Here is a 229,798-nt window from a genome sequence, read left to right on the forward strand (position 1 = left end):
CGTTGGTGTGCAGGGTGGAGAGCACGAGGTGGCCGGTGAGGGCTGCCTCGACCGAGATCGCCGCGGTCTCGCGGTCGCGGATCTCGCCGACCAGCACCACGTCGGGGTCCGAGCGCAGGATCGACCGCAGCGCGGTGGCGAAGGTGAGTCCGGCACGGGGATTGACCTGCACCTGGTTGATGCCGGGGATGCGGTACTCCACCGGATCCTCGACGGTGATCACGTTCACGCGCGGGTTGGCGACCGTGCGCAGCGCCGTGTACAGCGTGGTCGACTTGCCCGACCCGGTCGGACCGGTCACCAGGATCATGCCGTGCGGGCGGGTGATCGCCTCGCGGAAGCGCGTGCCGTTCGTGTTCGAGAAGCGCAGGTCCTCCATGGTCATCACCTGGCCGGTGTTGTCGAGGATGCGCATCACGATCTTCTCGCCCCACACCGTCGGCAGCGTCGCCACGCGCAGGTCGACCGAGCGCCCCTCGTGCAGTACCGAGATGCGGCCGTCCTGCGGGACGCGCCGCTCGGCGATGTCGATCGACGACATGATCTTCAGGCGCGAGATCACGCCGTCCTGGATGCTGCGGTCGGCGCTCTGCATCTCGTGCAGCACGCCGTCGATGCGGAACCGCACCGTCAGCCGGTGCTCGCCGGGCTCGATGTGGATGTCGCTCGCCCGGTCGTTGATCGCCTGCGTGATCAGCAGGTTCACGAAGCGCACGACCGGCGCATCGGCGTCCTGATCGTCCAGGTGCTCGGTGAAGACGATGTCGGATGACGAGGACGATTCGCCGATCTGCTCGGACAGGTCGGTCAGCTCGCCGTCGGAGCGCAGGAAGCGCTCGAAGACCTGCGTCAGGGCATCCGCCGCCGCAACCACCGCGGTCACCCGCATATCGGTCAGGCTCGCCACGTCGTCCAGCGCGATGATGTCGGTCGGGTCTAGCATCGCGACCATCAGCTCGTCGCGCATCACCCGCAGCGGAATCAGCCGGTACCGGCGGCAGAGGTTGCCAGGCACCAGGGCGATCACCTCCGGGTCGAGCGGGTAGGTCGACAGGTCGATGTAGCGATGGTTGGTGGCCAGAGCGACCGCTTCGGCGACCTGGGCGTCCGTCACGGCACCGGTGCGCACCAGGTGCGGCCCGAGCTCGTCCCCTTCGCCCACCGCGGCCATCGCCGCAGACACATCCTCGGCCCTTGCGGCACCGGTCAGCACAAGAGTGTGCGCGAGTCCTCGCACGATGATCCCCATTCCCGCAGGCGTCCCCGGCCTGCCGGCGCCCGCATCCCCAGCAGAGCGTGCGCCTGGCATCATCTTACGACTGGGAGGGCTGAAATTGCAGGGTCTCCAGGGATTCTCTTACAGACTGCTCCAACGCCTCTTCGAGGTGACCGGCACGGAACGTGCGGGGGGAGACGCCGTTCACCCGGCGGAACTGTCGCGAGAAGTAGTAGGGGTCGGTGTAGCCGACGGCTTCGGCGATGTCCTGCACGCTCAGTCGGGTCGTCAGCAGCAGCTCGCGGGCCCGGGCACTGCGCAGTCGGGTGAGGTACTCGATGACCCCCATGCCCGTCGCGGACTTGAAAAGCGCGGCGAAATGCGAAGGGCTGAGATTCGCCATCTCGGCGAGCTCGGTGACTCCCGCCCTCGTGCCCAGGTTCTCGCGCAGATACGACATGGCGGCGTGCACGCGCGAGCCGGATCCGCTGCCGCCGCGCAGCCGGTCGGCGCGCAGGTGCGCGAGCAGGTGCCAGGCCGCGCCGGATGCCTCATAGAGCGAGGCGGCCGTGTCGTCGACGTCGAGCTTCTCGACCACCTGCGTGATCAGCGCCGTCGCCGCGTAGACGTCGTGCAGGCGAAGCACCGGGGATGCCGACCGGTCCTCCGGCTCGGGCAGCAGGTCGGCGACATCCTCGCCCGCCACGTGCATCCACCAGATGCTCCACGGATCACTCTGATCGGCGACGTACATGTGCGCCCTGCGCGCGGGGATGATCACGGCATCCCCCGCCGCGACGCGGTGCGTCGTGCCGTCCAGGATGACGCGCCCCGCGCCCGCGGTGCAGATGATGACGATCGTCTGCCTGGCTCCCGACGGCCGCACCCGGCCGTGGTCCGCCGCGTGCGGGAAGAAGCCGGCATCGGTCACGAGCAGCCGCTCCGTGATCGGGGCCGCGAGCGCAGCGGACGCTATCGGCGGGGGCAGCACGCGCAGGCGCTGCCCGGGGAATCCATCGCGGACGAGCATGGGGTGACTCTAACCCAGGATCAGAGGATCATCCAGGTATCTCCCGAGGAACGGACATTCAGTCGCCCGGGGCGACGTGCCTAACATTCCCGTATGGTCAATGCAGACAGTCAGCTCGAGCGGTATTCGCCGGTTCCTTCGGCCGCTCACCTGCCCGATGCCCTCACGATCACTCTCTGGGATTTCTCCTGGTATGTGCGCACGGGGGAGGGCGAGCCGTTCGCCGATCTGGATGCGGCTGCGGCGGAGGCCGTCGACCGCGGGTACAACACCATCCGCATCTGCGCGATGCCGTTCCTGCTGTTCGGTTCCGGTCTCGACACCTCGGACGTGTCGCTGGATCGCCTGGGCGGCGAGTACGCGCAGGGCGTGCGCTGGTACGACGTGAAGTCGCCGACCCGCTTCGACGGGCGCGCGCTGCTCACGGAGCTGTTCGAGGTGTGCCGCCGGCGCGGTCTGTTCGTGATCCTGTCGTCGTGGGAGTATCAGCAGTCCGCGTCGTTCTCGACGGATGACGCCTGGTGGCGCGCACTGGACGGCGTCGATCCCGAGCACCGGGCGGAGCGGCTCGCGGAATCGTTCTCGGCGATGATCGACTTCCTGCGCGAGCGCGGCCTGGACGACCGGGTTGCCTTCGTCGAGCTGCACAACGAGGTCACCACCGGTCACCTCGCCGATGGTCTGGGAGTCGACGACGAGGCCGCGCGCGTCATCGCCATCGAGCCGCGGCTGAGCCGTGGCATCCGTCGCTTCCACGACCTGCAGCCCGAGGTTCCCGTCACCGTCAACTACTCCCGGGTGCCGGTCGGCGCGATGCGTGCGATCCCGGCCGAAGCCGACGTCATCGTCGTGCACCCCTACGTGTACGGGGTGCTCGACGAGGTGACCGCGGCGTTCGATCTGCGCGGCTCGCTCGCCGAGTTCCCGCGCGAGGCGGTCGAAGCGGCCGGACTGCTGCGGCCCGGAGCCCCTGAGGCGACGTCGTGGGTGCTGCCCGCCGCGACCGCATGGAAGATGGACGCCACCATCGTCGGCAAGCCCGAGATCTTCATGCACGACTGGATGGATGCCGAGGCATTCGACCGCTACCTGTACGAGCGGTACGAGAGTCACCGTGTCGAGATGCACCGTGTGCTGTCGATCTGGCTCGAGGTCGCGGCCGATGCCGCGGCGGCCCGCGGGATCCCTCTGGTTCTGGGTGAGGGATGGGTTGGCTACACGCCGCTTCGCAGCTGGTTCGAAGAGGGACCTGTCGGCGCGGCGTACTGCCGATTCGCCGTCGCCGAGTCGGCGCGTGTGGGTGCGTGGGGAACGCTCGTGTGCTCGAACGCCGCACCTCACCATCCGATGTGGGGGGAGATTGCACTCCAGCAGGAGTGCAACGAGCTGTTCATCCAACGCCGGTCACAGCAGTGATCCGGCCGTCGTCGAGGAGGACGATCATGGCAGATAAATGGGAGATGTCACGGCGCGGGTTCCTGGTGAGCTCGCTGGGCGCGGGAGCACTGCTGCTCGCATCGTGCGCCACGGGCGGTACCGGGCCCAGCGGCGGCGGTGGGGGAGGAGGCGGCATCGTGCTGCAGTCCTCGCTCTCGGATCCGGCCCCGAAGAAGGCGCTCGAGAAGCTGGTCGCCGGATACAAGTCGGGAGGGGTCACCCTCAACACGGTCGCCATCGAGCAGTTCCGTGCGCAGCTGTCGACGTACCTGACCTCGGCGAACCCGCCGGACGTGCTCACCTGGTACGCCGGCTCCGTCGCGCGCGACTATGCGAGCAAGGACCTGCTGCTGGACATCTCCGATCTCTGGGAGGGGACGGGCGCGGCATCCGGATACTCCAAGGCGCTGAAGGACCTCTCCACCGCGGATGACGGCAAGCAGATCTTCATGCCCACCAACTACTACTGGTGGAGCGTGTTCTTCCTGAAGTCGCACTTCAAGGAGTGGGGCGTGCAGCCGCCGAACACGTGGGACGAGTTCATCTCGCTCTGCGACAAGCTCAAGAAGGACGGCATCCACCCGCTGGCCAACGGCATCGGATCCACGCCCTGGATGGCGTCGGGGTGGTTCGACATCCTCAACCTGCGCGTCAACGGCGCCGACTTCCACAAGGAGCTCCTCGCGGGAAAGCGCTCCTTCGACAGCGCCGAAGTGCGAAAGACCATGTCGTACTACGCGCAGCTCGTGCCGTACTTCGACCCGAACATGGCCTCGTACGCCTGGCAGGATGCGGTCACCCCGCTCGTGCAGGGCAAGGACGCCATGTACCTGACGGGTGCGTTCATCAGCCAGAACATCACCACCGGCGACCCCGACGACCTCGACTTCTTCACGGTCCCGGTCATCGACCCGTCGATCCCGCGCGCCGAGGAGGCGCCGACCGACGGCTACTTCGCCAGTGCCAAGACGAAGGACCCCAAGGCGACGAAGGAGTTCCTGTCGTTCCTGGCCAGCCCCGAGTCGCAGCAGCAGTTCATCGAGGCATCCCAGTCGTCGAACCTGCCCACCTCGCCCGACGTCGACGCCAGCAAGTTCTCTCCGCTTGTGAGGAAGGGTCTGGAGATGCTGAACAGCACCGAGCAGATCACGCAGTTCTTCAACCGCGACTCCTCCGACGCGCTGCAGACCACGGCGGATGCCGCGCTGACGAAGTTCCTCGCACAGCCCAAGGACGTCGACGCCATCCTCAAGGAGTGGCAGACGGCCGCTCAGCGGGTCTTCGACGCGTGAGCACCATGACTGCCGGCCGGACGGACGACGCCACGTCCCTGATCACCACGGGGCGGAGGCGCCGTGGACCCCGGCGGGTTCCTCCCCTGGTGTGGGCGTTCCTGCTCATCCCTCTGGTCATCGAACTGGCACTCGTCTTCTGGCCGGCGGTCAACAGCTTCTACATCTCGTTGACGAAATGGAACGGCGCGGGCACCCCGGAGTTCATCGGGTTCAAGAACTTCGAGAACCTGCTGAGCGACCCGGTGTTCGGCACCGCCTTCGTGAACAACGTGATCTGGGTGATCGGGTTCGGCGGCGCCTCGGTGGCACTCGGCCTCGCGCTCGCCGTCGCGCTGAACAAGCCCCGTCGTGGGGTGGGCTTCTATCGCAGTGCGATCTACCTGCCCATGGTCTTCTCGCTCGCCGTGACCGGCCTTTTCTGGCGGCTGCTCTACCAGCCCGACGGCGCGGTCAACACGTTCCTCGGCCTGATCGGCCTGGAGAGCTGGGAGAAGCAGTGGCTGGCAGATCCGAACCTCGCCCTCTACGCGGTGCTCATCGCCGCGGTGTGGCGCCAGGTCGGCTACATCATGGTGCTCTACCTCGCCGGGCTGAAGGGCGTCGACCCCGCCCTGGAAGAGGCAGCCGCCGTCGACGGCGCCAGCCCCTGGCAGCGCTTCTGGCGCATCGTGATGCCGCAGCTGAAGGGCGTCAGCTCGATCGTGTTCGCCGTCACGGTGATCGATTCGCTGCGCACCTTCGACATCGTGTGGGCCATGACCCGCGGTGGCCCGTACAACTCCTCGCAGCTGCTGTCGACGTACATGTATCAGACGAGCTTCAGCGTGGTGGATCTGGGGTACGGCTCGGCGATCGCCGTGGTGATCTTCCTGCTGGCGATCCTGTTCATCATCGGATACCTGGTGCGGGCATCGAAGGAGGAGGACTGAGATGAGCGCTACGACCGTCGCCGCTCCGGTGGCATCCGCCCCCTCGGCATCCATCCCGCCGGTGCGCCGCCGCCGCAGGCCATGGATCTTCCACGTCGTCATGACGCCGATCGCGATCCTCTGGATCCTGCCGCTCGCGTTCGTCGTGCTGGTGGCCTTCCGCACCTTCGCCGACCTGACCTCCAACGGTCTGGGCTCCCTGCCGCAGTCCTTCACCCTCGAGGGCTTCGTGACCGTCTTCCGCGACGGACTCGGCGGCGGCCAGGCGCTGATCAACAGCGTCATCGTCACCGGCTTCACCGTGGTGTTCTCGCTGCTGCTGGCATCCTGGGCGGCGTTCGCGCTCAGCAAGCACGACATCCCGGGACGGCGCGCAGTGCTGCTGGTGATGCTGGCCGGCAACCTGCTGCCGCCGCAGATCCTGCTGATCCCCGTCGCGCGCATCTGCGAGAGCCTCGGCATCGCCGACACGCTGCTCGCCCTGATCATCGTGCAGGTCGCCTTCGGACTGGGCTTCTACACGTTCGTGCTGCACGGCTTCATGCGCTCGCTGCCCGGTGAGATCTTCGAGGCGGCCAGGGTGGACGGCGCGGGCCCGCTGCGCACGTACCTGCAGATCCGCGATGCCGCTGTGCCGCCCGTCGCTCGCCGCGCTCGCCGCCTTGGCGACGACGTGGATCTGGAACGACCTGCTGTGGGCGCTGACCGTGCTGCGCAGCGAGTCGAAATTCCCGATCACCGCGGAGCTGCTGAACATCCAGGGCGGCTTCGTCAGTCAGTGGAACGTGGTCGCCGCCGGCGCCGTGATCGCGGCCATCCCCACCGCCATCGTGTTCTTCGTGTTCCAGAAGCAGTTCGTGTCTGGTCTCGCCATCGGATCGGGCAAGTAGATGGACAGGTCGCAGTGGACGCTCCGCACGGCGCGGACGCAGTACGTCATCAGCCACACCGCCGACGGGCGCAGCATCGTCCTGGATCACTGGGGCGCGCCGCTGGAGCGGGTGCCCGCGTACGAGCAGCCGGAGCGGGTGCTGACCCACGTCACCGAGACCGACGCGCTTCCCGTCGAGTACGCGTCGGACGGCCAGCGTCACACGGCCTTCACCGAGCTGCGCGTCGAGCGCGGTGACGCCGGCACAGGAGCGATCTGGACCTTCGACCCCTCCGCGCAGGTGACGACGGATGCCGCCGGCGACGAGCTGGTGCTGACCGCGGTCGATGAGACGGCGAGCGTGCGGCTTGCTTTGAGCTACCGCACCGACCACGCGCACGACGTCATCGCCCGGAAGATGCTGATCATCAACGACGGGCCGGACGCGATCACCCTGCCGCGGGCGTTCTCGGCGGGCTGGAACCTGCCGATCGGTCAGCGCGCGCGGGTCGAGTACCTCGCCGGATCATGGTCGAGGGAGTTCCAGCGCCGCCGCATCGACCTGGACTGGGGCACGTTCTCGATCGGCAGCAGTGACGGCATCACCGGTCTGCGATTCAGCCCCGTGGTGGCCGTCACCGGCCTCGACGACCACGAGCACGCCGTCCGCTCCGCACCTGCCGCCGGCTACGGGATCGCCCTGGCCTGGAGCGGATCGTGGCGGATGCAGATCGAATCCTCCTCGGTCGGCGAGCACCTGCGCGTCTCGACCGGAGTGGACGACCACACCACGACCGTCACCCTGCTGCCGGGGGAGCGGTTCGAGTCGCCGGAGAGTCTCGGCGTCTTCAGCGCAGAGGGCGCGGCCGAACTGCCGCAGCGCTGGCACGAGTACCAGCGCACCCTGCGCCGCGAGGTCGACCGACCCGTCGTCTACAACTCGTGGATGGCGACCGAGTTCGATGTGACCGTGCAGCATCAGTCGCAGCTCGCGCGCCTGGCTGCCGACATCGGAGTGGAGACCTTCGTCGTCGACGACGGCTGGTTCCTCGGTCGCACCGGCGACTCGACCGGACTGGGGGACTGGACACCCGACCCTGCCAAGTTCCCGCACGGGCTCGCCGAACTCGCAGACCTGGTCGGGGAGCTCGGCATGGACTTCGGGCTCTGGGTCGAGCCGGAGGCCGTCAGCCCCACCAGCAGGCTGTTCGCCGAGCATCCCGACTGGATCCACCGCGCCGAGGGGCGTCCGCTGCTCACCGTCCGCAACCAGTACGTGCTGGACTTCGGCCGCCCCGAGGTCGTCGAGTGGGCCGAGGGGATGCTGCGCGACGTGCTGGGTTCCGCCCGCATCCGCTACCTGAAGTGGGACATGAACCGCACCGTCTCGGACGGCGGGCGTGCCGTCGATCCGCACGGCCGCGAGTGGGCGGTGCAGCACGCACGCGGCTACCACCGGGTGATGGATTTGCTGCGGCGGGAGTTCCCCGAGGTCGTGGTCGAGGCGTGCTCGTCCGGCGGCGGACGCATCGACAACGCGGTTCTGGCCGTGTCGGACGTGGTCTGGCCGAGCGACGAGGTCGGAGCGCGCGACCGACTCGTGATCCAGGACGGCTACCTGCGTGCGTACCCGGCGTGGGCGATGAGCTCCTGGGTGAGCGAGGACAGCGGCCATCGGGACCGCCGGCCGGTGACTCTCGGGTATCGCTTCGCCGTATCGATGTGCGGGATCCTCGGGATCGGAGCCGATCTGCTCGCCTGGTCGGCGGAGGAGCGCTCCGAGGCGGCGCGCATGACCGCGTTCTACAAGGACGTGCGCCGGATCGTGCAGGACGGCAGCGTCCGCACCACGGGAGCACCCGACCGCGATCTGTACACGGTGACGTTCCGGGGCCCGGACGATGACCCGCGGGTGCTCGTGTTCGTCTTCGACAGCGACCGGGATCGCGCCAGGGACCGCGAGGTCCCGCGCGTGCACCCCGAAGGGCTCGCGCCGGGCGTGACCTACCGGGTCGAGGCGACCGGAGAGAGCGTGACCGCGGAGTCGGCCGCAGCCTTCGGGGTGCGCGTGCCGTTCACCTGGGCCTCCGACGCAGAAGTACTGGTGCTGACACCAGCAGGTTGAGCGCGGGCGAGGGGATGTCGCCATGCGGCGGTGTCGATCATGCCCGCACAGAGGATTCGAACAAAGGAAGGGTGGCCGCAAGATGCCCCGCAGTGAGATCGTGCCCGACGAGATGGTGCGTGCCGAGACGGTGCGCCCGGTGCGCGACGAGCGCGACGTGCGCCCGCCCGCCGAGCTCCAGGCGCGCTTGGACGCGGGCGAGGCGATCGTGTGGGAGTCCGTGCTGACGCTGCCCACCTACGAGCCCGACGAGCCGGTGCGGTTCCCGATGTACCTCGACAACCGCGTGTACCAGGGCTCGAGCGGGCGGGTCTATCCGATGCCGTTCGTCGAGGGCGTGGCGCGCGAGCCCGTCGATCACGAATGGCGTGCCGTGCACCTCGAGAACGCGTACATCCGGGTGACGGTGCTGCCCGAGCTCGGCGGACGCATCTACACCGGCTACGACAAGACCACCGGCTACGACTTCTTCTACCGCAATCACGTCATCAAGCCGGCCCTCGTCGGCCTCGGCGGGCCGTGGATCAGCGGCGGAGTCGAGTTCAACTGGCCGCAGCATCACCGGCCGGGCACCTACCTCCCCACGGATGCCGACCTCGTGCTCGGCGACGACGGATCGGCGACCGTCTGGTGCCGCGATCACGACCCGTTCGCGCGGATGAACGGGACGCACGGCATCCGCCTGCACGCCGATCGCTCGGTGGTCGAGATCCTCGGCACCTTCCACAACCGCACCGAGCAGCCGCAGACGTTCCTCTGGTGGGCGAACGCGGCGGTGCGCGTGCACGACGACTACCAGTCCTTCTTCCCCCAGGACGTCGGCTTCGTCGCCGACCACGCTCGCCGGGCCATCACGTCCTTCCCGGCGGCCGACCGCCCCTACTACGGCGTCGACTACGCCGCCCGTGGACAGGAGACGCCGGGCGCGGATCGGATCGACCGCTACGCGAACATCCCCGTGCCCACCTCGTACATGGTGGTCGAGACGAAGGGCGAGTTCTTCGGCGGCTACGACCACGCGGCGGGCGCCGGTGTGGTGCACTGGGCCGACCGCCGCGTGTCGCCCGGCAAGAAGCAGTGGACCTGGGGCGATTCGCCCTTCGGGCACGCCTGGGACCGGCACCTGACCGACGGCGACGGACCGTACGTCGAGCTGATGGCAGGCGTCTACACCGACAATCAGCCCGATTTCACGTGGCTGCGCCCCGGTGAGGTCAAGCGGATGCGGCAGGTGTGGTTCCCGATCCCCGCCATCGGCATCGCCCATCAGGCGAACGAGGATGCCGCGGTGCACGTCGTGTTCGACGAGCCCGGCGTCGTCTCGGTGCGCACCGCCGTGACGCGACCGATGCGGGTCACCGTGCGGGTGTCGGTGGACGGTGCCGAGCTCGACGCGCACGAGGTGACGCTCGAGCCGGGTCAGGTCGACACGCATCTGGTCACCCTGCCCGACGGTGCGGATGCCACGGCTGTGCGCGTGCAGCTCGACGAGGGCGCGCACACGGTGCTGGAGTGGCGCCTGTGCGAGCCGAGCGACGAGGAGCCGTGGCTGGCGACCGTGCCGCCGCTGCCCGAGGACACGGAGACCGTCGACGAGCTCTACCTCACCGGTCTGCACCTCGAGCAGTACCGGCATCCCACGCGGCTTCCCGCGCCGTACTGGGAAGAGGCGATCCGACGCGATCCGGGGGACTCCCGCTCCCGCCTGGCGCTGGCCTGGCGAGCCTACCGCAGTGGCCGGCACGCGCTCGCCGAGGAGCACCTGCGCATCTCGATCGCGCGCCAGACCGCCCGCAACGAGCGGCTGCGCGACACCGAGCCGTACTACCTGCTCGGCCTCGTGCTCATCCGACTCGGTCGAGACGAGGAGGCCCTGGAGGTGCTCGGACGCGCCGCGTGGGACGGCGCCTGGCATCGCGCCGCGACGTTCGAGGGCGCCTGCCTGCTCGCACGCCAGGGCAGGACCGCCCTGGCCCGGCGCGACGCCGAGGATGCGGCGCTGAACGGTGTCGAACCCCGCCTGACCGCGCTGCGGGTCGTGCTCGCCCGGCGCGAGGGCGATCGGGATGCCGCCGACCGGATGCTGCGCGAGGAGATCTCCCGGGGCATCCCGGACGACCTGATCCGCCATCTCGCCGACGGCTCGCTGCCCGAGGATGGGCTTCGGCTGCTCGACCTCGCCGTCGACCTGGATCATCTCGGCGAGACCGATGCGGCGCTCTCGGTGCTCCGCTCCGCCGCGATCGCGCCGGCGACGACCACCGGTAATGCCGCGCCGGTGGCCTACTATCTGCGCGCCGCGCTGCTCGACGGCCTTGGCCGTGTCGACGAGGCCGTCCAGGCGCGGCAGGACGCCCGGGCCGCGGATCGCCGGTGGGCCTTCCCGTCCGGACTCGATGCTCAGGATGCTCTCGTCGCCGCGCTCCGCGCCGAACCCGGCGACCCGGTGGCTGCCGGACTGCTCGGCGAGCTGCTGTATCAGGAAGGACGGCGCACCGAGGCGGCGCAACTGTGGGAGCGTGCAGTTCAGAACGGGTCCGACGATCCCGTGGTCCTGCGCAACGCCGGCCTGGCCGCCTACAACGTGACGCACGACGACGCCCTCGCTTGGCGGCGCTACGAGCAGGCGCGTACCGCGGATCCCGACGACGCCCGACTCCTCTCGGAGCAGGACCAGCTCGCCGCCAAGCTCGGCCATCCTGCGCAGGAGCGTCTCGCGCGACTGCAGGGCGCGCTGCCGCTGGTCGACAGCCGCGACGACCTCGCCATCGCGTACGCCGACCTGCTGCGCCTGACCGGCGATCCCGCGGGTGCGCTGGAGTGGATGGACTCCCGTCGGTTCCAGCCGTGGGAGGGCGGCGAGGGCCGTGCGCTCGCGGCCTGGGATGCCGCGCGTGACGCGCTCGGGATGCCGCAGATCGATCCGCCGGACAGTCTGGGCGAGCACCGTCCGGTGCACGTGCCACCCGTGGCCGTGCACGAGGACGGCAGCACCGACTACTTCGCCACGAGCCTGCCGGAATCGCTGCTGTTCCACCGGCGGGAGTGAGCATGTCTCGCATCGAGCTGCGGGCCGAGGGCGTGCAGGCCGTGGTCGTCCCGGAGCTCGGCGGACGGATGCTGTCGCTGCGCTTCGACGGCCGCGAGGTGCTGTGGCACGACCCCGAGCTGCTCGACGACGACCTCCAGCCCCGGCATCCGATCACCCGCCCGGCGCTCGGTGCAGGCTACTCCGACTGGCAGAACTGGGGTGGCGACAAGACCTGGCCGGCCCCGCAGGGCCCGCCCGGGAGCGCCGACGGGTGGCCGGGGCCGCCGGACGGGGTGCTGGATTCGGGGGCGTACCGGGTCGTCGAGGTCGATCGCGATGCCGTGCTGCTGCGCAGCGATATCGAGCCGCGCACAGGGCTGCGCATCGAACGCGAGCTGCGCGTCAAACCCGGCGCGGTCCTCGTCCGCAGCACCGTCATCAACGACTCCGGTCCCGCCGCGCGCTGGGCGGCCTGGGAGGTCGCCCAGTTCCCCTTCGACGCCGACGACCTGGCATCCGATCGCGCCCGGATCGACGTGCGCATGCACGGCGACGCACCACCCACAGTGCTCTTCGACTCGGTCGGCTCGATCGACTGGAGCCGCAAGGACGACACCGCGCGTGCGCGGTTCTCGGAGGCGGTCGGCAAGCTCGGCTTTCCGGGCGCCACCGGCGCTGCCGAGCTCGTGCGCGCCGACGGGTGGGGCGTGCGGATGTCGTTCACCGTGACCCCCGACGCGGAGTACGCCGACGACTCGCCCGTGCAGCTCTGGATGCAGACTCCGGTGGACCGGCCATTGCCTGGGCTGGAGGGGATGACTGCTCATGCGCGCTACGTCGAACTGGAGGCGCTCAGCCCGACGCGGCTGCTGGAACCCGGTGACCGCATCTCGCTCGAGGTGCGGTGGGAGTCGATCGACCGCGCGACGTGACCGCGTCCGGCGCATCCCGCTGACTAGGCTGGCGGCGTGACCTCAGACCCGGCGCCCGAGCCCGACGCATCCGCTGATCTGGCGCTGATCCGGCTCGCGAGGCGGCTGCCGAAGCCTGTCGTCGCCGCGCTTGCGCTCGCGGCCGTCGTGCTGGGCGTCGTGCTCGTCGTGCGCCCCACCACGGCACTCGGGGTGCTGGCACTGCTGATCGGTGCGGGACTCGTTCTCGGCGGGCTTCTCGAGCTGATCTTCCCCGTCGCGCGCACCGGCCGCATCCGGATGCTGATGAGCGCGGCCATGATGCTCACCGGCGTCGTCGTGCTCGTGCTGCCCGGCCTGACCGTCCGCGCATTGGCGATCATCGTCGGGGTGGTGCTGATCGTGCGCGGCGCGATCGGCGTCAGCGCCATCATCGGTCGTGATCGCACCCTCGACCGACGGGTCGCGGAGGCCCTGCTCGGCGCGGCCGGCATCGCCTTCGGCATCCTCGCCATCGTCTGGCCCGACATCACCCTGCTGGTCGTCGCCGTGGTCTTCGGAGCCGCGCTCGCGATCGCGGGCGCCGCAGCACTGGTGCGGATGCTGCGCGGCCGCACGCCGAGACCACCCCGACGCGACACCGCAGCCCGCCGGTGGATGCGCACCATCGGCGCGGTGTGCGCGGTCGCGCTCGCCGCGGGCGCCGTCGTCACCAGCATCGCGCTGCGCGGCGGCACGCCCGCGGTCGACGACTTCTACGTCGCCCCGCGCACCGTGCCCGCAGAACCCGGACACCTGATCCGCGCCGAGGCGTTCACGCGCGGCGTGCCCGACGACGCCCTCGGCTGGCGCATCCTCTACACGACCACGCACGGCGACGGCAGCGCCGCGATCGCCAGCGGGCTCGTCGTGGTGCCGAAGGGCGGAAAGCAGCATCCGGTCATCGCCTGGCATCACGGCACCACCGGTTTCGCCCGCGCGTGCGCGCCGTCACTGGCATCCGACCCGTTCGGCTCCGGGGCCATGTACGTGCTCGAAGACATCCTCGCGCAGGACTGGGCGATGGTCGCCACCGACTACATCGGCCTGGGCACCGAAGGTCCGCACCCGTACCTGATCGGGCAGGACAGCGCCCGCGCCGAACTGGACGCCGTGCGCGCCGCGCGGCAGCTGGACGGCGCGGAGCTCTCCGAGCAGACCGTCGCCTGGGGACACTCCCAGGGCGGCGGCGCCACCCTCTGGTCGGCGGCGATCGCCGAGGACTACGCCCCCGACGTGCCCCTGTCCGGCACGGTGGCGCTCGCACCGGCATCCGACCTGATCGGCCTTGTCGACCGCCTGCCGGAGGTGACCGGCGGCAGCGTGTTCGCCTCGTTCGTGATCTCGGCGTACAGCGCCATGCACCCCGATGTCACCTTCCGCCAGTACATCCGTCCCGGCGCCGAGGTCACCGTGCAGCAGATGGCCGGACGCTGCCTGGCCGCGCCCGAGACCTTCGTCTCAGTGCTGGCGCTGCTCGCCCTCGTCGACGACCCGAACATCCTCGCCGCCGACCCGACCACCGGCGCCCTGGGGGAACGGCTGCGGCAGAACACTCCGCCGGTCGCTTCCGGACCGGTGCTGCTCGGACAGGGCAGGGGCGACGAGCTGATCGACTTCGGCATGCAGTCCGCGTTCGCGAAGACGCTGTGCGACGAGGGGGCTTCGGTCGACTTCCGCGGCTATGACGGTCTCGGGCACCTCCCACTGGTGGAGCCGGACTCGCCCGCCATCGCGGATGCCCTGGAGTGGACCGCCGACCGGTTCGACGGGGCCGCCGTGTCCGGCGGGTGCGGCTGAGGTCGACTCCGCCGCGCGAACGTCGTGTCGGCAGGGGCGCATAGGCTTGCATCCATGACAGACGTTCTGCCCTCCGGTCTCGCCGTCTCCGAATTCACGGCATCCATCCGTCCCCAGGACGACCTCTACCGCCACGTCAACGGCGCCTGGCTCGACGCCGCCGAGATCCCCTCCGACAAGGCGCGCTGGGGCTCCTTCCACCTGCTCGCCGAGCAGGCCGAGAAGGACGTGCGCGCGATCATCGAGGAGTCGCAGGATGCCGAGCCCGGCACCCTCGCCCGCAAGGTCGGCGACCTCTTCACCAGCTTCATGGACACCGATGGCATCACCGCCCGCGGCCTCGCACCACTGCAGGAGCAGCTCGCGAAGGTCGACGCGATCGACAGCATCCCCTCCTTCCTGACCACCATCGGCAACCTGGACCGCGAGGGCATCGCGGCACTGATCGGCGTCTTCGTCGAGCCCGACCCGGGCAACCCCGAGCGCTACGTCCCCTTCGCCGTGCAGGCCGGTCTGTCGCTGCCCGACGAGAGCTACTACCGTCAGGAGAGCTTCGCCGAGACCCGTGCCGCGTACCGCGCGCACCTCGAGCGCATCCTGGGTCTGGCGGAGGTCGCGGATGCCGCAGGCATCGCCGACCGCGCCTTCGGCCTGGAGCACGAGATCGCGAGCCACCACTGGGACAACGTCGCCTCGCGCGATGCGGTCAAGACGTACAACCTGAAGAGCTGGGACGAGTTCCAGCAGCTCGTCGGCGTCGACCTCGCCCCCTGGCGGGATGCCGTGGCCACGGCCAACCTCACCGCCTTCGACGAGCTCGTCGTGTACCAGCCCAGCTTCTTCGAGGGTCTCGGCTCGCTGCTCGTGGAGGACCGCCTGGACGACTGGAAGGCCTGGCTGCGCGCCAAGGTCGTGCACGGCCTCGCCGCCTACCTGCCCGACGCCGTCATCGACGAGAACTTCTCGTTCTACGGCACCGAGCTCACTGGCACCCCCGAGATCCGCGAGCGGTGGAAGCGCGGCGTCTCGCTGGTCGAGGGGTCGCTGGGCGATGCGGTCGGCAAGATCTACGTCGAGCGGCACTTCCCCGCCGAGTCCAAGGTCGCCATGGACGAGCTGGTCGCGAACCTCATCGAGGCGTACCGCCAGAGCATCGAGAAGCTCGAGTGGATGGGCGCCGACACCCGCAAGAAGGCGCTGGACAAGCTCGCCACGTTCCGCCCCAAGATCGGCCATCCCGACGTGTGGCGCGACTACGACGGCGTCGAGATCGCCGCAGACGATCTGATCGGCAACGCCCGTCGCGCGACCGTCTTCGAGCATGACCGGCAGCTGTCCAAGGTCGGCAAGCCCATCGACCGCGACGAGTGGTTCATGCCGCCGCAGATGGTCAACGCGTACTACAACCCGCTGATGAACGAGATCGTGTTCCCCGCGGCGATCCTGCAGCATCCGTTCTTCGACCCCCACCGTGACGCGGCAGCGAACTACGGCGGCATCGGCGCGGTCATCGGCCACGAGATCGGCCACGGCTTCGACGACCAGGGCAGCCGTTACGACCACGAGGGGCGCCTCGCCGACTGGTGGACGGACGAGGACCGCGCCGCGTTCGAGGAGCGCACCAAGGCTCTCATCGCGCAGTACGAAACGCTCGTGCCGCTCGGTCTCAGCGAGGAGAACCACGTCAACGGCGCCCTCACCATCGGGGAGAACATCGGCGACCTCGGTGGACTCGGCATCGCACTGAAGGCGTACGAGCTGTCGCTCGGCGGCGCGGAGGCACCGGTCATCGACGGATACACGGGTGTGCAGCGACTGCTGCTGTCGTGGGCGCAGGTGTGGCAGCAGAAGAGCCGCGAGGCCGAGACGATCCGTCTGCTGACGATCGACCCGCACTCGCCGAACGAGTTCCGCTGCAACCAGATCCTCAGCAACATCGACGCGTTCTACCACGCGTTCGACGTCACCGAGGGCGACGCCCTGCACCTTCCGGAAGGTGCGCGCGTCACGATCTGGTGAACGCTTCGAACCCCGCCGGTCCGTTCCCGGACCGGCGGGGTTACGATAGCCCAAGCGGTCGGGTGGGCAACCCCCCTCAGTGTGCATCCGGACACCGTCACCTCCCCCATCCCGTGAGGAATCACGCGTGAGCTCTCACTCAGGTCAGGCGCCCGAGCCCTCCGACAGCGCGTCAGGCGCGCCCGTCGAAGAGATCGCGACTGCCTCGCGCCGCTCGCATCGCGGCAGCAGGCGCACCCCTCGTCGAGCCGCCGTCGGCCGACGCTCGTTCAGCCCCACGCTGCGGGCCCTGGAAGAACTGGCCCAGGCCGGCGCGCAGGTGTCGGTGCACGTCACCGACCTCGACACCGAGCGCACGGTGCTGGCCGGCGACGACCACGTGCCGCTGCCCATCGCAGGGCTCGGCGTCGTGCCGGTGCTCGTCGAGACCGCAGCCGCGCTGGATGCCGGCACCATGGACCCGCTGCTGATCGTCGACCGCGCCGAGGACGAGCTGGTCGCGGGCTCCGGGCTCTGGCGCAACCTGCGCGCCCCCGCGCTGCCGATGATCGACCTCGCGGTGCTCGCCGCCGCCACCGGCGACCCGAACGCCGCGAACGCGCTGCTCGACGCGGTCGGACACGACCAGGTGCGCTCGCGGATGATCAGTCTCGGGATGCCGCGCAGCGCCGTGCTCGATCACTTCCGTGACAGGCGCGGGCCCGACGACGCCCCGCATGTCGCCGTCGGCACGACGCGGGAGTTCGCCACGCTGTTCGCCGCCCTCGTCAACTCGGCTGTCGTCGATGCCGGTGTCAGCGCCCAGGTGTCGGAGTGGCTGAGCCTGAACCACGACCTGAGCCTGGTCGGCGCCTCCACGGGCCTGGACCCGTTCGCGCACGAGCACGACGCGCACGGCCTGCTGTTCATCAACAAGACCGGCCGCGATCGGGGCGTGCGCGCCGAGGCCGGCGTGCTGGCGGGCCCGCGCGCGGGAGTCGCCTACGCACTGACCGTGTGCTTCGATGACCTGTCGATCAGCCACCGGTTGCGCGCGCACGACGCGTTCCGCACGCTCGGCACCGACCTCATGGAGTACACCCACTGAGGTAGGCGCGCTCAGCCCTGCAAGTGCTCAGCCCTGCAGGTGCTCAGTCCCTGCAGGTGCTCAGTCCCGCAGTGCGGGGCGCTCCTCGGTGTGCGGGTGCTTGGGGATGAGGAACGTCAGCACGAAGGCGATGATGCCGGCGACGATCGCCAGCCAGAAGCAGACCTGGAAGGCTTCGCGCGTGGGCACGGCGACGCCGTCGACCTGCACGCTCATCGCGGCCAGCACACCACCCATCACCGCGGATGCCGTCGAGGTGCCGACCGAGCGGAACAGCGCGTTCAGGCCGTTCGAGGCGCCGGTCTCGTTCGCCGGCACCGCCCGCATGATGATCATCGGCATGGCGGCGAAGGTGAACCCGATGCCGATTCCGATCAGCACGTTGGCGACCAGGAAGTGCCAGATCTCCGTGGACAGGATCAGGATGAACACGTAGGCGAGCACGATCGCGGCGGTGCCGATCGTGAAGAGCGGCCGCGGACCGACGGTGCGCTCGAGGAACCCGGAGAGCGGCGAGACCACCATCATCAGGACGCCCGAGGTCGCGACGATCAGCGCGGCGCCGAGGATGTTCAACCCCAGCCCGGAGCCGGTCTCCACCGGGAGTTCGAGCATCTGCGGGAACGTGACGTTCGAGGAGAAGAGGGCGAAGCCCATCCCGATCGCGGCGATGTTCGTGAACAGCACAGCAGGACGAGCGGCGACGCGCAGGTCCAGCAGCGGGTCCTTGGCCCTCAACTGATACCAGCCCCAGACGGCCAGCACGACGAGGCCGCCGATCAGGCAGAGCAGTGCGAACGGCCCGGTCCAGCCCCACTCCGCACCGCGCGACACGTACAGCAGCAGACCGGTCAGACCGATCGCCAGTCCGATCGCGCCGAGGATGTCGAGGCGTCCGGGTGCGAGCAGCACGTCATCGGGGATGACCAGCATCACCAGCACGAGGCCGATGACCCCGAGCCCTGCGGCGAGCCAGAACAGCGTGTGCCAGTCGGCATTCTGCGCGAGGATGGCCGCCACCGGCATCCCGATCGCACCGCCGACGCCCATGGTCGCGCTCATCAGGGCGACGGCCGTTCCCAGCCGCGCCGGCGGCAGCACGTCGCGCAGGATCGCGATGCCGAGCGGGACCACGCCGGTCACCGCGCCCTGGAACGCGCGGCCGATGATGACGCCGACGATCGAGGTCGACACCGCCGCGATCACCGAACCCAGGATGAGGACGGCGAGCAGCGCGATGACGACGCGGCGCTTGCCGTACATGTCGCCCAGTCGGCCGGAGATCGGAGTGGCCACTGCGGCCACGAGCAGGGTGATCGTGACGACCCAGGTGGTGTCCTCGCGCGAGGCGTTCAGCAGCACCGGCAACTCGGCCTGCAGCGGGACGACCAGCGTGAACATGAACGCCGAGCAGAGCCCGACGAAGGCGAGCACGGCGATGATCGCCGGATGCGAGGGGGTGCGGGACAGGCGTCTTCTGGCTCTGTCGTCGCTGTTGCCCATCGCGCCAGGTTATCGGCTCCCGGCACCCCTCCGGGCCGCGGCACCGCCCCGCCCCACTCCCACTTCCACTTCCGTCGAGAGCACGGGACCTCGCCGAGCGCACGGCTTATTCGCGTGAAGAACCCGTGTGCTCGGCAGTATGCCGTGCACTCGCGCCCGGCTGGCATCGAGGAGGCCCGGTCGGTGGGCTAGCGTCGAGGGATGCTTCCCGACGACTGGACACCGCATCGGCGCGACGACGGCGAGCTGCTCGGCTGGATCCGCCCCGACGGCGAGGACTGGGTGGCGGTCGACGTGCTTGGCCGCGCAGCATCCGACCCCGTCGACTGGCTCGATGCCGAGGCAGCTCTCGAGGCCGTCGGGCTCGCCTGGCTCGCGGATGTCTGGATGCTGGAGGGTGAGGCGCCCGCGCCGCTGCGCGTGCGCTTCGTCGAAGTGACGCCGTCGACGGGTGACGCTCCCGGCCGCGTGGTCGTGAAGGTCGATGACTTCGGCGACATGCAGCGCCCGCCCACCGAGCGCTTCACTCTGCCCTGGCCCGCGCCCGAGCACCTGCGCGCTGCGCGCCCCGGGGATCCGGACGGCCGCACCCTCTGACCTGCTGCGCACGCCCCTCGACGGCATGGGACCTCGCCGAGTGCACGGCCTGTTCACGTGAAGTACCCGTGCGCTCGGCAGCATGCCGTGCACTCGCCGGCGCGCGACGGGGAAGCGGCACCCCGGGCGTGATTCCATAGACGCATGAGCGAGATCGAACAGCATCCGGCCGACACCGACTGGCATCGCTGGGCGCCGATCGGGCAAACCCTCGACACGAGCCGCACGCCGGGCAGCGGACCGGTGCCGAGCATCGCGGCGTTCGAGCTGCTGCCGCTGGAGCCGATGCTCGTCCCCGAGAAGCCGCGCGGCGGCGAGCTCGATGCATCGACCTGCCACCACTGCGGTCCGGCGAACGAGTTCACGATCTGGCAGGACGACGAGTGGCGCGTCAGCGGCGGGATGCAGGGGCCCACCGGCATCCCCTTCGTCGGAGCCATCTCACCCCGCCGGCACGTGAAGCTCGAGGACGCGCCGCTCGAGGTTCTCGCTGGGCTCGGCCCGATCCTGCAGCGGGTCTCCGAGGCCGCCAAGGCGATCCCCGCCGTCGCCCGCTGCCACTTCTCGCGGTGGAACGACGGATCCGCGCACCTGCACCTGTGGGCGTACGCGCGACCGGCGGGCATGATGCAGGGCCGCGGAGCGATCCTTCCCTACTGGGAGCAGTCCATGCCCGCGATGCCCGAGGAGATGATGCAGGAGTACCTGGAGATCGTCGCGAACGCGCTCGCCGCAGGCGGCGGAGAGGCGTTCCCGACCCGCTGACGTGACGCGCCGTTTCGTCCTGAGCGCCGTGAGGGGCAGACTGGGAACGTGCGAAGCATCCGTGATCTGGACACCGTAGAACTCATCATCGACGCGCAGGGACTGCTGGATTCCATCCGCGGGCCGGAGCGTGTTATCGATGCCGGCACGCTGCGCGCGCTGGAGCACTCCGGCAACTACGTCGTCGGCCTGTTCGACGACGAGGACGGCGAGGAGCGCATGGTCGGCGCCTCGATCGCGTTCTTCGGCGAGCCGGGCAAGCGCACCATGCACTCGCACATCACCGCGCTGCTGCCCGAGTACCGCGGTCGCGGCTGGGGTCGCGAGCTCAAGGAGCACCAGCGCCAGTGGGCGTTCTCCCGCGAGGTCGGCCGCATCACGTGGACCTTCGACCCGCTCGTCGCCCGTAACGCGCACTTCTTCCTCACCGTGCTCGGCGCGCGCGTGACCGGATACACGATCAATCACTACGGCATCTTCGGTGGCGGCGACGCGGGGGATGAGAGCGACCGGCTGGATGTGGAGTGGATGCTGGCCGACATCGCGAAGCCGCCGGCATCCGATGCCGTCGTTGCGACCGTCGAGATCCCTTCGGATGTCGAGTCCATGCGCGAGACCGACCCCGATGCCGCGCACGAGTGGCGCCTGCGACTGCGCGCCGAGATGGAGGCGCAGCTCGACAAGGGCCTGCGCCTCGCCGGTTTCGAGACTGGCCGCGGCTACCTCTTCACGAAGTAGCGGGCAGTACGAACGCCCCGGTCTCGCCGGGGTTGACCGCGATCTCCCAGCGGAACCCGTCGGGGTCGGCGAAGTAGCCCGAGTAGCCGCCCCACTCTCGGCGGCTCGCCGCCTGGACGCGCGCACCCAGGCGCTCGGCCTCGGCGAGCACCGAGTCGACCTCCGCCTCGGTGGCGAGATTGTGCGACAGGGTGATGGGGGCGATGCCGGATGCCGGTGCCTCGCCGATCTCGGCGGTGAAGCCCTCGACGCTCCAGAGCGACAGGATCACCTTGTCCGCGACGGGCAGCATCAGCACTTCCTCCGCCTCGAAGATGGGCTGCCAGCCGAGGCCGTCGACGTAGAAGGCGCGGGAGAGCGCGACGTCGGAGACAGCCAGGGTGATGAAGCTCACTCGTTGTTCCATGACGACAGCCTGCCACCGGCCCAGGACATCGGGAAGGAGCCGGATGCCGCGAGAGGAGCCGGATGATCGGCATCCGGCTCCTCTCACCGCTGTGCGCTCAGCCCTTCGAGCCGCGAGCGGGTGCCACCTGCACCGCTCGTTCGATCTCCTGGCTGAACGTGTTGCCCGCCTCGTCGACGGCCGTCACACGCAGGTCGATGAAACCGCCGCCGTTCGGCACCGGAACCTCGCCCGTGTACGCGGCGACGTAGGCGCGGGCATCCGCGAAGCCGTCTGCAGGCGGCTCACCGGGGCCGGACGCATCGCGCGAATCGAGCTTGAGCGTCACCTTCTTCCAGGACCCGCCCTCGGTGCGCACTTCCAGGGTCACGTCCTTCACCGCGGCGCTGCCCACGGCGCCGGCGAGGTGGCCGACGTCGACGCCCAGTTCGATCGGGGCGCCCTTCTTGCGCTTCTCGCCCGCGATGCCGTTGCTCGAGAGCGGTACCTCGTAGCTCGCCTGCAGCATCGGCAGCAGCTGCCTGGCCCAGTCGTCGGACTGGCCCGACGATGTCATCGACCAATCGGTGACCGTCTTGGTGGAGGTCGGCAGCCAGGTGCCGTCCTGCGTGGTGGTCAGCTTGTAGCGCAGCTCACTCTCGCCGTCCGGGAGACCGAACATGTACGCACCCTGGTACGGCGACGATGCGAAGGGCTCGCCGTCGACGAAGAACTCGCCGAGGTAGGTCGTGCCGCGGACATCGGTGAACGTGTCGACGGCACCGGTCCGCTCGGGGTTCGCGCCGTCAGCGGAGGAGGGCACGTTGACCTGCACGGCGTCACCTGAACGGAACGGCGCCCAGAACTCCGGCCCGACGTACGGGCGCACGACCGCACCGAACCAACTCGTGTCGATCTGCTGCCCGGCCTTGTAGCTGCGCATCGTGTCACGCATATCCCACGACGTTCCCACCATCGTCGCCGTCTGGAACCACTCCACGTCGGTGGTGCTGACCCATTCGGTGCGATTCATGCCACGGTCCACGCGCTGCAGAAGCCCGCTGCCGACGGTCGCGCTCGGCACGAAGTCGTACCGGAACTCGCCGATGAGATCGCCGGAACGGCCGATGTACTGCGTGTCCAGGCGGGCGAGATCGGGTTCGTACGACAGATCGGCGGGGATGGTGCCTTCGTCGTAGCGGGTGACGTCCCACGTCTCGTCCGAGACCGGGATGCCATGGGCCGCGATCGTGACGCGCTTGTCCGCCAGCTGCTCGCGCAGCTGCGCTCCCTGCGCTCCGCTGATGCCGGCGACGGGGATAGGCGACAGTACCGCCCCGTCATCCGAGCCCACCCAGACACTGTTCTCGTCGGGCGTGTCATTGACGAGAACGAGCAGCACGGCGCCCTTCTCGGCGGCGGCCGACGCGATCGCGGCGGGGGTCACGGCATCCGAAGCCGTCGCCACGGCGACCTTGCCCTTGAGATCGGCGGCGGCGATCTCCTCGGCCGTCCCGGTGCCGACGTCGACGCCCTGCGCCTTCACGTCCCCGGAGAGAAGCGTGGCACCCGGCTGGGCGATCACGTCCAACTCGAGCTTGCCCGCCGTCATCGACAGCATCGGATGCTGCAGACGCCACCGCGTCGTGAACGAGAACGCGTCGGCGTCACGGGCGTCCTGCGGCTGTGCGTACAGCTCGTCGGTCCACACCGGCGCCGTCGCACTGCCTCCGAAGCCGGCGGTGAGGTAGTCGAGCCTGCGGTAGCTCGACTCGACGTCGTCCTCATCGACGTCGACGGTGATCCGTTCGGTGTTGCGGGCGTCGAAAGCGACCGAGGCCGCGCCGTCGAGCGTGATGTGCGGGTCGCCGACCAGCGCGATCCCCTCGCTGTCCGGTGAGGAGTGCACGGTCATCATCGACATCAGCGAGTACGTGCCCGCGGGCAGGCGCAGGGTCGTCTCCCCGGAGACGGGAATCGAGGTGTACCAGTTCGTCTCGACGTTGTGGATCCAGCCGATCGCATCGGCGGGCTCGCCGTCGAGCCCCGTCGCGGTGACGGTCAGGTCGTACCGCTCGGACTCGGCGATGACGCCCAGCGCGGTGCGCGTGACCTCGGTGCCGTCGACACTGGCGGTCAACGTGCCGGAGAACTGGGCGCCCGCCGGCACCTCGGCAGGCTTCGCGGTGAGGGTCGCCGTACGGGTCTCACCCGCGGGGATCGTCAGCTGCGTCGCATCGAGCGCGATGACGCCGTCCGTCGACGCTTCACCGCCGCCGGGAGTGGTGTCGGACAGCGACACCTCGAGCGCGACGGTCACCTCGGCATCGGAGCGGTTGGTGTACTCGATCTCGCGGACGATGGGTGACGGCTCCGCGCCCCAGGTCAGGGTTCCGAAATCACCCGATCCCGAGGCGAGGACGGGTTCTTCGATCGCTCCCGCCACGTCGAGCGTGCCGGTGCCGACCTGGTAGGCGGTCAGGCCCACATCGGTCGCGGTGCTGATCAGGGCAGCGCGCAGCTGCGCGGAGGTGTAGTCCGGATGCTGTTGCTTGACGATCGCGGCCGCGCCGGCGACGTGCGGGGTCGCCATGGACGTGCCGCTCATGGTGATGTAGTCGCCGGTGCCCGCGCTGTCCGCCGAGCGGGCGGCGGTGATCTCGTTGCCGGGAGCGGCGAGATCGGGCTTCAGCGCACCGGAACGGGTGAGCGGCCCCTGGCTGGAGAACCACGACAGCGCACCGGTCGGGTCGTCGACGGAGCCGACGGTCAGGGCGCTGGCGGCAGAACCGGGCGAGCCGATGGTCTCGGGGTTGGTGGAGTTGCCCGCCGCGACGACGAACAACGAGCCCGTCTCGGCCGAGAGCGCGTTGAGCGCGGTGGCCATGAGGTCCTCGCCATCCGAGGCCTGCTGGGATCCGAGGCTCATCGAGACGATCGGTGCCCGCTCGGCGGCCCATTCCATGCCGGCGATGATCCAGGAGTCCTGGCCGTATCCGTCCTTGTCGAGCACCTTGCCCACGAGCAGGTCGGCGCCGTCAGCGACGCCGCGATGTGCGCCGTCGCTGGCTGCACCGGTGCCGGCGATCGTCGCGGCGACGTGGGTGCCGTGGCCCTGGGTGTCGACGGCGACGTCCTCGCCGGGGACGAAGCTGGTGGAATCGGGAAGCACGTGGCCGGCGAGGTCGGGGTGCGTGTCGTCGTAGCCGGTATCGAGCACGGCGACCGTGACACCGTCACCGGTGTAGCCGGCATCCCAGGCCTCGGGGGCGCCCGTCCACGGGACGCTGGAGTCGAGCGTCGCCCGCACCTTGCCGTCGAGGTGGATGGCCTCGATGCCGGAGGAGAACACGGAGCCGAGCGAGCGAGCGCCTGCTGCGGGGGAGCCGGTGAGTGCGGCCCAGGTATCGGCGGCCCGGGAATGCGAAGCGGTGGCAGCCGAGGAGCCGATGCTGGGCAGGGAGACGCCGGTCTTGATGCCGACGGGCGGCGCGCTGCGGCGTGCAGATGCGTGCTCGACGATGATCGGGGTGGCGTCGACCGACGCGTCGTCGTAGCCGAACTCAATGAGCTGCGTCACGTTGAAGAGATCGCGGTCGAGCGCGCCGTCGGCGATGTAAGTCGATGCCGCATCGGGGACGACCAGGATGTCGCCGTCGATGGTGATCGTCTGATAGCCGGCTCCCTCGACCGCGGTCTCGACATGCACAGTGCTCCTGCCGTCGGCGAGCGTGCTCACGTGCACGCGGTCGCCGGTGATGAGGGTCACGGTGTGGTCGGCGTCACCACGGGCGCCGGCGGTGGCGACACCGCTGCCGTTCGGGTCGGCGACGGCCGGGGCGCCGGTGAGGGCGACGCCGCAGGCGGCGAGAGCGAGTCCGCTGACCCCGGCGATGATCGATCGGCGGCGTCCGTGCGGTGTGCGTCTGGGGGAGGGGCGCATGTGGAGTCCTTCCATGGGGATGAGGTATCCCCAAGCTCCCACGACGAAGCGGGTAACGTGGTGGCGGAGTGACGCCATGGCTGTGATCCGCCACGGGTCGCCCGCGATCCCGCCGCAGGAGGCAGGAAACAGAATGCTCGACGAAATCGATCTGGACGAGGAGCACCTCTCTGTCTACCGCGCTCTGCTCACCCTGTCTTCGGCCGGCGCCGCCGAACTGGCCGAACGCTCGCAGGTGGCCGTCGAGCGGGTGGAGGTGATCCTCGATGCGCTGGAGCGGCGCGGGCTCGCCGCGCGACGCGCATCCGACCCCGACCTGCTCGTCGCCTCGCCACCCGCACTCGCACTGCGCCCGCTGCTCGCCGAGCGCGAGCGACGGCTCGCGCAAGCGCACGGCGCGCTGAGCGAGTTGAGTGACCTGTACCGCGAAGGGGCGGCGTTGCGTCACGCGCCCGACGTCGTCGACGTCGTTCGGGGGGCGGATGCCGTGCGCCAGCGCATCGGTCAGCTGCAGGCCGCCGCGGCCGAACGCGTGGACGTCTTCGTGCTGAGCGATGTGGCGCTGATGGACTCCGCCGCCAACACGGAAGAGGGCAGGGCGCTCGCCCGCGGCGTCGAGTACCGGGTGGTCGTCGAGGCGGACGTGCTGGAGCGTCCAGGATTCCTCGACGCCGCCCGCGAGGCCTACGCGTACGGGGAGGAGGTCCGTGTGCTTCCGACGCTGCCCACCCGACTGTTCCTCGTGGACGGTGAGCTGGCTCTGCTGCCCACGTACTCGCGTAACGAGGGGAACGTCACCGGCGCGCTCCTGGTGCATCCGAGCGGCCTGCTGGATCTGGTGACGGCCATGTTCGAGCAGTACTGGCGAATGGCCACGACACTCGTCGACGAGGCGATGGAGAGCAGGGAAGTGGAGCAAGGCGTGGACCATGCCCTGCTGAAGCTGCTGCTGCTCGGGATGACCGACAGCGCGGCCGCGGCGCAGCTCGGGATCTCCGTGCGCACCGTGCAACGTCGTGTCGCGGAGCTGATGGATCATGCCGGAGTGTCGACACGATTGCAGTTGGGGGCCGGCGCCGTCCGCCTCGGCTGGGTATGACGCGCCCCACGGATAGAATGGGTATGCCCGTGATCACGGGCCATTCCCCGCAGCATGCGACCATTGGAGCCACCGTGGCCGAACAGTCCCGTCTTGACAAGGTCATCGCCCTCGCCCGCCACCGCGGGTTCGTGTTCCAAGCGGGTGAGATCTACGGCGGTTCGCGTTCCGCATGGGACTACGGCCCCCTCGGCACCGAGCTGAAGGAGAACATCCGCCGGCAGTGGTGGCAGACCTTCGTGCGCGGCCGGGGCGACATGGTCGGCCTGGACTCGTCGATCATCCTCCCCAAGCGCGTCTGGGAGGCCTCCGGCCACGTCGCCACCTTCACCGACCCGCTGGTGGAGTGCCTCAGCTGCCACAAGCGCTTCCGCGCCGACAACCTCATCGAGGACTTCGAGGCCCGCAAGGGTCGCAAGGCCGAGACCGGCCTCGCCGAGATCCCCTGCCCGAACTGCGGCAACAAGGGCCAGTACACCGAGCCCAAGGCGTTCTCCGGCCTGGTGAAGACCTACCTCGGCGTCGTCGATGACGAGTCGGGCCTGTACTTCCTGCGCCCCGAGACCGCGCAGGGCATCTTCGTGAACTTCTCGAACGTGCTCACCGCCTCGCGCAAGAAGCCGCCGTTCGGCATCGGCCAGGTCGGCAAGGCGTTCCGCAACGAGATCACGCCCGGAAACTTCATCTTCCGCACGCGCGAGTTCGAGCAGATGGAGATCGAGTTCTTCGTGCCGCCCGCCGAGGCGCAGGAGTGGTTCGACCACTGGGTCGAGGCCTGCTGGGCCTGGTTCGAGGACCTGGGCATCGACACCGACAACATGCGCCGCTTCGACGTGCCCGAGGACGAGCGCGCGCACTACTCGGCCGGCACGATCGACTTCGAGTACCGCTTCGGCTTCCCGGGCAAGGAGTGGGGCGAGCTGATGGGCGTCGCCAACCGCACCGACTACGACCTGTCCAGCCACAGCGAGGCGTCCGGATCGTCGCTGACCTACTTCGATCAGGCATCCGGTGAGCGCTACACGCCGTACGTGATCGAGCCCTCGTTCGGTCTGACCCGCTCGATGATGGCCTTCCTCGTCGACGCGTACGTCGAGGAGGAGGTGCCGAACGCCAAGGGCGGCACCGACACCCGCACCGTGCTCAAGCTCGACCCGCGCCTGGCTCCCATCAAGGTGGCCGTGCTGCCGCTGTCGCGCAACGAGCGCCTCTCGCCGCTGGCGCGAGAGGTCGCCGACTCCCTGCGCGGCCGCTGGGCGATCGACTTCGACGACGCCGGCGCCATCGGCCGCCGCTACCGCCGCCAGGACGAGGTCGGCACCCCGTTCTGCGTCACCGTGGACTTCGACTCGCTCGACGACAACGCCGTGACCGTGCGCGACCGCGACACCATGAGCCAGGAGCGCGTGCCCGTCGCGGAGCTCGAGGCATACCTGGCCGAGCGCCTGCGCGGCGCCTGAGCCGCAGGGGGAGTCCTCGCCCCTGCATAGCTACCCCGCCCCTGCTGATTCACGTGAATCAGCAGGGGCGGAGTCGTTCAGCAGGGGCGGGGGCGTTCTGGGACTGGCGTGACGGTTGCGCAGTGCTCGGCCTGTTCGAATGGCGCGGTCGGTCTCGGTCGTGATGCACGACCTCACCGCGGCGGTGCGGTGGATTCTCGGATGACGAGGTCGGAAGCGAGCTGAACCCGCGAGTTCGCGACGCCCTGATCTCGCGACATGGCGATCGCCATCCGGGTCGCTTCGGTGGCCATGCCCTCCAGAGGCTGACGCATCGTGGTCAGTTGCGGTGTCACCCACTGGCACAGTTCCACGTCATCGAATCCCACGACCGAGAGATCATCCGGAATCGCCAGACCGCGGGCGCGGGCCGCCTGGTACACCCCGTAGGCCTGCTCGTCCGAACTGCTGATGATCGCCGTCGGGCGCTCCGCCAGGTCGAGCAGCTCGCCGCCTCGCAGTGCGCCGCCGGCGACGAGGGAGTCGCCCTCGCGGACCAGACTGGGATCGCTGGAGACGCCGGCTCGGCCGAGCGCGGAGTAGTAGCCGTCCAGGCGGTCCTGGTGGCAGGTCTGATCGATCGGGCCGGTGATGAATCCGATGCGCCGGTGCCCCAGTGAGAGCAGGTGCTCGGTCGCGTCGCGGCCCGCCTCCCAATCGGTTGCAGAGACGTTGGGGAACGAGTCGGTGTCGACGCCGAGGGGGTCGATCATCACGACGGGGACGTCGAGCTTCGCGAACAGCTCCTTCGCCTCCTGAGGCAATGTCGACACGACGAGGACGACTCCGTCGGTGCCGCGCTTGGTCATATGGCTCACCCAGTCGGGCGCGCCCGGAGGGCGCTGACTCGTGGTCGTGACCACCAGGTCGACTCCGGCGCGCGTCGCCTCCAGTTGCGCTCCGCGCAGGAGCTTCATCGCCCACTGCGTCTCCAAGCCGCGGATGACGAAGTCGATCACGCCGGTCTCACGACGGGTGCGGTGGCGGCGTTCATAGCCGCGCTCGTCGAGCAGGCGCTCGATCGCGTCGCGCTTGACCGAGGAGATGCCCTTCCGGCCGTTGAGGACGCGCGACACCGTCGCGACAGATACATCTGCCGCCGCAGCGATGTCGGCGAGCGTGCTCCTGTCGTTCATCCTGTGACGTCCTCCCTCGGCGCTGACGCGCTCCCATGATTCTAGCGATACGTTACGTGAAAATTACGTTGCAAGTTTACGTGCAAGTCTGATAGAACTTAACCGAAAGTTGCGATCTGCATCGCAAGCCTGTCAATGAAGTGGGCGAAAGGAACCCGGATGTCGAAGTGGATGTCAGCGCGACGAGGCGCCATTGCTGTGCTCCTCGCTGCAGGAATGGTGACGCTGGCGGCTTGCTCGAGCGTCGGCGGCGCTGCCGTCGAGGACTCGTCGACCGCCAGCAAAGGCAACATCGTCTGGTGGGGGTGGACCCCTGACAAGCCGGTGGCCGACTCGTTGATCGCGAAGTTCAACGAGGAGTACCCGGATATCAAGGTCGAGTTCGTGTCGAAGCCGATCGACGCGTACGACTCGCTGATCGGTCCGGCGATCACGTCCAAGGACGGCCCGGACGTCTTCAACCTCGCACCCGGCTCCGCCAACGGCGGCGTCGGCATCTTCTCGGCGGGCGCGATCGATCTCACCGATGCCGTGCAGGACTCGCTCGGCGAGGGCTGGAAGGACAAGCTCGCCGCATCGGGCGTCGACGGCCTCACGGTCGACGGCAAGCTCGCCGCACTGTCGGCCGGCGCGGTCTACTCGGGCGGTCTGTGGATCAACAAGGACATCTTCGACAAGTACGGCCTGACCGCACCGACGACCAGGGATGAGTGGCTGTCAGTCTGCAAGACCCTGACCGCTGCGGGAGAGGGATGCTTCATCCAGGGAGCCGGCCAGAACGGCTTCAACCAGGACACCTTCGAGGCGATCATGGAGAACGTCGCCCCGGGCGCGTACGTCGACGCCTCGCTCGGGAAGCGCAAGTACACGGATTCCGAGTTCGCCGAGGGGCTGAAGATCTGGAAGTCCCTGTTCGATGACGGCATCATGCAGGAAGGCGCCGTCGGGCTTCAGCAGTATCCGGATGCCAACAACGCGTTCATGAAGCAGCAGTACGCGATGATCATGATGGGCTCCTGGTACACCCAGTACACCGTGCGCGACATCATGGTCGGCGCGATGGAAGCGGCGGGAGTATCGAACCCTGAGCCGTTCACCATGGTCCCCGTGCCCTTCCCCGACATGGCAGGAACAGGCGACGTGGGCAACATGTTCGGCGATGCCGACTACGGTCTCGCGGTGAACACCCAGTCTGATCAGCAGGCAGCGGCGAAGACGTTCGTCCTCTGGCTGACGACTTCGGAGGCCGGCCAGCAGGCCGTCGCCAACACGCTCAACGACATCCCCGCACTCTCCGGGGTGCAGCCGGAGTGGGACGGCATCGAGCTCGTGAACACCGAGGTCCAGAGGCAGCTCCTGATGGACTACTCCGACCAGGCGGGCGCGTCGACCCAGCCGCGCTACGCGACGATCAACCCCGACGCTGGGTTCGAAGACGTGCTCAAGGGAGTCGCTACCGGGTCCATGTCCGTCGAGGAGGCGCAGAAGACCCTCCAGGACGCGCTCGACGGGAACTGACAGTCAACCTCTCCTCCTCCTTGGGGGCGCGGTCATCGCGCCCCAAGGAGGAACTGAATGGAGCTCACCATGACACTCGCCCCCGACACCGAGGCGATCGTGACGGGCCGATCACGATCGCCGCGCACGCTCCGCAGGACACGGAACCAGGGCAGCGGAGGGATCCTGTGGATCCTGCCCGCACTCGTGCTCGTCCTCGGAATGATCTACTTCTCCATCGGCTACACCGGGTTCGTCTCGCTGCGCTCGTGGAACGGCTTCATCCTCAGCCCTTCGGAGTTCGAGGGAGGGAAGAACTTCGCGAGGATGTTCGGCGACCCGGTGTTCTGGAACGCGCTGGGTCACACACTGATCTTCTTCGTCGTCACCTTCACGGTGCAGACCGTCATCGGCTTCACCTTCGCGGCGATCATGCACTCGCGTCTGAAGCTCAAGGCCGTGTACAAAGTGATCATCTTCGTGCCGACCGTGCTGGCTCCGGCGACGATGGCGCCGGTCTTCCGCTCGATATTCGATGCTCACGGACAGTTCAACGATGTCCTGCACGCGATCGGGCTCGGGTCGCTCGCATCGCCCTGGCTCGCGAACGAAGCGACTGCGATGCCGGTGATCATGCTGATCACGGTGTGGCAGTGGACGGGGCTCACCTTCATCCTCTTCTTCGCGGCCATGAGCCAGATCGACAGCGAGGTGCTCGAGGCCGCCCGTCTGGACGGCGCCGGCAGCATCCGCACTCTCGTGTCGATCGTCTGGCCGATGTGCAGCGGCACGACGATCGCCCTCGCCACCCTCGGCATCATCGGTGCGCTCAAGACGTTCGACGTTCCCTATCTCGTGACCAAGGGCGGGCCCAATCACGCGACCGAGTTCCTCGGCACGTACATCTACCAGGAGATGGTGCAGGAGAAGCACTTCGGGTACGCGGCCGCGCTCTCCGTCGCCCTGCTCGTCCTGGCCATCGGCGGCGGCGTGCTCACCCGCCTGCGTTCTCGACGTGAGCGAGGAGTCTGATGTTCGATATCCGTTCTCGATTCGGCCGATTCGGCATTCAAGCCCTCGCGACCGTCATCGCCGTGCCCTACCTGCTGCCGCTGGTGGCGATGGTGTCGGGTTCGCTGGCAGGCCAGGGCCTCGGCAACTACAAGAAGGTGTTCGACACCGGGGTCGTGCCGTTGTACTTCCTCAACAGCGCCATCGTCTCGGCGGTGTCCATCGCGCTCGTGTACGTGTGCACGATGCTGGCCGCCTTCGGATTCGCGAAGCTCCGCATCGCCGGCAAGGAGGTCTACTTCTGGCTGATCCTCGTCGCGCTCACGATGCCGGAGGCCGTACTGCTGACCCCGCTGTTCGTCACGGCGTCGACCTTCGACATGTACAACCAGCTGATCGCAGTGATCCTGCCGCTCACCGCTCTGCAGGTGCCGTTCACGATTCTGCTCGCCCGGGGCTTCTTCGAGGCGCTGCCGTCTGAGCTGCTCGAGGCCGGTCGCGTCGACGGCGCGAACATCGTGCAGGTGTTCTTGCACATCGTGCTGCCGCTGACGCGGCCGATCGCCGGGGCGATCGTGGTGCTGACCCTGATCAACGCATGGAACGCCTACCTGCTGCCGCTGCTCATGCTGCTGGACCCGCAGAAGCAGGTGGTGACGCTGCTGCCGACGTTCTTCATCAGCCAGTACACGAACGACCAGACAGGGGTTCTCGCCTCCGCCGTCATCACGGCGCTTCCGATCATCGTCGCGTATCTGCTGCTGCAACGCAGCTTCGAACGGGGCCTGGCGGCTGGAGCACTGAAATGAGTCCGCGCCGACTTCTGCAGGGACAGCTGGCCGTCATCACCGCCGGCACGGCGGGCATCGGGCTCGCCATCGCCGAGCGATTCATCGCGGAAGGCGCCACCGTGGTCGTCACGGGCACCAGCGCGGAGCGGGCGGATGCCGCGGCCCGCCACCTCGGCCCGCAGGCCCACGTGGTGATCTCGGATGCCGCCGATCTCGAGGACCGAGCCATCGAGGAGTGGCTCCGCGACGACAGGCGCGCCGTCGACGTGCTCGTCGTCAACGCGGGCCGCGACATCGCGTCGACGCGCATCGTCGACACGACGTCGGGGGACTTCGACACCGTCGCCGATCTCAACTTCCGCGGCGGGTTCTTCACCCTCCGCACCATCATCCCCCTGATGAGCGACGGCGGTCGCATCGTGCTGGTGTCATCGATCGCCGGCCACAACGGAGGCCCTGGCCACGCGGTGTACAACGCGACGAAGGCAGCCGTGCGCTCCCTCGCGCGGACGGTCACCGCCGAACTGCAGGATCGGCGCATCCGTGCGAATGCCGTCAGTCCCGGACCGACGGACACCGACGGGTTCGATCAGTTCACCGGAGGGTCGACGGAGTTCCGGGACCGCATCATCGCGCAGATCCCGGTGGGGCGCGTCGGACGCGCGGATGAGGTGGCAGCGGTCGTGACATTCCTCGCGAGCGAGGAGTCGAGCTTCGTCGCCGGCGCCGAGATCGTGGTCGATGGCGGGATGAGCCAGGTCTGAGACCTCGGCACCGCTGAATTCAAGAAAGGCAACGAAGAACGAATGACAAGCCCAGTGAAATTCGCCGTCGTCGGCAGCGGTTGGCGATCGAAGTTCTACCTCCGACTCGCTGCCATGGCCCCGGAGCGGCTGGAGGCGGTGGCCGTCGTCACCAACTCGGATGCCGCTGCGGAAGCGATGGCCGCGGAGTGGCGGATCCCGGTATTCCGCGCCCTGGACGATGCGGTCGCACTGCGCCCGGACTTCGTCATCGCGGCGGTCTCCTGGCCGGCGATGCCCGGTGTGATCGAGCAGCTCGTCGTTTCGGGAACGCGCGTGCTGGCCGAGACACCGCCGGCGCCGACGGCAGACGGCCTGCGCGAACTGTGGGACAGGATCGGATCCAGCGGTCTCGTCCAGGTCGCCGAGCAGTACATGCTCATGCCCGGCCATGCCGCGCGGAAGTCCGTCATCGACCGCGGGGTCATCGGCGCCCCGACCGCAGTGCAGGTCGCATCGACGCACCTCTATCACGCGACGTCGCTGATGCGCTCGATGCTCGGAGCGGGGATGTCCGAGGCCGTCGTCAATGCCCGCCAGTTCACGGCTCCGCTCGTCGACCCGCTCGTCTTCGACGGGTGGCGTGAGGACGCGCAGCCGGAGCCCCGACGCAACACCATCGCGACGCTCGACTTCGGTGAAGGCCGGATGGGGCTGTACGACTTCGTCGACAATCAGTGGTGGAACCCGCTGCTGTCGCGCCGCATCGTCATCCGCGGCAGTCATGGCGAGATCGTCGACGACGCGGTCACCCGTCTCGTCGACGGTGCTCCGGTGACCTCGCCGCTGTCGTACCGCCGGACCGGGATCGACATGAACCTCGAGGGCAACGACCTCAGGACCATCGCCTTCGACGGAGCGGTCGTGTACCGCAACGAGTGGGTGGGCACGCGCTTCTCCGAGGACGACATCGCCGTGGCGGCGATGCTCGTCGAGGCGGGGGCGTGGGCGCGCGACGAAGGCCCCGAGGCCTACTCGCTCGCTGAAGCATGCCAGGACCACCTACTGGGTCTGGCAATCGAAGAATCCGCACGCACCGGCAGGGACGTGCACGTCATGAAGGAGGCCTGGGCCTGATGCCACTCGTCACAATCGAAGTGTCCGAATCCATCTCGGCGGAGACTCGGCGCAAGTACGCCGATGCGATCCACGAGGGGCTGGTGGAGGGGCTCGGCATGGATGCGGCCGATCGCTTCCAGGTCATCCACCCCCTGCCGGCGGGGCACATCATCGCCGATCCGAACTATCTGGGCGGCGAGCGCCGCGAGGTCGTGTACATCCGCGTGCAGATGGTGAGCATGTACGACAAGGAGACCAAATCGAAGATGTTCGACGCCGTCGCCCGTCGCCTGGAGGCCGAGGGGGTGCGCCCTGATGACGTCTTCGTGGTGATCACGGAGAACCTTCTCGAAGACTGGTACCCGGGCGCGCGGGGTGCGCGATGACCGTGCCCCGCGTCGCCGGCGACCTCGCCCACCGGTTCGAGACCTTCGAGCTGCGTCTCACCACGGTTGACGGGAGTCCTCTTGCCGGTGCCGAGGTCGAGGTCGAGCAGACGAAGCACGCGTTCGGGTTCGGCAACATCGGGTTCGACTTCGTCGGCCTGCTCGGGGGTGTCCCGGCCGAACCGAATGCGGACGCCGCCCGGTTCTTCGGCGGGGCCGAACCGGCGCATGCCGAGGGCATCCTGCCGCGGTGGCTCGATCTGTTCAACATGGTCACGTTGCCGTTCTACTGGCGTGGGTACGAGCCTCAGCCGGACGCGGTCGATCTGACCCGCCTTCGCGCGACGTCCGAGTATTTCGCCGCACATGGGGTCGACGTCAAGGGGCATCCGCTGGTCTGGCACACCCTTGCCCCGACGTGGCTGCTCGAACTCGAGGACGACGCGGTCGAGCACCGCCTCCGCGGGCGCGTCACGCGCGAGGTCTCCGAGTTCGCGGGGCTCATCGACCACTGGGATGCCATCAACGAGACGGTGATCCTTCCGGTCTTCACCGCGGAGGAGAACGCCGTCACCCGGCTCGCCCAGACCCGCAGCAGGGTGGACATGGTGCGGCTCGCCTTCGAGACCGCGCGTGCGGCGAATCCGAACGTCAAACTGGTCCTGAACGACTTCGACCTCTCGGAGGCGTACGAGCACCTCATCGAGGAGTGCCTCGACGCCGGCATCCGCATCGACGCACTCGGGCTGCAGACGCACATGCACAAGGGCTTCCGCGGCGAGGAGGAGATCTTCGAGACGATCGAACGGTTCTCCCGCTTCGGCCTGCCCATCCAACTCACCGAGACCACGCTGCTGTCCGGGGACATCATGCCCCGGCACATCACGGACCTCAACGACTACGTCGTCGATTCGTGGCCGTCCACGCCCGAGGGGGAGGAGCGGCAGGCTGACGAGATCGTGCGGCACTATCGCACGGTCATGTCGCACCCCGCGGTGGAGTCGCTCACCTACTGGGGGATCACCGACGCCGGTTCGTGGCTGGGGGCGCCGGGCGGACTCATCCGCGCGGACGGATCGCTGAAGCCGAGCTACGAGGCGCTGCACGGGCTGATTCGCGGCGAGTGGTGGCACGAGGCGCGATCCCTGCGCACTGACGCCGACGGCGTCGTGCGGGTGCGCGGCTTCGCGGGTGAGTACCGTGTGCGGCAGGGCGAGTCGGATGCCGGGTTCACCGTGCCGCGCGGCGGAGGCCGTGCCGCGGTGACGGTCGGCGGCATGATCGGCGGTGCGGGGGAGTCGCGCGATGGCCGCTGAGAACATCGGGCGGCAGATGCGCAGCGCCGAATGGTACGGCGGCGAAGACCGCAACGGCTATCTACACCGGGCGTGGATGCGTCGCGGCATCCCCGACCATGCGTTCGACGGGCGGCCGAACATCGCCATCGCGAACACCGCATCCGATCTCGCGCCGTGCAATAGCCACCTTGACGAGGTGGCGCAGAGCGTGAAGTACGGCGTCTACGAGGCCGGGGGCATCCCGTACAACCTCCCGATCCCGTCGCTGGGCGAGACCACGGTGCGCACGACCGCCATGCTGTGGCGGAACATGATCGCGATGACAGCGGAAGAACTGCTTCGCGCGAACCCGGTCGACGGCGTCGTGCTCCTCGGCGCGTGCGACAAGACCATCCCCGCGCTTCTCATGGCGGCAGCCTCGGTGGGCATCCCCGCAGTGGTGATCCCCGGCGGACCCATGCTCAACGGATCGTTCCGGGGTGAGGCACTGGGATGCGGCACCGATGTCTGGAAGCTCAGCGAGGAGGTGCGGGCAGGACGACTCGACGACGGCATCTTCCGGGAATCGGAGTCGGCGATGATCCGCAGCCGAGGCACCTGCAACACCATGGGGACGGCGTCGACGATGGCGTGCGTCACCGAGGCGCTCGGGATGACACTGCCCGGCGTCGCCGGGATCCCGGCATCCGACAGCCGCTTGCTGCAGAAGGCGCATGAGACTGGAGCTCTCGCGGTCGAACTCGTGCGCGCCGGCCGCACCCCCGACCAGATCATGACGAAGGAGGCGTTCCACAACGCGATCCTCACGCTGTCGGCGATCGGGGGATCCACCAACGCGGTGGTCCATCTGCTGGCGATCGCCGGGCGGGTCGGGGTGGATCTCACGCTCGACGACTTCGACCGGATCGGCAGGGATGTGCCCTTGCTGGTTAATCTGCAGCCGGCAGGGCGCTACCTCATGGAGGACCTCTTCCGCGCAGGCGGTCTGCACGCCGTGCTCGAGCAGATCCGCGATCGGCTGGAGCCGGAGGCGATCACCGTCACCGGGCGGACGCTCGTGGACACGATCTCGGGAACGGTGTGGGACGCCGACGTCATCCGCACTCCGGACGCGCCCCTGCAGGAGGATGCCGGGCTCGCCGTCGTCCGCGGGAACCTCGCACCCGACGGCGCGATCGTCAAACCGGCAGCGGCCACCCCGGCACTGCTCACCCATCGCGGCCGCGCGGTGGTCTTCGACTCGGTGGAGGACATGCACGCCCGCATCGACTCGCCCGATCTCGACGTCGACGAGTCATCGGTGCTCGTGCTCCGCGGCTGCGGACCCCGCGGCTACCCCGGCATGCCGGAGGTGGCGAACATGCCGCTGCCGAAGAAGCTCCTCGAGCAGGGCGTCCGCGACATGGTGCGCATCTGCGACGGCCGAATGAGCGGAACCGCGTACGGCACGGTGGTGCTGCATGTCGCGCCGGAGGCCGCGGCGGGTGGACCGCTCGCCCTCGTCCGCGACGGCGACCTCATCGAGCTCGACGTACCCGCACGTCGGCTCTCGCTGCTGGTGCCGCAGGAGGAATTGGATGCGCGCGTGCCTCCGGCGGCGTTCACCGATCAGCTTGCCGCTCCGCGTCGTGGGTGGGAGCAGATCTACGTGTCGCACGTCAACCAGGCCGACACCGGCGCGGACCTCGACTTCCTCGTCGGGGCGAGCGGCGCCGCCGTACTGCGCGAATCCCACTGAGGCCCACCGTTCGAGAGGACACCCCATGAGCGCCATCCCGCTTCGTCACGCAGAGACGGCACCGTCCGTGGGCGGCTTCGCCACCTACCCGAGCCTTCACGGCAAGGTCGCTCTGGTCACCGGAGGGGCGTCCGGAATCGGCGGCGAGGTCGTGCGGCAGCTGGCATCGCAGGGCGCCACCGTGGCGTGCCTCGATCTCGCGGAGCCCGAAGATACCGCGGATGCCGCGGACGAGCATCCGTCCGTCCGATTCCTGCGCTGCGACATGCGCGACATCGCCCAGGTGCAGGCGGCTGTGCAGGCCGTCGGCGAGGAGTTCGGACGGATCGACATCCTCGTCAACAACGCCGCCCGCGACGATCGCATCCCCTTCGATCAGCTCGACGTGGAGCGCTGGGACGAGCAGATCAACGTCAACGTCCGGCACCATTTCTTCACCACTCAAGCGGTCGCACCCTGGATGCGCGCAGCGGGCGGCTCCGTCGTGAACATGGGCTCGATCAGCGCCCACATCGATCTCCGCGACCTCGCGGGCTACGTGACTGCGAAGGCGGGGATCGAGGGCCTCACCCGCATACTCGCCAGGGAGCTCGGTCCGGATCGCATCCGGGTGAACTGCGTCATCCCCGGCTGGATCATGACCGAGCGCCAGCTGCGGGACTGGGTCACCCCGGAAGCGGAGACACTCATCGAGTCGAGTCAGGCGCTCGCCGAGAAGCTCGGGCCCGACGACGTCGCCCGGCTGGTGCTCTGGCTCGCCGCGGACGATTCACGGCTGTGCACCGGGCAGCGGTGGATCGTCGACGGCGGCTGGATGTGAGCTCAGCCGGCGAACTCGTGGACAACGGCGCCGGTGGCCCCGGGATCCACGGCGAAGAGCCCACCCGCGTGCTGCTCGGGCGTCTCGAGATGCTGACGTGACGTCGTGATGTACAGCGTGCGACTCTCCGGCCCGCCGAACGCGCACGAGGTCACGTTCACCGCAGGCACCTCTACGACGGCATCCAGCGCTCCGCCGACGTCGTAGCGGCGCACGGCGCCGCCACCCCACATGGCCACCCAGAGGCCGTCCTCGGTGTCGATGCTCACGCCATCGGGCATCCCCTGGTCGCCGTCGAACGCCACGAACGAGCGGCGTTCGCCGAACGCGCCGGAAGTCGGGTCGTACTCGTACGCCCAGATGCGGCCCTCGGCAGTGTCGGCATGGAACGCCGTCGTTCCAGCGGCATCCCACACGAGTCCGTTGGGGATCGTCACGGACTCGAGCGCGACGTGCAGCGAGAGATCAGGATCGAGGCGGTAGAGCCGACCGCCTCCGGCGCGCCCGTCGTAGGCCATGCTTCCGCAGAAGAACCGTCCCGAGGCATCGCAACCGCCCTCGTTCATGCGCACGTCGGTTGCATCGAACACGGCTATCTCTTGGACAGGGGAGAAATCATCATCGACGAGGGCGAAGCCGCGCTCGGTGGCGATGACATGGCCGCCCTGCCTTCGCGAGCGGATCACTGCGGCGACGTCGGACACGTGATGCCGAGAGAGCGACTCGCGTTCCCAGGTCATGATGTCACCGCGGAGCAGGTCGACGAACCGGATGCGCTCGGCACGCGAATCCCAGAACCCACCCTCGCCGTGGAACACGCCGTCCGTGTCGATGCTGACCAGTTCCGCCTTCATGAAGAGCTCCCCTGAGAGTTCCGCCACCCACAAATGTTGCCAGATGGAACTAATCTGTTGTGTCCAACCCTACCCAGCGCGACGGCCGGCTGCGCGCATCGTGCTCCTGATCGCCGAGCCGTCCTTGGACCCCGGAATGCCTCAGCGCACCAGCGGATGCTCCGTCCCGAGCGCCTCGAGCTTCTGCGGGTTCGCGGTGGAGAAGACCCGCGAGATGCGGCCGTCTGCGACGGTGAAGCTTACGACCGCCATCAGTGCGCCTCCGACCTCGATGCGCGCCGCGAGCCGGCCGTTGGCGACGATCGGCTGCACGCGGTAGTCGACGTCGAGCTTCGCGATGCTGCCGCGCAGGAACGCCACCACCCGCTCCGCGCCGACCAGCGGCACCCGCGCCGCGCCGCGCACGAGGCCGCCGCTGTCGGTCACCGAGACGACGTCGGGCGCGAGGACGTCCATGAGCGCCTGCATGTCGCCCGAGTCCAGCGCCGCGACGAAGCGCCGCACGACGCGATCATGCTCCGACGCATCCACCTCCATCCGAGGCCGGCGGGCGGCCACATGGTCACGCGCGCGATGCGCGATCTGCCGCACCGCCGCAGACGTCTTGTCGACGGCATCCGCGATCTCATCGAACGGCACGTCGAACACTTCGCGCAGCACGAAGACGGCGCGCTCCACGGGAGTGAGCGTCTCCAGGACGGTGAGCATCGCGAGCGACACGCTCTCGGCGAGCACCACGTCGTCGGCGACATCCGGAGAGGTCATCAACGGCTCGGGCAGCCACGGACCGACGTAGTCCTCACGCCGGCGCGAGACCGCACGCAGGTGGTTCAGCGACTGCCGCGTGACGATCCGCACCAGGTAGGCGCGCGGCTCCCGCACGGTCGACTGATCGACGCCCGTCCAGCGCAGCCAGGACTCCTGCAGCACGTCCTCGGCATCCGCCGCCGTGCCGAGGATCTCGTACGCGACCGTGAACAGCAGGCCGCGGTGGACGATGAACGGGTCGTCGAATGCCGGATCCGCCGTGCTGCTCATGACTGTGACGCTACGCCGCCGGACGTCCGGGTCGCCAGAGGCGCCAGCCCACAGGCATCCGCCAGTCCGTCGGATCGGATGCCGAGGGCGACGTTCGTGCGGGCGGTGGCGTTCAGGAAGCCGACCTTCGCCGCGAGCTCCAGCAATGCCGGAGCGCCGAGCTCTGCGAGCAGGGCGTCGGAGAGCTCATCGGTGACGGTCGGCGGCGTCTGGCTCATCGCCTCGGCGTACTCCATCACCCGCCGCTCGAGGGGCGTGAACCGGGTGGACTCGCGCCAGATCGGCACCTCGCGGGCCTTCTCCTCGTCGAGCCCGTGGTCGCGGGACATGAAGTAGTGCAGGTCGAGGCAGAAGCTGCAACCCACCGTCGCGGCGCACGCCATGGTGGCGAGAGTGCCGAGACCCTTGTCCAGCTCGCGCCACTTCTCGACCCGTCCGCCGAACTTCATCATGTCCATCATCACCGGCCGGTGCTGCCACATCACGCCGAGAGAATCCGGCACCTTGCCGAGCATCTTCTTCGCGGCTGCCTTCACGACCGCGCCGTACAGTCCGGTCACCGGTGTCGTGGGGATGCGCGTGCGCTCCATGATCAGTTCTCCTTCGACGGCACGTGTCTCGTGCCTTCGACATGAGACACCACCCGCAGTCGGGATGTGACAGCAGCCCGGGAGCAGCTACTTCAGGACCACCAGTGTCCCCGTCTCGGTGAACTCGCGGTCGATGTCGGCGTTGGGCTTGTACGTCGCCAGGCTCACCACGACCGCGGCGATCAATGCCAGCACGAACCCGGGCAGCAGCTCGTACAGCTCGAACCAGCCGCCCTCGAGCGCGCCCCAGGCGAACACGGTCACCGTGCCGACGACCATGCCGGCCAGCGCGCCCCAGTTCGTCAGCTTGCGCCAGTACAGGCTCAGCAGCACGATCGGGCCGAACGCGGCGCCGAATCCCGCCCATGCGAAGCTGACCAGCCCGAGCACCGTGTCGTTGGGGTTGATCGCGAGCAGCATGGCGATGATCGCCACGCCGAGCACGCACAGCCGTCCCAGCAGCACGAGACGCTTCTCCGAGGGAGGCGTCTTCTTGAGCACCTTGTAGAGATCCTCGACCAGCGCCGAAGAGCACACGATCAGCTGGCTGGAGAAGGTGCTCATGATGGCAGCCAGCACCGCGGCGAGAACGAGTCCGGCGAGCAGCGGATGCAGCAGGGTCTGCGCCATCGTCAGCAGAACCAGCTCGGGGTCGGCGAGGCTGATGCCCTCCTTCTGGATGAAGGCGACGCCGATGAGACCGGCGAAGACCGCTCCCGTCAGGGACAGCACCTGCCAGCCGACGCCGATGCGACGGGCGGTCTTGGCCGCCTGCGGCGTGCGCAGAGCCATGAAGCGGACGATGATGTGCGGCTGGCCGAAGTAGCCCAGTCCCCATGCCAGCCCGGAGAGGATGCCGATCAGGGTCACCGAGGTGAGTCCGGTGCCGCCGAAGAAGTCGAACTGGGTGGGATTCACCGTGCTGATCAGGGAGACGGCCTCGCCCCAGCCGCCGACGGCGATGACGGCCGCCACCGGGACGACGAGCACGGCGACGCACAGCATGATCCCCTGCACGACGTCGGTCAGCGATGCTCCGAGGAATCCGCCGAACAGGGTGTAGCTGAGCGTCACGGCTGTCACGAGCAGCATGCCGACGATGTAGTTCCCGCCGTCGAACGAGCTGACGAAGAACTTGCCGCCCGCGACCATCCCGGACGACACGTACAGCGTGAAGAAGACGAGGATGATGATCGCCGAGACGACGCGCAGCAGGCGAGTCTTGTCCTTGGTGCGGTTCTCGAAGAAGCTCGGGATTGTGATCGAGTTCTCCGAGGTCTGCGTGTACGCGCGCAGTCGGGGCGCGACGACGAGCCAGTTCAGATAGGCGCCGATCGTCAACCCGATCGCGATCCAGGCCTCGATGAGTCCGGTCAGGTAGATCGCACCGGGCAGGCCCATGATGAGCCAGCCGGACATGTCCGACGCGCCGGCGCTCAGCGCCGCCACCCACGCGGGCAGATCTCGACCGCCGAGCATGTAGTCCTCGTGGCCGCTGGTCTTCTTGTAAGCGCTGTAGCCGATGTACAGCATCGCGGCGAAATAGATGCCGAGCGCGATGTAGAGCCAGAACTGGTCGGACATCATCGTCCCTTCCTGTCGTTCGGAGACGAGCGCCGACGGTGGTGATGATCGAATCGCCGGGCGCCGGCGTTCTCGCAGTCCTTTCAGCGTTCACTGAATCGACGTGGATGTAAAGCGAGTGATGGCGAACGATACCCTCAGGCAGAACCGATGAGTCGGCGTGCTCAGCCCCGCGCGATGCGCAGCGTGCGGACCTCGAAGGGGTGCAGCGACAGCTCTCCACCGGTGCGTGCCGGCTCCAGTTCATCCTCGATCAGCGAGATCTCGCGGATGCCGGTGTGTGCGAAGCTCACATCGAGCGCACCGCGCGTGCGCCGGCCGAGCGACTCGTACACGCGCACGATCACGTCGCCCGAGCGGTCGTCGGCCAGCTTCACCGACGAGACGACGATGCCCGTGCCGGTGACCGACACCAGCGGCTCGACCTCGTTCGCGCCGCGCACTACGCTCGGCAGGGCGTTCAGGCGGATGCCCTCGGCGGTCGCGATCTCGGCATCCGCTCCGATCACCAGGCCGACCTCGATCTCGTGCCGGCCGTGGTCGGTGTCGGGGTCGGGGAAGCGCGGAGCGCGCAGCAGCGACAGCCGGATGGTGGTCGTGACGTCGTCGCCGTCCGCATCGCGTGTGGTGTCGTAGCCGTAGATCGAGTCGTTCACGAGCGCGACGCCGAAGCCGTCGTCCTCCTGCGCCAGCACGAACCGGTGCATCGAGGTCTCGAACTTCGCCGCCTCCCAACTGGTGTTCACGTGCGTGACACGGCGCTGGAAGCCGAACTGCGTCTCGGCGAGCGTCTCGCGGGCGAACAGGTCGAGCGGGAAGGCGAGCTTGAGCAGCTTCTCGGTCTCGTGCCAGTCGATGTCATTGCGCAGCAGAACCGTCCGCGAACCGGGCGCGAGCACGATCGTCTGCGTCAGGCGCGACTCCGAGAAGGCGCGCTCGACGACCACCGTCGCGACACCGCCCTCGACGGATGCCGTGATCGACGACGCCGCGGTGAGGTCGTCGACCCGGTTGCGGTAGTAGCGGTCGATGTCCCACGCGTCCCACATGTTGGGGAAGTCCTGGTGCAGCTGGAACAGGTTCGCGGGCCTGCCCGCGGGGATCGTCTCGCGACCGGATGCCAGGTCCACCGCCGAGGTGATCAGGCCCTCCGCGGAGATCGTGACGGAGACGAGATCGTTGGAGAGGACGAAGCCATCGGCGGTTTCGGTGAGGGAGGCGGATGCCGGATTAGACACGACCTCGGCCGCGCCGAGGGCCCGCCCGCCGCCGACCGAGGTCGGGGTGAAGACGAGTGCGCGATCGCCCTCGCCGGCCAGCGCCTTCCGCGCGGCGGAGGCCAGGTCATCGGCATCCGACAGCACATCCGAGAGCACCTCGACGGCCTCGCGGTGCACCCACGCGATCGACGTGCCGGGGAGTATGTCGTGGAACTCGTGCAGCAGCACGAGCTGCCACAGCCGGTCGAGCTCCTCGTACGGGTACGGGGTGCCCAACTGCACGGATGCCGTAGCCGCCCACAGTTCGGCCTGGATGAGCGCCTGTTCGGCCCAGCGGTGCAGCGCCTTGGTGGCGTGCTGGCTGGTGAGCGTGCCGCGGTGCAGCTCGAGGTACAGCTCGCCGACCCAGACAGCCGGGTCGGTCAGCTCCGCCTTGGCATCGTCGAAGAAGGCATCCGGATGCTTCCACTCGACCTGCGCGGCACCCTCGAGCGACGCCATGCGCGATGCCTTGCCGGTCATCTCGCGGGTGGTGCCGCCACCGCCGTCGCCCCAGCCGACCGGGGCGATCGACATGGTCGCCTTGCGGTTCTCCTTGAACTGGCGGCTGGCCTTCGCGACCTCCGAGCCGGACAGCTGCGAGTTGTAGGTGTCCATCGGCGGGAAGTGCGTGAACATGCGCGAGCCGTCGATGCCCTCCCACAGGAAGCTGTGGTGCGGGAAGACGTTGCGCTGGTTCCAGGAGATCTTCTGCGTGAAGAACCACTCGAACCCGGCCCGGCGCATCAGCTGCGGCAGGGCGGGGGAGTACCCGAAGCTGTCGGGCAGCCAGACGCCCTTCGAGCGGATGCCGAACTCGCGTTCGAAGAAGCGCTGACCGTGCGAGAACTGGCGCACCAGCGATTCACCGGTGGGCATGACCGTGTCGGACTCGACCCACATGCCGCCCAGGGGCAGGAAGCGGCCGGCGGCCACGGCATCCTTCACCCGTGCGAAGACCTCGGGGCGGTGCTCCTTGATCCACGCGTACTGCTGCGCGCTGGACATGCCGTAGAGGAAGTCGGGCTCCTCGTCGATCAGCGTGGTCATCGACGACGTGGTGCGGGCGACCTTGCGGATCGTCTCGCGCAGCGGCCACAGCCAGGCCGAGTCGATGTGCGCGTGACCGATCGCGGCGACGCGGTGCGCGCTGGCATCCGCGGGGGAAGCCAGCACGTCGGTCAGCTGCGCGCGGGCAGCCGGCGCGGTCTCGACGATGTGTTGCAGGTCGAGGTCGTCGAGCGCGTCGTCGAGGGCCTGCAGGATGCGCATGCGCCGCGGCGAGGTCTCGGGCAGCTCGGCCTGCAGCTCGATCAGCACCTCGAGGTCGAGGGCGAGCTCGAACACCTCTGTCTCGAAGATCGCGAGGTCCATGTGGCGCACCCGGTAGAGCGGCTCGGGCGAGGAGGTGCGGATGTCGCCCTCCTGCGTCGGCAGGAAGGGGTGGTAATCCAGCAGCACCGGGTTGGAGGCGCCCTCGAGATAGAACGCGACGGCCTGACCCGCCTCGGCCTCGATCGCGACCCACTGATTGCGCGGGTTGATGCTCTTCAGCGGCGTCCCGTCCGGACGGTACGCGAGCGCCTCGCACTGGAACCCGGGCATGTTGATGTCGAAGCCGAGGTCGATGATCGCCTCGACGCGCTTGCCCGCCCAATCGGCCGGGACCTCGCCGCGCAGGCGGAACCATGTGGTGCCCCAGGCGGGGCCCCACATGCTGCCCGCGGCGAACGGCTCGTAGTCCAGGGCGAGGCCGTCGGCGGGGGCGATCGGCTCGCCGGGGAGGACATGCGCGGCGATCTCCAGCGGCACCCGGGAGGAGTGGATGGCGGGGCGGATGCGCTCGGTGAGGACGCGGTTCACGCGGCCGACGGTGAGCGAGGTCTCTTCGTGCACGGTGGCGCTCCTTCGCGATGGGAGAATGGGGGCGATCGGGCCGGTGCGGGCCCGATGGGCCGGTCCCAACTAAAACGATCTAGTACGGTGAGTCTATGCCACGGTCCAAGCGTGTCACCATCGCGGACATCGCGCGACTGGCCGGAGTGTCGCCCGGAGCGGTGTCCTTCGCGCTCAACGGGCGTCCCGGCGTCAGCGAGGAGACCAGGCAGCGCATCCTCGCCATCGCGGACCAGCACGAATGGCGCCCCAGCTCCACGGCGCGCGCCCTGGTCGGCTCCCGAGCGGGGGTGGTCGGCTTCGCCGTAAATCGCCCGGCGCGCACACTCGGCACCGAGGCGTTCTTCACCGACCTGATCGCCGGCGTCCAGTCCTCACTCGCGCAGCACCGCATCGGACTGCAGCTGGTCGTCGTGCCCGACATCGGCGAGGAGGTCGACACCTACCGGCGCTGGCGGCGTTCCAACCAGGTCGACGGCGTGCTGATGCTGGACCCGCGCGTCGACGACCCTCGACCAGCGCTGCTGCGCTCGCTCGCACTGCCCGGCATCGTGCTCGGCGGCAGCCCCTCGGGGCCGGACGACTCCGCCACGATCTGGCTGGACGACGCGCAGGCGGCGCACACGGTCTTCGACTACCTCGTGGGCCTCGGACACCGGCACATCGTCTACCTGTCGGGACCCGCCGAGTTCGAGCACGTGCGGCTGCGCTCGGAGGTGCTCGCCGGACTCGCCGAGCGCGGCGTCACCGGCGAGACCATCATCACGGACTACTCGCCGACCGAGGTTGCGACCACGATGCGCACGCTGCTGAGCCGGCAGGATCGACCCACCGCGATCGTGTTCGACAACGACGTCATGGCCATCGCGGGACTGCGCGTCTCGCAGGAGATGGGCGTCGCCGTGCCCACGCAGTTGTCGCTGGCGTCCTTCGACGATTCCGTCGTGACCGGCCTCATGCATCCCTCGATCACGTGCCTCACCCGCGACACGTTCGGCTTCGGCGAGAAGGCGGCCGAGTACCTGCTCGACGTGATCGCGAGCGAGGAGCGGCTGCCCGACCGCACCGGTCCGCGCCCGCACCTCACCGTGCGCGAGAGCACAGCACCGCCGCCGGCCTGAGCCCTGTCTCAGACGACGGTGTTGTTCAGACGACGGTGTTGTTCGAGGAGTACACGCCCACGCCGGAGGAGAGGTCGGGGCGCACCAGCTCGGTGATCCCGCGGCGCGCCAGCAGCGCGGCATCCGCGGCATCCGTCGACGTGACGAAGGCGGCGTCCACGCCGGACTCGCAGGCGTCCACCCAGGCCTGGAAGATCGCGCCACCGGGGCTCATCGCCGCGCGGCTGACCGGGACGTCGCCCTCGTCCACGTCGACCACGATGCCGAGGGCTCGAGCGGGCGTCGCCTGCCGCGCGCGCAGCTCGGGGATGATCTCGGCGAAGCGCCGGCCGATCGGCTTGGCGGCGCCGCCGTTCTCGATCAGGCCGAGCGAGTACTCCAGCTCCGGGTAGTCGGAAAGCTCCCGGCTCACGTCGTGCGAGCACCACCAGGTGACGCCCCAGAGGTTCTCGGTGCGGGCGGCCGAGCGCACGGTGGCCTCGAGGAAGCCGGGCGTCTCGTCGGGGGTGAGGCAGTTCGACGGGGCGCCGACCTCCTGCAGCCAGATCGGCCGCTGCGCATCGACGGCGAACGCGCGGGACAGTTCGATCATGTACTCGCCATGGCGATCGGATGCCGGCGAGCGGCCTCCGTAGCGCTGCGCGGTGCCGTTGAAGATCCAGGAGTGCACGGTCGTCATCGCGCCCAGCCGGGATGCCAGGGCCGGGGTGAAGCCGTGCCCGTCCATGTACCAGGCGGCGTCGTACTCGCTGTGCAGGTGGTCGCGACCGGGGGCGGTGCGCTCGGCGGCATCCAGCAGCGTGGTGATCCAGTTCGCGGCCTCGGCCTCGGTCACCGGCCACTGGTGCGGGTGCGTCTCGGCCGAGAACTGATTCGTCTCGTTGCCGAGCGTGAAGCCGAGGAAGTTGTCGGCATCGCTCATCGCCCCGCCGAGCTTCTCGACCAGCGCGACCTGGCCGCTGAGGGCGTCAGGGTGCGTGAACATGTTCTTGTCGTGCCAGGTGAACAGCCACGAGGGGATGAAGTCGAAGCTCGACAGGTGCCCCTGGATGACGTCGACGCCGGCATCCATCCCGAACTCCGCCGCCACGTCGACGACCGCGCGCACGTCGGCGATCGCGTCCTCGCGGATCAGGGTGCGGTTCGGCTGCAGCACCGGCCACAGCGGGAAGATGCGCACGTGATCCATGCCCAGCTCCGCGAGTCCCGCGAAGTCGCGGCGGACGGCGTCGAGATCCAGCGACAGCCAGGAGTGCATCCAGTTCTGCGAGGGGGTGTAGTTCGCGCCGAAGCGCAGAGGGGCGGATGCGGACATGACTGGCCTTTCTCGACCGGAGTCGCGGGTTACGGGAAACATATCGTGCCGCCGACGGTGCTGATGCGCTCATCGATCTCGGCGAACTCGGGGAGCGTCAGCGTGCTGCCGCCGTTCCATGCCCGCTCCGCCATCGCGCGCAGCGGGAGACGGATGCCGGTGAGCACCTGCTCGTCGGTCTGAGCATCGGGGTCGTCGCACCAGATCGAGAACGAGGCGCCTCGGAGCTGCGGCGGATACGGCGCGGGGATCTCCTGCCGGGTGCCGTCCGGCAGGGCGGGGAAGAGGCCCGGATGCCAATCGGCATCCCAGATGCGCTGCAGGGTCGGATACGTGTAGCCGGCCTTCTCGCCGAGCACGTGATAGAACAGCCCGTCGTTGAAGTTCATGAGGTCGTGACCGGCATCCAGCCCCGCCTGAACGGGTCGCATCGCGTCGTGCCAGTTCGTCCACCAGGTCAACGTGATGTCCGTGTCGAGGGTGGCGGCGGTTCCGCGCAGCATGCCGTCGTTCCAGACCCGCGGAGCGAAACCGACCCCGCGCAGGTGGGCGGCGACGTCATCCACGAAGCCGGTGAGCAGGTCGAAGCCGGATGCCGTCGGCCCGAACCGCTCGCGCGCTGCGGCACGCAGCGTCGGGTACTCGTCGATGCGCGCGAAGTCCACGAACTCGTCGCCGCCGAGATGCCAGTGGGTGCTGTGCGGGAACAGCGGTGCGAGATCGTCGATCAGCGCGAGCGCGAAGCTCACGGCGTCGGGGTCGGTGATGTCGAGCGCGCGTTCGCTCAGGGGGCCGCCTGGCGGCATCCGGAACTCGGGATGCTGATCCAGGACGTGCTGCAGGTGCCCCGGCATGTCCAGCGAGGGGATCAGGTCGATGTGCAGATCCGCGGCGAGATCGGCGATGGCGCGCGCATCGTCGCGGGCGATGTGCTCGGCCGAGACGATCTCCGGGAAGGCGGAGGAGCCGATGCGGAACCCTTCGTTCTCGGACACGTGCCACTGCAGGGTGTTGACGCCGATGTCGGCGAGCGCGTGCAGCAGCTGTCTGATCCACGCGGCGGGGAAGTGCTTGCGCGCCGCGTCCAGATGCAGTCCGCGTTCACGGACAGCAGGGGCGGAGCGCGCGAGTCCGCGCGGTACGAAGCCCTGCGCGCGCAGGTTGTGCAGCAGCTGCCGGGTGGCGCGGAAGACCCCTGCCGCAGCATCCGCCGTGATCTCGATGTCGTCGCCGACCGCGATCCCGAATGCTTCCGGCGACCCGACGGCGTCGCCGCGGCGGATGCGGATCGTCGAGTCGTCGCCGAGCTCGAATCCGGCGTCGGCGAGCTCGCGCTCGATCCGGGACGCTTCGGCCTCGAACGCCGCGTCGTCGGCCCGCACACGCACCGTCGGCGGCCTCCAGCGGCCACCGTGCAACGCGATCCTCGACGGTTGCGGCACGGCGATCCAGCGGACGACGTCCGCGTGGTCCATCGGGGTGGTCATCCCTTGACGCTGCCCTCTTCGACTCCCTTGAAGAACTGCTTCTGCAGCACCGCGAACAGGATGATGATCGGCACCAGGGCGATCATCGTGCCCGCCGCGATCACGCGCGGGTTCGCCGCGAAGTTCGAGCTGAGGTACTCCATGCCGACGGTGAGCGTGTACTTCGCCGGGTCCGAGAGCACCACCAGCGGCCAGAGGAAGTCGTCCCAGGCGCCGATGAACGCGAACAGGGCGACGACCGAGACCATGCCGCGCACGTTCGGCCAGACGATGTGCCGCAGGCGCTGCATCGTGTTGGCGCCGTCGATGGTCGCGGCGTCCAGGGTGTCCGGCGGGATCATGCGGCAGGCGGCCATCATGAGCAGCACGTTGATCGCGCCGATCGCGCCGGGCAGGAACACGCCCCAGAGGGTGTTGGCCAGTCCCAGCGACTTGACGGTGAGGTACTGGCTGGTCAGTGTGACCTCGCCGGGCAGCAGCAGCGTGGAGAAGATGATCGCCAGGACGATCCACTTGCCTCGGAACTTCATGGTGCCCAGGGCGTAGCCGCCGATCGTCGCGAACAGCACGTTGGTGATGACGGTGCCCACCCCGACGAGCAGCGAGTGCCACGCGTAGTCGAGTACCGGGATCGTGCGGAAGACCTCGCTGAAGTTGTCGAGCGTGGGGGCCTGGGGGATGAGTGTGGGAGGGAAGTCGTAGATGTTCTCGGTGGCGCCCTTGAACGAGGTCGACAGCTGCCAGAGGAAGGGGAAGACCATGACCCCGAGGATCACGATCAGGATCGCGTACTTGCCGATGAGGCCTGCGAGCGAGGGCTTCATGATGTCGGCGGAACCGCGGGTGCGGTACGGCCGGTCCCGGGAGGGCACGGTCGTGCGGGAATCGCGGATGTTGGACTCGCGGAGGTTGGACTCGCGGATGCTCATCGTGCTGCTCCCTGCGTCATGCGTGCGAGGCGGGTGATCTTCGCCGCGCGGCGGGTCGCGCGCATCTCGGCGATCGCGTCGCGGTTGTTGAGGATGCCGACGACCGCCAGCGGGACCAGCGTCAGCAGGAACAGCACGAGCGAGATCGCCGAGGCGTAGCCGATCTGACCGTTCAGCCCCTTGCCCATCGACTGGATCATCATCACCAGGCTCATCGCGCGCCCGCCGGGACCGCCCGAGCCGTGCGAGAGGACGTAGAGCTCGGTGAACACGCGCATCGCGCCCACGCAGATCAGCACCGACACGAGCATCATCGGGCCGCGCACGCCGGGCACGGTCACCGACCAGAATCGGCGCCACGCGCCCGCGCCGTCCATCGCAGCCGCCTCGTGCAGCTCGCGGCCGACGTTTCCGAGCGCGGCGAGGTAGACGACCATGTAGTAGCCGAGCCCCTTCCACACCGTCAGCCCGATCGCGCAGAAGATCAGCAGCCAGCGGTCGGAGAGGAACTCGATCGGGCGGTCGGCCAGGCCGAAGAACTTCAGCGCCGCGTTGATCGTGCCGCTGCCCGAGAAGAGGAACTCCCACACGATCGCCACGACGACGGCCGAGGCGATCACGGGGAAGTAGTACGTGGTGCGGAAGAACCCGATGCCGGGGATCTTGCCGTGCACGAGCATCGCGAGCAGCAGGGGCAGGAAGGTGAGCAGCGGCACGCACACCACGACGTAGACGAGCGACGTCGTGAGTGCGTAGCCGAAGCGCTCATCCTGGAAGAGCCGGCCGAAGTTCTCGAGTCCGATGAACTCGACGGGGCGGAGGGGACGGGCATCCGTGAAGGCCAGGACCACCGTGTTCAGGAACGGCCAGAGTGCGAAGACCAGCACCCAGACCACCGCCGGCAGCACCAGCAGGTACGGCGTGAACCATCTCTGTCTCTTCACTTCTGTCCTCCCCTCCGCTGCGTGCCTGCTCAGCCGATGACGTTCTGCTGCGCGTACTCCACGGACTTGTCCAGAGCCTCCTTGCCGCTGATCTCACCGGTCACGGCGAGGGCGATCTGCTGCTTGGCGTAGGTCTCCATGGCCTCGGTGTACTGCGGGGCGCCGGTCATCCTGGCATCCGCCATCTGCTTGCCGGCGAGGTCGTTCGCCACGCCCTGCAGCTCGTTCTCGGGCTTCTCCGAGAACGCGGCCGGGTCGGCGTTGGCCTCGATGGTGCCGGGGAAGAAGCCGGCGGCCAGCTTGACGAAGGCGATCTGGTTCTTCGTGTTCGTGGCGAACTCGGCGAACGCGAGCGCGGTGGCGGCGTTCTTGGAGTTCTTCGCGACGCTGATGCCCTGCACGAACAGCGGCGGGTTGCCGAAGCCGGCGGTCACGGCCACATCGGGCAGCAGGTTGGGCGCGTTGACCGCGACGTCCTTGTCGATGTAGTTCGGGCCGGCTGTGGTCCAGGCGACGCCGCCGGTGTTGAAGTTGTTGATGTTGGAGTTCGACGTGCCGGCGCCCTGCAGCGCCTCGGGAGTGACCGCGCCGGCCTTGTACAGCTCGGCGTAGCGATCGATGACCTTCGCGGCCTCCGGGGTGTTGAAGACGAACTTGCCGTCCTTGTAGATGTCCTTCACCGCGCCGACGATCTGCAGCATCTTGGGGCTCGGGACCGATGAGAACATCGGCACACCGGTATCCGCCAGCTTCTGCGCGGCATCCAGCGTCTCGTCGAAGGTGGCGGGCGGCTCGGTCACGCCGCCCTTGGCGAGCAGCGAGGAGTTCCAGTAGTTCAGCTCGGTGCCCAGGTACCAGGGGAACGCGAAGGAGCCGTCGACGCCGTCGTACTCGTAGGCCTGCACGCCGCCGGGCACGTAGTCGTCGATCGCCTTCGAGGCGCTGCCCAGGTCGAGCAGCTGACCGGCGGAGGCCAGGGAGTAGGCGTACTCCGGGGGCAGGTTGATGACGTCGGGCAGTTCGCCGGACTCGGCCTGCTGCAGGATCTTGTCCTCGTAGCCGTCACCGGGCTGGTCGATCCAGTTGACCTTCGCATCGGGGTGCGCCTTCTCGAAGTCCTTGACGAGGGATTCGAAGTAGGGGGTGAACTTCTCGTTCTTCAGCGACCAGGTCTGGAACGTGATCTCACCGGAGATCTCGCCGCCGGTGTTGGATTCCGGAGCCGTGGCACCGCCCCCGGTGCATCCGGAGAGGATGAGGGTTGCTGCTGCCGCGAGGCCGATGACTGCTGATGTGCGGTGCTTCATGGACGATCTCCTTCGAAAGGTCCTGGCTGCCGCGCCCCGGGATGAGGTCGCTGTGACAACCCATTACTAAAACGGTATAGCAGACGTTAGCACGATCTGGTACCGTCCCACTAAATCGCTCTAGTTCGTTACTCGTCTGTTGCGGACGATGAGCGATCGGTACGCGCAGCATCCACTCGACGGAGAGAGAAGAGCAATGAAGCGAACGACAGCAGCAGGCCTTGGAGCAGTCCTCACGGGCCTGGCGGCGCTGGCCGCCACCCCGGCGGCAGCGCAGGAGGCGCCCTCCAAGCAGGCGGTGCAGATCGGGAACACCACCCACTGTGAAGCGGAGCCGCTCACCATGGCGTATTACCGCACCTGGCGCGACGTCACGGTTCCGGAGAGCGCGAACTCGAACCTGCCCGACAAGAACGTGACCCGCATGAGCGACCTTCCTCCCGAGATCGATGTCGCGATGGTGTTCGATGCGGGGGACACGGCTGACACCGATTACTGGGCGACGCTGCGCGACGAGTACATGCCGGCGCTGCACGCTCAGGGCACACGCGCCGTCTACACGCTCTGGATCGATCGATTCGCCAAGGCCGACATCCCGCTGACCGAGGATGCCTACCGCGAGTACGCGCAGCAGCTGGTCGACACGTACGTCACCCCGTACGGACTCGATGGCATCGACGTCGATGTCGAGTCCTATCCGACCGGCGACGGCCTCACCCGCGCGATCGGCGTCTTCAACGCACTCGGCGAGATCATCGGTCCGAAGTCCGGCACTGACAAGATCTTCATCTACGACACCAACCAGACCGGCAGCACGCCGCTGTTCGAGGCGGTCTCGAGCAACATCTCCTTCGTGCTGCTGCAGGCGTACGGCCGCGGTGGGGCGACGCTGCAGAAGACGTGGGAGACGTTCGCCGACGACATCGCGCCGTGCCAGTTCCTGCCTGGCTTCTCGTTCCCCGAAGAGCAGGACCGCACGCACTGGGGCGATGCCGAGGGGATCTACGACCCGCAGACCGCACCGGAGTACACCGCGTACGAGTACGCGACCTGGCAGCCGGAAGGTGGAACGAAGGGCGGATTCTTCGCCTACGCCGTCGATCGCGACGGCAAGGTCTGGGGAGACGACACCATCACTCCGACCGCGTTCACCTGGATGAAGAACCTGACTGCGGTGCAGGACGACGCGGCCGGAGTCGCACCGAAGGCGCCCCGTGCCGCACTCGCCGCGGACCGCGTGACCATCAGCGGTTTCGGCGCTCCGGGAGCCACCGTGCGGGTGACCGTCTCGGGCCCCGGCCGCACGGCATCCACCGCGTCGACCGTCGCCGCGGTCGACGGCTCCTGGTCGATCACCCTCGACCGCGCGCTGACGGTTCCGCAGACCGCGACGGTCTCGCAGCGGCTCGCCCACACCGGCTGGTCCGAATCGGTGCAGGTGCGATTCCGACCCATGGCCGGCTGAAGCATCGGGCGGAGTCGGCTGAATCCGGCTCCGCCCTCACGCGCCGGTAGACTTCTCCCTGTTTGCGGACAGCTGCCTGACAGGAGATGCGATGACAGTTGAGACGGTGAAGAAGCACCAGGACTACAACCCTGGGCCGCGGGTGGGGATCACCTTCTCGACCTTCGACCTGCTGCACGCCGGGCACATCATGATGCTCGCCGAGGCGAAGCGGCAGTGCGACTACCTGATCTGCGGTCTGCAGATGGACCCGACACTCGACCGTCCCGAGAAGAACGCTCCGACCCAGACGGTCGTCGAGCGCTACATCCAGCTGCGCGGCTGCGAGTACGTCGACGAGATCGTGCCGTACTCCACCGAGCAGGATCTCGAGGACATCCTGCGTGCCTTCAAGCTCGACGTGCGCATCGTCGGCGACGAGTACGAAGAGCGCGACTTCACCGGCCGCGAGTACTGCGAGGCGGCCGGCATCGAGCTGTACTTCAACAGTCGCGACCACCGCTTCTCGAGCTCCGGCCTGCGCAAGATCGTCGCCGCCAAGGAGGCCGAGCGCGTAGCACGCGGCTGAGTCGCCGATCCGCGTGATCGACGGCGATAGGGTTGTCGCGTGATCGACGTGGATGTCACTGCGGCGACCGAACGGGAGCGTCGGCGCACCTGGATGCTCGGCGGCGGGCTGCTCGCGGCATCCGCTCTGCTCGGGCTCGCGCTGCGCGGCCTACTCCTGCCCGGACTGCCTTTCATATCGCTGTCCGACCTCCTGTTCTCCGCGGGTGCGGTGATCTTCGCGGTAGGTCTCGGGCGGGCGGGCAGTGTCACGGCACGTCGCCCGCTGGGCACGGCCGCGATCATCGCGTTGGCCGCGTGGCTGCTGGTGGCCTTGCCGCTGCAGCAGCTGCTGCTGCCCATGGAGGTGTCCTTCGACGATCCGGCCGAGCGCGGCGGCTACTTCCAGCTGGTGAACATGGTCGGCATCACCACCGAGGCCGTCTCGCTGGTGCTCGCGGTCATCGCAGTGGTGCAGATCGGTCGGGCCGGCGTCGTGCCGAAGCCGTGGGTTTGGGCGCCGCTGTGGGCGCTGGGCATGGTCGTCGTCGCGCGCACCGTGCTGTCGGGCATGCTGCCGATTCCGGGGCTCGCTGAGAACCAAGAGGCGCTCATGGCTCTGTTCGGCTTGGCCGGGTTCCTTGTCGCCGCCTCGGTCGGCTTCCTCGGAGTGCTCGCGATGATCCTCGCCGTGCGTCCGGAACCCCGATCGACGGTCGTCTACGACTCGGGTGAGTGATCAGCCAGATTTGTCAGTCGAGGACCGTCAGCTGCATTCCCGCGCCGCCGCCTGCCTCGACCCAGGCGAGCGAGCGGGTGAGGATGCCGCGGAGCAGGTCGAGGTCGACCTGCTCGAGGTCGGGGATGTACAGGCATCCGACGCCGGTGGTGTGCGGACCCAGCGTCGCGAGCTCATCGGCGTAGGCGTCCACGCCGTCGACGAAGTAGATCGTCGTGGCGGCCTTGCGCGGTGCGAAGGACAGCAGCCCCATCTCGCCGGTGCGTCCGGTGGGGTAGCGATACTCGGCGTGCCCGAACCCGATGATGGTGCCCCAGGTCATCGGTTCGCGACCGGAGATCTCCTGCATGAGGGTGGTCAGCGTCTCGGCATCCCGCCGCCGGATCGCGGGCGCGCTGCGGGCGATCAAGCCCGCGACATCCGTGCCGGTCGGCTTCACGACTTCGCCGCTGCCTTCATGGCCTTCTTGTGCTCGCGCACCTTGGACAGTGACTCCGGCGAGACGATGTCGGCAACGCTTCGGTAGGAGCCGTCCTCACCGTAGGGAGCGGATGCCTCGCGCCATCCCGCGCCGGTGAAGCCGTACTGCTTGCCCAGCAGTGCGAGGAAGATCTTGGCCTTCTGCTCGCCGAAGCCGGGCAGCTTCTTCAGGCGCCTCAGCACCTCGGGGCCATCCGGGTCGCCGTCTGTCCAGAGGGCGTCGGCCCCGCCGCCCCACTCGTCGACGAGCGTACGGCAGAGTGTCTGCACGCGGGTCGCCATGGATCCGGGGAAGCGGTGCACGGCGGGCGTCTGCCTGAACGCCTCGAGGAAGGCGTCCGGATCCATGTCGGCGATGGCTGCGGCATCCGTCGCACCGGTGCGCTGCTCGATCTTGAGGGGACCCGCGAACGCGGTCTCCATCGGCACCTGCTGGTCGAGCAGCATCCCGACCAGGAGCGCGAGGGGATTGTTCGTGAGCAGGTCGTCGGCGGCGGTGTCTCCGGTGATGTGAAGTGCCATGCGGACAGTCTCGCAGGCGCCGGGCGGGGGTGCATCTGCTGCGGAGTTCTGCGCTTCGCGCGGAGGCATCCGGAGCATCCGTCCGCGCGAAGTGCATATCTCCGCGCGAAGCGCCGGCCGCTAGTTGATGATCTCGCCGCGCGTCTCGCGGATCTCAGTGAGCCGGTCACGCCAGGTCTGCAGCGCTTCGGGGGTCAGCCGCGTCCAGTCGTCGACCTCGCTGACCACGCGCAGCGGCGAGGTGCTGCGGTACGAGCGGGTGGGGTTGCCGGGGAACTTCTTGTCGGTCACGTTCGGATCGTTCTCGAACTCGCCCGTCGGCTCGACGAGGTAGACGTGCGGCTCGCCGTCGCCGGCAGCCAGCTCGGCAGCCAGCCCGGCGCCGTCCCGCAGTGCCGTGAAGTAGATGTGGTTCATCAGGATCTCGGGCCGGTAGTTCGACGCGAACCCCGCTGTCAGCAGATCGCCGGGCCGCAACTCGGCTTTGGTGCCGTGAAAGAACGGGCCTTCGTCCAGCGCGTCGGTCATGAGTCCAGTGTCGCGCACGCGGGTCGGCCGTGCCATTGCCGCGGGAAAGCGCGCCTGCCGCGGAGAAATTCCCAGATCCGGTCCGCGTCAGGCACCTTTCCCCGCGCGAAGCGCACGCCCGGGACGACGTCGGTCAGGCGACGTCGGATGCCGCGATGTCGGATACCGCAGCTTCGCCGGCGCCGGACTCAGGAATCAGGCCGTACAGCGTCTCGAGCGCGGTGACGAACTCGTCACCACGGCCGTCGGCGGCCAGCTCGTGCGCCCGCGTGGTGGGGGTGTGCAGCAGCACGCCGGCGAGGTGACGCATGGCCTGTTCGACCATGCCGTCCTCGTCGCCGCGGCGGCGGGCGCGGTCGATCTCGGCCTCGAGCAGCTCGAAGATGTGCGTGCGGAGTGCGACGACGGCAGGCGTGACGGCGGCGCGGGAGCCCGCGGCGTGGAAGTCCTCCGCGGCCTCGCGGACCACCGCGCGAGCGGCATCCGTCGCCTGCAGCTCTTCGATGGGGGCGTGCAGGCGGATGGTCTCCAGATCCAGCAGCGCGACGCCCTCCAGCTGTGCGACCGCGGGATCGACGTTGCGGGGCATGCCCAGGTCGATGACCAGCTGCGAGCCTCCGGCGGAGCCGGCCGGGCAACCGGCGGATGCCGTGCGCTCCGGGCGCTGCAGCTGCTCCGGCCCGAGCACGGGTTCGGAGACCGAAGTGCAGGTGATCAGTAAGGAGGAGCGCTGGGCAGTCGCGGCGTATTCGGATGCCGAGACCGCGCGGATGCCGTGTTTCTTGGCGAACAGCTCGGCGCGGCCCGAGGGAGAGAACACCGAGATGTCGACGGCACCGCGCTCACGCAGCGTCGCCAGGGTGACAGCGGCATAAGAGCCGGTGCCCACCAGCAGCACGCGCTCGGCCGCCCAGTCCGCGATGCGGCTGTCGGCGAGTTCCAGCGACAGGCGCACCAGCGAGCGGCCCGCGCGCTGCAGAGCGGTGACGTTCTTGACCTTGCGCTGCGCCTGGCTCGCGCGCTGGAAGAGACGCTCGAGGGCAGGCGAGGTCGTGCCGTCCTTGCGCGCACCGGTCAAAGCCCTGCGCACCTGGCCGGCGATCTCGCCCTCGCCCGAGACGACGGACTCCAGACCGGATGCCACGGCGAACAGGTGCTCGGCGACGCGGCGGTCCTCGACCACGCGGTACGAGCCGTCGAGGTCGGCCGAGGGGATGCCGGTGGCCTGCGCGACGACCTCCAGAACCGCGCCCGTGTCGAGATCGTCGGTCTCGACGTAGGCCTCGAAGCGGTTGCAGGTCGAGAGCACGACGGCTCCCTCCGCACCGGCTTCGACAAGTGTCGGGGCGACGGTTTCGGGGTGGCGGCTGAGGCGTTCGAGCAGGTCGAAAGAAGCGGTCTTATGACTCGCAGTGACGCAGAGCAGCACCTGTACAGAATACGCCGGGTCGCTATGAGCGGCATCAGAGGCAAGCCTTACCCCGTGGCGGCCGTCGCCCGGCATCCGCATAGGCGGTGATGGAAGGATCGGACGCATGAGTGATCTGCTGCGCGCGCTCGCCGGCGAGAAGCCCGAGCGCACCCCCGTCTGGTTCATGCGTCAGGCCGGAAGGTCGTTGCCCGAGTACCGCGAGCTGCGCGTCGGGACCCGGATGCTGGACGCCTGCCTCACCCCCGATCTCGCCGCCGAGATCACACTGCAGCCGGTGCGCCGGCACGGTGTGGACGCCGCGGTGTTCTTCAGCGACATCGTCATCCCGCTGCGCCTCGCCGGCATCGAGGTGGTGATCGAGCCGGGCCGCGGTCCGGTGTTCGCGAACCCCGTGCGCACGGCGGATGACGTGGCCCGCATCACAGCGATCGACCCGGCCGACCTCGACGGCACGGCGATCGCCGAAGCCGTGCGCATCGTCACGGCAGAGCTCGGCGAGACCCCGCTGATCGGCTTCGCCGGCGCACCCTTCACCCTCGCGGCCTACCTGATCGAGGGCGGCCCGTCGAAGGAGCACATGCGCGCCCGCGCCATGATGCACGCCGACCCCGAATCCTGGGACAGGCTCGCGGGCTGGCTGTCGCGCATCTCGCGCCGCTTCCTGGAGATCCAGCGCGACGCCGGAGCATCGGTCGTGCAGCTCTTCGACTCCTGGGCGGGATCCCTCAGCCCCACCGACTACCGCACGCACATCGCGCCGCACTCGCACGCCGCGCTTGACGGCATCGGCGTGCCCAGCATCCACTTCGGCGTCGGCACCGGACCCTTCCTCGACGACATGCGGCTGGGCGGCGTCGCCGGCGCGGTCGGCGTGGACTGGCGGATGCCGCTGGACGAGGCGATCCGCGTGCTCGGCCCCGACACCGTCGTGCAGGGCAATATCGACCCGGCGCTGCTGCAGGCGCCGTGGCCGGTGCTCGAAGCGCACGTGCGCGACGTCATCGAACGCGGACGTGGCGCCAAGGGGCACATCCTGAACCTCGGCCACGGCGTTCCGCCGGAGACCGACCCCGACCAGCTCACCCGCATCGTGCAGCTCGCCCACGGCGAGCTCTGACCGCGGCGACCAGCTCCTCACCGTCCAGGTCGCAATGGATGCCGCCATTTCGGCTTCGAAGCGGCATCCGCTGCGACCTGGACGTGCGGCATCGGGGGGAAGCGGCATCCGTTGCGACCCGGAGGCCGAGCGACCGGCATCCCCGGCGGCGCACAGGCCGCGATGAAAGAATCGACGCATGACCGCAGAGCACTCGGCTGATCCTGCCGCCCGCGCCGCACAGCAGCACGTCGTCGTCATCGGGGGCGGCATCGGCGGGCTCGTCGCCGCCCGCGAATGCGCGAAGGTCGGCATGCGCGTCACCCTGCTGGAGGCGCACGAGACGCTGGGCGGCAGCATCCGCTCCGCCGAACTCGACGGCATCGTCGTCGACGCCGGAGCCGAGAGCTTCGCCACCCGTGGCGGACACGTGCGCAGGCTGGTCGACGAGCTCGGACTGTCCGACGCGGTCGTGAAGCCCGAGGGCGGCGGAGCCTGGCTGAGCGGCATCCCGGATGCTCCCGACGCACCCCTGCCGAAGGGCGGGCTGCTCGGCATCCCCGCCAACCCGTTCCAGGAGGACGTGCGCGCCATCATCGGCTGGCGCGGCGTCTGGCGCGCGTACATCGACCGTCTGCGTCCGCCGCTGACCATCGGCCACGAGCGGAGCCTCGGCAAGCTCGTCGCCTCTCGCATGGGCGCCCGCGTGCGGGACCGGCTCGTCGCGCCCGTCACAGCCGGCGTGTATTCGGCTCTGCCGGAGGTCGTCGACGTCGAGGTCGCCGCCCCCGGGCTGAACGCCGCGCTCGCCCGCGTCGGCTCGCTCAGCGGTGCCGTTCTCGCTCTGCAGGGCGATCGCGCAGGCAAGAAGCCCGGCGCTGCCGTGCTGGGACTCGATGGCGGCATGAGCCGTCTGGTCGACGCGTTGCGCGCCGACCTGGAGAAGTACGGCGCGGAGATCCGCACCGAGGCCCGCGTGGTGCGACTGACGAGCGGGTCGAGTGAGTGGGCGGTCGCTCTCGAGCAGAAGGCGGATGCTGACGAGGCTGCCGACTCCGCGGCATCCGAACCCCTCACCGCGACCGCGGTCGTCATCGCCACCGCCGAGCCCACCGCCCGCGACCTTCTGGCCGGGCACGTCGCAGGTCTCACCGAGCCGGGCGATGCTCCCGAGATCGAGATCGTCACCCTGCTGCTCGATGCCCCCGAGCTCGATGCGGCCCCGCGCGGAAGCGGCGTGCTCACCGTGCCGGGAAGCCACCTCGCCAAGGCGCTCACGCACTCCACCGCCAAGTGGAGCTGGCTGCGCCGCGACGCCGGTGCCCGTCACATCGTGCGGGTGTCCTTCGGCACGCAGGGCGAGCCCACCGCGACCGCCGAACTGGACGACGATGCCGCCGCGCAGCTGGCGCTGTCCGAGGCATCCGCGCTGCTCGGCGTGACGCTGCACCCGCAGCAGCTGCTGGCCGCGCATCGCGCACGATTCGTGCAGTCGCAGCCGACCTCGCTGATCGGTGCGGCCGAGCGTCGCACCGCGGTGCGCACTGCCGCGCACAAGACGCCGCGACTCGCGGTGGTCGGCGCCTGGCTCGCCGGGACCGGGCTCGCCCAGGTGGTGCCGGATGCCGTCGCCGAGGCCGATCGGCTGCGCGGCGAGCTGCTCTGGCAGGACTGACCGAACCTCCATTACGTCGTCGGCGCGCTGCGCGCAAGGGCAGATGCCGAATCGGGAATATGCGACTACCCTGGAGACTCAGCGTTCGGGGGACGACACGGTTCGGCCATCGACGAAGACGCGGCAGCAAACGTCAGGAGGCTCCCATGAAGGGCAAGATCGGACTCGTCGTCGGATTCGGCGCAGGTTACGTGTTCGGCACGCGCGCAGGGCGCGCACGCTACGAGCAGATCAAGAAGCAGTGGCTGAAGGTCTGGCACCTCGACCCGGTTCAGCTCCAGGTCACACGCGTGCAGGAGTACGCCAAGGCCCAGGTCGCCGCCGTCCCCGCTGCGCTGTGGACCGGTGCGGTCAAGGTCGTCAAGGCCGCCTCCGCTGCCGGCACCCCCGAGCAGCGACTGCACTCGGCGGTGGATGCCACCAAGGACGCCGCGGATGATGTCGCCGACACCGTGAAGGATGCCGCGGCCGACGCCGAGCGCACGACGAAGGCGAAGACGGCCGCGAAGCCCGCGGCGACGCCCAAGCCGGCCGCCAAGTCCAAGTCCGCGGCGAAGAAGACGACCCCAGAGGCGGAGTGACGATGGCACGCGGAAATCGCGACCGCGCAGACGACAGCCTGCTGACCCTGCTCGGAGATCTGCCCGAGCTGGTGCGCAACCTCGTCACCGCCGAGATCGCCGCGGCGAAGGTCTGGGTCGCCCGGACCGCGAAGGATGCCGGCTTCGGCAGCCTGTGGTTCGTGATCGTGCTGTTCCTGCTGTTCTGGGCGATCCCGGTGCTGCTCGCCTTCGCGATCATCGGGTTGGCCTCCTGGTGGCCCGCCTGGGTCGCGGCGCTCTCGGTCTTCGGATTCCTGCTGCTGGCCGTGGCGATCTTCGCGTTGCTCGGTGTGCTGCGCTTCCGCAAGGTCGTCAAGCGCGAGAATCCCGGACAGGCCGTCGCGACGGACGTGCAGTTGATGAAGGAGCCTGACAATGACTGATCTGACACCGTCCTCCTCCCTTCCTCGCACGGTGGTCCCGGGCGGGATCGTCGACCCGGTGGCATCCGCTCGCGCCGAGCTGAAGGCGGCTCTGGCCGCCATCGAGATCAAGGGCAATGTGCCGCGTCGTCTCGAGCAGGCGTCGCAGCGCGGCATCCGTCGCACCCGTGCTTTCGCCCAGCGCAACCCGATCGGCGCGGCGGCCGCCGTCGCCGGTGTCGCCGCCGTCGTCGGCGGAGTGGTCTGGGTGATCGCCCGCGCCGTCTCGCGCTGATCCCACGCGCGGTCCTGGGCTGATCCCCTGCGCAGGCACGGTTAGCCGGTCCCGCTCAGAAGGGGCAGACTGGAAGCATGTCGGAAGTTCTTGCAGCTGATCAGTCCGCACCCGCTCCCTCGGGATTCACCCTCTGGGCCGTCTGGCGTCGAAATCCCGATGCACCGGTCGCCGAGGCGGATGCCACCGAGCTGGAGACCATCGTCGGGTACATCGAGGACTCCGGCGTCTCGGTCCGCGGCTTCTACGACGTCAGCGGGCTGAAGGCGGATGCCGACCTGATGGTCTGGCTGCACGGACCGACCGCCGAGGAGCTGCAGCGTGCGCTGCGTCGACTGCGCCGCACCGACCTGCTGCGCTCGCTGCTGCCGGTCTGGAACGTCATGGGCGTGCACCGCGACGCCGAGTTCAACCGTGCTCACGTGCCCGCATTCCTGCGCGGTGTCGAAGCCAAGGGCTGGCTCTGCCTGTACCCCTTCGTGCGCACGCCGGAGTGGTACCTCGCCTCGGAGGACGAGCGGCGCACGATGCTCGCCGACCACGGACGCAAGGGCGCGGCCCACCGGGGCGTTCTCGCGAACACGGTCGCCGCGTTCGCGCTCGGCGACTACGAGTGGCTGCTGCCCCTCGAAGCCGATGACCCGACCGAGCTGGTCGACCTCATGCGCGACCTGCGCTACACCGAGGCGCGCCGCTATGTGAAGGAGGAGGTGCCCTTCTACACCGGGCGCCGTCTCCGCCTCGACGAGATCGCAGACGTGCTGCAGTGACCACCCCCATCCGTCTCGGCACGCGCCGCAGCGCTCTCGCGCAGGCGCAGTCCGGCCATGTCGCGGATGCGCTCGCGAAGATCGCCGGTCGGCCGGTCGAGCTCGTGCCGATCGTCTCGGAGGGCGACACGAACCGCGCCTCCCTGTCGGAGATCGGCGGGACGGGCATCTTCGCCAACCGGCTGCGCGAGGCGCTCATCGCCGGGGAGTGCGACATCCTGGTTCACTCGCTGAAGGATCTGCCCACCGCCGAGCCGGGCGAGCTGGTCATCGCCGCGACACCGGTCCGCGAGGACGCCCGCGACGTGGTCATCACCCGCGACGGCACCCCGCTGCACGCCCTGCCCCGCGGGTCGAAGGTCGGCACCGGCGCCCCGCGTCGCATCGCGCAGGTGCGCAGACGCGCACCTGGTGCCGAGATCATCGACATCCGCGGCAACGTCGACTCGCGTCTGGCGCGGGTCGCGTCGGGGGAATTGGATGCCATCATCCTGGCCGCCGCGGGACTCTCGCGTCTCGGCTCGGATTCTCCGCTGCGACGGGAGCCGTTGGGTCTGTCGGAATGGCCGACCGCACCCGGGCAGGGGTCGCTCGCCGTCGAGACACTGGTGGATGCCGACGCGGAACTCCTCGCGGCGCTCGCTCAGATGGACGACGAGGACACCCGCATCGCGGTGACCGTCGAACGGGTGATCCTCGCCGGACTCGAGGCCGGATGCCAGGCTCCGATGGCCGCGCATGCGCAGGTCACGGGCGACGATATCCGCGTCCGAGCCGTGGTCTACGACCCCCACGGAGACCGCCGGATCGGACTCGACGTCACGGAGTCCCTGAACCGGGGGTATATTCGTCGGAACGGCAGTGGCAACGGAGCGAGTGCTGCCGATGGTGCAGACCCGATGCACGCGATCCGTGAAATCGGCATGTCTGCAGCCCATCGGCTGCTCGAACAGGGAGCGGCCGACCTTCTCCCGCGAGAGTGATCCTGATGACTGCTTCCGAAACGAAAACGGCCCGGCCGCTGGACGGCTGGCGCATCCTGGTGCCCCGTGGTGGCCCCTGGGGAGACGGCGTCGCCGCCAGTCTGCGCGCACAGGGCGCTGTGCCCGTGGTGGCCCCGCTGATCAACTTCGCCCCCACCACCGACCAGGATGCCCTGGACGCGGCGCTCGAGCGTCTGCAGGAGGGGCACTACGACTGGCTCACCGTCACCAGCGCGACCACGGTCGACGTGCTCTTCGCCCATCGGGTGGCGGTGCCCAAGCGCACCAAGATCGCCGCGGTCGGCGAGACCACGGCCGCAGCACTCCTGGCGGTCGGCTATGACGTGGCCCTCGTTCCGGAGCTCGACAACTCGGCGGCGGGGATGGCGGATCAGATGATCGCGCTCGAGCCCGAGCCGCGGCGCGTCCTGTCGCTGCGCAGCGAGATCGCCAAGCCGGTCCTGTCGGTCATGCTCAACGACGCCGGACACGACGTCGACAGCGTCGTCGCCTACCGCACGGTGGGGGTGCCGGTCACGGAGCGCATCCGCCGCGACGTGGAGAACGGTCGCATCAATGCGATCCTCATCACCAGCGGCTCGGTCGCGGGTCAGGTTCGCGAGCAGTTCCCCGACATCCCCGACAGCACACTGCTGGCGGCCATCGGACCGCGCACGGCCAAGGACGCCCGCAAGGCGGGTCTGCCGATCACGGCGGTCGCCGACCGGCAGACCGTCGATGCGCTCATCGAGACGGTGTCGCACTTCACCCTTCCTCACGCAGCGGACGAGTTCGCACCGTGAGCCGTTTTCCCCAGAGCCGGCTGCGTCGACTGCGGCAGTCCGCGCCGGTGCGGAACCTGGTGCGCGAGACCTCGCTCGAGGCCCGCCAGCTCGTGCTGCCTATGTTCGTGCGCGAGGGCCTGACCGAGCAGGCTCCGATCGGCTCCATGCCCGGCGTCGTGCAGCATTCGCTCGATTCACTGCGTGCGGCGGCCGTCGAGGCCGCCGAGGCGGGTGTCGGCGGTGTGATGCTGTTCGGTGTTCCCGAGGTGCGCGACGCGCAGGGATCCGGTGCCGATGATCCCGACGGCATCCTCAACGTGGCCACCGCGGCGCTCGTCGCCGAGGTGGGCGACGCTCTGGTCGTGCAGACCGATCTGTGCCTGGACGAGTTCACCGACCACGGTCACTGCGGTGTGCTGGCACCTTCGACAGGCTCAGGGACCCAGCCCTCGGTCGACAACGACGCCACCCTGGACCGCTACCGCTCGATGGCTCTCGCACAGGCGCGCGCCGGATCGCACCTGCTCGGGCTCAGCGGCATGATGGACGGCCAGGTGGCCGCCCTCCGCGAGGCGCTGGACTCGGAGGGCTTCCAGGACACCCTGCTGCTGGCCTATTCGGCCAAGTACGCCAGCGCGTTCTACGGTCCCTTCCGCGAGGCCGTCGACTCGCAGCTGCAGGGCGACCGCCGCACGTACCAGATGGACCCCGGCAACCGGCGCGAGGGCGTGCGCGAAGCGCTGTTCGACGTGGACGAGGGTGCCGACATCGTGATGGTCAAGCCCGCGATGGGCTTCCTCGACGTGCTGCGCGAGGTGCGCGACGCCGTGGACGTGCCCGTGTGGGCGTACCAGGTGTCGGGCGAGTACGCGATGGTCGAGGCCGCCGCGGCCAACGGCTGGATCAACCGCGACGCGGCGATCCTGGAGTCGCTGATGTCGATCCGTCGCGCCGGTGCGGATGCCGTGCTCACGTACTGGGCCGTCGAGGCCGCCCGCTGGCTGCGCTGACGCTGCTCGGCGTGCCGGGCGCACCGGGCGCGCCCGCCGCTGCGGATGGATTCCGCTGGTTCCCGGGCTGTCCTGCCGACGTTTTCCATCTGCGCAGGCGGGTGGCGGATGCTTTTCGCTGGTTCGCGGCCCGTTCCACATACGTTTTCCATCCCCGAGCGGATGCTCAGCCACGAGCGCGCGCATAGCCGGCATCCGTAGGCTGGACGCATGACCGACCGCAATGACACCCTGTTCGACGCTGCCCGCTCGGTGATCCCGGGTGGGGTGAACTCGCCGGTCCGGGCCTACGGGTCGGTCGGCGGGACGCCGCGCTTCCTGGCATCCGCGAACGGCGCCAGGGTGACGGATGCCGCGGGCCGCGAGTACATCGACCTGGTCGCCTCGTGGGGGCCGGCGCTGCTCGGTCACGCGCAGCCCGAGGTGGTGCGGGCGGTGCAGGATGCCGCCGTGCGCGGCCTGTCGTTCGGAGCTCCCACCGAGGGCGAGGTCGAGCTCGCCCGGGTGATCGCCGAGCGCGTGCGCGTCGGCGATGCGCGCCCGGTCGAGCGTGTGCGCCTGGTGTCGACCGGCACCGAGGCCACCATGACCGCCATCCGTCTGGCGCGCGGTGCGACCGGCCGCGACCTGCTGGTCAAGTTCGCCGGGCACTATCACGGCCACTCCGACGGTCTGCTGGCCGCCGCCGGCTCCGGCGTGGCGACGCTCGCCCTGCCCGGCTCGGCCGGTGTGCCCGCGCCGATCGCCGCGCAGACCCTCGTCATCGACTACAACGATCCCGAGGCGCTGGCCGCCGTGTTCGCCGAGCACGGCGACCGCATCGCCGCGGTGATCGTCGAAGCCGCGTCCGCGAACATGGGCGTCGTCGCGCCGCTGCCCGGGTTCAACCGGCTGATCGCCGAGACCGCTCACGCGCACGGTGCTCTCATGATCCTCGACGAGGTGCTCACCGGCTTCCGCGTGCACCCCGCAGGCTACTGGGGTCTGCAGCAGGAGGCCGGGGAGCAGTACCTGCCCGACATCATCACCTTCGGCAAGGTCGTCGGCGGCGGGATGCCACTGGCCGCGCTCGGCGGCAGCGCGCAGGTCATGGACATGCTCGCACCGGTCGGCCCGGTGTACCAGGCGGGCACCCTGTCGGGGAATCCGCTGTCGGTCGCGGCTGGTCTGGCCACGCTGCGCCTCGCGACACCCGAGGTGTACGCGACGGTGGATGCCGCGGCATCCCGTCTCGCCGACGCGCTCGATGCGGCGCTGACGGATGCCGGCGTGGTGCACGCCGTGCCGCGCGCGGGCAGCCTGTTCGGCGTCGTCTTCGCCGCCGAGGCGCCGACCACGTACGCGCAGGCGCAGACCCAGGAGTCGTTCCGCTACGCACCGTTCTTCCATGCGATGCGCGAGCAGGGGATCGCCCTGCCCCCGAGCGTCTTCGAGGCGTGGTTCCTCACCGCCGCGCACGGCGAGGAGGAGCTCGCCGCGATCGAGGCGGCGCTGCCCGCGGCGGCTGCTGCGGCAGCATCCGCCACCGCCTGACCGCACCCGACTGTGCGATCCCGCCTACGGGATCGTTGTCGCGTTGTGAGCAAGTCGCAGGCATCTTGCAGGGCGTCGCTGGCAGACTGGATCCATGGTGACGCTCCTGCTGGATCAGACACGACTCGAGGTCGTGCTGTCGCCGATCGAGCGCGCGTCGACCTTCCACCGGGAGAACCTGCACATCGTGCGGGAGCACATCACCCGGGTGCAGCTCACCGACGACGCCTGGACCTGGCTGCGCGGCGTACCAGGACCCGGCACATACATTCCCGGCATCCTCGCCGCGGGCACCTGGAAAGGTGCCGGCACGACCGATTTCGTGCTGATCCGCAAGCGTCGTCCGAGCGTCGTGATCGACCTCGAGGGCGACGCGCAGTACCAGCGGCTGATCTTCACCACCCGGCACGGTCTCGCCCTGACGCAGGCGCTGCGCCTGGAGGTCACCGACAAGCCCGAGGATGTCGTGGACATCGCCTCGACAGCGCCGGTGCCCGTCAGCAAGCCGCGTCAGCGACCGGTCATCCGTCCGCGCCCGGCCTGATCAGAACCGCCTCACGGGCGCTGCCTGATCAGGCATGCGCGTCAGCCCTGGTGGTGCTCGCCGTCGTGGTGCTCGTGAGCGTCGGCGCCCTCTTCGGGCTGGCCCTCTTCGGACTGGCCGTCTTCGGGCTGTGCGTCTTCGGACGGCTGGTCGGCCTCGTCTGAGGAGTGCTCGGCGTTCGGGGTGGACTCCTCGGCAGCCGCGTCGGCGGGGACGCGGCTGTAGGGGTAGTCCGGAGCCGGACCGTCGAAGAATCGGCTGGCGGCACTCGAGAGCGACGTGCGCATGGCGGCGAGATGCGGGTTGTCCTCCGCATCGTCCACAGCCGAGTCGTCGTCGTCATCGTTCGACAGCAGGGGAGCGAACACCTCGATCGCCTCGGTCGCCGGAGACGTCGGCTCGGCGTCATCGCGGGAAGCGGATGCCGGGATGCCGGTGATCAGCTCCGTGAACGAGCCGGGGCTCTGCTGCGCGGGGATCGAGACGGCCTCGGTGGCGAGGGGCAGGACCCGGGTGGCGTCGAGATCCTCGGCGTCGTGCTCGGCGTCCTGGGCGGAGTCCTCGGGGCCTTCGTCCGCGGGGGACTCGTCGACGGGCTCGTCGGAGGAGTCGTCGGTGTCGGATGCAGCGTCGTCGGATGCCTCGCGCTCGACGGATGCGGGACGATTCCACAGGTTCGCGACGGCGGCGTGCAGAGGGTCGGCCTCGGGGGTCGAGTCGGTGTTCTCCTCGGACGGGGCATCCTCGTCGGTCTGCTTTGTCGCCTCGGGTGACGTGTCCTCGGAAGCGTCGGCGTCGGCGGCGTCGTCGTCGGGCTGCTCGGTGTCCTCGTTGGGCTGCTCGGTGTCCTCGCCGGACTGCTCGGTGTCCTCGCCGGACTGCTCGGTGTCGTCTGACGGAGCGTCGGCGCTGTCCTCGGACGAAGCGTCGGCGTCCTCCTCGTCGGACGGAGCGTTCTCATCGGATGGATCGCCTTCGATGGGCGCCTCCTCCGAGATCGCTGCTGCGTCGGTCCCGCCTTCGGCCGGCTCGGCGTCGTCGGTGTCGGCGGCCGCGTCAGTCACAGGTGTGGCGGCCTCGTCCGCCACAGGGGCGGGTGCCTCGTCTTCATCCGCGGTGGGAGTCGCCGCCTCGACGGAGTCCTCGGCGCCGGCTTCGGGGGCATCGCCTTCCGCAGCGTCCGCAGCGTCCGCAGCATCCGCATCCGCATCGGCGGCATCCGCATCCGCATCCGCGGGAGCGGCGGTGTCAGCATCCGCCTCGACAGCGGCATCCGCCGATCCCGCAGCACCGCCCGCGACGACCGCAGCCGCCCCGGCGGTGGCGATCCCACTCGCGGCGACGGCCGTGTCGCCGGCCGTGTCGCCGACCGAGACGCCGTCGTTCAGCGGGGCGTGCGCGACCGGGTTGGCGACCTGGTCGAGGCGGGGGCTGTCGGAGCGACGGCCGTAGACCAGGTCGAGGAAGACGTCCTCCAGGCTCGGGCCGCGCTGCTGCAGCACCGTCAGCGGCACCCCGGCCGCAGCGGTGATCGCACCGACGGCGGCGGCGTTCGAGTCGCGCACCGTGACGCCCGAGCGCAGGACATCGAAGTCGACCTTCGCTGCGGAGAGCGCCGTGATCAGCTGCGCGCGGTTCTCGGCATCCACGATCACCGCACCGCCCGCCGGGTCGGCGAGGTCCTCGATGCGGCCGGAGTACACCGAGCGCCCCTTCGAGAGCACCACGACGTTGTCGGCGACCTGCTCGATCTCGCTGAGCACGTGCGAGGACAGCAGCACCGTACGGCCCTCATCGGCCAGTCGGCGCATGAGCAGACGCATCCAGCGGATGCCCTCGGGGTCCAGACCGTTGGCCGGCTCGTCGAGCACGAGCACACCCGGATCGCCGAGCAGAGCGGATGCCACGGCCAGACGCTGACGCATGCCGAGCGAGTAGCTGCCCAGGCGCGTATCGGCATCCTCCTGCAGACCCACCAGGCGCAGCACCTCATCGACCCGGGAGACGGGGATGCCGTTGCCCTTGGCCGCGATCAGCAGCTGGCGCGATGCGGTGCGACGCGGGCGGTACGCGGCCTCCTCGAGCACGGCGCCGACCGTGCGCAGCGGGTTGCGCAGCTCGGAGTACGAGGAGCCGCCGATCGTCGCGGTTCCCGAGGTGGGACGGATCTGTCCGAGCAGCATCCGCAGCGACGTGGTCTTGCCGGCCCCGTTGGGTCCGAGGAAGCCGGTGACGACACCGGGTTCGACGCGCACCGAGAGGTCGGCGACCGCGGTCACGGCGCCGTAGCGCTTCGTGATGCGGTTGAACTCGAGCACCTGTCCTTCGGGCATGGCGACCTCTCCTGATCTGGGCAGTTCCCTCCATCTTCTCGGAAATCCCTGGGAATTCCTGCTTCACCTGCCGGAAATGGCTATCCTCACCCGCGAATCGGGGCAAATCGCGAAGCGGAGTAGCCTGACGATCGTGACCGACGTCGAAGCTGCCACCGTCCTCGTCCGCACTGAGAACTCCCTCGGGCGGATAACTCTCAACCGTCCGCGGGCGATCAACGCCCTCGATCTGGACATGATCGAGCGGATCACCGCCGCGCTGAAGATGTGGATCGACGACATCGACATCGAGACGGTGCTCATCGACGGGGAGGGCGAGCGCGGGTTCTGCGCGGGTGGCGACGTCCGCGCCCTGTACGAGCACATCACCGCAGGCCACCCGGGCGACATCGCCGAGTTCTTCCGCGCCGAGTACGCCATGAACGCCCTGATCGCCGAGTACCCGAAGCCGGTCGTCGTCTTCGCCGACGGCATCACGATGGGCGGCGGCATCGGCCTGGCCGGGCACGCGTCCGTGCGGATCGTCACGGAACGCTCGAAGCTGGCGATGCCCGAGACGCGCATCGGCTTCACGCCCGACGTCGGCGGCACCTGGCTGCTGGGCCGGGCGCCCGGCCGGTTCGGGGAGTACTTCGGGCTGACCGGACAGAGCATGACCGGAGCGGATGCCGTGCACCTCGGCTTCGCCGACCACTACGTGCCGTCGGAGAACCTCGACGGGCTGCGCGAGGCCCTGGCCTGGCGTGCGGATCCGGGGATCCCCAACGAGATGGTGCTGCTGTTCGACGAGACGCCGGAGCCGTCGGCGCTGATCGGTGCGCGGACGTGGATCGACGAGGTGTTCTCCGCGCCGACGGTCGGCGAGATCGTCGAGCGGCTGCGAGCATCCGATGCTCCGGATGCCGCCGCCACCCTCGCCCTGCTGGAGGAGCTGGCGCCCACCGGGCTCGCCGTGACTCTGGACGCCGTGCGCGAGGCGCGCGAGATGCACAGCGTGCGCGAGGCGCTGGAGGGCGAGTACCGCCGGGTGATGTGGTTCGGACTGCAGCCCGACATGGTGGAGGGCATCCGCGCGCAGCTGATCGACAAGGACCGCAACCCGAAGTGGCAGCCCGCGACCATCGCCGACCTGGGCGAGGACCCGGGTGTCGGCGCGCGCGAGTTCGTGCCCGAGGTGCCGCTGTTCTGAGGGGTGGCCCCGCTCGGCTCGTTCGCGGGGCGCAGATGGTTGCTTCCCGGTGGGTGATGCGGCGTGTTGCGCCCTGCGAAGCGAGGGGGTGCGGGTGGCGCAGCTCGCTCGGCTCGTTCGCGGGGCGCGAATGGTTGCTCCCCGGTGGGTGTTGCGGCGTGTTGCGCCCTGCGAAGGGCGGGCGAATGCGCGGGCGGATGCCGCGCGCAGCTCAGACCGAGGCGATGAGCTCCTGCAGGCGGGCGACGTGCGCGGCGGCGACGCGGTCGCGCGCATAGGCGAGCGCGCCGTCGCGCGGGGCGTCGAGCAGGGTGCGGTCCGCCTCGAGCTGCAGGATCAGCTCGGCCAGGCCCGCGGCATCCGGAGTCGGCGTGAGCAGCGCGGCATCCCCGAACTCGCCACCCAGCACCGGGTCGCTCACGATCACGGGGCGGCCGTGCGCGAACGCCTCCAGCGCCACCATGGGCTGGTTGTCGAAGCCCAGTGAGGTGATGAGCGCGGCATCCGCGGCATCCATCAGCTCGGCCACACGCTCGCCGGGCACCGCTCCGTGGAACGTGACTCCCGGAACAGGTCGATGCGTGCCGCCGGCCACATCGAGATGCACCCGGTCGACACCGATCGCGGCGACCACCTTGCGCATGGCGTCGAGGGCGACGTCCACGCGCTTCTCGGGCGCGAAGCGCGCCACCCAGAGCAGGCGCAGCGGACCACCCGCGGCGGGCTCGGTCACCTGCAGCGGCTGGGCGACGTTCGAGAACGCCTCCACACGACCGGCGCCGGCGTCGCGCAGCGCCTCGGCCTGATGCCGTGAGGGGGAGAGCACGATGTCGGCGCGCTGCGCGGTGCGCAGGGTCATCGTGCGCAGAGCATTGTTCAGCGCGTGGCTGCCCGTGTACCGATCGCCGCCGCGGATGCCGGTGAGGGTGCTGTGCACTCGCGAGACGATGGGCGCGAACGGCGCGAGGGCACCCGGCGCGCGCCAGAAGAAGGTGTGCACGGTGTGCAGGACGGGGATGCCGAGCCGCTTGCCGACAGCGAGGGCGGCAGCCGCGAGGGCGAACTCGGAGTGCACGACGATCGCGCCGATCCGGTGCCGGCGCACGACGGACGCGACCAGCGGCTCGAGATCGCGGGCGCGTCCCAGAAGAGGAAGGTCGAGCACTGGGATGCTGCCGCGGCGGGGCGGCGCGATGGTGGCCACGCCCTCGGTCGTCAGCTCATCGGCATCCGGAGCCAGCACGACGACAGGAACCCCTTCGCCGGCGAGCGCCTCGGCCTGGCGGATGAACGCGGTCTGCGCGCCGCCGAGGTAGCGCAGCGAGTAGTCGCACACCATCAGCACGGCAGGGGTGGTGGCAGGCTCTTCCGGCATGCTGCGAGTCTATTCGCGGCGGATGGAGGGTTCTTCGATCGGATGCAGGAAGCGGCTCCCATCTGGTGTTCGTTTCGCTTTCAGCGAAGGTCATACCTCAGGGGGATACGGATGTCGGTGGATCGTGGCACTCTGTCTAGTGGCCGATTTTCGGTCCGCTCCGAATCCCCCAAGGAAGTCCGCCTGTGCTGGGAAAAATCCTCGTCCGCTACATCACCAGATACTGGTGGCTGCTGCTCCTGGTCGTGGTGCTGCAGTTCGCCAGTGTGATGGCCTCGCTGAACCTGCCCGAGATCAACGCCGACATCATCAACAATGGTGTCGCCAAGGCCGATATCGGCTACATCTGGAGCCGCGGCGGCTTCATGCTGCTGGTCTCGCTCGGCCAGATCGTCGCCTCGATCGTCGCCACCTTCTTCGCCGCCCGCATGGCCATGGCCGCCGGCCGTGACATGCGCGCCGACGTGTTCGCCCGCGTGAGCGGCTTCTCCGAGCGCGAGGTGTCGCAGTTCGGCGCCGGTTCGCTCATCACCCGCAACACGAACGACGTGCAGCAGGTGCAGATGCTCGCCATGATGGGCGCGACGATGTTCGTCACCGCGCCGCTGCTCGCCATCGGCGGCATCATCAAAGCCGTGCAGACCGACGTCGGGCTCAGCTGGCTGATCGCCGTGTCCGTGCCGCTGCTGCTGCTCATCGCCGTGCTGATCATCGGCCGCATGGTGCCGCTGTTCCGCGCGAACCAGCGCAAGCTCGATGACGTCAACCGCATCATGCGCGAACAGCTCACCGGGGTGCGCGTCGTGCGCGCCTTCGTGCGCGAGCGCATCGAGGAGCGCCGCTTCCGCGAGGTCAACACCGATCTCATGACGCTCGGTCGCAACATCGGCTCGCTGTTCGTGCTGATGTTCCCGCTGTTCATGCTGGTGCTCAACGTCACCGTCGTCGCCGTGATCTGGTTCGGCGGTGTCGAGATCAACGCCGGCAACGCCGAGGTCGGCACGATCTTCGCCTTCATGCAGTACATCGGGCAGATCATGATGGGCGTCATCATGTCCAGCTTCATGGCCATGATGATCCCGCGCGCCGCGGTCTCCGCCGAGCGCGTCGCCGAGGTGCTCGACGCGGAGTCGTCCATGACCCGCCCCGAGAACGGCAAGGTCGACTTCCCGACCCCCGGCGCCGTCGCGTTCGACAACGTGGAGTTCACTTACCCGGGCGCCGAGGTCCCGGTGCTCACCGGCATCAGCTTCCACGCCGAGCCGGGCGAGACCGTCGCGATCATCGGCTCGACGGGCTCAGGCAAGACCACGCTCGTCTCGCTGATCCCGCGTCTGTTCGATGCGACCGGCGGTTCCGTCTCCATCGGCGGCGTGGACGTGCGCGAAGCCGACCTCGACACGCTGTGGTCCGGCATCGGCCTCGTGCCGCAGCGTCCGTTCCTGTTCACCGGCACCGTGGCGTCCAACCTCCGCTACGGGCGCGAGGAGGCGACGGACGAGGAGCTCTGGAAGGCGCTCGAGATCGCGCAGGGTCGCGACTTCGTCGAGGAGATGCCCGACGGGCTCGACTCGCGCATCGCGCAGGGCGGCACGAACGTCTCGGGCGGTCAGCGCCAGCGTCTGGCGATCGCCCGCGCGATCGTGCATCAGCCGAAGATCCTCGTCTTCGACGACTCGTTCTCGGCTCTCGACCTGACCACGGATGCCAGATTGCGCCAGGCCCTCTGGCGCGAGCTGCCGGATGTGACCAAGATCGTCGTCGCGCAGCGCGTCTCGACCATCACGGATGCCGACCGCATCGTCGTCCTCGAGGACGGTGCCGTCGTCGGCGTCGGAACCCACGAGGAGCTGCTCGCGTCGAGCGAGACCTACAAGGAGATCGTCGTGTCGCAGCTGGGGGTGGACGCATGAGCCGCTCATCGAACTCTGAAGACCAGAGCAACGACAAGAAGCTGAGCCGCCGCGAGCGGATCGCCGCCGCACGCGCAGGTGCCACGGCACCCGTGGTCGAGATGACCGCGGCCGAGAAGGAAGAGGCCGAGCAGGCGGAGAAGGCGCGCCAGCAGGGCGGCGGCATGTTCGACGGGCCCGCGCCCGGAAAGGCCGACCACTTCGGTCCCAGCTTCCGACGCATGCTCGGGCTGCTCAAGCCGTCCGCGGCCTGGCTCGTGCTCGTGTCGTTCTTCGGCGCGCTCGGCGTCGTGCTCTCGGTCGCCGCGCCGAAGATCCTCGGCGAGGCGACGAACATCGTCTACGAGGGTTTCATCTCCAAGACGCTCGGCGACAACGGCTTCCCGAAGGGCATGAGCCAGGACCAGGTCGTCGAGGGTCTGCGCCAGGCGAACCAGGGAACCTTCGCCGACATGGTCGCCGCGATGGACGACTTCTCCGTCGGCGATGGTGTCGACTTCGAGCGGCTGCGCTGGATCATCCTCGCGGTCATGGCCATCTATCTCGTCGCCTCGGTGCTCAGCTGGCTGCAGGGCTATGTGATCAACGTGATCATGGTCCGCACCATGTGGCGCCTGCGCGAGGACGTCGAGGCGAAGATCAACCGCCTGCCGCTGTCGTACTTCGACAAGGTGCAGCGCGGTGAGCTGATCTCGCGCGTGACGAACGACATCGACAACATCACTCAGACCATGCAGCAGTCGCTGTCCGGGGCGCTGACATCGGTGCTCACCGTCGTGGGCGTGCTGGTCATGATGTTCTCGATCTCGTGGCAGCTGGCGCTGGTGGCACTGGTCTCGCTGCCGCTGATGGCCGTCATCTTCGGCGTCATCGGACCGCGCTCCCAGAAGGCCTTCGGCATCCAGTGGCGCAAGGTCGGCCGACTGAACGCCCGTGTCGAGGAGGCCTTCTCGGGCCACGCCCTCGTCAAGGTGTTCGGTCGCGAGAAGGACGCCCTCGACAGCTTCCAGGTCGAGAACGAGGAGCTGTTCCAGGCGAGCTTCAAGGCGCAGTTCCTGTCGGGCATCATCATGCCCGCCATGATGTTCATCGGAAACCTCACCTATGTGGGCATCGCGGTGCTCGGCGGGCTCATGGTCGCCAGCGGCAACCTGCGCCTCGGCGACGTGCAGGCGTTCATCCAGTACTCGCAGCAGTTCAGCCAGCCGCTCAGCGAGCTGGGCGGCATGGCAGCGGTGGTGCAGTCCGGTACGGCCTCGGCCGAGCGCGTGTTCGACTTCCTGGATGCCGATGAGCAGGACCCGGATGCCGAGGATGCTCCGACCGTCGACGGCGGTCGTGGCGTGATCGAGTTCGACCACGTCGCGTTCTCGTACAGCGAGGAGCGTCCCCTGATCCGTGACCTGTCGTTCCAGGTCGAGCCCGGTCAGACGGTCGCCATCGTCGGGCCGACCGGTGCGGGCAAGACCACCCTGGTCAACCTGATCATGCGGTTCTACGAGCTGAATTCGGGGCGCATCCTGCTCGACGGACAGGACATCGCCGAGATGACGCGCGACGACCTGCGCCGGCGCACCGGCATGGTGCTGCAGGACCCGTGGCTGTTCGGCGGCACGATCCGGGACAACATCCGCTACGGCAACGAGTCGGCCTCCGACGACGAGATCGTGGCGGCGGCGACCGCCACCTACGTCGACCGGTTCGTGCACTCGCTGCCCGAGGGATACGACACCGTTCTCGACGAGGACGCGTCGAACGTCTCGGCCGGTGAGCGCCAGCTGATCACGATCGCCCGTGCGTTCGTCGCTCAGCCGTCGATCCTCATCCTCGACGAGGCCACCAGTGCGGTCGACACCCGCACCGAACTGCTGCTGCAGCACGCCATGGCCGCGCTGCGCAAGGGACGCACGTCGTTCGTGATCGCGCACCGTCTGTCGACGATCCGCGACGCGGACCTGATCCTCGTCATGGAGCACGGCGACATCGTCGAGCAGGGCGATCACGAGTCGCTGATCGCCGAGCAGGGCGCCTACTGGCGGCTGTACCAGTCGCAGTTCGAGCAGGCCGCATCCGATCCCGACGCCGAGGACGCCCTCACCGGCTCCACCCCGGTCATCGTCACCGGCGATGCCGAGGACGAGGCCGTCGCCGAGGCTCCGGATGCGATCCGGTTCGCCGAGGCCGTGCGGGAGTCCGAGTCATCGGCATCCGAGGGCCACTCCGGCTCCGATCGCGCCTGACCCACGTCGAAGACGCCCGTCCCCGCACGGGGGCGGGCGTCTTCGCGGTCCAGCCGAGGATCGGCGCCACAGGTGTCGGCTCAGACGACGGATGTCGGCTCAAATCCGCGTTCTCGCCCGACATCCGTCGTCTCTGCCGACATCTGTCGAGCGAGGGCTGCCGGCTGGCAGATGCGCGGCCCGGATCAGTTCGTGTCGATGCCGAACAGCTCGAGGGGATGCGTCAGCCGCCACCAGGCGCTGGGGGCCTCCACGTCCGCGGCGAGCGACACCGGCGTCTGGACCGTGTCGACCGGGCCCTCGGTGGTCAGGGTGCCGACCTTCGAGCCCGCCGTGCTCTTCGATCCCAGCGCGAGGTCAGCCGTCGCTGTCGCGGCCGCGCCGTTCCACAGCACGACCTTCGCATCGGCATCCGTCACCACGTCGACCTTGTCGCCCCACTCGGTCGACACACGTCCGACGACCGTGCCCTTCGGGACGGACACCGGCTGCTCCGCCAAGGACTTCTCGACGCCGGCGAGCAGCTGGCGGGACACCGCGAGCCGGTCGGCGTTGCTCTCCTGCCCGAGCACCGAGGTGAACAGGCGCACGGTGGTGTCACCGCTGGCGACGTCCTTGGCGGTCAGCAGGTTCCACTGCTGGGTGAGCGTGCCGGTCTTCATGCCGATCACGCCGGCATCATCCAGCATCTTGTTGGTGTTGGTGACGGTGCCGACCCCTGGGATCTCAGCGGAGCGCGTTCCGACGATCTCGGCGAGCACCGGGTTCTCCATCGCCACCTCGCCCAGCCGCACCAGCGCGGCAGGGGTCGCGACATTGTCGTGGTCGAAGCCTGACGGGCTGTGCAGCGAGATGCCCTCGACACCATGGTCGCTGAGCCAGGTGGCCGAGGCCTCCGCGAAGGCCGCCTCGCTGCCCCACAGCTCGCGCGCCAGCCGGTCGATGTAGTTGTTCGCCGACCCGAGCAGTACGCCCTGCAGCATCTGATACTCGGTCAGGCTGCCGCCGACCGGCACGTCCAGCGATGACTGGTTGGACCAGCGGTACTGCAGGTAGTCGCGGTGGTCGGCCTTGGTGAATTCGAAGCTCGGACCCTGCTCGCCCACCTTGAGGGGCAGCTTCTCGAGCACCATCATCACCGAGGCGATCTTGGTGATGCTCGCGATCTCGGCGCGCTCGGTGGTGGACGCCAGCGTCGACATCCCCTGGATGCCGATGGCCGCGCTGCCGATCCCCGGCCAGACGACCGTGGCCGCCGGGGCTGCGTCGACCACGACCTGATTCGCGGTGATCGTGGGGGCGACCGCGTCCAGCGGGCACAGCAGAGTGCCGCCGACGTAGGCCGCGCAGAGAGCGAGGACGATCCCCACGGGAACCAGCGCACGGGGTCGCCGCCAGCCGGGGGTCAGGCGTGCCCCGGCGAAGAGAATCGGGCGCTGACCTCGTCTCCGGCTCGGGCGCCGCGGCGACCGTCGTCGGGTCGATCCACGTCAGCGCGGTGATGGGATTCTCGTCATCCGCCCAGGCCGTGGCGGCGACCGACCCGGGATCACCGCGCTTCCCCTGTCCGCCCGGCAGCGGCGCCTGATCGATGACATCCACAGCGTCAGTATCGCGGGTGAACAGTGTCGGGAGGGCGGTTTCCGGTGCTGGTGGAGCCTGCGTGTCGGGGGCCGCCTCGACCGGGCGGGGGTCGCGGGTCGAGTCCGAATGCGCGCGCGTGCGTTCTCGAAGAGTTCTGCGCGTGACAGGACGCGTGGCATCGGGGGAGACAGTCACCCGCCCTACGCTACCGAATCGCACCGCGTCGTGGGCTATGTGCGCGCTAAGATCGATGGCATAACCACGGGAGTCCGGCGCGCCGGGCTGAGAGGAAGCGAACCGCGCTTCGACCGTCGAACCTGATCCGGATCATGCCGGCGCAGGGAGGAGTTCCAATGAGTACGTCTGCAAGCACGTCCGCATCCGTCACCGAGGCCGGTACCGCCCGCACGACTCGCAACCTGCGCTGGCGGGTCGTGGACATCGTCGTGGCCGCCGTTCTCGGCGTGGCGATCGGCCTGCTGTTCTGGGCCTGGAACGTCGTCGGCGGCGCCTGGTTCGGCGCTGCCGATGCGCTGACACCCGGGCTCGGCGGCATCGCCGTGGGCATCTGGCTGATCGGCGGCGTGATCGGCGGTCTCGTGATCCGCAAGCCAGGCGCGGCGCTGGTGGTCGAGGTGGTCGCGGCGATCGTCTCGATGCTCATCGGCAACGTCTGGGGCGTCTCGACGGTGCTGTCCGGCCTCGTGCAGGGGTTGGGTGCCGAGCTGATCTTCGCGCTGTTCTTCTACCGCCGCTTCGGTGTCGTCGCCGCTGCGCTGGCGGGTATCGGCGCGGCCGTGGCCGCCTGGGTCTTCGAGATGTTCTACGGCTCGTCGCCGAACTTCCTGAAGAGCGTCGAGTTCAACGCGATCTACCTCGGCACGCTGGTCGTCTCGGGTGCGGTGCTCGCCGGCGTCGTCGGCTGGATGCTCGTGCGCGCGCTGGCCGCCACGGGTGCGCTGAGCCGCTTCGCCGCCGGGCGGGAATCGCGCCAGGAGGTCTGAGCATGACCGCTCCTGCTCGCGTCAGCGCGAACGGGTGGGGCTGGCGCTACGCGGGCAGGCGCCTGCCCGCGGTCAGCGACGTGTCGTTCACGATCGAGCCCGGTGAGCGGGTGCTGCTGCTGGGAGCATCCGGTGCCGGCAAGTCGACCCTGCTCGCCGGCCTCGCCGGAGTCCTCGGCGACGCCGAGGAGGGCGAGCGCACCGGGTCCCTCCTGATCGACGGGGTGGCGCCCGAAGCCGGCCGCGGGGCGGCGAGCGACCCGGCAGGGTCCCGCCGCGGGGTGACCGGACTGGTGCTGCAGGATCCGGATGCCGGGGTCGTGCTGTCGAAGGTCGGCGACGACGTGGCGTTCGGATGCGAGAACCTCGGCGTGCCCGCCGAGCAGATCCCGGCACGCGTCGCCGAGGCGCTGGACGCGGTGGGGTTGGACGTGCCACTCGACCGCGCCACCAAGGCCCTCTCCGGCGGGCAGAAGCAGCGCCTCGCGCTGGCCGGCGTGCTGGCCATGCGACCCGGGCTGCTGCTGCTGGACGAGCCGACCGCGAACCTCGACCCCGCGGGCGTGCGCGAGGTGCACGACAGCGTGGCGCGGGTGCTGGACGACACCGGTGCGACGCTCATCGTCGTCGAGCATCGCACCGAGGTCTGGGCGGATCTGCTCACCCGCGTGATCGTGCTCGACGCAGACGGCGGGCTGCTCGCCGACGGGGCGCCCGACGAGGTGTTCGGTCGCTACGGCGACGTGCTGGCCGATGCCGGGGTGTGGGTGCCGCACCACGGCTTCCGTCTGCCCGTTCTCGACCGTGTCGACGAGGTGACGGATGCCGTGCTCGTCACGGACGCGCTCACGGTGTCGCGCGACGGGCGCAGGCCGGCTCGCTCGGGTCTCGATCTGCAGCTGCCGCGCGGTGCGGCGACAGTGATCACGGGACCGAACGGCGTAGGCAAGTCGACGCTCGCGCTCACGCTGGCGGGACTGCTGCCCGAGCGGGACGGCACGGTCATCGCGGCCTCCGATCTGGCGGGGCGCTCCGGACGCCGGCCCTGGAAGTGGTCGTCGCGCGAGCTGCTCACCCGTATCGGCACGGTCTTCCAGGAGCCGGAGCATCAGTTCCTGGCGCGTACGCTGCGCGAGGAGCTCGCGGTGGGCCCGCGCGCGCTGGGCAGGACGGATGCCCAGGTCGACGCGATCGTCGACGACCTGCTGGACCGTCTGCAGCTCGCCCCGCTCGCCCTCGCGAACCCGTTCACGCTCAGCGGCGGGCAGAAGCGGCGGCTCTCGGTCGCCACCGTGCTCGCTTCCGCGCCGCAGGTGATGGTGCTGGACGAGCCGACCTTCGGGCAGGACCGGCGCGGCTGGATCGGGCTGGTGGAACTGCTTCAGGAGGAGATCGCCGCAGGGCGGTCGGTGATCGCGGTCAGTCACGACGAGGCGGTGGCGCAGCACCTGGGTGGTCTGCACGTCGAGCTGGTGGGCTCGTGAAGGCGGCCTGGCTGGACGGCGTGAACCCCGTCACGAAGATCGTGCTGGCGCTGCTGCTCTCGGTGCCGCTGTTCGCGTCGATCGACCCGGTCAGCGCGCTGGTGGCGATCGTGCTGCAGCTGCTCTGTCTGCCGCTGACCGGACTCCCGGTGCTGACGGTGCTGCGGCGGATGCTGCCGATCGCCCTGTTCTCGCCCATCGCCGGTCTGAGCATGCTGCTCTACGCCGACCCGGAGGGGACGGTCTTCTGGCGGTTCGGCTTCGCGGTGATCAGCGAGGGGTCGATCGAGCTCGCGCTGGCCGTGACGCTGCGTGTGATCGCCCTGGGTCTTCCGACGATCCTGCTGTTCGGACGCACCGACCCCACCGAGCTCGGAGACGCCCTTGCGCAGGTGGCGCACCTGCCCAGCCGGTTCGTGCTGGGCGTGCTGGCAGGGACGCGGATGCTGGGCCTCTTCCTCGACGACTGGCGCACCATGTCGCTGGCGCGCCGCGCCCGCGGTGTAGGCGACCGCGGCGCGGTGAGACGATTCTTCTCGATGGCGTTCGTGCTGCTCGTGTTCGCCGTGCGGCGCGGCACCAAGCTGGCGATGGCCATGGAGGCGCGCGGTTTCGGCTCCGACATTCCGCGCACCTGGGCGCGTGAGTCCCGCCTGCATCCGCGAGACGCGGTCGCTCTTCTGGGCGGTGCGGCGATCATGGCCATCGCGATCGCCGCCGCTGTGGCATCCGGTGTCTTCCGGTTCGTCTGGAGCTGACGGCGACGTGTTCCCGGGGCGCGTCGCTCTGCTCGATGACCTGCGCGCTCTCGTGCACGGACGTCGAGGTTCAGGTCGCGTTCCAGAGATCCCGGTAGTACGCCAGCCGCTCGCGGTCGGGTTCGAGTCCGTAGGCCCCGATGAGCGCGTCCTCCCACCCGGGGCCGTAGTTCCACTCGGTGCTCATGGATGCCACGGCGATGTCGGCCCAGCGGTCGCCGACGCCCAGCAGGCCGAGGTCGACATGCGCGAGCCAGCGGCCGTCGTCGTCGACAAGGGTGTTCGGGCAGCAGGCATCCGCGTGGCAGACCACGAGTCGGTCGATCGGCGGTGCGTCCCGGAACCCCTCCGGCAGTCGGATGCCGCGGCGTGCCGCGTTCGCGATCCTGGCATCCACGCCCCAGTCCCACTGGCAGTCGTCGACCGGCAGCGCGTCATGCAGCGCGCGGAGCCCTTCTCCGACCGCACGCACCGCGACCTCCGGTCGCTCCCGCCAGTGCCGATGCACCGCGCTCTCACCGTCGATCGTGGCGGTGACGAGCCACTCGTGCCCGGCATCCTGTCCCTGATCGAGAACCTCGGGCACCCGGATCCACCGGCCCGCCCATCGCATCCGCTCCGCCTCATCGAGCATGTTCGACTCGTCTTGGCGTGGTCCCCACTTGATGTGGAACGAATCCCCTGTGGTGGGCGTCGCGCGGAACGTCAGGCCGCCGTAGTCGTTCGCCCAGACCGGCTCGAGCCGGGCGGCGCCGGCGAGCTCGCGCACGCGCGCAGGAACTTCCGCGGGAGACGTCGGGATGGATATGCATCCATCCTGACCCCTCGCGGCCTCGGCGGCGCTCAGCCGCCGAGGCGACCGCCTCGATAGAGTTCAGAACATGGCTGTGAAGGTGCTGTTCATCGGTGGGACCGGGATCATCTCATCGGCAGCGAGTGCGCTCGCCGCCGAACGCGGCATGGAGGTGACGCTCTTGAATCGTGGGCGCTCCCGCCGCGCGGCTGCAGACGGCATCGAGGTGCTGACGGCGGACTTCTCGGATGATGCTGCCGTCGATGCGGCGCTCGCCGGTCGGGAGTTCGACGTGGTCGTGGACATGATCGCCTTCACCCCCGACCAGGTGCAGCGCGACATCGATCGCTTCGAGGGCCGCACCGGCCAATACGTCTTCATCAGCTCGGCATCCGCCTACCAGAAGCCGGTCGCGCGCCTGCCGATCACCGAATCGACTCCGCTGCGCAATCCTTTCTGGCAGTACTCCCGCGACAAGATCGCCGGCGAGGAGCTGCTCGCCACGGCCTACCGCGAGCGGGGCTTCCCCGTGACGATCGTGCGCCCCTCGCACACCTACGACAAGTGGACGATCCCCGCATTCGGCGGCTGGACGGCGATCGACCGCATCCGTCGCGGCGAGGAGATCGTCGTGCACGGCGACGGCACCTCGCTGTGGACCCTCACCCACGCCGCCGACCTCGCAGTCGGATTCGTGGGGCTCCTCGGCAACCCGCTCGCCTACGGCGACACCTTCCAGATCACCAGTGACTTCGTCTACACCTGGAACGAGATCTACTCGATCCTCGGACGTGCCGCCGGCGCCGAGCCGAAGCTCCGGCACGCCACCACCGACGCGATCGAGCGGGCGCTGCCGGACCGCGCCGGCCAGCTCGCCGGTGACATGGCGCACTCGGTGGTCTTCGACAACACCAAGATCCGGCGCCTGGTGCCGGACTTCAACCCCGTCATCGCCTTCCATCACGCTGCCGCCGAGATCATCGAGTGGCACGACGCGCACCCCGAGCTGCAGCGGGTGGATCCGGTACTGGCTGCGGCCTGGGACGGACTCCTCAATTAGACGACGGCCGACGGCTACTCCAGCAGCCGCCTCAGCACGCCCTCGAGCACCACGGCATGGTTGTGCTCGGTGTCGTGCAGGGCGTACACGAGGGTCACGACCGGGCGCCCCTGCAGCTCCTCGACCAGCTCCTGCAGCGCCTTGGCGCTCTCCTTCTCCAGCTGCGCGCGGTAGCGTTCGGCATTGACCTCGAAATCGGCATCCGGAGCTGCGTGCCAGACGCGACGCAGCTCGGTGCTCGGAGCGACATCCTTGGCCCACAGGTCGATGGCCGCCTGCTCCTTGGAGACGCCGCGCGGCCAGAGCCGGTCGATCAGGACACGGAACCCGTCATCGGCTGAGGCGTTGTCGTAGGCTCGTTTCCGACGCAGTTCCATGTCTCCAGCATCCTCCCGGCGGACAGGCGCCGCCAGGCGAGAAACTCAGAATCATCTATGCTGAGACCCAGTCGCACACACCTGCCCCGGGGCAGGCGCAGTCCGTTCGAAGGAGAACACATGCAGATCACGGGACAGGGCGCGCTCATCACGGGCGGCGCCAGCGGACTCGGGCTCGCGACCGCTCGCCGACTCGCCGCCGCGGGCGCGCAGGTCACCATCGTCGACCTGCCGAACTCCGCAGGCTCCGAGATCGCAGCCGAGCTGGGTGGCGTCTTCGCCCCCGCGGACGTGACCAGCGCCGAGCAGGTTGCGGCGGCCGTGGCATCCGCTCAGGCGATCGCGCCGCTGCGCGTGGTCGTGAACTGCGCCGGCATCGCCCCGCCCGCCAAGGTGCTGGACCGCGACGGCAACCCCGCCGACCTCGACGCGTTCGAGCGGGTCATCCGCATCAACCTCGTCGGCACGTTCAACGTGATCTCGCAGGCCTCCGCGGTCATCGCGCAGAACGAGCCGACCGACGGAGGCGACCGCGGCGTGATCGTCAGCACCGCCAGCGTCGCGGCGTTCGACGGTCAGATCGGCCAGCCCGCCTACTCGGCGTCCAAGGGCGGCGTGCATGCGATGACCCTGCCGATCGCGCGGGAGCTTGCGCGTCACGGCATCCGGGTGTGCACCATCGCCCCCGGCATCATGGAGACCCCGATGCTCGCCGGCCTCCCGCAGGCCGCGCAGGACTCCCTCGGGCAGCAGGTCCCGTACCCCTCGCGCCTGGGCCGCCCCGACGAATATGCCGCCCTCGTCGAGCACATCGTCGCCAACGACTACCTCAACGGCGAGACCATCCGCCTCGACGGCGCCATCCGCATGGCACCGAAGTGAACCCGCGCGTCCAAGGAGACACCATGTCACTCGCCGGAAAGACCATCCTGATGTCGGGCGGCAGCCGCGGCATCGGCCTCGCCATCGCTCTGCGCGCCGCCGCCGACGGGGCGAACATCGCGATGCTCGCCAAGACCGACACCCCGCATCCCAAGCTCGAGGGCACCGTGCACTCCGCCGCCGATGCGATCCGCGCGGCCGGCGGCCAGGCGCTGCCGATCGTCGGCGACGTGCGCGACGACGACGACATCACGGGTGCCGTGCTCAAGGCGCAGGGGGAGTTCGGCGGCGTCGACATCGTCATCAACAACGCCAGCGTCATCGACCTGTCGCGCTCGGCCGACCTCGCCGCGAAGAAGTACGACCTCATGCAGGACGTCAACGTGCGCGGCACCTTCATGCTGTCCCGCGCGGCCGTGCCACTTCTGATGGAGGCGGAGAACCCGCACATCCTCTCGCTCTCGCCGCCGCTGAACATCACGCCGAAGTGGCTGGGCGCGCACACCGGGTACACGCTCGCGAAGTACGGCATGACGATGGCGACCCTGGGCCTGGCAGCCGAGTTCGCGGATGCCGGGATCGCCGCGAACACGCTGTGGCCGCGCACCACGATCGCCACCGCCGCCGTGCAGAACCTGCTCGGCGGGGACCGCGTGATGGCAGCCAGCCGCACCGCCGACATCTACGCGGATGCCGCCTACGCGGTGCTCACCAAGACCGCCCGGGGATACACCGGTCAGTCGCTGATCGTGGAGGACGTGCTGGAGGCCGACGGCGTCACCGACTTCTCGAAGTACGCGGCTGTCCCCGGCACTCCGGACGACAGGATGTTCCCGGACATCTTCCTGGACTGACGCCCGGCGGGGTCTGGATGGGCGGGCACCCGGAGCGTTCAGGTCGCAATCGGTGCCGCTTTCCCGTCCGCTTTCCGGCATGGATCGCGACCTGAACGCGTCAGAACAGCAGGTACACAGCGCCGAGCACCGTCAGCACGATCACGAGACGGTCGAAGAGCTGCTGCGGCATCCGCTTGGCCAGGCGGATGCCGATCAGTGCGCCGATCACGACCAGCGGGGCGAGCACCAGGTCCATCAGCAGCACGGACGGGGTGAACAGTCCGAGGCCGGCGAGGAAGGGCACCTTCACGAGGTTCACGATCGCGAAGAACCAGGCAGAGGTGCCCAGGAAGACCTTGACGGGCGTGCGCGTCGCGAGGAAGTACATCGACATGACCGGCCCGCCGGAGTTGGCGACCATGGTCGTGAAGCCCGCGAGAGCGCCATAGCTCCCGGCGACGATCGGGCCGGATGCCGCGCCGGGTGAACGCCACCGTCGCCACAGTGTGATCGCGATCATCGCCAGCAGGATGATGGCGATCGTCCGGCGCACGATCGCATCGTCGCTCCAGGCGAGGAACAGGAATCCGGCGACGAGCCCCGCGACCACGGCCGGGGCGAGTCGCAGCAGCGTGGGCCAGTGCGCGTGCCGCCGGTACACGATGAGCGCGAACACGTCGCCGACCATGAAGAGCAGCAGCGTCGCCGCGGTCGACGGGCGCGCGGGCAGGACGGCCGCCATCATCACCACCGAGAGGGTGGCGCTGCCTGGGATCGCGGTCTTGCCCAGCCCGGCGACCAGCGCGGCGAGGGCGAGCAGCGCCCACGCCCACGGTGCGAGGTCGATCACCTCTGAATCCTATGCGCCGCGTCGGTGCTGCCGCGTCACCCGCGGGCAGCCGCCAGTGCGGACGCGAAGCGCGCCGCGCGGGCCTCGAGGTCGGCCCAGTCGGATGCCGCGACGGATGCCGAGTTCGCCAGGTCGCCGCCTGCGCCGACCGCCACCGCGCCGGCGGTGAACCAGTCGGCCAGGTTGTCGGGCTTGACGCCGCCGGTGGGCATGAGCGGAGCATCCGGGAAGGGTCCGCGCAGTGCGCCCAGGTAGGAAGGGCCGCCGAGGGATGCGGGAAAGATCTTCACGACATCGACGCCCAAGTCGAGAGCGACCATGACCTCGGTCGGAGTGAGCGCGCCGGTCATGACGACCCGGTCGGTGTCAAGCATGGCCCGCGTGAGATCGGGAACCGTACCGGGGCTCACGAGGAACTCGGCACCCGCGTCCGCAGCGGCAGCCGCCTGCTCGGGCGTGGTGACCGTGCCGGCGCCGATGTACGCGCGCTCGCCGTGGCGGGCGATCAGCTCGCGGATCACCGCGGGCGCATCGGGAGTCGAGTAGGTGACCTCGATGCCGGGGATGCCGCCGCGGATGATCGCATCGGCGGCGTCCAGCGCGGACTCGGGAGACGGGGCGCGCAGAACGGCGAGGACGCCGGCAGAACGGACGGGGGCGAGGCGGTCGGTCATGAGGGCTCCTTGCTCGGGGTGCCCGCTCATTCTTGCCGATCTGCGCCTGTAATTACAAGTTGCATCGGCCTGTCTGAGAACGCACGGGGAGTGCGCCCGGTGTCCGAATCTAAAGGACTCGCAACTCGGTCACGGCCGCGAACAACTTGTCGCCATCTGGCGTGTGTGCGGTGGCGTTGACGGTGATCTCGAAGCCCTCGACGGGCACTGCCGGGTCGAAGGGCCAGTCTCCGTTGAAAGCAACCACCCAGCGCCCACCAGTCTGATCCAGGTTTCTGGGGCCGAGAGTCGGGATCCACATGGCACCGTTGAGGACCAGATCCCACGTCGTCGCGTTCAGGTCGGCTTCCGTCACGCCTTCCATCCGGAAAAGAACGCCGAACGACCCCCCTTGCACGTACGAGGACTCCGTCGACGTCACCACCCATTCACCGGTGGTCGACGCAGCGCTAGCGGGAATCGCTGCTGCGGCAGCAACGATGGGAACCGACCACCCGCCTGCCTTGACGAAACTGCGTCGGGTGATGTGCTTGTCAGTCATCAGTCACCTTCCAATACATCGGTTCCTCATCGACCCTAAAGCCTCGGCGCGCACGGCGTCGAGAGGCGGAACGTGGAAGGCCGTCAGGTCCGACCCCACTGCTCGCGAGTGGTGAGAGGAACGAGCGGCGGACGCTCGGCGGTGGTGGTGAGTTCGATGCGCTCGCCCGTGCGCGCCGACTCCAGCAGTGCGGTCATGATCTCCAGCACGTGCAGGGCGATCGAGCCGTCCGAGCGTGCACCGCCGGCCACGAAGTCGAGCAGTCCGATGCCGCGCGATCCGTTCTCGTAACCCGCGCTCGCCGGCAGGGTGCTCCAGGCGTCCTCGCGCGGGCGACGCAGCCGCACCTCGCCGTCGAAGTGGTTGGGGTCCGGCAGTGAGAGCGTGCCGGTCTCGCCGTGCACCTCGATGGGCGCCGCCTGCGTGGCCGCGGCATCGAAGCTGAAGGTCACGGTCGAGATCGCCCCATCGACGTGCTCGAGCACGCCGGTGACGTGGGTGTCGACCTCGACGGGGATGTCTTCGCCGGCGCGCGGTCCCGTCGCGATGCGGCGCAGCGACTTCGGCCGCGATGACGCGCCCGAGACGCGCTTGACCGGGCCGAGCAGGTGGAACAGCGAGGTCAGGTAGTACGGACCCATGTCCAGCAGCGGCCCGCCGCCCTCGCGGTAGTAGAAGTCGGGGTTCGGATGCCAGGCCTCATGGCCGGCCGATACCCAGGTGGCGACCGCGGAGACCGGGCGTCCGATCTCACCCGCATCCACGGCCGCCCGGGCGGTCTGGATGCCGGTGCCGAGGACGGTGTCCGGCGCACAGCCCACCCACGCCGATGGAGTGGCGGCGGCGATGATCTCGCTCGCGGCGGGCATCGTCGGGGCGAGCGGCTTCTCGCCGAACACGTTCTTGCCATGGCGGAGCGCGGCCAGCGCGACCTCGGCGTGCGCGGCGGGGATGGTGAGATTCAGGACCGTCTGCACGCTCGGGTCGGCGACCAGCTCGTCGACGGTCAATGTACGGCATCCGTCGAACCGTTCGGCCACCGCTGCGGCCCGCGCCGTGTCGAGGTCGGCCGTCGCGGCTATCCGCACCCCGGGGTGGGCGCCGAGCGTCTCCAGGTACTGCGCGGAGATGACTCCGAGTCCGACTATTCCGATACCGTGCGGCTCGCCCACAGCATTCCTCTCTCGATGATCGTTCGTACGTTGGTGTCGCGCAGCACCTCGGGGCTGTGCCCGGGGGTCGCCACGAAGATGCGGCCCGCGCCCCACAGCCGCGTCCACACCGCAGGCGACACGATCGGCCGATGCCACGGGTGGTACGGCTGCACGGGGTGCGTGGTGGTGGCGAGCACGTCGTTGAGGTCGTCGGCGAGCACCCAGTACTGCTCGGTGTCGAGCGTGAAGTCGTCCAGACCGCTCAGGATCTCGTGGCCGCGACCCAGGTCGGTCAGCTCGACCGTGTACGGGAGGAAGTTGTCGGACTCGTCGCCGACGCAGGCGTCCGGATGCTTCGACGGATGCGTGGCGAACTGTCCACCGATCAGCTGCAGGTAGTCGGAGCTGTTGCGGTACGAGTCGGCGATGCCGCCGTGCCAGCCGGCGAGGCCCGTGCCGCGCTCGACCGCGCGACGCAGCCCTGCGAAGGCCTCGCGGGAGATCTCCGACATCGTCACGGACTGCACGATGAGATCGGTGGCGTCCATCACCGCCTGATCGGTGTAGATCGCGTTCGACTCCTCGACCTGCACCTCGAATCCCTGCTCCTGCAGGAAGGGGATGAAGATCTCCGTCGCCTCGATGGGATGGTGCCCGTCCCATCCTCCTCGGACGACGAGCGCCTTGCGGGTCGTGGTCATCATCGTGCTCCTTCCACTGCGGTGTGACGGCTGTCGGATGCTGCGCTGGCCTCGACGGCGGCGAGCACGCGCTGCACGCGGGCGGCCTCGGCGAAGCCCGGACGCGCGGCGACCCCGTCGGTGATCGCGCGCACGAAGTCGACGGCCTGATGCGTGAAGAGGTGCTCGTAGCCCAGGCCATGACCGGCAGGCCACCACGCGCCCGCATAGGGATGGTCGGGCTCGGTGACGTCGATCCGGCGGAAACCCTGCTCGTCGGAGGGCAGCTGTGCATCGTGGAACTGCAGCTCGTTCATGAACGAGAAGTCGAAGGCGACCGAACCGAGCTCGCCGTTGACCTCGATGCGGTTCGCGTTGCGGTGGCCTGCGGCCATGCGCGTCGCCTCGAAGACGCCGAGGGCGCCATCGGCGAAGGATGCCGTGAACGCGACGGCATCGTCGACAGTGACCTGCTCTCGCGGAGCGTCCGCGTCGGCGTTGCCGCCCAGGCCCACGTGCTCGTTCAGTCGCGGACGGGACTCGACGAAGGTGCGCAGCGTGGCGGACACCCCGGTGATCGCCGATCCGGTCAGCCACTGCGCGGTGTCGATGCTGTGCGCGCCGATGTCGCCCAGGGTTCCGGAGCCGGCGCGTGCGCGGTCCAGGCGCCAGGTGAAGGGTGCGTCGGGACTGGTGAGCCAGTCCTGCAGATACTGGGCGCGCACGTGGCGGATCCGCCCGAGCCGGCCGTCGTCGATGAGCTTCTTGGCGAGCGCCAGGGCGGGCGTGCGGCGGTAGCTGAACCCGCACATGCTGACCACGCCCCGCTCGGCGGCGGATGCTGCGGCATCCGCCATCCGGTCGGCCTCGGCGACGTCATTGGCGAGCGGCTTCTCGCACAGCACGTGCTTTCCGGCGGCGAGGGCGGCCAGTGCGATCTCGGCGTGCGTGTGCCCTGGAGTGCAGATGTCGACGATGTCGATGTCGTCGCGGGCGATCGCGCTGCGCCAGTCCGAGGAGGACTCGGCAATGCCGAACTCGGCTGCCGCGGCGGCGGTGCGGTCCGCATCGCTGCCCACGAGGAGCACCGCCTCGGGGGCGGGGGAGAGGTCGAAGAACCGGGGTGCGGTGCGCCAGGCGTGCGAGTGCATGCGCCCCATGAATCCGGTGCCGATGATGGCCACACGCAGTCGTGTCGTCATTGCTCGTCTCTCTCGTCCTCGAAAGGTGTGCGGGTTCGTCCTCGAAGGGCGTGCGGGAACACTTTGCCATGTGCTGTCGCGGATGCCTCAGAAATTGCGCAAAATAGATCCATGTCTCCTGCGCGCCGCATCACCCTCGCCCGCGTGGCCGAGGAGGCAGGGGTCAGCGTGTCGACCGCATCGCGCGCGCTGCGCGGTCGCGGCGACATGTCCGCCGACACCCGCACCCGTGCGCTGCACGCCGCAGAGGCACTGGGATACACCTTCGCGGGCGAGTCCCGTGGGCGTCCGCGGGACCGGACGGCCGGTGTGATCGATCTCGTCTTCGGGAACTTCCACGACCCCTACACCGACGAGGTCGTCGCCGGCGCGCGCACGACGGCGGCCGCGCTGCGCTACGACCTGGTGCTGACCACGGACCGCCCGGATCCCGAGGACGACTGGCCGCACCGCATCCGCACCCGGGGCACGGCGGGCGTGATCGTCGGGCTGAAGATGCCGACGGCGGCGCAGGCAGCTCTGCTGCGGGAAGCGGGGATCCCGCTGGTGCTGCTCGACCCGCCCAGTGAAGCGCCCGCCTCGCTTCCCAGCATCCGCACCACCGACCGTGCCGGCGGAGTGGCCGCCGCCGAGCACCTCCTCGCGCGGGGAGCTCAGCGGTTCATCCTGATCGGCGGCACGCCGTCGTACCGATTCGGTCGGGCGCGGGTGGACGGCTTCACATCCACCGTGCACTCGCGGGCGCCGAAGACTCGGATCGTTCGCGTCGACGCCGACTGGGGTGCGAGCGGCGCGGCCGCGGCCTGCGCCCGTGCGCTGCGCGAGCTGGACGGGCAGGGGCCGATCGGTCTCTTCGCCTGCAACGACGAGATGGCCGTGGGTGCATACCGGGCCATCGCCGATGCCGGTCTGGCGGTGCCACGAGACGTGCTGGTGGTCGGATTCGACGACGTGCGCGGTGCCAGGTGGCTGCATCCGCCGCTGACCACCATCCGTCAGCCGCTGCGTGAGATGGGAGCAGCGGCGGTGCGGACGCTGGTGCGCGGTATCGAGGGAAGGGAGCCCGCAGCGGAGACCATCGAGCTCCCCACCGCCCTGGTGGTGCGCGGCTCGACGACGCATGCCCCAGCCTCTTCCCACCCGTCAGCCCGTACCCTGGAAGCATGACCGAGACTTCTTCCGCGCGCCCTGCGAACACCGGCGTCCGCCAGACGCGCCCGAAGACGGAGGGGTGGACGCAGAAGAAGGATGCCGAGGGGCGTCCGCTGCTGCAGTTCGCGAGCCCCAAGCGCGGCAAGCCGCCCGTGCACCTGGCCGACATGACCCCGGCCGAGCGCGTCGAGAAGGTCAAGGAACTGGGCCTGCCGGGCTTCCGCGCCAAGCAGCTGTCGACGCACTACTTCACGCACTACACCTCCGACCCCGCGCACATGACCGACCTGCCGGCCGCGCAGCGCGATGAGCTGGTCGCGGGGATGCTGCCGCCGCTGCTCACCGAGGTGCGCCGCCTGGAGACCGACCGGGGCGACACCATCAAGTTCCTCTGGCGACTGCACGACGGCGCGCTCGTCGAGTCGGTGCTCATGCGCTACCCGGGCCGCATCACCCTGTGCGTGTCGAGCCAGGCCGGCTGCGGCATGAACTGCCCGTTCTGCGCCACCGGCCAGGCGGGGCTGACGCGCAACATGTCCACCGCCGAGATCATCGAGCAGATCGTGCGCGCCAACCGGCTCATCGCCGAGGGAGGTCTCGGCGGCAAGAAGGCCGACGACCACTCCATGGAGCGCGTGTCGAACATCGTCTTCATGGGCATGGGCGAGCCGCTCGCCAACTACAAGCGGGTCATGGACGCCGTGCGCATCATGGTCGCCGCGCAGCCCGACGGCCTGGGCATGAGCGCCCGCGGCATCACCGTGTCGACGGTCGGCCTGGTGCCCGCCATCCGCAAGCTCTCCGACGAGGGCATCCCGGTCACGTTCGCGCTGTCGCTGCACGCCCCCGACGACCACCTGCGCGACGAGCTGATCCCGGTCAACTCGCGCTGGAAGGTCGATGAGGCGCTGGATGCCGCCCGCGAGTACTACGAGAAGACCGGTCGGCGGGTCTCGATCGAGTACGCGCTCATCAAGGACATGAACGACCACGCCTGGCGCGCAGACCTGCTGGCAGAGAAGCTCAACGCGCGCGGCCGAGGCTGGGTGCACGTCAACCCGATCCCGCTGAACCCCACGCCCGAGTCGGTGTGGACGGCATCCACCCGCGAGGTCACGAACGAGTTCGTCCGTCGTCTGAACGACGCCGGCATCCCGACCACCCTGCGCGACACCCGCGGCAAGGAGATCGACGGGGCCTGCGGCCAGCTGGTCGCGACCACCGAGGACGAGGCCGCCGCCGCCGCGATGGCCTGAGATCTCGTCGGGACCCGGGCGCTTCACCCCAGGTCGCGCGGGGTGCGCAGGCGCAGCAGCCGACCCGACCCCTCGACCAGCTCCGCCCAGGAGCCGATGTCGACCGCGCACTCCGCGACCGCGCAGGTCGGGAACTCGGCGAACGAGCCGGTGAGCTCGGCCGTGGCATCCGTCATCCCGGGGTTGTGACCCACGAGCATCGCGACCTCGACGTCATCCGGCAGGGCGGAGGCGACCTCCAGGATGGTGCGGGCGGATGCCGCATACAGCGCCGGCTCCTCGATCATCTCGAGCCTGAACGCCGAGGCGTACTCGTCGGCGGTGGTGCGCGCCCGCGTCGCCGTGCTCGAGACGATCCGCTGCAGGCCGATGCCGTCCTCGACCAGCTGTGAGGCCATGGCTGGGGCGTCGCGGCGGCCGCGTCCGTTGAGCGGTCGGTCGTGATCGGAGAGGCCGTGGATGCCCCATTCGGACTTCGCGTGACGGGCGAGCAGCAGCGTCTTCATGACACCAGCCTGACACTGCGAGGGCCCGTCGCGCATCCCTTTCCTGTGAGTCGTTCGCAGGGTTCGTCCGGGAGTCCCACAGCCGACGTTTCCTACTCTCGGAGGATGTCCTATTCCGCGCATCGCCCTGGACGGATGGATTCCCAGGGGCGGATCTCGTTCGAATCAGGCGCCCCCGAAGGCACCGTGACCGACGATGATCTCGATTTCCTGCGTACCTTCGAGCCGGCCGGATCGTCGTCGGCGGCCCCTCGGCAGGCTCAGGGATCCGATGCGGAGGACACCACGACGCATCCGACCGAGGTCATCGAGCCTGACGCCGCCGAGCCGGCGTCCCCCGCCGCCGTCAAGGCCCCGCGCCCGAAGCGCGTGCGCGCACCGCGGGTGCCCGGTTCGCGCCTGCGCACCCTGGCGATCCTCGGCGGCGCGGACGGTCCGATCCTCGACCGCGTGCCCGGCGAGACCCCTCGCTTCGTGCAGATGTTCTTCGTGCTGCTCGGCACCGCGCTGGTCTCCGCCATCTCGATGCTGTTCGCCCTCACCACAGGCGTGCAGGTCGCGGTCTGGCTGGCCGTTCCGCTGGCGCTGGTCTGGGCCGCGATCATCTTCAACCTCGACCGCTTCCTCACCTCCACCATGACGGCGACCCGCAGCGTCGGCAAGATCATCGCCCTCGCCCTGCCGCGCATCGCGATGGCCGCGCTGATCGGATTCCTCGTCGCCGAACCGCTCGTGCTGCAGGTGTTCCACAACGACATCGCCCGCGAGGTCGCCTCCACCAACATCACCCAGTCTCAGTCCGACCAGACGGCCCTCGAGAAGGGTCCCGAGAAGAAGGCGCTGGATGCGGCATCCGCCCGCGTCTCCTCTCTGGAGAACCAGGCCGCCACCGGCATCGTGGCCGGCACCGACTCGGGCTCGGCCTCGACCACCGCGGCGAAGTCCACGGTCGATGACATCACCGCCAAGATGGCCGAACAGCAGAAGACCATCGACTCGGCCCGCGCGCTGTACCAGTGCGAGCTCACCGGAGAGGGCGCGGGCACCGTTCCGGGCTGCACGGGAGTGAACGGGCAGGGCTCCAGCTCGGATGCCGCCAAGGCCCAGCTCGCGCAGGCGCAGCAGACCTACGACGCGCTCGCCGCCCAGCTGCGCTCGGCGAACGGCGACCTGTCGGCGGCCGAGACCGCTGAGAAGGCCAACACCTCGGCATCCGAGACCTCCAACCGTCAGCAGGCGAAGGACCAGCTCCCCGCCGCGAAGCAGACCTACGAGAACGCGCTCGCCGCGTACAACGCGCGCGCCGACTCCGTCGCGGCGGGCAATGCCGGCGCCATCGGGCTGCTCAGTCAGATCACGGGGCTGAACCGACTGGCCGACAAGGAGCCCACGATCTTCTGGGCGCACTGGCTGATCGCCGCACTGTTCTTCATGATCGAGCTGCTGCCGGTGCTCGTGAAGGTGCTCACCAGCTGGGGCGACCCCTCGCTGTACGAGAAGACCGCCGCGATCCGCAAGCAGGTCGACCTCGATCGGGTGACCGCGGACGGGTTCCGGGATCGCGCCGCGATCGTGACCTCGGATTCCGCGGCATCCGATCCGGCCCCCGCATCCGATGCCGTCGCCCCGACCGCCCCATTGAAACGATCCGACATTCGGGAGTCCACCTCGGTCTGAGCGGCACTAGCGTTGGATGATGGTCAACTATCGCTATCTCGGCAACAGCGGTCTCAAGGTCTCGGAGATCACCTACGGCAACTGGGTGACGCACGCGTCGCAGGTCGGTGACGACGCTGCGGTGAAGACCGTGCACGCCGCTCTGGATGCCGGCATCACCACGTTCGACACCGCCGACACCTACGCCAACACGGCCGCCGAGGTCGTGCTCGGCAGGGCGCTCGAGGGCCAGCGCCGCGCAGGGCTGGAGATCTTCACGAAGGTCTACTTCCCCACCGGTCCGAAGGGCCCCAACGACACCGGCCTGAGCCGCAAGCACATCATGCAGTCCATCGACGGCTCGTTGGAGCGACTCGGCACCGACTACGTCGACCTGTACCAGGCGCACCGCTACGACCACGAGACCCCGCTCGAGGAGACGATGCAGGCCTTCGCCGACGTCGTGCGCGCGGGCAAGGCGCTCTACATCGGCGTCTCGGAGTGGACGGCGGAGCAGCTGCGCGAGGGTCACGCCCTGTCGAAGCAGCTCGGCTTCCAGCTGATCTCGAACCAGCCGCAGTACTCCATGCTGCACCGCGTGATCGAGGGCAAGGTCGTGCCGGCATCCGAAGAGCTCGGCATCTCGCAGATCGTCTGGTCGCCGATGGCGCAGGGTGTGCTGAGCGGCAAGTACCTGCCCGGTCAGCCCGTGCCGGACGGCTCGCGCGCCACCGACCCGCACTCGGGAGCGCACTTCATCGAGCGGCTGCTGAAGGACGACATCCTCACCGCCGTGCAGAACCTGAAGCCGATCGCCGAGCAGGCGGGTCTCTCGATGCCGCAGCTCGCGATCGCATGGGTGCTGCAGAACCCGAACGTGGCCGCCGCTCTGGTGGGTGCGTCCCGTCCCGAGCAGCTCGCCGATACCGTCAAGGCGTCCGGCGTGAAGCTGGAGGCGGATGTCATGGCCGCGATCGACACCGCGCTCGCCGGGGTCGTCAACGACGACCCCGAGGACACCTACTCGGTGTCGCCGAAGGCCCGCCTGGTCTGATCGGCGGACGATCCGCCCTCATCCAGAGACCCCGACCTGCAGACATCTGCAGGTCGGGGTCTCTGCGTATGCGGCGCGATCTTCCAGCCTCGATTCTGCGCATCTAGTAGCTGATGTGTTATTGTCAGGACATCCTCTCACTACCGGTCTTCGAGGAGACAAGATGCAAACGGATGGCTGCGACAGATGACACGTATCGAGCCCGCTGACTTCGCCCGACTTCGCGACGTCCGTGCCGCCGACCCCGGCGCGGTCGAGACCGCACACCGTGCGCGCACGCGGCGACCTCTGCTCGGCGACGACGGTCGGCTGTTCATCGTCGCGGCCGATCACCCTGCCCGCGGCGCACTCGGCGTCGGCGGCGATCCTCTCGCGATGGCGGACCGGGGTGACCTGCTGGAGCGCCTCGCCGAGGCACTCAGCAATCCTCAGGTGGACGGCGTGCTCGGCACGGCGGACATCCTCGACGATCTCGCCCTGATGGGGCTGCTGGAGAACAAGGTCGTCGTCGCCTCGATGAATCGCGGCGGGCTGCGAGGATCGGCGTTCGAGATGGACGATCGCTACACGGCCATCGACGCGCAATCCGCGCGGCGGATGGGCGCCGACATGACCAAAGCGCTGGTGCGCGTGGACGTCGACGACCCGGGAACCGTGTCCACCCTCGAGGCGACCGGACAGGTCGTCGCCGAATGCGCGGCCGCCGACATTCCCATCATGCTCGAGCCCTTCATCAGCCGACGCGTCGACGGACTGGTCGTGAACGACCTGTCCGCAGAGGCGATCATCCACTCCATCGCCATCGCGGCCGGCCTCGGAGGGACGAGTTCGCACAGCTGGTTGAAGATCCCCGTGATCGACGACATGGAGCGGGTCATGGCAGCCACGACGCTGCCCACCATGCTCCTCGGCGGAGATTCGGGTCCCGATCTCGACGGAACCCTGCAGCAGTGGGAGCGGGCACTCCGGCTCCCCGGCGTTCGCGGGCTCACCGTCGGCCGCACGATGCTCTACCCGCCGGATGGCGACGTCTCCTCGGCGGTCGCGCGGGCGGCCGAGATGGTCCACCCTTCCCGTACGGCGAGGAGCTGACGATGTCCACGAACGAAGTCCCCACGATCGGGCACTGGATCGATGGCGCGGCTCACGCATCTGCGAGCGGTCGCACCGCTCCCGTGTTCAACCCTGCGACAGGTGCTGTTCAGGCTCTGGTCGCCCTTGCGGATCAGGCTGACATCGATGCGGCCATCGCATCGGCACGGCGTGGTTTCGAGGTATGGGGTGGGATGTCGATGGCTCGGCGGCAGACCGTGCTGTTCGCGTTCCGTGAGCTGCTGAACCGCCGGAAGGCGGAGCTGGCGGCGATCATCACCCGTGAGCACGGCAAGGTCGTCTCCGATGCGATGGGCGAGATCGCTCGTGGTCAGGAGGTCGTGGAACTGGCCACCGGATTCCCGCATCTGATCAAGGGCGCGTTCTCCGAGAACGTGTCCACGGGTATCGACGTGTACACGCTGAAGCAGCCCCTGGGCGTGGTCGGCATCATCTCGCCGTTCAACTTCCCCGCCATGGTGCCGATGTGGTTCTTCCCGATCGCGATCGCGGCGGGCAACGCCGTGGTCGTCAAACCGAGCGAGAAGGATCCGTCAGCCTCGCTGTGGATGGCCGAGCTGTGGAAGGAAGCGGGCCTGCCCGACGGCGTGTTCACGGTGCTGAACGGCGACAAGCTCGCCGTGGACGGGCTGCTTTCCTCGCCCGAGGTGCAGTCGATCTCGTTCGTCGGGTCGACGCCGATCGCGCAGTACATCTACGAGACGGCGGCCAAGCACGGCAAGCGGGTGCAGGCGCTGGGCGGCGCGAAGAACCACATGCTGGTGCTGCCGGATGCCGACCTCGACCTGGTCGCCGATCAGGCCGTGAACGCCGGATTCGGCGCGGCCGGGGAGCGGTGCATGGCGCTGTCCGTGGTGCTGGCGGTGGAGCCTGTGGCCGATGCGCTGATCGACAAGATCGCCCAGCGCATCTCGACGCTCCGGGTGGGCGACGGCGCGGGCGGTCCGGACGGCGAGCCGGATCTGGGCCCGCTGATCAGTGCCGAGCATCGTGCCAAGGTCGCCGGGTACGTCGACATCGCGGAAGCCGACGGCGGCACGATCGTCGTGGACGGTCGAGCCTGCGCGGTGGCAGGGAACGAGGACGGATTCTTCTTCGGGCCGACCCTGATCGATGGCCTCTCGTTGGACTCCCGCGCGTACACCGAGGAGATCTTCGGGCCGGTTCTGCAGGTGGTTCGCATCGCGACCTTCGAGGAGGGCGTCGCGTTGATCAACTCGGGACGCTTCGGAAACGGGACCGCGATCTTCACGAATGACGGTGGTGCCGCGCGTCGGTTCCAGAGCGAGATCCAGGTCGGTATGGTCGGCATCAATGTGCCGATTCCGGTGCCGGTCGCGTATCACTCGTTCGGCGGCTGGAAGGCATCCCTGTTCGGAGACGCGAAGGCATACGGCGTGCACGGATTCGACTTCTTCACCAGGGAGAAGGCGATCACCAGCCGGTGGCTCGATCCCGCCAGCCATGGCGGCATCAACCTCGGCTTCCCCCAGAACGACTGAACGCAACGAACACAACACGAGTAAGGGCGATGATGACCACCGATAAGGACGAGTTCGTATTCGACAGCGACCAGTGGACGCTGCAGCGCGATGGTGCGCCGATCCTGCGCATTCTCGCGCGGGAGGGGGCGAAGGACACCTTCACGCCCATCGACGGCGGATTCTGGCTGTGGGAGCGGGTGTGCGACGAGGCGACCGACTCGATGCGCATGGAGCTCGAGACCACGTTCACCCCTCAGTACACGATGGTTCCCGGCATCAGCTACAACGGCAACGGCTGGGGCGACACCCCCGAGTATGTGGGAGACCGCGCCGCCGACGGCACGCCGTGGACCTGGGCGTGGCACCGCGCCACCATCCCGGCCTGCACCTACTCGGCGGCCGACGGACAGGCCGTCGTGCTCTCCGGCGCCCTCGACGACGCCGTCAGCTGCTCCCTCACCCTTGAGGGCGACGTGGAGCGCCATTCCTTGATCTGGCCCGAGGTCGAAGGACCGCAGGTGCTCCACCGGCACTTCTGGAAGGACGCCTACGAGGGCTCCATGGAGCCGCGGCGCGTCTTCCAGGCGGTCATCGGAGGATTCGAGGCAGAACGGCCGCACCTGGACTACCAGCCGCTGATCGACTTCGCATTCCGCTACTACGGACACCCCGTGCAGGAGAAGTTCGGCCCGAAGCGGCTCTACGACCTGAGCATGGCGTACACGAAGTTCCTCTGGACGAAGGAGGCCGATGGATTCGTCAGCATCAACCGCGGATGCGGTTGGCACGACGACATCACGGCTTTCGGCAAGGCGCGCGTGTCGAAGTACGAGATCGGCTGGGTGGGGCAGAGCGCGCTGCTCTCGGTCGCGCTGCTGGAGGAGTTTGAGCGCACCGGAGACAAGGATGCTCGCGACAAGGGCTTGAGCGTGCTGGACGACTGGTGCAAGTTCGCGATGCCCAACGGCATGGTGCGCATCAAGTTCAGTCTCTCCCCGACCGAGGACGGCGTGCTGCAGCAGGCGGAGGAGAAGCTCGAGCAGAGCAAGGAGCCGGGCAAGGAGCTTCCCTACGAGGAGTACCACCCGGAGTTCGTCACCGGAGCCGACGGGAAGCGCATCTTCCCGATCGACGCCTGCAACCTCGGGGGCGCCGCCGAGCATCTGCTGACGGCGTTCCAGATCGCGGAGCGGATCGGCATGTCCCGGCCCGAGTACAAGCGCGTCGCGCTGGGAATCTGCGACTTCGCACTGCGGGAGCAGAAGGAGAACGGTCAGTTCGCGAAGGCGTGGAACCCCGATGGGAGCGTCTTCCGTGAGGGCGGCACCGTCGGATGCTTCCTCGTGCCTGCCCTGCTCAAGGCGTACGAGGTCACCGGCGAGGACGTCTACCTCGACAGTGCGACGCGCGCCTTCGACTTCTACTACGACGAGCTGCTGCGCGATGGATACACCACTGCCGGCGCCCTGGACACGTACTGCATCGACAAGGAGTCCTCGAGTCCTCTGCTCATCTCAGCGCTGCGCCTGCATCGCGTCACCGGTGAACAGCGCTTCGTCGACGCGGCCGTGGTCACAGCGCGGTACCTGAGCACCTGGATGATGCACTTCACGGTGCGCTACCCGGAGGACAGCCTGCTGCACGAGGTCGGAATCGACACCTTCGGCATGACCTCGGTCTCGACCGCGCATACCGCGGTGGATCAGTACTCGCTGCACGACGTCCTGTCGTTCTTCGAGCTGGCCGACCTCACCGGCGACGACCAGTGGCGCGAGCGCGCGCTGGCCCTGTGGATCGGCGCCAGCCAGCTGATCTCCGACGGCACGCTCTCCGTGCGCGGACGAGTGCGTCCTGCGGGGTCGCAGGACGAGGCGATCTTCCACACGCGATGGGGTCGCCCGGTGGTGACCGAGTTCCATCCCTGCGAGTGGCTGCCTGCCTGGCCGACGGCGTTCCGCCTGGAGGTGCTCCTGCGACTGAAGGACTGGAGCGAGCTCGAGCGCGGGCTCGACACCATCTCGGGCGAGATCCAGCCCGTTGCGCTGGACGAGCCCATCGCGGAACTCGGCGTGAGCGAGACGGCCCTGGTCGCGAACACGCGCTGAGGCGGAACGGCATCCCGCAAGGATGCAAATGTTATTACCTCTAGACATTGACACATGAATAACGGCTCCATATGCTGAAATACAGCAGCTTCAGATCCAGATCTGAATCCCTGGAGCCGCACCGACAAGGAGGTCAGATCGTGGTCACCAACAACACCCGGATCAGCAGGCGCGGCTTGCTGATCGGAGGCCTGGGTCTCGCAGCGACAACAACCCTGCTCGCGGCATGCGGTCCCGCGGACGGCACCGGCGGAAAGCCCGCAGCCACCGATAAGGGAACCGAGGAAGAGGGCACGCTCGTCGTCTGGGGCGGTGTGGCTCCCGAGATGGGGCCGCAGGCCCTGATCGACGCGTTCATGAAGAAGCATCCCAAGATCAAGGTCGAATACGTCCGCTTCGTCAACAACCCCGAGGGGATCCTCAAGCTCGACACGGCGCTGCAGGGCGGCGTTCCGATCGACGTGTTCTTCTCCTATGGAACCGTCGACATCGCCCGTCGCTCGGCGGCCGGCCTTGCCCTCGACCTCACAGAGCTGGCCGACAAGGACGACCAGTTCAAGAGCTTCGTCCAGAAGAAGCCGATCAGCACGCTGGTCGACGGCAAGCTGTTCTCGATTCCCACCTCGATGTACCCGAACTACGTGGCGATCAACGAAGACGCACTCGACAAGGCGGGAGTCGACGTTCCCTTCGACTGGACGATCGACGACTACCACAAGGTAGCGAAGGCCATGAAGAAGGCCGGCTTCGACGTGGGCGCCTACAACGCGCCGAAGCCGTTCCCGGCCACGCTCGGCGGCGACTACCTGTACAAGGACGGCGGCAAGAAGTCGAACTTCGGTCACGCGTCCTACCAGGACGAGCTCGATCTCGTGCTCGCCATGGAGGATGACGGGTCGATCTTCACGCAGGAGCGGATCACGGCCGAAGGTATCGGCGGCTACGCGCAGAACTACTTCCTCGACGGCACCTTCGGCATGATGATCGACGGAAACAACGTCATCCGGTACGCCAAGAACCTCACGGAGTACCCGCACGACTTCCGCATCACGTTCCGCCCCTACCCGGCTCCTCAGGCGGGGAAGCCGTACTTCAACCCCGGCGTGCGCGGCGATGATGTCCAGATCTCTGCCAAGACGCAGTATCCGGCAGCGGCATGGACGTTCGTGAAGTTCTGGATGGGCGAAGGCGCGGACCACATGACGACCGCCGGCAAGGTGTCGCCCGACCAGTTCGCCAACCCGTCGGAGACGATGTACGAGAACCTGTTCGGGCCCGACCGGGAGAAGCTGTTCGACGTCGATGCGTTCGACAAGATGTTCTTCACGGAGGAGCCGCCGATGTCCGTGCGCGCGATCACGACGGCGTACACCGAGATCTCGACACTCAAGTCCCAGATCGAGGGCGAAGTGCGGCTGCGCACGAAGTCGGTGAGCGACGGCATCGCAGAGCTGACGCAGAAGGCCGACGAAGCCATCGCCAAGGCATCCTGAGAAAGACGCGCCTGTGACTGTGACTGAAGCTGTGACCACACAGGCGGGCCGGGCTCCGCGCTCGGCCCGCCTGCCCACGCCGCCACGCAAGCCGCGGGCGCTGGTCAACGGCTACCGGTGGTGGATCCCGTGGGCGTTCCTGACGCCGACGATCGTCGCGGTGGCGGTGTTCCTGATCGTGCCACTGTTCGCGGGACTTTTCATCGCGTTCACCGACTGGAACGTCGTCTCGGGCATCGAGGGGATCCGGTGGGTCGGCGGGGCCAACTTCGCAGAGCTCATGGGCGACGAGAAGTTCTGGTCGTCGATCGGGCGGACGCTGTTCTACGCCGGGGTCGGCACACCGCTCACGGTCGCCGTCGGAGTGGTCCTCGGCATCGCGCTGAACCGTCCGATGCCCGCACGAGGGCTGCTCCGCGCGATCTTCTTCCTTCCTTCGCTGGTCAACACGGTCGCGGCGGGAACGGTGTGGCTGCTGCTGCTGCACCCGACCTCGGGCCTCGTGAACGACACGCTGCGCGCGATCGGCCTCAGCGAACCGCCCAAATGGTTCGTGTCCCAGGACTGGGCGCTGCCGGCGATCGTGCTGATGTCCGTCTGGATCGGTGCCGGCTACGTGGCGGTCCTCGTGATCGCCGCGCTGCAGGACATGCCGGAGGAGCTGTACGAGGCGGCCACGCTCGACGGCGCCGGCGCCCTGCGCAAGTTCACGACCGTGACTCTTCCCGGGCTCGTCCCGATGCTCACCTTCCTGCTCATCACGTCCTTCATCGGGCGTTCGCAGTCCTTCGGACTGATCCAGTTCATGACATCCGGCGGTCCCGGTGAATCGACCACCGTGCTCTCGTACTACATGTACGAGGTCGGATTCCATTCGTATCGATTCGGCTACGCGGCCGCGATCGGCGTGATGAGCATGCTGGGCGTGCTCGTGATGTCCGTCGCCCTGTTCCGTCTGCAGCGCGGCCGCGGGCTCTACACGTAAGGGTTGCCAGGCATGAGTACCGAAATCATCGAGGCGCCCACTCTGATCGCCCGTGCGGGATACCTCCGACGCAAGCGCAAGGAGCGCGCCGTCTGGTGGCTGACCGGGCTGATCATGGCGGCGATCGCGCTGCTGTTCCTCACCCCCTTCCTGTGGATGGTCTCCTCGTCGTTGAAGAACAACGTCGACATCTTCGAGATCCCGCTGCGGTGGATCCCGGATCCGATGGTCTGGGCCAACTACATCAACGTCTGGTTCGGCGAGCGCTCGATGGTGCGCTACTTCTCCAACTCGACGATCGTCGTCATCGCCACGATCATCGGCCAGCTCATCGTCGTGACATTGGCCGGCTACGCCTTCGGACAGCTGAAGTTCAAGGGCCAGAATGTGCTGTTCCTGGCGTTCCTGGCGACCTCCATGGTCCCCGGGCAGCTGCTCCTGGTTCCGCGCTTCATGTTCTTCCGGCAGATCGGCCTCTACGACACACTCTGGGCCCTGATCCTTCCCGGCCTCGCATCGGTGTTCTCGACATTCCTGCTGCGACAGCACTTCGCCTCCGCACCGCGAGAGCTCGGTGAGGCGGCACGGATCGACGGCGCCAGTGAATGGCGGATCTTCTTCCACATCTACCTGCCGCTGGCCCGACCGATGCTCGCTGCGCTCGCGATCCTGATCTTCGACGCGACATGGAACGACTACGAGAGCGCCCTGATCATGATCACGGACGAATCGAAGTTCACGATCCCGCTCGGCCTCACGCGCTTCATGTCGGAGGACGGCACGGTCTCACTGGGGCCGGCGCTGGCGGGATCGGTGTCATCGCTCATCCCGGTCCTGATCGTGTTCCTGATCTTCCAGCGGCAGTTCATGCACTCGATGTCGCGCGCCGGCCTGCGGTGACGAGAACAGAACGAGACCACAGAACGAGAGCACAGAGAGAGCGGCGATGACCACTTCGGCGACCGAGCATCAGATCACCACAGTCTCCGGATGGGAGGCGCATCGCCTGTCCACGAAGGAGCTCGAGGTCACCGTCATCCCCGGCAAGGGCGGGGACGTGCATTCGATCACCGACCGCGCGAGCGGGGTGAACGTGCTGTGGACCCCGCGCTGGGGGCTGCGCCCGCCGAACGCCCTGCCGCTCCCCGGCGTTCCCGAGGCGCTCGCGCTCGACCGCTCAGGCGGTGGGTGGAACACCATGTTCCCCAACGCCGGGCGAGCCTCTGTCGAGCACGGCGTCGACTGGGGCTTCCACGGTGAGACCTGGCTCACGCCCTTCGAGGCGGAGCAGATTCCCGGCGGCGTCCGCATGACCACTGTGCTCGCGCGGAGCCCGTTCGCGGTGACCAAGGACGTCACCATCACGGGGAACCAGGTGACGGTCACCGAATCGGTGACACACCTGGGCGCCCGTCCCGTCGACGTGCTCTGGGTCCAGCATCCGGCCTTCGGTGAGCCGCTCATCGGGCCGAACACGACGGTGGAGATCACCGGATGCCAGGTGAACCCCGACATGCCGGAGGACCTCCCGCCGACCGAGCAGCCGCCGCGCTGGCCCGATCACATCGAGGTCGACGGCGCGCACCACGATCTCTCGCAGCTCCACGCTGACCGCAGCGGCGTCGCACGGCTCGCCTTCCTGGGCGCATTCGACGACGAGCAGGTGCGCGCCCGCATCCGCAACCCCGAGCTCGGGCTCGGCGTCGAGCTGGAGTGGAGCAGGGCGGACTTCCCCTTCGCCTGGTACTGGTACGAGGCCGGTGGCAGGCAGGACTACCCCTGGTACGGCAGCGCGCACTCGCTCGCCCTGGAGCCTGCGAGCGGCTACCCCAGCGGCGTGCGCCGTGCGCGGGAGCTCACCGGCACCGCGACGACGATCCAGCCGGACGAGACGGTGACCAAGACGGTGCGCCTGACGGTCACGTCCGCCTGACGCGGGCTGCTCGATCTCCCCACTCCGCACACGAAGAACCCCGCACACGAAGAACTCCGCACACCAAGATGCGCCGACGCGAATCGCGTCGGCGCATCTTCGTGTCCGCCCTCAGTCGGTGAAGCCGCTGATCTTCTTCGCCAGGGGGATCGGGTTCACGCTCATGGTGTACTCCTTCGACAGCGGAGCCGGGTGACCCGAGCCGTCACCGATCCGCAGCCCGTCCGCGTCGGCGACGTACGGCTCGATGAACCCGTGCCGTGCGGTGGTGGTCGAAGTACCGGGGCGGGCCTGGTACATGAACCAGTCCGTGCCCTCGTGGTCCCTGAAGTTGGGGCCCGTGCCGGTACCGGTCACCTCGTCGTTCCTGCTCATGATCGGCGTGGGGTTCTTGACCCAGTTGGCTGCGACCATCGGGTCGCCCCCGACGTACTTGAGGTAGCCGATCGCGTAGTTGACGGTCCAGTAGCCGCTCGCGGAGTACGCCAGGTAGACCTCGCCGTTGTGCCCGTACACGGCGGTGTTGCCTTCGACGACCTTGGGCCACCACATGTTCGGGTCGCTGGTGGACTGGGCGTAGCCGTACTCCTCCCAGTCGTACTCGGAGCGCGTGATGACCGTGGGGTCGCCCTTCAGGGTCCACGGGTCGACGATGCGGCTCATGTTGATCGTCTGGTGGAAGTCGCTCGTCCCGCGCCCGAGCTCAGCCACATACATGATGTGGGTCTCGCCTGCGACCCGCATCAGCGAGATGCCGGCGACGAAGCTCTCCGCGTTGAAGTCGGGATGGTCGACGTTCGTGATCCGTCGGGCGACGTTCACCTCGCCGGTGACCGGGTCGCCCCAGCGGCCGAACAGGTCGTCGCCGTCCAGAGCCTTCAGCACATGCTGTCGCTGACCCTCGGCGGCACCCTCACCGAGCTGCGCTGCGGAGAGGTACAGGTACCAGCCGGCGTTCTCCTCGCCGACCTCCTCCGCCGACAGGTGGTGGATCTCAGGCGACCAGAGGTTCGCCATTCCATCCGGGGCGAAGATCACCGAACCCACGGCCTGCGAGAGGTCGGCCGGGTTGGCGACCTTGTACAGCGACATGGTCGTGCCCGAGGTGGCGAGGAAGTAGTACTGCCCGTCGTGCACGAACATGTACGGGTCCGCAGCCCGGACGAGCGGGTTGGTGAAGGTCAGCTCGCCGGTGGGCGCGGCCTGAAGATCCAGCGCCGGGTCGACGTGCAGTGCGCTCGTCATGGATCCGGCGAAGCCCTCGCTGCCGAGCAGGTCGGTGAGGTGTCCGAAGTCGCCCCCGGACACCGTCAGGTCGAAGCTGCCCTCGAGCACCGTGGACCGCGACTTCGCCGGGGCGATCGTGGCCCAGACCTGTCCTCCGGTCACCGTCATGTCGACGTCGTAGTCGGCCGCATACTCCGCGCCGTCTTCCTCGTAGACGGCGTAGATGCCGTGGGTGAAGGTTCCGCCGTCGATCGTGGCGGATGCCGATCCCGAGGTCTTCCCGCGGTGGGCGAGGACCACGGTTCCGTAGAACGTGCCGCCGTCGATCTCGACCGAGATCTCGGCGTCGTCCGTCACGGTCGCCGTGTCGTCGGACCCGCCGCGCAGGTCGGACCACGTCCCGCCCTTGACCGTCACCGATGTGGCCGGTGCCGCGGTGGCGTCGTCACGGCCGCCGACGATGCTCAGGTAGGTCTCACCGCGACGGGTGAACTCGGTGGAGACGTCGGCGCCGATGGTCAGCGCGTGGCCCATGCCGTAGATGGTGCCGTCGATCGCCGGGGACTGCAGCTGCAGCTCCCGGAACGTGGTCGGGCCGCCCAGGCGCATCGCGCCTTCGATCTGCAGGGCCGCTCCGTCCGCACCGAAGTCGATGTCACCGTCGTCGGAGGTCAGCACGACGTGCGGGTCGTGGGCGCCCAGGTCCTGCCCGTCCTCGATCGTGTACTGGTCGGTCAGCACCACGCGGCCGTCGCCCGACAGCGCGGCGATCGCCGTGCGCAGGTCGCCACTGGCGTGGGTCGGGCTGCTGCCGTCACCGTCGCCGGCAGAGGAGAGGTACACGACCTCATCGTCGGTGATGGTGTCGAAGGCGGGCGCGATCCTGTCGATCACCGTCGCGTCGGCGCCGGGGAGTCGAGTCAGTGAGCGCTTGGCGCCGTTCGCGGCCGACCAGCCGGCCACGCTGATCTTGCTGATCTCGGCTGAACCGATCCGCACCTTGACCGCGGCATCCGCGCGCTTCAGCTCGGCATCCCGCACCTCTCCGCCGAGGAATCGGGCGATCAGGGTCTCGGTGATCCGCCCTGCCGATGACGTCAGCTTCCTGACCTCACCGCCCGCGACGGTGACGCGCACACCGGCGACGTCGTAGGGGGAGTCGGTGCCCGCGAAGACCCGCTTCACGGTGCCGCCCGCGATGGTCACATCGGTGGCGCCGCTGAAATCGCCGGTCAGGCCGGTGATTCCGACGACGCGGTCGAATGCACCGGATTCGACAGAGATCGAGGCCCCGTCGCTCACGCCCGACAGGCTCGCGAGGCTGCCGTCGCGGAGGGTGACTCCATCGCCGATCGTGAGGTCGACGCCATCGACGCGGAAGTCGAGCGCGCCGGCGTTGTCGATCTTCACCGTCTCGAAGGTGACGTCGCGGGCGAAGGCGATGTCGGCATCGGCCGGGAAGGAGATGGATGCCGCGCCGTCGCCGACGAAGCTCACTCGGCCTGCGCCGGCGGTGAGCGTCGCGGGGCTCACGTCCCACGCGACGGCACCGCTGATGGTGATCGCACCGCCGTCGGCGGCGAGCAGACCGAGGGCGGTCTCCAGGCTCCCGCACGGGTTGCCGGCGCTGCACTCGTCGCCCCCGCCGCCTGCACTGACGCGTACATCCGCCGTGTTGATCAGGACATCGAAGATCTCCCTGAGGGCCGCCACCTGCGTGGCCGTGTGGTGCTGGCCGGCGAAACGCACGGTCCGCACGGGCGCGAAGGCCAGGATCTGGTCGCGCCTCTCCTCGCCGCCCCACGCGTTCGCGGCCTTGATGGCATCCCAGGTCGTGCCGTCGAGGGCGAGGTCGACGTCCTGGACGACGTTGTTGATGTCGATCGTGCTGATGTGACCGCCGGTGAGGTTCATCGATGCCGAGCCCAGGAGGTAGCGCGTCACGTCACCGCCGGTGTGCAGCGTGCCGACACGGCCGCCGCTCATCGTGATCTCCGTGCTGCCGGAGTAGTGGTTCTCGAGGGCCGCCCCGAAGACCTCCTGGATGACGCCGCCGGTGATCGTGATGTGCGAGGTGCCGGTGTACGTCTGCGTGGCGACACCCTTTCCGCGGGTGAACCCGGACACCTTGTAGAAGGTTCCCGAGCCGATCGAGATGTGCGAATCCGCATCGCGCACCGTCTCATCGGCGGAGGGTCCGTGATAGCCGCCGACGACGAAGACCTGCCGCACTCCCGGCTTCGGGGTGCTGACCATGGTCATCCCTTCGCCGAAGGCGATGGGATGGTAGTTCGCGGCGAAGACCGCCCACTGCGAGGTGACGACCGTCAGGTCGGCGAACGTCGTCGGACCCGCGAGGTTGTACTCGATGAAGGCGGTGTTCCCGAACACCAGGCGCCCCGGGTAGGTGCGCTCGCCGTCGTCGCTCGTCACGAGGATCGGCGCGGTGTGCGCCGGCTCGCTGACAGTGGCCGTGAGCGGGTAGTCGTCCATCAGCACGACGCGACCGCCGCCGTCCGCCACGAGGGCGAGGGCGCGATCGAGCGTACGCACCGGCTGGGCCGGGTCGGTGCCGGCCTGCTGGTCGTCGCCGGATGCTGCGGCGACGTAGACCACGGCATCCGTGGCGGCGATCACCGCTGTCGGGGCGGTCAGCCCGCAGAGTATGAGCACGAATGCCGCGATGGTCGCTATGAGTGGACGGGATCGACGAGTCATGGGGAATCCTCGGGGTGATCGGTGCGACCGGGACCCGCATCCTCGACGTTGACGGAGCGACGACTCGATCGAGCAAATGTAAAGACAACAGTTGTTACTGTCGTACGGATGTCATGCTATAGATGATCCGCCGTGTCGTCAATGGTGTCCGGACCTGCTCGGGGTCGTGCGGGATGCCGCGCTCAGAACGAATCGTCGAGCATCGCGTCGATCGCGCCGTCGATCGACTGACCGCCGTCGACCGTGATCGTCTGACCGACGATGAAACGGCTCTTGCTCTTGTCCGCGAGGAACACGGCGACCTCGGCGATGTCGGCAGGAGTGCCGCCGCCACCGAAGGGGATCTTGCGGTTGAAGCCGTTGAGGTCGCGCTCGGTGTAGCGGTCGAGCGCCTTGGTGTGGATGAGCCCGGGGGCGATGCCGTTGACGTTGATCCCGTGCGCGATGAGCTCGACCGCGAGCGACTTGGTCATCATGTTCAGCCCGCCCTTCGCAGCCGAGTACGGCAGCGACTTGCGGCGGACCCAGGTGATGTCGCCGTGGATGGACGAGATGTTGATGACCGCTCCGTGCACGTCCTGAGCGACCATCGAACGGGCGGCGGCCTGCGTGCAGTACGCCGCCGCGCTGAGGTTGAGTGCGATCTGGCTGTCCCAGTAGTCGACGGGCATGTCGATGAACCCGCCCTGGGGCATCTTCAGCGCTCCGCCGGCGTTGTTGACCAGCACATCGATGCGCCCGAAGCGCGCGACGAAGCTCTCCACCATCGCCTGGGCCTCGGCCGCGTCCGCGACATCGGCGGCGAACACCTCGGCCTCCACGCCGAGGTCCCGGCACTGCTGCGCGATGCTCTCGGCATCCTCCGCGGAGGAGCGGTGGTTGATCCCGACGTGGTACCCCTCGCGCGCGAACGCGAGTGCGCATCCGGCGCCGATTCCCCGCGAGGCTCCCGTGATCAGTGCGGTCTTCATGCGTTCTCTCCTTCGGCGGCCTCCTGATAGGCGGCCACGGTGTGCATGGGCAGGAACATCTTCGCCGGTGCGACTCCGCCGATCTCCTCGACCAGCGCGTGCGCGACGGCGAGGGGATCGGCGACGCCGGCGTGCGCCATCCCGGCGACGAATCCGCGGTCGTGCTCGTAGCATCCGACGCACGTCGCGAGGAACCGGCGGGCGGCCTCCTCGCCGATGGCGGTCTCGCCCAGCGGAAGATACGGATGACCGCAGACGATGTTCTGCACCGGAAGATCCAGCAGTCGATGAAGCGAAGCGAGGTACCGACCCGGATCGAACAGCAGCGCGCACCCCTGGGAGATCGTGCCGTTCAGCTGCAGCGAGTCGCCGGTGATGAGCGTGCCCGAGCGCGTGTCGAGGAAGCAGCACGCGTCGGTGTCGTGGCCGGGCGTGTGGATCGTGCGCAGCGGGCCGATCATGGCGTCGTCCTCGAGGAGGAGGTCGGGTTCCGCCCCGTCGAGCACGGCAGGAGGCGCGGCACTGTGCTCGGGGAACTTCGCCCGGATCTCACGGCTGTACGCGAGCGGCTGCTGCATCCGTGTCCGGGATTCGTGGAAGACGCCGACCTTGATCGAAGGCGCGAGCGCACGCATCCGCGCGATGCCCCCGACGTGGTCGCCGTGGATGTGGGTCGCCAGCACCCAGCCGATGTCCGACAGCGTCAGACCGAGGTCCGCCAGGGCGGGAACGATCGTCGAATCCACCGTCTCGGCGCTGCCTCCGCTGTCGACGAGGATCGGCTCATCGTCGCTGAGGACGAGGACGACCCCTGTCCAGACGCCCGTGAAGGGGACCTTGAGGAGGAAGACGCCGTCGGCGACGGGGGTGAAGCGCTCCATCTCGACTCAGGCGTCCGCGCCCATGGCGGCGTCGATGCTCTCCTGGTAGCCGCGCACCGTGCCGTTCAGCACATCGTCGACGGTCACGATGGTGCCGCCGGCAGCCCCGGACTCCATCATCGCGTAGCAGAGAGCGATCGCGCGCAGGCCCTCGGTGAAGCCGACCTCGGGCTGACGGCGGGATGCGATGGAGGCGCCGAACTCGGCGTACTCGACCGCAAGCAGCAGGCGGTCGACGGTCTCGAAGTCGAGCCCGTACGCGGTCGCCCTGCTGCCGCCGAAGAGAGCGGCCGTCGCATCGTCGAGCTCGAAGTCGGGCACCAGGGGAAGGATCTCGGCGCCGGTATAGGTGTGCTTGCCGTCCAGCGTGAGCAGCAGCGGCTCTCCGCTGCGGTCCTTCGGGATCTCCACGGCGCCGGCCGAGCCGTGCACGCTGCGCGCCCACTCCGAGCGTCCGTGCCCTGCGCGGTTCTCGGCGTACTGACCGATCGCGCCGGACTCGAAGTTGACCATGGCGAACAGGGCGTCGTCGGCCGTGGCGGTGAACTCGGCCGGCATCGCGGCCTGGAACTGGCCGTACACACCGCCCGGGTTGGATGCCGGGGCGCCGCCGGTGGCCGCCGGGTTGTAGCGGGTCTTCTCGTAGAGGCGCATCTGCGCGTACACACTGGAGACCGGGCCGAGGTAGTACTCCATCATGTCCGTGTAGTGCGTGCCGGCGTCGAAGAGGATGCCGCTGTCGTCCTTCATATGACGCCACATCGAGATCGCCATGAGATTGCCGCCACCGCTCGAGCTCTGGTGGAAGTAGCGCGGTTCGCCGAGGACACCGCCGTCGATGAGTGCCTTCACAAGGCGGTTCGTGGGGTCGCGACGGAAGTTCTCGGCCACGCTGAGGATCCGATCCGATCCGGAGATGGCCTTCTCCAGCGTGTGCGCGGCCGCGATCGTGAGCCCGACCGGCTTCTCGACCATCACGTCGATTCCGAGCGCGATGGCCTCAGCGGCCAGCGTGTGATGGAAGCGCGGCACCGTGGTGATGTCGACGGCCACGGCGCCTGCACGCTGCGCGGATTCGAGGTCGGCGCAGGTCACGGGACGTCGGCCGAGGTGCTTCTGCGCTTCGCCTGCGAGCAGCTCGGCGCGCGCCGAATCGACGTCGCAGACGGCGACGAGGTCGAACGGGTTCAGTCCCGCCTTCTCCAGCTCTGCGAGGCCGAACATGTGTCGCGTCCCCATACCGCCGCTGCCGACAATCGCGAGGGGAATCCTTGCCATGATGATGCGCCTTTCGGGTCGTCTCTGCGAGCAACCTTATTTGGGCGGAGGTTAATATGTCAATACATAGCCAGGAATCGATGACGGCGGAGCTCGTTAGGCCGGCCGGTCCATCCTCGCCGAGAGAACGGATCAGTTCTCTTCGAGGACCAGATCGATCTCGTAGTTGTCGGATCGGTAGACGTGTTCCGCGTATTCCACGGGAGCGCCTCCGGGTTGGAAGGCGGTGCGCCGCACTGTGATGACGGGCAGGCGGTTCGGGATCTCGAGGAGTTCGCTCTCCTCGGTGGTGGGGAGCCGCGCGGAGATGGACTGGTGCACCACGATGGGACCGACGCCGTGGTCGCGCAGGAACGAGTAGAGGCCGCGCTGCTCGAGGTCGTCGTTGTCGATCGGTGCGAACCGGGTCGGCAGCCAGTTGTGCATGATGGTCAGCGTGTCGCCGTCGGCGTAACGCAGACGCTTCAGCCCGATCAGCTCGGTGTCCGGGTCGAGCTCGAGCGCGACAGCCGCCTTCGGGTTGCGCTCGGTCACCTGGCTGAGGATCTTCGTGCTGGGTTTGCGGCCCTGAGTCGCGAGGTCCTCGTACAGGCTTCCCTTGCTGACCTTGCGGTGCACGCGGCGACTGGTGATGAAGGTGCCCAGCCCGCGCTTTCGCACCAGCAGGCCCTGGTCGACGAGATAGCGGATGGCGTATCGCACCGTCGGGCGCGACAGGCCGAGGCGCTTGCTCATGGCGACCTCGTTCTCGACGAGATCACCGGGCTGCACCGACCCGTCGGTGATCGCCGCGATCAACTGCTCGGCGAGCTGGAAATACAGCGGGACGGGCGAATTCCGATCAAGCGATACCGGGATCACGGCCTCATCGGTCGACATCGCCACCTCGTTCCTCGCTAGACATGTCCACTCATTAGGACGATAATCCCAGCGCGGTGCGCAAGCAAGCAGGCGGCCGCCCGGCGCGCCGCCCTGCGGATCAGCGGCGCCCTGCCAGGAATGCGGTCACTTCGGATGCCGTGGGCATCGCGACCGAGCATCCGCGGCGCGATGCGACGATCGCCCCGGCGGCGACCGCGTGGCGCATGGTCACCTCGAGCGGCCATCCGGCGACCTCGCCGGCCAGGATCTGTCCGCCGAACGCGTCACCTGCCCCGAGCCCGTTCACCGTCTGCACGGGGAACGCCGGCTGCTCGATCGTCTGGTCGCCGGCTGCCGCGAGCGCCCCCTCCTTGCCCTCCCTTGACGACAGCGAGGCGGGGCCCCTGGCTCAGCAGCTCCTTCGCGAGATGCTCGGGTGTTCCGCTCGCGCCGAGCGCGATCTCCACTTCGTGCTTGTTGCCGATCACGGCATCCACCTGGCTGAGGATCGGGCGCAGGCGATCGCGCAGCGCGCTCTCGCTCGCCCAGAAGTCGCGCCGGTAATCCAGGTCGAGGAAGACGCGATCGGCGGTGGCGAGTGCGGCGATGTGCGCCGCGGCGGACTGCTCGGATGCGAATCCGGATGCCGTGATCCAGAGGATGCGCGCGGATGCCGCGGCACCGGAGAGCTCCTCGGCGTCGATGCTCTCCTCCGGTGGCTGCGGGTCACGGAAGAAGGTGAGCCCCGGTTCGTGCGGCTCCTGCAGATCGCACACGGCGAGCGTGGTGCGTCGCCCCGGCACCGCGTGGACCCAGCGCGTATCGACCCCGAACCCCTCGAGCTGGCCGACCAGGAAGTCGTGGAAGAGGTCGTCGCCGGTGCGAGTGACGACGGCGCTGCGCAACCCGGCGCGGGCGGCCGCGACGGCGACGTTGGTGGGGGATCCGCCGAGGAACTGGTTGTACGACACCACGTCCTTCGGGGCGCGTCCATCCTCGGCGGGGTACAGATCGACGACCGCTCGCCCCGCTGTGACGACGTCCAATTCTCGATTCAGCTGTAAAGACATAGCGACATAGTAACAATCTGGTAGGGTTCCCGGTATGTTCAGTCCAGAGCCGGGCGCGATGGGTGTCGATGACGATACGCCGATCGCACTTCTGGCGTTCGACCACCGCGAGCGCAACTTCTCCTCCGTGCGCCCGACCGGCATGACGGACGACGAGATCCGACGCTCCAAAGAGCTGATCTTCGACGCGTTCGAGGTCGTCGTCGAGGGCGGCCTGCACGGGGTGAGGCCCGGCATCATCGTCGACGAGGAGTTCGGCGCCCCGCTCGCGCGTCGAGCCGTCGAGAGCGGCATCGCGGTCGCCATGCCCGTCGAGAAGGCGTCTCAGGATGTCTTCACGTTCGAATACGGCGATGCGTTCCGAGAGCACCTGCGGGAGTTCCGGCCCGCGTTCGCCAAGGCGCTCGTGCGCTACCGCGTGACGGACCCCGCCGATCATCGGCGCATCCAGCGCGAGCGGCTGCGGGAGCTGTCGGACTTCGTCGCCGGCGAGCCGATCGCCCTCATGCTGGAGCTGATCGTCGGCCAGCGCGCCGATGGCCCGGATGCCATCCCCACCGTGGACGTCGACGGGCTGTGCGCCTCGATGGCCGAACTGCAGGACGCAGGCGTGCACGTGGACGTCTGGAAGGTCGAAGGCACCTCGTCGCAGGAGGACGCCGCGCAGATCGTCGCGCAGGCTCGGCTCGCCGATGCGAACGCCCGTTGCGTCGTGCTGGGGGCGGGTGCGCCCAGAGACACCGTCAGCCGGTGGCTCGACGTCTCTGCGGCCACTCCCGGCTACGGGGGATTCGCCATCGGACGAAGCATCTGGGGAGAGTCGATCGTCGCCTGGTTGGATGGCACCAGGCGCCGCGAACAGGCCATCGAAGAGATCGCGTCGACCTGCAGACGGTGGGCGCAACAATATGTGGGAGAACGAATCCGATGATGCAAGCTCTGCGCAAGACAGGCCCTGCGCCCGAGGACATCGCGCTGCAGGACGGGCCACGGCCGGAGGCAGGACCAGGGCAGGTCGTCGTCGACGTCGCCGCGGCGGGTCTGTGCGGCACCGACCTGCACATCCTCGAGGGCAGTTACGGCTCGCGCCCGCCGGTGACGCTCGGTCATGAGGTCAGCGGCACCATCTCGGCGGTCGGTGAGGGCATCGACCCCGCCAGGATCGGTGAGGAGGTCGCGCTCGAGACGTTCTTCTCGGTGTGCGGCGTGTGCCGCGGCTGCCGCTCCGGATCGCCGAACCGCTGTCAGTCGCGCGTGTCGATCGGCTCGGGCGCGGATGGCGGGTTCGCGGAGCAGATCGTCGTTCCGGCGAAGAACGCACGCCGACTACCGGAGCACATCCCCGTCGACGTGGGAGCGCTCAGCGAGCCGCTGGCGTGCGTGTGCCGCTCCCTGTTCCATCCGATGCCCGCCGTGCAGGCGGCGGACAGTGTCCTCGTCATCGGCCCCGGCGCCATGGGGCTGCTCGCGGCGCAGGTGGCGCGGGTGTCCGGAGGCGTCGTGACGGTGCTGGGAACGCCCTCGGACGCCGAGCGGCTCGACGTGGCCTCGGCCCTGGGGTTCGAGACGGCCACCGATCCCGGCCGGCTGGCCGCTGAGTACGACGTCGTCCTGGAGTGCTCCGGCTCGGCCGGCGGGATGGCCGAAGGGATCACCCGGGTCACGCGCGGGGGACGCTACGTGCAGATCGGCCAGCGCGGCAACGCGGTGCCCGTCCACCTCGCGCTCGTGTCGTTCCATGAACTCGTCATCACCGGCGGTTTCGCCAGTACACCGGACTCGTGGGACCACGCCATGCGGCTGCTCGAGATGCGCCTGGTCGACCTCGAACCGCTCGTCAGCCGGACCTACCCGCTGGATCAGTGGCAGGCGGCCTTCGACGCCGTGCGAGCGAGCGAGGGCGTCAAGCAGCTGCTGAGCCCTGCCGGAGCCCGCTCGTGAAGCTCGGATACAACACCTGGTCCATGCCGAACACGCCTTTCGGCGACGCCGTGCGCAGCCTGTCGGACATCGGCTACGACAGCGTCGAGGTGACCGTCTGCGAGGGCTGGCCGACGGATGCGGCCACGGCATCCGACGCGGATGCAGCGGGCTGGCGGGCATCCGCCGCCGAGATCGGACTCGAGATCTCGAGCGTGACGGCCAACGCGCCGCTGGTCACCGATGAGGACACCTGGGTCGAGAGCCGCCGCCGACTGATCCGCTCCTTCGAGGTCGCCGCGATCCTCGGCGGCGGAAAGCCGCTGCCGGTGAGCCTCGGAGCGCACAAGCCCAAGGCGCCGCTGCTGGGCGGCAACCCGCCGCCCATCGTGGCTCAGGACTCCTGGGACACGGACCGCGCTCTCATCATCGACCGCTTCGGAGACCTGGTCGAACAGGCGGTGGCCGCGGGCTGCACGGTCGCCCTCGAACCGCACGCCGGGGCGGTGGTGTCGCGGCCGGAGCACGCACTGGCCGTCTTGGAGGCGATCGCGTCGCCCGCGCTCGGCATCAACCTCGACATCTCGCACTTCGCGGTGCGCGACTTCGACCTGGCGGAGGTCGTGTCCTCCCTGCTGCCGCACACGGTCGTCGTCGAGGTCAAGGACCATCGCCGGGGCGCAGCCGGGTTCGACTTCCTCATCCCCGGTGAGGGCGAGTTCGACTATCCCGCCTTCCTCGGGCTGCTCGAGCGTGGCGGATATCGGGGTACGGTCTCGGTGGAGATCAGCGTGCGCAGGCAGGCGAAGCCGGACTTCGACGAGCGGGCCGCGGCCGAGCTCGCGTATCGCACCCTGCGCGAGGCCATGATGGTGGCCGGAGTCGTTCGTTCCGGACAGGAGAGGCGTGCATGACCGAGGACCTTCGCGTCGGCGTCGTGGGCCTGGGCAGATTCGGCCTCATCCACGCCGAGAGCGCCGCATCCCTTCCCGGTGTGCAGTTGGCCGCGTTGTGCTCTCGCACGCAGGAGAAGGCCGAGGAGGTCGCGCGGCAGTACCCGGGTGCCTCGGCCTACGACTCCGTGGAGCGGATGCTCGCGCAGGCCGAACTGGATGCCGTTCTCATCGCCACCCCGCACAAGCAGCACTTCGAGCCCGCCATGCAGGCCATCTCCGCCGGCGTCGCGGCGCTGGTCGAGAAGCCGCTGACGACGTCGCTCGACGAGGCTCACCGGCTCGTCTCGGCTGCTGAGGAGGCAGGGGTCGCGCTGGGCACGGTCTTCCAGCGGCGGTTCGTCCCCGCAGCGGAGCGCATGCACGACGCGATCGACGAGGGCCGCCTCGGCCGCGTCGTGGCGGCGGAATGCCTCGCTCATCTCGGCCGCGACCGCCAGTACTACGAGCAGGATGACTGGCGCGGATCGTGGGGGGGTGAGGGCGGAGGAGCCCTGCTGACCATGGCGATCCACTACATCGACATGATGAACTGGATGCTGGGAACCCCGACCTCGGTGTACGGACGCTGGGGCACGCTCAAGCACGCGGACTACATCGACGTGGAAGACGTCGCGGGCGCCGTGGTCACCTACGAGAACGGGGCGATCGCGACGGTCCAGGCGATGACGACGTTCGAGAACGGGTTCGCCTCGCAGCCCAGCCCCACGGTCGCCCATCAGGCACCCGGCTTCCGTCTTGCCGTGCACGGCACGGCGGGGCACAGTGTGGGGGTCGCGGAGAGCCCCGAGCTTGCGCAGGCGGTCAACGACCTGTGGACCTTCGACGGCGAGGAGCCGCTCAGGGCCTCCTGGCAAGCGGAAGAGGCAGGACGCCGCAGCGTGCCGGAATTCCATCGTCGTCAGATCGCCGAGTTCCTGGATGCCGTGCGCGAAGGCCGGCCTCCTGCCGTCACGGGTCGCGACGGTCTCAGAGCGCTCGAAGTCGTGAAGGGCGTCTATCTCGCCCAGGAAAGGGGTGCCGCCGTGTCACTGCCCATGTCGGATGCCGATCGTCAGGCCGCTGACGCGCTCGGCGGCGTCGCATGACCGCCGAGGAGCGCGTCGCCCTGGTCACCGGCGGCGCCACAGGAATCGGCCGCGCGACCTGCGTGGAGCTGGCGCGGCGCGGCATCCGAAACATCCACATCGGCTACTCGCGATCGGCCGATGCGGCCGAGAGCCTCGTGGCCGAACTGGCGGAGCTGGGAGCCACCGGGCACCCGCTGCGCATCGATGTCTCCGACCGCGACGCGGTCGGTCAGGCCGCCACGCAGCTGCTCGCGACGAGCGGCGGACTCGACATCCTGGTGAACAGCGCGGGCGTGACCAAGAAGATCGACTTCACCGACCTGGACGCCATCACCCCCGAGCTCTGGGATGAGATCCTCGGTACGAACCTCCTCGGCGCGTTCTGGGTGTGCCAGGCGTTCGCCGAGACGCTCAAGGAGCGCGGCGGCTCGATCGTCAACGTGTCGTCGATCTCGGCCACCCGCGTCGTCGGAAGCTCCCTGCCCTACAGCGTGAGCAAGGCCGCACTGTCGCAGCTGACGAGGGCACTCGCCGTGGCGCTCGCCCCCACCGTTCGCGTCAACGCCGTCGTCCCGGGCACCGTGCTGTCCGGCTGGCACGAGCGGCTGGTCGGCACGGAGGCCGCCCAGGCAGGCTTCGAAGCGGAGGCGCGACTGGTGCCGATGGGGCGCCTCGCCGACGCCGCCGACATCGGTGAGGCGATCGCCACACTCGCTCTCGGGATGGGCTTCGCCACCGGCCAGGAGATCATCGTCGACGGCGGCAAGGCCCTGCGCTACTGACCATCTCGCGACTGTGGGCTACTCCTTCACGGCGCCGGCCGTCAGGCCCTGCACGATCCAGCGGCTCGCGAGAGCGAACATCAGCATCGTCGGCAGGATCGTCAGCACAGCAGCCGCCGACATCGAGCCCCAGTCGATGTTGAACGTCGAGATGAACCCGTTCAGCGCCGACGGCACCGTACGGTTCGCATCCGTGTTCATCAGCACCACCGACAGGAACAGCTCGTTCCAGCAGTTCACGAAGTTGAAGATGAACGCGGCGATGATGCCCGGCGTCATCACCGGAACGAGAACCCGGAACAGGGCGCCCAGGCGCGAGCATCCGTCGATCATCGCCGCCTCTTCGAGCGCGTCCGGGACGTTCTCGAAGAAGCCGCGCAGCATCACCGTCGAGAAGGGGATGCAGATCGCGATGTACACCAGGATCAGCCCGGGCTTGGTGTCGACCAGACCCAGGTCGCTCATCATCGAGTACAGCGGTCCGAGCGCGATGAACGCGGGGATCATCTGCGTCAGCAGGAACGCGATCAGCACTGCGCCCTTGCCGCGGAACTCGAACCGGGCGATCACGTAGGCGCTGAGCAGCGCGATCAGCGTCGCCACCGCGCCCGCCGTGAGTGCGACCAGAGCCGAGTTGCCGAGGAAGACCCCGAAGGAGCTCTTCTCGAACAGGCTGACGTAGTTCTCCAGCGAGGGCCGGCTCGGCCAGTACTCGATCGGGTAGGTGTTGACCGTGCCCGGCGCCTTGAACGAGGTCAGCGCGATCCAGTACAGCGGGAACAGCGTGATGATCAGCCAGAGCGCGAGGCCGACCACGCGCACCACGCCGCCGACGGTCACCTTGCGGGGGCCACGGGGAGCGGATGCCGGGTTCGGCACGGTCAGGCGGCGGGTCTCCGTGGTCGAGGAGGTCGTCACTGCGGTCATTTCTGCACCTTCCTCATCACCATCAGGTAGAACGCGCAGAACACGAACAGGAAGGCGACCACGATGAGCCCGATCGCGCTCGCGATGCCGTAGTTGCCCTGCTGGGTGTAGTCGATCATCCAGGTCGTGATGATGTGGGTCTGGCTGGCAGGGCCGCCGCGGGTCATCGCCCAGATCACGTCGGGGAAGTTGAAGATCCAGATCACGCGCAGCAGGATCGTCAGGAACAGCGTCATCGAGATGTACGGGATGATGATCGAGAACAGCTGACGCGCCTTGCCGGCGCCGTCCAGGCTGGCGGCCTCGAGCATGTCATCCGGCACCGACTGGAGAGCCGCGAGGATCATGATGGCGAAGAAGGTGACGCCGTACCAGATGTTGGCGACGATCACAGCGAACATCGCCAGCTTCGGATCGGCCAGCCAGGGCAGCGGATGCGAGATCAGTCCCACCTTCATGAGCAGGTCGTTGATCACGCCGAACTCGGCGCTGAACATCCAGCGGAACAGCATCCCGATCAGGAATCCGGACACCGCCCACGGGAAGAACACCAGTGCCTGGTAGAGACCGCGGAAGCGGAACTTCTTGCGCAGCGCGAGCGCGATGAGGAAGCCGATCACCAGCTGCGGCACGAGCGAGCCCACCACCCAGAGCACCGAGTTCCACGCGATCGTGGGGAACGCCGGGTTCTGGAACACGGCGATGAAGTTGGCGAAGCCGACCCAGGGCGTCGAGGTCAGGTCCCACAGGTTCCAGTCGTGGAACGCCATGCGCGCGCCCTGCAGCATGGGGAAGTAGGTGAACCAGCAGACGAAGACGAGCGCCGGCAGCATGAACGCCAGCAGCGTCCACGCGTGTCGTGCCCGGAAGGGGCGCCGGGAGGCCCCGCCGGCAGTGCCGACGGAGCCTCCTGAGCGGGTGGGACGAGCCACGGGGTCAGCCCTTCTCCGCGGCGTACTTCTCCGTCCAGAACGCGTCCCAGGACTTCAGCAGTTCGCTGGTGGTCATGTTGCCCAGCAGCACCTTCTGCACGTCCTGGTCGGACTTCTGGATCCACTCCGTCCACCAGCTGACACCGCGCGGCTGGCGCACGTTGACGTAGGTGTCGGGGTCCTCGGTCATGGTGACGTAGCTGGTCCACGGGCCGGTCTTGTAGAACTCGTCATCCGAGGCGGACGCGATGATCGGCACGAGGCTGTTGGCCTGCGCGAATTCCGTGGCCGGCTCCTTCGACGACAGGAACTCGACGAGCTTGACCGCCGCGTCCTTGTTCTCGCTCTTCTCGGCGACGCCCCAGCCGGCGACGGCCAGTGGCTGCGCGGCCTTGCCGCTCGGGCCGACGAGCAGCGGAGCGGTGTCCCACTGATCCTCCTTGAGCGAGGAGCCCTGCACGGTCGCGATGACCTCGGGGTCCTGCAGCAGGAACGCGGTGGAGCCGTTGGTGAACCCGGCGACCATCTCGGGGTAGCCCCACGAGACGGCAGACGGCGGCGACGCCTTCTTGAACAGGTCGAAGTAGTCGTCCACGGCATCCTGCGCCTCAGGGGCGGAGAACATCGTCTTGCCGTCCTTGAGCAGGAACGCATCGTCGACGTTCAGGTCGTCGATCGTGTACGCCTCGATGGCCGCGACGACGTTGCTGTTGGCGTTCTGGCCGCCGCGGAACGCGTAGCCGAAGATGTTCTTCGCCGGGTCCTGGATGGCGGATGCCTGCTCGAGCAGGTCCTTCCAGCTGTGCGGCGGGCCGTCGAAGCCGGCCTGCTTCACGAGGTCGGTGCGGTAGAACAGCGACAGCCCGTAGAAGCCGTAAGGCACGAAGTAGGTCTTGCCGTCCTCGGCGACGGATGCGGACTGCGCGTTGTCGGTCAGCTCGCTCCACCCGTCCCACTTGTCGAGGTCGCTCTTCAGATCGTGCAGCCAGCCGTTGTTCGCGAACGGTCCGACGGTGATGTCGCGCACTTCGAGCACGTCGACGCCCTTGCCGGACTGCAGCATCTGCTGGATCTTCTGGTCCGCCTGCTCGGTGGGCGGCGAGATGAGGTTGACCTTGATCTTCGGGTTGTCCTTCTCGAAGTCGGCGATCAATCCCTTCAGCAGGTCGGTGCGGGCCGGGTTGGTCAGGCTTTCGACCATCTGCAGGGTGACGGAGCCGTCGGCGGCGGGGCCGCCGCCGGAGGAGCAGCCGGTGAGGGCGAGGGCGGCGACGGTGCCGATCCCCGCTGCGGCGGTCAGGATCCTGTGCTTCATGATGTGCCTCTCGATCTGGGTGGGTTCTGAGTGGGAGAAGTCGGGGTGGTCAGGCGATGGATGCGGAGGAGCGGATGCCGGTGTCGATGCCGGCGCGCTGCAGCAGCTGCGGCACGCAGCGTTCGATGAACGCGTCGATGTCGGAGCGCTCGGTGTACAGGTGCACGGACATGCGGTAGTACCCGACGCCCTGGAAGCTGGTGAACGCGGTCTCGACTCCTGTGGCTTCCAGCAGCTGCATCCGCAGGTCGTCCGCCACCTCGCGAGTGGCTCCCAGCCCCGGCGGCAGACGGATCAGGCGCATCGACGGGACGGGTGCGGGCAGCGGGGTCAGAGGGTCTTCGGTGCTGTACGGGCGCAGCGCCTCGGCGATGGCCTCGGCGCCGGCATCCGCCATCTCCGTCATGGCCTCGCGGGTGGCGGCCCAGCCGAACTCGTCCTCGATGAAGTCGATCGCGGCGGGGGTGCTGAGATAGGTGGTGGCGTCGATCGTTCCCTGGGTGTCGAACCGGCCGGGGAACGGCTCGGGAGCGCCCCACGAGTCGATCAGCGGCCACAGTTCCTGGCGGTCATCGGCCTGCGTGACCAGCAGCGCGGAGCCGCGCGGGGCGCACGGCCACTTGTGCAGGTTGCCGAACCACCAGTCGCCGCCGCCCGCGATCGCGGCGTCCGGGATGAGACCGGGGGCGTGAGCGCCGTCGACCAGCGTGCGCACGCCGTGCTCGGCGGCCGCCTCCGCGATGCGGCGAGTGGGGAAGCGGCGGGCGGTCGAGGAGGTGATCTGGTCGATCACGATGAGGCGCGTGCGGGGCGTGCGGGCGTCTTCGAATCGCTGCACGGCCTCGTCGTCGGATGCCAGCAGCGGCACGGACACGGTCTTCACGGTCGCGCCGAAGCGGCGGGCGAGCCGCTTCGCGCCCATCGTGACAGCCCCGTAGCCGTGATCGGTGACGAGGATCTCATCGCCGGACCCCAGCTGCAGCGCGTTGTAGACGACGGTCGCCGCCGCCGACGCGTTGGGCACGAACGCGGTGTCCTCGGCACGAGCGCCGACGAAGGGGGCGGTGCGCTCTCGTGCTTCACGCACGCGCTCGGCGATGCGGGGGAACCACTCCACGGGGCTGAGGTCCGCGCGCCGGCGCAGGGCGTCCTGGTGCGCGACGACGGGCGTCGGCACCGCGCCGAACGAGCCGTGGTTGAGGTGGATGATGTCCGGATCCAGTGGCCAGGCATCGCGCGCACGGGCGAAGGAGCTCAGCCGGAGCGGGGAGGGGAAGGGTGTGGCCGTCATCGGTCCTCATCTGTCATGACAGGGGAAGTTGTTGCACAACATTGCCATGTCTGCGCCTGAAACGCGAGATGTGATCGAGAATTGGATCAAGTTGTTATACAAATTTGTGTGAGGCGGGGCGTCCGTCAGACTCGCAGTCAGCACACCGCATCGAAGGGAACCGCATGAGCGCCTTGGACACCGCCGTGCACGGGCTGCGCGAGCTGATCGCCGAGGGCACCCTGAAGCCCGGCGATCGGTTGCCCAGCGAGGGGGAGCTGTGCGAGCGGCTGGGGGTGTCGCGGGGGTCGCTGCGCGAGGGCATCCGGATGCTCGCGGCGCTCGGTGTGCTGGAGACCAGGCACGGTTCGGGCAGCTACGTCAGCGATCTGAACGCCGGCGACCTCATCGGCAGTCTGTCGCTGACGATCGGGCTGCTGCCGCTGGCATCCATCCTCGAGCTGTACGAACTGCGCCGGGCGCTCGAAGCGCACGCCGCCTCGTTGGCCACGGCCCGCATCGACGCGGAGTCGCTGGTCGAGCTCGACGCGCTGCTGGTGGAGCTGGAGGCGACGACGGATGACGAGGAGCAGTCGCGCCTGGACCATCAGTTCCACATGCGCATTGCGGAGATCGCCGGGAACTCCGCGCTTGCGAGCCTGCTGGCGGTGTTCCGTGCGCGGTCACGGGCATATCGGATCTTCCGTACCGACAGCGCCTCCGAGATCAAGACGCTCTCGGATGCCGGGCACCGGGCGATCCTGCGCGGGCTGGAAGGCCGCGATCCGGTCGCCGCATCCGCCGCAGCGGCCAGCCACGTCGCCCAGACCGAGTACTGGCTCCGACGCCTGCAGCCCGACGCGATCGGCCTGACCGACTAGAACCCGTCGATATGGCGCAAACCGCCCTGTTTCGCTTGGAATCGGGGCGGTTCGCGCCATATAGACGGGCTTGCGATGGACTCAGATCGGGCCGAACACCGCGCCCGGGTTGAGGATGTTCTGCGGGTCGAGGGCGCGCTTGATGCGCAGGTTCAGCTCGAGCACATCGTCGCCGAGATAGTCCGCGAGCCAGGGCTGCTTGAGCCTGCCGACCCCGTGCTCGCCGGTGATCGTGCCGCCCAGCTCGATCGCCAGCGACATCACCTCGCCGAAGGCGAGATCGGCGCGCTCGCGCTGGTCGGCATCCGACGCGTCCAGCACGATCAGCGGATGCGTGTTGCCGTCGCCGGCGTGCGCGACCACGGCGATCTCGACGCCGTGCCGCTCCGCGATCGCCCGCATCCCGTCGATCAGATCACCCAGGCGCGGCAGGGGCACACCGACATCCTCCAGCAGCAGGGCCCCGCGGCGCTCGACGGCGGGGATCGCCTGACGGCGGGCCTCGATCAGCGCCTCGCTCTCGTCGGGGTCGCTGGTCGCGTACACCTCGGAGGCGCCGTGCAGCCCGCAGGTCTGCTCGATGGCCTCGATCTGCGCGGCGGCGACCTCGGCCGGCTCATCGGACTGCACGATCAGCATGGCGGCGGCCGTGCGGTCCAGGTCCATGCGCATGACGTCCTCGACGGCATTGATGGTGACCTGGTCCATGAACTCCAGCATCGACGGACGCATCGCGGCCTTGATGTCGACCACGGCCCTGATCGCGCCGTCCACGGTCGGGAACATCGCCACCAGGGTGGTCGGCGTGCGTTGCGCCGGCACGAGGCGCAGCACGGCCTCGGTGACGATGCCCAGCGTGCCCTCGCTGCCGACGAACAGCTTGGTCAGCGACAGCCCGGCGACATCCTTGAGTCGCGGGCCGCCGAGCTTCACGGCCTTCCCGTCCGCCAGCACCACAGTGAGCCCCAACACGTAGTCCGTGGTCACGCCGTACTTCACGCAGCACAGCCCGCCGGCATTGGTGGCGATGTTGCCGCCGATCGAGCAGAACTCCTGCGATGACGGGTCCGGCGGATACCAGAGGCCGTGCTCGGATGCCGCGGTCTTCACCTCGCCGTTGAACGCGCCGGGCTGCACGACGGCCATCTGCAGTCCGGGGTCGACCGTGATGCTCCGCATCCGCTCCAGCGAGATGACGATCGCGCCGTCCACGGCGGACGACCCGCCCGACAGGCCCGATCCCGCACCGCGCGGCACGATGCCGACGCCCTCACGCGCGGCGATGCGCACTGCGGCCTGCACGTCCTCGGTGCTCGTGGCCCGCACGACCGCCAGCGGGGTGCCGGCATTCGGATCCTCGGCGCGGTCGCGGCGGTACGCCTGCAGCGCGTCGGGGTTCGTGAGCACGAGCTCGGCACCGAGCTCGGCGGTCAGGGCGGAGACGACGCGGACATCGCGATCATCGGTCATCGGGCATCCTCGGCATTCCCGCCGCCCGCATCGGCGGCGCACTGACCACTCTCGCACACGCCGTGAGATGGGAAGTGCCGGCCCGGGCGTCCCGTCAGAGGACGCTGATGTCGACCTGCAGGTCGTGCGTGAGCTCTTCGATGTCGGCGCGCAGCACGTCGAGGTCGGCCGATGCCGGAACCGTCGCCGTCACGGCGGACTCGAACAGTCGTCCACCGGCCATCGCGGCATCCCGGGTCTCGGTCGTCATGCTCCGGATGCTGAGCGCGTGACTGCTGAGCACACCGGAGATCTCCCGGACGATGCCGGGGCGGTCATCGCCGAGGACCGTCACGGAGACAAGGCGGTCGGCATCGGTTTCCGCATGATCGGAGCCTGTGGTGACGGTGAGGGCGAGCATCCCGTCAAGGCTGCGCAACGCTGCCTGCAGCTCACCGGCCCGATCGTCGGCGACCGTGATCTGGATCACTCCGGCGAAGGTCCCGGCGAGCTCGGCCAGCCGGCTGTTCTCCCAGTTGCCGCCGTGCGCGTCGACGAGATCGGCGATGGCGGAGACGAGTCCGGGGCGATCCGCTCCCGCGACCGTGAGGATGAGCGTGGTCATGCTGACAGCGTACTGGCCCCTCAGGCCCAGCGACCGGTGTCCAGGAAGTTCAGCATCCGCTCCCGGTGCGGGGCCAGATCCCAGCCCTGCGCGGCGACCCACTCGTCGGAGTAGTAGGTGTTGGCGTAGCGGATGCCGCCGTCGCAGATCAACGTGACGACGCTGCCGGTCTCGCCGGCTGCCCGCATCCGGGCGATCAGCTGGAAGGCGCCGTACAGGTTCGTGCCGGTGGAGCCGCCCGCCCAGTGCAGGGTGCGCTCGCGCAGCAGCCGGATGGCGGCGACGGACGCGGCATCCGGCACCTGGATCATCTCGTCGATCACGCTCGGCACGAACGACGCCTCCACGCGCGGCCGGCCGATGCCCTCGATCCGGGAGGGGGAGCCCATGGCATCCGCCTCTCCCTTCCAACCGGCGTAGAACGCCGAGCCCTCCGGGTCGACGACGGCGACCTCGGTCGCATGCCGGCGGTAGCGCACGTAGCGTCCGAAAGTGGCGCTGGTGCCGCCGGTCCCGGCTCCGACGACGATCCAGCGGGGGATCGGATGCCGCTCCTGCGCCAGCTGGCTGAAGACGCTCTCGGCGATGTTGTTGTTGCCGCGCCAGTCGGTCGCACGCTCGGCGAAGGTGAACTGGTCGAGGTAGTGACCGCCGCACTCCGCCGCGAGCCGACGCGCCTCGGCCGAGATCTCGGACGCGTTCTCGACGAAGTGACAGCTGCCGCCGTAGAACTCGATGAGGTCGATCTTCTCCTGGCTCGTCGAACTCGGCACGACCGTCACGAAGGGCAGGCCCAGCATCCGCGCGAAGTACGCCTCGGATACCGCGGTCGATCCGCTGGAGGACTCCAGGAGGGTGGTTCCCTCATCGATGAGCCCGTTCACCAGGCCGTACAGGATCAGCGAACGGGCGAGGCGATGCTTGAGCGAGCCGGTCGGATGCACCGACTCGTCCTTCAGATACAGGTCGATGCCCCATTCCTCCGGGAGGGGGAAGAGGTGCAGATGCGTGTCGGCTGAGCGGTTGCCATCCGCCTCGAGCACGCGGATGGCGGAACTGACCCATTCGCTCATGCCTCGAGCGTAGTCGGGGAGGTCTCCCACACTCTCCTCGGCGCGGGTGGGGCGAGGCGGACTGCTCAGGGGATGCGGACCAGGGTGCCCTGCGCGCTGTCCGGCCCGAGCTGGAACTCGAAGCGCGAGCGGTCGCCGCGGTGGTATGCGATGAAGAACTCGATAGGACGGCTCGCACCGTCGCGGCTCACGCTGCGCAGCCGCAGCAGAGCCGAACCCGCGCTCACCCCCAGCAGACCGGCCTGCTCGTGCGTGGCGACGGTGGCCTCGGCGGAGCGCACGCCGTGCGTGGCCGTGATGCCGTGCTCGGCGAGCAGCGCATACAGCGAAGCGTCGCGCAGATCCGCGCCGAGGGTCACCTCGCCCACGTCCTGCGGCATCCACGTCGTCGACAGCGACCAGGCGTCGTCGTCGACGTGACGCAGTCGGGTGAGGACGACGACCGGGGAGCCCTCGGCGATCTCGAGGGCGGCCGCGACCTCGGCATCCGCTTCGATCGTCTCGTGGCGCAGGATGTCGCTGCGCACGTGTCCGCCACGGCGCTCGACCTCGTCGAACAGACCGACCAGCGTGTGCACCAGCGACTCCGCCGTGCGCGGGCGTGCCACGAACGTGCCCTTGCCCTTGACGCGCTCGACCAGTCCCTCGTGCTCCAGCTGCGCCAGGGCCTGACGCACCACGGTGCGCGAGACGCCGTACTGCTCGCACAGCCGGTGCTCGCCGGGCAGCGGGTCGCCGGGCTGCAGCCGGTCGTTCTCGATGTGCTCGACGATCAGCCGGCGCAGCTGGTCGTACATGGGCGCGGCGGAACGCCGGTCGATTCCGGTGACGGTGCTCATCAGTATGCGACTCCCGCGTGCAGGATGACGTTGGCGTACGGGGTGAACTCTCCGGAGCGCACGAAAGCGCGCGCCGCGTGGGTCTGCTTCTTGAACTCGACGTGCGGCACCAGCTCGATCTCGATGCCCGGCAGTCGTTCGCGCAGCGCCTCGAGCACGTGGGGGCTGGCTTCGGCGACCTCGGCGGAGACCGTGGCGCCCTCCACGACGAGTTCGGCCAGGATCGTGTCGAGCACGTCCAGGAACGCCGGAGCGCCGGGGCGGTAGGCCAGATCGATGCGCTCGGCGTCCGGGGGGATCGGCAGCCCGGCATCCGTCACGACGATCAGATCTGTGTGCCCGGTCTCGCTGATCACACGGGACAGCGCGGGGTTGATGGTGGTGGATGTCTTGCGCATGGGGCTCCTTCGGGCCGCGTGGTGTCAGCGCGGGTTCTGCGCCAGCAGGGCGTCGACCTCGTCGCGACGCGGCAGGCTGGGCGAGGCGCCCTGCCTGGTCACGGCGATGGCGCCGGCGGCGCTGGCCAGACGGGTGGCCTCGGCGAGCGTCCAGCCCTCGGCGAGTGCGGCGCCCAGATAGCCGGCATAGGCGTCGCCGGCGGCGGTGGTGTCGACCGGGCTGACGGGGATCGGGTCGATGAACGTGGTGCCCTCGGCGGTCACGACGCAGGAGCCCTTCTCGGCCATCGTGATCACGGCAGAGCCGACGCCCTGCGCGAGGAACCACTGTCCGGCGCGTTCGGCGGATGCCGCATCCGTCACCTCGATGCCGCTGAGCAGGGACGCCTCGGTCTCATTGGGCGTGACGATGTCGATGTTGCGCCACACCTCGGCATCCAGCGGCGCGGCCGGTGCCGGATCCAGTACCACCGTCATGCCGTGCGCGCGGGCGCGCGAGGTGATGTGCAGGGTGAGGGATGCCGGAGTCTCGAGCTGGGTGAGCAGGACGGAGGTCGTGGGTGCCAGCGCCTCGAGTGCCGCGTCGATCTGCTCGGGGCTGAGCTGCGCGTTGGCGAGCGGCACCATGACGATGTCGTTCTGGGCGGACGCGTCGACGCGGATGTGCGCGATGCCGGTGGGGCCCGGGACAGTGCGCAGGTGTGTGAGATCGACGCCCGCGGCGGAGAGCCCGTCGACGATGAGGTCGTGGAAGAGGTCGTCGCCCACGCAGCCGACGAAGCTGGTCCTGGCGCCGGCGAGACCGGCCGAGACGGCCTGATTCGCACCCTTGCCGCCCAGCAGCAGGGTGAACTGGTCGCCGAGGATGGTCTCTCCGCGTGCGGGCAGGCGCTGCGAGAAGGTGGTCACATCGGCGGTCACGCTGCCGACGATCACGACACCCGTGCGGCTGGTCTGGTCGCTGGTCATACTCTCCCGATCGGCTTCTGGGCGTCGTCGTCTTTGACTTCGGCTGACCCTGTCATTACATTAGCCGCATCCCCGCTTGTAACGACAGGTGGGGACCGGTGCGCCCGTGGCGGGCCGCTGTGCCTGCGAAGAGGAGACCGGATGACCGCGCCGCGGCTGTATGTGGACAGTGCTGACGTCGAACGCGTCGGGAGGCTGCTCTCCGCGGGCGTCGTGCACGGAGTTACCACCAACCCCACCATCCTCGAACGCGGCGGGCGCGCGGCATCCGAGATCCCCGCGCTGTACGAGCGCTGGACCGCGGAGGGCGCCGACGAGGTCTTCTTCCAGACCTGGGGCGGGGATCGGGAGTCATACCTGCGCAACGCCTCCGGCATCCTCGCGCTCGGCGACCGGGTCGCCGTGAAGGTGCCGGCGACCGCCGAGGGCTTCGCCGCGGCATCCGCTCTGGTGCGCGACGGTGCCACGGTGCTCGTCACCGCCGTCTACACGGTCGCGCAGGCGCTCGCGTGCGCCAGCATCGGCGTGCGCTACATCGCGCCGTACCTGGGCCGGATGCGGGACGCCGGACTCGACGGCTCCGGGATCATCGCCCGCATGCAGAGCGTGTGCGCGGACAGCGACACGAACGTCCTGGCCGCCAGCCTGCGCTCGCCGGATGACATCGTCGAACTGCGCGAGTCGGGTGTGCCGTATTTCACCGCGGCTCCCGATGTGCTCGACGCGCTGCTGTTCGACTCCGTGAGCGACTCGTCTTCGGCCGAGTTCGATGCCGCGATGGTGCGGCTCGGGGCGTAGGCGGCTCCTGGCCGAGGCCCGCCGGCGCGGGCGTGGCCCCCAGGTATCGTGTTCGCGCTCAGGTCGCGATTCGTCCCGCTTTCGGCATCACCTGGTGGTTCAGGTCGCAATCGATCCCGCTTTCCCGGCATCTTTCCGGGACGAAGTGCGACCTGAACAGGTGGGACGGATGCTGTGGAGCGGATGCTGTGGACGGCCGCATCCACACGATCCGCGGCGTCAGGCGGACGTCGCCTGACGCAGCCACCGCTCGATGCCCGCGACGTGGGCCGTGGCGAGGGAGGTCGCCAGCGCCGAATCGTGCTGGCCGATCGCCTCGGCGATGGCGCGGTGCTCCGACAGGGTGCGTTCGACGGCGCCCTGCTCGGTGAGTCCTCGCCACACCCGGGCGCGGATCGTCTGACTGCCGAGGCTGTCGATCAGACTGGACAGATAGCCGTTGCGGGTGAGGCTCACGATCTCGCCGTGGAATCGGATGTCGTGGGCGACCAGGTCGTCGATGCTCACGTCGTTCGGGTCCACGGACGACACCTCGTCGAGCAGCCGCTGAGCATCGTCGTCGGAGGCGTTGCCCGCAGCGAGGCCGGTGGCCTGGGATTCCAGCATCCGCCTCACCGCGAACAACTCGAGCAGTGAGTCGTCGTCGTGCATGTCGACGACGAAGCTGATCGCCTCCAGCAGCAGATGCGGCTCGAGGCTGGTGACGTAGGTGCCGTCGCCGCGGCGCACATCGAGGATGCGGATGACCTCGAGCGCCTTGACCGCTTCGCGCATGGAGTTGCGCGACAGGCCAAGCCTCTCGGCGAGCTCCTTCTCGGGCGGCAGACGGTCGCCGGGACCCAGTTCGCCGGCAACGATCATCGCTTTGATCTTCTCGATCGCCTCGTCCGTGACAGCCATGGCCACATCCTCGCACAATGATCCGATGTCTGCGCCGACATGTGTGACGATGGAGGCATGCGTGTTGTCGACAGCCACCTGCACCTCTGGGATCCTGCAGTTCTGATGTACAGCTGGCTGGGTGGCGACCTGGACGACACGTTCGCGGCGGATCGGCTGCGCGAGGATCGCATCGAAGACGTCGACCAGCAGGTGGCGGTGTTCGTTCAGGCCGGCGCCGCACCGAAGCAGGCGATCGACGAGGTGCGCTGGGTGGAGTCCATCGCGTCCGCCGCAGGTGTGGTCGCGATCGTCGCCGACGCCCGGCTGCATCGGCGGCGCAAGCTGCTGAAGCATCTGGATGCGCTCGCCGAGCACGACCTCGTCGTGGGCGTCCGTCACCTGCTGCAGGATGAGAAGGACGGCTTCGCCCGTCGCCGGGACTTCATCGAAGGCGCCCGCGAGCTCGCTGCGCGCGGGCTCACGTTCGACGCCTGCGTGCGGCACCATCAGATTCCGGATGTGACTGCGCTGGGACAAGCCGTGCCAGGGCTGCGGATCGTGCTCGATCATCTCGGCAAGCCCGCCATCGGCACCGTCGAGCAGCCCCTCCCGCCGAGCCCCGAGTGGCTGCGCGACCTGCGCGCGCTCGCGGCGAACTCGAACGTCTTCGTCAAGCTCTCCGGGCTCCCGGCGGAGTCGAACGGGGACATCGATGAGGACCAGATGGAGCCGTTCCTGGATGCCGTTGCCGAGGCGTTCGGCGAGGACCGGCTGATGTGGGGCAGCGACTGGCCGGTGTCGTCCACCGCATCCCTCGATTCCGAAGGCAGCTACTTCACCGTGGGCAACCGCGACGACTGGTGCCACACCGTCGCTGGTTGGGCGAAGGATCGCGGCCTGGACACCGAGAAGGTCTTCTGGTCGAATGCCGTGCGCTTCTACGGCATCCGCTGACCGCGGCCCGGCCCGGCCTGGCCCGGATCCGACCTGGCCGTCCTGCCCGGACCGGGACCCACCCGTCCAGGTCGCAGTTATGGTCGCCATTCACAGGGATTGGCGGCAACGGTTGCGACCTGGGGGACGACGTTCGGCAACGGGGGCGTTCAGGTCGCAGTTATGGTCGCCATCCGACGGGCTTAGCAGCAAGAACTGCGACCTGGCGGTGGGGTGGGCGCGCGCGGATGCTGGCGCACCGGGTCAGTGCGCCAGCGCGGCGCGTACTCGGGCGATCAGCAGTTCGGGGCGGGCGAAGAGCGCGCTGGTCACTTCGATGACCGTCCAGCCGGCAGCGCGCAGCGCGGCGATGCGCTCGACGTCTGCGGCGTAGTGCGCACTGTGCAGGATGCCGTGGTATTCGACCGCGACCTTGCGGTCGGGGTACGCCATATCGACGCATCCGATGAATCGACCGTCGTCGTCGTAGACATCCTGATTCAGTACCGGCTCGGGCAATCCGGCGAGCACGAGATGGCAGCGCACCTGGGATTCCCGAGGCGACCAGGCGTCCTCGCGGATCAGCTCGACCGCGTCGCGCAGGCGACGGATGCCGGACCAGCGCGTGCGCGCGATCATCGCGCGCAGCTCGTCGCGTGTGGTCCAGGGTCGTCTGCCGGCATCCGGTCGTCCGTACCCTTCGCGCCAGACCCTGCAGAAGAAATCCCCGAGCGCGACGAGATCGAGCAGCCTCAGGTGGCCGAGCTGGGCCCAGGTCATCGCAGGGCCGGCGATCGCGAAGCCGCGCACGATGCGCAGTTCCGCGGCAGCGGGATCGGCACGGTGACCGCGCACGCCGGCCGCACGCACGATCGGTCCGTCGCCGAGGGTGCTGACGTGCACGTCGAGCAGGTGGCCATCCATAGGGGCGAGCCGGGCATCCGCCGCATCCCTCGTATCCGTCCAGGGCTCCGCAGGATCCGGCGGGGGCGGGTAGACGAGCGGCAGCGGACCGCCGCGAATCGCCACCGCGGACTCATGACTGAGGAACTGTCCGGGCCGCAGTCGGGGCGCGTAACGGTACGCCTGCACCCGCCGCTCGTGGACCTGGCGAGCGAACGGGTCGAGGTGATCCGTGGAGTCATCGGCGGGGAGCGCGCGAACGCCGGTGAAGGGTGCCTCGAGGTCGCCTCTGCGCAATCGGCCGCGGCTGACACCGGCGGCCATCGCGTCGGTGACGCTGAAGCGTCGACCGAGGTCGGGCGGAAGCGGGCGGGCGGGGCGCATCGCTTCACGATGCCAGGTGGTGGCTGACTCCGTGAGAGTTATCCACAGGCATCCAGGTCGCAACGGTTGCCGCCAGAACACGCGGATACCGGCCATAAGTGCGACCTGGGCACCGGGATGCCGAGCGTCGGTACTCCAGGTCGCAATAGTTGCCGCTGAATCCCGGGAATGGCGGCAACGAGTGCGACCTGGACCCCGGCCCGGCCCAGGGCGAAGAGCTCTACTCGGACCGCAGGCGCAGCTGCGCCATGCCGCCGTCCACCTCGATGAACGTGCCGGTCGTCGACCCGGATGCGGGGGACACCAGGTACAGCACGGCGCCGGCGACCTCGTCGGGCGAGACCAGACGGCCGTGCGGCTGGCGGGCGTTGAGCGCGGCACGTTCGGCGGCAGGATCGGCCGCGGAGTCGAGCAGGCGGCCCACCCACGGGGTGTCGGCGGTGCCGGGGTTGACGGCGTTGACGCGGATGCCCTCGGGGAGGTGGTCGGCGGCCATCGCCCGGGTCAGCGCCGAGACGGCACCCTTCGACGCCGAGTACAGCGCGCGCTGCGGCAGGCCGGTCGTCGAGGCGATGGATGCCGTGTTGCACACCGCCGCCGACGGTGACTTCCGCAGCCACGGGAGGGCGGCCGAAGTCACGCGGGCGATGCCGGTGACGTTGATCGAGAGCACGCGGGCCCACTCGTCGTCGTCGTTCGCGGCGATGTCGCCCTGCGCGCCGATGCCGGCGTTGTTGATGACGATGTCGATGCGTCCGAACCTCTCGGCGACAGCGGCGACGGCGGCATCCACCGAGTCGCGGTCGGAGATGTCGGCCGTGAAGGCCGCGAAGGCGGCATCCGCTCCCGAGGTGTCGCGATCGAGCACGGCGATCTGCGCGCCCTCGGTGTGCAGGCGGCGGGCGATCGCCGCGCCGATCCCGGATGCTCCGCCGGTGACGATCGCGACGAGTCCGTCGACCTGCCCGCTCACCTGCTCGCCTCCCACGCGACGAACTCCTGGCGCTGACGGCCGAGGCCGTCGATCTCGATCTCGACCACATCGCCGGGCTTCAGGTACGGGTACTTGCCCGAGAGCGCCACGCCCTGCGGCGTGCCGGTGAGGATCAGGTCGCCCGGCTCGAGCGTGACGTACTGCGACAGGTGGTGCACGATCGTGCGCACGTCGAAGATCAGGTCGCCGGTGTTCGAGTCCTGACGCGGCTCGCCGTTGACGAAGCTGCGCAGGTTGAGGTTCGTGGAATCGACCTCGGATGCCGGCACCAGCCAGGGGCCGGTGGGGTTGAAGCCCGCCGCGATCTTGCCCTTGGACCACTGACCGCCCGACACCTCGAGCTGGAAGGTGCGCTCGGAGACGTCGTTGGCGAGCACGTAGCCCGCGATGTGCGCATCCGCCTGCTCCGGCGAATCCAGGTACGCGGTGCGCGTGCCGATGACGACGCCGAGCTCGACCTCCCAGTCGGTCTTCTCGCTGCCGCGCGGGATGGTGACGGCGTCGTTCGGACCGACGACGGTGTTCGGAGTCTTCAGGAACAGGATCGGGATGGTCGGCGGCTCGGAGCCGGACTCCGCAGCGTGTGCGGCGTAGTTCATGCCGATGCAGATCACGGCGCTCGGGCGCGCGATCGGGGCGCCGATGCGCAGCGAGTCGGCATCCGCGAGCTCGGACAGCTCGCCGGCATCGAGTGCGGCCCGCGTGCGCCCGACAGGATCGGCGGCGAGGAAATCGCCGTTCACGTCGGATGTCACAGGGCGCAGGTCGAAGGTGCGGCCGTCATCGATGACGACGGGGATCTCGCTTCCGGTCTCGCCGAGTCGCGCGAACTTCATAGTTCTCCTTCTGGTCTTCGAGATGCGTGAGAAACGGATGCCGATACGACTGCCGTCGTTGACAGTATAGACATCCGATGTTTACACTTCCAAGTGCCTGCCAGGAGTTTCCTGCGCACCCGAAGGAGCACCGTGAGTCGTATCGTCGCGCTGGACACCAGCGACATCCGCTTTCCCACGTCTCTGAGCCTGGACGGCTCGGATGCGATGAACCCCGACCCCGACTACTCCGCTGCCTACGTGATCGTGCGCACCGATGCGGAGGACGCCATCGCCGGGCACTCCTTCGTGTTCACGATCGGTCGCGGCAACGACGTGCAGGTCGCCGCGATCGACGCGCTCGCCGACCACCTGGTGGGGCGCGAGATCGAACCGCTCCTGGCTGACATGGGCACCACCTTCCGCGACATCATCGGCGACTCGCAGCTGCGCTGGCTCGGCCCGGAGAAGGGCGTCATGCACATGGCCATCGGCGCCGTGATCAACGCGCTGTGGGACATCAAGGCCAAGCGTGCCGGCCTGCCGCTGTGGCAGCTGCTGGCGCGGATGACGCCCGAGGAGATCGTCGACCTCGTCGACTTCCGCTACCTCACCAACGCGCTCACCCGCGAGGATGCGCTGGAGATCCTCCGCGCCGCCGTCCCCGGGCGCGAGGAGCGCGAGCAGCAGCTGCTCGCCACAGGGTACGCCGGCTACACCACCAGCCCCGGCTGGCTGGGCTACTCCGACGAGAAGCTCGAGCGGCTGGCCCGCGAGGCCATGGCCGACGGCTTCACCCAGATCAAGCTGAAGGTCGGCGCCGACCTTCAGGACGACATCCGCCGCTTCCGCAAGGCGCGCGAGGTCTGCGGACCGGACTTCCCCATCGCGATCGACGCGAACCAGCGCTGGGAGGTGTCCGAGGCCATCGAGTGGGTGAACGCCCTCGCCGAGTTCCACCCCGCGTGGGTCGAGGAGCCCACCAGCCCCGACGACGTTCTCGGTCACGCCGAGATCGCCCGTGGCATCGCTCCGATCCGCGTCGCCACCGGTGAGCACGCGCAGAACCGGATGATCTTCAAGCAGCTGCTGCAGGCGCGGGCCATCGAGGTCATGCAGATCGACGCCGTGCGCGTCGCCGGCGTCAACGAGAACATCGCCAACCTGCTGCTGGCCGCCAAGTTCGGGGTGCCGGTCTGCCCGCACGCGGGCGGCGTCGGGCTGTGCGAGGCCGTGCAGCACCTGTCGATGTTCGACTTCGTCGCCGTCAGCGCCTCGCGCGAGGGCCGGCTCATCGAGTACGTCGACCACCTGCACGAGCACTTCGTGGTCCCCACCGACATCCGGGGCGGGTCGTACATGGCTCCGACCACGCCCGGCACCAGCATGGAGATGAAGGCCGAGAGCATCGCGAAGTACACCTGGACGGGGCAGCATGTCATCGACTGAGCTCACCTTGCCGACTCTCGGTTACGGCGCGGCCAACGTCGGCAATCTGTTCCGCGCGTTGAGCGACGACGAGGCGTGGGCCGTGCTCGAGGCGGCCTGGGACTCCGGCATCCGGTACTTCGACACCGCACCGCACTACGGCCTCGGGCTGTCGGAGCGGCGTCTCGGCGCCTTCCTGCAGACCAAGCCGCGCGACGAGTTCTTCCTCTCGACCAAGGCTGGTCGCCTGCTGCGCCCGAACCCCGAGCACCAGGTGGGCGGTCTCGACACCGACAACGACTTCTTCGTGCCGGACGACCTGCGCCGCGAATGGGACTTCACCGAGGCCGGCATCCGCACCGGCATCGCCGAATCGCTGGAGCGGCTCGGGCTCGATCGGATCGACCTGCTCTACCTGCACGACCCGGAGCGCAACGACCTGGACCTCGCGATCGCCGAGGCGTTCCCGGCGATGCAGGCCGTGCGCGAGGCGGGTGTGGTCGGTGCGATCGGCGTCGGTTCGATGGTGTCGGATGCGCTGACCCGGTCGGTCCGGGAGGCAGACCTCGACCTGATCATGGTCGCCGGTCGCTACACGCTGCTCGAGCAGCCCGCGGCGGCCGATGTGCTGCCTGCGTGCGCCGAGCGCGGCACCGGTGTCGTGGCGGCATCCGTCTTCAACTCCGGACTGCTCGCGCAGACGGAGCCGAAGCGCGACGGCCGCTACGAGTACGGGCAGCTGCCCGATGAGCTGTGGGACCGGCTGGTGCGCATCGCTGCGGTCTGCGAGGACCACGGCGTGCCGCTGCCGGCGGCGGCGATCCAGTTCCCGCTGCAGTCGTCGGTGGTCCGCTCCGTGGTGGTCGGCGGCAGCCGCCCCGCCCAGCTGACGCAGAACGCCGAGTACGCGGCGCTCGAGATCCCCGCCGACCTGTGGCGGAACCTGGCCGAGGAAGGACTGACGGATGCTTGAGGGGATCAACCCGCTGCTGACCGGTGAGCTGCTGCTGCACCTGGACCGGATGGGCCACTCGGACTCGGTCGTCGTCGCCGACGCGCACTTCCCGGCCTGGGCGCTGGGGCGGAACGTCGTCGATCTTCCCGGTACGACCACCCCGGAGGTGGTCGCCGCGATCCGCTCGGTGCTGCCGCTGGACGATGCGCCCGGCATCGACCTGATGGAGTCGGCGGATGCCACGGTGCTGGACGTGCAGCGCGAGCTGATGGCCGCCGCCGGAACCGCCGTGGAGACCACCCGCTTCGTGGAGCGCTTCGCCTACTACGACGTCGCGAAGGGCGCGTACCTGATGGTGCGCACCGGCGAGACACGCAAGTACGGCAACGCACTGCTGCGCAAGGGCGTGGTCGGGCACCCGTCGGCCTGAGCGTCCTGCGTCTGAGAATCGGCGGCGGCGGCGCCTCGCTCAGCCCGTCGTCGACGCGCGGACGACCAGCTCGGCGGCGAACGGCGCGACAGTCGGGATCGGCTCCGCCGGGGCGTCGAGCAACTGCAGCAGGGCGGATGCCGCGGCGCGTCCGATCTCGTACCCGGGCTGGCGGATCGTCGTGAGAGGCACCAGGGCCTGTCGGGCCTGGTCGACATCATCGAAGCCGACGATAGCGATGTCATCCGGCACCGCGACGCCCTCGCGCAGCAGAGCCGTCTGCGCGCCGATGGCCAGCATGTCGTTGGCGGCGAACAGCGCATCGGGGCGCGCGTGCTCCGGACGCTCGAGGATGCGGTTCGCGGCGTCGAGGCCGGCCTGGATCGTGAGGCCCTCAGTCGTGATCACTTCGATCGATGCGCTGTGGCTCGCCGCCTCCTCGAGGCCGGCGAGACGATCGGCCGATTGGCTCACGGTTCGCGGGTCGCCGAGGAACGCGATCCTCCGGCGTCCGATCTCCACCAGATGCCGCCCCGCGAGTCGTCCGCCTCCGCGATCGTCGAAAGGAACGCAGCCGACGAGCGGCGAGGGGCGGTCGGCACCGATGACGACAGAGCGGATGCCTCGGCGGGCGAGCCCCTCCAGCTGCGGATGCACATCCCCGAGCGGGTAGATGATGACACCCTGGGCGCGGTGCGCCTCGAACATCTCGATGTTGCGCTGCTCCTGCGCGAGATCGCGCCCGCTGTTGCTGAAGAACAGCGACCACCCGCCCGCTCGCGTGACGTCCTCGACGCCGCGGGAGAGCTCGTTGAAGTACGGCAGCCAGGCATCCAGGAGGATGAGGGCGATCGTCCGTCCCGCGCCCGCCCGCAGCTGGCGTGCGGACTCGTTGGGCACGTATCCCAGCTCGGTCACCGCCGCGCCCACCCGCTGCCGGGTGCTCTCGCTGAGCAGGTGCGGGTGGTTGAGGTAGTTCGAGACGGTGGAAGCCGAGACGCCGGCGTTTGCGGCGACGTCCTTGACGCTGGCGGGCATCGGTCCTCCTCGGTGGTCCCGGACTCACACTAGTCGCAGTTGACACGTTGCAAACGGTCGGGGTACGGTCGATCCCGCACGAATTGCAACGTGCCAATCGTCGCGAAGGAGCCGCAATGAACATCGGATGCCATGGACTGGTCTGGACGGGGAAGTTCGATGCAGCCGGCATCCGCCTGGCCGTCGAGAAGACGGCGCAGGCCGGATTCGACCTCATCGAGTTCCCGCTGATGGACCCGTTCTCCTTCGATGTGGAGGCGGCGAAGGACGCGCTGGCCGAGCACGGCCTCGACGTCAGCGCATCGCTCGGTCTTTCGGACGGCACGGACATCACCAGCTCGGATCCCGCCGTCGTGGCTGCCGGTGAGGCGCTGCTGATCCGTGCGGTCGATGTGCTCGCCGACCTCGGCGGAAAGCACTTCTGCGGAGTCATCTACTCCGCGATGCGGAAGTACATGATGCCGGTCACGACGGAGGGGCTGGCGAGCAGTCGTGCGGTGATCGGGCGGGTTGCCGATCACGCGGCCTCCCGCGGAGTGAACGTCTCGCTCGAAGTGGTCAACCGCTACGAGACGAATGTGCTCAACACCGCTCGCCAGGCCATCGCGTACCTCGCCGAGGTCGACCGCCCGAACCTCGGCATCCACCTCGACACGTACCACATGAACATCGAGGAGTCGGATATGGCGGCTCCTGTGCTGGACGCGGCTCCGCAGCTGCGCTACGTGCACATCGGCGAGAGTCACCGCGGTTACCTCGGCACCGGCACCGTCGACTTCGACGGCTTCTTCAAAGCGCTCGGGCGCATCGGCTACGACGGGCCCGTCGTTTTCGAGTCGTTCTCGTCGGCGGTGGTCGCCGAGGACCTCAGCCGGATGCTGGGGATCTGGCGCAACCTGTGGAACGACAGCGACGAGCTCGGCTCGCACGCGAACCGATTCATCCGCGACAAGCTCGTCGCGATCGATTCGATCCGCCTGCACTGATGTCACGGGCCGGTTGTGACGAAGATGTTATTACAAGTCTGGCAATCGAGGCCGGCCTTAGATACATTTAGATACAACTTGCGCATCGCCATCCGGTCGCGCAGTATTGACCCGATGTTTAAACGGGATTCCAGGGAATCCGAGGCCTCCGAGGGAGTAGGTGGGTATGAGTGATCCGATCCTCAAGGTCGAGGGAATCAGTAAAGGGTTCCCCGGCGTGCAGGCTCTGCAGGACGTGAACCTCGAGGTTCGGGAGGGCGAAGTGCTCGTCCTCGTGGGCGAGAACGGCGCCGGCAAGTCGACGCTGATGAAGATCCTCTCCGGCATCTACACCCGCGACGCGGGCGAGATCCTCTTCGAGGGCGAGCCGATCGAGCTGACCGGTCCGCTGCAGGCGCAGCAGCTGGGCATCACGATCATCCACCAGGAGCTGAACATGATGCCCGACCTCACGGTCGCGCAGAACATGTACATCGGGCGTGAGCCCAAGCGGGGCCCCTTCGTGTCGGAGCGGGCGCTGAATCGACAGGCTGCCGAACTTCTCGCCCGGCTCGACATCCACCTCGACCCGCGGCAGAACGTCGGCGAGCTGACCGTCGCCGAGCAGCAGATGGTGGAGATCGCCAAGGCGCTCTCGTTCAACGCCAAGGTGCTCATCATGGATGAGCCGACCTCCGCGCTCACCGAGACCGAGGTCGAGACTCTCTTCGTCCTCATCGAGCAGCTGAAGGCGTCCGGCACCGGCATCGTCTACATCTCGCACCGCATGGACGAGCTCAAGCGGCTCGCCGACCGCGTCAGCGTGCTCCGCGACGGGCAGTACATCGGATCTCTGGAGAAGGACGAGATCAGCATCCCGACCGTCATCGAGATGATGGTCGGCCGCGTGATCGACGAGGGAGCCCGCCCCGAACCTCGTGACTTCAGCGAACAGCCCGTCGTGCTCGAGGTGCAGGGGCTGTCGACGAAGGCGCTGCTGAAGGACGTCTCATTCCAGCTGCGCAAGGGGGAGATCCTCGGCTTCGCCGGGCTCATGGGCGCCGGACGCACCGAGACGGCGCGCGCCCTGATCGGCGCCGACCCCAGGGATGGCGGAACCATCCTCGTCGACGGACGACAGCAGCGCATCCGTCAGCCCGAGGATGCCGTCAAGCGCGGCATCGGCTACCTGTCGGAGGACCGCAAGCTGCTGGGCCTCATGCTCGAGCAGGATGTCACCTTCAACACGGTGCTCGCCTCACTCGACTCCTACGCCAACTCGATCGGCTGGATGGGCGATCGCACCGCGAAGGGCAGGACCAAGGACTATGTGCAGCAGCTGCGCATCAAGACCCCCTCGGTCAACCAGCTCGTCAAGCTGCTGTCCGGCGGAAACCAGCAGAAGGTCGTCATCGCCCGCTGGCTGATGCGCGATTGCGACATCCTCATCTTCGACGAGCCGACCCGCGGCATCGACATCGGAGCGAAAGAGGAGATCTACCGGCTCATGCAGCAGCTCGCCGATGCCGGCAAGTCCATCATCGTCATCTCGTCCGAGCTGCCTGAGCTGCTCCGCATCGCGAACCGCATCACGGTGTTCGCGAACGGCGAGGTCATGGGCGAACTCACCAACGAACAAGCCACACAGGAGAAGATCATGCACCTCGCAGCACACGGAGAGGACAACTGATGAGCGGTTCGACCACGACCGTCGTGCAGACGGCGGTGAACGAGGACACCCAGAAGGGGCGCCTGGGCGCAGCCCTGCGCAACTCGGTCCAGCAGTCCCTCGCCCTGGGCACGCTCGTCGTGCTGTTCGTGTTCTTCGCGATCTTCGGCTCGAACTTCACGTCGGCATCCAACATCGAGAACATCCTGATGTCCACGGTGCTCGTGGGTGTGCTGGCGCTGGGTACGACCTTCGTCATCGTCACCGGCGGCATCGACCTGTCGCTCGGGTTCGGCATGACGCTGTGTTCGGTGATGATGGGCACCGCGGTCACCGGATGGGGCCTGCCGGTCTGGGCCGGCGTGCTCGCGGCCCTGGCCACCGGCGCACTCATCGGCCTGATCAACGGGCTGAACATCACCTTCCTGCGCCTGCCCCCGTTCATCGCGACGCTGGCGATGATGATGATCGCGCAGGGCCTGGCGCTGGTGATCTCGCAGGTCAAGCCCATCACGTTCGCCCCTGACGTGCGCAAGCAGGTCACCGGCATCGTGCAGTTCGATCCGGTGGTGGCGGCATCCGACGGCTACTTCGCCAGCCTCCCCGCAGGCGTGCTGATCTTCATCGTGCTCGCCGTGGTCACATACCTGGTGCTGAACAAGACGATCCTCGGCCGGTACACCTTCGCCATCGGCTCGAACGAAGAGGCGACCCGCCTCTCCGGCGTGAATACCCGCCGTTGGACCATCTGGGTCTACGTCTTCGCCGGCGTGTTCATCGGCATCGCGGGCGTGCTGCTCACCGCGCGCCTGGGCTCGGCGCAGCCCACCGCCGGTGCGGGATACGAGCTGCAGGCCATCGCGGCCGTGATCATCGGCGGCACCTCGCTGCTGGGCGGTCGCGGATCGATCGTCGGCACCGTGATCGGTGCGTTCATCATGAGCGTGCTGATCAACGGCCTGCGCAGCATGTCGATCCAGACGGAGTGGCAGTACATCCTCACCGGTGTCGTCATCCTGATCGCGGTGTTCTTCGACGCGCTGCGCAACCGCGGCAAGAGCTAGCACCGACGGCTCGGCATCCGCTCGAGCATCCGAACTTCCAACTGAACACAGCAGACCCGAATCCCTACCCCGAACGATGGAGTTTCACATGAAGTATGGAAAGAAGATCGCCGTCGCAGCGCTGGCTGCTCTGACGGTTCTCTCGCTGGCAGGCTGTGCCACGGGCAAGGGTGACACGCCCGCTGCCGGTGGAGACAAGGGCGCGGACAAGCAGCTCTCCATCGACCTGGTCTCGAAGGGCTTCCAGCACCAGTTCTGGCAGGCCGTCAAGACCGGCGCCGAGGAGAAGGGCAAGGAGCTCGGCGTCAAGATCAACTTCGAGGGCCCCGGCGCCGAGACCGAGATCGAGAAGCAGCTGCAGATGCTGCAGTCCTCCATCGACCGCAAGCCGGACGCCATCGCGTATGCGGCTCTGGATCCCGAGGCCTGCATCCCGGGCATGGATGCCGCGGAGACCGCCGGCATCCCCGTCGCGTACTTCGATGCGCCGTGCAACAGCGAGGTCGGCAAGACCCTTGCCGCGACCGACAGCAAGGTCGCCGGCGCGCTGGCGGCCGAGCACATGGCTGAGCTGATCGGCGGAAAGGGCGATGTCGCGATCGTCGGCCACTCGCAGATCAACTCGACCGGTGTCGAGCGTCGCGACGGCTTCGTCGACAAGATCAAGGCCGACTTCCCCGACATCAAGATCGTCGACATCCAGTACGGCGACGGCGACCACCTGAAGTCCGCCGACATCACCAAGTCGATGCTGAACGCGCACCCCGACCTCAAGGGCATCTACGCCACCAATGAGGGTTCCGCGATCGGCGTGGCGAACGCGCTGAGCGAGCTCGGCAAGTCCAGCAAGGACATCACCGCGATCGGCTTCGACTCGGGCGCTGCCCAGATCGACGCGATCAAGAGCGGCGTTCTCGCCGGCGCGATCACCCAGGACCCGATCGGCATCGGAAAGACCGTCGTGCAGGCCGCTTACGACCTCGCCAACGGCAAGTCCGTCGAGAAGTTCTACGACACCGGTTCGTACTGGTACGACACCACGAACCTCGAGGACCCGAAGATCGCCGCGGTTCTGTACCAGTGATCTGACCCTCAGTCAGAAGAGGTCCCCTCGCCTTCGGGCGGGGGGACCTCTTCCGTGTGTTGAGACCTCGCTTCAGGTCGCGATTCGCCCCGTTTCCCCGGTGCCAGCCGCTTCAGGTCGCGATTCGTCCCGCTTTCCGGCCATCATTCCGGGACGGATTGCGACCTGAGCTCCGGGGTCGGGACCGATTGCGACCTGAGCGGGAGGGCGTGAGGACGGCGCGGGACGGCGGGCGGAGGCACGGGAGGCGCGCGGAGGGTGCGGGCAAGCCCGTCGGATGCTGATCGCGCGTCAGGCGCTCAGCGCCAGCAGCCGGGCGGGGTTCGCGGTCAGCATCCGGTCGGCCGCGTCGTCGCCGATCAGCGCCCGCAGGCGGGGGACGTACCGCTCGCCGAGGTAGGCGAGGCCGGGCATGCCGCCGTAGGCGATGTAGCGGGTGCGGCGCGCGACGTCGCCGCCCAGCAGGATGCGGTCGCCTCCGCCTCCCGCGACGACGGATGCCGTCAGCGCGAGCAGCTCGGCATCCGAGCGCGTGCGCGGACGGGCGAAGCCGTCGTAGCCGAGGTAGGCGCCGCGCTCGGTCAGGGAGAGGTGCAGTCCGGCATCCGGATCCCGGTCGGCGTGCGCGAGCACGATGCGGTCGGAGGCCACACCCTCGGCCGTCAGCAGGTCGAGCACCTCATGGGCGGCCGTGCAGAATTCCAGATGCACCATGATCGGCGCGCCCGTGATGCGATGCGCCTCGGCGAGGGCGAGCAGCGTGGTGCGCTCGAAGGGGCTGATGCGCCAGTAGTCGGCACCGCCCTTCAGCATCCCTGCCCGCACCGGGTCCCCGGTCGGACCGACTGCACGGGGGCCATCGGCGGCGTCGTCGGATGCCGGCATCCCGTCCGTCACATCCGAGACGAACAGCGCGGCCAGGCGCGCGGCGTCCCAGGAGCGGGTCGGGTGGTCGGACGCGTAGTGCGCGTCGCGATGCCGTCCCGTCGTCGCGATGACGGCGAGACCCGTGGATGCCGAGATTCGAGCCAGTGCCTGCGGATCGCGCCCGAGCCCGAAGGGCGTGGCATCCACCATCGCCTCGAACCCGCTCGACTTCAGCAGCGCGGCCTCCTGCGCCGACGCGGTCTCGTCGTCGAGCTCATCGCCGGGCAGCAGGGGCGAGATCTGAAACAGGTGCTCGTGGTAGTTCACCCGTCCCAGCGACACCGGGTCGACATCGCCGAGCACCGTGCGAACCACCGCGGCCATCAGCGCACCGACTCCGCGGCGGCCGCGAGCTCTTCGATGATCGACGGCGTCAGCGTCACTTCGAACACATCGGCGACGACCTGCGACCAGCCGTGGATGAAGTACCGCCATCCGTCCACGACGTGCAGCGAGCGCTCCTGCTGCTGCGCGAGCGCCTGGTGCATGAACTCCAGCGAGCCGCGGTAGTTGAACTCCCACACCCACGCCGCCTCGGGGAAGACCACGGCGTCTGACAGCGGAGAGCCGGGCCGGTCCTTGCCCAGTCCGGTGGCGTTGGTGATCACGGAGCCTGCCGGGGCGGCGGCGACGATCGCATCCGCTTCCTCCGCCGTCCCGGTCACCACGTAGCGGATCAGATCCTCGGTGGTGCCGTGCTGGCGGTGCACCTCGCGCAGGTGGTCGAGCTTGTCCTGCGAGCGGGCGGTGATCGTGACGCGCGAGGGAGCATCGGCGCGCTCGGCGAGGGCCCAGCTGAGCGCGGTTCCCGATCCGCCTGCACCCAGGATGACGACCTCGGCGCCGGTGCGCGCGAAGTGGTCCGCCGGCAGGAAGTCGTTCAGGGCGAGGTCGACCGTGATCGGGTCCTTGGCCTGGCCGATCAGGCGGGAGCCGCGCTTGGAGATGCTGGAGATCTCGGAGCACGACACGGCGAACGGGTCGAGCTCGTCGAACAGATCGGATGCTGCGGCGAACACGTTCATCTTGTGGGTGGTGACCAGGGCGCCGCGGTGGTGCTCGTCGTCACGGATCTGCTCGACCATCGCCCGGTAGACGGCCGGGTCGGCATCCATCGGCAGGTCGTGTCCGACCAGGGTGCGTGTGGGCAGGCCCAGGATGTCCGCCCACAGCGGGAACACCTTCATGATCGACGAGGAGCCGGTGGTGACCCCGACGAAGCCCATGTGATTGTCAGCAGTCAAAACGTTCTCCTAGCGGGTGACGAGGTGGGCGGGAGCGTCGCCGCGCAGCACGGCGATCACGTCGTCGAGCGACATGCGCCCCATGTTGTCGACGGCCTGCGTGGTCTGGGCCGCGAGATGCGGGGTGACGATGACGCGGTCGGCGAGCTCCGCCGACAGCAGCGGGCTCGCGCTCGCCGCGGTGTCGCCGTCGAGGGTGTCGGCGGCGTATGCCGCCAGAGTGCCGTCGCCGACTGCCAGTGCGAGTGCGGACTCGTCGACCAGGTCGGGGCGTGCGGTGTTCACCAGCACCGTGCCGCGACGGATGCCGCTCAGGCGCGTCGCATCCACCAGCCGCTGACCGCCGGGAGCGTGCAGTGTGATGACGTCGGCCGTGCGGAACAGATCGTCCAGCGACATCGGCTCCGCGCCGGCAGCCCGCACCACGTCCTCCGCGACGAAGGGGTCGGATGCCAGGATGCGGGGTCCGAAGCCGCTCAGCCGCTTCGCGACGCCCTGGCCGATGCGGCCGAACCCGACGATGCCCACGGTCGCCGCTCCGAGCTCGCGTCCGCGGCGCACCGACCAGTCGCCCTCGCGCACGCGGTGGTCCCCGTCGGGGATGGTGCGGAGAGCTGCGAGCATCAGGCCCACGGCGTGGTCGGCGACCGCATCCGCGTTGGCGCCGGGAGTGTTGGTGACCGGGATGCCGCGGGCGGCCGCCGCAGCCAGGTCGACCGCCTCGTAGCCGACGCCGTAGCGGGCGATGACCTTGAGCTTCGGGCCTGCGGCGAGGTGCGCTTCGGTGACCGGGCCGGTGCCGGCGATCCAGGCGTCCGCGCCGTGCAGCAGCGCGCGCAGCTCGGTCAGATCGTGGTGCGCAGGGCCGCGCATGATGCGGTGGCCCGCGAGCGCGGCACGGTCGACGAGGTCGAGGTCGCCGTCCGAGAACGAACGGCTGGTGACGAGGATGACGGCCATGTCAGTCGTTCCTCCCGGACCCGGCGAACCAGGGCTTCAGCGCCGTGTAGGCGTCGGTGAAGCGGGCGTGTCGCCGGGCATAGACGGCGTGGCGATCGGCATCGGGGGTGAACTCGGCCGTCACCTCGCTGAGCGCGCGGGCCGCCGAGAAGTCGGCGAGGCCGAGTCCGACGGCAGCGGTGACCGCGGCGCCGAGGCTGTTGGCCTCCTCGACGACCGTGCGACGGCGCACCGGGATGCCCCAGACATCGGCGAGCACCGACAGGTAGGCATCGCCCTGCGCGCCTCCGCCCACCGCGTCGATGCGGTCGATGACGGCGCCGGAGTCGCGGAACGCCTGGATGCAGGTGAGCAGGTTGAACGCGGTGCCCTCGAGCACGGCGCGCACGAGGTGCGCTCGGGTGTGGTGGCGGCCGATGCCGACGAAGGCGCCGCGTGCGTCGGGATCCCAGATGGGGGAGCGCTCGCCGAGCAGATAGGGCAGGAAGTAGAGGTCCTCGGTGTCGATCCCGTCTGCGGCCTCGGCCGTCAGTCGGCCGGTCTCGGGTCGGGCGGGGTCGGGGGAGAGCGCCTCGGAGATCCACTGCACGGAGGCGCCGCCGGCCTGCATCGTCGCGGTCGGCACGAAGGAGCCTGGCACGACGTTGTCGAACGTGAAGGTGCGCATCGCGGGGTCGTGCAGCGGAGCATCCGCGGCGAACGAGATCCACGAGCTGGTGCCGAGGCAGACGTACGCGCCGTCCTCGGGGGAGACGACGCCCGAGCCGACGGCAGCCATCGGGCCGTCGCCGCCGCCCATCACGACCTTCACCCCGGTCGTGAGCCCGAGGGCGTCTGCGGCGGATGCCGTGAGCGTGCCGGCGATCGCCGTGGAGTCCAGGATCTCGGGGAACAGGGTCGGGTCCAGGCGTGCGGCCGCCAGCACCTCGCTCGGACCAGGTTCCGTTCAGCTGGTCGTACGCGTTGGTGCCCGAGGCGTCGGAGCGGTCGGTGGCCAGGCGCCCGGTCAGGCGCAGCACGATGAAGTCCTTCGCGACGCAGGTGCGGCGCACGCGTGCCCAGGCCTCGGGCTCGTTGTCGCGCACCCACATGATCTTCGACACCGAATAGGTGGGGTTCAGGCGGTGGCCGAGCAGCTCGTAGGCGTGCTCGGCGCCGAGGGCGGCCTCGAGTTCGCGCTGCTGAGCACCGGAGCGCGTGTCGGCCCAGATGATCGCGGGACGCACGGGCTCGCCGTCGCCGTCCAGCAGCACGGCGCCCATCATCTGACCGCTCACGACGAGACCGGCCACCTCGGCGGGGGCCGTGCCGGTGCGCTGCAGCAGCTCGCGGGTGGCGGAGACCACGGCATCCCACCAGTCCTGCGGCTTCTGCTCGGCGACGCCGCCGGCCGCGAAGTGCGCCGGGTACGGCACGGTCACGGATGCGACCAGCCGCCCGTCGTCGTGGTGCAGGGACGCCTTGTCGCCGGTGGTGCCGAGATCGTGCGCGATGATCACTGTTCGTCCCTGTCGTGGGTGTCGAGTTTCGGGTTCGAGATGTTTTGCAGTATACCTGTAATTACAAGTTGCTGTAATGACAAGTGATCCGGAGGCCCACCGTGAGCACCACGCCCACCCTTGACATCCCCGTCACCCTGACGATCTCGCCCGACGGCGGCATCGAGGGGCGGTCCCGTCGCTACGAGAAGTTCCTCGGAGATATGGCGGGCGTGTACCGCGATGAGGCCGCATGGCAGGCATCCGTCGCCGAGCGCGGAGCCGACGAGCTGATCTACTGGGTCGACGACCACCGCTACCAGGAGGGGCCCGGCGCGCTCATCGTCGGCACGAGCACCCTGCTGCCCGGTCGCGTCGGCGAGGAGTTCGCGGTGACCCGCGGGCACCTGCACGCCGTCGCCGACCGCGCCGAGCTGTACCACTGCCTGAGCGGGCGCGGCGTGATGCTGCTGGAGACCGTCGACGGGCAGTCCGCAGCCATCGAACTGACCCCGGGCAAGGCCGTGAACGTCCCGGGGCATTGGATCCACCGCAGTGTGAACGTGGGTGACGAGCCCTTCGTCACCCTGTTCTGCTATGCCGCCGACGCGGGGCAGGACTACGAGCTGATCGCGGATGCCGGTGGCATGAAGAACCTCGTCGTGGCCGACGGCGACGGCTGGAAGCTCCAGCCGAACCCCGACCACGTCGGCTACCGGAACGCCTGACGCGCAGACCTCTTGTCCTGTGCGCGCGCGAGGCGCAGACTTGCCGGATCGGCGGACGAGAGGACTGGATCATGGCACACGGCGACATCACGCACATCGACATTCCGGTGAGCGATATGGGGCGCGCGAGCACCTTCTACAGCACGCTGTTCGGTTGGGCGATCGCCGAGGCGCCCGGCTTCGAGGGATACCCCATGTGGCGCGCTCCCAACGGGATCTCCGGCGGCGGGCTCGCGCCGCGCGACGAGGGCTTCACCGAGCCGCGCTCGTATGTCGAGGTCGACTCCATCGACGATGCGATCGCGGTCGCGAAGCAGGTGGGTGGGACGGTCGCCATGGAGAAGCAGCCCATCACCGAGACGAGTGCCTGGGCGGTGATCGTCGACCCCGACGGCAACCACATCGGGCTCTTCGAGGGCGTCGTGGGCTGAGGGGAGCCGCCGCGGCGGTCGCGAGCCCGCGGGGGCCCCGGCGCACTTCCAGGTCGCGATCTGTGCCGCTTCGGCGTCGCCAGAGGAGTTCAGGTCGCGATTGGTGCGGCTCTGGCGGCGCCATTCCGGCACGAAGTGCGACCTGAGGCGCCAGGGGCGCGGATGCTGCGGGTGCGTCAGTGCGACGCGCGCCGCGCGCGGTAAGCGGCGACGGCGTTGCGGTTCGCGCAGGTGGTGGAGCAGTAGCGCTTGGAGCGGTTGCGCGACAGGTCGAGGGCGATCGCCTGGCAGTCGGCATCCGCGCAGACGTCGAGGCGGCTGCCCTCATCGGCTCGGATGACGTCGATCAGCGCCATGGCGGTCTCGACGAGGATGCGCTCCGTCAGCGGGTGATCGTCGGCGACGGCGTGCAGGTGCCAGTCGGTGGCGTCGTGCCTGGTGAGCCGAGGGGAGAGCGTCGCCTCGGCGAGGGCGTCGTTCACGTGGTTCACCATCTCGTCGCGCGGCGCGAGGAGCATGGCGCGCAGGCGGGGGCGCAGGCCGCGGACTGCCTGCAGTTCGGCATCGTCGCGGTCGATCCGGCCGGTGTAGGGATACTGCGCGAGGAAGGCTGCGAAGTCCTCGCCGGTCGCCAGGGCGTCGGGCTCCTCGGCCGAGTTGACCAGCGAGACGACCGCGCGCAGCGACTCTTCCGTGTCACTGGTGAACATCATGTTGACATCTTACATCGTCGCCCAATAATGTCATCACTCATGGGGCTCATGACACATGACACTCGCGTGCGTTCGCGCGTCGGAGTCGGTCTTCTCGTCGCGCTGGGCGCGGCATTCTCGTTCGGCATGTCCGGTGCCTGGGCGCGCGGACTCATCGATGCCGGCTGGACTCCCGGCGCGGCCGTGGCCGCGCGCGTCTGGGTCGCCGCCCTCATCCTGCTCGTGCCGACGATCCTCACGATGCGAGGCCGCTGGACGCTGCTGCGCCGCAACGCCGGGATGATCATCGCCTACGGCCTGCTCGCCGTCACCGCCACCCAGCTGTTCTACTTTCAAGCCGTCGCCGTGATGGATGTCGGCATCGCCCTGCTCATCGAGTACACCGCCCCGGTGGCCGTCGTGCTGTGGCTGTGGCTGCGTCGCGGCGAGAAGCCCACCGGTCGCAGCATCCTCGGCGCCGTCATCGCTTTCGTGGGGCTGGTGCTCATGCTCGACATCCTCACCGGAGCGCGGGTCGACGGCGGCGGCATCCTCTGGGCGCTGGGCGCGATGGTGGGGGCGGCGACCTACTTCGTGCTGTCGGCGCGGGAGGACACCGGTCTGCCGCCGATCGCCCTCGCCGGAGTCGGCCTGCTGCTCGGCGCGGTCGGGCTGACGATCGCGGGACTGCTCGGCATCCTGCCGATGGCGTGGTCCTTCGATGACGTCGCCTACCGCTTCGGCACGGTGCCGTGGTTCGTTCCGGTTCTCGCGATCGGGTTGCTCGCGACCGCGCTCGCGTACGTGCTCGGCATCGCCTCGACGCGGATACTGGGCTCGCGCCTGGCCTCCTTCGTCGCGCTCGCCGAGGTGGTCGCCGCGATGCTGTTCGGCTGGATGCTGTTGGACCAGCAGCCCGCCGGCATCCAACTCATCGGCGCGGTGCTCGTACTGGTCGGCGTCGTGGTCGTGAAGCTCGGCGAGCCTGCCGTGGCGGAGGAGCCTCTCGTCATCGTCTGAGGGATGTGCGGGGCGTGCGGCGCCGGGCTCGAGTGCTCGGGTGGCCGTGACCTGAAATGATCGTCGGATGATGGATCAGCTTCTGCAGGCCTACGACGATCAGCTCCGCGAGGGCGCAGAGGTGGGCGGCGCCACCGCCGTGGTGCGGATCGGGCCGCTGTGGCTCGCACAGTTCCCCGGCGAACGCGGCTTCATCACGTATCGGTCGCTGCCGGACGATGCCCAGGAGATCGCCGGACTGGCGGATGCCGCCCTGAAGCACTTCCGTGAGCGGACCGGAGCCACCGCGGTGGAATGGAAGACCCGCGCGCATGATGCCGCTCCAGGACTGGAAGCGGTGCTCACCGGACACGGGTTCGTCGCCGACGGCCCGGAATCGATCATGATCGGCCGTGTCGAGGGGCTGGCCGCGGATGTCGCGCTGCCGCACGGCATCGAAGTCCGTCGAGCGGCCACGGTCGATGATGTGTGGGCGGCCTCCGAGATGCAGGGACTCGTGTTCGACGACCCGCACTGGCGGAGCCGGGCTGAGGACGCCGTGCGCAAGCTCGAGGAGAAGTCGGCGGCGTCGCTCTGGATCGCCGTGGCCGACGGCGCCGTTGTCAGTGCCGGCCGCTTGGAGCCGGTGGACGGCACAGACTTCGCCGGCATCTGGGGAGGCGCCACGCTGCCCGAGTGGCGGCACCGCGGGATCTACCGCGTGCTTACCGCGCGCCGTGCCGAGGAGGCGCTGCGGCTGGGCAAGACGCTGATCCACTCCGACTCCACGGGATTCTCCCGACCGATCCTGGAACGGTCGGGTCTGGTCGCGGTGTCGACCACGACCCCGTTCGTCTGGACCCGCTGAAGCGATCCGTCCACGGATGAGGAGCCGCTCCGCAGCCGCTAGGAAGGGCAGTCGTTCAGAAGGGTGCGAGGCTCTCATCGCGCGCGGTCGCCCACACATCGGCGAGGTGATCGCCGACTTCCGTGTCGGCATCCGCTGCGGTGAAGGTCACGGTGTTCTGGGGAGGGGGCTCGTCTATGTAGGCGTGCCCGGTGGGACTGGTCCACTCCAGCAGCCCGTCGCCGAGCTGGGTCACGTGCCAGGGAGTCTGGTGCTTGAGGACGTGATGTCTTCGGCACAGCGCGGCGAGGTTGTCGTCGGCGGTGGGCCCGCCGAACGCCGCGTCGAGCGTGTGGTCGAGGTCGTCGCGGCGGGCGGGCACGCCGCAACCGGGGAACCGGCAGCGTTGATCTCGTACCCGGAGGTGTCGTTTGAGGTGCGCCCCGGGCCGGTAACGGTCCACGGCCAGAAGTCCCCCGCTGACGGGGTGGGTGAGCACCCGATCCCATCCGGTTGTTGCGCCTGCCAGCATCCGCGCCGTGCCCGCATCGATCGGACACCGACCGTCCACCTCGGCCTCCGGGGATTCCACCCCGGCGACGCCTATCAGAGTGAACACGGGAACCGTCACCGACACGACCGGGACGATCGCGGCGAGCAGCCCGTCCGGAGTGTCATGCCCTGCCGGAGAACCCGTGAGCAGCAGATCCAAGGCCAGGTCGGTGCGCTTGTGCGCGAGCGTGCGCGGATCCTTCATCGACGCAGCATCCGGGTCAGTGTCCGGGCCGGCGCTGCGGGCGGTGGTGAGAGCCTTGCCCATCTCGGTGAGCCGGTCGAACGCGCCGTGCACGAGCGCGGCGGGTCCGAACACGCCCAGCTCCGCCATACCATCGGGGTGATCCTTCACCCACACCGCGCGCTTCTCCCGCGCCTCTTGGTGGCGCTCGTCCATCGAGCGGGACTGGTACTGCTGTGCGAGGCGCTCAGCGATCGGCCGCAACCGGTTCGGGGACTCGTCCTCCGCGAACTCCAGCATCCGCGCCGAATAGGCGGCACGTGCCTCGGGGGCATCGATGTGCATCCCCGCATCCACGATCACCCGGGTGTGCCCGGCGCTGATCCGCCCGGCCCCCTGCGCCTGCCACACGGCGGGGAACCGCTCGACCTTCAGCTCAGCATCCGCCATCCGACGCTGCACCGTCCGATCACTGACTCGCAGTACCACCGCCAACTCCGCAGCCACCGACCGGAGCATCAGGTCAGCCTCGTCGGCGTCGCCCTGCTGTTCGACCATCGTCATCGCCCACCGCGACGCCAGCGCCAGCACGCCGTCGCGGGCGGCCTGCATCGCGTCGATGGATCGCTCGGTGTCCCGCGCCATCTCGACCAGCGCGTCGAGCGTCTTCATCTGCTCGTCCGAGGCGGTCATCATGGCGTTCATAAGACCAGTATCCGAGGGGCCACCGACATTGAACCCCCTGATCCGGCCGCAGAACCTCATCGGAAGATCACGAACGCGTAACGGATCGAACGGGCGGCTCCGCTGCGCGCGGGGATCGCAGAAATGTCCGTTCTCACGGAAGGTGTCGGAATCTCACGTAGTTGGCGGAGCGTCTCACGAACCCGTCGGATTCTCACGAAGAGTGTCGGACGGTGATCAGCGGCACCGGCATCGGTACCTGCCGCAAATGATCGATAGCGGCGCGATACCATTCGCGTGCTCTCCGACGCTCCGACAACGTCAGCAAGTACTCGGGTCTCGTTCTGCACCATCGTTTCGCAGTCGAGAATGAACCCCGTCCGGCAATTGCGCCGGTTGCGGTTCCTCGGGAGCCTCATGTGGGACGACAACGATCTGAACTTCGTCTTCGTAGATGATTCGCCCCGGAGCGGCCGACTCGATACGGCGGCATTCCACACCGTGCGCGTGCAGGATCTCCAAGTATCTCGGGATGCGCTCAAGCAAGTGAGTCGCGGTGCTCTTGAACCAGGCAGTGGCCTGGGGATGGATGGATGGGTCGTACACGGTGGGATCAGAGTCCGTCGGATCTGGATAGGCGGCGTTGTACCAGTCGTTTCCCGCACGCCAGGCCACGTGTTCATCGGCGGTCAGTGCGCCGCTCCTGCCGAGGCCGTTAGCCAGTCCGAACACACCAGTATGCACACCGCGCTTGCCCGGAAGCGGTGACTGGAAGCGGATGTACATGTGCCCATCTCAGCACGTCCGAGCACCTGCGTCCGCACTTCGTATCGTGTTGCGACGACAGGGCGTCAGCCGCGCACTCTTGCCACGTGGCATCGCCACCAGAACGACCGGTTTTGCAGATCACCAGAGTACGCCGGCCGCCCGCACGACAGATCCGGTAGCGCCGAAACTGCCGGTCCGACGTTTTAGGCAGGTTGAGGGTGAGACGCAACTACCGACATGTTCTGTGAGACAACCGGCAGTCTCGGCAACGCATCACGCCCCCGCTCCGCACACCGCGCCGACCGTCACCCGATCCGCCTCCGGTACACCCGCATCGCGAACACGTAGGCGATGACGAGGATGCCGACGCACCAGGCCAGGGCGATCCAGATCTCGGATCCGATCGGCTCGCCGGCGAACAGCGCCTGGATCGAGTTCACGATCGAGGTGACCGGCTGGTTCTCCGCGAACCAGCGCACCGGTCCCGGCATGGTCTCGGTCGGCACGAACGCCGAGCTGATGAACGGCAGGAAGATCAGCGGGTACGAGAACGCCGTCGCACCGTCCACGCTCTTGCCCGAGAGGCCGGCGATGGCGGCGAGCCAGGTGAGAGCCAGCGTGAACAGGGCCAGGATGCCGAGCACGGCCAGCCAGGCGAGCACACCCGCCTCCGTGCGGAAGCCCATCGCGAACCCGACTCCGAAGATGATCGCCACGGTCAGCCCGTTGGCGACGAGCGACGTCAGAACGTGCGCCCACAGCACGCTCGATCGGGTGATCGGCATGGAGTGGAAGCGCTCGAAGATGCCGCCCTGCAGATCGGTGAACAGGCGCAGCGCGGTGTACGCGGTGCCCGATGCGATGGCGATCAGCAGGATGCCGGGCAGCAGGTAGTTCACGTAGTTCTCGGCGCCCGTGCTCTCGCGCAGCGCCCCGCCGAACACGAAGGCGAACAGCAGCATCAGTGCGATCGGGGTGATCGCGGTGGTGATGATCGTGTCGGCGCTGCGGAAGATGTGCCGCAGCGAACGTCCGGTCAGCGTGGCCGTGTCGGCCAGTGCGTGCGCGCTCATGCTGCTTTCCTCTCTGGCTGGGTCCCTGAGCCTGTCGAAGGGTCGGAGGGTCCGACCAGAGCGAGGAAGATCTCCTCGAGCGTCGGCTGCTTCTCGACGTACTCGACGGTCGCCGCGGGGAGCAGTCGCTTCAGCTCGGCGAGGGTGCCGTTCGCGATGATGCGTCCCTCATGGAGGATCGCGATGCGGTCGGCGAGATGCTCGGCCTCGTCGAGGTACTGCGTGGTCAGCAGCACGGTGGTGCCGTTCGACACGAGGTCCTTCACGACGTCCCACACTTCGATGCGGGCTTCGGGATCGAGGCCCGTGGTGGGCTCGTCGAGGTAGATGACCTTCGGGTCTCCGACCAGGCTCATCGCGATGTCGAGCCTGCGGCGCATGCCGCCGGAGTAGGTGCCGGTGCGGCGGGAACCCGCTTCGGTGAGGCGGAAGCGGGCCAGCAGTGCGTCGGCGATCCGCTCCGGGTGGGGGAGGTGGCGCAGCTTCGCCACGAGCACGAGGTTCTCGCGTCCGGTGAGGATCTCGTCCACTGCGGCGAACTGGCCGGTCAGGCTGATCGCCTCGCGCACCTTCTGCGGTTGGGATGCTGTGTCGATGCCGAGCACGGATGCTGTGCCGGCATCCGCCTTCAGCAAGGTCGACAGGATGCGGATCAATGTGGTCTTGCCCGCTCCGTTCGAGCCGAGCAGAGCGAAGACGCTGCCGGCTGCGACGTCGAAGTCGACGCCGCGCAGCACCTGCAGCGCGCCGTACGACTTCTCGATGCCGCGCACCGAGATGGCCTGAGTGGTCATGGTCGGTTCTCCTTCGTGATCCTGTCGATGGTCTCGGTCAGGCGCGTGCGCTCCTTGTCGACCCAGTTCTTGCCGTTGTAAGCGAGGACGTAGTCCTCGGCGAACGCGACGGGGTTGTCGCCGAGGATCTCGCTCACGGGAGTCCCGTCGACCGACGCCTGCTCGAACAGGTCGACGATGCCGACGAACATCTGCACCAGCACGTCGCCGTCGGTGACTCCGCTGGTGTGCAGCAGGTAGCGGTTCACCGCCTCGGCGGCCTCGTTGTAGGGCGCAGGCAGCTCCTCCTGGCGGGTCTTGGCCTGCTTGTACTGCTTCTTCTGCTCGAGCGGTCCGGTGATCGCTTCGATCCATTTCAGTGCCATGTCGGTTCTCTTCTCCGGTCGTGTTCTGATCAGTTGGTGGTGTCGGAGCGGAGGTGGTCGATCCGCTCGGTGAGGAAGGTCCAGGTGGTCCAGAACTCGGCGAGCTCATGCTCGCCCTGCGCGTTCAGGGTGAACACCTTGCGTGGAGGCCCCTTTTCGCTGGGCACCTTCTCCACGTCGACGAGACCCTTCTGCTCGATGCGCACGAGGAGCGCGTAGATCGTGCCCTCGGCGATCTCGACGAAGCCACGGTCGCGCAGCTGTGCGGTGATCTCGTATCCGTATGCGGGTCGCGTCGCCAGCAGCGCGAGAACGATGCCCTCGAGCGTGCCCTTGAGCATTTCCGTCATCTGCTTGCCCATCGCGGCCTCCTTTCACTGCATCGGTGATGCTTACTACTGGTACTCAGTACTGCTGAGTACCAGTACATAGTAACACCGAGTACTGACTTCGCAAGTGCGTATCTGAAGTTTTTTATGTATACCTAATGATGGATTTGGAGGGCGCAGTGGCAACTCGATGCTGTTTGTGCATACACTGAGGTCGTGACTCTCGCTGTTGAACCCACCACCCGCGCAAGCGATCGCGCGTACGCGGTGCTGCTGGATGAGATCCAGTCGGGCGCGCTCCCCGCCGGAGCCGTGCTCGCAGAGGTGGAGCAGGCCGCCCGTCTCGGTGTGAGTCGCACACCGCTGCGCGAGGCTCTGCGCCGGCTCGCCGCCGACGGCCTCGCGGTGCAGCAGTCGCCGCGGGTCACCGTGGTCGCCGACCTGGACGCCGATGACATCCGGTCGCTGTTCGAGATCCGTCGTGCCCTGGAGGAGACCGCGGCAGGCCTCGCCGCAACCCGTGGCGACGCGGCTGCCTTCGCGGCACTGGTCGTCGAGTTCGAGCACGTCGATCTGACCGGCGACGAGGGCCGGGATGCCTACTACGCGCTGATCGCGCGACTGGATGCCCAGGTCGACGCCTCGCACGGCAACGACTACCTCACCTCCGCGCTGCGTACTGTTCGCACCCATCTCGTGCGGGTGCGCCGGATGGCCCGCGACAAGCCCGAGCGGCTCGCGGCATCCGCGGCCGAGCACCTCCTCATCGTCCGCGCGCTGGCATCCCGCGATGCCGAACTCGCCGCGCACGCCACCCACATCCATCTGCACAACGCATTCGACAGCATCCTCGGCTCTCTCGACCAGCAGAGCTCCCCTTCGGAAGGAACCTCATGACCGTCAACCACCACGTCCGCGTCTACCGCAGCGAAGAGGACCTGCCCCGCGGGGAGCAGCTGGCCTGGAAGATCGCACAGGTCGCCGTCGACCCCGTCGAGGTCGAGTCCGAGGTGGTCGAGATGATCATCAACCGCATCATCGACAACGCGTCGGTGGCCGCGGCATCCCTCACCCGCGGCCCGATCGTCGCCGCCCGCGCACAGGCGTTCAGCCACCCGGTCTCCACCGGCGGCAAGGGTGCCACGGTCTTCGGCGCGGAGCTCGACGAGCGCACCAGCCCCGAATGGGCGGCATGGGCCAACGGCGTCGCCGTGCGCGAGCTCGACTACCACGACACGTTCCTCGCGGCGGAGTACTCGCACCCCGGCGACAACATCCCGCCGATCCTCGCGGTCGCCCAGCACGTCGGATGCGATGGACGCGCGCTGGTGCGCGGCATCGCCACCGGCTACGAGATCCAGGTCGACCTGGTGCGCGCGATCTCGCTGCACAAGCACAAGATCGACCACGTCGCCCACCTCGGACCCTCGGCCGCGGCCGGCATCGGCACCATGCTCGGTCTCGACGCCGAGACCATCTACCAGGCCATCGGCCAGGCGCTGCACACCACCACCGCCACGCGCCAGAGCCGCAAGGGCGAGATCTCCACCTGGAAGGCGCACGCCCCGGCGTTCGCCGGCAAGATGGCCGTCGAGGCCGTCGACCGCGCGATGCGCGGGCAGACCTCGCCGTCGCCGATCTACGAGGGCGAGGACGGCGTGATCGCTTGGATGCTGGACGGCCCCGACGCGTCCTACGACGTGCCGCTGCCCGCAGCAGGCGAGGCCAAGCGCGGCATCCTCGACACGTACACCAAGGAGCACTCCGCCGAGTATCAGGCGCAGGCCATCATCGACCTGGCCCGTCGCCTCGGCACCGAGCGCCCCGAGCTGCGCGACCCCGCGAACATCGCGAGCATCGTGCTGCACACCAGCCATCACACCCACAACGTGATCGGCTCGGGCGCGAACGACCCGCAGAAGTACGACCCGACCGCCTCGCGCGAGACGCTGGATCACTCGGTGCCGTACATCTTCGCCGTCGCCCTGCAGGACGGCACCTGGCATCACGTCGACTCCTACGCCCCCGAGCGCGCGGGCCGAGCGGACACCGTCGAGCTGTGGCACAAGATCACCACGGCGGAGGATGCCGAGTGGACCCGCCGCTACCACTCCATCGACCCCGCCGAGAAGGCGTTCGGCGGACGCGTGGAGATCACGCTCACCAACGGTGAGACCGTCGTCGACGAGATCGCCGTCGCCGACGCGCACCCCCTGGGCGCCCGGCCGTTCGGCCGCGAGCAGTACATCCGCAAGTTCCGCATCCTCGCCCAGCCCGTGCTCGACGCCGCCGAGATCGAGCGCTTCCTCCAGCTCGTCCAGCGGCTCCCCGAGCTGACGGCCGCTGAGGTCGGCGAGCTGTCCATCATCGCGAAGGCCGGCGTGCTGGCATCCGCTTCCCAGGCCCCGAAGGGGCTGTTCTGATGCTGTACTCATCCACCCCGGCGCATGAGAAGCGCCGCGCGTTCCGTGAGCGGCTCGCCACGGGGGAGCTGCTGCGCTTCCCCGGCGCGTTCAACCCCCTGTCGGCTCGACTGATCGAGCAGAAGGGGTTCGAGGGCGTCTACATCTCCGGTGCCGTTCTCTCGGCCGACCTGGGTCTGCCGGACATCGGCCTGACGACGCTCACCGAAGTGGCCGGTCGCGGCGCGCAGATCGCGCGGATGACCGACCTGCCGGCGATCATCGATGCCGACACCGGCTTCGGTGAGCCGATGAACGTCGCCCGCACGATCCAGACGCTGGAGGATGCCGGCCTCGCCGGCGCTCACATCGAGGATCAGGTCAACCCGAAGCGGTGCGGTCACCTCGACGGCAAGGCGGTGGTCGACTCGGACACCGCGGTCAAGCGCATCCGGGCCGCGGTCGACGCGCGACGCGACGAGAACTTCCTGATCATGGCGCGCACCGACATCGCCGCCGTCGACGGGCTGGAGGCGGCGAAGGATCGCGCGAAGGCGCTGGTGGATGCCGGTGCGGACGCCATCTTCCCCGAGGCGATGCGGTCGCTGGAGGAATTCGCCGCGATCCGTGCCGCCGTCGACGTGCCGATTCTGGCCAACATGACCGAGTTCGGCAAGTCGGATCTCTTCAGCGTCGACCAGCTGCAGAGCGTCGGTGTGAACATCGTCATCTGGCCGGTGTCGCTGCTGCGCATCGCGATGGGCGCGGCGGGACGCGCGCTGGATACCCTGAACGACGAGGGGCACCTGACCTCGAAGCTCGGCGAGATGCAGCACCGGGCAGACCTGTATGACCTCATCGACTACGAGTCGTACAACCACTTCGACTCCGGCGTCTTCAACTTCCAGATCGCCCGCGCCGGTCGTTGAGCGAGCGCAGCGAGACGAAACGCACTGAGCGAGCGGAGCGAGTCGAAGTGACCACCAGCACTGCAAAGGAGCACAGCATGACTGACCAGGACATCAAGAAGGGTCTCGCCGGCGTCGTCGCCGACGTGACCGCCATCAGCAAGGTGAACCCCGAGACGAACAGCCTGCTCTACCGCGGTTACCCGGTTCAGGAACTCGCCGCCACCCAGTCGTTCGAGGCGGTCGCGTACCTGCTGTGGCACGGCGAACTGCCGACGGATGCTGAGCTGGCGGAGTTCCGCGCCACCGAGCGCGCGAACCGTGCGCTGCCGCCGCGGGTGAAGGCATCCATCGACGCGCTGCCGCTGGACGCGCACCCGATGGACGAGGTGCGCACCGCGGTCAGCGTGATCGGCGCGATCGAGACGGCCGGCACCGGCAACGTGCTGGATGCCGTCGGCACCCCCGAGCAGAACCTGGAGCGCAGCCTCAAGCTGTTCGCCGTGCTGCCCGCGATCGTCTCCTACGGCCAGCGCCGCCGACGCGGGCAGGCGTTGATCGAGTCGCGCGACGACCTCGACTATGCCGCCAACTTCCTCTGGCTGACGTTCGGCGAGGAGCCGGATGCCGTGGTCGTGGATGCGTTCAACCGCTCGATGATCCTCTACGCCGAGCACTCCTTCAACGCGTCGACCTTCACCGCGCGTGTGATCACCTCGACGCTCAGCGACCTGTACTCGGCCGTCGTGGGCGCGATCGGCGCGCTGAAGGGACCCCTGCACGGCGGGGCGAACGAGGCCGTCATGCACATCTTCGACGAGATCGGCTCGGCCGATCAGGTGGAGGGGTGGCTGGACAAGGCGCTCGCCGAGAAGCGCAAGATCATGGGCTTCGGGCACCGGGTCTACAAGCGCGGCGACTCGCGCGTGCCGACGATGAAGGCCGCGCTCGACTCGCTGGTCGAGCACTACGACCGGCCGGACGTCGCCGAGCTGTACACGGCGCTGGAGAGTGAGTTCGTCTCCCGGAAGGGCATCTACCCCAACCTCGATTACCCGTCGGGGCCGGCGTACAACCTCATCGGGTATGACACGCTCACCTTCACGCCGCTGTTCATCGCGGCGCGCATCACCGGCTGGACCGCGCACATCCTGGAGCAGCAGGCGTCGAACGCGCTGATTCGCCCGCTGTCCGCATACAACGGTGCGGATGAGCGGCACATCGAGGAGTACGACCCCGATACCGCGGCGATCGAAGTGCAGGAACGACCGGAAGAGGCGGCGGGCTGATGAGCTCTTCGCGCAAGATCGCGATCGTCGCCGGGGCGCGGACCCCGGTGGGCAGGTTCGGCGGCGCGTTCAAGGACACACCCGCACACGAGCTGGGCGCTGCGGCGGTCGTGGAGGCGCTGAAGCGGTCCGGGATCGACGGGGCTCGCGTCGGTGAGGTCGTCATCGGCACCATCGGGCAGGTCGCTGGCGACGCCTATATCTCGCGCAGGGTGGCGCTCGGGGCCGGGCTCGATGTGAACACGCCCGCGTTCACGGTCAACCGTCTGTGCGGCTCCGGTCTGCAGGCGATCTGGTCAGGGGCGCAGGAACTGCTGTGGGGCGGCACGGACGTCGTCGTAGCCGGCGGCGCCGAGAACATGACGCGGATGCCGTTCTACGACTTCAACGCGCGGTTCAACGACCGGCTCGGAAACCGCTCGCTCGTCGACGGCACCATCGCCATGCTGACCGACCCGTTCTCGAACGCGCACATGGGCGTGACTGCCGAGAACGTGGCGGTCAGGTTCGGCATCGGCCGCGCGGAGCAGGACGCCTTCGCTCTCGAGTCGCAGCGTCGGGCATCCTCGGACGAGGCGCAGTCCGCGTTCGCCGAGGAGATCGTCGCCGTGACCACGTCGGGGCGCAAGCCCGTCGAGGTGTCACGCGACGAGCATCCCCGCCCGGACACGACGCTGGAGACTCTCGCCGGACTGCCTGCGGCCTTCGCGAAGGACGGGACGGTGACGGCGGGCAACGCGTCCGGCATCAACGACGGCGGTGCGGCCACCGTGCTCATGCGCGAGTCGGATGCCCGCGCCGAGGGTGCACCGGTCCTCGCGACCATCGAGGCCGTGACCACTGCCGCTCTTGAGCCCGAGATCATGGGCTACGCGCCCACGCTCGCTCTGAAGAAGCTGTTCGCGCAGACCGGGCTGACGCCCGCGGACATCTCCACTGTCGAGCTGAACGAGGCGTTCGCCTCGCAGGCGCTCGCCGTCATCCGCGACGCGGAGCTCGACCCTGCTCGTGTCAACCCCTATGGTGGGGCGATCGCTCTCGGGCACCCCGTCGGCGCGACCGGCGCGATCCTCACGGTTCGTGCCGCACTGACGCTGCAGCGCACCGGCGGCGAGTATGCCGTCGTGACGATGTGCATCGGCGGGGGACAGGCGCTCGCGGCGCTCATCAAGCGGGGGTGACCGGCTCGGGGGAACCGGGTGCGAGGGGCGGATGCCGACGGCATCCGCCCCTCTTCGGTGCTCACGATATTGGTCACGATCCCGTAACAGGACTTGCCGTCGGCAAAATGTTTACGTAATCATTTGAGGATTGCCGGAGACATCGACCGTTCCGGCACGACCGCGGACCCGCTCCGCGGCCCCGTGAATCACCGAGAGGACATGCTTCGATGAAGCGCATGACCAAGTTCGCGGCGCTGACCGCCGCGGCGATCCTTCCGCTCTTCGCCCTCACCGCCTGCTCGCCCGGATCAGACGGCGGCAGCACCGGTTCGAGCGGCGACGACACGCTCACCGTCTGGGCGTGGGACCCGTCGTTCAACATCTACGCGATGCAGGAAGCCGAGAAGATCTACCAGAAGGATCACCCCGACTTCACGCTCAAGATCGTCGAGACGCCGTGGGAGGACCTGCAGGCGAAGCTCACCACGATCGCCCAGTCCCAGCAGACCGACGAGCTGCCCGACATCTTCCTGATGCAGAACAACGCGTTCCAGAAGAACGCGATCAACTACCCCGACCTGTTCAGCGACTTCTCCGACTCCGGCATCGACTTCTCGGAGTTCCCCAAGGGCGTCACCGCCTACTCGCAGATCGACGGCGTCGACTACGGCGTGCCGTTCGATTCCGGCACGGCCGTGACCGCGCTGCGCACCGACGTGCTCGAGGAGGCCGGCTACACGATCGACGACTTCACCGACATCACCTGGGACGAGTACCTCACCAAGGGCAAGGACGTGCTGGCCAAGACGGGCAAGCCGCTGCTGTCCGGCCAGGCCGGCTCCGCCGACATCCCGATGATGATGCTGCAGTCCGCCGGTGCCAGCATCTTCGACAAGGACGGCAAGCCCACCATCGCCGGCAACGACGAGCTCACCAAGGCCATCGACCTGTACACCGAGCTGGTGAAGTCCGGCGTGCTCGTCGAGGTCAACTCGTGGGACGAGTACATCGGCACCTTCGTGAACGGCTCCGTCGGCGGCACGATCAACGGCATCTGGATCGTCGGCTCGATCCAGACCGCGGCCGACCAGGCCGGCAAGTGGGCGGTCACGAACCTACCCAAGCTCGACGGCGTCGCCGACGCGACGAACTACTCGGCCAACGGCGGCTCGTCGTGGGCGATCAGCTCGACCGGCAACGCGAAGCTGGCATCCGACTTCCTCAGCGAGACGTTCGCCGGCTCCACCGAGCTGTACGACACGATCCTGCCGAAGTCCGGCGCCGTCGCGAACTGGATCCCCGCCGGCGACAGCGACGTGTACGCGCAGCCGAGCGAGTTCTTCGGCGGCCAGCCGATCTTCCAGAAGGTCGTCGAGTTCGGTGCCGAGGTGCCGAGCAACAACACCGGCGTCTACTACTACGAGGGTCGGGATGCGATCAGCGCTGCGATGACGAAGATCATCGGTGGCGCCGACATCAAGAGCTCCCTCGACGAGGCGCAGAGCAACGTCGAATTCGCGATGGGCTGAGCCCGTCCTCCTCGGGGCGGGTCTTCGGGCCCGCCCCGTCTTCTCCCACCCTCAGACGTGTGAAAGCGAGTGCGCACTGTGGCGACTCAATCGATCGTGACATCCGGCGGCACCGGCCGCCGGCGGCGAAGCAGCCCACCGCCCGACTTCTCCCCACGGGGCGGTGCCTGGCTCAACAGCGGACGACGCAGGAACCTGACCGGCTGGGGATTCCTCCTGCCCGCGGCGCTGCTGATCACCGTGCTGAGCTTCGTGCCGATGATCCAGGCGTTCGTCCTCTCCCTGCAGACCGGCCGCGGATCGCGCCTGAACTGGGCGGAGCCGTTCTGGCTGAACTTCGAACGACTGCTGCACGACGAGATCTTCAAGCTCACCATGTTCAACACGGTGTTCTACCTCGTCATCCAGGTGCCGATCATGCTGGTCCTGGCGATGATCCTCGCCAACCTGCTCAACGATCCGCGCCTGAGGTACAAGGCGTTCTGGCGCACCATGATCTTCCTGCCGTGCGCCGTCTCGCTCGTCTCGTACTCGCTCGTCTTCCGCACCATGTTCGCGACCGACGGCCTGGTCAACGACCTGCTCATGGGGCTCGGCTTCATGCACGACCCGCTGAACTGGCTCGGTGAGCCGTGGACGGCCCGCTTCGTCATCATCGTCGGTCTGCTGTGGCGGTGGACCGGCTACAACATGATCTTCTTCCTCGCCGCTCTGCAGAACGTCGACCACTCCACCCTCGAGGCCGCGCGCATCGACGGCGCCGGCTCCTTCAAGACGTTCTGGTACGTGACGGTGCCGCAGCTGCGGCCGATGATCGTGCTGACCGCGATCATGTCCATCAACGGCACGCTGCAGCTCTTCGACGAATCCTGGTCGCTGACCAAGGGCGGTCCGTCGTACCAGTCCATGTCGATGTCTCACTACCTGTACGAGCTGTCGTTCCTGAAGAACCCGAACGTCGGCTACGGGGCGGCGATCTCGTACGTGATCCTGATCATGGTCGCGGTGCTCGCGATCATCCAGATGAAGGTCGGTGACAAGCGTGACTGAACTCACCCTGACGGAGCGCACCACGACGGAGGCGCTCGTGACGAGGAACTCGGCGCCCAGGCGTCGGACCCGCTTCACCTGGCGACGCGTCCCCGGCTACGTCTTCCTGTCGGTCTTCGCGCTGTTCTCGGTCTTCCCGCTGTACTTCATGGTGGTCTCGGCGACGAACTCGACGCAGGACGTGCTGGCCTCGCGCCTCACCCCCGGCGGTCACCTGATCGACAACCTGATCGCGCTCACGAAGCAGCAGGACATCGGCGCCGCCATGACCAGCTCGGCCCTGATCGCGATCGGCACCACGGTGCTCGCGTTGATCGTGTGCGCCGTCGCCGGGTACGGGTTCGAGGTCTACCACTCCCGCGGCAAGGACGTCGTGATGGCCATCCTCATGCTGGCCATGATGATCCCGTTCGCGGCGATCATGATCCCGCTGTTCCGGATGTTCGCGGAGGTGGGCATGGTCAACTCGCTGTTCGCGGTGATCATCCCGTCGATCTCCACTCCGCTGCTGATCCTGCTGTTCCGGCAGGCGTCGCGCTCGTTCCCCTACGAGATCATCGAGGCCGCTCGCATCGACGGTCTCAAGGAGCTCTCGATATTCGCGCGCATCTACGTGCCGACCATGAAATCCACCTTCGCCGCGGCGGCGGTGATCACGTTCATGGCGTCGTGGAACAACTTCCTCTGGCCGCGCGTGATCCTGCTGGACAACGCCGTGCAGACCATGCCCATGCTCATCGCCAACCTCACGGCGGGCTACGTCACCGACTACGGAGTGCTCATGCTCGCCGTGCTGCTGACGTCGCTGCCGACGATCTTCGTCTTCCTCATCCTGCAGCGGGCCTTCGCGCAGGGCATCACCGGAGCCATCAAGTGACATTCGACATCGACCGCATCGCCGACCCGGCGTTCTTCTCCGACAACCGTCTCCCCGCCCACTCCGACCACCGCTGGTTCGCCGACCTCGACGAGGCGCGCACCGGCACCAGCTCCTTCGAACAGTCGCTCAACGGACTCTGGAAGTTCCACTGCGCGAAGAACCAGAGCCAGGTCATCCCCGGCTTCGAGCAGCCGGACACCGACGTCTCGGGCTGGGATGACATCCCGGTGCCCTCGCACCTGCAGCTGCAGGGCTACGACCGCCCACAGTACGTCAACGTCGGCTACGCCTGGGACGGGCAGGAGGGCATCGAGCCCGGACAGGTGCCGACGCGCGACAACCCGATCGGCAGCTACGTGCGCACGTTCGAGATCGACCGGCCGCTCGCGGTCGGCGAGCGGCTGAGCGTGACATTCCACGGTGCGGAGAGCGCGATCGCGCTCTGGCTGAACGGCCGCTACCTCGGGTACAGCACCGACAGCTTCACCCCGGCGGAGTTCGATCTGACGGATGCGCTGGTGGCGGGGGAGAACCGCCTCGCCGCACAGGTGTTCACGTACAGTGCCGGCTCGTGGCTGGAGGATCAGGACTTCTTCCGCTTCTCCGGCATCTTCCGCGACGTGGTGCTGTACCGCCGCGCGGCCGTGCACGTCGAGGACCTCCGTGTGACGACCGCCGTGGCCGACGACCTGGCATCCGCCGAGGTCGTCCTGTCCGTCGCGCTCGAAGGAACCGGAAGCGTCACCGCGCGCCTCGAGGGCGTCGGCGAGCTCACCGCCCGCGAGGACGGCGCCTTCGCACTGCGCGTCGACGCGCCCCGGCTGTGGAGCACGGAGGACCCGCACCTGTACGACCTCGTCATCGAGGTGCGGGATGCCGCCGGGCAGCTGCTCGAGGTGATCCCGCAGCGCGTCGGCATCCGCCGCTTCGGCATCGAGAACGGCGTGCTCTCCCTCAACGGCGCACGCGTCGTGTTCAACGGCATCAACCGGCACGAGTTCGGGCTGAACGGACGGGTCGCCTCGCGGGAGCTGGCGGAATCCGACATCCGGATGCTGAAGGCCTACGGCGTCAACGCCATCCGCACCAGCCATTACCCCAACGATTCGGCGTTCTACGCGCTCGCCGACGAGTACGGGATGCTCGTGATCGACGAGATGAACCTGGAGACGCACGGTCGGTGGACCGAGATCCGGCATTTCGACAAGCCTCTGGAGACGGCCCTGCCCGGGGACCACGCCGAATGGCTCCCCGCCGTGCTGGATCGCGCCCGCAGCATGCTCGAGCGCGACAAGAACCATCCCAGCGTCGTGATCTGGTCGTGCGGCAATGAGTCCTTCGGCGGAACCGTGCTGCGGGACGTGGCCGACTGGTTCCGATCCGTCGACGACCGGCCCGTGCACTACGAGGGCGTGCGCTGGGACCCGCGCTACCCCGAGACCACCGACATCGCCAGCCAGATGTACACCTCGGCCGCCGACGTCGAGGTATACCTGAGCGAGCACCGCGACAAGCCGTTCCTGCTCTGCGAGTACGCCCACGCGATGGGCAACTCGTTCGGCGGGGTCGGTGAGTACATCGAACTGGCGTACCGCGACGAGCTGTTCCAGGGCGGCTTCATCTGGGACTTCGCCGACCAGGCGATCCGGATGACCGACCGCTACGGCCGTGAGTTCTTCGGCTACGGCGGCGACAACGGCGAGGCGCCGCACGATCACGACTTCAGTGGCAACGGCATCTTCTTCGCCGACCACACGCCCTCGCCCAAGGCGCAGGAGATGAAGAAGCTCTACCAGGGCTACGTCGTCGACGTCTTCGCCTCCGAGAACACCGCATCCGGATTCGCTCTCACCAGCCGGATGCTGTTCACCTCCTCGGCCGCGTACGAGACGCGCGTGACGATCTCCCGCGAGGGACGCATCGTCAGCACCGGTGTCGTCGACACCGACGTCGCCCCCGGCCAGACGGCGACGTTCGACCTGCCGCATCCGGTCCCCACCGCAGCGGGGGAGTACGCGATCGTCGTATCGCTGCACCTGCGCGCGGCGACGGACTGGGCCCCGGCGGGCCACGAGGTCGCCTGGGGCGAGCACGTGCTGACGGTCGGCGCCCCGGCCGCCCTGGCATCCGCCCCGACCCCCACCGTCGTGGAGGGCACGCTGAGCATCGGCGTGCACGGCCCCGGCTTCCACGTGCTGTTCTCGCGCATCTTCAACGGACTGAGCTCGTACCGGTACGGCGAGACGAGCACCGGCGGACGGGAGCTGCTCTCCGGTGTCGTCACGCCGAACTTCTGGCATGCCCCCACCGCCAACGAGCGCGGCTGGGGAGGACCGTTCGATGAGGGGCAGTGGCTGCTCGCGAGCCGCTACGGGCGGGCGAGCCGCTTCCACGAACCGGCCGACATCTCGGTGGAGGTCGAGGACGGCGCCGTGCGCATCGGCTACCGCTACGAGCTGCCCACCGTCCCGGTGACGCACTGCGACCTCAGCTACCTGATCGACGGCGCCGGCCGGGTCGAGGTGACCCAGCGGATGACCGTGCCCGAGGGCATGGCACAGATGCCGGAGTTCGCGACCATGCTCACGATGCCCGCCGACTACGACCGGGTGCGCTGGTACGGCGACGGGCCGGAGGAATCCTACGTGGACCGCCGCGAGGGCGCCCGACTGGGCGTCTACGACCGCCGGGTCGCCGACATGCTCACCCCGTACCTGCGTCCGCAGGAGGCGGGCAACCGCACGGGCGTGCGCTGGGCGGAGGTGACGGATGCCCAGGGCATCGGTCTGCGCTTCGAGGGCGAGCCGACCATGGAGTTCTCCGCGCTGAGCTGGACTCCGGCCGAGATCGAGAGCGCGCTGCACCCGAACGAGCTGCCGCCGATCCACCGCACGATCGTGCGCCCGGCGCTGATGCGCCGCGGCGTGGCCGGCGACGACTCCTGGGGTGCGCGTCCGCTCGACAAGCACCTCCTGCCCACCGGCGAACTGGTCTTCCGGTACGCGTTCCGCGGGGTGCACGGGCGGGCGTGAGCGTCTAACGTGCAGGTGGCGCCGTGCTCTCCCGGGTGACGAGCGCGGTGGCCACCAGCCCGGGCGGCGTGAACCGGCGCTTCTCGATCTGATCGATCAGCATGCCCACCGCAGCGGTGCCCACCCTGTCGAAGTACTGGTGGATCGTCGTCAGGGGCGGCTGGAAGTCGGCCGCCATGTCCATGTCGTCGAATCCGACCACGCTGACGGAGCCGGGAACGGGGCGTCCCGCCTCGCTCAGCGCCCGCATCGCGCCGAGGGCCATCTCGTCGTTGGCAGCGAACACTGCGGTCGCGTCGGGCTCGGCCGCGAGCCGCTGCCCGGCGGCATACCCGGATGCCGTGCTCCAGTCGCCCTGCAGGGCAGGGGGCACGATGCGGCCATGGGCCCGCAGCGTGTCCGCCCAGGAGTTCGCACGATCCTCAGCGGAGTACGAGTTCTCGGGACCGCGGATGTGCCAGACCGTCTCGTGCCCGAGCTCGAGCAGATGCTCGGTGGCCAGCCGTGCGCCCTGCACCTGGTCGATGTCGATCGACGGGTACGGATGCGAGTCGCCGGCGGTCACGACGACCGCCGGGATGCCGGTGATCTGGGCGAGGTCGGAATCCTGCAGCTCGTGCGCCTCGAGCACGACGAGCACCCCGTCGACGGCCTGGTCTGCGAGCCGGGCGAACGCTCCCGTGAAACCGGCCTGCGCGATCGTCCACAGCGGCGTGAGCGCCAGCGAGTACCCCTGCTTCGCCGCTTCGTTCGCGACCGCTTCGAGCGTGTGCATGTTGCCGTAGCTGGACAGCCCCGACATGATCACGCCGAGGGTGCGGAACCTGCCGGACTTCAGCGCCCGCGCGGCGGAGTTCGGCCGGTAGCCGAGCCGGTCCATCGCGGCGAGCACCTTCTCGCGGGTGGCCGGCCGCACGATGTCCATGCCGTTGGCCACGCGCGACACAGTCTGCGCGGAGACGCCGGCCTCGCGCGCGACGTCGATGATCGACGGTGCGCGCCACACGCGCGAATCGTCTGCTCGCTCTGCCACCGGTCTCCTCGCCGCTCTCGCCACGATATCGCGAGACTTCTGTTCCAGCGTGAGACTGCACGCCTGCCGTGCCGTCTCATGCTGGACGGCAAGTCTCATGCTGGAGGCCACGTCCCGTGGCCGGGGCGAGCGCTCGGATCGTGCGCCTCAGATCGTGGTGCGCTCAGACGTGATCGCGCCACGAGTGCTGGGGTGCGAACCCCAGCACGTCGCGGGCGTGATCTATGGAGAGCAGCGTCTCGTGCTCGCCCACCTCGCGGGTCACCGGGACATCCGGGAACACCTCGGCGATCAGCTCGGCGTTCGGGCGCGACATCACCGTGTCGGCCGCGGCGATGATGAAGCGATCGAAGCCCGGGGCCGCGACCTGCAGTGCGCGCTCGACGGCTTGCGCGCCGTCTCGCGCATCGATGTAGCCCCACAGGTTCCACTTGCGCCGCAGCGCGTCGGCATCGAAGGAGGGGAACTCGGCGTAGTCCTCGGGAACCATCACGTTCGAGAAGCGCAGCGCGGTGATCGACAGGTCGGGATGCCAGCGCACCAGCTCCCGAGCCAGCTGCTCCTCGAGCGTCTTCACCAGCGAGTACACCGACTCGGGGCGGGCGGGATACTCCTCGTCGACCGGGATGTAGGGCGGCGGCACGTCGAAGGGCAGACCCAGCACCGTCTCGCTGGACGCGTAGACGATCCGGCGGATGCCGAGCCGCACGGCGGCCCAGAACACGTTGAACGTCGCCGGCATGTTGTTGTGGAAGGTCGCGACGTCGCTGCGGATGCCGGGGGCGGGGATCGCACCGAGGTGCACCACGGCGTCGATGCCGTCGTGGCGGTCGCCCACCGCGGTGAGCGCATCGACGACCTGCCCGTAGTCGGTGAGGTCGACCTGCACGAAGTCGGGGCCGCGGGTGCCGACGACGTCCATGCCGATCACATCCCAGCCCTTCGCGCGCAGTTCGCGGGCGACGACGCTGCCGAGCTTGCCGGTGGATCCGGTGAGGGCGATGCGCATGAGGATTCTGCCTTCCGTCGGGGTGTTGTCAACGTTATAGCGTGCCGGCGCGCCGCGGACCGGAGTCGGGCTGATGATCGCACGAACGAGCGGAGCGCCCTCCCGGACTCCATCGGAGTCCAGGAGGGCGCTCCTGCTTCAGCGGTGACCTCGGTCAGCTCGCGGGCGCGTCCTGGAACAGACGCGGCGCGAAATCGATGAGGTTCTTCTGCCAGACATCCCACCCGTGCGGGCCGGGCGTCACGCCGTCGAACTGGTACTCGATGCCGATCCGATCCATCGTCTCGATCGAGCTCATCATCCCCGGGTAGACGAAATCGGTGATGTCTCCGATGTAGAAGCGGAAGATGTCGGTGTTGGCGTTGATCGCCTCGACATCCACTCCGTCTCCGCTGCCGAAGCCGGCCGAGAAGACGCCGATCGAGGCGAACTGCTCCGGCTGCGACTTGACCACCGACAGCGTGCGCGCACCACCCGCCGACAGACCTGCGAGCGCACGCTGATGCGGATCGCTGCTGACGTTGTAGTTCTGCTCCGTCGTGGGGACGACGTTCTGGAGCAGCTCCTTCGGATAGTCGCCGACGTTGCCGTTCGGCATCACCACGACCATCGGCTCGGTGGCGCCGTCGAGCGCGAGGTTGTCGAGGATCTGACGCGCGCGTCCGACCTCCACCCAGTCGGTCCAGCTCTGGCCGCCGCCGTGGTTGAGCACGAACAGCGGGTAGGGCTCGGCGCGCTCCGCGTCATAGCCCGGGGGAGTCCAGACATAGGCGCGGCGCTCCTGGCCCGCCACGGTGCTCTGGTACGTCATGACGTCCAGATCTCCGCCCTGCCCCTGGGGCACATCGGTCAGCAGACGTGACTCCTCGCCCTCGACGAGGAACGTGCTCCACATCGGCTCCGAGGTCACCGACGTGGGGTTGGATGCGTCCTTGACGGCCGCGCGGTCGACGATGAGCCGGTAGTGGTAGAACCACGGGTCCATCGGGCCCATCGTCACCTGCCAGCGATCGCCGACCTTGTTCATCTCGGTGCGCAGCCAGCTGCCGCCGGGAGCGATGTTCGCCCAAACCGAGACGTAGTCGGCGTCCGCGAAATCGGTGGTCGTCTCGAACGTGACGAAGCCGTCCTCGCTGATCCACGGCGTCGGCGTCGTTCCGGATGCCGGCTTCTCGAACCGCTTAATGAGTGCGGTGTGTCCCTCGCTCATGGCCGGGTCGGATGCCGACTTCGTGAACAGACGGGGAGCGAAGTCGATCAGGTTCTCCTGCCAGGCGTTCCAGTTGTGGCCCGCGTCGGGATTCACGCCGTCGAACTGGTACTTCAGTCCGAGCTCGTCGAACTTCTGGAACGAATCGTGGACGTCGTTGTGCGCGGCGTCCGTCGGGTTGCCGACGTAGACGCGGAACAGGTCGGTCCTGTCGTTCATCTTCTCGACCGGGATGCCAGCGAGGTCGCCGAAGCGGCCGGCGCCGAAGGTGCCGATCGCGGCGAACTCGCCGGGGTGCTCACTGAACACCTCGAAGGTCTGACCGCCGCCCATCGACAATCCCGCCAATGCGCGCTTCTTGCGCGAGGGCGAGACGTTGTAGTCCTTCTCGACGGCCGGGACGATGTTCTCGAGCAGTTCCGCCGAGAAGTCGTCGACGTTGCCGTTCGCCATCACGACGAGCATGTCCTCGAGCTGTCCGGCCAGCCACAGGTTGTCCAGGATCTGCTCGGCGCGGCCGACCTCGACCCAGTCCCGATAGCTCTGGCCGCCGCCGTGCTGCAGGTACAGCACCGGGAGCTTCTTGCCCTTGGGCTTGTACGTCGGCGGTACCCAGACGAGGGCATCCCGCTGCTCTCCGGCCACGGCGCTGTCGTAGGTCAGCGTCTCGATGGTGCCGGCCGCTTCCGGTGCGTCGGCGAGCAGCGCCGCCGAGTCGCCGGGGATGAAGAACGTGCTCCATTCCGGCTCGGATGCCACGCTGGTGGCGTTGCTGGCGTCCTTCAGCACCTTGCTGTCGTCTCCGGTGACCTGGTAGTAGTACAGCCCGGGCTCGAAGGGGCCGTACGTGGCGGTCCATGAGGCGCCGCTGCGCTGCAACCCGATCTGCGCCCAGTTGTGCGACAGGCCGAAGTTTCCTTCCACCACGACCTGCGACACCGCACCGACCGCGTCTTCGACCGCGCTGTTGGGCACGCTGATCCTCAGATAGCCGTCGTCCTGCACGTCGATCCACGGGTCGGCGGCGACGGCTGGGGAAGCCGCTGCGAGGCCTGTGATCGCGATGAGCGAGGCCGTGAGCAGGCCGAGTGCGCGTCGCGTTCTTCCGCGTCGTCCCGAAGGCCGACGCTCGGATGTGATCTCCATCGATTCCTCATCTCGTGTGATGTGGCCGGCTCGGATTCTGCGTGTACGCAGCTGGGGCGAGCCGTTCAGGGAATGCGGACCACGGCGTCGAGGATGCCTATTTACAACGTCGTAAAGTTCGCACGCGGCCACTATCTCAGACATCACAAGGCAGGTCAACGACGAATTTCCAACGTTGTGCTATCCGAAAGTCGACAGTCGGATGCTGGAAGGTGGATGCCCTCGTGGCGTACTTGCGCGCGGATGCCGCGCCTGCGCGGTGGACCGGGTGCCGTGACCGGCGGTGGACCGGGTGCCGTGACCGACGGTGCTCGTCAGCGTCGGCGGCCGGAGAAACCCGTCGACTCGCGTCGGATGATCTGGAAGTCCGGCGTGACAGTGCGCGGTGCGCGCCGGGTGCCCTTCTCGGCGATGCGCTCGATGAGCAGGTCGACCGCCTCGGTGGCGATCTGCTCGCGTCCGATGTCCACACTGGTCAGTGAGGGCATGGAGAACTCGGCCTCATCGGTGTTGTCGAAGCCGATGACGGCGACGTCCTCGGGGACGCGCAGCCCCGCCTCGCCGAGGGCGCGCAGTGCGCCGAGCCCGAGGGTGTCGTTGAGTGCGAAGATCGCGTCGAACCGGACGCCGTCGTCGATGAGGGTGCGTGTCGTCTCGGCGCCGGCGGAGCGACTCCAGTGCTCGTTCGGTCTGATGAGATCGGCGTCGACCTCGACGTCCGCGCGCTCGAGGGCCAGGAGATAGCCGTCCAGGCGCAGACCGGCAGAGCTCGCCTCCTGGCCGCGCTCGCGCTCGGTGCCGATGATCGCGATCCTCCGGCGTCCGATGTCCAGCAGATGCTCGGTGGCAGCGCGGGCGGACGAGGTGTTGTGCATGGCGACGTGGTCGGTCGGCCCGTCGAAGATCCGCTCGCCCAGGAGCACGAGCGGAAACGAGGTGCCCAGCGACTCGGCATCCTTCTGCCCGAGCGCCGACGGGCTGAAGATCAGCCCGTCGGTGAGGCGGAGTCGGCCGCCGCGGACGGCCTGCAGCTCGCGCTCGCGATCGCCGCTGGTCTGCTCGATGACCACGCCGAGGCCGCGTGCATCTGCGGCGCGGATGATGGCATCCGCGAGTTCGGCGAAGTAGCTCTCGCGCAGGGCGGGCACGGCGAGTCCGATCACCCCGGTGCGTCCGGAGCGGAGCCCGCGCGCGGTGAGATTCGGGTGGTAGTCGAGTTCGTCGATCGCCGTCAGCACCCGCTCGCGGGTCGTGCCGCGCACATGCGGGTAGTCGTTGATCACGTTCGAGACGGTCTTCACGGACACTCCGGCGAGACGCGCGACGTCGTGCATCGTCGATCCCATCGTGCCCCCATCATCCGGACCCGCGTCCGGGTTCTCATACTCTATCCGCGCCCCGGATGCGCCCTCCGGACCGGCGCTCGGCGTTCACGCGCGCAGATTGACACGGGTGGCGTGCACCGGACAGACTATCTACAACGTTGTATATCGGTCGATCGCCGCTGAACTGCGCGACGACATCGGGGTCTTCTCAGGGGGCCGGAGAGGACGACCATGACCAGTGCGCGCATTTCCATCGACCGTGAGGCCGTCGTCGCTCCGATCGATCGGCGCATCTTCGGCTCGTTCGTCGAGCATCTCGGCCGCTGCGTCTACGACGGCATCTACGAGCCGGGCCACCCCACGGCGAACGAGGACGGCTTCCGCCTGGACGTCGTCGACCTGGTGCGCGAGCTCGGCTCCAGCACCATCCGCTACCCCGGCGGCAACTTCGTCTCGGGCTTCCGCTGGGAGGACTCGGTCGGACCACGCGAGAACCGCCCGGTGCGCCGCGACCTCGCCTGGCACTCCCTGGAGACCAACCAGGTCGGTGTGGACGAGTTCTCCCGCTGGCTGAAGCTCACCGGCTCCGAGCTGATGATGGCCGTCAACCTCGGCACCCGTGGCATCGAAGCGGCCCTCGACCTGCTCGAGTACTGCAATCACCCCTCCGGCACGGCGCTCAGCGATCAGCGCATCGCCAACGGCACGGTCGAGCCGCACGACATCCGGATGTGGTGCCTGGGCAACGAGATGGACGGCCCCTGGCAGACCGGCTACATGACGGCCGACGACTACGGCAAGCTCGCCGCCCGCACCGCGCAGGCCATGAAGGCCGCCGACCGCACCCTCGAGCTCGTCGTCTGCGGCTCCTCGGGCTCGTCGATGCCGACCTTCGGCGACTGGGAGCGCACGGTGCTCGAGCATTCCTACGAGCACGTCGACTACATCTCCTGCCACGCCTACTACCAGGAGCGCGGCGGAGACCTCGGCTCGTTCCTGGCCTCCTCGCTGAACATGCAGTACTTCATCGAGACCGTCGTGGCATCCGCCGATCACGTCGGCTACAAGCTGAAGAGCGACAAGAAGATCAAGCTCTCCTTCGATGAATGGAACATCTGGTACCTCGACGAGCACCAGGCCTCCGATGAGGTCAACGACGAATGGCGCTACGCGCCGCGTCAGCTCGAGGACGTGTACTCGGTGGCGGATGCCGTGGTCCTGGGCAACCTGCTGATCACGCTGCTCAAGAACCACGACCGCGTGGCATCCGCCTCTCTCGCTCAGCTGGTCAACGTGATCGCCCCCATCATGACCGAGCCCGGCGGCGACGCCTGGCGGCAGACCACGTTCTTCCCGTTCTCGGTCACCTCGCGCCTGGCGAAGGGCGAGATCATCAAGCCGCGCATCGACGTCGGCACCTACGAGACGGCCGTGCACGGCGACGCTCCGCTGGTCGACTCGGTGGTCACGACCGACGGCGACGGCTCGGCGGTCTTCCTCGTCAACCGCAGCCTCACGGAGTCGATCACGGTCACCATCGATGCCGCTCAGCTCGACGTCTCCTCGATCGACGAGGCCGTGACGCTGTGGGACGACGACGTCTACGCGAAGAACACCCTCGCGGACCAGAACCGCGTGGGGCTGAAGGCGCTCGAGGGAGCCGTGCTCGCCGGCGGCGTCCTCACCGTGACGCTGCCGCCGGTGTCCTGGTCGGCGCTCGCGCTGTCCTGAGGCGCCGGGCGCGCGTGATCCAGGCGAACCGGTGAGTGCGCGGATTCAGGCGACGCGGATGCCGTCGAGCTGAAGCTCCAGGAACCGGCGCCAGCCGCCGCGCTCCGACACGTTCGCCATTGCGCCGCGGGAGATGAGCACGAAGTCTGCCGCAGTGAAGTCGGCGCGCAGGTGCCCTGCATCGACCGCGTGCCGACAGATCCGGTCCATGATCTCCGCGAACGCCACCTTCTCCGCCTCGATATCCGCCCACGTCGGCTCCTCCGCCCCGAGGATCGAGAAGCGGAAGGCCGCATCGGGCTCGACGGACTCCAGGTAGCCGTAGAGCAGCATCTCGAACGCGGCCCAGGCGTCGTCCTGCTTCTCGGCCTCACGTGCAAGTTTCGTCACGGCTTCGAACCGGCGCCCGATGATCGCCGCGCGCAGTGCCTGCTTGTCGACGAAGTGCCGGTAGAGCGTCCCGACGCCCAACCCGGCACGCGCGGCGATCTGATCCATCTGCACGTTCTCGCCGTCCTGGGCGAACAACTCCGCGGCCGCATCGAGCACGGCCTCGCGGTTGCGTCGCGCGTCCGCGCGCAGCGATCGTTCAACAGCGGCCATGCCTTCACTGTAGTTGACCGAGGGTGATCTCCGGCGTATATTCGGAACCGGAATTCAGGTTCATATTATGGAGGAATCATGATCGTCGTCACCACACCCACCGGCCGGATCGGCCGACAGCTCATCACCCGGCTGCTCGAACAGGAGGCCGCCGTGCGCGTCATCGTCCGCGACGCGGCCCAACTCGACACGGACATCCGTGCGAGGGTCGAAGTGGTCGAGGGCTCGCACGCGGATGCCGCCGTACTCGACCTCGCGCTGCCCGGAGCGGATGCCCTGTTCTGGCTGGTTCCGCCGAATCCGGCGGCTCCCAGCGCGGAGCAGCACTATCTCGACTTCGCGCGCGCCGGAGCTGCGGCGATCCGCCGTCACGGTGTCGCCCACGTCGTCGCCGTCACCAGCGCCGGCCATGACTGGACCACGTCGGCGGGCGTGCTGTCGGCCGCCTTCGCCATGGATGCCGAGCTGAGGACGTCGGGTGCCGGGTACCGGGCGGTCTCGCTGCCGTTCTACATGGAGAACCTTCTGGGGCAGGCGGATGCCATCGGCCTTACCGGCACGCTGTCCCTCAGCTGCGCGGTCGATCAGCCGCTGGCGATGATCGCGACGCAGGACATCGCCTCCCACGCCGCAGGCCTGCTGGCCGACCTGTCGTGGAGCGGTCAGCAGGATGATCCGGTGTTCAGCCCCGACCGGCTCACCCCCGAGGAGATCGCCGCCGTGATCGGGGAGGAGCTGGGCAGGTCGGTCGCCTACGAGCGGGTCGCTCTGAACGACTTCGCGGCAATGCTCCGCGCGCGGGGCGCGAGCGAGCAGGCCGTCACGGACACCGTCGAGATGTTCGCCGCCCAGGATGCCGGCATCTACGACGAGGACTGGGCAACGGCCACGATGGCGCCGACGGACTTCCGCACCTGGTGCCGTGAAGTGCTGGTCCCCGCCGTGCGCGCCGCCGACCTGCAGCGGGCCTGAGTGTCCACCGGGCCCGGGCGGTCGGGCCCGGCAGTGGGCACCACAAACGTCGGTCACGTCGATGATCGCCGATATCCGATCGTGATGCAACTAGTTACAGAAATTGCTTGGTAAGCGTTCTCCCGTGAGCTACTGTCCTAATTGCGGACGACAGTCCGGCTCGAATCAAAGGAGATCTCATGCACCACGCAACCACGCGGACGCGCCGCAGTCGTCTGCTGTTGGTCACCGCCGGCGTCGCCGTCACAGCCCTCGCGCTTGTGGGTTGCTCGCAAGGCGCGAATGCCGGCGGCACATCTGACAAGACCACGATCCGCTTCCTCTACGCCACCGGCGACGACACCTGGAACAGCACCGTCGACGCGCTGGTGAAGGACTTCAACGAGACCAGCACGACAACGACGGTCAAGCTCGACCCGCTCCCGGCGGGCAGCGACTACGCGACCGCCCTGAAGACCGTCGACGCCACCGGCAAATGGCCCGCGATCGTCGACATGCGCGACACTCTCACCTACGTCAACGCGGGCAAGCTCGCCCCGATCCCCGCCGAAGTGACAGATCTGCTGCAGCCCGACGCCTATGCCGCGGCAGCAGACGGCAATGTCTACACGACGCCGTACAGCGCACTGAACGGCGAGATCGGCATCAACATCGTCTACAACAAGGACTACTTCGCCGAGCACGACCTTCAAGTGCCGGAGACCTACGACGACTTCATCTCGCTCCTGAAGGACATCAAGGCCAACGGTGACGTTCCGCTCGCGACGGCCGCGGCCGAGGTCTGGCCGTCCGACCAGCTGTGGAAGCCGCTCGCCGCCCCGACCTTCGCCGAGTACAGCGACCAAGGCGGGTTCTGGAACGCCGTGGCGGCGGGCGACGCGAGCGTCTCGGATCTGCGCGCACCGCTCGAGGAGCTGCAGACGATCACGGATGACTACCTCCTCAAGGGCTGGCAGTCCACCGCCGACGCGCAGACGACCACCTTGCTGGTCAACAACCAAGCAGTCATGGCCACCTCATCGGCAGGACTCGGCCGGCTGATGGACATCAGCAAGGTCGACCCGAAGTTCAACGCGGGCATGTTCATCGTCCCCGCGAAGGACGGCAAGATCTACGTACTCAAGAACAGCGTCGTCGGGGACACCGCCGGCGGTCTGGCCATCTCGTCGCAGGCCGCCAAGAACAAGAAGGAGCTCGCGTCATCGCTCGAGTTCCTGAAGTACTTTCTATTCGGTCGACGCCGCTGATCTCATGCAGAAGAACGGCTGGCTTTCGCCCAATATCGCGAAGTCCGACGAGGTCACGCAGAACGAGTCCATCCCCGGTGCCGCGGACTACTTCGCCCTGCTGAAGAACCCGAACCTGGTCTGGTACGAGAACGCGCCTGACTTCAGCACCTTCAGCGCCGTGAACACCTTCTTCCGTCAGGCCCGCATCGAGATGCAGGACAAGCAGACCTCGATCGATCAGGCGATCGAGAAGACGCAGAAGGAACTGCAGAACCAGGTCGCTGCCGCCGGTTGACCATTCCCGGGCCGGATGACAGCCGTCATCCGGCCCGGGACACGACCTCGAAGTTCCTGCACCCGAAGGAGTACTCATGAGCGATCAGAGCTCGATGGAGGGCGGCGTGGGAGTGGCGAGCGCCACGGCGCTGCTCCCCGGCGACTCCCCTTTGCACGCCGCGCCTGAAACGAGGCCGCCTGCGTTGCCGCGCCGGGGCCGACTGGGCATCGCAGGTCGGGGACGACTCGTGCTCCTAGGATTCGTCGCTCCCGCGCTCGTGATCTATCTGCTCATGGTCATCGTCCCCTCACTGCAGTCCGTTCAGCTGAGCTTCACGAACTGGGATGGCATCAGTGAGGGCTACGACTACGTGGGGACAAAGAACTATCAGGACATCCTGACCGACGACCGCTTCTGGAATGCGGTGCGGAACACGCTCGTTCTGGGACTCGGTTCCGCGGTGGTCATCAACATCATCGCCCTCGTGGCCGCACTCATGCTCGACAGGCTGAACCATCTGCAGGGGCTGTTCCGCACCGCGGTGTATCTGCCCGCCCTGGTCAGCGCGTTCATCATGGCGACGATCTGGAAGTACCTGCTCAACTACAACTTCGGGAGCGTCAACAGCGTTCTGCGCGACCTCGGGCTGCCGGACTGGGCCAGGGACTGGCTCGGCGACAGCAGCATCGTGGTCTGGGTGATCCTGTTCATCACCTGCTTCACTCTCGGCGGGAACACCACCCTCATCTATCTCGCCAACCTCCAGTCCGTCCCGCAGGAACTGCTCGAGGCCGCGCGCATCGATGGGGCAGGCGCCTGGAAGGTGTTCTGGAACGTCACCTGGCCGATGATCGCCGGAGCCATCACCGTCAACATGACCCTCGCGATGATCGCCGGCTGGGTGATCTTCGATCAAGTGATGGTGCTGACCTCTGGTGGCCCCGGTTTCGTCAGCGAGACCATGGCGTTCTTCATCTACAAGGTCGGATTCGGCGAGTACCGGGCCGGGTTCGGTTCGGCGGCGGCGGTGGTGCTCTTCATCGTCGTGATCATCAGCACGGTCGGCGCGAACGCCTACATGCGCAAGAGGGAGATCCAGGCATGAGCGCCGCAGACGCCACCCGAGCCCAAGTCCTGCCCAAGACGACGCTGCCCAAGAAGACACGGACACCCCGCGAGAAGAAGAAGTGGACGCCGGGGGAGATCGTCGTGATGGCTGTGCTCTCGGTCCTCGTGATCGCCGTCGCCGCCCCGGTCTTCTACGCACTGCTGCAGTCGTTCCGCTCCTACTCCGAGATCACGATCGATCCGATGGGGCTTCCCACGGCGTTCACCCTCGACAACTACATCGCGCTCTTCCAGCAGACGGACTACGCCGAGGCCCTGCTGAACACGCTGATCATCACCGTCGGCACCGTCGTGCTGCTGGTCGCCATCGTGCCGATGGCGGCGTACGGCATCGAACGAGTCGGCGGGTGGACCGGACGCTTCCTGTATGTGCTGTTCATCGCCGGACTCATGATCCCGTTCCAGGTGCGGATGATCCCGCTGGTCAAGGGATTCAACGACGTCGGGCTGTACAGCACGCTGACCGCCGTCATCCTCGTCCACCTCGGCGGCGCCGCCAGCTTCGGCATCCTGCTCTACTGCAGCTTCATCAAGGGCATCCCGATCGAAGTGGAGGAGGCCGCCCACGTCGACGGCGCCGGGCGCCTGCGCACCTTCTGGCTGATCGTCTTCCCGATGCTGATGCCGGTCACCAGCGCCTTCGTCATCATCCAGGCGCTCGGGCTGTGGAACGACTTCTTCGTGCCGCTGGTGTTCCTCGATTCCTCCTCTGCCGGGACGATCAACGTCGCGATCAACCGCATGATCGGCCTGCTCACCTCGCAGTGGCAGCTGATCTACACCGGCGCGATCCTCGCGATCATTCCCTCGGTCGCGATCTTCGCGGGATTCCAGCGCTATTTCATCAAGGGCATGTCGGTCGGGGCGGTGAAGGGATGAGCACCGCGCAGCCCATGCGCGCCACGCGCCGACCCGGCCGCATCGCGCGGGTGCTCGGCTACGAAGGGCCTGTCGCAGCGATGATGCTCGGAGCCTTCGCCTGCTTCCTCGCATCGGCGTCCTTCCTCGCGTCACTGCTCCCCGCGATCGCCTTCCAGGCGCTGGTCGGCTGGCAGAGCACCCACCTCGCGATCTGGCTCGGCGCGCTGTCGCTGAGCACGGCATTCCCCGCCGTGCGTGCACTCCTCGTCGTCGCCGGCGCGATCCTCGACGAGGGCATTGCAACGGCACGAGTGGACCGACTGTACTGGCGAACCCTCGCGGGGGCGTTCCGCGACCAGCCGTGGGCGGCCGGGATCCTTCCCGTGGCGGCCGTCGTGCTGGGATACGACCTCGCCCTGATGGGCTCCAGCGACACGGTTTTCCTGATCGTCTGGGCAGCAGTGCTCGTGATCGTCGCCTTCCTCATCGGGCTGGCGTCGAGTACCGCGCCCAGCGGGGAACGAACCGCTCTCGAGCTCGTGGCGCACACAGCCGTGGCGATCGCGCGGCGGCCCCATGTCGCCCTTGCCTGGTTGCTGATCGTCGCTCTCACCGCCGCAGCCACGGTCCTCCCCGTGCTCGGCGCACTTGCCGTGCTGCTGCTGCCCGCCGTCTCAGCCGTGGGCATCGTGATGTGCAACCGCGCCCTCGGATTCTCCGTCGCCCAGGAGGTCCGCCGATGACCTCGGTCATGTTCGCCTCTGACCCCGTCGCCGAGCAGCAGCAGGCGATCGGTGCGTTCCGGGTGTGCTGGGACGGCACGTCGCCGGCGGCGCTGCTCAGCGATCTCGCCGGCATCGGCCGCTCCGACGTCGGACTCGTCGAGATCTTCTCCGCAGCCGAGCAGCGCGCCCGCACCAGCCAGGCCCATGTCCGCTCCGCCATCGGCAGCCGCTTGCGCGTGCGCCGCTTCGAACACGGCGAGGACCGCGGCGCCGACGTGCTCACCGTGATTCAGCGCGACGACGAGACCGGAGTCGAGGTCAGCACGAGCCTGCGTGCCGTGCCGCACGCACGTGCGGTGCGGATCCATCATGTGGTCCGCAACGCCGGTGCTCATCCGATCGTGCTGACCGCCGTGTCGTCGGCGACGATCAGCTTCGGGCGCCGCGAATCCGATATCGACTCGGCGCGGCTGCTCACCGCGAGAAGCGAGTGGCTCGCCGAGGACCGCTGGGAGCAGCGACCGCTGCGCGATGCGCTTCCGCAGCTGTCGTTGCCGATCCACGGGCAGGACGGGCGCGGCCGGTACTCGATCGCAAGCCACGGATCCTGGTCCACCGGCGAGCACCTCCCCGTCGGAGTGCTGATCTCCTCGGATGCCGCCGATGCGGGCGCGCTGACCTGGCAGATCGAGACTTCGGCCGGCTGGTGCGTGGACATGTCCCAGGGCGAGGGCGGTGCGGTGATGTCGTTCCTCGGGCCGACCGACCTCGAGCACCAGTTCGCACACGCACTCGCGCCCGGCGAAGGGTTCCGCACCGAGGCCGTGGCGCTCGCCGCTGCCGATGGCGGTGCTGATGCCGCGCTCACCGAGCTCACCCACTACCGCCGGAGCATCCGGAGCGAATCCGCGGATGCCGGGCTTCCCATCGTCTACAACGACTTCATGAACACGCTCATGGGGCAGCCCAGCACCCAAGCGCTGGTTCCCCTGATCGACGCTGCGGGCGGAGTGCGGTGCGGAGATCTTCTGCATCGATGCCGGCTGGTTCGCCGAACCGGAGCTGGGCGACTGGTGGTCGACGGTCGGTGAATGGCAGGAAGCGGACCATCGGTTCACCGGGGGACTGCGAGAGCTGACCGACAGAATCATCGCGCACGGCATGCGCGTGGGCATCTGGCTCGAGCCCGAGGTGGTCGGCGTGGACAGCCCGGCTGCTGCCATGCTCCCCGAGGATGCCTACTTCCGCCGATTCGGCCGGCCGGTGGTCGAGCATCGGCGCCTGCACCTGGACTTCCGTCATCCTGCCGCGCGAGCTCACGCCGACGACGCCGTGGACCGGGTCGTGCGGCAGTACGGCGCCTCGTACCTCAAACTCGATTACAACATCAACCCGGGGGTCGGCACCGAGGTCGACGCAACGGGTCCAGGGGCCGGCCTCCTGGGTCATACCCGGGCGTACCAGGACTGGCTCGTAGCCGTGCAGAGGCGGCATCCCGGGCTGCTCATCGAGAACTGCGCGTCCGGCGCGATGCGCGCCGACTACGCGCTCCTCTCGCGGACGCATCTGCAGTCCACCAGCGATCAGCAGGACTTCCGCCTCTATCCGCCCATCGCGGCATCCGCTCCGGCGTCGATCCTGCCGGAGCAGTGCGGCAACTGGGCGTATCCGGCGTCGGACATGACGGATGCCGAGACGGCGTTCACCCTCGTCACGGGGCTGAGCGGACGGCTGTACCTCTCGGGATTCCTGGACGGCATCCGCCCGTCCCAGTCCGCGCTCGTGGCGGAGGCGGTCGCCCTGCACAAGAGCCTGCGAGACGGACTCACCGCAACCGAGCCGTTCTGGCCGCTCGGGCTGCCGGGGTGGGAGGACGATGTGATCTGTCTCGGGTTGCGCAGCCCGGCGGAGACGCTGCTGTTCGTGTGGGATCGCGGCGAAACCGCGACGGAGATCCTCCTCCCCGGTATCCGCGGTGCTGCTCGGACGCTCTTCCCCGGAGATGACGGCGCTTGGCGGATGGAACCCTCCGATGTCGGGCTGCGGATCCGGACGACGCACGGCATCGGGGCGCGGATGCTGCGCATCGAGGAGGACGGGTCATGAACGGGATCATCCGCACCGGTGAGCTGTTCCTCGACGACCGGGGACGCGTCGCGCAGCTGCACGGCATCGGCATCCAGCGCGTGGGCGAGCACTGGTACGCGTGGGGTGAGGACAAGACCGCGGGAGACCGCTTCACGGCCATCGCCTGCTACCGCTCGACCGATCTCGCGTCCTGGGAGTACCTCGGTGACGCACTCGGCGCCGGCACGGGGGATCTTGCGGCGGATCGGATCATCGAGCGCCCGAAGGCGCTGCGGCGTCCCGATGGCCGCTGGGTGCTGATCGTCCACGTCGACAGCGCGGACTACTCGGACGCCCGGGTCGGGTACGCGATCGCCGACCGGCCGGAGGGGCCCTACGAGTACCTCGGCAGCGAGCGCCCGCTCGGCAACCTCAGCCGCGACATCGGGGTGTACCAAGAGGACGGGCGGGGCTATCTGCTCTCCGAGGATCGCGAGGGCGGGCTGCGCATCTACCGGCTGCGCGAAGACCACTGCGGCATCGACCGGCTCATCGCGACCCTGCGTCAGCACGACCGCCCCGAGATCGGGTACGAGTCGCCGACTCTCATCCGGCACGACGGCGTCTACTTCCTGTTCGGGTCGGACCTGACCGGGTGGGACCTCAACGACAACAAGTACGCCACCGCACCGACTCTCGGGGGTCCATGGTCGACCTGGCGCGACTTCGCACCCGCGGGCAGCCGCACCTTCGACTCCCAGGTCAGCGTCGTGCTTCCCGTGGGACACGGACACGTGTACATCGGCGACCGCTGGACGCGTGAGGATCTGGCATCGTCCGCACCGGTCTGGCTGCCGCTGCGCATCGAGAACGGCCGCGCCGAGATGGCCTGGCGCGATGAATGGAGCATCGAGGAGATGAACGAGTGAAGGCACGCCCGCGCGCCGTCCTGGCGATGAGCCCGGCGACACTGGCCGAGAACCTGTTCGGCCCGCACCGGGAGCGCCTCTCGAGCCTGGTCGACCTGCATCCCGTCGTGCTCTCCGAACTCGACAGCGCCGGCGCGCGGAGCGCTCTGGCGGACGCCGAGATGCTTCTCGCCGGCTGGGGGTGCCCCCGCATCGACGCCGTCGAACTCGACCGGATGCCGCAGCTGCGCGCCGTGGTGTTCGCGGGCGGCTCCGCCGGCGCGCTCGTCGATCCTCTCGAAGCTGAGCGGCGCGGCATCGCACTCACGAACACCGGCGAGGGCAACGCGCAGGGGGTCGCCGAATACACGTTCGCGACGATCGTGCTGGCGGGCAAGCGCGCACGCCACGCGGAGCGGATCTACCAGGAACGCCGGGCGTTCATAGATCGCGAGGCTCTGCTCGGCGACACCGGGAACTTCGGCCGCACCGTCGGCCTGATCGGGGCGTCCCGCATCGGCCGCCGCGTCGCCGGGCTGCTCGCTCACACCGACATGCGCGTGCTCGTCTACGACCCCTACGTCGGTCCTGAGGACGCCGCGGCGCTCGGCGCCGAGCTGGTCGACCTGGACCATCTGCTGACGGCGTCGGACATCGTGTCCGTGCACGCCCCCGCGGTTGCCGAGACGGAGCGCATGATCGACGATCGGGCGTTCGGACTGCTGCGAGACGGCGCGGTGCTGATCAACACGGCCCGCGGCTCGCTCGTGGATCACGACGCGCTGCGAGCGCACGCGCGATCCGGGCGCATCGAGGCGATCCTCGACGTCACCGATCCGGAGCCGCTCGATCCCGACGATGAGCTGTGGCACCTGCCGAACGTCACCATCACCCCGCACATCGCCGGCGCGACCGGCAACGAGCTGCACCGGCTCGGCCGCGACGCCGTCGACGAGGTGGCGCGCTATGTCGCAGGACGCACCTTCGTCGGCCTCGAGCGCATCCCGGGGGCCGTCTGATGGATGCCGTGCGCAACCCGATCCTGCGGGGGTTCAACCCCGATCCGTCGATCCTGCGGGTGGGGGACGACTACTTCATCGCCACCAGCACGTTCGAGTACCACCCCGCCGTGCGCATCCACCACTCCACGGATCTCGAGAACTGGACCGTCCGCACCCACGCGCTGGACGAGGGCTTCGATCTTCGCGGCATCCCGGACTCGGGCGGTGTCTGGGCGCCGAGTCTGACGCATGCCGACGGGCTGTTCTGGCTGGCGTACTCCATCGTGCGCACGATGGACGGCGACGACAAGGACATCGACAACTACCTCGTCACCGCCGAGAGCGTCGACGGGCCGTGGAGCGCACCGGTGCACCTCGGCTCCCGCGGTTTCGACTTCTCCTTCTTCCACGACCCGGACGGCACGCACTGGATCGTCGGTGTGCAGTGGGACCAGCGACCCGAGCATCCTTCCTTCGGAGGGCTGGTGCTGGAGCAGTACCTGCCCGACGAGCGGCGCACCTCCGGAACGGCCACGTTGATCCACCAGGAGACGACGCTCGTCGAAGGACCCAACCTGTACCGCATCGGCGACTGGTATCACCTGCTGATCGCGGCCGGCGGCACGGGCTGGAACCACGCCATCACGATGGCGCGCTCACGCGAACGCTCGGGCCCGTACGAGCGGGACCCCCGACCGTTCGTCCTGACCAGCCGCGACGCCCCCGGCGCCCCGCTGCAGAAGGCCGGTCACGGCGAACTCGTGCAGACGCAAGACGGCGACTGGATGCTGGTCCACCTGGCCAGCCGGCCGACGCTGCACCTCGGCGAGCGGTACAGCACTCTCGGACGCGAGACCTGTCTGCAGCGGGTGGTGTTCGACGAGGACGGATGGCTGCGGCTCGCATCCGGCGGTCATCACGCCCTCGTCGGCTCGGGTGCGGCTCGCTGCGACGAGTGGACCGACGGCTTCGATGCACCGGGGCTCGACTACCGGCGCTGGTCCACGTTGCGAGCCGCACTCGACCCCGCCGTCGCGGATCTGACGGCGCGTTCCGGCTGGTTGCGGCTTCGCGGCGGGCACTCCCCGGCATCCGTCTTCGAGCAGTCGATGATCCTGACCCGCGTCGAAGAGCACGAGACGGATTTCTCGGTCGTGGTCGACGCCGCGCCCACCTCGACCCGGGAGAGCGCCGGCATCGTCGCCTGGTACGACCGGTCGGGGTGGATCCAGCTGCAGCTGACCTGGGATGCCGAGAACGGCAGGCATCTGCGCGTGGTCTCGCGTGACAGGAACCGGACGGTGCGCTCCGAGGCGATCATGGTCGCGGACGGACTCGTGACGCTGCACGCACGACTGCGGGGGCCCGACCTCGTCTTCGCCTGGGTCGGAGCCGACGAGACCGAACACCCGATTCCGGGTGTGCATCCGGCATGGACCCTCTCGGACGACCACGGGGACCGGCTGCGGTTCACCGGACTCTTCTTCGGCATCCGCGCGGACGATCTCGACGGACGCGGCTGGAGCGCCGACTTCGATGACGCCACCGTCCGCTTCACCGAGCAAGAACACCATCGACTGATCTGCACGACTGACCGATTGCACGACTGACCGATTCGCACGACCATCATCCGCGCCGTCCGATCGATGACGCGGCCACGGAGGAGAGATCGATGAAGATCCACGAACGACACAGCATCCGGCAGAGGATCGCCGCACTCGTCACCGGCGCGATCGTCCTGAGCGGGGCCCTGGTCGCCGCGCAGCCTGCGGTCGCGCCGCCGGCCGCAGCGGTCGAGCAGTCCCCGCCGGCGATCGCCCGGACCGTCAGCGACGCAGGATTCTCGCATCCGGGGATCGGGTTCAGCGCCGACAACCTCGAGAACATGCGCACGCAGGTGCTCGCCGGGGTGGACCCCTGGGCGAGCTATTACGAGGCGATGACCGAGACGAAGTACGCGGCGCGCGACTTCCGGGCGGAGAACGCAGAACCGGGAACCGACACACCGAAGAACGACGCCTATGCAAGCGCGGGGATGCGGTCCAGTGCCTTGCGCGACAGCATCGGTGCGATGACACAGGCACTCGAGTACGTGGTCACGGGCGACGAGCAGTACCGGGCGAACGCTCTGCACGTGCTGCGGACCTGGAGCAGCCTGGACCCGGCGAAGTACGCCTACTTCGGCGACGCGCACATCCACACCGGCGTTCCGCTCTACTACATGCTCATCGCCGCGGAGCTCATCCGCGGCACGGAGCCGGTCGGCGCCGACCTCGATGGCTACGATCTGAACTGGACGACGAACGACCAGCAGCGCATCGAGGACAACCTCGTCCGTCCCGTGCTCTCGACCTTCCTCTACTCGAACAACAGGCTGTGGAACCAGCACCTCTACGGCGTGATCGGCATGGTCTCGGCCGCCATCTTCCTCGACGACGCCGACCTGTACGCCGAACGCGTCGAATGGTTCACGGTCAACGCGGGCTACACCAGCGAGCACGACCTCTACGGTGGGAACGTCAACGGTGCGCTCGCCTCGCTGTTCCGTGAGATTCCCGCCGATGATCCGGCGAACACGACCGGGCATTCCTTCATCCAGCACATGGAGATGCTTCGCGACCAGGCGCACGGCCAGGGTGATGTGGACATCCTCGTCGCGCTCGCCCGGATCGTCGACAGCCAGGGCACGAAGGTCGATCCGGTCGCCGGCACCGTGTCTGCGGCATCGGATGCCGTCTCGCCCTACGCCTTCCTCGACGATCGCATCCTGAAGGGTGCCGACACCTTCTACGCCTTCATGATGGGCGAAGAGGTGCCTTACATCGCCGCGAACGAGGGCGGCACGCTCTCGCAGGCCTACCGCGGCAGGCTGCAGGACCCGCTCAGCGAGGCGTACCTGCAGTACCGCTACGCTGCCGGCGTCGATGTCGACGAGGTCGCGCCGCACGTCGCCGAACTGTACGAGCAGCGGGACGGACCGCTGTACTACTACGGGACCGGAGTGCAGAACTTCTGGAACGACCGCGGATCGGACTACACCGGCGCCGAGTACTGGGTCGCATTCCCTTCGGATCTCGCGGATGTCGACGGCGCGGCCGCGCCGCTCGCAGACAGCGCCGAGCTCTCGGTGCGCGCTTTCGGCCAGCCGCTCGGTGACGGCGCGCAGCGAGCGCAGGACGACGACGGCACTGCCTTCATCCGTCTCGATGCCCAGGTGGACGACGCTCAGCTGGCCGTTCGTCGTGCCATCTGGGGTGATCGCGGCAAGACGTCGCTGATGGGCGTCAAGGTCCGCAGCGACGGGGTCGCGCGCCTGCAGGTGTCGCGCACCTCGATCGAGCAGCCCTTCGCCGAGATCGTCGTGCCGGACACCGGTGGCGCCTGGCGCTACGTCTGGCTGGATCTCGCCCTCGAGAAGACTCCGGGCGCGATCGGCGACAACATCGTGTTCCTGAAGGCCACGGGATCCGAGGCCCGGGTCGATGTCTCCGGAGTGCTGGCGCAGGCGAACGGCGTCCTCACGCCGCCGGTCTTCGCAGATGCGCCGGCGCTCGACGTCGTCGCCGTCGCCGGTGAGCGCTGGACGCGAGGCATCACCGTGACCGATGCCGGTGACGACCAGATCTCACTGGCGCTGCAGAATGCTCCGTCCGGTGCCGCGCTCTCCGGGGGCGAGATCCGCTGGGAGCCGGAGGAGCCCGGCAGCGCGGACCTGGTCGTATCGGCTTCCGATGGGATGACCGTCACCGCATTGCCGATCCGTATCGAGATCGCCGCATCGCGCACTGCGGCCATCAGCGCATTCGACGGACGCATCGGCGAACAGAGCGATTACACGTCGGCGAGCTGGGCGCGACTGTCCGACGCGCGTGCGGCGGCGACCCAGGGCATCGACGGTGCGGACTCCGCGCAGTTCGCGGCGCTGCTCGAGAACCTGCGCATTGCGGTGTCCGGGCTCGTGCAGCTCGATCCGCAGCTGTCCGACGGCACGCTCGACTACCGCGACCTGGTGACGGCCCCGCCGCTCACCGCGGCGCAGCTCGGTGCCCTCACCGACGGTGACAACCAGACCCATTGGGGCGACCAGCGCGTGCCCAGCATCGTGTTCGACTTCGGCGCGTCCTTCCGGATCAGTGCGCAGCGCATCGGCATCCAGGCCAGGGACACCTTCGCCAACCGGGCCGAGGGGACGAACGTCTACGGCTCGGACGACGGCGCGCACTGGACGCTGCTGACCGAGCATCCGAATGCCGGTCAGGACGCGGAGATCGAATGGATCGACGTGCTCGCGGACCAGCGGGACGCGAAGTTCCGCTTTCTGAAGTTCCAGGTCGATGCACCGGGTGTGCCGGCTGACCCGGCCTTCCCCGGGATCTGGAGCATCGCCGACATCCGCATCTCCGGATCGCGCAGCGAAGCCGTCGGATCGATGGACACGGTGTCGCTGTCCTCGCCGGATGCGATCGCGGGGCGCGTGGTGGCGGGCGATCGTCTCGAGGTGCATCTGGCGGGTCCCTCCGGGAACACGGATGTGAAGGTGTCTGTGCTCGGAGCACCGGCCACGGTGACCTCGCCCTCCGCGGGGGAATGGTCGGCGACGACGACCGTGGCCGAGACGGTCGCGAAGGGGACGCCCGTCGGCATCTCCGTCTCGTTCACCACCCCCGCCGGAGCGACCGCGGATCCCATCTTCGCCACGACCGACGGCAGCAGGTTGTTCGTGTCGAGCGATGCCGGCCGTGTCGATGAGACGTTCCGTGAGGCCACGGTGCTGCGCCCGGACGGGGTCGTGGATGCCGCCTGGACGCAGTACACGGCGCGGATGCTGGACGGCGATGCGGCCACGCACTCCGACACCCGGCTCAACTCCGGGGTCTACGGGAACGTCTGGGACTTCGGCGCGGCGACGAAGGTCTCGCTGACCGGTGCGGAGCTGCTCGTGCGGCAGGACGGCTACGGCATCTCGCGCATCGCCGACATGCGGCTGGAGGGCTCTGACGACATGCGGACGTGGACCCGGCTGACGGCTCGGGCGCCGGAGAAGACGCTCGAATGGCAGCAGTGGCAGGTGGACGATGACACGGCCTTCCGATATGTGCGCATCGTCAACGGCCAGATCCTGAACGTGGCCGAGCTCAACCTGTTCGGCAGCGTCGCCACCGTGCCGGCCTGGGATGCGGCCACCGTCTACGACACCGGCGATCGGGTGTTCCACACGGGAGCGATCCACGTCGCGCAGTGGTGGACGAGGAACGAGGAGCCGGGGAGCACGGCGACCGGCGCCTGGATGGAGGAGGGTGCCGCCGTTCACGCCGCCGGTGAAGGGGTGCGCGAGTGGACGCGGTCCTGGGTGTACGACGACGGCGACACTGTCGCGCACGACGGGCGCACGTACCGGGCGAAGTGGTGGACGCGCAACCAGGAGCCGGGTGCGAAGAACGGGCCGTGGGAGGACCTGGGCACCTACTGATGGCGAAGACGCATATCGTCCTGGTGCACGGGTGGGCGGGGTCGGCCGAGTCCTGGCGGCCGATCACCGCCGAACTGGAGGCCGTGGGCGGATACCGCGTGCACGCCGTGCGGCTGCCGGGTTCCCCGGGTTCCGCTTCCGCGCGGCCGCCGACGATCCGAGCCGCCGCCGAAGAGCTCGCCGCGATGCTGTGCGGCATCGGTGAACCGGCCGTGCTCGTCGGACACTCGATGGGTGCTCAGGTGACGCTGCGTGCGCATGCGGCCCAACCCGCTGCGGTGCTGTCCGAGATCGTCGTGGACCCGGCGTACGGGGCATCCGATGACCGTGCGGCGATGACACGATGGGCGGAGCGGATCGCGTCGGCGGGGCACGTCGCGCTCAGGGAGTTCTTCGCAGCAGCGGGCGCCGGTCTGCAGGCGGCGGACCGGGCGGTGCTGCACGCGGACCTGCTCGCCACGCCGATTCCCGTGATCGTCTCATACCTGAGGTCGGAGTATCTCGACGCCGACGCGATCGGAGTGATGCCGGCATCCGCGCGAATCGCCGCGCGACGCATCCGACCGGTGCTGACCGTGCTGTCCTCGATGGAGGGTGTGGAGCTGGATCGGGGGCTGCCGCATCCGCCAGGCTCACGGATGGATCTGTGGCTCGGACACGGTCACTTCCTGCACCTGAACAATCCGCGGAGATTCGCGCAGTCGATAGACGAATGGGTGCGTGATGAGGCGGGGCGGGTTCACACGGGGGCGGGGCCCGAGGAAGCCCGCACGATCACCTCGGTGGGCAGCACCACCGGCCCGTCATAGGGTTCGCCGACCGCGATCCGACCGGCGATCTCGCCGACCTCATGGAACGGAGCGCGCACGGTCGTGAGCGACGGGGTGAGGTCCGCGACGAGCTGCATATCGTCGAATCCGACGACCGAGACCTGACCCGGGATCGAGATCCCGGCCTCGCGCAGAGCACGGCAGACTCCGACCGCCATGATGTCGGTCTGGCACGTGATCGCCGTGACATCGGGACGAGACCCGATCAGCGCGAGGGCCGCGGAGGCCGCTTCCTCAGAGGTGTTCCCGCTGCGCACGGCGAGGGCCTCGTCGAGGTCGATTCCGGCATCGGCGAGCCCGTCGTGATAACCGAGGAATCTCTGGTGCGACGTGGTCATCTCGTCCAACGATCCGACGAAGGCGATTCGGCGGTGGCCGAGATCGGCGAGGTGTGCGATAGCCCCGCGCACGCCGCCCCGGTGGTCGTAATCGATCGACGCGATCTGAGGAAGATCCGGCAGCGCGGCTCGGCCGCACAGGATCAGTTGCGCCCCGACTCTGGCGAGCGTGTCGGCATACCGGGCAGCTCGCTGCTCGAACTCCTTCGTCGCCGGCGTCGATCCCACCAGCAGAACAGCCATGACGCGCTGTTCGCTGAGCGCCTCGATCAGCGCGGACTCGCGTTCGATGTCACCACCGGTGGTGCACATGGTGAAGAGGTGGCCGTTCGCCGTGGCGATGTCCTCGGCGCCACCTGCCATCGTGGCGAACGTCGGGCCGACCATGATGCTCGAGATGAAGGCGATGCTGCGTCGGCCGACGCCCATCATCGACCGGGCCAGGCCGTTCACGACGTAGCCCAGCTCTTCGGCGGCGGCCACGACCCGCGCATGGGCGGCCGTCTTTCCCGCCGAGCGTCCGGAGAGGGCTCGGGATGCCGTCGCGCGCGAGACACCGGCGAGGCGCGCGACATCCGCGAGGTTGGCTCCGCCCCCGCGCATCGGCCCCGGCGCTGCCCCTCGGCGCTCCGGAGCGCCTCCTGTCGTGATGCTCACAAGGCGAATCTACCGGGAGGATGACGCTTTCCCGGCGTTCCGCGCGGGCGTACCCGGTCGGAATCGCAACTAGTTCCGGATGGGCGGATCGCCACGGACGCCGGCCCGCGAGAATTGCGTCACCGGGTGAGAAACCGCATACCGCATGAGAAACCACTCCTCGCATGGTTTCTCATGCGGGGAGTGGTTTCTCGCGACCGGCGGGGGCGGGGCGGGGCGGGAGGTCAGCCCAGCTCGATCACCGACCAGGACAGCGCGGGGAGGGTCGCGCGGACGGCGCCGTCGACGACCTCGGCTGCGGCCAGCGGCACCATGTGCACGGCATCCGGCGTCGCTTCGAGATTCGCCGTGTGGCGGTCGCCGCCCTCGGGGATCGTCAGGGTCTCGGCCTTCAGCACCCGCAGGTCGCCGAAGCCGTGCAGATCCACCGTCAGATCCGAAGCGTCGACCAGCGAGCGGTTGGCGACGAACACCACGACCCGTCCGGTTTCCTCGTCCCAGGTGGCCGCCGCATCCACGGCATCCACATCGCCGTAGCGCTTCGTGCCGATCTGCGAGGCCGACACCGCGGTGCGGAGGATCCGTCCGCGTGCGAGGCGCGCCATGCGCTCGAACGGCCAGAAGCTCGTCTGACGCCACGCGGCACCGCCCTCTTCCGAACGGATCGGCGCGATCACGTTCACCAGCTGCGCCTGGTTGGCGATCTTCACCCGGTCGCCGTGGCGCAGCAGGCTGTTCAGGAATGTGCCCACGACCACGGCATCCGTCACTGAGTAGGTGTCCTCGATCAGCCGCGGGTGCGTGCGCCACGACTTGGAGACCTGGTGCGGCTGGTCCTCAGTGTCGAGGCCGGACTGGTACCAGACGTTCCACTCGTCGAACGAGATGTCGACCTGCTTGGTGTGCTTGCCCGCGGCCTTGACCGCGTCGATCGTCGAGACGACGCCGTCGATGAAGGCATCCATCTCCACCGCCTCGGCGAGGAACGACTCAGCGTCGCCGTCGTGCTCCTGGTAGTAGGCGTGCATCGAGATGTAGTCCACCTCGTCGTAGGCGTGCGTGAGCACCGTGTGCTCCCATGAGCCGAACGTCGGCATCCCGCGGTTCGAAGAACCCACCGCCACCAACTCGATCGAGTCGTCGACCAGCTTCATGGCCTTCGCCGTCTCCTGCGCCAGACGGCCGTACTCGTGTGCGGTCTTGTGACCGATCTGCCACGGGCCGTCCAGCTCGTTGCCCAGGCACCAGAGCTTGATGTCGAACGGGTCGGCGGCGCCGTTGGTGCGCCGCAGGTCGGACCAGTACGTGCCGCCCGGGTGGTTGGCGTACTCGACCAGCGCGCGCGCCTCCTCGACGCCGCGGGTGCCGAGGTTGATGGCCTCCATGACCTCGACCTCCGCATCGCGCGCCCAGTCCACGAACTCGTGCAGTCCGAAGGCGTTGGTCTCCACGGTGTGCCAGGCGCCATCGATGCGCACCGGGCGGTCGGCCGCCGGGCCCACGCCGTCCTCCCAGCGGTAGCCGGACACGAAGTTGCCGCCCGGATACCGGACGACGGTCGGGCCCATCTCCCGCACCAGCGCCAGCACGTCCTTGCGGAAGCCGCGCTCGTCAGCCTGGGGATGCCCGGGCTCGAAGATGCCGGTGTAGACGCAGCGTCCCATGTGCTCGACGAACGACCCGAACAGGCGTCGGGGTACGTCGGCGATGGTGAAGTCGCGGTCGATGGTGATGGCGGGCCTGAGACATTGCTCTCCTTGTGGTGGGTCTCGGGGGTCGAAGGGCCGGCTCGCGGTCGAGCCGGCCGCTTCCTATCGGGGAAGGCCAGTCGCCCGGCCTACTGGCCGCCGAAGCCGCTGGTCGCGACTCCCTTGACGATCTGCTTCTGGAAGATGATGAACACGATGATCAGCGGCAGCGCCGCCAGCACGGCCTGCGCCATGACCTGCGCGTACTGCACGCCATAGGCGCTGATCACGGTCTGCAGTCCCACCGGCAGCGTCATCAGGGTGGTGTCGTTGATGACGAGGAACGGCCAGAGGAAGTTGTTCCACGCGCCGATGAACACGAAGATCGCGACGGATGCCAGGATCGGCCGCGACAGCGGAAGCACGATCGACCAGAAGATGCGGAACCGGCTGGCGCCGTCTACGCGGGCGGCGTCCTCCAGCTCGATCGGGACCGCGTCGAAGAACTTCTTCAGGATGAACACCATCGCCGGAGCCACCACCTGCGGCAGGATCAGGCCCCAGTGGGTGTCGATCATGTTGAACGCGAGCATCTCGTAGAACAGCGGGATGATCAGCACCTGCGGCGGCACCACGATCGACGCGATGATCACGAAGAACAGCCAGCGCCGCCCGCGGAAGTCCAGACGCGAGAACGCGTAGGCCGCGCCCGCCGAGATGGCGACCGTGATCACGGTGATCGCGATCGAGGTGAGCAGGCTGTTCCACGCCCACACGTAGACGTTGCCCTGCGAGAGGATCGCCGTGAACGCGTCGCCGGTGATGCCGGTGGCGCCGATCCAGGAGGGGTCGCCGGACGCGGCATCCGTCTCGGTCTTGAAGGCGGTCGCGACCGCCCACAGGAACGGGAGCAGCCAGCCGATCGCGAGCAGCGCGAGGATGACGAAGGCGGTCACGCGCAGCGGCGCGAACGGCTTCTGGCCCGGCAGGCGCAGTCGGTGCGCGCGTCGTGCGCGGGGAACGGTGACGGCCTGGGTCGGCGAGAGTGTTGCGGTGGTGGACATCACAGCTCCTTCTTGCGGCGGGTCACGAGCGCCTGCGCGACCCCGACGATGATGATGAGGGCGAAGAAGACGTACGAGATCGCGGCCGAGTATCCGAACCGGTAGTTCACGAAGCCGGCTTCGTAGATGTACTGCACGATCGAGCGGGTGGTGTCGCTCGCGACTCCGCCGAGCATCTGGTACGCCTGGTCGAACAGCTTCAGCGAGGCGAGGATCTGCAGGATCAGGATCAGGACGGTGGCCGGTCCGAGCTGCGGCAGGGTGATCGACCAGAACTGGCGCCACGCGTTCGCGCCGTCGAGCGACGCGGCCTCGTACTGCTGGGACGGGATGTTCTGCATCGCGGCGAGGTACAGCAGGAAGTTGAAGCCCACCGTCCACCAGATGGTCGCGATCACGATCGACAGCATGTTCGTGTCGGGATTCTGCAGCCAGGCGAGCGGTTCCAGACCGAGCGCCTTGAGGATGTTGTTGGCCGCGCCGATCTGCGGGTTGAAGATCCACACCCAGATCTGCGAGATCACGGTGGAGGCGAGCAGGTACGGCATGAAGAACGACAGCCGCCACAGCCACTGGCCGGGCAGGCCCCGATCGACGAGAGCCGCCATGAGCAGGGCGACCGCCACCAGGGGCACAGTGGACAGCAGCGTGAACCACACCGTGTTCCACATGGACTGCCACATGATCGGGTCGCCGAGGGCCTCGGCATAGTTGGCGAATCCGACGAACCCGCCGCCCGCGCCTGTGAGGGACTGGTCGGTGAAGCTCAGGTAGATGCCGTGCACGATGGGCCAGGCGAGGAAGAGGGCGAACGCGAGCAGGAACGGGGCGAGGAACGCCCAGCTGACGAGCTGCTCGCGGCGCTGGAACCCGGCCGTGCGGAACGGTGTGCTGCTCTTGCGGCCGGTCGCGACCGCGCGGGTGCTGGCTGTGGTCGTCATGGCTTCCACGTCCCTTCGGGGTCGGCGGGGTTGGGTTGGGCGAGCAGGGAGTTCACGCGCCGCTCGAAGCGGTCGACGGCCGCTGCCGGGTCATCGCCGCTGAGCAGCACGCCCTGCACTGCTGCGCCGAACTCGCCCTGGAAGTTCGACCCCGACCCGGTGAACCAGGCCTCAGGGTCGTAGACGACGTGGTCAGCGGCCTCGGCGTAGTGCGCCTGGGGAATCAGATCTGCGTACGCGGGGGAGGAGGTGACGGGCAGGTACGCGGGGATGTGCCCCGCTTCTGCCCAGCCGAACGAGCCCTTGAGCATGTCGGCGACGAACTGGTAGGTCAGGTCGCGTCGGCGCTCATCGGCGTTCGCCTGGTGCGGGAGCACGAAGGAGTGCGAGTCCGCGTAGACGGCCGGGGTGCCGTAGATCGTGGGGATCATGGTCGCGTCGAAGGGGATGCCGGCGTTCTGCATCGTGCGCAGTTCCCAGACGCCCGTCATCAGCATCCCGCTCTTGCCGGTGGCGAACTCGGCCACCGCGCTGCCGTAGTCGTTCTGCGCGGCGGCGATCTCGCCGTCCAGCAGCGACTGCATGAACGTCAGCGACTCGACGGCGGCATCCTTGTCGATGCCCATCTTCCCGCCGACCGGCAGTTCGATCGCGAGTCCGTGCTGGGCGTACAGCCCGTAGAACAGGCGCCACATCTGCGCCCCGTCGCCGAGGTACCCGTACGACAGCGCATGGCCGTCGGATGCCCCGCCCACCGCGCGCAGCTGGTCGAGGAACTCCTCCGGAGAGGAGGCCGGAAGGAGTCGTCCGTCGGAGTCGAGCTGGCCCGCTGCATCGCAGATGTCGGTGTTGAACATGAGCACGAACGGATGCGCGTCCAGCGCGATGCTGAAGCGCTGCCCGCCGACGATGCCCTTCTTCCAGATGGGCTCGGGGAAGGTCGACTCGTCCACGCCGAGCTCGGCGAGCCGGTCGAGGTCCCAGCTGTCGAGCAGCCCGCCCGGCGCCCAGCCGGGCACGCGCGTGGCGTGCATGATCGCGACGTCGGGGGCCCGTCCGCCGGCACCCGCCATCGCGAGCTTGGTGTAGTACGGGGTTCCCCAGGCGAGCACCGTCGGGCGGATGCGGTACGCGTCCTGCGCCTTGTTCACCGTGTCCAGCAGTGAGGACATGGTCACGCCGTCCCCGCCGGAGAGCAGGTGCCAGAACTGCAGGGTCTGGGTGGGCGAGCCGGGGCCGGAGCCGGGGGCGCAGCCTGCGAGCAGCGCCGCTCCTGCGGCCGCGGAGGCGGCGGCGAGGAACTGCCGTCGAGACAGATCGAGCGGGGGTGTCATCAATCACTCCTTCATCACATCGTCGTGAACGGATCCATCATTACATCGTGGTAATGGGATTGCAAGAGGCGAAACGCACGCCTGTCGTCAGGGGCGGTGGCCGGCGGGCGCGCCCGACGTGCTGACGCGCTCCTGCAGCGAGTGCGGGAGCACGATGCTCCGCGGCGGCATGGCCCGATCGTCCATGCGGGAGATCAGCAGCGACAGGGCGGCATCCGCGAGAGCATCCCGATCGAACGCGATGGTGGTCAGCGACGGTGCGGAGAACGCCGAGAGCTCGACATCGTCGAATCCGGTCAGCAGCACGTCCTCTGGCACGCGGATGCCGGCGGCCGAGAGCGCGTGCAGCGAGCCGAAGGCGAGGGAATCGGTGAACGCGATCACGGCATCGAAGTCGACGCGTCGATCCAGCAGCTCGCGCACGGCATCCGCGCCCGAGACGACCGACCAGGGCAGTCGGTTCACCTCCAGCGCGGGATCCCGCGCGATGCCGGCTTCGCGCAGCGCGTCGTGCACACCCTCCAGACGCAGGCGGCTGGTCGCCGTCGCGAGGTCCTGGTCGTCATCGCCGCCGACCATCGCGATCCGGCGCGCTCCGCGCGAGAGCAGGTGTCGGGTGACATCGGCCGCGGCGCGGCGGCTGTCGATGCGCACGTGATCGGCGCGGTGCTGCTCCACCTCGCCGATGACCACCAGCGGAGGAAGCTGATCGGCGAAGCGGACGATGCTGTCCTCGAGGCGGACCGGGTTCAGGATGAGCCCGTCGACCAGCCGCGTGCGGGCGCGGGAGAGCAGCTCGCTCTCCCGCTCGGGGGCCAGCGCCGTCTCCTCGATCTGCACCGCGAGACCGCGCTGATGCGCCGCCGCCACGATGCTGTGCACAAGCTCCGCCGAGTACGCGGTGGCCAGATCCGGCAGGGCGACTGCGATGGTTCCCGAGCGTCCGGTGCGCATGCCGCGCGCACTGAGGTTCGGCACGAAGTCGAGCTTCTGCATCGCCTGCTCGACCCTGGCGCGGGTCTCGTCGCTGACCCAGAAGGTGCCGGTGACCACGTTCGAGACGGTCTTGGGCGACACTCCGGCGAGAGCTGCGACATCCTTCATCGTCGCGCGGCGAGGAGGTGTCGCTGTCATGCGGGCCAGCATAGCCGGACGTCATCCATACATCGATGTAATGCGAAGGTGGCATCATGGCCGAATGGGCATCGAGCGCAACTGGGCAGGCAACCTCGCATACCGGGCATCGACGGTGGTGCATCCGCGATCCGTCGATGAGGTGCGCGCGGTGCTCGCCGCAGGCGGATCGGTTCGCACGCTCGGCACGAGGCACTGCTTCAACGACATCGCCGACACCGCGGGCACGCACATCGTGCTGGATCGGATGCCGATCGTCATCGAGGTCAGTGAGCAGCGGGACGCCGTCCGCGTCAGCAGCGCGCTGCGATACGGCGACATCGCCCCGGTCCTCGAGGCGCAGGGCCTCGCACTGGCGAACCTGGCCTCGCTGCCGCACATCTCCGTCGCCGGCGCCGTCTCGACCGGGACGCACGGGTCCGGCGACGCGATCGGCACCCTCTCATCCGCCGTGCGCGGTCTCACCCTGCTCACCGCATCCGGGGAGATCCGGCAGCTGAGTCGAGGGGATGCCGACTTCGCCGGCGCCGTCGTCGGGCTCGGCGCGCTCGGCATCGTGCTCGACGTGACTCTCGACGTCGAGCCCAGCTATGCCGTCGCGCAGCACGTCTACGAGCACCCCGGCTGGGACGCGATCCTCGCCGACCTCGACGCGGTCACCGGCGCCGGAACCAGCGTCAGCATCTTCTCCACCTGGCAGCGCACGGATGCCGCCGACCAGCTCTGGATCAAGCAGCGCCAGCCCGAGGATCGCGCCGCCGAGCGCGCCGCCCTGGCCACCGCACTGGGTGCCGTGCCCGCCGACGGCAAGCGGCATCCGATCCTCGGCGTGGCCCCCGAAGCCTGCACCGAGCAGGGCGGCGTACCCGGCGAATGGTTCCAGCGCCTGCCGCACTTCCGGCTGGAGTTCACGCCGTCGGCCGGCGCGGAGATCCAGAGCGAGTACCTCGTGCCGCGCTCCGACGCCGTCGCCGCGATCGAGGCCGTCCGCTCGCTGGCCGATCGCATCGCGCCGGTGCTGCTGGTCAACGAGATCCGCACCATGCGCGCGGACGACCTGTGGCTGAGCATGGCGGGCGGGCAGGATGCCGTTGCGCTGCACTTCACGTGGAAGCCCGACGAGCAGGCGGTGCGCGCGCTGCTGCCCGATCTGGAGGCGGCGCTGCCGGCATCCGCCCGCCCGCACTGGGGCAAGGTCTTCACGCTCGACGGTGCCGAGGTGCGCGCCCGGTACCCGCGCTGGGATGACTTCGCGGCATTGCGCGCGCAGTACGACCCCGAGCGCCGGTTCGTCAACGAGTACCTGGAGCGGCTCGGGCTCTGACCGAAGGGTCTCGACGCGCCTCGCCGCCCGTGCGATCGGCGCCGGTCCGCATTGCCGCACCCGCGCGGTTCCCGGTAACATGACGCGACGCGAGACCGACGGAGGTGCATGTGGCGAACGTCGGATCCGACAAGCCCAACATCCGTCAGGTCGCCTCGATCGCGGGCGTCTCGCATATGACGGTGTCGCGGGTGCTGAACGATCACCCGAACATCAAGCCCGAGACCCGCCGGCGCGTGCTGGAGGCCATCGAGGAGCTCGACTACAAGCCCAACCTGGTCGCCAGGGCGCTGGCCACTCAGCGCAGTCAGCGCATCGGCGTGATCGTGGAGAGCGCGGTGGCCTTCGGGCCCACCAGCATCCTGCGTGCGGTGGAGCTCGCGGCACGTGCGGCCGGCTACTCGGTCACCCCGATCGCCCTGCACGACGGCGATGCGCTCACGCCGCACGACGCGGTCGACAGCCTGATCACACAGGGAGTGGACGCGATCTGCGTGGTCGCACCGCGTTCGTCGTCGATCGCCGCGCTGCGCAGGGTCTCCATGAGCGTGCCGCTGCTGGTCGTCAAGGCCGACGCCGACCCGACCTTCCTGACCGTGTCGATCGATCAGCATCAGGGCACGACCCTGCTCGTCGACCATCTCGTCGCCCTCGGGCATCGGGACATCCTGCACGTGTCGGGTCCGTTGGACTGGCTGGACGCCCGCGCCCGCGAGCGCGCCTTCCACACCAGGGCGCGTTCCTGGGGCATCCGCGAGCGCCCGATCGTGGTGGGCGACTGGTCCGCCGACTTCGCCTACGACTTCGCCAAGGGCTTGAACCGCCTGCCGGACTACACCGCGATCTTCGCGGCCAACGACGACACGGCGATCGGTCTGATCCACGGGCTGCACGAACGGGGCTTCGACGTGCCGGGCGACATCAGCGTCGCCGGCTTCGATGACGTGCCGCTGGCCCGGCACTTCCTGCCGCCGCTGACGACGGTGCGGCAGGATTTCCGCGCGCTCGGGGGTGCGGTGGTGGAGATGCTGCGTGCGGCGATCGAGCGTCGCGAGATCCCGCAGCTCACCCGGATCCCCACAGAGATCGTCGTGCGCGAGTCGACAGCCGCTCCCCGGGAGCGGCGCTGATGGACACCCCGCAGGCGTCGCCACTGGTCGAACTCGAGGGCATCGTCGTCGAGTTCCCCGGCGTCCGCGCCCTCGACGGCGTGGACTTCCGGCTGTTCCCCGGGGAGGTGCACGCGTTGATGGGCGAGAACGGCGCGGGGAAGTCGACGTTGATCGGCGTACTCACCGGCACCTGCCGCCCCTCTGCCGGCACGGTGATCGTCGGCGGCGAGGAGCGCAGCTTCTCCGGTGTGGCTGAGAGTCGCGCGGCCGGCATCGCGACCGTGTTCCAGGAGGCGCAGCTGAGCCCCAACCTCAGCGTCGGCGAGAATGTCATGCTCGGCCGGGAGCGTCGCGGCCGGTTCGGGATCGACTGGCGTCGCACTCGGGCGGATGCCGCCGAGGCGCTGCGCCGCCTCGGGCTGGACGACCTGGATCCGCGCACGCACCTGTCGATGCTCTCGCCCGCGCAGAAGCAGCTGGTCGCGCTGGCGCGCTCGGTGGTCGACGACCCGCGGGTGCTGGTCCTCGACGAACCGACCTCGAGCCTGGATCAGGCCGAGGTCGCCACCCTCATGCGGGTGATCCGCGGCCTGCGCGACCGCGGCGTCGCGATCCTGTTCATCTCGCACTTCCTGGAGCAGGCGTTCACGATCAGCGACCGGATGACCGTGCTGCGCGGCGGCCGCAAGGTCGCCGAGACCGCCACCCGCGACCTGGAGCGCGCCGATCTGATCTCGCAGATGCTCGGCAAGGACATCGAGAGCCTGCGCGCCCTCGGCTCCGAGCGCAAGGCGCACCACTACTCCGCGGACGGAGAGCCGGCCTTCCGCGCCGAGCGCCTCAGCCGCCGCGGCGAGCTCGCGCCCACCGACATCGAGGTGCACCGTGGCGAGATCGTCGGCTTCGCGGGGCTGCGCGGTTCGGGGCGCACCGAGCTGGCCTCGCTGATGGGCGGCGACACCCGCTCCGACGGCGGTGCGCTGTGGATCGACGGCGATCGGGTGTCGCTGCGCTCGCCCTCGGCGGCGCTGCGCCGTCGCATCACGATGACCAGCGAGAACCGCCGCCTGGACGGCATCATCCCCGAGCTCACCGCCCGCGAGAACATCGTGCTGTCGCTGCAGGCGCTGCGCGGTTGGACCCGTCCGATCTCGCAGGCCGAGCAGGCGGCCCTCATCGACACCTATGTGGATGCGCTCCACCTGGATCCGAGTGATCTCACCCGTCCGGTGGAGCAGCTCTCCGGGGGCACGCAGCAGAAGGTGCTGCTGGCCCGAGCACTCGCGGTGCGCCCGCACGTGCTGATCCTGGACGAGCCCACCAAGGGCATCGACATCGCCGCCAAGCTCGACATCCAGCGCCGCATCAGCCAGCTCGCCGGCGACGGGGTGGCGGTGGTGTTCATCTCGTCCGAGCTGGAAGAGGTCGTGCGCCTGAGCGACCGCATCGTCGTGCTGAAGGACCGCGAGAAGATCGGCGAGCTCAGCAACGGCCCCGGCGTCACGGTCGACACCGTCGTGGAGATGATCGCCGCCGAGCTGCACTCGGATGCCGGGTGAGCACGCCTGTTCCACGTTTGTGCCCGGTAACAACGGTTGGGTAACGGAAACGGTGGTCGTTGAGGCTTTGCCTTGTGTTTCGGAAATTGTTCCCGGTAACATCAGCGGCAGGACACACCCTGTGACACCTGCGATCGAAACGCATGGACCGCGTGAGATCCACCCCGGGCAGCGCCCCGGTCTCTCAAGGAGGAGAACAATGTCTGCAAAGAAGCACATCCGCTCGGTTCTCGGCTTCGCAGCCGTCGGCGCACTCGCACTCGGCCTGGCCGCGTGCTCGAGCGCCGACACCGGCGACAAGGGCGGGGATGCCGGCAAGGCCGGCGACCTGATCAATGTCGGCTTCGTCGCGGTCGGCCCGGAGGGCGGCTGGCGTCAGGCCAACGAGCAGAACATCAAGGACACGTTCACCGAGGACGCCGGCTACAAGCTGAGCTACGCACCCGCGGCGAATCTCGACCAGAAGTCCCAGATCGACAGCTTCACCGCATTCGTCGACCAGGAGGTCGACGTGATCCTGCTGTCGGCCACCGAGGCCACCGGCTGGGAGGACTCGCTCAAGCTCGCCCAGGAAGCCGAGATCCCGGTGATCCTGCTGGACCGCGGCATCGAGCCGAACGACACCAGCCTGTACGTCACCCGCATCGCGCCCGACAACGTCGAGGTCGCGAAGGAGGTCGGCGCGTGGGCGGCGACCACCTTCCCGGAGGGCGGAAACTACGTCGTGCTCGAAGGTCCGGCCGGTGTCGGCGTGGTCAACGAGCGCAACAAGGGCTTCGAGGAGGGCCTCGGCGACTCGAAGCTGACCAAGGCCGACGCGCAGACCGCGAACTGGTCGACGGAAGAGGGCAAGAGCGTCCTGGAGACCATGCTCAAGGCGAACGACAACGACATCCAGTTCGTCTTCGCGCAGAACGACGAGATGGGTCTCGGAGCCGCGCAGGCTGCTGAGGAAGCCGGCCTGAAGGTCGGCACCGACATCAAGATCGCCACGATCGACGGCACCAAGAACGCCATCCAGGCGCTCGCCGACGGCAAGCTCAGCTACGTGCACGAGTACAACCCGCTGTTCGGCGAGACCGCCCTCGACGTCGTGAAGAAGGCGCTCGACGGCGACAAGGTCGACTCGTACATCATCGTCCCGAGCCTGGCCTTCGACTCGGCCGACGCAGCCAAGACAGCTCTGCCGGAACGCAAGTACTGATCGACTGCCGGGCGGCGCTCATCGCGCCGCCCGGCGTCCACCCGCGACATATTCCGACAGGCCAGGCGAGAGAGACGGCGATGACCGAAGAACAGCCCATCGTGCAGATGCGGGGGATCTCCATCGAGTTCCCCGGCGTGAAAGCGCTCGACGACGTCGACTTCCGACTGTTCCCGGGCGAGGTCCACGCGCTGATGGGCGAGAACGGCGCGGGCAAGTCGACGCTCATCAAGGCGCTCACCGGGGTATACCGGATCGACTCCGGATCGATCGCGGTCGTCGGCCGGGAACGCAGCTTCACGGGCACGGGCGATGCGCAGGAGGCCGGCATCTCGACGGTCTACCAGGAGGTCAACCTCGCCCCGAATCTCTCCATCGGTGAGAACGTGATGCTCGGACACGAGATCCGAGGCTTCTTCGGCGTCGACTGGCGGGCCACCCACCGCGCCGCCACCGACGCGCTCGCCCGGCTCGGCCTCGAGCGCCTCGACACCCACAAGCCCCTCTCCACCCTCTCCATCGCCCTGCAGCAGCTCGTCGCGATCAGCCGCGCGATGGCCGTCAAGGCGAAGGTGCTCATCCTCGACGAGCCGACCTCCAGCCTGGACGCCGCAGAGGTCGAGGGCCTGTTCGCCGTGATGCGCTCGCTGCGCGATCAGGGCGTCGCCATCCTCTTCGTCTCGCACTTCCTCGACCAGATCTACGCGATCAGCGACCGCCTCACGGTGCTGCGCAACGGACGGTACGAGGGCGAGTACCTCACCCGCGACCTCGACCGGCACGCCCTCATCTCCAAGATGATCGGCAAGGACCTCGACGCGTTGAAGTCGCTCGGCGGCAACCGCCGGACCACGCCCCGCGACACCGCTGAGGCGCCCGCTGCTGTCGGCATCCGGCATCGCCCGCCGCGGATCCGTCGAGGCGACCGACCTCGACATCCGCGCGGGAGAGGTGGTCGGCTTCGCCGGCCTGCTCGGCTCGGGACGCACCGAGCTCGCCCGCCTGCTGTACGGCGCGGACCGACCCGACACCGGCACGATCTCGCTGAAGGGCGACCGCACCGAGATCAAGTCGCCCGCCGACGGACTCGCCAAGCGCATCGCGTACTCCACCGAGAACCGCCGCGACGAGGGCATCGTCGGCGATCTCACCGTGCGCGAGAACATCATCCTGGCCGTTCAGGCCGAGCGCGGCTGGGCCAGGCCCATCCCGCGCAAGGAGCAGGATGCCATCGTCGAGAAGTACATCACCGAGCTCAACGTGCGCCCCGCCGACCCGAACCGGATGATCAAGAACCTCTCCGGCGGCAACCAGCAGAAGGTTCTGCTCGGCCGCTGGCTGGCCACCGAGCCCGAACTCCTCATCCTCGACGAGCCCACCCGCGGCATCGACGTGGGCGCCAAAGCCGAGATCCAGGAGACCGTCGCGCAGCTCGCCGAGGACGGCGTCGCCGTCGTGTTCGTCTCCTCCGAGCTGGAGGAGGTCGTGCGCCTGTCCGAGCGGATCGTCGTGCTCAAGGACCACCAGAAGATCGGCGAGATCCAGAACGGCCCCGGCGTCACCGCGCAGGAGATCGTCGACGTCATCGCCGCGCACGGCACGGATGCCGCCGCCGACGACCTCGAGGGCACGGTGGGCGCGCTGCCCGATACCATCGCCGAGACGGGCTCTGGTGCCCCGACGGGCGCAGACGCCGTCACGACCGCAGAGCAGGAGGCGCGATGAACGCCGCTACCACCCCGTCCTTCTGGCGCGAGCTGGTCCGCAAGCCGTTCTTCTGGGGCATCGTCGCGATCATCGCGCTGCTCGCGCTGAACGTGCTGAAGGACCCGACCTATCTCGCCATCACGATCAACCCGAACAACGGCAACCTCGTCGGGAATCTGATCGACATCCTGCGCCAGGCGGCTCCGATCATGATGATCGCGATCGGGATGTCGCTGGTGATCGCCACCGCAGGCATCGACCTCTCCGTCGGCTCGCTCATGGCCGTCGCGGGTGCCGTCTCGATGGAGTTCCTCAAGAACGTCGGCGACTCCTCATCGGTCGGCGTCGCGCTCGCCGCGGTCGGTCTGTCGCTGCTGGTCACCGGCATCCTCGGCGCCGTCAACGGCATCCTCGTCGCCTACGTCGGCCTGCAGCCGTTCATCGCGACCCTCGTGCTCATGCTCGCCGGGCGCGGCATCGCCAAGGTCATCACCGGCGGGCAGAACACGGCGGCATCCAATGATCCCTACCGATGGATCGCGAACGGCTACGTCATCGGCATCCCCGTGGTGTTCATCCTCGCGCTGCTGATCGTCCTCGCCGTCGGCTGGGTCGTGCGCCGCAGCGCACTGGGGCTGATGATCGAGGCGATCGGCATCAACCCCAAGGCCAGTCGGATGGCGGGCATCAAGCCCAAGGGGCTGCTGCTGACCGCGTACATCCTCAGCGGAGTCCTGGCCGGTGTCGCCGGCATCATGTCGGTCGGCAGCGTGATGACCGTCGACATCTCCCGCACCGGATACCAGCTCGAGCTCGACGCGATCCTCGCGGTCGTGATCGGCGGGGCCTCGCTGATGGGCGGCAAGTTCTCGCTCTCGGGCGCCTTCGTCGGCGCGCTGCTGATCGCCACCCTCGACAAGACCGTGCTGTACCTGGGCGTCTCGTCCTCGGCCACCCCGGCGTTCAAGGCCATCGTCATCATCGTCATCTGCCTGCTGCAGTCCGAGCGGGTGCGCGCCTGGTTCCAGGGGCGCGGGAAGACGATCATCGCCCCCAGAACCGAGAGCGCGAAAGAGGAGGTGGCGGCATGAGCCTCACGACCGCGACACCCGCCGTCGCCGAGACCCCAGGGCTCGTCGACCGCATCCGCCGTGCGATCACGGCGAACCCGTCGGTGCTGCCGACCATCGCCTCGGTGGTCATCTTCGTCGGCATGATCGTCTACGGCGAGACCGCCTACGGGCGCATCGTGCAGGCCAGCACGATGTCGAACCTGCTGATCAACAACACGCACCTGATCGTGCTGGCCGTGGCCCTGACGTTCGTGATCATCACCGGCGGCATCGACCTGTCGGTCGGCTCGATCATCGCGTTCTCCTCGGTCGCCGGTGTCATGCTGGCGAACGCCGGCTGGCATCCGCTTCTCGTCATCGTGGCGATGATCGGCTTCGGGGCCCTGTTCGGCCTGGTCTCCGGCATCCTGATCCGCTATTTCAACGTGCAGCCGTTCATCGCGACGCTCGCGATGATGTTCCTCGGGCGCGGCCTCGCGTCGCTGCTGAGCACCAAGCCCGAACGGCTGGGCGAGGACTCGCCGATCCGCTGGATCAGCGACAAGATCAAGATCGTCGACGGGCCGAAGGTCAACGACCTGACCATCACGCCGGCCGTGATCATCGCCGTGCTCGTGGTGCTCGCCGCGTTCTTCGTGCTGCACCGCACCCGCACCGGTCGCACGGTGTACGCGATCGGCGGATCCGAGAACTCGGCGCTGCTGATGGGCCTTCCCGTGCAGCGCACCAAGGTGCTCGTCTACGTGATCAGCGGTGCGCTGGCCGGTCTGGCCGCGGTGCTGTACACCTCGCGGCTCGGCACCGCCCAGAACATCACCGGCATCGGCTGGGAGCTCGACGCGATCGCCGCGGCCGTCATCGGCGGCACGGTGCTGACCGGTGCGTACGGGTACGTGCTGGGCTCGGTGGTGGGTGCACTCGTGCTCGGACTCATGAACGTGCTGATCACGCGCGACGGCGGCATCCCGCCCGAGATGACGACGATCATCACGGGCGGCATCCTGCTGGTCTTCGTGCTGCTGCAGCGCGCGGTGACCCGCAAAAAGGAATAGCGCCGGGCGGGCCGCCTAGGCGGCGCGCTTCACCCTTCGTCGAGAAACCACATCCGACACGAGAAACCACGTCTGAACGTGGGTCTCATGCGGAATGAGGTTTCTCGACGGGCCGGCGGGGTCAGCGCGCGGCGAGGATCGCCCGGGACAGCCACTCGCCGAAGCCGGCGAGGTCGACGTCGCCGCGGACGGACTCCTCCGGCCCCGGAGTGCCGTTGATGATCGCGACCAGGTCGAGGTAGCGGCCCTCGGAGGCCCGATAGTCGTCGTGCTGGAGCGTGCGGGTGAGCAGCTCGTCGATCTCGCGGTACCGCGATGCCAGTCGGTTGCGCAGCTCGTCGTCGACGATCGCCCCGCCCGCGGTGGCCGTCTGCTGCACGAACCGCCCGGCCAGGTCGGTCGCATACGGGTCTTCGGGCGAGAGCCCTGAGGAGTGCGCGGCGGCGAGCCTCGGCATCAGATCCTCGCCGGCGCTGCGGATGGAGTCCTGGATGCCGGGCTCGGCCATCCGTCGTCCGATCTCGGACGCGTAGGTCTCCCGCAGGTACTCTCGCGTCACCGCACGGTAGTCATCGTCCTGCAGCAGCTCGGCGAGATCGATCCAGGCGTCCAGCTGCGCGGGAGCGGGGTCGTCCGTCAGCTGCGGCCGCGCCTCGCGGAGCCGATCGGCCACGTCGGCCGGCATCCCCCGCGAGACCTCGGCGAGGAAGTCGTCGACCAGGCTCTGGCGCTGCGCATCCGACATGGTCACGAGCCGCCGCAGCAGTCGCGCCCGCTCCTGCGTGCTCGCGCTGCGGACCAGCGCGCGCAGCACGGCGCGCTTGGCCTGCAGATCACGGGTGCGGGTCTCGACGAACTCGAGGTGCTCGGCGAGGAGGTCGCGCAGTTCGACCGTGCCGGTCAGCACGCGTCGCACCTGGTCCAGGCCCGTCTCCAGGTCGCGGAGGGTGCGGATGAACTCCAACCGCGCGATCGCCTCCGCGTCGTAGAGCCGGTGCCCGCCGTCGGTCTCGTCGGTGGGCTCGACGAGTCCCTCGTCGGAGTAGTAGCGGATGGCGCTCACGCTGAGTCCGGTGCGGCGCGCGACGTCGCCGATGAGGTGCAGTCCTTCGTATGTCTCGGTCATGTCCTCCACCCTGAGACCTCAAGCGGCTTGAGATGCAAGTCCTGATCTCATCATGGTCGCAGACTCCCTGATCCGCGGGCCTAGACTCGTGCCCGTGACCGGTCTCAGTACACGCGCCGTCGGAGTGCGCGACGTCGCCGCCCATGCCGGCGTCTCGCGCCAGACCGTCTCGCGCGTGCTGAACGAGCATCCCGACGTCGCCCCCGAGACCCGCGAGCGGGTGCTCGAGGCGGTGGCCGAGCTCGGCTACCGAATGAACAATGTGGCTCGGGCCTTCGGCACCCGCCGCTCGCGCACCATCGGCGTGCTGGCCCAGGCCGCACTGCACTACGGGCCCTCGCGCAGCATCGAGGCGATCGAGTCCGCCGCGCGCGCCGCCGGGTACTGGGTCTCGGCCGTGTTCGCCGACTCCACCGGCGAGGACACCGTGCGCGAGGCCATCGAGCATCTGCTCGGCCAGGGCGTGGACGGGCTGGTCGTCGTCGCCCCGCACGCGCGCACGCTGCGGACTCTGGATGCGATGGACATCGGCATCCCGACGGTCACCCTGCATTCCGCGGGGCGAGACGGGCGCGGTCTCGCCGTCGACCAGGTCGCGGGTGCGCGGCTCGCCACGGCCTGTCTGGCCGATGCGGGGCACAGCCGCATCGCGCATCTCGCGGGACCAGCGGACTGGCTCGAGGCCGAGGCGCGGCAGGCCGGCTTCGCGCAGGAGCTCGCCGCGCGCGGACTCGCAGAGGGCCCTGTGGTGCCGGGGGACTGGACGGCGCGTTCCGGCCACGACGCGGCCGCGGTCATCGCGGCATCCGACGTCACTGCAGTGTTCTCCGCGAACGACCAGATGGCACTCGGGCTGCTGGGAGGGCTGCGCGAGCTCGGCATCCGGGTGCCCGAGGACGTCAGCGTCGTCGGCTTCGACGACGTACCGGATGCCGCGTACTACGTGCCCGCGCTGACCACGGTGCGCCAGGACTTCGCCGAGCTCGCCCGGCTGGCCGTTGCGGCGATCGTGGGCACAGCGCAGGGCGCGAGGCTCGAGCCGCTGTCGCCACTGCTCGTGCGGCGGGACTCGGTGCTGACCCGGAATGCAACGTAGAACGCTGCGCGTGAACCGGTTCATCGTTCACTAGAGTTGGGTGATCGAGACCGTGCGAGATGAAGGCAGAGCAGACGATGAACGACGTGCCTGACCAGCCCGATATCGTCGGAGAGGGCGGCGCCGGCGCTGCACGTGGGGTCGGCGTGCGTGATGTGGCGCGCAAGGCGGGGGTATCGCTCGGGACGGTCTCGAATGTGCTCAACAACCCGGAGAAGGTCGGAGAGCGGACGAGGACGCGTGTCGAACGCGCCATCCGAGAGCTCGGCTTCGTCGGCTCTCGCGCGGCTGGTCAACTGCGCAGTCGCAGAAGCGGTCTTGTCGGAGTCGTCGTTCCCGACGTGGGCAATCCGTATTGGGCGGCGGTTCTGCGAGGTGTGGAGTCTGTTCTCGAGGATCGCGACCTCGCCCTGATCGTCGGCTCCACGCACCAGAGCCCTCAGCGCCAGGAGCGATTGCTTCGCGGGCTCGCGAGCCAGGGTGTCGACGGGCTGCTGGTCGCGCCGATCGATGACGATCGTCAGTGGGAGGACTTCGCGGATCGATTTCTCGGAGTCGTCGCGCTCGAAAGCGACGTGGGGGTCGGCGCCGGTATCAGCCTCGACAACGTCGACGGAGCCCACCAGGCGATTGCCCATCTGCTGGAGCTGGGGCACCGATCGATCTGCTTCATCAACGGCCCTGGCAGAGTCCCGTGGTGCGCTGAGCGTCGCGTCGGTGTCTTGGCCGGGATAGGCGAAGCCGGGCTGAATCCCGACGACGTCCTGATCGACGTGGAGGTCTCGGATCTGACCTCCGCGGAGGGGCTGCGGGCTGCGGACGACCTGTGGCAGAGCAGTCGGCCCACGGCGGTGCTCTGCGCAAATGATCTGCTCGCACTCGGAGTGCTCCTCTCGGCGCAGCGACGGGGTCTGGACGTGCCGGGGGACGTCTCTCTCGTGGGCTACGACGACGTCGAGTTCGTGGAGGCTTTGCGGCCGGCGCTCACGACGGTGCATCAGCCGTCATTCGAGGTTGGAATCGTCGCCGCCGAGATGCTGCTGCGCGGCAGCGGCAGCCGACACACTCGCAGCGAACATGCCCTGCTGTCGCCGCAGCTCATCGTTCGGCAGTCCTCGGGGCCGCCGCCCCGAGGGTGAATCGTCCACGTCAAGGCCTCACGCGTTCGGTCACGCCGAGATCTCGATTCTTCGATCGTGCTCCAAGCGACTTGACAACAAGATGAGCGCATTGCATGATTTAAACCGGTTCAATTTTGAACCGGTTCACACGATCACCGTCGATACAGCGGAGGACCAATGACGAGGACGTCGATCACGCGACGCGAGTATGACGAATGGGTTCGCGAAGCCGCGGCTCTCGGCAAGGCTCTGCGCTATCCGATCACCGAAGACATGATCAACGACTCCGCTGGCATCGTCTTCGGTGCCGATCAGTATGCGGCGTTCGAGAACGGCCTCTGGTCCCGCGAGCCCTATGAGGCGATGATCATCTTCGAGTCGCTGAACGAGCCCGCTGTCGACGGGCTTCCTGTCGGCGCCACCGAGTACTCGGACTTCTCCGGCCTCTGCGACAAGCTCATGATCGTGCATCCGGGCAAGTTCTGCCCACCGCACTACCACCGCCGCAAGACCGAGAGCTATGAAGTCGTTCTCGGCGAGATGGAGGTCTTCTACGGGCCAGAGCCCATCGCCGATCCGAACGATCCCGATGTCCTCGCGTTCTCCGGGATGCCAGTGGGTGCGGAATGGCCCGAGGGAGTCGCACTGCCGGTAGGCCGCGAGGAGTCCTACACCGCGCTCACCAGCTATGTGCGTCTGCGCGCAGGCGACCCCAAGTTCGTCATGCACCGCAAGCACCTGCACGCCTTCCGATGCCCCGCGGGTTCGGACGTGCCTCTAGTCGTCCGGGAAGTCTCGACTTACAGCCACGAGCCGACGGAGGCCGCCGCGGACAGTGCCGCTCCGCTGCCGGGCTGGGCCGGAATCCACGACAACGCCTTCGTGTCCGAGACGGCGAACACCGGCCGTCTCGTCACGTCGTTCAGCTGATATCCCCTGCATCACCCTCACAACCTCAAGAAAAGTCGAAGGAGACAACACCATGCGTCGCAAGTCACTGCTCGCCCTCGCCGTCATCCCGCTGCTCGCCATCGCCGGCTGCGCCTCGGGTGCGGACGAAGAGCCCACCAACACCTCGTCCAGCGGCGACGAAGTGCAGTTCGAGGCGAAGGATCCGCTGATCATCGGATACTCGGTCTACGACCTGCAGAACCCGTACTGGCAGGCCTACTCCGAGGGCGTCAAGGCAGGCGCCGAGGAGAACGGCGCCGAGGTCGTCGTCGCGGATCAGAAGAGCTCCCAGCAGGAGCAGGTCTCGGGCAGTCTCGACCTCATCAACCAGGGCATCTCGGCCCTGATCATCACGCCGGTGCAGCCCTCGGCCCTGCCGGCGACGATCGACGCGGCGCACGATGCGCGCATCCCCGTCGTCATCGGCGACATCGGCACCGCCGGCGACTACGACGCCTACATCCTGTCGAACAACTTCAACGGCGGCGAGCTCGCAGCGCAGTTCGTGATCGACCAGGCTGGTGACTCGACCGAGACCAAGAAGGTCGGCGTGATCGAACTGCACGCCGGTTCGGTCGTGGGCGAGGAGCGCGTGAACGGCTTCAAGGAGGCGCTTGCCGAGGACGACCGCTTCGAGGTCGTCGCCAGCCTGGACGGTGAGGACACCGTCGACGGCGGATACGCCGCCGCGCAGGACATGCTCTCCGCGAATCCCGACCTCGACATCATCTACGCCGCGAATGACGCATCCGCGGTCGGTGCGCAGCGTGCCCTCGAGACGGCGGGCAAGTCGGTGGCCGACGGATTCACCCTCATCGGCTTCGATGGCAACGACGACGCTCTCGGCCTCATCGAACAGGGGCTGATGTCTGCGACCGTGGCGCAGGATCCCTATGGCCAGGGCAAGGCCGCGGTCGAGACCGCGCTCGCACTGCTCAATGGAGAGGACGCCGGCTACTCCGACGCGGACTCCAAGACGGTCTACTTCCCGGTCGAGATCGTGACCCAGGCGACGGTGGCCGAATTCAAGGCTGCACGCGCGGACCGCTGACCCAGAGACCAGAAGGGCCCTTGCCATGAGCGCTGTGCTCGCAGTCGAGAACATCGTCCAGCAGTATCCAGGCGTGCGCGCCCTGAAGGGGGTCTCGCTGGAGATCGATTCCGGACGGATCCTCGCTCTCGTCGGTGAGAACGGTGCTGGCAAGAGCACTCTGATCAGGATCCTCGCGGGCATCGAGCAGCCCGTCGAGGGCGTCCTGCGACTTCGCGGAGAAATCTGTCGCTTCGATAGCTCCGCGGAGTCGCAGGCCGCCGGCATCTCGGTCGTTAGCCAGGAGTTCCGTCTGGTTCCCCAGCTGTCGATCGCCGACAACATCATGCTCGGCCATGAGCTCACCGCCACCGGTGTGGTTCGCGCGCGGGACACCCGCCGGCGTGTTGCCGAGTTGCTCACCATGCTCGGGCTCGATCTCGATCCGAACCGCCTCGTCAGCTCGCTGACCACTGGCGATCAGCAGATGGTCGAGATCGCCCGTGCCCTTTCGCGTGACTTCGACGTGCTCATCATGGATGAGCCGACGGCGGCCCTGAATCGCTCCGAAGTCGCACGGCTCCACGAGATCGTGCGCCGACTCGCCGCGCAGGGAAAGGCCATCGCCTACGTGTCGCACCATCTCGACGAGGTCTTCGATCTCTGTGACGAGGTCGCGGTGCTGCGCGATGGCGCGCTCGTCCATCGCTCGGAGACCTCTGCACTCGATGAGCAGGGTCTGGTCGAGCACATGCTCGGACGCAAGCCTCAGACACTCGAGCGCAGAGTCGACGCGCCGTCTGAACGCGACGAGCGGCTGTCGGTGCAGAACGTGCGTCTCGGTGGATTCGATGAGCCGTTCTCGCTCTCCGTCGGTGCGGGGGAGATCGTCGGGCTCGCGGGCCTCATCGGCTCGGGGCGCAGTGAGCTCACGCGCGCGCTCTTCGGAGACCTTCCCATCCTCGACGGTGTCGTGAAGGTCGACGGGGACGTCGCCTCACTGCGCTCCGTCTCAGCCGCGATCGATGCCGGGATCTACATGCTCAGCGAGGACCGCAAGAGCGAGGGCATCCTGCCTCACCTCGACGTCACGGAGAACGCCATGGTGTCGCGAGACCCCGCGGCCACCTCATGGTGGCGCAGAATGATCCCGTCTCGCCGTGAGGAAGGCGCGATCTTCGAGGGCCTGAGGCAGGAACTCCGTATCCGCGTGCCGCATGGCCGCCAGCTGATCGGCAATCTGTCGGGCGGCAACCAGCAGAAGGTCCTGCTCGGACGCGCGCTGGAATCGGGCTGCCGTGTGCTGTTGCTGAACGAGCCCACTCGAGGCGTCGATGTCGGCGCGAAGCTCGAGATCTATCAACTGATCCGGCGCCTGGCATCCCAGGGAGTCGGTGTCATCGTGTCCAGCTCCGATGCGCCGGAACTCGTGGCGATCTCCGATCGGTGCCTCGTCTTCCTCGCCGGGCGTCAGACGGCAGACCTGCGCGGCGGGGACATCACTGAGGACAACATCGTCGGAGCATCCGTCGGGCAGGTCGCCCTGGAGGGAACCCATGACTGAAACACAGGATTCGGCGGTGGACGCCGTCACCGTCGCCGACCAGGAGCGCGACGCCTCGGCAGTACGTGCCGACCGTGCGGCCAAACGCCAAGGGCTGCTGCAGAAGCTCGGCATCGTCATCCCCTTCGTCGTCGTGCTCGCCGCAGGCATCCTCCTCGTGCCGAACTTTCTGACCGGTTCGAACATCACCAACATGCTCGTCAATGGTGCGATCCTCGCGATCACTGCTTACGGCATGACGATGGTGATCGCGCTGCGCGGCATCGACCTCTCCGTCGGGTCGACGCAGGCCGTCGTCGCCTGTGTCGCGGCCGCGTCGGTCAACGCATGGGGGCTGGCGCCAGGCATCCTTGCCGGGTTGCTGGCCGCGCTTGCACTCGGCCTGCTCAACGGAATCGTCGTCACGACCTTCCGCGTCCCCTCGTTCATCGCGACCCTTTCGACGATGAGCGTCTTCCGTGGGCTTGCACTGCTGTTCACCGGCGGAGCGCCGATCATGATCGCCGATGCGTCGTTCCGCTCGGTCGCCACAGCCTCCGTCGGCGGCGTCCCTGTGCCGTTCATCCTCGCTGTGGTCATCGGCGCAGGATTCTGGTTCGTGCTCGATCGGATGCGCTTCGGCAAGCACATGGTCGCCGTCGGCGGCAGCCCGGAATCGGCAACCGACAGCGGCATCAACGTGCAGCGGATCAACCTCATCGCCTACGTGGTCGCAGCGCTCGCCGCAGGCGTCGCAGGCATTCTCCTGGCGAGCCAGCTGGGAAGCGTCAACGGTTCGCTCAGCACGGGTCTGGAACTTCAGGCGATCGCTGTGGTGGTTCTCGGCGGCACGAGCATGGCCGGTGGTCGCGGCAATGTCATCGGCACCTTCCTCGCCGCACTGCTGCTGGCCATGATCAATTCCGGCCTGAACCTTCTCAACGTCGCATCGTTCTACCAGTACGTCGCCCTCGGCGTGCTCCTCGTGTTCGCCCTGAGCCTGGACAGCGCCCAGCGGGCAGCTGTCCGGCGTGTGTTCGAAGGGAAGGCGTCATGACCGCCACCATGATCACAACGGAGCCCTTCGAGGAACAGAGCCGACGATCGAGCGTCGTCGCCGCTGTGCGCACGTTCCTTGCACGGCAGTATCTCGTCGTGGTGGTCCTCATTGCCTTCTTCGCGGTGGGGCTCGTCAAACCAGCGTTCTGGGGCGCGGGGAACATCCAGAACATTCTGTTCGAGACGGCCTTCGTCGGAATCGCCGCGTGCGGGATGGTGCTGCTGATCACCGGAGGTCTTCTCGACCTCAGCGTCGCAGGCATCCTTGCCGTGAGCGCCATCGCGGTCGGCACCGCGCTTCCGCACACGACCATCGGTGCGGTGCTCGTGCTGGCGGTGGCGGTGGGAGCGGTACTGGGACTGGCCAATGGGCTGCTGGTCACCTATGTCAAGATCGCGCCGTTCATCGCCACTCTCGGTACGCTCTACCTGTTCCTCGGGATGTCGTTCATCTGGACCGGCGGCTCGGTCGTGAGCGTCACATCGAAGAACTTCCGCGCTCTCACCACTGGGTCGATCGGCGTGGTGCCGTACGCCTTCATCGCTCTCGTCGTGCTCGCGCTGATCACCTACTTCCTGCTCTACCGCACCGGCTTCGGACGCACGCTGCGTGCGATCGGCTCGAACGAGCGTGCCGCGCACCTCGCAGGCATGAGGGTCAACCGGACGAAGGTGCTCGTCTTCGTCGTCGCCGGGATCTGCTTCGCTCTGGCCGGTGTGTTCATGGCCGGGCGGCTCTCCTCCGCAGAGGCGAACATGGCGACGGGCCTCGAGATGAGCGTGATCGCCGCGGTCGTCGTCGGTGGGACGGCGCTGCGCGGCGGACGAGGAACCGTGTTCGGCACAGTCGTGGGCGCTCTGCTCTTCGCCGTGCTCGCGAAGGCGCTGAACATGCTCGGTGTCGCGTCATACTGGCAGTACGTCGTCACCGGTTCGGTGCTGGTGATCGCCGTCGCTGTCGGCGCGCGTCGGCGATCCGCGGCCGAGGTGCGTGGCGCAGGATGACGCTGGCGGGTGCGGCTGCGGCGTGGGGGGACTCGCGACGGAAAGTCGGCGACGTCGATCAGCTCGTACGCGTGGACAGGGCCCAGCTCACCGACGGCATGGCATCGGGCTCGCCCGTTCTCATCGTCCGCAATCCCGGTGGGATCTCCTTCGAGGTGCTGCTCGACCGTGCGCTGGACATCGGATGGGCAGACGCCCGCGGCGTGCCGCTCGGCTGGGCATCCGCTCGCGGGCGCGTCGCCGCGGTGCGGCACGAGCCGGGGGGTGCCGGCTGGATCCATACTTTCGGCGGCGGGCTCCTCACCACATGCGGGCTCGCATCCACGGGCATGCCGTCGACGGTCGGCGGCATCGCGCATGGGCTGCACGGGCGCATCGGTCATCTCGCGGCCGACAACGTGTCGTGGCGGATTCAGGGGGAGGGAGACGACGCACATGTCGAGATCGTCGGCGACATCGTCGAGGCCGCGCTCGGGACACCGACACTGAGGCTCTCCCGACGGATTCGCAGCTGGATCCATCGTCCGGAGCTCGAGATCGACGACGTGGTGGTGAACGACGGCTTCCGCGATGCCGGTCACATGTTCCGCCACCATCTCAACCTGGGATATCCGCTGCTCGACGAGGATTCGCAGATCGAGACGGACGCGATCGTGTTCGAATCGCGTGAAGAGCCGGGAGTCGCGTCGTTCGACGAGATCGGGCTCGGGGTGTCCTCAGACGCCGTCGACGAGCAGGTGATCTATGCGCGAACCGGTGCACGGGCTCAGTTCGTGCTGACGTCGCCGAGTCGATCAGCGGCTCTGAAGCTGGAATGGAGCGGCGACAGCTTCCCGCTGCTGCTCGTCTGGCGCGATGCCAGTCCAGGCGTCAACGTGCTGGGAGTCGAGCCGTCGACATCGCGCGATGGCGGTCGTGCGCAGGCGCAGCATGACGATGAGGTCGTGACCCTGCGGCCGGGGGAGCAGCGCCGATACCGCACGCGTATCGTTCTCGAACAGGTGGCGAGTCCGCGCGAGCGGGCGGAGGGAGTCTCATGAGTATCGCAGTAGAGGGATTGCCGGAGCTGCGGTGGACTCACCGCTCCGGTGTCGCGGAAGTGGTTGCAGGCGGCATAAGGCTGACAGCCGCGGCCGGGACGGACTGGAGCAATGACGCCGCAGGAGACGGGAACCCGGTGGACAACCTCTCCACGAGCCTGTCGTTCGAGCCGGGTGCGGGGGACTTCCAGTTCTCGGCACGGGTCGAAGTGCGCGCGCCGCGCACCACCTTCGACGCCGCAGTGCTCACGGTGTGGGCCGACGATCGTCACTGGGCGAAGCTCTGCTTCGAGCAGTCCCCCCAGCAGGAGGCCATGGTCGTCAGTGTGGTGACCGACGGGTTCTCGGATGATGCGAACGGAGCGCCGATCGAGGGCGATGCCGTCTGGCTGCGCATCTCGCGCATCGGTGCCGCCTTCGCGTTCCACTATTCGCTCGATGGCTCAGTCTGGCGATTTGCGCGACTCTTCCGGCTGGATCTAACCCACGATCCGCTGGTCGGCCTCATGGCGCAGGCCCCGCACGGTGACCGCGCGGTGACGACGTTCACACACGTGTCGTTCGACCGCAGGACGCTTCACGATCTTCGCGCCGGCGACTGAGGACACCGATCCTGCTCCGGATTGGACCCGCATGCGGGTTGACCGGACGGTTGAGCCGTGGTTACATGACTGTGACCGGTCACAGTCTCGAATGAAGAGGAACCGTATGACGACCTTCACCCCCGAGATCGAAGCGGCCATCGCCGTCGTCCGCGCCGACGTCGCCCGCCTGCACGGAGAGCTGGTCCGCTACGGCCTGGTCGTCTGGACCGGCGGTAACGTGTCCGGCCGAGTCCCCGGCGCCGATCTGTTCGTCATCAAGCCCTCCGGCGTGAGCTACGACGACCTGGCTCCCGAGAACATGATCCTCTGCGACCTCGACGGCGCTGTCATCCCCGGCACGCCCGGCAGCGACCGCTCGCCCTCCAGCGACACCGCCGCGCACGCCTACGTGTACCGGAACATGCCGCACGTCGGCGGCGTGGTGCACACGCACTCCACCTACGCGGTGGCCTGGGCCGCGCGCGGCGAGGAGATCCCCTGCGTGATCACCGCGATGGCCGACGAGTTCGGCGGCCCGGTCCCGGTCGGCCCGTTCGCGATCATCGGCGACGACTCGATCGGCCGCGGCATCGTCGAGACCCTCAGCGGCCACCGCAGCCGTGCGGTGCTGATGCAGAACCACGGCCCGTTCACGATCGGGACGGATGCCAAGGATGCCGTCAAGGCCGCCGTCATGGTCGAGGATGTGGCGCGCACCGTCCACCTCGCCCGCGAGGCGGGTCCGCTCATCCCGATCCCGCAGCAGGCGATCGACAGCCTCTACGACCGGTACCAGAACGTGTACGGCCAGAGCTCGGACGCACGGCGATGAGCGGCGCAGCCGAGGCCATCCGCACCGGCCGGACCTCTCTCGGAGTCGAGCTCGGCTCGACCCGCATCAAGGCCTGCCTGATCGACTCGACCACCCATGAGGTGCTGGCCACAGGCTTCCACGACTGGGAGAACCGCTTCGAGGATCGGTTGTGGACCTACCCGATCGACGCGGTCTGGGCGGGCCTCCAGGAGGCGTACGCGGGCCTGGTCTCCGACGCGTACGACCGGCACGGCGTCCGTCCCGACACGTTCGGCGCGATCGGGATCTCGGCGATGATGCACGGCTACCTCGCCTTCGACGGCGCCGGCGACCTGCTCGCCCCGTTCCGCACCTGGCGCAACACCAACACCGGGCCCGCGGCGGCCGAGCTGACCGAGCTGCTGGGCGTGAACATCCCGCTGCGCTGGTCGGTCGCGCACCTGCGGCAGGCGCAGCTGGACGCGGAGCCGCACGTCGACCGGGTGGCAGCGATCACCACGCTGGCCGGCTACGTGCACTGGCAGCTCACGGGCCGGCGCGTGCTCGGCATCGGCGACGCCTCCGGTGTGTTCCCGATCGACTCGGCCGCGCGCGACTACGACCAGCAGCTGATCGCCCGCTACGACGCGCACACCGGCGACGACCTGCGGTCCCTGCTGCCGGAAGTGCTCGTCGCCGGTGCGGATGCCGGAGCGCTCAGCGCCGCCGGCGCCGCACTGCTCGACCCGACCGGGGCGCTGCGTCCCGGCATCCCGCTGTGCCCGCCCGAGGGCGACGCCGGCACCGGCATGGTCGCGACCAACGCGGTCGCGCCGCGCACCGGAAACGTGAGCGCCGGCACGAGCATCTTCGCGATGGTGGTGCTCGAGCGCCCCCTCGCCGAGGTGCACCACGAGCTGGATCTGGTCACCACTCCCGCCGGCGACGCCGTCGCGATGGTGCACTGCAACAACGGCGCCAGCGAACTGGCGGCCTGGGTGGGCATGTTCGTGCGGTTCGCGGAGGCATCCGGAATCCATGGCTCGGCGGATGCCGTCTTCGAGACCCTCTTCCGCGAAGCCCTGGAGGGTGAGGCGGATGCCGGTGGCCTGCTGGCCTACAACCACCTCGCCGGTGAGCCGATCGTCGGACTCGAGGAGGGGCGCCCGCTGTTCGTGCGCACCCCCGACAGCCGGTTCACGCTCGCCAACGTCATGCGCGCCCAGCTCTACGGCGTGTTCGGCACGCTGAGCCTGGGCATGCGCGTGCTGGAGGGGGAGGGCGTTCGGCTGGACCGGATGTTCGCGCACGGTGGCATGTTCCGCACGGCCGGCGTCGCCCAGCGCTTCCTCGCCGGGGCGCTGAACGCACCGGTGGCCGTCGGCGACACGGCATCCGAGGGCGGCGCCTGGGGAATCGCGGTGCTCGCGGCGTTCCTGGCATCCGACCAGGATCTCAGCGACTACCTCGACGACCAGGTGTTCGCCGATGCCGACATCCGCGTCGTCGATCCCGACCCTGCCGACGTCGCCGGCTACGCGACCTACCTCGACCGCTACCGCGCCGGACTGGCGGCCGAAGCCGCCGCCGTAGCCGCACTCTGACCCCGTTTTCTCGTGTCCAGGTCGCACTTCATGCCGCTATCGCTCCGATTTGGCGGCATCCGTTGCGACCTGGACGACAACGACCGAAGGAACACCCCATGACCCGCACCCCGCTCACCACCTCCCTCGACGGCTACGAGGTCTGGTTCCTCACCGGCAGTCAGCACCTGTACGGACCCGAGACGCTCGCGCAGGTCGCCGAGCAGTCCCGCGCGATCTCGGATGCCCTGGATGCGGCATCCGAGACGCCCGTGAAGATCGTCTGGAAGCCGGTGCTCACCGACTCCGCGGCCATCAAGCGCATCGCGCTGGAGGCGAACGCCGATGACCGGGTGATCGGCCTGGTCGCCTGGATGCACACCTTCAGCCCCGCCAAGATGTGGATCGCCGGGCTCGACGCGTTGCAGAAGCCGCTCGCGCACCTGCACACGCAGGCCAACGTCGAGCTGCCCTGGGCCGACATCGACTTCGACTTCATGAACCTGAACCAGGCCGCGCACGGCGACCGCGAGTTCGGCTACATCCAGACCCGTCTGGGCGTGCCGCGCAAGACCGTCGTCGGCCACGCCAGCGACCCGCGCGTGCGCCAGGAGCTGGGTGTCTGGCAGCGCGCGGCGGCGGGGCTCGCGGCATCCCGCTCCCTCAAGCTCGCCCGATTCGGCGACAACATGCGCTTCGTCGCCGTCACCGAGGGAGACAAGACCGAGGCCGAGCTGCGCCTGGGCGTGCAGGTGAACACCTGGGGCGTGAACGAGCTGGCCGATGCCGTCGCACAGGCATCGGATGCCGATGTCGACTCGCTCGTCGCCGAGTACGAGGAGCTCTACGAGGTCGCCCCTGAGCTGCGCCGCGGAGGCGAGCGTCACCAGTCGCTGCGCGACGGCGCCGCGATCGAGATCGGCCTGCGCTCCTTCCTGGAGGAGGGCGGCTTCGGAGCCTTCACGACCTCGTTCGAGGACCTGGGCGAGCTGAAGCAGCTTCCCGGGCTGGCCGTGCAGCGCCTGATGGCCGAGGGCTACGGCTTCGGCGCCGAGGGCGACTGGAAGACCGCCGTGCTCGTGCGTATCGCCAACGTGATGGGTGCGGGCCTGCCCGGCGGGGCGAGCCTGATGGAGGACTACACCTACGACATGACCCCGGGCGACGAGCTGATCCTCGGCGCGCACATGCTCGAGGTCTCACCCTCGCTCACCGCCGCCAAGCCCACCCTCGAGGTGCACCCGCTCGGCATCGGCGGCAAGGATGACCCGGTGCGCCTGGTCTTCACCGCCGACCCCGGCCCCGCCGTGGTCGTCGCGCTGAGCGACATGCGCGACCGGTTCCGCCTCACCGCGAACGTCGTCGAGAACGTCGAGCCGCGCGCGGCGCTGCCCAAGCTCCCGGTGGGACGCGCCGTCTGGAAGCCCGCCCCTGATTTCAACACCAGCGCCGCGGCCTGGCTCACCGCTGGTGCCGCGCACCACACGGTGATGTCGACCGCGGTCGGGATCGAGGCGTTCCGCGACTTCGCCGAGATGGCCGAGATCGAGCTGCTCGTCATCGACGAGGCCACCACGCTGCCCGAGTTCCAGAAGCAGGTCCGCTGGAACCAGGCCTACTACCGCCTCGCGCAGGGGCTGTAAGCGCGGCCCTCAACGCCGAGAAACCACATTCCGCATGAGAAACCCGTCTCGACGGGTGTTTCATGCAGAATGTGGTTTCTCGGGGGCAGGGCAGGGCGGATGCCGGCGGCTCAGGCCGCGGCGAGCACCGCAGCCGCCTGACGCGCGGCGCCGAGCGCCACGTACTCGGCGGGCTCGGGAACCTCGACGGGGATGCCGAGCACGGCGGGCGCGATCTCGCGCACGGCCTGCGACTGCGCGCCTCCGCCGATCAGGAGCGCACGGTCCAGCTGGACGCCCTGCTCGCGCAGCGCGTCCAGGCCCGCGCCGAGGCCGGACAGCATGCCCTCGACTGCCGCACGCGCGAGGTTCTCGCGGGTGGTGGATGCCAGGGTCATGCCCGACAGTGTGGCGGTGGCATCCGGCAGGTTGGGCGTGCGCTCGCCCTCGAAGTAGGGCTGCAGGGTGAGTCCGTCGGCACCGGGGGATGCCTCCAGTGCCAGCCGCGAGAGCTCGTCGTGGTCGACGCCGAGCAGGCGTGCGATGGCGTCGAGCACCCGGGCCGCGTTGAGCGTCGCGACCAGCGGCAGGAAGTGCCCGTCGGCATCCGCGAAGCCCGCGATCGTGCCCGTGCTGTCGTGCACGGCGTGCTCGCTGATGGCGAAGACGGTGCCGCTCGTGCCGATCGACACCACGACGTCACCGGTCTGCGCTCCGACGCCGAGTGCCGCGCCGGCGTTGTCGCCGGCACCCGGCCCGACCCTCCGGCCGTCGGCATCCGTCACCGACTCCGCAGGTCCCAGCACGCGCGGCAGGATCGCATCGTGGCCGAGAGCTGCGATCAGCAGCTCGCGGTCGTACTCGCCGGTCTCGGGGTTCCAATAGCCGGTGCCGCTGGCATCCGACCGGTCGGTGATCAGCTCGTCCAGTGCGGGGTTCCGCCCCGATTCAGAGCTCGGTCCGAAGCCGCGCAGCCGCCAGGTGAGCCAGTCGTGGGGGAGTGCGACCGCCGCGACCTCGGCGGCGTTGTCGGGCTCCGCGTCGCGCAGCCAGCGCAGCTTGGTGATCGTGAAGGATGCCACCGGTACCAGGCCGGTGCGCCGCGCCAGCTCGTCCGCCCCGAACTCGGCGGTCAGGTCGGCAGCGGCGCCGGCGGAACGGGTGTCGTTCCACAGCAGCGCATCGCGGATGACCCCGCCGGATTCGTCGAGTGCGACCATGCCGTGCTGCTGTCCGCCGATGGACCAGGCCTCGACGTCGGCCATGCCGCCGGCATCCGTGATCGCCGCGCGCAGCGCGTCCCACCATGCCTGCGGGTCGACGCTGGTCCCGTCCGGGTGCGAGGCCCGGCCGGTGCGGACGATCGCGCCGGTCGCGGCATCCGCGATCACGACCTTGCAGGACTGCGTCGAGGAGTCGACGCCCATCACGAGTGCCATGGCAGGCATCCTCTCACTCTGTCTGTTCGGATATGGCGCCGAGACCCCGTCCCTGAACGGGGCGGGGTCTCGGCGGACGGGGTGCTGCGCGGGTCAGCGAGCGCCCATCAGGTGCTCGGATGCCAGCTGCTGCAGGCGCACGAAGCCGAAGCCCTTGCCGCCCAGGTAGGCGTCGGCGTCGAAGTCCTCGTAGGCGCTGCGGTCGGCGAGGAAGTCGTCGTAGCTCTCGCCCTCGTTCAGCGTCGGCTGCGACAGCTCGGCGACCTTGGCGGCCGCCAGGGCCTCCTGCACCTCGGGGTCGGCGCGGAACGCGGCCGCACGCTCCTTGAGCAGAAGGTACATGCGCATGTTCGCGGCTGCCGAGTCCCAGACGCCCGTCTCGTCCTCGGTGCGGCTGGGCTTGTAGTCGAAGTGACGCGGGCCGTCGTAGGTGGGCGTGCCGCCGGGGCCGCCGTTCTCGAGCAGGTCCACCAGAGCGAAGGCGTTGTGCAGGTCGCCGTGACCGAAGACCAGGTCCTGGTCGTACTTGATGCCGCGCTGACCGTTCAGGTCGATGTGGAACAGCTTGTCGTGGTACAGCGCCTGGGCGATTCCGGCGGCGAAGTTCAGGCCGGCCATCTGCTCGTGGCCGACCTCGGGGTTCAGGCCCACGAGCTCCGGACGAGCGAGCGAGTTGATGAACGCGAGCGCGTGACCCAGCGTCGGCAGCAGGATGTCGCCGCGGGGCTCGTTCGGCTTGGGCTCGATGGCGAAGCGGATGTCGTAGCCCTTGTCGGTGACGTAGTCGCCGAGCAGGTCGACGGCCTCGCGGTAGCGCTCCAGCGCCTGGCGGACGTCCTTGGCGGAGTCGTACTCGGCGCCCTCGCGGCCACCCCACATGACGAACGTCTTCGCACCGAGCTCGGCGCCGAGGTCGAGCTGGCGGAACACCTTGCGCAGCGCGTAGCGGCGCACCTGACGGTCGTTGGAGGTGAAGCCGCCGTCCTTGAAGACGGGGGCGCTGAACAGGTTCGTGGTGACCATCGGGACGATCAGGCCGGTGTCGGCCAGTGCGCCCTTGAGGCGATCGATCTGCTTCTGACGCTCGGCATCCGTGGATCCGAACGCGAACAGGTCGTCGTCGTGGAAGGTGAGGCCGTACGCGCCGAGCTCAGCGAGCTTCTCGACGCCGTGCACGACGTCGAGCGCCGGGCGGGTCGGGCCGCCGAACGGGTCGGTGCCGTTGTAGCCGATGGTCCAGAGGCCGAACGAGAACCGGTCGGCCTTGGTGGGGGTGAGTGCCATGATGATCCGCCTTCAGCGACGTCAATGAAATGTTGTAGATCAGAACATATCAACTCGGAACGGCGGATGCAATGCCGATCCGATCCGAATCCGTCGGAGCGCGGATGCTGCGCGGTCAGCGCCTCGGGGCGGCGGTCGATTCCCGGGCCTTGAGCTCGGCCGACATCCGCACATCCTCGCGCTCGCCGCCGGCCATCATGCTCAGCAGCACGCGCACGGCCACCGCTCCCATCTCCGTCAGCGGCTGGCGCACGGTCGACAGCTGCGGGGTGTGGAAGGCGGCTTCGGGGATGTCGTCGAAGCCGATCACCGAGAGGTCGTCCGGCACCCGCAGTCCGCGCTCGACGGCCACCCGGATCATCTCGATGGCGGAGAGGTCGTTGGCGCCGAACACCGCAGTGGGCGGGTCCGCCAGGTCGAGCAGCGCATGCGCCCCAGCCGTGGAGTCCGCGGTCCGGTAGCCGCCGTCGGCGAGGAGTGCGTCGTCGAAGGGGATGCCTGCTGCGGCGAGTGCGCTGCGGTAGCCCTCCTCGCGCTGCTGCGCGGAGATGAGGTCGGTGCGGCCGCGCAGGTGCGCGATGCGGCGATGGCCCAGTGAGATCAGATGCTCGGTCGCGGCTCGAGCGCCGTCCTCGTTGATGACGCTCACTGTCGAGGGGCCGTCCGGGCCCTCGCTCGGGTCGATCGCGACGATCGGCACGGAGGCGTCGGCGGGCATGGATGTCGGGGTCACGACGATCGCGCCGTCGATCAGGGTTCCGCCCAGGCGGGAGAGCGAGCGCCGCTCCCATCCGCGGTGCTCACCGGCCGACACGCTTCCGGCGTAGGCGAGCACGTCGTACCGGGTGCCCTGCAGCGCCGACGAGACGCCCTGCAGCAGCTGCAGGGCGAACGGCTCGAACTCCGCCACGAGTACGCCGATCACGTCGGTGCGGCGTCGACGCATCGACGTGGCGACCAGCGAGCTCTCGTATCCGAGCTCGTCGACCACGCTCATCACGTGGCTCATGGTCGCGGCCGACACGCCGTCGCGTCCGTTGATCGCCTTGGAGACCGTGGCGACGGAGACGCCGGCCGCGCTGGCGACATCGTGGATGGTGGTTCGACGCATCATCGTCTCAAACTCGTCATCGTCTCGAACTCGTCATCGCCTCAACATACCGTGCGAAAACGTTATCGATATCGATTGACACCATGAACTCGACCTGCCAGAGTAGGCCGAAAGCACATTGGGGGCAGTCGGCAACAAATGCGGCCGAACCCGCTGCAACACTCGAAGAGGAGACACAGCATGAAGATCCGAAAGGCTTGGCTCGTCACCGGCGTGGCCGTGGCGACACTGGGGATGCTGGGGCTCGCCGGCTGCTCCAGCAGCACGGACGCTCCCGCCGAAGGCGGCAAGACCACCCTCACCATGTGGCACAACTCGACCACGGGCGACGGCAAGGCGTACTGGGAGGATGCCGCGGCGGCGTTCCACAAGGAGAACCCCGATGTGACCATCAAGCTCACGTCGATCCAGAACGAGGACATGGACGGCAAGCTGCAGACCGCCGTCAACTCGGGCGACATGCCCGACATCTTCATGGCCCGCGGTGGCGGCAAGCTCGCCGACATCGTCAGCGCCGACAAGGTCAAGGACCTCACCGGCCTGATCGACCCCGACGTCAAGAAGGCGCTCGGCGACGCGCCGTTCAGCGCCTTCACCGTCGACGGCAAGATCTACGGCATGCCCAGCGCCGTGCTCCCCGGCGGGTTCTTCTACAGCAAGGACCTGTTCGAGCAGGCCGGCATCACCTCCGAGCCGACCACCATGGACGAGCTGAACGGTGCCGTCACCAAGCTCAAGGACGCCGGCATCCAGCCGATCGCCCTCGGCGCCAAGGCCGCGTGGCCTGCCGCGCACTGGTACTACTTCTTCGCCGTGCGCGCCTGCGACCAGGGTCTGATCGAGAACCTCGCCACCAAGGCCGACTTCTCCGACCCGTGCTGGCTCGAGGCCGCGAAGAACTTCGAGGAGTTCGCCGGCACCCAGCCGTTCAACAAGGGCTTCCTGACGACCGACCCGCAGGAGGGCGCGAACTCGTCCGCAGGTCTGCTCGCCAACCACAAGGCCGCCATGGAGCTCATGGGCGCCTGGGACGTGGGCGTGATCGCCAGCCTCACCCCCGACACCAAGCCGCTGCCCGACCTGGGCTGGTTCCCGTTCCCCGAGGTCGACGGCGGAGCCGGCGCCCCCGGCGCCATGATGGGCGGCGTGGACGGCTACTCCTGCTCCAAGGATTCGCCGGCTTCGTGCGAGAAGTTCCTGAACTTCGTCTCATCGAAGGAATGGCAGGAGAAGTACGCGGTCGCGTTCCAGACCATCCCCGCTTCGCAGGAGGCCACCGGCGCGGTCACCGACCCGTCCCTGGTCCCGCTGATGGAGGCCTTCACGAAGGCTCCGTACGTGGCGCTGTGGCTCGACACGGCTCTCGGCCAGAACGTCGGAAACGCGCTGAACACCAGCGTCGTCGAGATGCTCGCCGGTCAGGGA

Annotated in this window: 201 protein-coding genes, 2 pseudogenes and 1 riboswitch (2 of these 204 cut by a window edge); of the genes and pseudogenes, 122 read left to right on the forward strand and 81 right to left on the reverse strand. The window is 68.5% G+C overall.

Annotation, left to right across the window (positions count from 1 at the left end; all coding sequences use genetic code 11):
• Positions 1-1,249: the 5' portion of a GspE/PulE family protein gene (locus QF046_RS12950; RefSeq protein ID WP_307370449.1), read on the reverse strand. 431 nt of this gene lie to the left of the window's left edge; 1,249 of the gene's 1,680 nt are visible here — the first part of the coding sequence; the start codon lies at positions 1,247-1,249; the stop codon falls past the left edge of the window.
• A 64-nt stretch (positions 1,250-1,313) separates the two neighbouring features.
• Entirely contained in the window at positions 1,314-2,246 is a 933-nt protein-coding gene (locus QF046_RS12955) for an AraC family transcriptional regulator (protein WP_307370452.1), read from the reverse strand.
• Positions 2,247-2,339: 93 nt separating this feature from the next.
• Here QF046_RS12955 and QF046_RS12960 point away from each other — a divergent pair, with 93 nt between their 5' ends.
• The 10 genes from QF046_RS12960 (at position 2,340) to QF046_RS13005 (ending at position 17,790) form a co-directional block, all read left to right on the forward strand.
• Positions 2,340-3,662: a cellulase-like family protein gene (locus QF046_RS12960; protein WP_307370454.1), complete on the forward strand. Its 1,323-nt coding sequence runs from the start codon at positions 2,340-2,342 to the stop codon at positions 3,660-3,662.
• A gap of 26 nt (positions 3,663-3,688) precedes the next feature.
• The gene (locus QF046_RS12965; protein ID WP_307370457.1) at positions 3,689-4,975 is read left to right on the forward strand and encodes an ABC transporter substrate-binding protein; all 1,287 of its coding nucleotides are present in this window, start codon (positions 3,689-3,691) and stop codon (positions 4,973-4,975) included.
• Positions 4,976-4,980: 5 nt separating this feature from the next.
• Positions 4,981-5,907, forward strand: a complete 927-nt coding sequence (locus tag QF046_RS12970; protein ID WP_307372837.1) for a carbohydrate ABC transporter permease — start codon at positions 4,981-4,983, stop codon at positions 5,905-5,907.
• Position 5,908: 1 nt separating this feature from the next.
• Positions 5,909-7,036 (forward strand): carbohydrate ABC transporter permease, encoded by a 1,128-nt coding sequence (locus tag QF046_RS12975; RefSeq protein ID WP_307370460.1) that lies wholly within the window; start codon positions 5,909-5,911, stop codon positions 7,034-7,036.
• Positions 6,936-8,903: an alpha-galactosidase gene (locus QF046_RS12980; RefSeq protein WP_307372838.1), complete on the forward strand. Its 1,968-nt coding sequence runs from the start codon at positions 6,936-6,938 to the stop codon at positions 8,901-8,903. Before QF046_RS12975 ends, QF046_RS12980 begins: the two co-directional genes overlap by 101 nt.
• Before the next feature lie 82 nt (positions 8,904-8,985).
• Positions 8,986-11,952, forward strand: a complete 2,967-nt coding sequence (locus QF046_RS12985; RefSeq protein WP_307370463.1) for a DUF5107 domain-containing protein — start codon at positions 8,986-8,988, stop codon at positions 11,950-11,952.
• Between the two features lie 2 nt (positions 11,953-11,954).
• Positions 11,955-12,866 (forward strand): DUF4380 domain-containing protein, encoded by a 912-nt coding sequence (locus QF046_RS12990; protein ID WP_307370466.1) that lies wholly within the window; start codon positions 11,955-11,957, stop codon positions 12,864-12,866.
• Between the two features lie 36 nt (positions 12,867-12,902).
• Positions 12,903-14,684, forward strand: a complete 1,782-nt coding sequence (locus tag QF046_RS12995) for a lipase family protein (RefSeq protein WP_307370468.1) — start codon at positions 12,903-12,905, stop codon at positions 14,682-14,684.
• Positions 14,685-14,738: 54 nt separating this feature from the next.
• On the forward strand, positions 14,739-16,703 hold the full coding sequence (locus QF046_RS13000; protein ID WP_307370470.1) for a M13 family metallopeptidase: 1,965 nt from the start codon (positions 14,739-14,741) through the stop codon (positions 16,701-16,703).
• Between the two features lie 127 nt (positions 16,704-16,830).
• Positions 16,831-17,790 (forward strand): serine hydrolase, encoded by a 960-nt coding sequence (locus QF046_RS13005; RefSeq protein WP_307370471.1) that lies wholly within the window; start codon positions 16,831-16,833, stop codon positions 17,788-17,790.
• Between the two features lie 60 nt (positions 17,791-17,850).
• Here the strand turns inward: QF046_RS13005 and QF046_RS13010 are convergent, their stop codons facing one another.
• Positions 17,851-19,293, reverse strand: a complete 1,443-nt coding sequence (locus QF046_RS13010; RefSeq protein WP_307370474.1) for an MFS transporter — start codon at positions 19,291-19,293, stop codon at positions 17,851-17,853.
• Between the two features lie 201 nt (positions 19,294-19,494).
• Here QF046_RS13010 and QF046_RS13015 point away from each other — a divergent pair, with 201 nt between their 5' ends.
• From QF046_RS13015 to QF046_RS13025, 3 genes are all read left to right on the forward strand, one after another.
• Positions 19,495-19,890: a hypothetical protein gene (locus QF046_RS13015; RefSeq protein ID WP_307370476.1), complete on the forward strand. Its 396-nt coding sequence runs from the start codon at positions 19,495-19,497 to the stop codon at positions 19,888-19,890.
• A 144-nt stretch (positions 19,891-20,034) separates the two neighbouring features.
• A complete protein-coding gene (locus QF046_RS13020) occupies positions 20,035-20,655 on the forward strand; it encodes a hypothetical protein (RefSeq protein ID WP_307370478.1) in 621 nt (206 codons plus the stop codon).
• 48 nt (positions 20,656-20,703) lie between these two features.
• Complete coding sequence (locus QF046_RS13025) at positions 20,704-21,393, forward strand: GNAT family N-acetyltransferase (RefSeq protein ID WP_307370479.1); 690 nt, start codon at positions 20,704-20,706, stop codon at positions 21,391-21,393.
• Here QF046_RS13025 and QF046_RS13030 read toward each other — a convergent pair.
• Together QF046_RS13030 and QF046_RS13035 are read right to left on the reverse strand one after the other, a co-directional pair.
• Complete coding sequence (locus tag QF046_RS13030) at positions 21,383-21,799, reverse strand: VOC family protein (protein ID WP_307370481.1); 417 nt, start codon at positions 21,797-21,799, stop codon at positions 21,383-21,385. The genes QF046_RS13025 and QF046_RS13030 overlap by 11 nt on opposite strands.
• 97 nt (positions 21,800-21,896) lie before the next feature.
• On the reverse strand, positions 21,897-25,721 hold the full coding sequence (locus QF046_RS13035) for a S8 family serine peptidase (protein ID WP_307370483.1): 3,825 nt from the start codon (positions 25,719-25,721) through the stop codon (positions 21,897-21,899).
• Positions 25,722-25,854: 133 nt separating this feature from the next.
• Here QF046_RS13035 and QF046_RS13040 point away from each other — a divergent pair, with 133 nt between their 5' ends.
• Positions 25,855-26,820: a helix-turn-helix domain-containing protein gene (locus QF046_RS13040; protein WP_307370485.1), complete on the forward strand. Its 966-nt coding sequence runs from the start codon at positions 25,855-25,857 to the stop codon at positions 26,818-26,820.
• 74 nt (positions 26,821-26,894) lie between these two features.
• A complete protein-coding gene (locus tag QF046_RS13045) occupies positions 26,895-28,280 on the forward strand; it encodes a glycine--tRNA ligase (protein WP_307372839.1) in 1,386 nt (461 codons plus the stop codon).
• Between the two features lie 173 nt (positions 28,281-28,453).
• Here QF046_RS13045 and QF046_RS13050 read toward each other — a convergent pair whose 3' ends face one another.
• The gene (locus QF046_RS13050; protein ID WP_307370487.1) at positions 28,454-29,455 is read right to left on the reverse strand and encodes a LacI family DNA-binding transcriptional regulator; all 1,002 of its coding nucleotides are present in this window, start codon (positions 29,453-29,455) and stop codon (positions 28,454-28,456) included.
• Positions 29,456-29,614: 159 nt separating this feature from the next.
• Here QF046_RS13050 and QF046_RS13055 point away from each other — a divergent pair, with 159 nt between their 5' ends.
• From QF046_RS13055 to QF046_RS13095, 9 genes are read left to right on the forward strand one after another with little or no spacing between them, the layout of a single operon-like run.
• Positions 29,615-30,973, forward strand: a complete 1,359-nt coding sequence (locus tag QF046_RS13055; RefSeq protein ID WP_307370488.1) for an ABC transporter substrate-binding protein — start codon at positions 29,615-29,617, stop codon at positions 30,971-30,973.
• A 57-nt stretch (positions 30,974-31,030) separates the two neighbouring features.
• Positions 31,031-31,984: a carbohydrate ABC transporter permease gene (locus QF046_RS13060; RefSeq protein WP_307370490.1), complete on the forward strand. Its 954-nt coding sequence runs from the start codon at positions 31,031-31,033 to the stop codon at positions 31,982-31,984.
• Positions 31,984-32,772, forward strand: a complete 789-nt coding sequence (locus QF046_RS13065; RefSeq protein WP_307370492.1) for a carbohydrate ABC transporter permease — start codon at positions 31,984-31,986, stop codon at positions 32,770-32,772. The genes QF046_RS13060 and QF046_RS13065 overlap by 1 nt, the downstream gene beginning before the upstream one ends.
• Complete coding sequence (locus tag QF046_RS13070; protein WP_307370493.1) at positions 32,769-33,518, forward strand: SDR family NAD(P)-dependent oxidoreductase; 750 nt, start codon at positions 32,769-32,771, stop codon at positions 33,516-33,518. Before QF046_RS13065 ends, QF046_RS13070 begins: the two co-directional genes overlap by 4 nt.
• A 42-nt stretch (positions 33,519-33,560) precedes the next feature.
• Positions 33,561-34,634 carry a Gfo/Idh/MocA family oxidoreductase gene (locus QF046_RS13075; RefSeq protein WP_307370495.1) on the forward strand — a complete coding sequence of 358 codons (1,074 nt, stop codon included), beginning with the start codon at positions 33,561-33,563 and terminating at the stop codon, positions 34,632-34,634.
• On the forward strand, positions 34,634-35,002 hold the full coding sequence (locus QF046_RS13080) for a tautomerase family protein (protein WP_307370497.1): 369 nt from the start codon (positions 34,634-34,636) through the stop codon (positions 35,000-35,002). The genes QF046_RS13075 and QF046_RS13080 overlap by 1 nt, the downstream gene beginning before the upstream one ends.
• Positions 34,999-36,318 carry an endo-1,4-beta-xylanase gene (locus QF046_RS13085; protein ID WP_307370499.1) on the forward strand — a complete coding sequence of 440 codons (1,320 nt, stop codon included), beginning with the start codon at positions 34,999-35,001 and terminating at the stop codon, positions 36,316-36,318. Before QF046_RS13080 ends, QF046_RS13085 begins: the two co-directional genes overlap by 4 nt.
• Positions 36,308-38,038 (forward strand): IlvD/Edd family dehydratase, encoded by a 1,731-nt coding sequence (locus tag QF046_RS13090; protein ID WP_307370501.1) that lies wholly within the window; start codon positions 36,308-36,310, stop codon positions 38,036-38,038. The genes QF046_RS13085 and QF046_RS13090 overlap by 11 nt, the downstream gene beginning before the upstream one ends.
• Before the next feature lie 25 nt (positions 38,039-38,063).
• Positions 38,064-38,858 carry an SDR family NAD(P)-dependent oxidoreductase gene (locus QF046_RS13095; protein WP_307370503.1) on the forward strand — a complete coding sequence of 265 codons (795 nt, stop codon included), beginning with the start codon at positions 38,064-38,066 and terminating at the stop codon, positions 38,856-38,858.
• A gap of 2 nt (positions 38,859-38,860) precedes the next feature.
• Here the strand turns inward: QF046_RS13095 and QF046_RS13100 are convergent, their stop codons facing one another.
• The 5 genes from QF046_RS13100 to QF046_RS13120 all read right to left on the reverse strand — a co-directional run bounded on the left by QF046_RS13100 (position 38,861) and on the right by QF046_RS13120 (position 46,079).
• Complete coding sequence (locus QF046_RS13100) at positions 38,861-39,712, reverse strand: SMP-30/gluconolactonase/LRE family protein (RefSeq protein ID WP_307370506.1); 852 nt, start codon at positions 39,710-39,712, stop codon at positions 38,861-38,863.
• Between the two features lie 141 nt (positions 39,713-39,853).
• Positions 39,854-40,750 carry an RNA polymerase sigma-70 factor gene (locus QF046_RS13105; protein ID WP_307370509.1) on the reverse strand — a complete coding sequence of 299 codons (897 nt, stop codon included), beginning with the start codon at positions 40,748-40,750 and terminating at the stop codon, positions 39,854-39,856.
• Positions 40,747-41,340 (reverse strand): carboxymuconolactone decarboxylase family protein, encoded by a 594-nt coding sequence (locus tag QF046_RS13110; RefSeq protein ID WP_307370511.1) that lies wholly within the window; start codon positions 41,338-41,340, stop codon positions 40,747-40,749. Before QF046_RS13110 ends, QF046_RS13105 begins: the two co-directional genes overlap by 4 nt.
• A gap of 87 nt (positions 41,341-41,427) precedes the next feature.
• The gene (putP, locus tag QF046_RS13115) at positions 41,428-42,924 is read right to left on the reverse strand and encodes a sodium/proline symporter PutP (RefSeq protein WP_307372841.1); all 1,497 of its coding nucleotides are present in this window, start codon (positions 42,922-42,924) and stop codon (positions 41,428-41,430) included.
• Between the two features lie 164 nt (positions 42,925-43,088).
• Positions 43,089-46,079 (reverse strand): glycoside hydrolase family 38 C-terminal domain-containing protein, encoded by a 2,991-nt coding sequence (locus tag QF046_RS13120; RefSeq protein WP_307370513.1) that lies wholly within the window; start codon positions 46,077-46,079, stop codon positions 43,089-43,091.
• Positions 46,080-46,174: 95 nt separating this feature from the next.
• Between QF046_RS13120 and QF046_RS13125 the strand changes: the two genes are divergently transcribed.
• On the forward strand, positions 46,175-47,200 hold the full coding sequence (locus QF046_RS13125; protein WP_307370515.1) for a LacI family DNA-binding transcriptional regulator: 1,026 nt from the start codon (positions 46,175-46,177) through the stop codon (positions 47,198-47,200).
• A 25-nt stretch (positions 47,201-47,225) separates the two neighbouring features.
• On the opposite strand, the gene QF046_RS13130 is transcribed toward QF046_RS13125, so the two are convergent.
• The 5 genes from QF046_RS13130 to QF046_RS13150 are packed head-to-tail and all read right to left on the reverse strand — an operon-like array spanning position 47,226 to position 53,182.
• Positions 47,226-48,515: a glycosyl hydrolase gene (locus QF046_RS13130; protein ID WP_307370517.1), complete on the reverse strand. Its 1,290-nt coding sequence runs from the start codon at positions 48,513-48,515 to the stop codon at positions 47,226-47,228.
• 29 nt (positions 48,516-48,544) lie between these two features.
• A complete protein-coding gene (locus QF046_RS13135; protein WP_307370519.1) occupies positions 48,545-50,002 on the reverse strand; it encodes a family 20 glycosylhydrolase in 1,458 nt (485 codons plus the stop codon).
• Positions 49,999-50,931 (reverse strand): carbohydrate ABC transporter permease, encoded by a 933-nt coding sequence (locus tag QF046_RS13140; RefSeq protein ID WP_307370522.1) that lies wholly within the window; start codon positions 50,929-50,931, stop codon positions 49,999-50,001. Before QF046_RS13140 ends, QF046_RS13135 begins: the two co-directional genes overlap by 4 nt.
• Positions 50,928-51,875, reverse strand: coding sequence for a carbohydrate ABC transporter permease (locus QF046_RS13145; RefSeq protein WP_307370523.1), 948 nt, complete (start codon positions 51,873-51,875; stop codon positions 50,928-50,930). Before QF046_RS13145 ends, QF046_RS13140 begins: the two co-directional genes overlap by 4 nt.
• A gap of 29 nt (positions 51,876-51,904) precedes the next feature.
• Positions 51,905-53,182 (reverse strand): extracellular solute-binding protein, encoded by a 1,278-nt coding sequence (locus QF046_RS13150; RefSeq protein WP_307370525.1) that lies wholly within the window; start codon positions 53,180-53,182, stop codon positions 51,905-51,907.
• 196 nt (positions 53,183-53,378) lie between these two features.
• On the opposite strand from QF046_RS13150, the gene QF046_RS13155 reads away from it, so the two are divergent.
• The 3 genes from QF046_RS13155 (at position 53,379) to QF046_RS13165 (ending at position 55,932) form a co-directional block, all read left to right on the forward strand.
• Positions 53,379-54,647 carry an Ig-like domain-containing protein gene (locus QF046_RS13155; RefSeq protein WP_307370527.1) on the forward strand — a complete coding sequence of 423 codons (1,269 nt, stop codon included), beginning with the start codon at positions 53,379-53,381 and terminating at the stop codon, positions 54,645-54,647.
• Positions 54,648-54,738: 91 nt separating this feature from the next.
• Positions 54,739-55,215 carry an adenylyltransferase/cytidyltransferase family protein gene (locus QF046_RS13160; RefSeq protein WP_307370530.1) on the forward strand — a complete coding sequence of 159 codons (477 nt, stop codon included), beginning with the start codon at positions 54,739-54,741 and terminating at the stop codon, positions 55,213-55,215.
• Positions 55,216-55,254: 39 nt separating this feature from the next.
• A complete protein-coding gene (locus QF046_RS13165) occupies positions 55,255-55,932 on the forward strand; it encodes a hypothetical protein (protein ID WP_307370532.1) in 678 nt (225 codons plus the stop codon).
• 13 nt (positions 55,933-55,945) lie between these two features.
• Here the strand turns inward: QF046_RS13165 and QF046_RS13170 are convergent, their stop codons facing one another.
• The 4 genes from QF046_RS13170 to QF046_RS13185 form a co-directional block, all read right to left on the reverse strand.
• A complete protein-coding gene (locus QF046_RS13170; RefSeq protein ID WP_307370535.1) occupies positions 55,946-56,371 on the reverse strand; it encodes a DUF1801 domain-containing protein in 426 nt (141 codons plus the stop codon).
• The gene (locus tag QF046_RS13175) at positions 56,368-56,934 is read right to left on the reverse strand and encodes an HhH-GPD-type base excision DNA repair protein (RefSeq protein ID WP_307370538.1); all 567 of its coding nucleotides are present in this window, start codon (positions 56,932-56,934) and stop codon (positions 56,368-56,370) included. The genes QF046_RS13170 and QF046_RS13175 overlap by 4 nt, the downstream gene beginning before the upstream one ends.
• A gap of 120 nt (positions 56,935-57,054) precedes the next feature.
• Positions 57,055-57,462, reverse strand: a complete 408-nt coding sequence (arr, locus tag QF046_RS13180) for an NAD(+)--rifampin ADP-ribosyltransferase (RefSeq protein ID WP_307370539.1) — start codon at positions 57,460-57,462, stop codon at positions 57,055-57,057.
• Positions 57,463-57,595: 133 nt separating this feature from the next.
• A complete protein-coding gene (locus QF046_RS13185) occupies positions 57,596-58,891 on the reverse strand; it encodes a glutamyl-tRNA reductase (RefSeq protein WP_307370541.1) in 1,296 nt (431 codons plus the stop codon).
• A 106-nt stretch (positions 58,892-58,997) separates the two neighbouring features.
• Here QF046_RS13185 and hemE point away from each other — a divergent pair, with 106 nt between their 5' ends.
• The 11 genes from hemE to QF046_RS13240 all read left to right on the forward strand — a co-directional run bounded on the left by hemE (position 58,998) and on the right by QF046_RS13240 (position 68,549).
• Positions 58,998-60,011 (forward strand): uroporphyrinogen decarboxylase, encoded by a 1,014-nt coding sequence (gene hemE, locus QF046_RS13190; RefSeq protein ID WP_307370543.1) that lies wholly within the window; start codon positions 58,998-59,000, stop codon positions 60,009-60,011.
• Between the two features lie 178 nt (positions 60,012-60,189).
• Positions 60,190-61,665 (forward strand): NAD(P)/FAD-dependent oxidoreductase, encoded by a 1,476-nt coding sequence (locus tag QF046_RS13195; RefSeq protein WP_307370545.1) that lies wholly within the window; start codon positions 60,190-60,192, stop codon positions 61,663-61,665.
• Between the two features lie 146 nt (positions 61,666-61,811).
• Positions 61,812-62,246, forward strand: coding sequence for a hypothetical protein (locus QF046_RS13200; protein ID WP_307370548.1), 435 nt, complete (start codon positions 61,812-61,814; stop codon positions 62,244-62,246).
• Between the two features lie 2 nt (positions 62,247-62,248).
• On the forward strand, positions 62,249-62,650 hold the full coding sequence (locus QF046_RS13205; RefSeq protein ID WP_307370550.1) for a phage holin family protein: 402 nt from the start codon (positions 62,249-62,251) through the stop codon (positions 62,648-62,650).
• Positions 62,643-62,924: a hypothetical protein gene (locus QF046_RS13210; protein ID WP_307370553.1), complete on the forward strand. Its 282-nt coding sequence runs from the start codon at positions 62,643-62,645 to the stop codon at positions 62,922-62,924. The genes QF046_RS13205 and QF046_RS13210 overlap by 8 nt, the downstream gene beginning before the upstream one ends.
• Before the next feature lie 77 nt (positions 62,925-63,001).
• Positions 63,002-63,694, forward strand: a complete 693-nt coding sequence (gene hemQ, locus QF046_RS13215) for a hydrogen peroxide-dependent heme synthase (protein WP_307370556.1) — start codon at positions 63,002-63,004, stop codon at positions 63,692-63,694.
• Positions 63,691-64,677, forward strand: a complete 987-nt coding sequence (hemC, locus tag QF046_RS13220) for a hydroxymethylbilane synthase (protein WP_307370559.1) — start codon at positions 63,691-63,693, stop codon at positions 64,675-64,677. The genes hemQ and hemC overlap by 4 nt, the downstream gene beginning before the upstream one ends.
• A gap of 5 nt (positions 64,678-64,682) precedes the next feature.
• Positions 64,683-65,480: a uroporphyrinogen-III synthase gene (locus QF046_RS13225; RefSeq protein WP_307370562.1), complete on the forward strand. Its 798-nt coding sequence runs from the start codon at positions 64,683-64,685 to the stop codon at positions 65,478-65,480.
• Positions 65,477-66,472 carry a porphobilinogen synthase gene (hemB, locus tag QF046_RS13230; protein ID WP_307370564.1) on the forward strand — a complete coding sequence of 332 codons (996 nt, stop codon included), beginning with the start codon at positions 65,477-65,479 and terminating at the stop codon, positions 66,470-66,472. The genes QF046_RS13225 and hemB overlap by 4 nt, the downstream gene beginning before the upstream one ends.
• Positions 66,473-66,682: 210 nt before the next feature.
• Positions 66,683-68,005 (forward strand): glutamate-1-semialdehyde 2,1-aminomutase, encoded by a 1,323-nt coding sequence (locus QF046_RS13235; RefSeq protein ID WP_307370566.1) that lies wholly within the window; start codon positions 66,683-66,685, stop codon positions 68,003-68,005.
• A 94-nt stretch (positions 68,006-68,099) separates the two neighbouring features.
• Positions 68,100-68,549: a hypothetical protein gene (locus tag QF046_RS13240; protein WP_307370569.1), complete on the forward strand. Its 450-nt coding sequence runs from the start codon at positions 68,100-68,102 to the stop codon at positions 68,547-68,549.
• A gap of 41 nt (positions 68,550-68,590) precedes the next feature.
• Here QF046_RS13240 and QF046_RS13245 read toward each other — a convergent pair whose 3' ends face one another.
• Complete coding sequence (locus tag QF046_RS13245) at positions 68,591-70,882, reverse strand: ATP-binding cassette domain-containing protein (RefSeq protein WP_307370572.1); 2,292 nt, start codon at positions 70,880-70,882, stop codon at positions 68,591-68,593.
• A 133-nt stretch (positions 70,883-71,015) separates the two neighbouring features.
• Between QF046_RS13245 and QF046_RS13250 the strand changes: the two genes are divergently transcribed.
• Positions 71,016-72,071, forward strand: a complete 1,056-nt coding sequence (locus tag QF046_RS13250) for an enoyl-CoA hydratase/isomerase family protein (protein WP_307370574.1) — start codon at positions 71,016-71,018, stop codon at positions 72,069-72,071.
• 211 nt (positions 72,072-72,282) lie between these two features.
• On the opposite strand, the gene QF046_RS13255 is transcribed toward QF046_RS13250, so the two are convergent.
• Complete coding sequence (locus tag QF046_RS13255; RefSeq protein ID WP_307370576.1) at positions 72,283-73,446, reverse strand: glycosyltransferase family 4 protein; 1,164 nt, start codon at positions 73,444-73,446, stop codon at positions 72,283-72,285.
• A 185-nt stretch (positions 73,447-73,631) separates the two neighbouring features.
• On the opposite strand from QF046_RS13255, the gene QF046_RS13260 reads away from it, so the two are divergent.
• Positions 73,632-75,359 carry an ABC transporter ATP-binding protein gene (locus tag QF046_RS13260; RefSeq protein ID WP_307370579.1) on the forward strand — a complete coding sequence of 576 codons (1,728 nt, stop codon included), beginning with the start codon at positions 73,632-73,634 and terminating at the stop codon, positions 75,357-75,359.
• 101 nt (positions 75,360-75,460) lie between these two features.
• A complete protein-coding gene (locus QF046_RS13265; protein WP_307372842.1) occupies positions 75,461-77,599 on the forward strand; it encodes an ABC transporter ATP-binding protein in 2,139 nt (712 codons plus the stop codon).
• Positions 77,600-77,784: 185 nt separating this feature from the next.
• Here QF046_RS13265 and QF046_RS13270 read toward each other — a convergent pair whose 3' ends face one another.
• Entirely contained in the window at positions 77,785-78,969 is a 1,185-nt protein-coding gene (locus tag QF046_RS13270; RefSeq protein WP_307370581.1) for a D-alanyl-D-alanine carboxypeptidase, read from the reverse strand.
• A 41-nt stretch (positions 78,970-79,010) separates the two neighbouring features.
• On the opposite strand from QF046_RS13270, the gene QF046_RS13275 reads away from it, so the two are divergent.
• From QF046_RS13275 to QF046_RS13290, 4 genes are all read left to right on the forward strand, one after another.
• On the forward strand, positions 79,011-79,187 hold the full coding sequence (locus QF046_RS13275) for a hypothetical protein (RefSeq protein WP_307370582.1): 177 nt from the start codon (positions 79,011-79,013) through the stop codon (positions 79,185-79,187).
• Between the two features lie 247 nt (positions 79,188-79,434).
• Positions 79,435-79,544: riboswitch (TPP riboswitch) on the forward strand.
• Complete coding sequence (locus tag QF046_RS13280) at positions 79,537-80,187, forward strand: ECF transporter S component (protein ID WP_307370583.1); 651 nt, start codon at positions 79,537-79,539, stop codon at positions 80,185-80,187. Its footprint overlaps the riboswitch before it by 8 nt.
• A 2-nt stretch (positions 80,188-80,189) precedes the next feature.
• Positions 80,190-81,671 carry an ABC transporter ATP-binding protein gene (locus QF046_RS13285; protein WP_307370585.1) on the forward strand — a complete coding sequence of 494 codons (1,482 nt, stop codon included), beginning with the start codon at positions 80,190-80,192 and terminating at the stop codon, positions 81,669-81,671.
• Positions 81,668-82,429 (forward strand): energy-coupling factor transporter transmembrane protein EcfT, encoded by a 762-nt coding sequence (locus tag QF046_RS13290; protein ID WP_307370587.1) that lies wholly within the window; start codon positions 81,668-81,670, stop codon positions 82,427-82,429. The genes QF046_RS13285 and QF046_RS13290 overlap by 4 nt, the downstream gene beginning before the upstream one ends.
• Positions 82,430-82,499: 70 nt before the next feature.
• Here the strand turns inward: QF046_RS13290 and QF046_RS13295 are convergent, their stop codons facing one another.
• The gene (locus QF046_RS13295) at positions 82,500-83,237 is read right to left on the reverse strand and encodes an aminoglycoside 3'-phosphotransferase (RefSeq protein ID WP_307372844.1); all 738 of its coding nucleotides are present in this window, start codon (positions 83,235-83,237) and stop codon (positions 82,500-82,502) included.
• Positions 83,238-83,310: 73 nt separating this feature from the next.
• Here QF046_RS13295 and QF046_RS13300 point away from each other — a divergent pair, with 73 nt between their 5' ends.
• Positions 83,311-84,282 (forward strand): NAD-dependent epimerase/dehydratase family protein, encoded by a 972-nt coding sequence (locus QF046_RS13300; RefSeq protein WP_307370590.1) that lies wholly within the window; start codon positions 83,311-83,313, stop codon positions 84,280-84,282.
• 14 nt (positions 84,283-84,296) lie between these two features.
• Here the strand turns inward: QF046_RS13300 and QF046_RS13305 are convergent, their stop codons facing one another.
• On the reverse strand, positions 84,297-84,659 hold the full coding sequence (locus QF046_RS13305) for a DUF488 domain-containing protein (protein ID WP_307370593.1): 363 nt from the start codon (positions 84,657-84,659) through the stop codon (positions 84,297-84,299).
• A gap of 120 nt (positions 84,660-84,779) precedes the next feature.
• Here QF046_RS13305 and QF046_RS13310 point away from each other — a divergent pair, with 120 nt between their 5' ends.
• Together QF046_RS13310 and QF046_RS13315 are read left to right on the forward strand one after the other, a co-directional pair.
• Positions 84,780-85,541, forward strand: a complete 762-nt coding sequence (locus tag QF046_RS13310) for an SDR family NAD(P)-dependent oxidoreductase (protein ID WP_307370595.1) — start codon at positions 84,780-84,782, stop codon at positions 85,539-85,541.
• Between the two features lie 23 nt (positions 85,542-85,564).
• Positions 85,565-86,395, forward strand: a complete 831-nt coding sequence (locus QF046_RS13315; RefSeq protein ID WP_307370596.1) for an NAD(P)-dependent oxidoreductase — start codon at positions 85,565-85,567, stop codon at positions 86,393-86,395.
• 100 nt (positions 86,396-86,495) lie between these two features.
• Here the strand turns inward: QF046_RS13315 and QF046_RS13320 are convergent, their stop codons facing one another.
• From QF046_RS13320 to QF046_RS13345, 6 genes are all read right to left on the reverse strand, one after another.
• The gene (locus QF046_RS13320; RefSeq protein WP_307370599.1) at positions 86,496-87,227 is read right to left on the reverse strand and encodes a sulfite exporter TauE/SafE family protein; all 732 of its coding nucleotides are present in this window, start codon (positions 87,225-87,227) and stop codon (positions 86,496-86,498) included.
• 35 nt (positions 87,228-87,262) lie between these two features.
• The gene (locus QF046_RS13325) at positions 87,263-87,901 is read right to left on the reverse strand and encodes a bifunctional 4-hydroxy-2-oxoglutarate aldolase/2-dehydro-3-deoxy-phosphogluconate aldolase (RefSeq protein ID WP_307370601.1); all 639 of its coding nucleotides are present in this window, start codon (positions 87,899-87,901) and stop codon (positions 87,263-87,265) included.
• 109 nt (positions 87,902-88,010) lie between these two features.
• Positions 88,011-88,442, reverse strand: coding sequence for a hypothetical protein (locus QF046_RS13330; RefSeq protein WP_307370603.1), 432 nt, complete (start codon positions 88,440-88,442; stop codon positions 88,011-88,013).
• Between the two features lie 83 nt (positions 88,443-88,525).
• The gene (locus QF046_RS13335) at positions 88,526-89,614 is read right to left on the reverse strand and encodes a Gfo/Idh/MocA family protein (RefSeq protein WP_307370605.1); all 1,089 of its coding nucleotides are present in this window, start codon (positions 89,612-89,614) and stop codon (positions 88,526-88,528) included.
• Positions 89,587-90,297, reverse strand: a complete 711-nt coding sequence (locus tag QF046_RS13340) for a ThuA domain-containing protein (RefSeq protein ID WP_307372847.1) — start codon at positions 90,295-90,297, stop codon at positions 89,587-89,589. Before QF046_RS13340 ends, QF046_RS13335 begins: the two co-directional genes overlap by 28 nt.
• On the reverse strand, positions 90,297-91,478 hold the full coding sequence (locus QF046_RS13345) for a Gfo/Idh/MocA family protein (RefSeq protein WP_307370607.1): 1,182 nt from the start codon (positions 91,476-91,478) through the stop codon (positions 90,297-90,299). Before QF046_RS13345 ends, QF046_RS13340 begins: the two co-directional genes overlap by 1 nt.
• A 111-nt stretch (positions 91,479-91,589) precedes the next feature.
• Between QF046_RS13345 and QF046_RS13350 the strand changes: the two genes are divergently transcribed.
• Positions 91,590-92,645: a LacI family DNA-binding transcriptional regulator gene (locus QF046_RS13350; RefSeq protein ID WP_307370608.1), complete on the forward strand. Its 1,056-nt coding sequence runs from the start codon at positions 91,590-91,592 to the stop codon at positions 92,643-92,645.
• Positions 92,642-93,886, forward strand: coding sequence for a 23S rRNA (adenine(2503)-C(2))-methyltransferase RlmN (rlmN, locus tag QF046_RS13355; protein WP_307370610.1), 1,245 nt, complete (start codon positions 92,642-92,644; stop codon positions 93,884-93,886). Before QF046_RS13350 ends, rlmN begins: the two co-directional genes overlap by 4 nt.
• Positions 93,887-93,909: 23 nt before the next feature.
• Here the strand turns inward: rlmN and QF046_RS13360 are convergent, their stop codons facing one another.
• Positions 93,910-94,392, reverse strand: coding sequence for a histidine phosphatase family protein (locus QF046_RS13360; protein ID WP_307370613.1), 483 nt, complete (start codon positions 94,390-94,392; stop codon positions 93,910-93,912).
• A 105-nt stretch (positions 94,393-94,497) separates the two neighbouring features.
• Here QF046_RS13360 and QF046_RS13365 point away from each other — a divergent pair, with 105 nt between their 5' ends.
• From QF046_RS13365 to QF046_RS13405, 9 genes are all read left to right on the forward strand, one after another.
• Positions 94,498-96,069, forward strand: coding sequence for a DUF4407 domain-containing protein (locus tag QF046_RS13365; protein ID WP_307370615.1), 1,572 nt, complete (start codon positions 94,498-94,500; stop codon positions 96,067-96,069).
• 19 nt (positions 96,070-96,088) lie between these two features.
• On the forward strand, positions 96,089-97,102 hold the full coding sequence (locus QF046_RS13370) for an aldo/keto reductase family protein (RefSeq protein WP_307370618.1): 1,014 nt from the start codon (positions 96,089-96,091) through the stop codon (positions 97,100-97,102).
• Between the two features lie 186 nt (positions 97,103-97,288).
• The gene (locus QF046_RS13375; protein WP_307370620.1) at positions 97,289-98,194 is read left to right on the forward strand and encodes a deoxyribose-phosphate aldolase; all 906 of its coding nucleotides are present in this window, start codon (positions 97,289-97,291) and stop codon (positions 98,192-98,194) included.
• Between the two features lie 2 nt (positions 98,195-98,196).
• Positions 98,197-99,717 (forward strand): CoA-acylating methylmalonate-semialdehyde dehydrogenase, encoded by a 1,521-nt coding sequence (locus QF046_RS13380; protein WP_307370622.1) that lies wholly within the window; start codon positions 98,197-98,199, stop codon positions 99,715-99,717.
• A 29-nt stretch (positions 99,718-99,746) separates the two neighbouring features.
• The gene (locus tag QF046_RS13385; RefSeq protein WP_307370624.1) at positions 99,747-101,804 is read left to right on the forward strand and encodes a hypothetical protein; all 2,058 of its coding nucleotides are present in this window, start codon (positions 99,747-99,749) and stop codon (positions 101,802-101,804) included.
• A gap of 140 nt (positions 101,805-101,944) precedes the next feature.
• Positions 101,945-103,297, forward strand: a complete 1,353-nt coding sequence (locus QF046_RS13390; RefSeq protein WP_307370627.1) for an ABC transporter substrate-binding protein — start codon at positions 101,945-101,947, stop codon at positions 103,295-103,297.
• Positions 103,298-103,310: 13 nt separating this feature from the next.
• Entirely contained in the window at positions 103,311-104,282 is a 972-nt protein-coding gene (locus QF046_RS13395) for a carbohydrate ABC transporter permease (RefSeq protein WP_307370629.1), read from the forward strand.
• 12 nt (positions 104,283-104,294) lie between these two features.
• Positions 104,295-105,182 (forward strand): carbohydrate ABC transporter permease, encoded by an 888-nt coding sequence (locus tag QF046_RS13400; RefSeq protein WP_307370631.1) that lies wholly within the window; start codon positions 104,295-104,297, stop codon positions 105,180-105,182.
• A 46-nt stretch (positions 105,183-105,228) separates the two neighbouring features.
• On the forward strand, positions 105,229-106,215 hold the full coding sequence (locus tag QF046_RS13405; RefSeq protein WP_307370633.1) for an aldose 1-epimerase: 987 nt from the start codon (positions 105,229-105,231) through the stop codon (positions 106,213-106,215).
• A 111-nt stretch (positions 106,216-106,326) separates the two neighbouring features.
• Here QF046_RS13405 and QF046_RS13410 read toward each other — a convergent pair whose 3' ends face one another.
• The 7 genes from QF046_RS13410 to QF046_RS13440 form a co-directional block, all read right to left on the reverse strand.
• On the reverse strand, positions 106,327-110,160 hold the full coding sequence (locus QF046_RS13410; protein ID WP_307370636.1) for a family 43 glycosylhydrolase: 3,834 nt from the start codon (positions 110,158-110,160) through the stop codon (positions 106,327-106,329).
• Between the two features lie 182 nt (positions 110,161-110,342).
• Entirely contained in the window at positions 110,343-111,131 is a 789-nt protein-coding gene (locus QF046_RS13415; RefSeq protein ID WP_307370638.1) for an SDR family NAD(P)-dependent oxidoreductase, read from the reverse strand.
• Positions 111,128-112,012 (reverse strand): MBL fold metallo-hydrolase, encoded by an 885-nt coding sequence (locus QF046_RS13420; RefSeq protein WP_307370641.1) that lies wholly within the window; start codon positions 112,010-112,012, stop codon positions 111,128-111,130. The genes QF046_RS13415 and QF046_RS13420 overlap by 4 nt, the downstream gene beginning before the upstream one ends.
• A gap of 6 nt (positions 112,013-112,018) precedes the next feature.
• Positions 112,019-113,290: a Gfo/Idh/MocA family protein gene (locus tag QF046_RS13425; RefSeq protein ID WP_307370643.1), complete on the reverse strand. Its 1,272-nt coding sequence runs from the start codon at positions 113,288-113,290 to the stop codon at positions 112,019-112,021.
• 132 nt (positions 113,291-113,422) lie between these two features.
• Positions 113,423-114,169, reverse strand: a complete 747-nt coding sequence (locus tag QF046_RS13430; protein WP_307370645.1) for a GntR family transcriptional regulator — start codon at positions 114,167-114,169, stop codon at positions 113,423-113,425.
• 100 nt (positions 114,170-114,269) lie between these two features.
• Positions 114,270-114,467, reverse strand: a complete 198-nt coding sequence (locus tag QF046_RS13435; protein ID WP_373425732.1) for a PfkB family carbohydrate kinase — start codon at positions 114,465-114,467, stop codon at positions 114,270-114,272.
• Entirely contained in the window at positions 114,436-115,221 is a 786-nt protein-coding gene (locus tag QF046_RS13440; protein WP_307370649.1) for a PfkB family carbohydrate kinase, read from the reverse strand. The genes QF046_RS13435 and QF046_RS13440 overlap by 32 nt, the downstream gene beginning before the upstream one ends.
• Before the next feature lie 34 nt (positions 115,222-115,255).
• Between QF046_RS13440 and QF046_RS13445 the strand changes: the two genes are divergently transcribed.
• Genes QF046_RS13445 through QF046_RS13465 form a run of 5 tightly spaced genes read left to right on the forward strand, consistent with a single transcriptional unit; the run spans position 115,256 to position 119,946 of the window.
• Entirely contained in the window at positions 115,256-116,152 is an 897-nt protein-coding gene (locus tag QF046_RS13445) for a 2-deoxy-5-keto-D-gluconate 6-phosphate aldolase domain-containing protein (protein ID WP_307370652.1), read from the forward strand.
• Positions 116,149-117,162 (forward strand): zinc-binding dehydrogenase, encoded by a 1,014-nt coding sequence (locus QF046_RS13450; protein WP_307370654.1) that lies wholly within the window; start codon positions 116,149-116,151, stop codon positions 117,160-117,162. The genes QF046_RS13445 and QF046_RS13450 overlap by 4 nt, the downstream gene beginning before the upstream one ends.
• Positions 117,159-118,055, forward strand: a complete 897-nt coding sequence (locus QF046_RS13455) for a sugar phosphate isomerase/epimerase (protein ID WP_307370657.1) — start codon at positions 117,159-117,161, stop codon at positions 118,053-118,055. The genes QF046_RS13450 and QF046_RS13455 overlap by 4 nt, the downstream gene beginning before the upstream one ends.
• Positions 118,052-119,182 carry a Gfo/Idh/MocA family protein gene (locus tag QF046_RS13460; RefSeq protein WP_307370660.1) on the forward strand — a complete coding sequence of 377 codons (1,131 nt, stop codon included), beginning with the start codon at positions 118,052-118,054 and terminating at the stop codon, positions 119,180-119,182. The genes QF046_RS13455 and QF046_RS13460 overlap by 4 nt, the downstream gene beginning before the upstream one ends.
• A complete protein-coding gene (locus tag QF046_RS13465) occupies positions 119,179-119,946 on the forward strand; it encodes an SDR family NAD(P)-dependent oxidoreductase (RefSeq protein ID WP_307370663.1) in 768 nt (255 codons plus the stop codon). The genes QF046_RS13460 and QF046_RS13465 overlap by 4 nt, the downstream gene beginning before the upstream one ends.
• Before the next feature lie 18 nt (positions 119,947-119,964).
• On the opposite strand, the gene QF046_RS13470 is transcribed toward QF046_RS13465, so the two are convergent.
• Genes QF046_RS13470 through QF046_RS13485 form a run of 4 tightly spaced genes read right to left on the reverse strand, consistent with a single transcriptional unit; the run spans position 119,965 to position 124,411 of the window.
• A complete protein-coding gene (locus tag QF046_RS13470) occupies positions 119,965-120,873 on the reverse strand; it encodes a carbohydrate ABC transporter permease (RefSeq protein WP_307370666.1) in 909 nt (302 codons plus the stop codon).
• Complete coding sequence (locus tag QF046_RS13475; RefSeq protein ID WP_307370668.1) at positions 120,870-121,805, reverse strand: carbohydrate ABC transporter permease; 936 nt, start codon at positions 121,803-121,805, stop codon at positions 120,870-120,872. Before QF046_RS13475 ends, QF046_RS13470 begins: the two co-directional genes overlap by 4 nt.
• Positions 121,806-121,809: 4 nt before the next feature.
• Positions 121,810-123,120, reverse strand: coding sequence for a sugar ABC transporter substrate-binding protein (locus tag QF046_RS13480; RefSeq protein ID WP_307370670.1), 1,311 nt, complete (start codon positions 123,118-123,120; stop codon positions 121,810-121,812).
• A 49-nt stretch (positions 123,121-123,169) separates the two neighbouring features.
• Positions 123,170-124,411 (reverse strand): aminotransferase class V-fold PLP-dependent enzyme, encoded by a 1,242-nt coding sequence (locus QF046_RS13485; protein ID WP_307370673.1) that lies wholly within the window; start codon positions 124,409-124,411, stop codon positions 123,170-123,172.
• Between the two features lie 164 nt (positions 124,412-124,575).
• Between QF046_RS13485 and QF046_RS13490 the strand changes: the two genes are divergently transcribed.
• On the forward strand, positions 124,576-125,271 hold the full coding sequence (locus QF046_RS13490; protein WP_307370676.1) for a FadR/GntR family transcriptional regulator: 696 nt from the start codon (positions 124,576-124,578) through the stop codon (positions 125,269-125,271).
• 81 nt (positions 125,272-125,352) lie between these two features.
• Here the strand turns inward: QF046_RS13490 and QF046_RS13495 are convergent, their stop codons facing one another.
• The 6 genes from QF046_RS13495 to QF046_RS13520 all read right to left on the reverse strand — a co-directional run bounded on the left by QF046_RS13495 (position 125,353) and on the right by QF046_RS13520 (position 130,624).
• Entirely contained in the window at positions 125,353-126,741 is a 1,389-nt protein-coding gene (locus tag QF046_RS13495; RefSeq protein WP_307370677.1) for an FAD-binding oxidoreductase, read from the reverse strand.
• A 94-nt stretch (positions 126,742-126,835) separates the two neighbouring features.
• A complete protein-coding gene (locus tag QF046_RS13500; RefSeq protein WP_307370678.1) occupies positions 126,836-127,345 on the reverse strand; it encodes a glycine cleavage system protein R in 510 nt (169 codons plus the stop codon).
• 20 nt (positions 127,346-127,365) lie between these two features.
• Positions 127,366-128,418, reverse strand: coding sequence for a PLP-dependent cysteine synthase family protein (locus QF046_RS13505; protein ID WP_307370680.1), 1,053 nt, complete (start codon positions 128,416-128,418; stop codon positions 127,366-127,368).
• Between the two features lie 65 nt (positions 128,419-128,483).
• Positions 128,484-129,257, reverse strand: coding sequence for a GntR family transcriptional regulator (locus QF046_RS13510; RefSeq protein WP_307370681.1), 774 nt, complete (start codon positions 129,255-129,257; stop codon positions 128,484-128,486).
• Positions 129,257-129,655, reverse strand: a complete 399-nt coding sequence (gene rbsD / locus QF046_RS13515) for a D-ribose pyranase (protein WP_307370683.1) — start codon at positions 129,653-129,655, stop codon at positions 129,257-129,259. The genes QF046_RS13510 and rbsD overlap by 1 nt, the downstream gene beginning before the upstream one ends.
• A 24-nt stretch (positions 129,656-129,679) precedes the next feature.
• Complete coding sequence (locus QF046_RS13520; protein ID WP_307370685.1) at positions 129,680-130,624, reverse strand: ribokinase; 945 nt, start codon at positions 130,622-130,624, stop codon at positions 129,680-129,682.
• A 141-nt stretch (positions 130,625-130,765) separates the two neighbouring features.
• Between QF046_RS13520 and QF046_RS13525 the strand changes: the two genes are divergently transcribed.
• Positions 130,766-131,422 carry a transaldolase family protein gene (locus tag QF046_RS13525; RefSeq protein WP_307370687.1) on the forward strand — a complete coding sequence of 219 codons (657 nt, stop codon included), beginning with the start codon at positions 130,766-130,768 and terminating at the stop codon, positions 131,420-131,422.
• 219 nt (positions 131,423-131,641) lie between these two features.
• Here the strand turns inward: QF046_RS13525 and QF046_RS13530 are convergent, their stop codons facing one another.
• Positions 131,642-132,322, reverse strand: a complete 681-nt coding sequence (locus tag QF046_RS13530; RefSeq protein WP_307370688.1) for a FadR/GntR family transcriptional regulator — start codon at positions 132,320-132,322, stop codon at positions 131,642-131,644.
• A gap of 57 nt (positions 132,323-132,379) precedes the next feature.
• Here QF046_RS13530 and QF046_RS13535 point away from each other — a divergent pair, with 57 nt between their 5' ends.
• Entirely contained in the window at positions 132,380-133,258 is an 879-nt protein-coding gene (locus QF046_RS13535) for an amidohydrolase (protein ID WP_307370689.1), read from the forward strand.
• A 243-nt stretch (positions 133,259-133,501) separates the two neighbouring features.
• Here the strand turns inward: QF046_RS13535 and QF046_RS13540 are convergent, their stop codons facing one another.
• The 3 genes from QF046_RS13540 to QF046_RS13550 form a co-directional block, all read right to left on the reverse strand.
• The gene (locus QF046_RS13540; protein ID WP_307370690.1) at positions 133,502-134,524 is read right to left on the reverse strand and encodes a hypothetical protein; all 1,023 of its coding nucleotides are present in this window, start codon (positions 134,522-134,524) and stop codon (positions 133,502-133,504) included.
• Between the two features lie 220 nt (positions 134,525-134,744).
• A complete protein-coding gene (locus QF046_RS13545) occupies positions 134,745-135,497 on the reverse strand; it encodes an SDR family NAD(P)-dependent oxidoreductase (RefSeq protein ID WP_307370692.1) in 753 nt (250 codons plus the stop codon).
• On the reverse strand, positions 135,494-136,354 hold the full coding sequence (locus tag QF046_RS13550; protein ID WP_307370694.1) for a fumarylacetoacetate hydrolase family protein: 861 nt from the start codon (positions 136,352-136,354) through the stop codon (positions 135,494-135,496). Before QF046_RS13550 ends, QF046_RS13545 begins: the two co-directional genes overlap by 4 nt.
• Before the next feature lie 132 nt (positions 136,355-136,486).
• Between QF046_RS13550 and QF046_RS13555 the strand changes: the two genes are divergently transcribed.
• Genes QF046_RS13555 through QF046_RS13565 form a run of 3 tightly spaced genes read left to right on the forward strand, consistent with a single transcriptional unit; the run spans position 136,487 to position 139,146 of the window.
• Complete coding sequence (locus QF046_RS13555) at positions 136,487-137,782, forward strand: L-fuconate dehydratase (RefSeq protein WP_307370695.1); 1,296 nt, start codon at positions 136,487-136,489, stop codon at positions 137,780-137,782.
• Entirely contained in the window at positions 137,769-138,734 is a 966-nt protein-coding gene (locus QF046_RS13560; RefSeq protein ID WP_307370697.1) for an aldo/keto reductase, read from the forward strand. Before QF046_RS13555 ends, QF046_RS13560 begins: the two co-directional genes overlap by 14 nt.
• Positions 138,727-139,146: an RbsD/FucU family protein gene (locus QF046_RS13565; RefSeq protein WP_307370699.1), complete on the forward strand. Its 420-nt coding sequence runs from the start codon at positions 138,727-138,729 to the stop codon at positions 139,144-139,146. Before QF046_RS13560 ends, QF046_RS13565 begins: the two co-directional genes overlap by 8 nt.
• Before the next feature lie 39 nt (positions 139,147-139,185).
• Here the strand turns inward: QF046_RS13565 and QF046_RS13570 are convergent, their stop codons facing one another.
• Positions 139,186-140,184 carry a LacI family DNA-binding transcriptional regulator gene (locus QF046_RS13570; RefSeq protein ID WP_307370700.1) on the reverse strand — a complete coding sequence of 333 codons (999 nt, stop codon included), beginning with the start codon at positions 140,182-140,184 and terminating at the stop codon, positions 139,186-139,188.
• A 116-nt stretch (positions 140,185-140,300) separates the two neighbouring features.
• On the opposite strand from QF046_RS13570, the gene QF046_RS13575 reads away from it, so the two are divergent.
• From QF046_RS13575 to QF046_RS13590, 4 genes are all read left to right on the forward strand, one after another.
• Positions 140,301-141,170: a sugar phosphate isomerase/epimerase gene (locus tag QF046_RS13575; RefSeq protein ID WP_307370702.1), complete on the forward strand. Its 870-nt coding sequence runs from the start codon at positions 140,301-140,303 to the stop codon at positions 141,168-141,170.
• 166 nt (positions 141,171-141,336) lie between these two features.
• Entirely contained in the window at positions 141,337-142,839 is a 1,503-nt protein-coding gene (locus tag QF046_RS13580) for a sugar ABC transporter ATP-binding protein (RefSeq protein ID WP_307370704.1), read from the forward strand.
• Positions 142,839-143,882: an ABC transporter permease gene (locus QF046_RS13585; protein WP_307370707.1), complete on the forward strand. Its 1,044-nt coding sequence runs from the start codon at positions 142,839-142,841 to the stop codon at positions 143,880-143,882. The genes QF046_RS13580 and QF046_RS13585 overlap by 1 nt, the downstream gene beginning before the upstream one ends.
• An 88-nt stretch (positions 143,883-143,970) precedes the next feature.
• Positions 143,971-144,966, forward strand: coding sequence for an ABC transporter substrate-binding protein (locus tag QF046_RS13590; RefSeq protein WP_307370710.1), 996 nt, complete (start codon positions 143,971-143,973; stop codon positions 144,964-144,966).
• Between the two features lie 291 nt (positions 144,967-145,257).
• On the opposite strand, the gene QF046_RS13595 is transcribed toward QF046_RS13590, so the two are convergent.
• The 5 genes and pseudogenes from QF046_RS13595 to QF046_RS13615 all read right to left on the reverse strand — a co-directional run.
• Positions 145,258-146,217: a phosphotriesterase gene (locus tag QF046_RS13595; protein WP_307370713.1), complete on the reverse strand. Its 960-nt coding sequence runs from the start codon at positions 146,215-146,217 to the stop codon at positions 145,258-145,260.
• Complete coding sequence (locus QF046_RS13600; protein ID WP_307370717.1) at positions 146,217-147,137, reverse strand: shikimate dehydrogenase; 921 nt, start codon at positions 147,135-147,137, stop codon at positions 146,217-146,219. The genes QF046_RS13595 and QF046_RS13600 overlap by 1 nt, the downstream gene beginning before the upstream one ends.
• A 9-nt stretch (positions 147,138-147,146) precedes the next feature.
• A complete protein-coding gene (locus tag QF046_RS13605) occupies positions 147,147-148,097 on the reverse strand; it encodes an NAD(P)-dependent oxidoreductase (RefSeq protein ID WP_307370719.1) in 951 nt (316 codons plus the stop codon).
• Between the two features lies 1 nt (position 148,098).
• The gene (locus QF046_RS13610; protein WP_307370721.1) at positions 148,099-149,022 is read right to left on the reverse strand and encodes an FGGY-family carbohydrate kinase; all 924 of its coding nucleotides are present in this window, start codon (positions 149,020-149,022) and stop codon (positions 148,099-148,101) included.
• 64 nt (positions 149,023-149,086) lie between these two features.
• Positions 149,087-149,596 (reverse strand): annotated as a pseudogene (locus QF046_RS13615) (FGGY family carbohydrate kinase); the annotation flags it as partial.
• 101 nt (positions 149,597-149,697) lie between these two features.
• Here QF046_RS13615 and QF046_RS13620 point away from each other — a divergent pair.
• The gene (locus tag QF046_RS13620) at positions 149,698-150,303 is read left to right on the forward strand and encodes a glucose-6-phosphate isomerase family protein (RefSeq protein ID WP_307370724.1); all 606 of its coding nucleotides are present in this window, start codon (positions 149,698-149,700) and stop codon (positions 150,301-150,303) included.
• 71 nt (positions 150,304-150,374) lie between these two features.
• The gene (locus QF046_RS13625; protein ID WP_307370726.1) at positions 150,375-150,734 is read left to right on the forward strand and encodes a VOC family protein; all 360 of its coding nucleotides are present in this window, start codon (positions 150,375-150,377) and stop codon (positions 150,732-150,734) included.
• Between the two features lie 176 nt (positions 150,735-150,910).
• On the opposite strand, the gene QF046_RS13630 is transcribed toward QF046_RS13625, so the two are convergent.
• Positions 150,911-151,447, reverse strand: coding sequence for a CGNR zinc finger domain-containing protein (locus tag QF046_RS13630; RefSeq protein WP_307370729.1), 537 nt, complete (start codon positions 151,445-151,447; stop codon positions 150,911-150,913).
• Between the two features lie 48 nt (positions 151,448-151,495).
• Between QF046_RS13630 and QF046_RS13635 the strand changes: the two genes are divergently transcribed.
• Complete coding sequence (locus tag QF046_RS13635) at positions 151,496-152,446, forward strand: DMT family transporter (RefSeq protein ID WP_307370731.1); 951 nt, start codon at positions 151,496-151,498, stop codon at positions 152,444-152,446.
• 67 nt (positions 152,447-152,513) lie between these two features.
• Positions 152,514-153,293 (forward strand): GNAT family N-acetyltransferase, encoded by a 780-nt coding sequence (locus QF046_RS13640; protein ID WP_307370733.1) that lies wholly within the window; start codon positions 152,514-152,516, stop codon positions 153,291-153,293.
• 55 nt (positions 153,294-153,348) lie between these two features.
• Here the strand turns inward: QF046_RS13640 and QF046_RS13645 are convergent, their stop codons facing one another.
• From QF046_RS13645 to QF046_RS13670, 6 genes are all read right to left on the reverse strand, one after another.
• Positions 153,349-154,713, reverse strand: a complete 1,365-nt coding sequence (locus QF046_RS13645) for an HNH endonuclease signature motif containing protein (protein ID WP_307370735.1) — start codon at positions 154,711-154,713, stop codon at positions 153,349-153,351.
• A 300-nt stretch (positions 154,714-155,013) separates the two neighbouring features.
• Positions 155,014-155,478, reverse strand: coding sequence for a hypothetical protein (locus tag QF046_RS13650; RefSeq protein ID WP_307370736.1), 465 nt, complete (start codon positions 155,476-155,478; stop codon positions 155,014-155,016).
• A 287-nt stretch (positions 155,479-155,765) separates the two neighbouring features.
• Positions 155,766-156,533, reverse strand: coding sequence for an ABC transporter permease (locus tag QF046_RS13655; protein ID WP_307370739.1), 768 nt, complete (start codon positions 156,531-156,533; stop codon positions 155,766-155,768).
• Positions 156,530-157,327, reverse strand: coding sequence for an ABC transporter ATP-binding protein (locus QF046_RS13660; protein WP_307370741.1), 798 nt, complete (start codon positions 157,325-157,327; stop codon positions 156,530-156,532). The genes QF046_RS13655 and QF046_RS13660 overlap by 4 nt, the downstream gene beginning before the upstream one ends.
• Complete coding sequence (locus QF046_RS13665) at positions 157,324-157,692, reverse strand: DUF1048 domain-containing protein (protein ID WP_307370743.1); 369 nt, start codon at positions 157,690-157,692, stop codon at positions 157,324-157,326. Before QF046_RS13665 ends, QF046_RS13660 begins: the two co-directional genes overlap by 4 nt.
• 29 nt (positions 157,693-157,721) lie before the next feature.
• Positions 157,722-158,054, reverse strand: coding sequence for a PadR family transcriptional regulator (locus QF046_RS13670; protein ID WP_307370745.1), 333 nt, complete (start codon positions 158,052-158,054; stop codon positions 157,722-157,724).
• Positions 158,055-158,237: 183 nt separating this feature from the next.
• Between QF046_RS13670 and QF046_RS13675 the strand changes: the two genes are divergently transcribed.
• The 9 genes from QF046_RS13675 (at position 158,238) to QF046_RS13715 (ending at position 170,274) form a co-directional block, all read left to right on the forward strand.
• Complete coding sequence (locus QF046_RS13675) at positions 158,238-158,918, forward strand: GntR family transcriptional regulator (RefSeq protein ID WP_307370748.1); 681 nt, start codon at positions 158,238-158,240, stop codon at positions 158,916-158,918.
• Positions 158,915-160,444: an MmgE/PrpD family protein gene (locus QF046_RS13680; RefSeq protein ID WP_307370750.1), complete on the forward strand. Its 1,530-nt coding sequence runs from the start codon at positions 158,915-158,917 to the stop codon at positions 160,442-160,444. The genes QF046_RS13675 and QF046_RS13680 overlap by 4 nt, the downstream gene beginning before the upstream one ends.
• On the forward strand, positions 160,444-161,352 hold the full coding sequence (prpB, locus tag QF046_RS13685) for a methylisocitrate lyase (RefSeq protein WP_307370753.1): 909 nt from the start codon (positions 160,444-160,446) through the stop codon (positions 161,350-161,352). The genes QF046_RS13680 and prpB overlap by 1 nt, the downstream gene beginning before the upstream one ends.
• Before the next feature lie 77 nt (positions 161,353-161,429).
• Positions 161,430-162,620: a bifunctional 2-methylcitrate synthase/citrate synthase gene (locus QF046_RS13690; RefSeq protein ID WP_307370756.1), complete on the forward strand. Its 1,191-nt coding sequence runs from the start codon at positions 161,430-161,432 to the stop codon at positions 162,618-162,620.
• The gene (locus tag QF046_RS13695) at positions 162,620-163,801 is read left to right on the forward strand and encodes a thiolase family protein (RefSeq protein WP_307370758.1); all 1,182 of its coding nucleotides are present in this window, start codon (positions 162,620-162,622) and stop codon (positions 163,799-163,801) included. Before QF046_RS13690 ends, QF046_RS13695 begins: the two co-directional genes overlap by 1 nt.
• Before the next feature lie 218 nt (positions 163,802-164,019).
• Positions 164,020-165,312 (forward strand): ABC transporter substrate-binding protein, encoded by a 1,293-nt coding sequence (locus tag QF046_RS13700; protein ID WP_307370759.1) that lies wholly within the window; start codon positions 164,020-164,022, stop codon positions 165,310-165,312.
• 78 nt (positions 165,313-165,390) lie between these two features.
• The gene (locus QF046_RS13705) at positions 165,391-166,362 is read left to right on the forward strand and encodes a carbohydrate ABC transporter permease (protein ID WP_307370761.1); all 972 of its coding nucleotides are present in this window, start codon (positions 165,391-165,393) and stop codon (positions 166,360-166,362) included.
• Complete coding sequence (locus QF046_RS13710; RefSeq protein WP_307370764.1) at positions 166,355-167,239, forward strand: carbohydrate ABC transporter permease; 885 nt, start codon at positions 166,355-166,357, stop codon at positions 167,237-167,239. Before QF046_RS13705 ends, QF046_RS13710 begins: the two co-directional genes overlap by 8 nt.
• A complete protein-coding gene (locus tag QF046_RS13715; RefSeq protein WP_307370766.1) occupies positions 167,236-170,274 on the forward strand; it encodes a glycoside hydrolase family 2 TIM barrel-domain containing protein in 3,039 nt (1,012 codons plus the stop codon). Before QF046_RS13710 ends, QF046_RS13715 begins: the two co-directional genes overlap by 4 nt.
• A gap of 4 nt (positions 170,275-170,278) precedes the next feature.
• Here QF046_RS13715 and QF046_RS13720 read toward each other — a convergent pair whose 3' ends face one another.
• The 4 genes from QF046_RS13720 to QF046_RS13735 form a co-directional block, all read right to left on the reverse strand.
• On the reverse strand, positions 170,279-171,307 hold the full coding sequence (locus tag QF046_RS13720) for a LacI family DNA-binding transcriptional regulator (protein WP_307370769.1): 1,029 nt from the start codon (positions 171,305-171,307) through the stop codon (positions 170,279-170,281).
• 163 nt (positions 171,308-171,470) lie between these two features.
• Positions 171,471-172,316: an NAD(P)-dependent oxidoreductase gene (locus QF046_RS13725; protein WP_307370771.1), complete on the reverse strand. Its 846-nt coding sequence runs from the start codon at positions 172,314-172,316 to the stop codon at positions 171,471-171,473.
• Positions 172,317-172,470: 154 nt separating this feature from the next.
• Positions 172,471-174,672 (reverse strand): esterase family protein, encoded by a 2,202-nt coding sequence (locus QF046_RS13730; protein WP_307370773.1) that lies wholly within the window; start codon positions 174,670-174,672, stop codon positions 172,471-172,473.
• A gap of 314 nt (positions 174,673-174,986) precedes the next feature.
• Positions 174,987-176,006, reverse strand: coding sequence for a LacI family DNA-binding transcriptional regulator (locus tag QF046_RS13735; RefSeq protein ID WP_307370775.1), 1,020 nt, complete (start codon positions 176,004-176,006; stop codon positions 174,987-174,989).
• Positions 176,007-176,228: 222 nt separating this feature from the next.
• Between QF046_RS13735 and QF046_RS13740 the strand changes: the two genes are divergently transcribed.
• Positions 176,229-177,728: an alpha-N-arabinofuranosidase gene (locus tag QF046_RS13740; protein WP_307370778.1), complete on the forward strand. Its 1,500-nt coding sequence runs from the start codon at positions 176,229-176,231 to the stop codon at positions 177,726-177,728.
• 45 nt (positions 177,729-177,773) lie between these two features.
• Here the strand turns inward: QF046_RS13740 and QF046_RS13745 are convergent, their stop codons facing one another.
• Positions 177,774-178,331, reverse strand: a complete 558-nt coding sequence (locus tag QF046_RS13745; protein WP_307370780.1) for a TetR/AcrR family transcriptional regulator — start codon at positions 178,329-178,331, stop codon at positions 177,774-177,776.
• Positions 178,332-178,409: 78 nt separating this feature from the next.
• On the opposite strand from QF046_RS13745, the gene QF046_RS13750 reads away from it, so the two are divergent.
• The 13 genes from QF046_RS13750 (at position 178,410) to QF046_RS13810 (ending at position 193,778) form a co-directional block, all read left to right on the forward strand.
• Positions 178,410-179,303, forward strand: a complete 894-nt coding sequence (locus tag QF046_RS13750) for an NAD(P)H-binding protein (RefSeq protein ID WP_307370782.1) — start codon at positions 178,410-178,412, stop codon at positions 179,301-179,303.
• Between the two features lie 179 nt (positions 179,304-179,482).
• On the forward strand, positions 179,483-180,550 hold the full coding sequence (locus QF046_RS13755; protein ID WP_307370785.1) for an ABC transporter substrate-binding protein: 1,068 nt from the start codon (positions 179,483-179,485) through the stop codon (positions 180,548-180,550).
• Between the two features lie 4 nt (positions 180,551-180,554).
• Entirely contained in the window at positions 180,555-180,827 is a 273-nt protein-coding gene (locus tag QF046_RS13760; RefSeq protein ID WP_307370788.1) for a hypothetical protein, read from the forward strand.
• A gap of 76 nt (positions 180,828-180,903) precedes the next feature.
• Complete coding sequence (locus QF046_RS13765; protein WP_307370790.1) at positions 180,904-181,914, forward strand: carbohydrate ABC transporter permease; 1,011 nt, start codon at positions 180,904-180,906, stop codon at positions 181,912-181,914.
• Complete coding sequence (locus QF046_RS13770) at positions 181,911-182,816, forward strand: carbohydrate ABC transporter permease (protein ID WP_307370792.1); 906 nt, start codon at positions 181,911-181,913, stop codon at positions 182,814-182,816. The genes QF046_RS13765 and QF046_RS13770 overlap by 4 nt, the downstream gene beginning before the upstream one ends.
• Positions 182,813-183,541, forward strand: coding sequence for a hypothetical protein (locus tag QF046_RS13775; RefSeq protein ID WP_307370794.1), 729 nt, complete (start codon positions 182,813-182,815; stop codon positions 183,539-183,541). Before QF046_RS13770 ends, QF046_RS13775 begins: the two co-directional genes overlap by 4 nt.
• The gene (locus tag QF046_RS13780) at positions 183,538-184,614 is read left to right on the forward strand and encodes a glycoside hydrolase family 36 N-terminal domain-containing protein (RefSeq protein ID WP_307370796.1); all 1,077 of its coding nucleotides are present in this window, start codon (positions 183,538-183,540) and stop codon (positions 184,612-184,614) included. Before QF046_RS13775 ends, QF046_RS13780 begins: the two co-directional genes overlap by 4 nt.
• Positions 184,586-185,629, forward strand: a complete 1,044-nt coding sequence (locus QF046_RS13785) for a glycoside hydrolase family 36 protein (protein WP_307372852.1) — start codon at positions 184,586-184,588, stop codon at positions 185,627-185,629. Before QF046_RS13780 ends, QF046_RS13785 begins: the two co-directional genes overlap by 29 nt.
• Positions 185,626-186,519 (forward strand): family 43 glycosylhydrolase, encoded by an 894-nt coding sequence (locus tag QF046_RS13790; protein WP_307370798.1) that lies wholly within the window; start codon positions 185,626-185,628, stop codon positions 186,517-186,519. Before QF046_RS13785 ends, QF046_RS13790 begins: the two co-directional genes overlap by 4 nt.
• On the forward strand, positions 186,516-187,517 hold the full coding sequence (locus tag QF046_RS13795; protein ID WP_307370801.1) for a hydroxyacid dehydrogenase: 1,002 nt from the start codon (positions 186,516-186,518) through the stop codon (positions 187,515-187,517). Before QF046_RS13790 ends, QF046_RS13795 begins: the two co-directional genes overlap by 4 nt.
• Positions 187,517-189,109, forward strand: coding sequence for a glycoside hydrolase family 43 protein (locus QF046_RS13800; RefSeq protein ID WP_307370804.1), 1,593 nt, complete (start codon positions 187,517-187,519; stop codon positions 189,107-189,109). Before QF046_RS13795 ends, QF046_RS13800 begins: the two co-directional genes overlap by 1 nt.
• A 62-nt stretch (positions 189,110-189,171) precedes the next feature.
• Positions 189,172-192,969, forward strand: a complete 3,798-nt coding sequence (locus QF046_RS13805; RefSeq protein WP_307370806.1) for a carbohydrate-binding protein — start codon at positions 189,172-189,174, stop codon at positions 192,967-192,969.
• A complete protein-coding gene (locus QF046_RS13810) occupies positions 192,969-193,778 on the forward strand; it encodes an alpha/beta fold hydrolase (protein ID WP_307370808.1) in 810 nt (269 codons plus the stop codon). Before QF046_RS13805 ends, QF046_RS13810 begins: the two co-directional genes overlap by 1 nt.
• Here QF046_RS13810 and QF046_RS13815 read toward each other — a convergent pair.
• The 6 genes from QF046_RS13815 to QF046_RS13840 form a co-directional block, all read right to left on the reverse strand.
• Positions 193,709-194,794 carry a LacI family DNA-binding transcriptional regulator gene (locus tag QF046_RS13815; protein WP_307370811.1) on the reverse strand — a complete coding sequence of 362 codons (1,086 nt, stop codon included), beginning with the start codon at positions 194,792-194,794 and terminating at the stop codon, positions 193,709-193,711. The two genes, QF046_RS13810 and QF046_RS13815, sit on opposite strands and share 70 nt — an antisense overlap.
• 224 nt (positions 194,795-195,018) lie before the next feature.
• Positions 195,019-196,458, reverse strand: coding sequence for an alpha-N-arabinofuranosidase (locus QF046_RS13820; RefSeq protein ID WP_307370814.1), 1,440 nt, complete (start codon positions 196,456-196,458; stop codon positions 195,019-195,021).
• Between the two features lie 173 nt (positions 196,459-196,631).
• Entirely contained in the window at positions 196,632-197,546 is a 915-nt protein-coding gene (locus QF046_RS13825) for a carbohydrate ABC transporter permease (protein ID WP_307370816.1), read from the reverse strand.
• On the reverse strand, positions 197,546-198,487 hold the full coding sequence (locus tag QF046_RS13830) for a carbohydrate ABC transporter permease (RefSeq protein ID WP_307370819.1): 942 nt from the start codon (positions 198,485-198,487) through the stop codon (positions 197,546-197,548). The genes QF046_RS13825 and QF046_RS13830 overlap by 1 nt, the downstream gene beginning before the upstream one ends.
• On the reverse strand, positions 198,484-199,821 hold the full coding sequence (locus tag QF046_RS13835; protein WP_307370821.1) for an extracellular solute-binding protein: 1,338 nt from the start codon (positions 199,819-199,821) through the stop codon (positions 198,484-198,486). Before QF046_RS13835 ends, QF046_RS13830 begins: the two co-directional genes overlap by 4 nt.
• Positions 199,822-199,908: 87 nt before the next feature.
• Entirely contained in the window at positions 199,909-200,955 is a 1,047-nt protein-coding gene (locus tag QF046_RS13840) for a LacI family DNA-binding transcriptional regulator (RefSeq protein ID WP_307370823.1), read from the reverse strand.
• A gap of 64 nt (positions 200,956-201,019) precedes the next feature.
• Between QF046_RS13840 and QF046_RS13845 the strand changes: the two genes are divergently transcribed.
• The 7 genes and pseudogenes from QF046_RS13845 to QF046_RS13880 all read left to right on the forward strand — a co-directional run bounded on the left by QF046_RS13845 (position 201,020) and on the right by QF046_RS13880 (position 209,986).
• Positions 201,020-202,279, forward strand: coding sequence for a D-arabinono-1,4-lactone oxidase (locus QF046_RS13845; RefSeq protein ID WP_307370826.1), 1,260 nt, complete (start codon positions 201,020-201,022; stop codon positions 202,277-202,279).
• A gap of 110 nt (positions 202,280-202,389) precedes the next feature.
• Positions 202,390-203,409, forward strand: coding sequence for a LacI family DNA-binding transcriptional regulator (locus QF046_RS13850; RefSeq protein WP_307370830.1), 1,020 nt, complete (start codon positions 202,390-202,392; stop codon positions 203,407-203,409).
• Complete coding sequence (locus QF046_RS13855; RefSeq protein WP_307370833.1) at positions 203,409-204,950, forward strand: sugar ABC transporter ATP-binding protein; 1,542 nt, start codon at positions 203,409-203,411, stop codon at positions 204,948-204,950. Before QF046_RS13850 ends, QF046_RS13855 begins: the two co-directional genes overlap by 1 nt.
• A gap of 199 nt (positions 204,951-205,149) precedes the next feature.
• Complete coding sequence (locus QF046_RS13860) at positions 205,150-206,154, forward strand: substrate-binding domain-containing protein (protein ID WP_307370835.1); 1,005 nt, start codon at positions 205,150-205,152, stop codon at positions 206,152-206,154.
• An 80-nt stretch (positions 206,155-206,234) separates the two neighbouring features.
• A pseudogene (locus QF046_RS18315) lies at positions 206,235-207,879 on the forward strand (sugar ABC transporter ATP-binding protein).
• Positions 207,876-208,952 (forward strand): ABC transporter permease, encoded by a 1,077-nt coding sequence (locus QF046_RS13875; RefSeq protein ID WP_307372855.1) that lies wholly within the window; start codon positions 207,876-207,878, stop codon positions 208,950-208,952. Before QF046_RS18315 ends, QF046_RS13875 begins: the two are co-directional and overlap by 4 nt.
• Positions 208,949-209,986 carry an ABC transporter permease gene (locus tag QF046_RS13880; protein WP_307370837.1) on the forward strand — a complete coding sequence of 346 codons (1,038 nt, stop codon included), beginning with the start codon at positions 208,949-208,951 and terminating at the stop codon, positions 209,984-209,986. The genes QF046_RS13875 and QF046_RS13880 overlap by 4 nt, the downstream gene beginning before the upstream one ends.
• A 121-nt stretch (positions 209,987-210,107) precedes the next feature.
• Here QF046_RS13880 and QF046_RS13885 read toward each other — a convergent pair whose 3' ends face one another.
• On the reverse strand, positions 210,108-211,112 hold the full coding sequence (locus QF046_RS13885; RefSeq protein WP_307370839.1) for a MerR family transcriptional regulator: 1,005 nt from the start codon (positions 211,110-211,112) through the stop codon (positions 210,108-210,110).
• A gap of 94 nt (positions 211,113-211,206) precedes the next feature.
• Between QF046_RS13885 and QF046_RS13890 the strand changes: the two genes are divergently transcribed.
• From QF046_RS13890 to araA, 12 genes are all read left to right on the forward strand, one after another.
• The gene (locus QF046_RS13890; protein WP_307370842.1) at positions 211,207-212,208 is read left to right on the forward strand and encodes a LacI family DNA-binding transcriptional regulator; all 1,002 of its coding nucleotides are present in this window, start codon (positions 211,207-211,209) and stop codon (positions 212,206-212,208) included.
• Between the two features lie 77 nt (positions 212,209-212,285).
• Entirely contained in the window at positions 212,286-213,347 is a 1,062-nt protein-coding gene (locus tag QF046_RS13895) for a LacI family DNA-binding transcriptional regulator (protein WP_307370845.1), read from the forward strand.
• Between the two features lie 159 nt (positions 213,348-213,506).
• Entirely contained in the window at positions 213,507-214,259 is a 753-nt protein-coding gene (locus tag QF046_RS13900) for a hypothetical protein (protein ID WP_307370847.1), read from the forward strand.
• Positions 214,260-214,311: 52 nt separating this feature from the next.
• Positions 214,312-215,331, forward strand: a complete 1,020-nt coding sequence (locus tag QF046_RS13905) for a substrate-binding domain-containing protein (protein ID WP_307370848.1) — start codon at positions 214,312-214,314, stop codon at positions 215,329-215,331.
• Positions 215,332-215,356: 25 nt separating this feature from the next.
• Positions 215,357-216,874, forward strand: a complete 1,518-nt coding sequence (locus QF046_RS13910) for a sugar ABC transporter ATP-binding protein (protein ID WP_307370851.1) — start codon at positions 215,357-215,359, stop codon at positions 216,872-216,874.
• Positions 216,867-217,910, forward strand: a complete 1,044-nt coding sequence (locus QF046_RS13915) for an ABC transporter permease (protein ID WP_307370852.1) — start codon at positions 216,867-216,869, stop codon at positions 217,908-217,910. The genes QF046_RS13910 and QF046_RS13915 overlap by 8 nt, the downstream gene beginning before the upstream one ends.
• Positions 217,907-218,917, forward strand: coding sequence for an ABC transporter permease (locus QF046_RS13920; protein WP_307370854.1), 1,011 nt, complete (start codon positions 217,907-217,909; stop codon positions 218,915-218,917). The genes QF046_RS13915 and QF046_RS13920 overlap by 4 nt, the downstream gene beginning before the upstream one ends.
• Positions 218,918-218,988: 71 nt before the next feature.
• Complete coding sequence (locus tag QF046_RS13925) at positions 218,989-219,957, forward strand: DUF4432 family protein (protein WP_307370856.1); 969 nt, start codon at positions 218,989-218,991, stop codon at positions 219,955-219,957.
• Positions 219,954-220,559, forward strand: a complete 606-nt coding sequence (locus tag QF046_RS13930) for a DUF1349 domain-containing protein (RefSeq protein ID WP_307370858.1) — start codon at positions 219,954-219,956, stop codon at positions 220,557-220,559. Before QF046_RS13925 ends, QF046_RS13930 begins: the two co-directional genes overlap by 4 nt.
• Positions 220,560-220,665: 106 nt before the next feature.
• Positions 220,666-221,373, forward strand: coding sequence for an L-ribulose-5-phosphate 4-epimerase (locus QF046_RS13935; protein WP_307370860.1), 708 nt, complete (start codon positions 220,666-220,668; stop codon positions 221,371-221,373).
• Positions 221,370-222,938: a xylulokinase gene (locus QF046_RS13940; RefSeq protein WP_307370863.1), complete on the forward strand. Its 1,569-nt coding sequence runs from the start codon at positions 221,370-221,372 to the stop codon at positions 222,936-222,938. The genes QF046_RS13935 and QF046_RS13940 overlap by 4 nt, the downstream gene beginning before the upstream one ends.
• 98 nt (positions 222,939-223,036) lie before the next feature.
• Positions 223,037-224,560 carry an L-arabinose isomerase gene (gene araA, locus QF046_RS13945; RefSeq protein WP_307370866.1) on the forward strand — a complete coding sequence of 508 codons (1,524 nt, stop codon included), beginning with the start codon at positions 223,037-223,039 and terminating at the stop codon, positions 224,558-224,560.
• A 110-nt stretch (positions 224,561-224,670) separates the two neighbouring features.
• Here the strand turns inward: araA and xylB are convergent, their stop codons facing one another.
• From xylB to QF046_RS13960, 3 genes are all read right to left on the reverse strand, one after another.
• Positions 224,671-225,978, reverse strand: coding sequence for a xylulokinase (gene xylB, locus QF046_RS13950; RefSeq protein WP_307370868.1), 1,308 nt, complete (start codon positions 225,976-225,978; stop codon positions 224,671-224,673).
• 93 nt (positions 225,979-226,071) lie between these two features.
• Positions 226,072-227,262, reverse strand: coding sequence for a xylose isomerase (gene xylA / locus QF046_RS13955; protein ID WP_307370870.1), 1,191 nt, complete (start codon positions 227,260-227,262; stop codon positions 226,072-226,074).
• 115 nt (positions 227,263-227,377) lie between these two features.
• The gene (locus QF046_RS13960) at positions 227,378-228,376 is read right to left on the reverse strand and encodes a LacI family DNA-binding transcriptional regulator (RefSeq protein WP_307370872.1); all 999 of its coding nucleotides are present in this window, start codon (positions 228,374-228,376) and stop codon (positions 227,378-227,380) included.
• A gap of 177 nt (positions 228,377-228,553) precedes the next feature.
• Here QF046_RS13960 and QF046_RS13965 point away from each other — a divergent pair, with 177 nt between their 5' ends.
• Positions 228,554-229,798, forward strand: the 5' portion of a protein-coding gene (locus QF046_RS13965) for an ABC transporter substrate-binding protein (protein WP_307370874.1). 51 nt of this gene lie beyond the right edge of the window; only the first 1,245 of its 1,296 coding nucleotides appear in the window; it begins with the start codon at positions 228,554-228,556; its stop codon lies beyond the right edge, outside the window.

Origin of the sequence: Microbacterium sp. W4I4 (genome assembly GCF_030816235.1) — a bacterium.
GTDB lineage: Bacteria > Actinomycetota > Actinomycetes > Actinomycetales > Microbacteriaceae > Microbacterium.

Excerpts from the sequence above, each read along its gene's own strand:
- QF046_RS12955 (WP_307370452.1), bottom strand. The coding sequence starts at position 2,246 with ATGCTCGTCCGCGATGGATTCCCCGGGCAGCGCCTGCGCGTGCTGCCC.
- QF046_RS12960 (WP_307370454.1), top strand. The coding sequence starts at position 2,340 with ATGGTCAATGCAGACAGTCAGCTCGAGCGGTATTCGCCGGTTCCTTCG.
- QF046_RS12965 (WP_307370457.1), top strand. The coding sequence starts at position 3,689 with ATGGCAGATAAATGGGAGATGTCACGGCGCGGGTTCCTGGTGAGCTCG.
- QF046_RS12970 (WP_307372837.1), top strand. The coding sequence starts at position 4,981 with ATGACTGCCGGCCGGACGGACGACGCCACGTCCCTGATCACCACGGGG.
- QF046_RS12975 (WP_307370460.1), top strand. The coding sequence starts at position 5,909 with ATGAGCGCTACGACCGTCGCCGCTCCGGTGGCATCCGCCCCCTCGGCA.
- QF046_RS12985 (WP_307370463.1), top strand. The coding sequence starts at position 8,986 with ATGCCCCGCAGTGAGATCGTGCCCGACGAGATGGTGCGTGCCGAGACG.
- QF046_RS12990 (WP_307370466.1), top strand. The coding sequence starts at position 11,955 with ATGTCTCGCATCGAGCTGCGGGCCGAGGGCGTGCAGGCCGTGGTCGTC.
- QF046_RS13000 (WP_307370470.1), top strand. The coding sequence starts at position 14,739 with ATGACAGACGTTCTGCCCTCCGGTCTCGCCGTCTCCGAATTCACGGCA.
- QF046_RS13010 (WP_307370474.1), bottom strand. The coding sequence starts at position 19,293 with ATGGGCAACAGCGACGACAGAGCCAGAAGACGCCTGTCCCGCACCCCC.
- QF046_RS13015 (WP_307370476.1), top strand. The coding sequence starts at position 19,495 with ATGCTTCCCGACGACTGGACACCGCATCGGCGCGACGACGGCGAGCTG.
- QF046_RS13020 (WP_307370478.1), top strand. The coding sequence starts at position 20,035 with ATGAGCGAGATCGAACAGCATCCGGCCGACACCGACTGGCATCGCTGG.
- QF046_RS13030 (WP_307370481.1), bottom strand. The coding sequence starts at position 21,799 with ATGGAACAACGAGTGAGCTTCATCACCCTGGCTGTCTCCGACGTCGCG.
- QF046_RS13035 (WP_307370483.1), bottom strand. The coding sequence starts at position 25,721 with ATGCGCCCCTCCCCCAGACGCACACCGCACGGACGCCGCCGATCGATC.
- QF046_RS13040 (WP_307370485.1), top strand. The coding sequence starts at position 25,855 with ATGCTCGACGAAATCGATCTGGACGAGGAGCACCTCTCTGTCTACCGC.
- QF046_RS13050 (WP_307370487.1), bottom strand. The coding sequence starts at position 29,455 with ATGAACGACAGGAGCACGCTCGCCGACATCGCTGCGGCGGCAGATGTA.
- QF046_RS13055 (WP_307370488.1), top strand. The coding sequence starts at position 29,615 with ATGTCGAAGTGGATGTCAGCGCGACGAGGCGCCATTGCTGTGCTCCTC.
- QF046_RS13060 (WP_307370490.1), top strand. The coding sequence starts at position 31,031 with ATGGAGCTCACCATGACACTCGCCCCCGACACCGAGGCGATCGTGACG.
- QF046_RS13065 (WP_307370492.1), top strand. The coding sequence starts at position 31,984 with ATGTTCGATATCCGTTCTCGATTCGGCCGATTCGGCATTCAAGCCCTC.
- QF046_RS13070 (WP_307370493.1), top strand. The coding sequence starts at position 32,769 with ATGAGTCCGCGCCGACTTCTGCAGGGACAGCTGGCCGTCATCACCGCC.
- QF046_RS13075 (WP_307370495.1), top strand. The coding sequence starts at position 33,561 with ATGACAAGCCCAGTGAAATTCGCCGTCGTCGGCAGCGGTTGGCGATCG.
- QF046_RS13080 (WP_307370497.1), top strand. The coding sequence starts at position 34,634 with ATGCCACTCGTCACAATCGAAGTGTCCGAATCCATCTCGGCGGAGACT.
- QF046_RS13085 (WP_307370499.1), top strand. The coding sequence starts at position 34,999 with ATGACCGTGCCCCGCGTCGCCGGCGACCTCGCCCACCGGTTCGAGACC.
- QF046_RS13090 (WP_307370501.1), top strand. The coding sequence starts at position 36,308 with ATGGCCGCTGAGAACATCGGGCGGCAGATGCGCAGCGCCGAATGGTAC.
- QF046_RS13095 (WP_307370503.1), top strand. The coding sequence starts at position 38,064 with ATGAGCGCCATCCCGCTTCGTCACGCAGAGACGGCACCGTCCGTGGGC.
- QF046_RS13100 (WP_307370506.1), bottom strand. The coding sequence starts at position 39,712 with ATGAAGGCGGAACTGGTCAGCATCGACACGGACGGCGTGTTCCACGGC.
- QF046_RS13105 (WP_307370509.1), bottom strand. The coding sequence starts at position 40,750 with ATGAGCAGCACGGCGGATCCGGCATTCGACGACCCGTTCATCGTCCAC.
- QF046_RS13110 (WP_307370511.1), bottom strand. The coding sequence starts at position 41,340 with ATGGAGCGCACGCGCATCCCCACGACACCGGTGACCGGACTGTACGGC.
- putP (WP_307372841.1), bottom strand. The coding sequence starts at position 42,924 with ATGTCCGACCAGTTCTGGCTCTACATCGCGCTCGGCATCTATTTCGCC.
- QF046_RS13125 (WP_307370515.1), top strand. The coding sequence starts at position 46,175 with ATGCCACGGTCCAAGCGTGTCACCATCGCGGACATCGCGCGACTGGCC.
- QF046_RS13130 (WP_307370517.1), bottom strand. The coding sequence starts at position 48,515 with ATGTCCGCATCCGCCCCTCTGCGCTTCGGCGCGAACTACACCCCCTCG.
- QF046_RS13135 (WP_307370519.1), bottom strand. The coding sequence starts at position 50,002 with ATGACCACCCCGATGGACCACGCGGACGTCGTCCGCTGGATCGCCGTG.
- QF046_RS13140 (WP_307370522.1), bottom strand. The coding sequence starts at position 50,931 with ATGAGCATCCGCGAGTCCAACCTCCGCGAGTCCAACATCCGCGATTCC.
- QF046_RS13150 (WP_307370525.1), bottom strand. The coding sequence starts at position 53,182 with ATGAAGCACCGCACATCAGCAGTCATCGGCCTCGCGGCAGCAGCAACC.
- QF046_RS13155 (WP_307370527.1), top strand. The coding sequence starts at position 53,379 with ATGAAGCGAACGACAGCAGCAGGCCTTGGAGCAGTCCTCACGGGCCTG.
- QF046_RS13160 (WP_307370530.1), top strand. The coding sequence starts at position 54,739 with ATGACAGTTGAGACGGTGAAGAAGCACCAGGACTACAACCCTGGGCCG.
- QF046_RS13175 (WP_307370538.1), bottom strand. The coding sequence starts at position 56,934 with ATGGCACTTCACATCACCGGAGACACCGCCGCCGACGACCTGCTCACG.
- arr (WP_307370539.1), bottom strand. The coding sequence starts at position 57,462 with ATGACCGACGCGCTGGACGAAGGCCCGTTCTTTCACGGCACCAAAGCC.
- hemE (WP_307370543.1), top strand. The coding sequence starts at position 58,998 with ATGAGTGATCTGCTGCGCGCGCTCGCCGGCGAGAAGCCCGAGCGCACC.
- QF046_RS13195 (WP_307370545.1), top strand. The coding sequence starts at position 60,190 with ATGACCGCAGAGCACTCGGCTGATCCTGCCGCCCGCGCCGCACAGCAG.
- QF046_RS13200 (WP_307370548.1), top strand. The coding sequence starts at position 61,812 with ATGAAGGGCAAGATCGGACTCGTCGTCGGATTCGGCGCAGGTTACGTG.
- QF046_RS13205 (WP_307370550.1), top strand. The coding sequence starts at position 62,249 with ATGGCACGCGGAAATCGCGACCGCGCAGACGACAGCCTGCTGACCCTG.
- QF046_RS13210 (WP_307370553.1), top strand. The coding sequence starts at position 62,643 with ATGACTGATCTGACACCGTCCTCCTCCCTTCCTCGCACGGTGGTCCCG.
- hemQ (WP_307370556.1), top strand. The coding sequence starts at position 63,002 with ATGTCGGAAGTTCTTGCAGCTGATCAGTCCGCACCCGCTCCCTCGGGA.
- QF046_RS13225 (WP_307370562.1), top strand. The coding sequence starts at position 64,683 with ATGACTGCTTCCGAAACGAAAACGGCCCGGCCGCTGGACGGCTGGCGC.
- QF046_RS13235 (WP_307370566.1), top strand. The coding sequence starts at position 66,683 with ATGACCGACCGCAATGACACCCTGTTCGACGCTGCCCGCTCGGTGATC.
- QF046_RS13240 (WP_307370569.1), top strand. The coding sequence starts at position 68,100 with ATGGTGACGCTCCTGCTGGATCAGACACGACTCGAGGTCGTGCTGTCG.
- QF046_RS13245 (WP_307370572.1), bottom strand. The coding sequence starts at position 70,882 with ATGCCCGAAGGACAGGTGCTCGAGTTCAACCGCATCACGAAGCGCTAC.
- QF046_RS13255 (WP_307370576.1), bottom strand. The coding sequence starts at position 73,446 with ATGCCGGAAGAGCCTGCCACCACCCCTGCCGTGCTGATGGTGTGCGAC.
- QF046_RS13265 (WP_307372842.1), top strand. The coding sequence starts at position 75,461 with ATGACCGCGGCCGAGAAGGAAGAGGCCGAGCAGGCGGAGAAGGCGCGC.
- QF046_RS13280 (WP_307370583.1), top strand. The coding sequence starts at position 79,537 with ATGAGTACGTCTGCAAGCACGTCCGCATCCGTCACCGAGGCCGGTACC.
- QF046_RS13285 (WP_307370585.1), top strand. The coding sequence starts at position 80,190 with ATGACCGCTCCTGCTCGCGTCAGCGCGAACGGGTGGGGCTGGCGCTAC.
- QF046_RS13300 (WP_307370590.1), top strand. The coding sequence starts at position 83,311 with ATGGCTGTGAAGGTGCTGTTCATCGGTGGGACCGGGATCATCTCATCG.
- QF046_RS13305 (WP_307370593.1), bottom strand. The coding sequence starts at position 84,659 with ATGGAACTGCGTCGGAAACGAGCCTACGACAACGCCTCAGCCGATGAC.
- QF046_RS13310 (WP_307370595.1), top strand. The coding sequence starts at position 84,780 with ATGCAGATCACGGGACAGGGCGCGCTCATCACGGGCGGCGCCAGCGGA.
- QF046_RS13315 (WP_307370596.1), top strand. The coding sequence starts at position 85,565 with ATGTCACTCGCCGGAAAGACCATCCTGATGTCGGGCGGCAGCCGCGGC.
- QF046_RS13325 (WP_307370601.1), bottom strand. The coding sequence starts at position 87,901 with ATGACCGACCGCCTCGCCCCCGTCCGTTCTGCCGGCGTCCTCGCCGTT.
- QF046_RS13330 (WP_307370603.1), bottom strand. The coding sequence starts at position 88,442 with ATGACTGACAAGCACATCACCCGACGCAGTTTCGTCAAGGCAGGCGGG.
- QF046_RS13340 (WP_307372847.1), bottom strand. The coding sequence starts at position 90,297 with ATGACCACGACCCGCAAGGCGCTCGTCGTCCGAGGAGGATGGGACGGG.
- QF046_RS13345 (WP_307370607.1), bottom strand. The coding sequence starts at position 91,478 with ATGACGACACGACTGCGTGTGGCCATCATCGGCACCGGATTCATGGGG.
- QF046_RS13350 (WP_307370608.1), top strand. The coding sequence starts at position 91,590 with ATGTCTCCTGCGCGCCGCATCACCCTCGCCCGCGTGGCCGAGGAGGCA.
- rlmN (WP_307370610.1), top strand. The coding sequence starts at position 92,642 with ATGACCGAGACTTCTTCCGCGCGCCCTGCGAACACCGGCGTCCGCCAG.
- QF046_RS13360 (WP_307370613.1), bottom strand. The coding sequence starts at position 94,392 with ATGAAGACGCTGCTGCTCGCCCGTCACGCGAAGTCCGAATGGGGCATC.
- QF046_RS13365 (WP_307370615.1), top strand. The coding sequence starts at position 94,498 with ATGTCCTATTCCGCGCATCGCCCTGGACGGATGGATTCCCAGGGGCGG.
- QF046_RS13370 (WP_307370618.1), top strand. The coding sequence starts at position 96,089 with ATGGTCAACTATCGCTATCTCGGCAACAGCGGTCTCAAGGTCTCGGAG.
- QF046_RS13375 (WP_307370620.1), top strand. The coding sequence starts at position 97,289 with ATGACACGTATCGAGCCCGCTGACTTCGCCCGACTTCGCGACGTCCGT.
- QF046_RS13380 (WP_307370622.1), top strand. The coding sequence starts at position 98,197 with ATGTCCACGAACGAAGTCCCCACGATCGGGCACTGGATCGATGGCGCG.
- QF046_RS13385 (WP_307370624.1), top strand. The coding sequence starts at position 99,747 with ATGATGACCACCGATAAGGACGAGTTCGTATTCGACAGCGACCAGTGG.
- QF046_RS13400 (WP_307370631.1), top strand. The coding sequence starts at position 104,295 with ATGAGTACCGAAATCATCGAGGCGCCCACTCTGATCGCCCGTGCGGGA.
- QF046_RS13405 (WP_307370633.1), top strand. The coding sequence starts at position 105,229 with ATGACCACTTCGGCGACCGAGCATCAGATCACCACAGTCTCCGGATGG.
- QF046_RS13410 (WP_307370636.1), bottom strand. The coding sequence starts at position 110,160 with ATGACTCGTCGATCCCGTCCACTCATAGCGACCATCGCGGCATTCGTG.
- QF046_RS13415 (WP_307370638.1), bottom strand. The coding sequence starts at position 111,131 with ATGAAGACCGCACTGATCACGGGAGCCTCGCGGGGAATCGGCGCCGGA.
- QF046_RS13420 (WP_307370641.1), bottom strand. The coding sequence starts at position 112,012 with ATGGAGCGCTTCACCCCCGTCGCCGACGGCGTCTTCCTCCTCAAGGTC.
- QF046_RS13425 (WP_307370643.1), bottom strand. The coding sequence starts at position 113,290 with ATGGCAAGGATTCCCCTCGCGATTGTCGGCAGCGGCGGTATGGGGACG.
- QF046_RS13430 (WP_307370645.1), bottom strand. The coding sequence starts at position 114,169 with ATGTCGACCGATGAGGCCGTGATCCCGGTATCGCTTGATCGGAATTCG.
- QF046_RS13440 (WP_307370649.1), bottom strand. The coding sequence starts at position 115,221 with ATGTCTTTACAGCTGAATCGAGAATTGGACGTCGTCACAGCGGGGCGA.
- QF046_RS13445 (WP_307370652.1), top strand. The coding sequence starts at position 115,256 with ATGTTCAGTCCAGAGCCGGGCGCGATGGGTGTCGATGACGATACGCCG.
- QF046_RS13450 (WP_307370654.1), top strand. The coding sequence starts at position 116,149 with ATGATGCAAGCTCTGCGCAAGACAGGCCCTGCGCCCGAGGACATCGCG.
- QF046_RS13460 (WP_307370660.1), top strand. The coding sequence starts at position 118,052 with ATGACCGAGGACCTTCGCGTCGGCGTCGTGGGCCTGGGCAGATTCGGC.
- QF046_RS13465 (WP_307370663.1), top strand. The coding sequence starts at position 119,179 with ATGACCGCCGAGGAGCGCGTCGCCCTGGTCACCGGCGGCGCCACAGGA.
- QF046_RS13470 (WP_307370666.1), bottom strand. The coding sequence starts at position 120,873 with ATGACCGCAGTGACGACCTCCTCGACCACGGAGACCCGCCGCCTGACC.
- QF046_RS13480 (WP_307370670.1), bottom strand. The coding sequence starts at position 123,120 with ATGAAGCACAGGATCCTGACCGCCGCAGCGGGGATCGGCACCGTCGCC.
- QF046_RS13485 (WP_307370673.1), bottom strand. The coding sequence starts at position 124,411 with ATGACGGCCACACCCTTCCCCTCCCCGCTCCGGCTGAGCTCCTTCGCC.
- QF046_RS13490 (WP_307370676.1), top strand. The coding sequence starts at position 124,576 with ATGAGCGCCTTGGACACCGCCGTGCACGGGCTGCGCGAGCTGATCGCC.
- QF046_RS13495 (WP_307370677.1), bottom strand. The coding sequence starts at position 126,741 with ATGACCGATGATCGCGATGTCCGCGTCGTCTCCGCCCTGACCGCCGAG.
- QF046_RS13500 (WP_307370678.1), bottom strand. The coding sequence starts at position 127,345 with ATGACCACGCTCATCCTCACGGTCGCGGGAGCGGATCGCCCCGGACTC.
- QF046_RS13505 (WP_307370680.1), bottom strand. The coding sequence starts at position 128,418 with ATGAGCGAATGGGTCAGTTCCGCCATCCGCGTGCTCGAGGCGGATGGC.
- QF046_RS13510 (WP_307370681.1), bottom strand. The coding sequence starts at position 129,257 with ATGAGCACCGTCACCGGAATCGACCGGCGTTCCGCCGCGCCCATGTAC.
- rbsD (WP_307370683.1), bottom strand. The coding sequence starts at position 129,655 with ATGCGCAAGACATCCACCACCATCAACCCCGCGCTGTCCCGTGTGATC.
- QF046_RS13520 (WP_307370685.1), bottom strand. The coding sequence starts at position 130,624 with ATGACCAGCGACCAGACCAGCCGCACGGGTGTCGTGATCGTCGGCAGC.
- QF046_RS13525 (WP_307370687.1), top strand. The coding sequence starts at position 130,766 with ATGACCGCGCCGCGGCTGTATGTGGACAGTGCTGACGTCGAACGCGTC.
- QF046_RS13530 (WP_307370688.1), bottom strand. The coding sequence starts at position 132,322 with ATGGCTGTCACGGACGAGGCGATCGAGAAGATCAAAGCGATGATCGTT.
- QF046_RS13535 (WP_307370689.1), top strand. The coding sequence starts at position 132,380 with ATGCGTGTTGTCGACAGCCACCTGCACCTCTGGGATCCTGCAGTTCTG.
- QF046_RS13540 (WP_307370690.1), bottom strand. The coding sequence starts at position 134,524 with ATGCGCCCCGCCCGCCCGCTTCCGCCCGACCTCGGTCGACGCTTCAGC.
- QF046_RS13550 (WP_307370694.1), bottom strand. The coding sequence starts at position 136,354 with ATGAAGTTCGCGCGACTCGGCGAGACCGGAAGCGAGATCCCCGTCGTC.
- QF046_RS13560 (WP_307370697.1), top strand. The coding sequence starts at position 137,769 with ATGTCATCGACTGAGCTCACCTTGCCGACTCTCGGTTACGGCGCGGCC.
- QF046_RS13565 (WP_307370699.1), top strand. The coding sequence starts at position 138,727 with ATGCTTGAGGGGATCAACCCGCTGCTGACCGGTGAGCTGCTGCTGCAC.
- QF046_RS13570 (WP_307370700.1), bottom strand. The coding sequence starts at position 140,184 with ATGCCCGCCAGCGTCAAGGACGTCGCCGCAAACGCCGGCGTCTCGGCT.
- QF046_RS13575 (WP_307370702.1), top strand. The coding sequence starts at position 140,301 with ATGAACATCGGATGCCATGGACTGGTCTGGACGGGGAAGTTCGATGCA.
- QF046_RS13580 (WP_307370704.1), top strand. The coding sequence starts at position 141,337 with ATGAGTGATCCGATCCTCAAGGTCGAGGGAATCAGTAAAGGGTTCCCC.
- QF046_RS13585 (WP_307370707.1), top strand. The coding sequence starts at position 142,839 with ATGAGCGGTTCGACCACGACCGTCGTGCAGACGGCGGTGAACGAGGAC.
- QF046_RS13590 (WP_307370710.1), top strand. The coding sequence starts at position 143,971 with ATGAAGTATGGAAAGAAGATCGCCGTCGCAGCGCTGGCTGCTCTGACG.
- QF046_RS13595 (WP_307370713.1), bottom strand. The coding sequence starts at position 146,217 with ATGGCCGCGGTGGTTCGCACGGTGCTCGGCGATGTCGACCCGGTGTCG.
- QF046_RS13605 (WP_307370719.1), bottom strand. The coding sequence starts at position 148,097 with ATGGCCGTCATCCTCGTCACCAGCCGTTCGTTCTCGGACGGCGACCTC.
- QF046_RS13625 (WP_307370726.1), top strand. The coding sequence starts at position 150,375 with ATGGCACACGGCGACATCACGCACATCGACATTCCGGTGAGCGATATG.
- QF046_RS13630 (WP_307370729.1), bottom strand. The coding sequence starts at position 151,447 with ATGATGTTCACCAGTGACACGGAAGAGTCGCTGCGCGCGGTCGTCTCG.
- QF046_RS13635 (WP_307370731.1), top strand. The coding sequence starts at position 151,496 with ATGACACATGACACTCGCGTGCGTTCGCGCGTCGGAGTCGGTCTTCTC.
- QF046_RS13640 (WP_307370733.1), top strand. The coding sequence starts at position 152,514 with ATGATGGATCAGCTTCTGCAGGCCTACGACGATCAGCTCCGCGAGGGC.
- QF046_RS13645 (WP_307370735.1), bottom strand. The coding sequence starts at position 154,713 with ATGAACGCCATGATGACCGCCTCGGACGAGCAGATGAAGACGCTCGAC.
- QF046_RS13650 (WP_307370736.1), bottom strand. The coding sequence starts at position 155,478 with ATGTACATCCGCTTCCAGTCACCGCTTCCGGGCAAGCGCGGTGTGCAT.
- QF046_RS13655 (WP_307370739.1), bottom strand. The coding sequence starts at position 156,533 with ATGAGCGCGCACGCACTGGCCGACACGGCCACGCTGACCGGACGTTCG.
- QF046_RS13660 (WP_307370741.1), bottom strand. The coding sequence starts at position 157,327 with ATGACCACTCAGGCCATCTCGGTGCGCGGCATCGAGAAGTCGTACGGC.
- QF046_RS13665 (WP_307370743.1), bottom strand. The coding sequence starts at position 157,692 with ATGGCACTGAAATGGATCGAAGCGATCACCGGACCGCTCGAGCAGAAG.
- QF046_RS13670 (WP_307370745.1), bottom strand. The coding sequence starts at position 158,054 with ATGGGCAAGCAGATGACGGAAATGCTCAAGGGCACGCTCGAGGGCATC.
- QF046_RS13680 (WP_307370750.1), top strand. The coding sequence starts at position 158,915 with ATGACCGTCAACCACCACGTCCGCGTCTACCGCAGCGAAGAGGACCTG.
- prpB (WP_307370753.1), top strand. The coding sequence starts at position 160,444 with ATGCTGTACTCATCCACCCCGGCGCATGAGAAGCGCCGCGCGTTCCGT.
- QF046_RS13690 (WP_307370756.1), top strand. The coding sequence starts at position 161,430 with ATGACTGACCAGGACATCAAGAAGGGTCTCGCCGGCGTCGTCGCCGAC.
- QF046_RS13695 (WP_307370758.1), top strand. The coding sequence starts at position 162,620 with ATGAGCTCTTCGCGCAAGATCGCGATCGTCGCCGGGGCGCGGACCCCG.
- QF046_RS13700 (WP_307370759.1), top strand. The coding sequence starts at position 164,020 with ATGACCAAGTTCGCGGCGCTGACCGCCGCGGCGATCCTTCCGCTCTTC.
- QF046_RS13725 (WP_307370771.1), bottom strand. The coding sequence starts at position 172,316 with ATGCGCATCGCCCTCACCGGATCCACCGGCAAGCTCGGCAGCGTCGTC.
- QF046_RS13730 (WP_307370773.1), bottom strand. The coding sequence starts at position 174,672 with ATGGAGATCACATCCGAGCGTCGGCCTTCGGGACGACGCGGAAGAACG.
- QF046_RS13735 (WP_307370775.1), bottom strand. The coding sequence starts at position 176,006 with ATGCACGACGTCGCGCGTCTCGCCGGAGTGTCCGTGAAGACCGTCTCG.
- QF046_RS13740 (WP_307370778.1), top strand. The coding sequence starts at position 176,229 with ATGACCAGTGCGCGCATTTCCATCGACCGTGAGGCCGTCGTCGCTCCG.
- QF046_RS13745 (WP_307370780.1), bottom strand. The coding sequence starts at position 178,331 with ATGGCCGCTGTTGAACGATCGCTGCGCGCGGACGCGCGACGCAACCGC.
- QF046_RS13750 (WP_307370782.1), top strand. The coding sequence starts at position 178,410 with ATGATCGTCGTCACCACACCCACCGGCCGGATCGGCCGACAGCTCATC.
- QF046_RS13755 (WP_307370785.1), top strand. The coding sequence starts at position 179,483 with ATGCACCACGCAACCACGCGGACGCGCCGCAGTCGTCTGCTGTTGGTC.
- QF046_RS13760 (WP_307370788.1), top strand. The coding sequence starts at position 180,555 with ATGCAGAAGAACGGCTGGCTTTCGCCCAATATCGCGAAGTCCGACGAG.
- QF046_RS13765 (WP_307370790.1), top strand. The coding sequence starts at position 180,904 with ATGAGCGATCAGAGCTCGATGGAGGGCGGCGTGGGAGTGGCGAGCGCC.
- QF046_RS13770 (WP_307370792.1), top strand. The coding sequence starts at position 181,911 with ATGAGCGCCGCAGACGCCACCCGAGCCCAAGTCCTGCCCAAGACGACG.
- QF046_RS13775 (WP_307370794.1), top strand. The coding sequence starts at position 182,813 with ATGAGCACCGCGCAGCCCATGCGCGCCACGCGCCGACCCGGCCGCATC.
- QF046_RS13780 (WP_307370796.1), top strand. The coding sequence starts at position 183,538 with ATGACCTCGGTCATGTTCGCCTCTGACCCCGTCGCCGAGCAGCAGCAG.
- QF046_RS13790 (WP_307370798.1), top strand. The coding sequence starts at position 185,626 with ATGAACGGGATCATCCGCACCGGTGAGCTGTTCCTCGACGACCGGGGA.
- QF046_RS13800 (WP_307370804.1), top strand. The coding sequence starts at position 187,517 with ATGGATGCCGTGCGCAACCCGATCCTGCGGGGGTTCAACCCCGATCCG.
- QF046_RS13805 (WP_307370806.1), top strand. The coding sequence starts at position 189,172 with ATGAAGATCCACGAACGACACAGCATCCGGCAGAGGATCGCCGCACTC.
- QF046_RS13810 (WP_307370808.1), top strand. The coding sequence starts at position 192,969 with ATGGCGAAGACGCATATCGTCCTGGTGCACGGGTGGGCGGGGTCGGCC.
- QF046_RS13820 (WP_307370814.1), bottom strand. The coding sequence starts at position 196,458 with ATGGGACGCTGCGTCTACACCGGCATCTTCGAGCCCGGGCATCCCCAG.
- QF046_RS13825 (WP_307370816.1), bottom strand. The coding sequence starts at position 197,546 with ATGTCCACCACCGCAACACTCTCGCCGACCCAGGCCGTCACCGTTCCC.
- QF046_RS13830 (WP_307370819.1), bottom strand. The coding sequence starts at position 198,487 with ATGACGACCACAGCCAGCACCCGCGCGGTCGCGACCGGCCGCAAGAGC.
- QF046_RS13835 (WP_307370821.1), bottom strand. The coding sequence starts at position 199,821 with ATGACACCCCCGCTCGATCTGTCTCGACGGCAGTTCCTCGCCGCCGCC.
- QF046_RS13840 (WP_307370823.1), bottom strand. The coding sequence starts at position 200,955 with ATGACAGCGACACCTCCTCGCCGCGCGACGATGAAGGATGTCGCAGCT.
- QF046_RS13845 (WP_307370826.1), top strand. The coding sequence starts at position 201,020 with ATGGGCATCGAGCGCAACTGGGCAGGCAACCTCGCATACCGGGCATCG.
- QF046_RS13855 (WP_307370833.1), top strand. The coding sequence starts at position 203,409 with ATGGACACCCCGCAGGCGTCGCCACTGGTCGAACTCGAGGGCATCGTC.
- QF046_RS13860 (WP_307370835.1), top strand. The coding sequence starts at position 205,150 with ATGTCTGCAAAGAAGCACATCCGCTCGGTTCTCGGCTTCGCAGCCGTC.
- QF046_RS13875 (WP_307372855.1), top strand. The coding sequence starts at position 207,876 with ATGAACGCCGCTACCACCCCGTCCTTCTGGCGCGAGCTGGTCCGCAAG.
- QF046_RS13880 (WP_307370837.1), top strand. The coding sequence starts at position 208,949 with ATGAGCCTCACGACCGCGACACCCGCCGTCGCCGAGACCCCAGGGCTC.
- QF046_RS13885 (WP_307370839.1), bottom strand. The coding sequence starts at position 211,112 with ATGACCGAGACATACGAAGGACTGCACCTCATCGGCGACGTCGCGCGC.
- QF046_RS13895 (WP_307370845.1), top strand. The coding sequence starts at position 212,286 with ATGAACGACGTGCCTGACCAGCCCGATATCGTCGGAGAGGGCGGCGCC.
- QF046_RS13900 (WP_307370847.1), top strand. The coding sequence starts at position 213,507 with ATGACGAGGACGTCGATCACGCGACGCGAGTATGACGAATGGGTTCGC.
- QF046_RS13905 (WP_307370848.1), top strand. The coding sequence starts at position 214,312 with ATGCGTCGCAAGTCACTGCTCGCCCTCGCCGTCATCCCGCTGCTCGCC.
- QF046_RS13910 (WP_307370851.1), top strand. The coding sequence starts at position 215,357 with ATGAGCGCTGTGCTCGCAGTCGAGAACATCGTCCAGCAGTATCCAGGC.
- QF046_RS13915 (WP_307370852.1), top strand. The coding sequence starts at position 216,867 with ATGACTGAAACACAGGATTCGGCGGTGGACGCCGTCACCGTCGCCGAC.
- QF046_RS13920 (WP_307370854.1), top strand. The coding sequence starts at position 217,907 with ATGACCGCCACCATGATCACAACGGAGCCCTTCGAGGAACAGAGCCGA.
- QF046_RS13930 (WP_307370858.1), top strand. The coding sequence starts at position 219,954 with ATGAGTATCGCAGTAGAGGGATTGCCGGAGCTGCGGTGGACTCACCGC.
- QF046_RS13935 (WP_307370860.1), top strand. The coding sequence starts at position 220,666 with ATGACGACCTTCACCCCCGAGATCGAAGCGGCCATCGCCGTCGTCCGC.
- QF046_RS13940 (WP_307370863.1), top strand. The coding sequence starts at position 221,370 with ATGAGCGGCGCAGCCGAGGCCATCCGCACCGGCCGGACCTCTCTCGGA.
- araA (WP_307370866.1), top strand. The coding sequence starts at position 223,037 with ATGACCCGCACCCCGCTCACCACCTCCCTCGACGGCTACGAGGTCTGG.
- xylB (WP_307370868.1), bottom strand. The coding sequence starts at position 225,978 with ATGGCACTCGTGATGGGCGTCGACTCCTCGACGCAGTCCTGCAAGGTC.
- xylA (WP_307370870.1), bottom strand. The coding sequence starts at position 227,262 with ATGGCACTCACCCCCACCAAGGCCGACCGGTTCTCGTTCGGCCTCTGG.
- QF046_RS13960 (WP_307370872.1), bottom strand. The coding sequence starts at position 228,376 with ATGATGCGTCGAACCACCATCCACGATGTCGCCAGCGCGGCCGGCGTC.